This is a genomic window from Bacillus cereus group sp. MYBK139-1, from assembly GCF_051916915.1.
In the GTDB taxonomy this organism is placed as follows: Bacteria; Bacillota; Bacilli; order Bacillales; family Bacillaceae_G; genus Bacillus_A; species Bacillus_A pacificus.
In genome coordinates this window covers 1,210,081-1,440,766 of the sequence record NZ_JBQAHO010000001.1, presented here as the reverse complement: position 1 = coordinate 1,440,766, position 230,686 = coordinate 1,210,081, and the positions used below count along the sequence as shown (strand labels likewise).

Here is a 230,686-nt window from a genome sequence, read left to right as displayed (position 1 = left end):
ATTCAGCTCTTTTTTTATCTAGTTAATGAATAAATTAGTTGAAATCGTAATGAGTAGAATAACCTTTTAACGTTTAAAAAATTTCACGATTAGCTCCCCTTAGGTTATTAAAAAGGGTATATTTAAAGGGAAAGGAAAAGAACAGCTAGACATACTGTTTAAAGTGAATTAGTAATAAAGTCAAAATACATAGTAAGGGTAGCAGCATTTTAGAGTAGATAATAGATTTTCCTAGAACAAACTGAGACGATTATGAATTTTTTAATTAGTAAGGAAGTGGTTAGATGAGTTTATTAACGTATACTGAAGAATTTTTTAATTATGTAAGAGAGTTTTTACTTTTAAGATTTTTACTATTTGCTTTCGTTCTAATCATTATTTCATTTGTCATAAACCGCATTATTGATTGGTTTTTTAGGAAATCAAGCTTTTTTGATGAAGAGGTAGAGCAAACGATTCAAAGTGTGATTCGATCTATTTTTAGATATATCATTATCATTAGTCTAATCATATATTTAATTAGCCAATTTGTAGATATAAAAAGTATCATTGCAGGCGCAGGGATAGCGGGGGTTGTTATCGGTTTTGCTGCACAACAGATGCTGAAAGATGTTATATTAGGCTTTGCGAGATTAGCGGACAAAGAGTTTCGTGTTGGCGATTTTGTTACTTTTAACGGAACAAACTCAGGAACGATTGAGGAAATTAGTATTCGTTTTATGCAAATTCGTGAATGGTCAGGAAAACTCCTTACTATACCACACGGAGAGATTAGAACGATACAAAATTTTAATAAAGGCTGGATGCGCGTAATTGAACGAATTACGGTAAGTTATCAGGAAGATCCGACAAGAGTTAAGGAATTGTTAGAGGAAGTTTGTGTGAATTGTAATGAAAAATTGGCCCCAAGTCTTTATAAAGTAGAGAATGAAGCTGTTGAACCTTTTAAATATGTAGGTGTTACAGATTTAAATCCGAATCTGAAATACGTTGGATATGAATTTTGTATTACAGGTTTAATAAAGCCAGAAGATTATTTTGAAACTTCTAGACAAGTAAGATTTGAATTAATGTCTATATTTCATAAGAATCGAGTACAAATGCCAGCAGCAAATATGGTCGTTACTACTGAAAGTTTACAGCATACCCATAGCGGACAATCTGTATCGGACAGCTAAAGTAGAATAGTTTGGTAACGGAAATGCTGCTTTCAACATTGGATAGAAAAATAATAATAAAATGATCGATATAAACAAAGAGCTGAAGAAATTCAGTTCTTTTTAATTTGTAGAATTTAGAAATTTCTTAATGTTATAATGATAGATGGTGATGAAAATGAACTTTGAAGAAAAAGAGATGCATCGTTTAGAGGCATTAAAAGCAATTGCTGAATTATTAAATGAAGCAACAGACTTACAAGACATGTTGGAAAAAGTGTTACATACATTGTTACAAGTTATGAATTTGCAAACAGGCTGGATCTTTTTTATTGATGAAAGTGGAAAGTACCGTATGCTTGTAGATCAAAACTTACCGCCAGCTCTTACGTGGCAAGAGAAGAAGCCGATGTGTGAAGGAGATTGCTGGTGTGTAGAGCGTTTTGTGAATGGCAGATTGGAAAAAGCGACAAATATTATTGAATGTAAGCGAATAGAGGATGCGATTGAATGTAATTGGGGAGATACCGAAAATGTTACGCACCATGCGACAATTCCCCTTAGGTCTGGATCGGAGAAGTTTGGTCTATTAAATGTCGCCTCTCCTCAAAAAACACATTTTTCAGAGGAAGAATTAGCATTATTAGAATCAATTACATTTCAAATAGGAACAACTATACAACGTATTCAATTAGTAGAGAAAGAACGTAAATATGTAGTTGTAGCAGAACGAAATCGACTTGCACGTGATTTACATGATTCAGTAAAACAATTGTTATTTTCTATCATGTTAACCGCAAAAGGTACTCTAAATATGACGCAAGATAGAGACTTGCAAGAGATGTTGAGCTATATTGGAGAATTATCACAGGAAGCATTACAAGAGATGACACTCTTGATTTGGCAATTAAGACCGGAAGGATTAGAGAAAGGGTTAGCTGAAGCAATTAAAAATTATGGAAAGTTGTTAGGAATTCACGTGGAAGTTCGAATTGATGGAATGGTTTCAATTGGTGATGAAATAGAAGAAGTTTTATGGCGTATTAGTCAAGAAGCGATACATAATTGTAAAAAACATGCTTCGTGTGAAAAGGTAAATGTTCTTTTAAAAATAGAAGATAACCAGTTATATTTTTACATAGAGGATAACGGAATAGGATTTATACAAGATCAGGTGCGAGAGTCAGCACTCGGTTTAAAAAGTATGAAGGAACGTATTCAGTTAATGAGGGGATCATTTCAAATAAAAACGGAGCTGAAAAAGGGTACGAAAATTGAAATTCAATTGCCAGTTTGAAGGGGAGAAGAAGGTTGAAAATTAAATTACTACTAGTTGAGGATCATCATATCGTTCGAAGAGGACTTGTATTCTTTTTGAAAACGAGAGAAGAATTTGAAATTGTTGGGGAAGCAGAAAATGGAGAAGATGCGTTAACATTCGTCCAAACAAAAAGGCCAGATGTAGTATTAATGGATCTATCAATGCCGAAGATGGATGGCATCGAAGCAACAAAACAAATAAAACAATATGATGAAACGATAAAGATACTAATATTAAGCAGTTTTTCAGAGCAAGATTATGTTTTACCAGCACTCGAAGCCGGAGCAGATGGTTATCAATTAAAAGAAGTACAACCTGAGCAACTTGTAGCTTCTATTATTGCAGTACATGAAGGAAATACGAATTTTCATCCGAAAGTAACACCAGCACTATTAGGACGATCAGTAGTCAAGAAAGAAAACCCTTTTTCTATGTTAACGAAAAGAGAACAAGAAGTACTTCGTGAAATTGCGCAAGGGCGAAGTAATAAAGAAATTGCAGCAGTGCTTCATATTACAGAACAAACTGTAAAAACACATGTTTCAAATGTTTTAGCTAAATTGGAAGTAGATGATCGTACGCAAGCTGCATTATATGCGGTGAAATATGGGGTTATTTAGGAGGAGTGTATGAAAGTAAGGGCTACATTACAGCGGTACATGTCAAGTTTGTCTGAGGCTAGTTATTTTAATGGTACGGTACTGATTGCAAAAAATGATGAAATATTGTTAAGTGAAGCATTTGGAACAGCGAATTTCACATTTAACATTCCTCATACTATTGATACAAAATTTCGAATTGGTTCATTAACGAAAGGGTTTACCAGTACAGCAATTTTACAATTAGAAGAACGTGGATTGCTCTCGGTAGAAGACTCAATTTCAAAATATATAGAGGGATTCTCTTATGGAGAAGATGTTACAATTCACCACCTATTAACTCACACATCGGGTATTTCAAATTTTACAAGTTGGCCTAATTATTGGTCGGATATAATGAGAAAATCTGTATCTAAAGAAGACATTGTGCATGTATTAAAGACGTACCCGTTAGAGTTTAAACCAGGTGAGAGATATAGTTATACAAATTCTGGTTATATTTTATTAACAATTATAATCGAAAAGATTACTGGGTTATCATATAAAGAATATATACATAAATATATATGTCAACCACTTCAAATGCATAATACTGGATGTGAGGATGAGGGTAGAGAAATAGTAGAATTTTTATCAACAGGATATACGATATTTGGAGATATAAAACAAACTGAACATATTGATATGTCATTTCCACTAGGGGCATATGGAATGTATTCGACAGTTAAAGATTTGTTTAAATGGCATAAAGCATTGCGTAGTAGAGAGGTGATTTCAGAAAGTTCACTTCAAAAAATGTTTACTGCATATTCGGATCATTATGGATATGGTTGGGCTATTGAACAAGAAGAATATATTTCTACTAGTCATTTTGGTGATATAAATGGTTTTGTGAATTATTTGATTCGATATGAAAAAGATAATGTTTGTATTATTGTACTAAGTAATATAAATATTACACCGGTCATAGAGATTGCAAATAACATAGCTAAGATTATAAATGGGGAAGAGATTCAGATGCCGAGACCTATAAAGGTGTATGAGGTGAATTTTTTCGATAAATTAAAATGTGTGGGGAAATATATAACAGAAAACAATGAAGTAATTCAAGTTATAGAAAAACAAAATAAACTCTATGTTATAGTGCCGAAACGTTATGGTGTGTTGTATAAACTTGAGCTGTATCTTTGTTCTTTTCAAGAGGAAGTTGCAATGTTTCGAACGAAATACGTTGATGAAAAAATAAAAATAAATACAAAAACAGGATCATTATCTTTTGAAGATGTTACGAAAAAATGCATAAAAGCTAATAAAATATATAGTGAAGCTGAATAAAGGTTTTTCTTCTTTCAATAATTAGGTACAATAAAGTGAAACTTTAATCAGTGGAGGGGCTATTCCCCACTGATTATAAGCGCATACCAATTGTGTTTTTACGGGATAAAGCTACGATGGAGGGAGAAGATATGCTATGCCTGGTACAAGAAGTGGGATTGGAAAGATTCAAGCTTCGTTAAACGGTTTATCACCGAAGTTGCGAAGTATTGCTGAACATATTTTAAAACATCCACAAGATGTTGTACATAAATCTATTACTGAATTAGCAGAAGTTACGAATAGTTCTGAGGCTACGATATTTCGCTTATGTAAACACCTTGGTTTGCAAGGATTCCAAGATTTAAAGATTACATTAGCTCGTGAAATTGTCCATACACCGATGCAAAATATTCATGAAGAAGTATCAGCAGAAGATAGTATGGTAACTGTTGCTAAAAAAGTTTTTCATTCACATATTACAGGACTACAAGATACATTGCATTTGTTAAATGATACGGCATTAGAGCAAGCTGTAAAAGTTTTGAAAGAAGCAAATCGAATCGAGTTTTACGGAAATGGTGGCTCTGGTATTATTGCGATGGATGCATATCATAAATTTATGAGAACGGGTATTTCATGTATCGCTCATACTGATTCGCATTTTCAAATTATGGGAGCAGGTTTACTCTCGAAAAATTCAGTTGTTATCGGCATTTCTCATTCTGGTAGCAATAAAGGGTTACTTGAAGCGTTAGAAGTAGCGAAAGCAAGAGGAGCTAAAATTATTGCGATTACGAGCTATCAGAAATCGGCATTAAGTCAACTAGCTGATATTACATTATACACTTCAACACGTGAAACGGAATTCCGCACAGAAGCAAGTTCATCAAGATTAGCGCAGTTAAGTTTATTAGATACTTTGTACGTTGGGTTATCGTTACAACGCCAAGAAGAAACGTTGCAAAATTTACAAAGTATCCGTGAAACAATTTCGATGAAACGAATATAAAAAAGAGGCTGTCCCAAAAGGTGCTTTTTAGCCAAAATCGAATAAAAAGTGAAAGGCAGAAATGTTGATTTTATAATGTTTCTGCCTTTTCAATTTTATGTGATCTTACTTCGAAAGAGACTTATGAGACAGCCCCTTTTTTATTAGTGAATAGTTTGTTTATTTATTTTCTTGTAGAAATATGTGACCTACTTATAGCCAGTGATGACTCTCATTTTAAAAAATAAAAACCGATTTATACAACAATTCAAACATTGTTCATAATTTCACAATTTGTTTTTGAATTGTCATGTTATGATGAACATGTAATGATGATTGAACACTTAAACTTGGCACAATGATTAGCCAAACTAGTGAAGACAGAAGTTGTGAGATGAACTCATGAAAAATTCTAAAACACTAAAGGGGAGATCACATATGAAAGCAGTAGTAGTTAATAAAAATAGTAAAGCAAATATTGAAATTATTGAAAAGGAATTACGTCCGTTACACTCAGGTGAAGCGCTAGTAGATGTAGAGTATTGTGGGGTTTGTCATACTGATTTACACGTTGCAAATCATGATTTTGGAAACACAGATGGCCGTATTCTTGGTCATGAGGGTATAGGTATTGTGACGAAAATTGCTGATGATGTTACTTCACTAAAGGTGGGGGACCGTGTAAGTATTGCATGGATGTTCCAATCTTGTGGGCGTTGTGAATATTGCGTAACTGGTAGAGAAACATTTTGCCGGGAAGTTAAGAATGCTGGTTATTCAGTAGATGGTGGTATGGCTGAACAATGTATTGTGACAGCTGATTATGCGGTGAAAGTACCAGAAGGATTAGATCCTGCTCAAGCATCATCAATCACATGCGCGGGTGTAACTACATATAAAGCTATAAAAGTATCGAATATTAAACCTGGCCAACCTATCGTCATCTATGGTTGTGGTGGATTAGGTAACCTAGCTATTCAATATGCTAAAAACGTATTTGGTGCAAAGGTAATTGCAGTAGATATTAATGAGGATAAATTAGCCTTAGCAAAAGAGGTTGGCGCTGATATGACTATCAATCCAATTTCTCAAGGTCCTGCTGATAAGATTGTTCAAGATGAGTTTGGTGGTGCTTATGCTGCTGTAGTAACAGCTGTTTCAAAAGTAGCATTCAACTCAGCGGTTGATGCAGTACGTGCTTGTGGTAAAGTCGTTGCAGTAGGTTTACCAGTAGAAACTATGGATTTAAACATTCCGCGACTTGTACTAGATGGAATTGAAGTAGTTGGCTCTCTAGTCGGTACTCGTAAGGATCTAGAAGAGGCATTTATGTTCGGTGCAGAAGGGAAAGTAGTGCCGGTCGTTCAAACTTGTTCTTTAGATAAAGTACAACATGTATTCGAGGAAATGGAACAAGGTCGAATTCAAGGACGTATGGTAATCGATTTTAAACAGCATAATTGTGATTGCAAATAATTCACTTTAAATATAAAAAGTATGAGTCTAGCTAAAGACATGTAAAAAAGTTAGACGACAGAAAGAAGATGATCCCTGTTAAATGCAGGGATCATCTTCTTTGCATTCCACTACTATCAATATCGAGTAATGGGAAAGGATTAAAGGTTCACTTTATCTGCAAACGAAAAAGAATCTTTACCTTTAACAAATTTTTTATGATCTGGAACGCTTTGAATTGCTACAACTTGCGTATCTCTTGCTTTCAGTGTATCTTGAATCCCGATTGTCATAAGCTTAATAAATAGAATCGTAATAAAGAATGAAGCGAGGGTATAAAAAATAATCCACCATGAAAGATTCATTTCATTACGATTTAATCCAATAAGTCCTGCCCAATCATTAGATAGAGAAACAGGTTTGAGTACTCCGTCATAGAGTTCACGCATTTGAATCCCGCCAATTACAATGTTAAGCAACGCTAAATGGATAACGAGTATGAGTGTTTGGACGATATGTTCCATAAATAATACAAATAAGCGGTCAAGTAATAAGACTCGTAAGTGTTTTTTTATAATATGAAAACGGCTAGCACCCAATAATTGTGAACTTAAAATGTAATCTCGTTTCATAAATTCATCAACCTCTGAGGATATATATAAAGAAAGTGTAGGCAGAGCGACGAAAATAAGTACGAGTACTTGATAAAACGTAAATGAAATATTTGGATTTAACCCATCAGCATTTGATGTGATTACAATATTAACGGGGGTGATGAGTATGAATGCGATAAATAGAGTTGGAATATAATAAAAAACTTCTGAGCATGCCTGGAAAAATCTCTTGAGTTTTGGAGCAAATAAACTTAAGAGGATTCCTATACATGTTCCGCATAAAATTCGAAAGAAGCTAATTGCCACGGCTAATAAAATAGTGAATTTTGCTCCTTCTATAATTTGTAAGAAAACAGACTCGCCAAAACGATCAGATCCAAAAGGCGGAATTAACGATGGCGGAAAGGGGGCCTTTCCAAGTAATTCGTTATTGTCATTGTAAAGTAACTGAGGAGGTTTTGGGATGTTATCTTTAAAGAACCAACTATAAATAAAACTAGCTGAAATAAGTATGAATAAATAAGTGAAACCGATTAAAAAGCGTTTTGATTTCCAAATAGATTTCATAATGCTACTCCTTTCAAGTGCTTGTGCCATCTATTCATCATGAATGAGATTATTTGAAAAATAGTATAAAACGGTAAAATAATCATGACCAGTATGATAAATGCAGCGGGAGGTGAAATAAACGCCTTATTAAATAAAAATTGAATAATACCATCCATATTAAAAACAAATTCTAAAATGAATAAATTAGAAAGTAAGAAAACAAAAATCGTTTTTAAATGGTGGAAGAAGTGGATAGATATATTTTTGAATAAATGAATGCGTAGTATATAACTTGATGAAAGGCCTTTTCCGTAGGCAACTTCTACATAATCTTTTCCATGTTCTTCTTTTATGTATAACACCATCATCCGAAACATTTGTAATGTAGGTAAGACCGCTAAAGATAAAATAGGGAGTAAATAAGCTCGATTTTCATTAAAAGAAATAATGGTGACAGGAGATTCCCCGAATTTCTTAAGTACCCATATGAAAAATATTTGTAAACAAATCATCATCATCATATCAGGGACAGCTTCTAATATGAACACAATTCTATTTATCCATTTTTTTATATAATCTTTTGCTAAAAAATAAAAAAATGCCATGCTAGCTGATAGAAAGAGCGCAAGTAAAAAGGCTAAAAATAATACAGTAAATGAATATAGGTAAGGTTCTAAAACGGTTGGGAATAAGGGTGTTTTTTTGAAACTACCAAATTTCGGGTCTGATCCTATAACCACTAATGATTCAGGGGAGAAAACATCCTTTAACATAGTAACAATCTGATTAAAAAAAAGAATTGGTTGAAAGGTAAATCCGTTTTGAGTGATAAATAAATAAGGTAAATTTAATAATAGTAACAGTGATAAAAAAATGGATGAAAGCTTAATTGTGAATTGAGATATTTTATGTAACATTAAATCCCTCCGACATCTTTTTACAACATTATACAATAAAGTTCAAAATATTGTTTTATTTTTTCTGAAAAATAAAAATATTATTAGATTTTATTTTATGGAACATATATTTACAAGTTAATAAAATGATAGTAGATTCGAGCTCTATGTCCATTAAGATAAAAAGAAGAGTGAAACTAAAACACTAAAAAGAGAAAAATGCATGCCTAATCAATTAACTATTACTTCCTTAATGTTTTTTTGAAAATAGCCCTTATTTTTCGGACTTGTATAAAAAATAAGGGTCTCTAATCATTTTTCTTATATTGTTTTTCAACACCTTTTTCATGCAAATGAGTAAAAAGTAAAGTTTGGAAGGACTATGTATGAATGTGTTGTTAATGAAAGAAAAATAGTGTGTTGCGTAACGAATATAACGTAACTTTACCGCCGGGGGAATTTAAATTTAGTATGTAAGTGAAATGTCATGAGGGGAATTATATTTTATTATGAAAAAAATTTTCTTTTTAAAACTTGATTAAAGAAAAAATATTTTATATACTAATTCATGTAAACGGTTTACTAGATCATATTTTGCTAGAAACGAAGGGAAGATTCGCATGGAAACAAGGGGGAGAGTAATCGGGATTGATATCGGTACCACAAGTACAAAAACGGTTGTGTTCACAGAAAAAGGAAAAGTCGTTGCATCACATGCAGTAGATTATCCAATTATTCAACCGAACGTCGGATGGGCTGAGCAAGATCCTGATGTAATATGTGCTGCTGTTTATAAAACTGTAAGCGTTGCCATAGAAAAAGGTGACGTGTTACCAGAAGATATTTCTTCAATTGGTATTAGTACAGCAATGCACGCATTAATTGCAGTAGATGAAAAGGGTGTGCCGTTAACGCGCTCTATCATTTGGGCAGATAATCGTAGTACGAAACAAGCGGAAAAATTATTACAACATATGAATGGACATGAAATTTATAGACGTACAGGTACACCAATTCATCCAATGTCGCCACTATCTAAATTATTATGGATGAAAGAAGAGGAACCAAAATTATATAAAAGTGCTTATAAATTTATTTCTATTAAAGAGTATGTTATTTACCAATTGTTTTCACGCTACGTAGTTGATTATTCCATTGCTTCTGCTACAGGGTTATTCAATTTAGAAACGTTAAATTGGGATGTTGATGTGCTGGAAATGTTAAATATTTCTTCAGAACAATTATCAACCCCAGTACCAACTACATATATTTTATCGGGTATGAAACCGGAATTAGCACAAAAGATGGGTATTCGTGAAGATACTCCAGTTGTTATTGGTGCAAGTGATGGTGTTCTTGCGAATGTAGGCGTTGGGGCCATATCGCCTGGATCAGCTGCAATTACGATTGGAACAAGTGGTGCAGTTCGAACAATTTCATCTAATGTTAATACAGATGAAAAAGGAAGAACGTTTTGTTATGCATTAACAGACGAGCACTGGGTGATTGGCGGACCAACGAATAACGGTGGCATATTACTGAGATGGTTACGTGATGAATTTGGTAGCCCAGAACAAGAAGTTGCAAGAAAACTTGGCATTGATCCGTATGATTTATTAATTAAATATGCGGAAAGTGTACCAGCTGGAGCAGGTGGATTGCTATTTTTACCTTTCTTATCTGGAGAACGTGCACCTTACTGGAATGCAAATGCTCGTGGTACATTCTTCGGAATTAATCTTCAGCATAAACGAGAACATTTTATTCGTGCAGTCATGGAAGGGGTTTGTATGAGCGTATATTCTGTTGCACTCGCAATCAGGGATTGTACAGGGCCACTTACTGAAATACGCGTTTCAGGAGGATTTGCGAAATCTGCATTTTGGAGACAAATGTTATCCGATATGATGGGGAAAGAATTGCTTGTTCCTGAAAGTCATGAAGCATCTGCGCTTGGGGCAGCGGCAGTTGCTTTATATGCTGTAGGAAAAATTGATTCTCTGGAAGAGGTTAAGGATTGGATTGATATTGTTCATCACCATGTACCGAATAAAGAAAATACGGCTATATATTTAGAAATGTTTTATATGTATGAACGACTTTACAATCGCTTGAAAGAAGAATTTGATTGTATAGCTGCTTTCCAACGTAAACAATAGGGGGATTGGGAGAAATGGTAGTTGGAATCGTACTAGCGGCAGTTGTCATACTACTTTTACTTATTACGGTAGTAAAATGGCATCCGTTTGTCGCGTTAATTTTAACAGCAATTGGTGTAGGGCTAGCAATGGGAATGCCATTGATTGGAACTTCACCAAAAGATCCAGGGATTATTGATTCTATTAAACTAGGGCTTGGTAATACGTTAGGGTTTTTAGCGATAGTTTTAGCATTAGGAACGATGCTTGGAAAAATGATGGCCGAATCTGGCGGTGCTGAACGAATTGCTAACACATTAATTGATCGTTTTGGGAAGAAACGTGTTCATTGGGCAATGATGTTTGTTGCATTTTTAGTAGGGATTCCGGTATTTTTCCAAGTTGGATTTGTACTACTAATTCCATTGGTATTTACAATTGCATTAGAAACAGGGGTATCACTTATTACAATCGGTATTCCACTAGTAGCAGGATTATCCGTTGTACACGGACTAGTGCCGCCGCATCCAGCAGCGATGGCAGCGGTAGGTATTTTTAAAGCAGATGTAGGGAAGACAATTTTATATGCGTTAATTGTCGGACTTCCAACTGCAATTATTTCAGGTCCACTTTATGGAAAATGGATTGGTGCTCGTATACATAAGGAAGTACCATTAGAGATAGCGGAGCAATTTGTTGAAAAAGATAATAAAAAAGAGCTTCCTAGCTTTGGGAATACATTGTTTACAATTTTACTTCCAGTATTTCTTATGCTTGGTGCATCAATAGCGGAAGTTGCATTAAATAAAACGAGTCAACTAGCACAAGTATTACACTTTATTGGAGATCCGATTGTCGCTTTATTAATTGCAACCATTTACTCTTTCTTTAGTCTTGGATATGCAAAAGGTTTCTCAAAAGATAAAGTATTACAATTTACAAATGATTGCCTTGGGCCAATTGCAAACATATTGTTAGTGATTGGTGCAGGCGGCGCATTTAATAAAGTATTATTAGATTCTGGAATTGGAACGACAATTGCAGATATGGCGAAAGAATCGCATATTTCACCGATATTATTAGGGTGGGGAATTGCGGCACTAATCCGAATCGCAACTGGATCGGCAACTGTTTCTATGATGACAGCAGCTGGTATTGTTGCACCGATTGCAGCAAGTACACCAGGTGTAAATGTTGAACTATTAGCACTTGCAACAGGTGCAGGGTCATTAATTTTATCACATGTAAATGATTCTGGATTTTGGATGATTAAAGAATATTTCGGGATGACTGTGAAAGAAACATTATTAACATGGACTGCAATGGAGACAATATTATCTGTTGTAGCACTTGGACTCATTTCGTTATTAAATATATTTGTATAGAATGGGAGATTGATTAATATGAAACTAGGTTTAATCGGGTTAGGAAAAATGGGATTCCCATTAGCGGAACACTTATATGAAGACAAACATGAAGTTGTTGTATATGACGTAAATAAAGAGCTTGTTGAAAAGGCTGGGGCTTTAGGGATTACTGCTCGTCATACATTAAAAGAAATGATCGCTGAACTAGAAGCTCCTCGCACAATTTGGGTAATGGTACCTGCAGGGGAAGTAGTTGAGTCAGTATTAAAAGAAGTTTATCCATTATTAGAGGAAGGCGATATCGTTATTGAAGGCGGAAATTCATTCTATAAAGATACGTTACGCCGTGCCGAAGAAGCGAAAAGCTTTGGTTTACATTACGTAGATATTGGTACATCAGGCGGTGTAGAAGGAGCAAGATACGGTGCTTGTTTAATGGTTGGTGGAGAAAAAGAAATTTACGATCAATTAGAACCATTATTTAAAGATTTAGCAGTAGAGAATGGGTATTCTTATGCAGGCCGCGTCGGAAGTGGTCATTTCTTAAAAATGGTTCATAACGGTATTGAATACGGAATGATGCAAGCAATCGCCGAAGGATTTGAAGTGTTAGATAAAAGTGATTTTGATTTCAATTATGAAGATGTTGCAAAAGTATGGGCAAACGGATCGGTTATCCGCGGTTGGTTAATGGACTTAACTGAAAAGGCATTTGCAGATGATCCAAAACTTGATGGTATTAAAGGTGTAATGAACTCTTCAGGAGAAGGGAAATGGACTGTGGAAACCGCACTTGAACTTCAAGCGGCAGCACCAGTAATCGCAATGTCATTATTTATGCGCTACCGTTCTCAAGAAGATGATACATTCCATGGAAAAGTAGTTTCAGCTCTTCGTAATCAGTTCGGTGGACATGAAGTTGTGAAAAAATAGGAAATGATTTTGAAAAGAAACTTGTGTATAAGCGCAAGTTTCTTTTTTTTATAGTGTAAGAAATCTCTAATTTATAAATACCAATCAATCATTGTTTTTTTATCACATATGATGGATTCAATATGTATTGATTGAACAATGTATTCTATATTTTCGTCTTTCGCTAATAAAAAAGTTGTAAAGGAATCAAACATACTCATGAATGCATAATCCATGTTTTCATCAGTAATAATGAACTCACTACAGAAAAGGTCCCAAATATTTAAAGGGGTTGTATCATGTATCTGTAATGATTTGTTTGTAGCAAAGATTGGTTCAGAGAAATATAGATTTTTTGCACCTTTCGAACCAAGGAGTTTTAGTAAATTCTGTAATAAAAATATAGATGTATAATCTTCCGTTGGATAATAAAGGTCTTGTTTAAAGTTTGAATGTAGCTTTTTAGCTAAGTCATCTCTTTTATATTCTTCTGAAAAGGCATTACTGGAAGTTAACATGGCTATTGCTAGTTCTGTGTATGAATTTAGTCCACTATAAGACATTATTTCCTTCCAAGAAACGGATTTCCCATTTTGAATGATTTCTTCAGCACTTGGATATATGTGCTCGTAAGGTCTTTTTCTTACTGAGTTTTCCCACCCTAAAGGCATTTGGACAAAAGGATGAAGTAATATAGCAGCAGACTTAAAGTTGCTTGGTAGTTGTACTAAAATGGGTGATTTGTCATCTAGCCAAATGTAATCCAACAAAATAAAACCTCCTCTTAGACTTTGAAATGTACGGATTCCCGCATTATGTTTTTTTTGTATTGATTGTATCAAGTATAAAGCGCTGCATGAAATATGTCCCAACATAAAAATAAGAATAAATAAAATGAAGTTTTCATAAATAGTAAAAGGATGGTTATGTCATCAGTGTAGCTAAGAAATGATGTTACATATGAAAAGAGCGTGTTAATAAAATATGAGGTGGTTAAATGGGAAATGAGCAAGTGAAGTCTGTAAAGGAAGAAAAAAAGTTATGTCTTTGTATGATTGTTAAAAACGAGTCTAGGATTATGGAAAGATGTTTAAATGCTACGAAATCAATTGTAGATTTTGTTTCTATTTGTGATACTGGATCGACGGATAATACACCTGAAATTATTGAAAATTGGTGTAAGGAAAATGAGATACCTGGGACGGTTCATCATGAGCCGTTTCAAAACTTTGGTTATAACAGAAGCTTAGCTGTTTCGTTAGCGCAAAAAACATACCCAGAAGCAGATTATTTATTAATATTAGATGCGGATATGATTTTAGAGGTTGATCCGAATTTCGATAAAACGAGCTTAACGGAAGATCATTATCTTACATTGCAATATGATGTTCATATTAAATATTGGCTTACACGTCTGTTAAAAGCTTCTTTACCATGGAAATCTGTCGGTGTTACTCATGAGTATTGGGATATAGATCGTTCCAAAGTTGGAGAGAATTACAATACGAGAGTAGCTAGACTGGAGACGCTTGTCGTTAATGACCCTGGTGATGGTGGAAGTAAAGCGGATAAATTTGAAAGAGATGAGAGGCTGTTGTTACAAGGGTTGAGTGATCCAGAAACAACGCCAGATTTGCATATAAGATATTTATTTTATTTAGCCCAAACTTATTTTCATTTAAGTCAATTTGAAGATTCGATTAAATGGTATAAAAAACGAGTGGAAGCAGGAGGATGGGTTGAAGAGGTGTTCTATTCGTTGTTGCGAATAGGGTTTTGTTATGAACAATTAGCAAACCGTGCAGCAAATAAACAACATGAAGTAACAGAAGCAGATGAAATGGAAAATGCTAAGACGCAAGAAGAGCAATATTCAGCGCTAGCTATTTTTTATTTTCAAAAAGCGTGGGAATATAGACCAACTCGGGCTGAGCCATTATACCAACTTGCAAGAATGTATCGATTAAAATCTCAAAATAATATTGCTTTGATGTATGCCCTGCAAGGGAAGGAAATTCCTTTTCCGAATAATGATCTTCTATTTGTAGATTATCATGTGTATGATTACTTATTTGACTATGAAATTTCTATAAGTGCATTTTATATACCACATAAAAAACATTTAGGTGCAGTATCACAAAAATTTTTGGAATCGAAAAAAGAAGAGCTACCGTTGCATATAGCAAATATGGTAGAAAGTAATGCGAAATTTTATTAAATACAATTTCGGTTAAAGGAGTAGTGGAGTAATAATGGAATTAATACGATGGGCGCTAGAGCTAGGAGAATCTGTGCATGGAAATACGTATGAAGAATTGTTGCCACTACTAGATTATTATTATGATCGTGATCATTTAAAAGCGTATTGTATCGCAAATCTTCTGTTAAACATGGACGTATCAGATGAACATCAGCAAAGAATCGAATTAAGAAGGTGCATTGCTGCTTATTATGCTGGAATATATAAAGTAGCAAAAAAACATGCAAAGGATCTTTTACTGAAATATCCGGATGTGGATTTATATAAGAATAATTTAAGGCTAATGGAAGCTTATTTGAATAAAGAATATGATTATTGTTTGTTTATATGCCCAAAGACGTATGGTAGTTTTATAGATGTTGCGCGAGCTTTGAAATGGCGATTGGAGCAAGAGGGAAATACAGCAATCATATCAGAAACAATACTCGAAAATGTGGGGAATACAATTGTTTTTGGAGCGCATACATATGCACATAGCCCACATCTCCTTCCGAAAAATGCAATTATTTATAATTTAGAACAGCTATATGAAGGAAGCCCTTATGCGCATCCTCTTTATTTAATGTTATTAAAAGATAAGGAAATTTGGGATTATAGTAAACAAAATATAGAATGGTTAAAACAAAGAGGAGTAGGAAAAGAAATAAAACATGTAGGCATGAACTATGCACCAACTTTAGAAATAAAAAAAGATGCATTTGATGAAGAATTAACTGAAGACATTGATATACTGTTTATAGGTGCTCTTAACCCAAGACGGCAAGCTATATTGGATCAATTAAAAGTCGTTGCCCCGAATTTAAATATTGTTTTTAAAAATAATGCGTGGGGAATTGTTAGAAATGAGTTAATTGCCAGATCTAAAATTATATTAAATATCCACTTTTACTTATCTGGTATTCTTGAAACTCCTCGAGTTTCTTATGCAGTGGCAAATAAGAAATTTATTATTTCGGAAAATAGCAACCCAGAGGACGAAATAGATTGGCCGGGAATTGTATTTACTCCGTATGAAAAAATAATAGAAAATATTATGAAATATATAGCATTGCCAGAAGAACGTATCAAATTAGCAGAAAAAGCGTATAACCATTTTGAAGCTAAAAGAAGTAATGGCATACTGAGCAATAAAGAGAAAGAAAAGTAAATGTGAAAAACTCATACTTTCGTATGAGTTCTTTTTTCGTCTATTATACTATTTTATTAAGCTAGTTCCCTCTTTATATTGTGTTTTGTATAGAAATTTCTGATAATATATAAGTGTAACTTGAAAACAAAGGGGAGAAATAATGATGAAACTAGTTGTTATTAACGGTACACCAAGAAAATTCGGTAGAACTCGTGTGGTAGCAAAATATATTGCTGACCAATTTGAAGGGGAGTTATTCGATTTAGCAGTAGAAGAACTACCCTTATATAATGGGGAAGAATCACAACGTGAATTAGAAGCAGTAAAAAAATTAAAGGCGTTAGTGAAAAACGCAGACGGCGTAGTGCTATGTACACCTGAATATCATAATGCAATGAGTGGGGCGTTGAAAAATTCGCTAGATTACTTAAGTAGTAGTGAATTTGTTCATAAACCTGTCGCATTACTTGCAGTTGCAGGAGGCGGTAAAGGTGGAATTAACGCATTAAACAGTATGCGTACTGTTGCTAGAGGGGTATACGCCAATGCCATCCCAAAACAAGTTGTGCTTGATGGACTTCATGTACAAGACGGTGAACTGGGTGAAGATGCAAAACCATTAATTCATGATTTAGTTAAAGAATTAAAAGCATATATGGGCGTATATAAAGAGGTGAAAAAGCAACTAGGGGTTGAGTGATATGTCATCTCTTTATAAAGATTCACGCTTGTATTTCATTCTAGGGGCCAATAGTCTATCAGCTATTGGTTCCGGTATTGTAATGATAACGATTCCGTGGTTGTTAATTAAAGAGAGTGGAGGAGAGACAACGTTTGGTTATGTTTCCATCATCTCAACACTGATTATGTTTTTGTTAACTCCGTTTATCGGGCAAAGTATTGATCGTTTTTCAAGAAAATCTTTATTATTATGTAATGAAGGTATTGGGATAGCCGTAATCGGAATAATGGTTATATGGGGATTTGCTGGGCAACCTTATCATTCTATTCATTATATTCTAATATATATAGCAGGGTCATTTTACTATTTATTATTTTATCCTACAATATTTGCGTTCAACCAAGAGATATTTCAAGCAGAACATTATAAAAATTTAAGCGGAACAATGGAGATACAAGGACAGTTAACTCAAGTTATTTCAGGAGCCGCTGCTAGCTTCCTTATTGAAATCATTTCTTTAAAATGGATCTTGTTAGTAGATATGTTAACTTTTGCAGGAGCCTTCGCCCTTTTCTTGTGTATACCATACGTAAAGAAAAAGGAAGTAAAAAGGAAAGTAACATTTAAGAAGCAATTGTTCGAAGGAATTCACTTTATGAAAAAACGTCCTAAGCTCTTTTGGTTCTTACTTGCTACTTATATGCCATTTATAGGTGTCATGATGGCAAATTATTTAATACCGGTTTATATTTCGGATATACTCAAAGCTAATGCCTCTGTATACGCAATAGAGGGCATGATGTACGGTGTCGGAGCGGTTGTTGCAGGGATCTGTATTCCACTCATAATGAAATATGTCAAAACAGAAGTTTCAATCGTTATGACGATGTGCATTTATGTAATTTCAATTACCGCAATGATTATTGAACCTTCCGTAATGTTGTTATATGGACTAGCGATTTTTCATGCGATTGGAAATGCGGGGACAAGAGTGGCGAGAAATGTATTGATGATGGAGGAAATCCCAAACGAAGTAATGGGACGTGTAGACAGCTTATTTCGATTAATTGGTACAGGAATAAGAATTGTATTATTAATGCTGTTTACAGCTGGTGTATCTAAAGCTGGGGTAATGCTCCCGTTTTACGTACTTAGCTGTATATTGATTCTATCATTAGGAATTGCCCTTTATTATGTATATTCACAACGTAAAGTAGGGACGAACGTTTCTAATAAATCAATCATATAAAGTGAAACTAATAATCAGTAGGGGTTTTCTTCATCCCCACTTAACTTTTTTGCTTTCGCTGAATTTTGAGGTGGGGGTCTTACTGCCTATTAAAGCGGGATAAAAAGTACTTCTGCCTTCCTATCTATTTCTGTATAATAAAAAGAAAGGGAGTGTAAACGTATATATGAACAAATGGATATTACTTATAATCTTATTATTACCACCACTATACATTCTTTATATGACCTTTCGAATGAAGAAGGTTGCCCGTGAAAAGTTGAGCCATCACTCTCCGTACCTTCTTATACTGGGTGCAAAGTTATTTGGAGATAGACCGTCTTTATCTCTTCAAAATCGTTTAGATGTAGCGCTGGAATATTTATATTCTCATCCTGAGGTAAAAGTAATTGTGTCAGGCGGCCAAGGGGAAGATGAAGATATACCAGAAGCTCACAGTATGAGAAACTATTTAATGGTACATGGTGTAGATGAGAGTCGTATTTTAATAGAAGACCAATCTACAAATACGTATGAGAATGTAAAGTTTAGTATAGATTTATATGATGTGAAACATGCGGTAGTTGTAAGCAATACGTATCATTTATATAGAACGAAAATAATTGCGAAGCGTTTAGGTATGAAGATGGAGGCACTAGCTGCTGAAACGCCAATGCGTTCTAAGAGAAAAATGTATGTGCGTGAATATGCCGCTATAATGAAAACAATATTGTTAGACCGTTAAGAGCTCAAATGTGAGCTCTTTTTTTGTAGAATAATGCGTATCATTTGAAATGAATTCCATATTCCAGCAAAATAAAGGAAACAACGATAAAGGAGTTGTATTTGTGATTCAGTTTAATCAAGTGTCAAAATCATATGAAGATGGCACAAAAGCAGTGGATTCATTGCATTTAGAAATTAAAAAAGGGGAATTTTTTGTTCTCATTGGTCCGAGTGGTTGCGGGAAAACAACGACAATGAAAATGATTAATCGTTTAATTGAAACGACAGAAGGCTCAATTTTAATCGATGGAAAAGATATTCAAGAATACAATATTAATGAATTACGCTGGGATATAGGGTACGTGTTGCAGCAAATCGCTTTGTTTCCGCATATGACAATTGCTGAAAATATTGCAGTTGTTCCTGAAATGAGAAAGTGGAGCAAAGAAAAAATAAAAGCTCGTGTCGATGAGTTGCTACAGATGGTCGGATTAGATCCAGACGTATATCGTAATCGTATGCCTGATGAATTGTCAGGAGGGCAAAAGCAGCGTATTGGTGTCGTACGGGCATTAGCAGCAAATCCGAAAATCGTTCTTATGGATGAACCGTTTAGTGCGTTAGATCCGTTAAGTAGGGAGCAGCTTCAGAAGGATATTGTACAATTGCAAAAGAAAATTCAAAAAACAATCGTGTTCGTAACACATGATATGCAAGAAGCATTATCACTTGGAGATCGCATTTGTATTATGAAAGAAGGAAAAATTGTTCAATTAGATAAGCCAGAAGAAATTATACATAACCCAGAAAATGAATTTGTAGAAGAGTTCATTGGAAATCGTGGGCGACCTTGGTATGAGGGGAAAAGTATAGAAGATGTATTGCCACTTGATGAAAGTATGCGGATAGAAGGGGAAGCACTATCATTACATTCTTCTTTACAAGAAGCATTAGTTCGCCTGCGAGCTGATGAAGTCGTTCCAGTTGAAGAAAATGGTCGATATGTTGGAGCTTTAACAAGTCGTCATATTGTCAATTATATTGTTGAACAAATGAAGGAAAGAGGCTAAACAGTGACTGATTTTATACAAACGTTTCAAGAACGAAAAATAGAATTACTAACTGCATTAAGTGAGCATTTACAAATATCGCTTATTTCATTATTTTTTGCAGTAATTATTGCGGTACCGCTTGGCATTTTATTAACGAGAAAAGAACGAATGGCTGAGTTTATTATAGGAACTTCTGCAGTTATGCAGACGGTGCCATCACTTGCATTACTCGGATTATTAATTCCGTTAGTAGGAATCGGAAAACTGCCAGCCATTATTGCATTAGTTGTGTATGCACTATTACCCATTTTACGCAATACATATACAGGAATACGGGAGTTAGATGAATCTTTAATCGAAGCAGCGAAAGCTATGGGGATGAATAGCTGGAGAAGACTGTGGAAGGTAGAGCTTCCTCTTGCTTTACCAATTATTATGGCCGGTATTCGTACGGCAATGGTATTAATTGTTGGAACGGCTACATTAGCAGCGCTTATAGGTGCTGGTGGGCTCGGTAAACTCATATTACTCGGTATCGATCGGAATGATCATGCGCTTATCATTTTAGGGGCCGTACCAGCCGCGTTACTCGCTTTATTCTTTGATGTAGTACTTCGAGTGCTTGAGAGGCCAAAACGCTCGTCTAAGCGTGTTATATTGACGATATGTATTGTTTGTATAATGGTTGCTTCTCCATTTCTTTGGAATACAGAAAAGAAAGATATTGTTATTGCGGGCAAACTTGGATCAGAACCTGAAATTTTAATTCAAATGTATAAGCAACTTATCGAACAAGATACTGATTTACACGTACAATTAAAACCAGGTCTTGGAAAAACAGCATTTGTATTTGAAGCGTTGAAATCAGGAGAAGTAGATATATACCCTGAGTTTTCGGGAACAGCTTTATCTACTTTTGTGAAAGAAGAGCCAAAAAGTACAAATCGGGATGAAGTATATGAACAGGCTCGCGTTGGAATGGAACAGAAATATAATATGGTTATGTTGAAGCCGATGGAGTATAACAATACATATGCACTAGCTATGCCGAAAAAAATAGCAGATCAAAATAATATAAGTACAATTTCTGATTTAGGAAAAATTGCACAGAATGCGAAAGTAGGATTCACATTAGAATTTGCTGATCGTGAAGACGGTTATAAAGGAATGCAAAAATTATATAACTATAAGTTTTCAAATGTGAAAACGATGGAACCAAAATTACGTTACAGTGCAATTCAATCAGGGGATGTGAATGTAATTGATGCATACTCAACAGATAGTGAATTGGAACAATACGGACTTAAAGTGCTAAAAGATGATAAAGGGTTATTTCCACCATACCAAGGTGCACCTTTATTAAGAAAAGAGACGTTACAAAAATATCCTGAACTTGAAAAAGTATTAAATAAATTATCTGGAAAGATTACAGATGACGAAATGCGAAAAATGAATTATGAAGTGAATGTAAATGGTAAAAGTAGTGAAGAAGTAGCGAAACAATTTTTACAAAAAGAGAACTTACTTCGTTAAATTTACAAGAAATATACAAATTTATACGTATGAAATGACCGTTCATTACAAAATGAACGGTTTTTTTGTGCATACTTATACATTTTTTCAAAAAAGTATTCCATTTTTCTTCATTTTCTTTTAGAATAAGTAATGTTTTCCTGAAAAAATATAAGAGAAGCGTCTATTAGAGAAAAAGGTGACTTTAATAGTTGAACGAACATAACACCTAGAATGACAGATGGGGTGGTACAAATAGAAAAGAAGTTAGGTTTTTTTCCATTAATTGCATTAGTAGTTGGAACAATGGTTGGTGGCGGTGTTTTTAGTTTACCGCATGATTTAGCAGTAGGAGCAAATAGTGGCTCTATAATAATTGGCTGGTGTATTACAGCGATGGGAATGATTCCACTCGCGCTCGTATATCAAACGTTAGCAAGAAAAAAACCAGAGCTTGAGGGCGGAATTTATAGTTATGCACGTGCTGGTTTCGGTGAATATATTGGATTTAACAGTGCTTGGGGATACTGGCTAGCAGGAATTTTAGGAAACGTTGCAACAATCATGTTACTGTTTAGTACATTAGGCTATTTCTTCCCAATTTTTAAAGGTGGAAATAGTGTTGCGTCTATCGTAGGAGCATCACTTTTATTATGGACACTTCATTTTCTAATTTTATTTGGTATTCGTGAAGCATCTATTATGAATGTTATTGCAACAATAGGGAAATTGGTACCAATCGTATTATTTATTGTTGTAATGGTAACAGCGTTTCGCTGGGATACATTTACACATGATTTTTGGGGAGAAGGAACTATTTCAGTTTCCTCTATACTCGGTCAAGTGAAGAATACAATGCTTGTAACTCTTTGGGTTTTCATCGGGGTTGAAGGAGCGGTAGTATTATCTGGAAGAGCGAAAAATAGTCGAGATGTCGGTAAAGCGACAGTATTAGGACTTATTTTAGTAATGTCTATTTATATTTTAATTTCTGTCTTGTCAATGGGAGCGATGACAAGAGGAGAGCTTTCTGTTTTAGAAACGCCGTCAATGGGACATGTATTAGAACATGTTGTTGGGACGTGGGGCGCGGTAGCGATTAACATCGGGTTAGTTGCTTCACTTGTAGGTACATTAATAGGTTGGTTTTTACTTGTTTCTGAAATTTCCCATGTAGCAGGAAAAGATGGCGTGTTTCCGAAAGTCTTTACGAAAACAAATAAAAAACAAACGCCGCATATGGCATTATGGATCTCAAATGGCGTTGCCCAAGTTATATTTATAATCGTTCTGTTTTCAGAGTCAACATATCAAATTATGTATTTCATAGCGTCAACATCAATTTTAGTACCATATTTATTATCAGCGTTATTCCAATTCAAATTAGTAATTACAAATGAACTAAAAGATGCAAAAGTGAAAAATGGTTCGCTAGCTTTAATTGCTTCACTTTACTCTATATGGCTTATTTATGCAGCTGGTTTGAAGAATTTATTGCTCGTTTCAATCGTATACGGGATTGGAATCATTGTTTATGTGTATGCAAGAAAAGAAAAAGGAAATCGTTGTTTTACTGGTATAGAGAGATATGTAATGTGTGCAATTGTCGTAGCAGCTGTTACATCTCTTTATATGTTATTGACTGGAAACATAAAAATGTAAAAGTCCTTTTCATTTAAAGGGCTTTTTTCTTTGTCTATAGAATATTTAATACATAAGATATTCAGGAGGGATGAAAATGGAAGAAAAAGAACAGTTGAACAGAATTGTTGATTTAGCGAGTGAAGTAAGAAAAGTATTAGTGCAAGAATCTTTTTTTAATCATCATCCTGAACTGCGAGGAGTGATTGAAAATTTAGCGAGTGCGGTAGAGAATTTGGCGGAATTACAGCAACATAAAGATGAAAACGCTGAAGATCGTTTACGATATGTACTTGCTAAAATGAAAATTGCTCATAATGCCATCTTACAAGAGAAAAACGCATTTCCATCTCATTAATATACGATTTCATTTTGAACCTGGCGGATAACGTCAGGTTTTTTGTTTCTAGTTTTGCGTTTCTTTCATACACTAAGAATAGTATGAAAAAAAGAAGGTGACGAAGGTGAAATTACATAAAGCTCTTCAGCCAAGTTTTATAAAACGAATGTACTATATGAGGTTTATTGGGAAGTTTACAAAAGCAGAGAGTGAGAAGAGTGGAGAGAATTTCTTTGTACAATGCCTATCGCCAATACCATTCACATTGCAAGAGCAATTGAAAAATGAACCATATGTATTTGAAGGTTTATGTAGCAATAAAAAGAATGAAAAAGTCTTTTCGGAATTAAAGAAAAGAAAACTAGAAAAGCAATTGATTATGTTTCGTCTCTATTATGAAAGAGGACATATATACGTGGAGTTAATTTGTACAGAAGAAGCGCGAGAAATAGCAAACGGTTATAAAATGATTCCAGTACCTAAAGTTTCCGATTATAAAAAGGGAGAGTCTTTAGAAAGAAAACTTAGTAATGGTTATTTGTCATTTCTAATGCCAAAATATCCGAAAGACTTTGAGCCTCCTGAATTATTGTGGCATGAGGGAAGGTTATATGGAAATATATCTTTAAAGTCATCGTCAATTAGTTCAATCGCATATTTTGAACAGCAGCGGGAATGTAAGTATATAGAACTTAATGACTGGATGAAGTATGTAGAAATAGCGGTAGAAGATCAATTATATTTTGTAAGCAATCATGTGTATGAGCAATTAAAAAAACGAATAACTGAAGAAGGTAAGCTTGTAGAGGTAGAGGAAATAAAAGTGCAAAAGGATGAATGGGAATGGGATGAGCGTGAATCCGTCTTTTTACAGTATGTGAAAAGTTTTGTACGTAATAAAGGGCTATATTTGGATGAAACAGATATTTATAACTTTCATATAAGTACAAAAACAAATATGTTGACGATTCTGGGTGGTATACCAGGTGCTGGAAAATCCCGTTTTGTGCAAGCTTATGCAGAAGCACTTGGATTACAATACGGGGAAGAATTGGTTTGGATACCGATTTCACCATCATATCAAGAACCACATGATTTACTTGGTTACCTTCACCCAAATGGTACTTTTATTGAAAGTGAAACAAAATTAGTTAGGGCGTTAATGAAGGCAAAAGAAAATCAAAATCAGCTGTATATAATCGTTTTTGATGAAATGAATATGTCACATATTGAGCATTGGTTTACTCCATTTCTATCTGTTCTTCAACTTGAAAAGCAAAATCGTATTTTAAATTTATATGAAGGTGTGCAAGAAAAAGAAAATCCAATTCCGCCAACAATTGAAATTGGAGAAAATATTATATTTGTTGGTACTGTGAATTTTGATGAAACGACGAAGGAGCTCTCAGATCGATTATTAGATCGGACGAATGTAATAACTTTACGAAAGATTCCGTTTTGTGAGATGTGCATGGAGCAAGAGAAAGTTGTATTACAACCACCTCTGAAAGTAACTGCAGGAGAATTTCGCATAAATTGGGTCAGGAATAAAACGATGATTGAGGTGTTTTCTGAAGAAGAGTTAGAGCTATTAGATAAGTTACATGGTGTATTGTCATCACACGATACGTCAAAGGGAATTTCTTTTCGATGTGCAAATGCAATTGCTACTTATTTGCAAAATATACCGTTCCAAAATAGTCATTCTTATATGATTAGTAGAGAAGAAGGATTTGATTTACAAATAAAGCAACGTGTATTGACGAAAATAAGAGGGACTGAAATGATGGTTGGGTCTTTACTTTCAGAGGAAGTAAAAAGGGGTGCAACATTAGTACCTCTTTTGCAATCTCCACTTGCAAACAGAGTATCTACATTTGAACACTCTATAGCATATATAAGAGAAAAGCGTAGAGAACTGGAGTTGTATGGCTATGCAAAATGATGGGCGATACGAAACAGAAATCGTTGATACGAAGGAAACGCTTCCTTTTGTATTAAAGTTAATTATTGGAACGGAGTCAAAAGGAGAATATATTTTATTAAATCGTCTTTGTACATCTGCAACAGCATTAGTTCAATGTATTTATAAAGTGCAAGAATTAAAACCAATTAGATTGCAATACCATTATGAAAATCCAATGAATATTACTTTTATATGGAATAAAGTATATGAAGGACAGAAAAATGTAAAAGAGACAAAATATGAAATAAATGAAAAAAAACAAAAGGTATTAATATATGAACATGGGAAAACGGAATTCTTTTATCCATGGCGTTGTGGTTTATATCATTTTGAGGTGAATATAGAAGATCGAACGTACTATGGTGCTTTCCAAGTCGTCCCAAAAAACTTTTTTGATGATCAATTTGAAATGATTCAAAACTATGTGAAGTCAATTTTAAATGAGTTGATTTTAGATAGAGGTTATTATAAAAAGACTTTCTCTGCTCTTAGTGATATTGAAGATTCTTCTTATTTAGTGTTACTTAGAAAGTTGCCACAAAAAATGAAAAAGATAAAGCAAATTTTTAAGAAAATAGAATCGCGTTCAAAATTTATACATGAATATAAATGGGAAGAAAAGGAGCGGAAAGCAACGAGGAAAGGAGCGGTAGTGGCGGAAAGAAAACCGTATGCAAAATATTATAATCGTAAGTTTATCGAACAAAAAAATAGTATGGAAAATGCATTTCTTAAATTTAAAGCGATGCAATTTCATCTTTATTTACTTGAAGCTGAAAGTTTTTTGCGTCAAACAATTGATATATTAGAACAAGCAAAAAAGAAGAAATCAGAAGAATTTCAAGCTGTAAAAACGATTATACAAACAATTGAGCGTAATGGATCAGTGACCGATAGAGAGAAACAAAAATATAAAAATATACATTTACTAAAAGAGGCAGATTTACGAAAAAGTTCTATGAAGATACAAGAATATAAAATTTTAGCTCATTTTGTACATAATAGTGTACAATACTTTCATACTTTAATGCATTCTCCATTTTGGAGAGAAGTTTCTGAAACGGGTAAGATGAACTCACATAATTTACCGATACCACATCAACAATTACTACAGCATTTAGATTTACTTCCACAATATACAGATCAATCTCCATCTTTATTATTTGTTTATAAACCAACTTTTTTAGTGTATGAATATTACGCTTTTTTTATCGTTATTTCCATGTTAGAGCAAATTGGTTTTGAAGCTAGAAATTCCATTCGTGAACAAATACAAGAGCATTTTTATGTAGATGGATTACAAGATGGAACGACAGTAGTTTTACATCGAGATGATATGAAAGTCCATGTGGCATTTAATGATTTAATTGAAACACATCCTCTTATTGCGTTAAGTAAAGGGAGTAATTTTTATAATGGAGAAGACACGAAGAAGCCAGATATTCGATTAGACTGTTATGTAAAGGAGAAAGAGAAATACGTATATCAATCTTCTATTATTATTGAAGTGAAGTATAGCCCAATGTACAATATTTTTCAGCACGTTGGGAATACGAAAGCAACTGAGCAAATGTATAAGTACTGGTCTATAAAATTTGTAGAAGAACAGGAGGGAAAGCGAATCTATCATCGAAGGGCCATTTATGAAGTCATTTGTGTATACCCAGGAAGTCATATGCATAGTAAAAAAATTGAGTCTGGATGCGGTGTTTTCTTGCAATTATACCCATATAAAACGAAACAAGGAGAAGAGAAATTAGCGGGAAAACATGGAATGGTACAAATTTTTGAGAAGTGGTTAAAAAGCATGAAGAAGTAAAAGAAATCCTTTTTTATAAAGGATTTTTTTAGATTAAGAAGAATTATATGCAGTATGGGAGACAGCTTCATATGATATGAATTTGCAAGTGATAGAAATATATTTTGAGAAGAACGGTACATGAGGGATAAAAGGCGATTATGATGGAATTTAATTTATTTTGCAGAATATAATAAGGCGTAAATGTTTTTAGTTGCATACGAAGATTTGTTCTTATATGATAGATAGTGAAAGCGTTATCAAAAACAAAGCGGCGATGGGAAAGGCGGGGAAATATGTTCCAGCGTGTTCAAACAAAGGAAGAACATTTTTGGTTCGAGCAACTATGGGGAGATTTTTGTGAAGAAAGAAACTTAATGTTCGTAGAACGTAATTTAAATCCATCACGATTTTTATTAATAGAAGATGAACATCATATCGGTACAGTAGAATGTATTAAGTATACGGTACCAGAACAATCAAATTCTGAGTTTTTCTATCCGTTTTCTAAAAATGATTTAGTGAAAGGTTTGCAAAATGTATATGAAATAGGCAAGTTAAGTATCGCGAAAACGTCTCGTGGGAGAGGACACTTCAAAAGACTAACAGCTATTTTATTTATGCATGCATTAGAAACGAAAGCAGAATGGTATATCGCAGCGGTTACAAAAAGAATGTATATGTATTTATTAACACTCGGTTTCCCAATTGAACCGATAGATAAGCCATTTCAATTTCATGATACTTTACAAGGTGTACCAGTACGAATTCATGCCCGAAAAGGGGCTACGCATTTGTATTCTTTAAAAGAATTTCGAGATGTAATTCAAGGAAATGCTCATGCACAGGCATTAATCGCAGAATACAGTAAGAATATTATGTTAACCAAATAACACGAAACGAATATGTATAATAAAGAGAATGCGATTTTAAAATGAAATCATTCTTCATGAAAAAGACCCTTATTATTTTAATAAGGGTCTAAAAATTATAATCCAAATATACTAAAAATCATTTTACGGCGCTTCGGTTTCTTTTCACGTTCATATATTGGTTTTGTATCGGGAGTAATATATATTGGTTCTTCTTTCTTGAGGGTAGCTTCTAGTTTTTGAATTCGCTCTAACATTTCCTCCATTTCACGGCGATGTTGTAAAAGTTGGTACGTAACAACATCATTTGCCTTATCTTGCATTTGTTCTTCCATTCGATCTAGTCTTCTTGTAATTGTGTTTAATTGAGCGGTTAATTGCTCAAAATCATGTGATGATATGTTTTGAACAATTGTATTTACTTGAGTTTTCAATTCTTCAACATCATTTGATGATGTTTTTTGAGTAGGGTGAGTGTTTTGGGACTTCTCTATTTGTGAAAGATGGTATTCTAACATTTGGTCTAAATCATCTTGTGTAAAAATAAAGTGACCATATTTATTTTTTTCTATAGTAAGATTTAATTGTTGTGCAATCCGGACAACAGCCTTTGGGCTAACACCTAATTTTTTTGCGATAAATGGTGTTTTATATTCCAAAATAATCCCTCCTATATATATCCTGTTGAATGATTTCGATCTATGAAGTAAGTTCCCTTCCAGTGTGACAAAAGAAGTGTGGAATCGGCAAAGAAAGTGTTTTTTCACGAAATGAAGCTAGGAAGAATATATCGTGAATATAAAAGTTTTTATCTTAAAATTTAGAATCATTTGACTGAGGGAAATGAATTAGATTATCATAATGATAAATATCTTTTTTATGTATGCATATAATATATAAAAAGGTGGTTGCTAATGTAGAATTTTGTTAGAGTATTAGAATGCTTACTTCACTTGAATAAAATTAAGTAGGAGGTGGCTTCCTTGCTTACAATGTAAGTAAGGAAAAGTATTTGGACATATATAGTATAAGTATAGTGATTGTTTTAATTGCCTTAACGGCATTTTTCGTTGCAGCAGAATTTGCAATTGTTAAAGTGCGAAGTTCACGAATTGACTATTTAATTGCAGAAGGAAATAATCGCGCAACATCTGTCAAAACAGTCATTACAAACTTAGACGAATATTTATCTGCTTGTCAGCTAGGAATAACAGTTACAGCACTGGGAATTGGGTGGTTCGGTAAACCTGCGTTAAAGCAAATGTTTGACACACTTTTTGTGAATTTGAACATTTCTACTCAACTAGCAGATATCTTTGCTGTAATTTTAGTGTTTTTGTTTATTACATTTTTACATGTTGTAATAGGGGAATTGGCTCCAAAAATATTTGCCATTCAAAAGGCTGAACAGGTGAGTTTATTTGTTGCTAAACCGTTAACTTTCTTTTATCGTATGGCGTTTCCATTTATTTGGCTATTAAATGGATCAGCCCGAATAATTACGAAATTGCTAGGGCTGAAACCACCGAAAGGGCACGATGAAGTTCATTCAGAAGAAGAATTACGGTTATTAGTTTCAGAAAGTTACAAAAACGGAGAGATTAATCAGTCTGAATATAAATATGTAAATAAAATCTTTGAATTTGATGATCGTATAGCAAAAGAGATAATGGTACCCCGAACTGAGATGCATATTATAAGTAAAGAAATGCCTGCTGAAGAAGCGTTGCAAAAAATGTCTCGGGAAAAATATACGAGATATCCAGTTGTTGATGGCGACAAAGATCACGTAATAGGCTTTGTGAATTTTAAAGATATTTTCACAGATTTTGTGCAGCATAATGCGGTTAGTAATAAGAAAGTAGAGCAATATATTAGGCCGATTATTTTAGTTATCGACTCCATCCCAATACACGACTTATTTTTAAAAATGCAAAAAGAAAGAACACATATTGCTATATTGATAGATGAATATGGTGGTACGTCTGGACTTGTTACTGTTGAAGACATTTTAGAAGAAATAGTTGGAGATATTCAAGATGAGTTTGATACAGATGAACAGCCAGAAATTCAACAAGTTAGTGAAACGAAAACAATACTAGAGGGAAAAGTACTTGTTAGTGAAGTAAATACGTTATTAGGTTTAACGATTGATGATAATGGTGTTGACACAATAGGTGGATGGATTTTAACGAAGAATATAGAAATTGCTGAAGAGGATTTCATTGAAATCGAAAATTATAAGTTTTGCGTGAAAGAATTAGATGGACACTATATAAAGAGACTAGAAGTTACAAAAACTGTAGAATCAATTGTTATTTTAGAAGATGAACAACAAATTTCATTACAAGAACAAATTAGTTCGTAGACTCTGCTAGATGGCAGAGTTTTTTTGAGCATAATGTTTTTTGCAGAATAAGGGCTATGTTACAATGACATAAGTCATACCTTTCACTAGGTGAAGTATTGTTGTATACATATATTTGAAAGGGGAAGAATTATGAAAAAGCATTTATACATAAATGGAGATTGGAAGTCTGTAAATACGTATAAACCATTATATGCACCATACTCTGAAGAAACATTAGCGGAAATCGCGCAAGGAACGGAAGAAGATGTAAAAGAGGCTGTTATTGCTGCAAAGAATGCAATGAAAGAAATGAATAGATTATCTGCATATGATCGTGCGACTATTTTAGAGAAAGTCGCACAAAAAATGAATGAAAGAAGAGAAGAATTTGCAGAGATTATTGCAAAAGAGGCTGCAAAACCAATACGTGCTGCAAGGGGAGAAGTAGATCGTACCGTTCAGACATACAAATTTGCAGCTGAAGAAGCGAAGCGTATATACGGTGAGACACTGCCACTTGATGCAGCACCTGGTGCAGATGGGCGCATTGCATACACAATACGAAAACCGATTGGGGTTATAGGAGCTATTACACCATTTAATTTTCCATTAAATTTAGTGGCACATAAAGTGGGCCCTGCAATTGCTGCTGGAAATACAGTTGTATTAAAACCAGCTGATCAAACGCCTCTATCATCTTATGCATTAGTTGAACTATTTGAAGAAGCAGGATTGCCAAAAGGGGCTTTAAATATTATTTCTGGTCCTGGTTCAACTGTAGGAGAAGCAATAGTTACAAATGATGATGTTGCTTCCATTACTTTTACGGGAAGTCCGAAAGTTGGACTTGGAATTAAGGCAAAGGCTGGGTTAAAGCGAGTTACGTTAGAACTAGGATCGAATGCTGCTGTTATTATTGATGAAGATGTTGAATTAACAGATGAATTAATTGAACGAGTAAAATGGGGAGCATTTGTTAATAATGGACAAGTTTGTATTTCGGTACAACGTGTTTTTGTACATGAAGAGAGAATGGATGAATTTTTATCTAAGTTACAGAAAGCGATGGAAACAGTTGTTGTTGGTGATCCGTTGCTTGAGGAAACGGATGTATCAGCTTTAATTTCGAAAAAAGATGTCGAGCGTATCGATAACTGGGTGCAAGAAGCAGTTCAAGAAGGAGCGAGCGTTTTGTATGGTGGTAACAAACGTGATGAAAGGATTTTTGAACCAACCGTATTAACGAATGTTCCAGAGCATGTATCTGTACAGTGCCAAGAAGTATTCGGTCCACTTATGACAGTAAATACATTTAAAGAATTTGATGAGGCCATAGAGCAAGTAAATCATTCACGTTATGGTCTACAAGCAGGCGTATTTACAAATAATTTGTTTAAAGCAATGCGTGCAATTGATGAATTAGAAGTTGGTGGTGTCATGATAAATGATATTCCAACGTTCAGAGTAGACCATATGCCTTACGGTGGTGTGAAAGAAAGTGGTACGGGGCGTGAAGGAATTAAATATGCAATCGAAGAAATGACAGAAATGAAATTAGTGTGTATTAAAAAATAAAGTAACTAGAACTTAAACATCGCAAAAAAACGAGCAGGAAATGTTTACGATTCCATACTCGTTTTTTTGTTTATTTGACGTTTCTTAGAATGATTTCATTTAATCAAGTGTACCTTTTACTTCATTTCTTGTTTGAAAATAGCATCTTCTACATAAATTTGTTCTTTGTCGACAGCAGTGCTATGAGATAATACTAAACCGATTGGTGTTTCTATACCTTTATTTTGAACAATTGTAAAAGGAACATTTTTTTCATTCGCTAATTTAATGTATTTTGATAAATGTGGGTAAGCAATGCCACCATTTAGGAATATTTGTAATGATTGAGAAGAGCGCATACTACTAGCTACTTCAGAATATACATTACTTTGCATTACTTGACCGATAGTTAAAGCGATTTCTACACGCTCACGTAATGTAGTTAAATACATATTACGTTCTTCTGGTTTGTTCTGCTTTTGGCCGTAAATGCCTTCTTGGAGATAATCTTCCACATTTTTATTTACCATATTTTTCACACCTTTCCTTTTCTATTGTACGAAAGAATGAAGCAGGATGCAAAAAAAGTCGCATCGAATATAAAAAATTTGAATGAAAGGAAGGAAAATGGAATGTAACAATCTAAACAATTAATAAAGTTATAAAAATTTTATCAACACATATTAACAAAATGTGACAATAATCTATTAACGAATCATGTTTTTTGTGTTAATATTCAAAATATAAAGGGTGTTCGTCGCATGGAAATGGAGGAATGGAGGTTTTTCCAATCGATAAGGATATTAAAGAAGTATTTTGTTCGCACTTGAAAAACAACAGGCACCAATTCGTTGAGAACTGGAAAAACAAAATGATAATTTCCGATAAAGATCCATTTAGACTAGAAGCAGTTCAAAATGGAGAGGATTTATTAGAGTTTATTATTGAACTTACTATGGAAGAAAAAGATATAAATTATCTTCAGCCATTATGCGAGAAAATTGCTATTGAACGTGCAGGAGCAGATGCGAATATAGGTGATTTTGTTTATAATGCAAATGTGGGAAGAAATGAGCTTTTCGAAGCGATGTGTGAATTAGATGTTAGTGCACGTGAATTGAAACCAATTATGGCCCAAATACATACTTGTTTTGACAAATTAATTTATTACACTGTTTTAAAATACTCGGAAATTATATCAAGAAATTTAGAGGAGAAACAGCAATATATTAACGAAACACATAAAGAAAGGCTGACGATTTTAGGGCAAATGTCAGCTAGTTTTGTACATGAATTTCGTAATCCGCTTACTTCCATTATGGGGTTTGTCAAATTATTAAAGGCAGACCATCCTAGTTTATCGTATTTAGATATTATTTCTCATGAATTAGACCAATTAAATTTTCGCATTTCGCAATTTTTACTCGTATCGAAAAAAGAAATGTGGACTGAATCTGAACGGTTTTGGCTAAATGATTTGTTTCAAGACATTATACAGTTCTTATATCCAAGTTTGGTCAATGCAAATGTTTCTATTGAAAAGAATTTGCCATATCCAATTCCGCTTACTGGTTATCGGAGTGAAGTGAGACAAGTATTTTTAAATATATTAATGAACTCAATTGACGCTCTTGAATCAATGAAAGAAGAACGAAAAATTATCATTGATGTATTTGAAGAAGATCAATCGATTCGAATTGTAATAAAAAATAACGGGCCAATGATTCCAGCTGAAAATGTAGAAACGATTTTTGAACCATTTGTAACTACTAAAAAGTTAGGAACTGGTATTGGGTTATTTGTATGTAAACAAATTGTAGAAAAACATAATGGGTCCATCATGTGTCGTTCAGATAATGATTGGACAGAATTTCAAATTGCATTTCAAAAATAAACAGTCTACACCAAATCAATGGTGTAGACTGTTTTAATTCGTAAGTATAACGGCTTCTAATTTAGGATCTTTCGTTGAATAACCTAAAATTGAAATTGTATAAATAATGTTCGGTTCGACTTTGAAATCCGGTATAGTTAGCAAGACACTTTGATTATCTGCAAGTGAAACTTCTATATCCGCTGTACCAGGGCTAACTTCTAAAAAATCTGTTATTTGTTTAAAGAGTACATTTTCAAATAAATGATCGCCACCTTTTAAACTTACATTTACAACAGAGGTATCGGGAGAAAAGTGCGCAAAGCGTATTTTTGCCTGGCCTGCTGGTAAATGAGTATTATCAAGCATAGGTTGTAATTGTAGATGATTATCACTATTTATTGCAGCAAAAGTATAAGTGTGATTTCCCATTATTGGTACTAAAGCTGAAAAGATGGGCGTTTCATTTCCGACAGGAACAATATCTATTCGGTACTTACCTTGTACTAATGTTAAATAGGGACTAAATTGTTTAAATGAAATATTTTTAATTACCTTTTGCCCATTTACTAAAATGTCAACGGCAGGTGTATTTGAAGCTGAATGAAAAAATCTTATGTGCGATGGTAAAGCAGCTTCTTGTGAATCTCTTTTTTCGTATGCCTGTACAAGATTCGTAAGCGCATCATAATATTTCATATATAGTTCTACATATTTTTTTGGATTATGAAATTGATAGTAACGAGCGAGCTGTTCGTAACGTGCAGCTTCTTGTCCATATTTTTCGATTTCAGATTGAGACATGAACATTCCTCCTTTGTCATCATTAAAACTATATGCTTAGCAAGAATGAGGTTATGCGAAAAAATTGTTTTTTAAAGGAGAAAGGTTGAAATTAATAATAAGTATTTTTTAAGGATAAGTTAAGTTTAGGTGAACGAGAGTTATAATTTTCTAGAGGATACAAAGATATATCATCCATATTGGGTGATGAAGTGTATATTTCGAAATGAAAAATTTGAGGGCATAACACGTGACATGTCGAAACCATGTCCTGAAACCCTTAGGAAACTAGGGATTTTTTTAATTATGGGCAAATACACATACAAAGTAATAATTGTCCTACATAAATTATAAAGGAAAGGTAGTTTGAAATTAAGGAAAGGAATGAAACCTTGGGATGGGGATATCCCGCAAGGAATTGTGAATGGAGTTATGGGCGGTTTTGTGCTTTATACTGTAGGATGAATTGTGATTTTGTAATACTATTGTTTCTATTTACGTTAGCAAGTGACGGTATTAACTGATAAAAGAGCGTCGTGCCGAACTGATTAATGTGGTTAATCGGTTCTTTTTTTATCCGACTTTAATGGGCAGTAAGACCCCCATCTCAAGATTCAGCGAAAACAAAGAAGTTAGGTGGGGGGGCAACTGCCCATAAAAGTCCGATTGGTGAGGGCTGATAATCAGTGGGGGATGAAGAAAACCCCCACTGATTAAAGTTTCACTTTATTGTATAAATGGAGGAGAATGCATGTGAAATATTGGGTTCTACAAAAATAATTGCTATGCATTTAGTAGGATTAATTGTCGAGATTTGTTTAAAAATATGCAATATAAAGTAGGAGAACAGGAAGGAGTTTAAAGGGAGTTTCGTCGAAGTTTACACAATGTCGGCATTTGAGAGAAGCTGACATTATGTTGGAAAAATATTTAGTGAAGCGTTAATTTTATATAAGGGAGGGTTATTTGAGCGTATAGATAAGGGTTGGTCTTTAATTTAAGTTCTGAATTTTCTGTTTTTAAATTGATATTTAGCACTCATTTGTATATTTTATAATAGTTTTTTGATAAATTCACTGCTTTCGCAGAGGGTTCTTTTTTATGAAAGAAACGTCAATTTTCTTCATATATATATACAAATTGGAGAAATGGGGGAGCGCTATGCGCGATTACTTAATTAAACCACTTGTTGGTCAGCCGTATCCAATGATTTCACATGGAAAAGGTGTGTATTTGTATGATCAAAACGGAAATAAATATTTTGATGGCTCGTCAGGAGCAATTACGGCAGGTATTGGGCATGGCGTAAAGGAGATTGCGGATGTAATCAAAAAGCAAGCAGAGGAGATTGCTTTCGTTTATAGATCACAGTTTACGAGTGAACCAGCTGAAAAATTAGCTAAGAAATTAAGCGATTTAAGTGTAGGAGATTTGAACTGGAGCTTTTTTGTAAATAGTGGTACGGAAGCAAATGAAACAGCTATGAAAATTGCAATTCAACATTTTCAAGAGCGAGGTATTCAAGGGAAACATAAAATTTTGTCACGATGGATGAGTTATCACGGTATTACGATGGGCGCCTTATCAATGTCTGGGCATCCACTGCGTAGACAACGTTTCGTGTCAATTTTAGAAGATTATCCAACTATTCCAGCTCCATATTGTTTTAGATGTCCAGTGCAAAAGGTATATCCAACTTGTCAGCTTGCTTGTGCGACTGAACTAGAAAGATCAATTGAAAGAATTGGAGCAGAACATATTGCAGCTTTTATTGCTGAACCGATTATTGGAGCAGCTGGAGGTGCAGTCGTTCCGCCGAAAGAATATTATAAAGTTATTAAAGACATTTGTAGTCATTACGATATTTTATTTATTGCTGATGAAGTAATGACTGGGCTTGGTCGTACTGGCGCATGGTTCGCGATGGAGCATTGGGGTGTAGAACCAGATATTATGACCCTTGGTAAAGGTTTAGGAGCTGGATACACACCGATGGCAGCCACGGTTGTAAGTGACCGTGTTATGGAGCCGATTTTACGAGGGTCGCGTTCTGTTATGAGTGGGCATACGTTAAGTGCAAATCCATTATCTGCAGCAACAGCTCTAGCTGTTATTGAATATATGGAGAAACATAATCTACCTGAAAAAACAGCGGAAAAGGGAGAGTATTTAATAAAAGGATTACAGAAAGTTCAGCAACAATCGACAATCATTGCTGATGTGCGCGGAAAAGGGTTGCTGATTGGTGTAGAATTGCAACCGTTTACAAAAGCGTCGGAACTTATTTCGGTTGCAGCTAAAAATGGTCTTCTTTTATACCAAGCTGTTTCAGGGCAAGCAGGAAAAGAAGATAGTGCACTGCTTGTAGCACCGCCAATGACAACTACATATTCCGAGTTAGATGAATTACTTTCAATTTTTGCAAAAAGTGTTGAAGAAATGATGCAAAAAGGAGGGCATAGTATCGCATGACAACTATTACGAATACATTCAGTAAATTAAAAGAGATAGAGGAAGTAATTTCTTTATTCCACGATGATATGACATTAATGTTTGGGGGATTTGGGGGGATTGGATCCCCTCCATCTTTAATACAGGCGATTTTAGAACAAGGAGTTACAAATTTAAATTTAATTGGAAATGATACAGGATTTCCTGATGTAGGAATCGGTCGTCTCGTTACGAATGAAAGAGTAAAATCATTAATTACTTCTCATATTGGATCAAATCCAAATGCAGGAAGACAACTAAACGAAGGAAGGTTACAAATTGAGTTTTCTCCTCAAGGAACATTAGCAGAGCGTATTCGCGCTGGTGGTGTAGGACTTGGTGGCGTATTAGTTGATGTAGGTGTTGATACGGTTGTAGAAGAGGGAAAACGTACTGTTGAAATGAATGGTAAAACATATTTAGTTGAAACAGCATTAACTGCTGAGGTTGCGATTGTATACGCGAAAAAGGCGGATCCGTTCGGTAACCTTGTGTTTGATAAGAGCGCTCGTAACATGAACCCTCACGTAGCTATGGCCGGGGATATAACGATTGTAGAAGCAGAAGAAATTGTTCCACTTGGAAGTTTAGATCCAGAAGAAATTGTTGTCCCAGGAGTATTTGTAAATTATATCGTACCGTCGGAAGGAGTGAATTGGAAATGGGTATGGGCGTAGAAGTGAGAGATAAGATTGCTAGACGTGCAGCGAAAGAAATACAAAATGGTATGATTGTAAATTTGGGAATTGGTATACCATCACTTGTACCGAATCATTTGCCTGACGATATAAACGTTATGTTTCATGCAGAAAATGGAATTGTAGGTATGGGACCTACGCCAAGTAAAGGAAATGAGGACGAAAATTTATGTAACGCAGCAGGTTTGCCAACTTCTCTTATTACAGGAGCAAGTTATTTTGATAGTTGCACAGCGTTTGGGATGATTCGAAAAGGTTTACTAGATATAACGATTCTTGGTTCATTACAAGTAAGTGAGAATGGTGATTTAGCAAACTGGATTGTTCCAGGGAAACGCGTTCCAGGTATTGGAGGAGCAATGGATTTAGCTCAAAAAGCGAAGCGGGTCGTTGTTGTGATGAATCATGTCGATAAATACGGAAATGCAAAAATTGTTTCGGAGTGTACATTACCATTAACTTCAAAAAAATGTGTGGATTTAATTATTACGGATATGGCAGTAATGGAAGTAACGCAGGATGGACTTATTTTACAAGAATTGATGAGCCCATACACAGTGGAAGATATAAAACAACATACAGAAGCGGATTTTAAAATTGGCTCTAACTTACTAGTAATTGAATGAGGGGAGATGTAATATATGGAGCAATTAAAAAAACAAGTTTGTGATTATATTGAGAGTCATGAAGAAGAAAGCGTAAAATTTTTAAAACGATTAATTCAAGAAAAGAGCGTATCTGGTGATGAAAGTGGTGCGCAGGCAATTGTGATTGAAAAATTACGTGAGCTAGGTTTAGATCTTGATATATGGGAGCCATCATTTTCTAAAATGAAAGATCATCCTTATTTTGTATCACCGCGTACAAGTTTTTCAGATAGCCCGAACATTGTGGCAACCCTTAAAGGAAGTGGTGACGGGAAATCTATGATATTAAATGGGCATATTGATGTCGTACCAGAAGGAGATGTGAATCAGTGGGACCATCATCCTTATAGTGGTGAGAAAATAGGAAATCGTATATATGGTCGTGGAACAACAGATATGAAGGGCGGCAATGTCGCATTAATGCTTGCGATGGAAGCAATTATTGAATCTCGTATTGAATTAAAAGGAGATATTTATTTTCAAAGTGTAATAGAAGAAGAAAGCGGCGGAGCAGGAACATTAGCAACTATATTACGAGGATATAAAGCGGATGGTGTCATTATTCCAGAGCCAACAAATATGAAGTTTTTCCCGAAACAACAAGGATCCATGTGGTTTCGTCTACATGTGAAAGGGAAAGCAGCACACGGTGGGACGCGTTATGAAGGAGTAAGTGCAATTGAAAAAAGTATGTTTGTTGTAGAGCATTTGAGAAAGCTGGAAGAGAAGAGAAATGAGCGAATTACAGACCCATTATTTAAAGGAATCCCGATTCCAATTCCAATTAATATTGGGAAAATTGAAGGCGGTAGCTGGCCAAGTTCTGTTCCTGATTCGTTAATTTTAGAAGGAAGATGCGGTATTGCGCCGAATGAGACTATAGAGGCAGCAAAAGAAGAGTTCGAGAATTGGATCGCTGAATTAAATGATGTGGACAATTGGTTTGTTGAAAATCCTGTAGAAGTCGAATGGTTTGGAGCAAGATGGGTTCCTGGTGAACTAGAAGAAAATCATGAGTTAATTACAAAGCTTGAACATAACTTTGTTGAAATTGAAGGGAACAAACCGATTATTGAAGCATCACCGTGGGGGACTGATGGAGGTTTATTTACACAAATCGCAGGTGTACCAACGATAGTATTTGGCCCAGGAGAAACGAAAGTAGCGCATTATCCAAACGAATATATAGAAGTTGATAAAATGATAGCTGCCGCAAAAATTATTGCATGTACATTACTAGATTGGTGTGAGGTGAAAAAATGAAATACTATGAATCTTTTAGAAAACAGACGAATGGCTATACAGTAGAAGGCGTTTTGGACTATTTTAATAAACGTATTCGAGTAGACCACTACACAGGAAATATTGAGAGAATCATCCAAACAATTGACGAATTAGCAGAGAAACATTCTTTCACTAAATGTATTGTTAAAGGAAAGGGAGAGCATGTTTCAACATGGCTCTCTTTCGGTTTTTTATTAGAAGCAACATTACCACATTATTTTCAAGGTCACGATGCATACTTCTTCGTGAAATTTAATAATGATGAAAGACGAAATAGTATTCATTGGGCTGAGGAAGATACCATTTTAAGCGGTGTAAAAGCAAAAGAAGTAAAGGAAAAAATAGTTCCGGAAAAATTTCTATTAAGAAAAGCGACAGAAGAGGACGCCGAAGAATTAGCAGCTGTCTTTGGAAAAGTATTTGAAGTGTATCCGACTCCTTTAAACGAAGCGAGTTATGTAAAACAAACGATGAAAGAAGACGATACAATTTACTATGTGTATGAATTCGAGGGGAAAATAATTAGTACAGCGTCTGCAGAAATGAATATAAAAGAAGGAAATGCAGAATTAACGAATTGTGCGACCTTACCCGAATATCGTAAACATGGGTTTATGAAAAGTTTATTAATTAAGTTAGAAGAAGAACTTCAAGAAAAATCGATTTTCTGTTCTTATACAATTGCTCGATCGCTTTCTTTCGGAATGAATGCAGCCTTTCATCAGTTAGGCTATACGTATACAGGAAGATTGGCGAACAATTGCTACATTTTTGATAAGCTGGAAGATATGAATATATGGGTAAAAGATTTGTCTAAATAGTACGTTATAAAAATAGAACGGAATCGTCATGCTTATAATCGCACATAGGTATGCCGGAAATTCGGCATAGTATTTGCTGGATTTTCGGCAAGAGGGGGGATGACATTGCTAGCAGTTTCGACACAAGAAGTCATTGAAGCGATTTTGGGCAGTATTGATGAGGCTATACACGCAGTAGATGAAAATGGTATTACAATTTTCTATAATACTGTAGCTGCAAAACACGATGGATCAAAAATTGAAAAAGTGTTAGGTAAACATTTGTTAGAAGCGTTCCCTTCTTTATCTAGGGAAACAAGTACGTTGATGAAAGTATTAGATACAAAAAAACCAATCGTTCATCAAGTGCAGCATTATCAAAATTTAAATGGAGAAGACATTTGTACAGTAAATACGACGCTACCTATTTTCATAGATGGAAATATTGCTGGAGCTGTTGAAATTGCAAAGGATTATTCGACAGTACAAAAGCTTACGGATACAATAGTCGATTTGCAGTCGAAAATAAAGCGGTCATCTAGAAAAAAAGCGATTAAAAAGGATGTTGCATTTGAGACGATAGTGACGAATGATGCTCGGTTTAAACAGACGAAAGAATTAGCACAAAAAGTAGCACCAACTGATGCGAATGTTTTAATATATGGGGAAACAGGAACAGGGAAAGAGTTATTTGTACAAGCGATTCATGAAGCTTCTAAGCGGAAGAACAAGCCGTTTATTGCACAAAACTGTGCTGCTTTGCCAGAGTCTCTATTAGAAAGTTTATTGTTTGGAACGACGAAAGGTAGTTATACGGGGGCAACTGAACGAGCAGGATTATTTGAACTTGTAGATGGAGGGACATTGTTTTTAGATGAACTGAATTCAATGCCACTCGATTTACAAGCGAAAATGCTACGTGTATTAGAAGATGGTGTTATTCGTCGTATTGGTGATAATAAGACGAGAAAAGTAGATGTTCGCGTTATTACCGCAATGAATCAGCCACCAGAAATATGTTTAAAAGAGAATAAAATTCGCACTGATTTATACTATCGATTAAATGTCTTTTCATTATATATTCCGCCGCTCCGTGAAAGAACGGAGGATGTATTATTGTTAGCGTCTTATTTTTTGAAAGAATATAATAAAAGTTATAAAAAAGGTGTACTTCAAATGGATAAGGAAGCGAAGGAAAGACTACAAGCTTACCAATGGCCTGGAAATGTTCGGGAGTTAAAACATACGATTGAACATGCTGTCATTATTACAGAAGGGAATACATTAACAGCTAATTGTTTACCGCGTACATTTCGGAAAGAGAGTTTTCCAAAGAAGAAGGGCATATTGCCTCTTAGAGAAGCACTTCATCAAACGGAAAAAGAATTAATAGATCAAGCGTTAATTGAAACGGAAGGGAATATATTACAAGCTGCAAAAATGTTAGGTATCCCTCGTCAGACGCTTCAATATAAACTGAGTAAGTACGACAAAACCGCCGAATAATTGGCGGTTTTTGTGTGTTTGCACCAATAAAAGAGCGTTTACATATATAAAAAGTAATGAATATGATAGTATGTATGAATTTCATACAGTGCTTAAAAATATTTTTTGCGCTTATATAATAGGGTTCTCCGTACATTTACTTATCAATGAAGTAAAGTTGGCATAACTATTGCTTATATAAAGGGTGAGCGTATAAAAAGGGGGAATAGCAATGTTACATGATGTATACAAACCAAATCGTCACTGGAAGGATATCGAATTATGGAAAGATGTTACTGAAGAGCAATGGAATGATTGGGTTTGGCAATTAACGAATACGATCAAAACGTTAGATGACTTAAAGAAAGTGATTAACTTAACACCTGATGAAGAAGAGGGCGTTAAAATTTCAACGAAAACGATCCCGTTAAATATTACACCGTACTATGCTTGGTTAATGAATCCTGATGACCCACGCTGTCCGATTCGGATGCAATCTGTACCGATTTCGGAAGAGTTATATAAAACAAAATATGATTTAGAAGATCCGCTTCATGAAGATGAAGACTCACCAGTTCCAGGGTTAACACATCGTTATCCTGACCGTGTATTATTCTTAGTAACGAATCAATGTTCTATGTATTGTCGTTACTGTACACGTCGTCGTTTTAGTGGACAAATTGGAATGGGTGTGCCGAAGAAACAATTAGATGATGCAATTGCTTACATTCGTGAAACACCACAAGTACGAGATGTATTAATCTCTGGTGGTGATGGTCTTCTTATTAACGATAAAATTTTAGAATATGTATTAAAAAATTTACGAGAGATTCCGCATGTTGAGATTATTCGAATCGGAACGAGAGCACCGGTAGTATTCCCACAACGTATTACAGAAAACTTATGTAACATTATTAAAAAATATCATCCAGTATGGTTAAATACACATTTCAATACATCTATTGAAATTACTGAAGAATCGAAAAAAGCATGTGAAATGTTAGCAAATGCTGGTGTTCCAGTCGGAAACCAAGCAGTAATTTTAGCTGGTATTAACGACAGCGTTCCAATTATGAAAAAACTTATGCATGACTTAGTGAAAATCCGTGTACGTCCATACTACATTTATCAATGTGACTTATCTGAAGGCATTGGTCATTTCCGTGCACCAGTTTCTAAAGGTCTTGAAATTATCGAAGGTTTACGCGGACATACGTCTGGTTATGCAGTACCAACATTCGTTGTTGATGCACCAGGAGGAGGCGGTAAAATTGCGCTTCAGCCAAACTATTTAATCTCGCAAAGTGCAGATAAAGTTGTACTTCGTAACTTTGAAGGTGTTATTACAACGTATCCAGAGCCAGAAAGCTACATTCCAGGAAGAGCAGAAGGATACTTTAAAGAAATCTATCCAAACTACGAAGAAAAACGTTCAGATGTTGGTATCGCGGGTCTTATGAGCGATAAGAAATTTAACCTTGTTCCAGACGATTTACAGCGTATGAACCGTCGTAAAGACTATGAAGATAATGAAACGCATGCATCATTAAAAGATAAACGTGATAAGCGCGACCAATTGAAAGATAAAAAATATCAAGCACAAATGGCTAAATTAGAAGAAAACGACAAAAAAACTGAGGGTGATGCAGTATGAATTGTATGTGGTGTGACAGTACAGAAGCAAAAGAAAGCTTAAATACTGTATTTTGGGAATTACCAGATGGTACGAAAGCCATTGAAATCCAAGAGACACCATGTATTTCTTGTTCCTCATGTGGTATGGACTATCAATCAGATCAAACAGTGAAAGAAATAGAAGATCAATTGTTTTTAATTTATACGAAAGATTTACCAAAACAACTAACATATGAAGAATTAATGGGAAGACCACGCTTATTAAAAAGAAATTATTTCGACTTTTAACCAGCTTTTATGCTGGTTTTTTTCTTTTTTGCCTTGTATAATGTACCCAAGTTAGAAAGGTAGGGAATATTTTTGAAAAAGACATTTTACCACTATATGATGAAGCATCGTGCAGCTTTATTTAGTAATGAAATATCGAATTTAGCAGAGGCAATGTATGATGATTTAAGCTTTCCAAAGCAATCTGAAGATTACGATGAAATTAGTTCATACTTAGAATTAAGTGGAATGCTAGCAAGTATGTCTATATTTGATGAAGCGTGGGATTTATACATACAAGATAGATAAAACTATAAGAACTTTTTTTTGACGAGAAGCTAGTCTATTTGCTAGCTTTTTTTACGTTGTAAATAAATTTTCATATGGTGATATTTTTTATTGAAAAAATTTATGAATATACGCTTCTGTGATAAGCGTTTTGATGTAGGTTGCATATACTGTTATCAAAATCACGACGTCAAAAAAAGGAGAGATATAGATGGCAAGGAAAAAGCAACCTAAATATAACGTAGGGGACATAGTCGTGATTACGCTATATGGAACCGTTGGTAAAATCACAAATATGAAGGTTTTAGATGGAGTTTACGTATACGAAGTCAATAATCACGATGGGTTTTACGTAGAGCAAACATTGCAGCACGTTACAGAGCAAGATATGAAAAAAGGTGAAACTGAGTGGATTGAATTAAACTATAATTTCACATTTGGTGATCTCGTGCAAGTAACAGGATACGATAAAGATGTGTTTCGAATTGTTGGTTTTCGTACAGAAGTATGGAGATATAAAAATGACGCATGGGAAGATACAATATATGAACTATCACGAATTACGGATGGTGAATGGTTAGAAGCGGATGAGTCAGATTTAACGTTACTTGCTAATGCTCAAACGGCAAATGCAATTTTGAAGAAAATGAAACAAGATAAAGCAGGTATGAATAAATTAGATTTAGGAAAATTAAAGTCAATTAACAACTCAAAAAAAGTGAGTGTTAAGACAAATCGTCAAGAAATCATTGATGGATTACTTGATATTTATAACGATTACCAATTGTTATTTGATACATTTAAAGATGAAGAATACAAAATTGTTATGGATGTTGTTCATAATTATTTAGTTAAATTGACAGAGAAAAAATAGTTAACTAGAAAGAGAGAATGAATTGAACAACAACATATGCAGTATAAGGTATGCCTACAACTATTAAAAAAATAAAAAGCCATTTAATAAGAGAGTCTGCCCATTGATCTTCATGCATGAACTCTTCTTTTGTTTGCCCTACTTCTTGCGTTACCTCGTATTGATATTCCATAATTATTTCCCCCTTTTAATAGCTTGTACTACCATCGTATGCACCTCGTCCAAAGGATATGACCTATAAAAAAAGAAAAACTATTTTTCTAATCTCATATACATAATTTTGAGATTTTTTCATAAAACAGAAATAAAGGAGTGATGCTCATGAAGGAAATTGAAGTCGTAATTGATACGGAAGAGATTGCGGAGTTTTTTTATGAGCAACTAATTGAAAGAGGATACGTCCCAAAACGAGAAGAAATTGAAGATCTTGCAGATATTACATTCGAGTACTTATTAGAGAAATGTATGATTGATGAAGTTTTTGATGAAGAGGATGAGTGAAAGTAACGACGGGCCTAACTCGTCGTTTTTTACTCTTTACAAACTTGTCACAAATGTAGCCAGCAATAGTTGGTATAATTAAAAGAAAATTTTACTCAAGAGGTGAAGGGATGTTCAAAAAAATTATTGATTCTTTATTAGGAAAGAAAAAATATCGTTCGTATTCTAGTAGTGATTATCGCCATAGAGGTCGCTCTTATTCAAGTAGCGATTATAAACGACGTTCATCTGGTTATGGGCATCATCATTATAAAAGAAAACGTAAAAGCCGTAGCTTCTTTTCAAGTAGCTAATGAAATGGCGTCGTATACTAGCTTTATTAGATAGACCACTACGAAAAAACACAATTGTCGCAGAACGTTATAAAATTGAATCAGTAATTGGAATGGGAAGTTATGGGGTTACATATGTCGTTAATGATTTACAAATAAATAGATATAAAGTCTTAAAACAATTAAGACAAAGTAAACAAAGATATGAGTCTGGTAGAAAATCATTTGAGCATGAGAAAATGATTTTACAAACATTAAACCATCATGCAATTCCTAGTTTATATGATCATTTCGTATGGGAGAAAAAAAGCTTTTTTGTGATGGAATATATGCCTGGTAAAAATTTCGAGGATTATATTTTCTCGGATGGGCATGTATATACAGAACGTGAAGTTTTTAAAATTTTATATGAAATATTAGAAATTGTATCAGTTTTTCATAGTAAAGGTATTATTCACCGAGATTTACGCATTCCAAACATATTAATGAAAGAAAACGAAATTAGTATTATTGATTTTGGATTGGCGAAATTGAAAGGTGAGGGGGATGAACGAGCTACAACTTATGAGGGTGAACAAGCTTTGATGCGAGAAGTTCACTTTCGTAGCGATTTTTATGCGCTTGGTCATTTCTCATTATTTTTATTATATGCAGGCTATGAATCTAATGAAAAACATGAAAAGCCATGGTATGACGAATTAACATTGGAAAATTACAACCGTGAAATGTTGATGCGTATGTTACAAATAAAAACGCCGTACTATGAGAATGTACAAGATTTAAAAAAAGATGTAGCTTTTGCTTTAGAAAGGATGGAGGATCCATGTTTCAAAAGTTTTTAGCAAGCGTTGGTATCGGTAATGCAAAAGTAGATACAGTTCTTGAAAAAGATGAGTATATTGTTGGTGAAGAGATATACGGAAAGGTTCATATAACTGGAGGTTCCGTTAGCCAACAAATTGAAAGCATTTACTTAACGCTATCAACATCGTATGTACGAGAAGTAGATGATAAAAAAGTAACAACAACATATGATTTAGAGCGAGTTCGTTTAACAGAACCTTTTTCTGTTGAGCCGAATGAAAAAAGAGAAATTCCATTTTCATTTAAAATGCCGCTTGAAACACCGCTTACTCTTGGAATGAAAACAGTGTGGGTTCACACAGGCCTTGATATTAAACGTAGTATAGATCCAAGTGATCGTGATTACATTCAAGTGTTGCCAAATGCGCTATTAAATAGTCTGTTAGAGAGTGTGAATCAATTAGGTTTTAAAGCGCGTCATATAGAATGTGAAGAATTACCGTATCGATTACGTAAGCAAGTTCCATTTGCACAAGAATTTGAGTTTGTTCCTGTTTCCGGAGAGTATTATGGGAAATTAGATGAACTAGAATTATTAATTTTACCAAGTGCTTACGATCGCCTAGAGATTATTATGGAAGTAGACAGAAAATCTCGCGGATTAGCAGGTTTATTTGCAGAAGCACTTGATCTTGATGAGAAAGTGATTCGCTTTACAGTAACGAATGAAGACATTCCAACGATGAAAGAAATAATTAACAATTATATTTTTTAATAAACTATGCATAAAAAAGAAATGGAGAGGAAAACTAAAACAACCGCTCCATTTTTTTGCATAGTGAGGTTATGTATGTGAAACGATATCGACATTTATACTTGTTAAGTTTTACGCTACTCATTTGTTTTGTCGTATTATCACTTTCGTATCATACCGCTTGTATTGAGAAATTTGACAATATAGTCGCACATTTTATTCAAAGTTTTCGAAACGATTATTTGACAGCCTACTTTACTTGGGTGTCGTTTATCGGTTCCAAAAGAATATATTTTCCGTTACTCATTATTCTTGTAATGTATTTTCTCGTTAGAAAAAAGTTGCTTAGTGCATTACTTCTAACAATTAATTATTATGGATCTCGTTATTTAAACAGTATGCTTAAACTATGGTACGAGCGAGCAAGACCTGATGTAACACAGCTTGTTACTGCAACTGGATATAGTTTTCCGAGCGGTCATACGATGAATGCTACTGCTTTTTTAGGATTTATTGCATACGTCACGATTACAGAAGAACGTATTACGTTGCATAAAAAATTGTTGATTATTTTTATAGCGAGCTTTGTTGTATTATCTATTTCAGTTAGCCGAATATATCTTGGCGTTCACTATCCATCTGACATATTAGCAGGATGGGCAGCTGGCGGTAGCTGGCTCGTTTTATGTGTTATATTTCATAAAACGTTCATTAAAAAAGAACCTATGTCATAATAGGTTCTTTTTCCATTGGTTCAACATGAATGTGCGCATGATAAATGCCAAATTTTTTCCGAAGCATTGCCTCGATGTTGTCAGTAATACAGTGACTTTCTCCAACATCCATACGAGCATCTACCTCGATTGTAATATCAACGTACGTTTGATTCCCGTACATACGAGCGCGAATATCTACGATGTTTTCTACGCCACCAATATGTTCAATCGCATCAGCGTATTCTTCCATCTTATCTGGATCGATTCCATCCGTTAACATATGAGAAGCTTCTACGAAAATCTCCCATGCAGTTTTACAAATAATAAGACCGACAATTAAAGCAGCAATAGGATCTAAAATAGGCATTTGGAACTGCGAACCGACAATACCTACTACTGTACCAATACTTACGAGGGCATCTGATAAATTATCCTTTGCAGCTGCTTCTAATGATTTACTTCTTGTTCGTGCTGCAATCTTTTTCGTATATAAATACACACAGTACATAACGACAGCAGAAAATAAAGCTACCCATGCAGCAAGTACATTAGGTGCAGCTTGTTTCGGATTTAAAAAAGATTGAATGGCACTAATAACAACTTCTAATCCGACCGTTGCCATAATAAAAGAAGCAACAAGTGATGCAATTTGTTCTGCACGCGAATGCCCATAAGGATGATCTGGATCACGAGGTTTCCGAGAGATTTTTAGACCAATTAATATAGCTAAAGAAGCACCGATATCCGTTAAGTTATTTAAACCGTCAGCACGTAATGCGCTAGAGAGGGTAATATAACTGATGATGATTTTCATAGAGGATAAAAATATGTAGGCCATAATGCTGACAATTGCACCTTTATCAGCTTCTTTATGAGAAAGAGTATCCATTTTAATCACTCACCTTTCTACAAGGAATTTCTTTCTATAATTAGAGTATCAAATGAAAGTCGTGTGGGTCTATACAAACATTGTTGACTTTTTTTAGCTTTTTAAGAAGGGGATAACAAAGTTTCGTGAAGGAAAAATATGTTGTAAAGTGCAAAGTTAGGATATGAACGCGATTTTTTAAGGGAGGAGAAGGGAGTTCAAATATGTTCAATTCTGACAGCTGATTTTTAAAAAATAAAAACCCTCTAGAAAATATTTTTCAGAGGGTTTTCATCTTAGTATGCTTCTAAAAACTCAGTAACTTGCTCTTCAGTTTTTGCATTAGCACTATGTAAGTGGCCTAGCTTCTCGCCATTTTGATATACAAGTAAACTTGGAATACCCATTACTTGATACTCTTCAGCGATACTTGGGAACTCATCTTTATTAATAGAATACCATTCAAACTTATTGAACTCTTCCATCACATCTCCAATAAAGTTGTCCATACGTACACAATCTGGACACCATGTAGTAAAGAACTTAACAACTACTGGCTCCTCGCTTGCGATGATGTCTTTGAATTCCTGTTCTGATTTGATTTCTTTCATGTTTTTGACTCCTCTCAATGTCAATCGGATATGCTAGTATTTTTATGCAATATCTTCGACTGCTTCTATGTCCTGATCATTCATTTGTGATTTTGGATGTACACCTTAAATCCTAGTAACGAATATTAGGAACCTCACTTTTCTTTATAAGCTTTTTCATGAGCTATGTCAAACTTCTGAAATTACATGGGTTACCGTTATATGGCGGACAAACCAAACCGTAGTTGTTATAGCCTTCAACCATATCGCTCTTTTTCCTCAGAAATTTTTTGCAGATGGTCATTTAATGCCATTAAAGTAATGTCAGGCAAACCCAGCAATCTATTTCCTATAGATGTTTTAGGTTTATGAAGTTTTTTTGTGATATGAGAGAGGGAACGATTAATAGATAAAGTTCTTCCTTCAAAATCAATATCCTCCTATTACTATCAAATCATTGATTAGCGGTATCGTCATGATTTGCCGATTTTATACAGCTCAAATGAAGATGATGAGTGTTCACTTGAAACGTATATTGATGGGGAAGATCACGATGAAATTGACAAGTCAATAAAATACTAACTCATCGATTACGCACTAGACACAAGAAATGAAAAACTGTTCCGTAATTTGATTGCTCATTAAGGGGGAGGTGAAAGGCTAGTGGTCCTTTATAAATTCAAACTCACTACCATTTTCGAACAATGGCCGAATGAAGAATATGTGGTAGCGGAAAATGAAGGAAAGGCAAGATTCCTGTATTGGCAAAAATTCAGAACAAAGTTTCTAATAATGCCGATGGCTGAATTCATGAAGTTTGTAACGTGCGAGAACGAAGGATTTTTGATAGCAAGCGAATGTATAGCGCAGAACAAGCGTTTAAGAAAATGCAGAATTATCGCAACCTACATTTTGCATACATGGGTATGCGAGTGAACGTAGCTGGCATGTGGGGTACGATCGTTGGAAACTGGAAAACTAATCTATTCGTTTTATTCGATGGGGAAATTGAGAAGCATAATTGCCATCCTTATTGGGAAATTGCTTACTACAATGATGAGGGGAACGTGGTTCGAAGCTACCAGAAGGGAGAGTATGCGATATAAGAAAAAGAGGACTAGCAGTCGTACCTGCCGTCCTTTAGTAGGAGAAAAGTATTCTTGGTTAAAACTACGAATAAACAGAAAATCTGCTTGTAATTAGTTTTACCCTAAATGTACGTGTCTATACAAAAAAGGGATAAGTAAAAATACTTATCCCCAGGAAGGGAAATCCCAAGCACCAAAATGGCTCGTATTGGTCTACAGGTTCAAAAGTAGTATATGTAAAACGAAAAAATCTCATACAAAAAGCAGACAACGATTTTGGTTGTCTGCCAGTGAGTCGAATGAGTTAGCTAATTGTGATAAATTGCATTCCCATTGCGAGAAGAGTGAAGCTGCTAGTTCAAACAGCTTGTTGGTATTATTTTCGATATTTAAAAAAATATACACAGAAAGCAGATAAGTGAAGAACCTATCTACTTCTGCTGTAACAAAAGAAAGAAGTATTAGCCGTGGATACGGCGGCTTGAAAATAGTATGTATTTTTATTTAAAAATTATTCAAGGGGTGAAGACATATGGAATATTTGATAAACGGTGTATATGAAATTACTCAGTTAATCAATAAAGAAAAAGAATAAATATAACAACCATTGATTTAGTTTCATTTAGGAGATAGGAATGATGATAATGATTAAAACAATATCAATTATCGTAGGCGTTGCTTGTGATCTGGTGGGCGTCTTGTTTGTTGTTAAGGAAAGATAAGGAGGTAGACTAGCAATTTGAAGAATAAATAGGAATATTATTAGTTTAAAACACAAAACATAGGCTAGTAAACAAGCTATTTCCCCTTTTATTCATAGAATATAATGAATTCTATTTATAGAGGAGGTAATCATATTTATGGGATGGAATAATAATTTTCGAGATTGTGATAGATTTTGGGATGATTTAATGTTCGGCAGATGCAGACACAGAGATTGTGATGACAGTCGTTGTAGACGTGATCGTGACTGCGATTGTGATGAGTGTCGTCGCAGACGTAATCATGAACGTGATCATGATCATGATGATCGTCGAAATTGGTAAATTCTTTGGAAAGAGTGCTTTGAAGAAAAGCGCTCTTTTTTGTTCAGGGATAATAGGGAAAATAAAAAAAGAGAGCTAATGCTCTCTTTTTTTGGATGTGGTAATTAATCACAAATTGGTATTCCAAGCACTCTTAGAGCCAATGCTACTTGAAGCGAAATCTCTAATCTAGCAATTTCGATACCAGCTACTGAAAGAACTAAAAAAGGTTGTCCATTTACAAATACAACGCAACTATCCATGGTTACGCCTCCTTTCTAGCAATCTACTATAGTATATGAAGGGATTATTAATATGTAATAGTTGAATTAATTGATTTTATAGAATTAATAGATTAGTCCATTTAAACAAAACAAAAGGTCTAGAGAAAGTGAAAAATTAAAAAAGATTTATTATTGTTGAATTAAGAATTTGAGTTACTGGACTGCAACAAACGATTAATGAATTAACACGAAGAGTAATTATGTTAGAAAGGAATTAGTAATGAAAGTTGATACAAATCATGTTCAAGAAATAGTCAAAAAATCTATGGTAATTAAAAAGATTAACGACAATAAATCGGTAGGGATGGATTGTAAAGTTGGGTATGTAAAGAGAAGCCCACATAGTACGAGTAGCCGTTTACTCAGAAGAGTCCGTATAGCATCTTATATTTGGGAGATTAAATCTGAAATGGTTGAAAATGTATTTAGGGAAGCGATAGATGTAAGGAATGAGAAAATTAAGATTGCTTTTGCAAATACGAAAAAAGGTCCTGTTGTTTCCAACAGGACCTTTCCTAAAATGGCAAAGAGTAACTCTTACCTTACTCTTCTCGTATATAATACATGAAAAAGATAGATGTGTATACAACAAGAAATTCCAATATAATTATTCGAATATAGTGTTTAAAAATAAAGGAGTGGAATTTAAAATAAGGAATTAAATTACAAACGTTGATTTATCAATTGGTTTGAATGTTTTTCTATCAACTGGTAGTAAATAAAGTGATATTGAGATAATAAGATATGTAATTTTGCATACCGGATTGTCAAGTTGAATAAGGGGGTAAATGATACGGAAGTTGAAGGAGAGTAATACTGAAATTTCATTTGCCTGTTTACTGTGTGAAATAAATTCATTTGAATAGAAGCAAAAATAGAGGTTTGCCTTAGACATTTATGAAGGTTAAGAATATTTATAAAGAAAGGAGTAAATACACAGGTCCAATTTTTGTAATGATGGAGGGAATTGATGTGGACATAACTCAAAGTATGGCGCGAATAGTGGTTAATGGGAAAGATCTTCCGTTTAATTTAGTTAGAACTTCTGTATGGAATCAAGGGCCTGTAAATGATTTAATTGTTTCAACAAACCAAAGAGTCGAAGAGTTTTATCAATTCATGTGGTCACAAGTGCCAATTACACTTGCGATGTATTTTCTTCAAGGAGCGGACTTAATGAGGTTTGCTAGAATTATTGGGATTAATCAAAGTGTAACGGGAGAATATATTTATCATTTTTCTTGGGGATAAAACGAATATAATGTAGCATAACAGCTGCTTTTTTATTTTGTGAAATTTTATAGGGTGGTGAATAGGAGGTTATGAAAATAAGGTTAGAGCGTGATATAGATAATTTGTGAATCTATTTAAGCTCGTAAAGATACTCGGTTACTTCTTTTAATACAATGGGTTTTACAAACAAATGTATAGAAGTATACATAAGATAATATGAAATTTTTAAGGAGCACAAAAAATAAAAAACAGAGAGACATATTTTTTGTCCCTCTGTTTTTTATATTATTCACAAATAGTTCCGGTTGCTATACCAGTTGGGGCAACACCTACTGGAACCGTATCTATAACCGTATTTGTAGCAGTATTGATAACAGAAACAGTATTACTACCTTGGTTTGTAACGTATGCGAGGGTGCCGTCTGGTATGATCGTTACTTGATCCGGCGATAAAGCAACAGGAATTGTATCCATTACAGTATTTGTCGCCACACTTATTACTGATACATTATTACTTACTTTATTTACAACGTAAATACGAGTGCCATCTGGTGTAATATCTATACCAACCGGTTCAGAACCTACGCTAATTGTATTAACAACGGAATTCGTAGTGGTGTCAATAACAGAAACAGTATTGCTATTTTGATTTGTGACATAGGCACGAGTGCCATCTAGTGTAAAGACGATTATTCTAGGACGAATGCCAACAGGAATGGTAGCGATAACTGTATTCGTAGCAGTATCAATAACAGAAATATTGTTGCTTAATTCGTTTGCAACATATGCAAAGGCCCCATTTGGAGAAACAGTGATTCCTTGTGGAGCGTTGCCAACAGGAATGGTAGCAACAACTGTGTTAGTAGCAGCATTAATAACAGAGACCGTATTGTTACCGTGATTTCCAACATAAACAGTTGTGTTATTTGGAGAAACAGCTACACCGATTGGATTAGATCCAACAGGGATGGTAGCAATAACTGTATTCGTAGCCGTATTAATAACAGAAACGGTATTAGAAAAAATATTAGTAACATAAGCGCGAGTCCCATTTGGAGAAACGGTTACTTCGAGAGGTGCATTACCTACAGTGATTGTAGCAACAACTGTATTTGTTCCGGTGTTAATTACAGATACTGTATCATTTGTTGGATCATCTATGGCTCCTGCGTTTGTAACATAAACAAGGAAATTACATGCAGGTCCAGTCGGTGCGGTTGGCCCAGTCGGTCCCGGTGGACATTCACACTCTCCAGTTGGCCCTGGTGGTCCTTCCGGTCCTTGAATACCTTGCACACCTTGAGGTCCAGTCGGCCCTGGTGGTCCCTCCGGTCCTTGCATTCCTTGCACACCTTGAGGACCAGTCGGCCCTTCGAGTCCTTCTGGCCCTTGAAGCCCTTGGATACCTTGAGGTCCAGTTGGTCCTTCTGGTCCCTCCGGCCCTTGAATTCCTTGTACCCCCTGAGGTCCAGTCGGCCCTGGTGGTCCAGGAACTCCCATTCCGGTTCCGGATCCAGTTGGCCCTGGTGGTCCCGGTGGTCCTTGAATACCTTGCACACCTTGGGGCCCAGTCGGTCCCGGTGGTCCTTCTGGCCCTTGAAGCCCTTCCACGCCTTGAGGACCAGTCGGCCCTTCGAGTCCTTCTGGCCCTTGAAGCCCTTGTACACCTTGAGGACCAGTCGCTCCTTCTGGTCCTTCTGGCCCTTGAATACCTTGTACACCTTGAGGTCCGGTCGCTCCTTTAGGTCCTGGAAATCCTCTAGGTCCAGTCGCGCCAGTAGGACCGGGTATTCCGGTAATATTTAATAGAGAACTATTCAATATTCCTTGCAAAATTAAGTTAAATGTTTGTTGTAACAATGGGTCCGATATATTGGAACAACTAATGAGCGAAGATAAATTTTGGAATAGAAATTGAAATAACGCAGAGATTTGAGTAAGCGATGCAGTGGGTAAGGAATTAATTAATTGAGTTATAGTTCGTATAACTAAATTTCTATTTGGAGTATTTGGTTGCACTGTAATAATTAAATCGTTTAATGCCTGTAATGCAGATTGGAGTATTTGTATAGTTGTCGGATTTGGCGTGGTAAAGAAAGAAAGGATTGCTTGGTTTAATTGGTTAATTAGGGACAATAATTCTTGTTGCTGAGAAAATGAGAAAAAAACAGGTGTACAACAATTACTTTGATTGCAAGAGGATATAGAAATAAAACAGGGAAATTGGAACTTTTTGCACGGGTCGTTTGAGTTTTGATTATTTTTCATAATTACCTCCTTTTAAAAAATTTAAATAGTAAGTACATTTGATAATCAATATTTGCTTCTAATTGTAATGTGTTTATCAGTATAAGTTATATGTGAAATACCTAGGAACATTTTTTAAAAGTATATGTAAATAAAATGGAGGTGTTCTTATGAGACTAGTAATATTGTAAAAATTTGATGATAATTATAAGTTTAATTAAGTTAGAGTCTAATGAAGTTCCATTTAGAATTTTATGTAAGGTTATTCATTTTTTTATTATGCTTTAAAAATTCAATCATGTTTAATAATTGAAACGAGTAATTGAAATATGAAATTGAAGATATTAAAAGAAAGAATAAAATGAGAAACTTACTAAAAGTTAACGTGCTAATTTTCAGCACTTCCTAAAAAAAGAATCATACTATGATTTGTAATAGCTTATATGGAAGTGAGTTGGAAATAATGTTTTATTCATATTTTGCTAATCAACCTAGTATGCGCCCAGCGTATGGTACATCAATCACGTTTAGCGGAGCACAAAGTACAGTTCAAGCTGTTCAACAAGCGTTACAAATGCAACAACAAATGCAAATGCAGCAACAAGGTATCCAGCCTTATTATTCATCCATGGAGTATTTTTATCCAGTGCATCAAATCACACCGTATGGAAGTTCTTTTCTTACAATCCCATATGGAACTGTATTTAATTTATAAATGGAAGGTTTAATTAGTAGGGAGCTGGTAACCCAAACCGAGTATTAACCATCATCAATTGGATATATACGGGAAACCCAGCTCCCACTTACCTTTATGGCATATGCCGAATTTTTAGGTAGCAGCAAATAGCTGAAACAATTGAGGGGGATGAGTGTATATGTAAGCGTCAAATCGTTCCATCTACAATTTGTAAATAGCTGATGAGAGAAACTTTATACATACTCTACAAGTGTTTTTTTGATAAGAAAATATCGATAGAAGAAAGAATGAGAATTATCTTATCATGACAAATGATGGATAGTGACACTATATGAAAGGATACATGAACATTTACTAACGCGAACCAGGACGAGAGGTAACAAATATGTTTCCTACTATTGATATCGTTTGGTACGACGTTAATACAGGATTAGAGGGGAAGCAAACGAATGATGAGGGGATGTATGTAGCACCGATTGGCTTTCCAGCAGATATGATTTCAAGGCCAAGTGGTGCTTTTGAAAGTGATTCACCTCATGAGGAACAATTTATTGATGTGTTAAAGTCATTACAGAAGCATGAAAATTTAGCAGTGAAGCTATCTAGAGCGAAAGTATTAGAGTTGTTAAAGCGTATTTCTTTCCTTGAAAAAAATGGGATAAAAACATATGGGGTAGTTGTAACAGGACCTAAAGCAGAAGTTGAAAAATTAATGAGCCATGAAAAAGTTAGAAAATTGAAAGTAGGTGAAGCGAGATTATGGAATTGGCATTCTTAAAAAAAGAAAGAATCATATGTATAAACAGGAAACGTGGATGGGGACTATTTCATTAATTATTGCCTTTCTGGCGTTATTGTATTTGAACAGTATATTGCTTATACAAGAAACATTTATAGGTAAAGATTTTCTGCAAATAGTTGGTATTGGATTGGTATGCTCAGTCATAGGAATGATCACAAAAAGAAAAAGTCGGAAATATGCATTGTGGGCATGTAGTTTATATCTTTTTATGCTACTGTTTTTTATATTTGGATTCATGTTAGGTTGGATGATAAGCTTTTGACCATAAAAATGTGTGAAAGGACGAATGTAGATTCGTTCTTTTTTATGCATAAAAAGTAAAATAAATAAGGAAAAGATTTATCAAGTTTGAATAGAGATTACTATACTACTAGGTTGTGGTGTTATTGATATGTCTTCCGCTTACGCGTATATAAATAGGCGACAAGTATAGTGGGAAAACAATAGTTCGTCCAAACATTACGAATCTTTTTTACATAATCTGGAGTAATAAGCATGAAAGGGGAATGAGTATGTCTTGCTATTACTACTGTAAGTATTGTAAAGAATATAAAAAGAAACAGCATAACTGTAAGAACGATAGTAAGTGTAATGAAAACAAGGGCAGTCTTGTTCGAGCATCAGCATTTAGAGCTAGAAATACGGTGGATCAAACGGTTCCTGCCAATACTTTTGTAAAGGTATTATTCCAGGATGAACAATTTGATTTAGCAAATGAGTATAATCCAGCAACATCTATTTTTATTCCGAAGACTAGAGGAGTTTACTCTATTATTGGTACGATTGGTTTTTTTCCAAATGATTTTAATTTAAATTATAGAGCTCGTGTAGAAATTCGTGTGAATGGAAACGCAGCAATAGCTATAGATAATGACTTTTTTGGTCCAATAGGTTTTGGAAATGTAGTAAGTGTTTCGACGATTATTCAATTGCATGAAGGAGATCAAGTTGAGGTTTATGCACAAAGTAGCATAGACGGAGTTTTAAGTACTTCGGAAGACGGCTCACATTTTGAAGCAGCAAGATTCCCTTCTCCAATTAAATAACGAAGAGAATAAAATACTTTTCAGTAGGTCTAGTTAATCCCCTGTACCGAATGGTGGGGGGATTATTATTGTTTTTTTAAAATATATAAGTAAATCGATTAAATATAGTTTGTTTCATGAAAATTTCACATGCTAAAGATGTAATGATGAAAGGTAAAGTTTTAAAATTATTTTTTACAGTTTTGATGTTGAAAGGACTATCTTATTTTAAGTATAGATCTTCTGCAAGTAATAAAAAGAGTAAGTAACAAGGTTGTAAAAGTTCTTTGGCGTTACATTTGCTAGTTGCCTAACGGTATAAAAAGATATCTTAATTTATGTCCGTATAATTACAGGCTTTTTCATTACTATATAGAAATTACATATTTAACATCGGTTTGTGCAGGTATTGCTATTGATAATATAACAAGTACACTATATAAAAATAAAATAAATCCTAAGATGAGTAGTATCGAATGAAACTTGAACATATTTGACCTCCTTGAGTATATAAAGAATGTTAATACATCTTTGGTCAATTTAGAAGGAAAATATATTAGATGAATGATGCTTGAATGGATACACAAATTTAACAGAGTAGTGAATGTATAATAAATAAAGGAGTATTGTGAGGGGAACCTTGACTAGATTGTTTACAAAAGGCAGGTCAATTTACCCCATGTGAAATATAAAAGTGATCCGGTTTATATTTCACATGGGGTAAATAAAGAAAGAGCATACATAAAAAGTACGCTCTAAAGAAAGATAGGTTTTATGAGTGGATAATCTCCATACGATAATATATGCTCTGCTAATAAAAACGTGTAAAAAATCAATGGATTATCAATAGAATATCATGAAATAAGTAATTTTAGTCTATTAATAAGGTTGTGTAGTTAACCAAATTGTAAGGATTTTGTATAGAATGGATTAACAACTCGATAATGATCGTACTTCAGTTTCATATTTCGTATAGTTTGGATATTGTGTAATAGTTTGGCATTTAGGTGTGGAAAGTTGATTAATTATAGAAACATTTGTAATTACTTCGTTACAAGGACCGAAAAATGTAACTTTTAATTTTGAATTTGGTGGGACTTTGAAAACAATAGGTTTTTTCTCCATAAAATCAGCTCCTATGATGCAGTATTGTATACTGCGTTTTTTCGTTCGTATTATAAAGACGTACTAATATAATATGAACTTTTAGTTGAGTTGATAATGATATGGAGTTTTATGGAATGGTAAAAATGTGGAAAAAGAGTACAGACTAAGAATATTTTATGGAATGTTTAAATAATATAATATATAAAATTGAAAAATAAGTAATCTATCTAATACACTTTTTTCCTTGCTACATATCATAATAGTAAGAATTGTATTAGGAGGTAATGAAAGAGTGCAAGAAAATGTACAAGCTCAGCTTTCACCGCCGTGGATCACATATTTTAATGAGTTAAAAAATTCAATTGGTGCTGATCCAACTGTTACAGTTGGTCCGTTGATTCCAGTTGGCGGGAATTATATTATTTTGGTGCACGCGTTAAGTGATGAAAAAGCGAGAGCGTTAGCAACGCTCCTAAAATCTTTTGTAGAATTTGGGAATGTAAGTGTAACAGTTATTGTCACTAATAAGGAAAATGACATTGTAAATCCATTTCCATGTCCTCTAGATGCATTTGAAATTGCCCATTTATTTCAAGTGGCGTTAGAAAATAATCCTTATTTTGAACAAGTTGTTGTACAACCACAGCTCCCTGGTGGGTCAAATGTTGTCTTTCCAGTTTTTGCTGCGCAAGTGATTCAATTTTTTAACGATGATATTTCAAATTTATGTCAAACATTTACTGGTGTTGCTGCAAATGTATTTCATGATGTAATGAACGATGACGTTTGTGGTATCCCAATATTATTCTCCACAAGCTGTGTTTCGAGCAGGGAAAGTGCACAATTACAAAATACAGATTTAACACCAAAACTGTTTTATTAAATTGTGAGAAGACATTTTCATTAATAGGAAATGTCTTTTTCGTATGCATTAACGTTACTTTGTAGAGTTATTGCGGGCGATAAACGAGGCTTCCACTGATAAAATTGTTACTGAATCTTATATAGAGTGTAAAGATAGTATTTTTGAATTGAAATATAAAAGAAATGAGAGATAAATTGTTTTTGTTAATATAGAATAATCACACAAAATACAGTAAATTAGCGTTCATACATATGTTTCATCGTATAAAGAAGATTAATTACAAAAAACGAAGATTAGTAGTAATAGAGAAAATAATTCTAGTATTTGTGCAAAAGATAGATTGATTAACTAATTTTATATACTGGTACATAGTTTTTTCACATGAAATGAATTACATCTAGAAAACACATTGTATACACAACAACACTGTATAGTTATTCTTATATAATAATAAAAGTGAGGTATTTGAATTGAAAAAGAAGAAGCTATTTTTAGGAACGATTATTTCATGCGTAGTACTGGCATTATCTGCATGTGGTTCCTCAGGTAACGTAGTAACATCAAAAGTAGGAAATGTTACAGAGAAAGAGTTAAGTAAAGAGTTAAGACAAAAATATGGGGAAAGTACTTTATATCAAATGGTGTTAAGTAAGGCATTGCTAGATAAATATAAAGTTTCAGATGAAGAAGCAAAAAAACAAGTAGAAGAAGCAAAAGATAAAATGGGCGACAATTTCAAATCGACTCTAGAGCAAGTTGGATTGAAAAATGAAGATGAATTAAAAGAAAAAATGAAGCCAGAAATTGCATTTGAAAAAGCGATTAAAGCTACTGTCACAGAAAAAGATGTCAAAGATAACTATAAGCCAGAACTGAAAGTAAGTCACATTTTAGTGAAAGATGAAAAGACTGCTAAAGAAGTGAAAGAGAAAGTAAATAATGGTGAAGACTTTGCGGCTTTAGCGAAGCAATACTCAGAGGATACTGGTTCAAAAGAACAAGGCGGAGAAATAGCTGGTTTTGCACCAGGGCAAACGGTGAAAGAATTTGAGGAAGCTGCATATAAATTAGATGCAGGACAAGTAAGTGATCCGATAAAAACAACTTACGGTTACCACATTATTAAAGTGACAGATAAAAAAGAATTGAAGCCATTTGATGAAGTGAAAGATGATATTCGTAAAGATTTAGAACAGCAAAGACTACAAGACACGACAGGTAAATGGAAGCAACAAGTAGTCAATGATTTATTGAAAGATGCTGATATTAAGGTGAATGATAAAGAGTTTAAAAATACATTTGAATTTCTAGAAAAGAAATAATGACTGTAATTAGAAAAGGGAACCTTTAAAGGTTCCCTTTTCTAATTAGTGTGTGAGTTATAAATAGATAGTAAGACAATACAATATTACATATAAATATTAAGAATTACAATGGAAATTTATGTAATTTATTTAAAGAAGATTAATCATTACTTTATAGAATGTTGATATTATAATGTTTTTTTTCATCTCATTAAATATAAAACGAGTTAATTAATTTTAGCCCGTTATTTGTAGGCGGTAAGATTTCTGTGAGCTAATTATTAGTCAGGAATGAACAAAGCTTGAGTGGTTTAAAGTTTCACTTTACCCCACTTTAATGGGCAGTAAGACCCCCATCTCAAAATTCAGCGAAAGCAAAGAAGTTAGGTGGGGATCAACTGCCCATAAAAGTCCGATTGGTTCAACTAATAATCAGTGTGGGATGAAGAAAACCCCCACTGATTAAAGTTTCACTTTATAGAAGTGGATAAACATAATTTGCAGAATGAAACATACAATAAGATTGAAATATATTGACGCTAAATGAAGTGAAAAGCAGAGCATTCTATTAAGATGGATGTTCTTTTTAGTATGAAATTTTAAGGAGAAGAATGAATACTCTTAAATGAATTATTGAATAGATAAATAAATTATGTAGGGGGAGAAAATGTGAAAGTAATTTTTCAAAGAGAAGACGGAGGGAAAATTTTTGAATCGTATGATGAAGATATAAATAACCTATTAGCTATTTTAAAAGAAACGAAAGGGATTAAGATCGGGATGGTTGAATATGAGGTATTAAAATACGAATTAGAGTATTTTCGAAACCCGAAAAAAGCAGTAACAGAGAGGGAGTTACATATAATAGTACAACCAAAATATATTTAATAATTAGAGTGAATTATTAATGAATAGTTTTATGTAGTATGTACGAAAAGAGAGTGTTTAAATTGCTCTCTTTTCATAGAAATTCATAAGGAACGAATGGAGGTCCATTATAAATCCCTTAAATTTTGTGAGTTCGTTCCTTATAATATATGCTTTCATTTATAGATGGTTGTTAATAAACCTGAAAAAATTAAAACTTTTTAGTTGATCTTTTCACTTCCAATTAAATGGGAAGTGAAAAGATCATTTGATGAAGAAAAAATAAATCTCTTCTCAAAAGAACGTAGGTTCGTGTATAATTAGAACGAATGTTCTTATGGGTGTAGAGAGTATAAGATTTAGAAATAAAGTGAAGCTGTAATTAGCGGGTATTTACGGGGAGTTGATTTTCGACTTACTTTCCTTGTATGTCGTGAATTTTGAGGTGAGAGATTTCCTCCTGTTCATGCAGGAAAAATATGAGCCGAGCAATTATTAAAGAATAATCGAAGCGCGATATGTTTGAAGTAGAATGGATAAATGATCGAGGAGATAGAGAAATGAATGATGTAAAGATGCAAAGAGCAAAAAGAGAATGGGTTCCATTTACAGTAATGTCGGAACAGTTATTAAGTATGCGAAAGGTTATTGGAGAGCAATTTAAAGTACAAAAACCACTCTTAACAAAAGAAGCAAAAGAGGGAATTTCTGATAAATTATTAATGTCATTATTGTCTGAGAAAGAAATATTGGTGACATATTTTGAAGATGGGTACATACTTACAAGCTATATGACAGTTGTACATATAAATCCGCTAAAGCGCATTGTAATGTGTACTGACGCGTTTTATAAAACTTACGTATTTAATACCACGGATATTATTGAAATAACGTAAAGTAAGCTAAAATGTAACTTTTAGCTTACTTTACGTTATGTTAGATGTGGAACAGAAAAATGAAACGAAAAAGCAACTAGCTTCATACTAGCTGCTAAGCCCCAGGGAAAGGGAGAAAAAGATAGGGTACTCCAAAAATTAACAATAGCTGTATAACAGCCTGATTATAGTATGGACAAATTTAAAATTCTTAAACAGAACGATGAAAAAATAGGGTTAAGCTGTACCGACTTGGTTTTGATCCGCAAGGTCAGAATCAAACGTATTAGTCGCACTCACACCATTAAAAGTATTAACAACAAAACCAACGTTGGAAGCGCCAGATCCATTATAAGCCTTCGTGTTTTCTTTCGGAGAAACGTTATAGAAATCACCTAAATTAAATGAACCGTTACTATTTTGTACAACTAAATTCCCTACAACTGAGGGCATAGTTTTCACCCACTTTACAATCATTTGTTAACACTACTATATGGTCTTATAGTCCAAATGGTTCATCTAACAAAAATTGCGGAATAGTAAAACGTTTGAAGTGTAGCTTAATCCCATAATAAAAGTGTGTTAAACTGAATGTAAGGTTACGTAATTGGAAATGATAATTGTATAATTATTATATATGAAAACAAAGGAGGCAAAATGTAATGAATAATGTTATAAAAAAAGTAGATTTAACAGATGCAAAATCAAGTAATCTTGTTGCACTTATTTATAGCAATGAAGTTATATTGATTGAAGAAGCATTTTGTCCAAATGAAATAAAATTAAAGTTTAATGAAATTGCAATTTTATCGGCTATTAAAACGGCGCATATAATGAAAGTATCCATCAGAAAAGAGCTTGACGCGTTTTTTCATGACACGGGTGTTTTATTGGTGAAGCATAGTGGTGAGTATGGAAACAGTCAATCTATCACTATGCATTTTGAACAATTTAAAAAGTTACAACATGAGATTGAGTATTTAAGTAAAAGTATGTAATAAGACAAGATGAAGATTCTTTCATAGAGGTGAACAGTTCTATGTTGAAAAAATGGTTTAAAAATTTTTTAGACGAATCTCACTGTAAACATAAATATAGTTTTATTAAGATGCAGGATAATGAAGATTTCAAAAGTGGTAAGCTAGGTGTAGCTTATGTGTATAGGTGTGAGAAGTGCGGGAAAGAGAAGTTGAAATTTAAAAGCAATAACGAAATAAATAATGATTTTTTTGATATATAGGAAAGAGTAACTGTTATGGGATACTCTTTTTTGTATTTTTAACACATTATAGAATGCACAAAATTAAATGTAGAAAATAAATATGAGTTAAAGGAGGCCATTTATGTATTTCGAAAGCACTAGAAAACTTCTAAATAGGTGATAAGAATGAATCCAAGCGGTTTAAAAGTGACGGGAGCATGGTTTCAAGTAGGAGGAAATCTTACAGCGGCAATTGGGACGACAAGAGGATTTATCGGAGAGGAGAAAGCTGAATCGAAAATTGTAATTGTAGGAAGCTCATTACAAGCCCTCGGGTATATATTGCAAATTATAGCGAGTAATGAAACCGAAGATGAAGGTAAAAGAGAAAATCAAAGTATGTGTTTGGAGAATAAAAGTGAAATGCTCGATAAAATGGGCATTGAGTTATTAGCTTTAGGGAATATATCAAATGTAATAGGAACATATTTTAATATAAAGGAACAATTGAAAGAGAATGATTATCTTATAATTATAGGGAATAGCTTACAATCGATTGGAGCTTTTTTAGGAGTAGAAGCGGCTTTGCTTCAGATGAAAACGGTACAGAAAATAATAATACTAGGCAATTCTCTGCAAAGTTTAGGGGCTGGACTTCAAGCGTATCAAGGCATTATTAATGTGATGAAGAATAGAATCGAAAATGAAGACAGTTTAGTTGATCAGAAAGATGAGAGAATAATAGCACTCATTGGTGTTTGGATACAAGCGATAGGAACTGTTATTTCTGCAATTGGATTAACTATAATAGAGAAAGAAGAAAGATTAGAAAAAATAATCATATGAAATTGTTCATGGAAAGATTGTATGTAAAATTTCAATTTTACATAAGTAGAAAAGTTGAAGTGGTAGGTTTTTTGACATTGAAAGAGAATATATAACAGTAGAACAGTTATTAGTGGTTAATAAAAATATTAGAAATGCAAAAGTCATTGGTTTGTATAGCGTATGGAGAGAGAAAAATACAAAATAAGGAGTTTTCAAGAAATGATGTATTTGTTGGCAATTCTTCTTCCACCTGTAGCCGTATTATTTTGTGGAAAACCATTTCAAGCAATAATTAATTTCATATTAACATTAATATTTTGGGTTCCAGGCGTTATTCATGCGATATTAGTTGTACATGATAAAAAAGCAGATCGGCGTTTAAAAAAACAAATTCAAGCATATGATGAAATAAATAAAAAGAACAGAAGATAGCTGAGTTGTGAAACGATTTTAAAAAGAAAGGGGGATCACCTCCTTTCTTTTTTTATTCTGGTTAAGTTTATATTTTGGTGTAGCGGTAAGAATTTTTAATATAAGTATTGTGATAATTCGTTTTAGAGTGTGCGTTTAGTAAACCGGTGTAAATGTTTTCAGGAACGTTAAAGAAATCATACAGTCCATTCTTTAATTGAATGCGTAAAATCATAGAAAAAGGATTATATCCAACAGCAACTATAGTTTTGGAAATCACGGGAGATAACTCCATCATTACGCAACTCCTCACTTTTCATTTTTAATAATTTCTTATAGATGTTGAGGTTGTGGTGTTGAAATCTTTATAATTAAAGAGGTATTATACTTATATGCAATATATTAAATGTTCGTTATACGTAATTATAAGGAAGTTCACACGAAGTACATATCGTTGTGCTATTTTTATTTCACCTTTGATTTATAAATAAGAAAATATTGACCATTTGAAAAAAAGGTATATTATTTATACGAGGTATTAAAAATTCACTTTTTACATTCTATGCTTTAAGGGGCAGCATTATTAGGAAATATGGAAGTGAAAATAGTTTGTATAAGAAATATTCTAAAATTTATAATCTGTGAATTAGGAAAATATTGAATGCTCCAGGTCAATATACTTTCTTAATTAAATTTATTTTAGAAAGTGACCTCAATATTTTTAAGTAAATCAACGGGAGAATTGAAAGGCAGGAGAAAGTAACATGTCAGAAAATTATCGTTCTCGAGAGGAGCGACGACAAGTTAAAAAGAAAAAACAGCCAGCTTCTAAAACACAAAAACCAAAAGGTAAAACATCATTTTTTCGCAAGTTTTTAATTACTTGTTTATTACTTGGTATTGTTGGTTTAGTGGGGGGAGTTGCTACCTTCTTTGTAATGATTAAGGATGCACCAAAACTTGAAAAAGCAAAACTTGTTAATCCGTTATCCTCAAAAATTTATGATAAAAATGGCGATTTGGTATATGAATACGGGAAAGAAAAGCGGACGAATGTTACGTATGATCAAATTCCTAAATTAGTAGAAAATGCATTTTTAGCAACAGAAGACGCACGTTTTTATGAGCATAGCGGGGTAGACTTCAAAGGTACTGCCCGTGCTGTTTTGGTGAGTCTTAAAGGAGATTACGGTTCACAAGGTGGAAGTACGATAACACAGCAGGTTATTAAAAACTACTTCTTATCGATGGAAAAAACATCGAAACGTAAGGTCCAGGAAATATATTTAGCGTATAAGCTAGAACAACAATATTCAAAACATGAAATTTTAGAAATGTATTTAAATAAAATTAACTTAGGAAACCGTTCATATGGTATCGCAACAGCAGCACAAAACTACTATGGTAAAGAATTGAAAGATTTAACATTACCAGAAGTTGCGATGCTTGCAGGTTTACCGAAAGCACCGAATAACTATGATCCATCGAAACCAGAAAATGTTCAAAGGGCAACAGAGAGAAGAAATGTTGTACTAAAATTAATGAATCGACATGGTTATATTACAAAAGCAGAAATGGAAGAAGCATCAAAAGTACCCGTGGATAAAAATATTAAGAGTGCGGCTGAGCTACAAGCGATGCCATATCCTGCATTTATGGATGCAGTAGTGAAAGAAGTAGAAAAGGAAATACCAGATGTCAATATTGGATCTGATGGTTTAGAAATTTATACAACATTGGATCCAAAAGCACAGAAATTAGCTGATAATATTTTGAATACAAATATTATTAATTATCCAAATGATAAATTCCAAGGTGCTTTCACATTTATGGATACGAAAACAGGAGAGATTCGTGCTATAGGTAGTGGACGTGGTGAAAATAAAGCAGTATTTAAAGGGCATAATATGGCAATTGAATTAGATCGTGCAGCTGGTTCAACTATGAAGCCAATCTTTGATTACGGTCCTGCAATTGAATACTTAAAATGGGCTACGTATCATCAAATTGATGATTCTCCATTTAAATATTCAACTGGACAAGAACTTCGAAATGCTGACAGAAGTCATTTAGGCCCAATTACTATGCGTGAAGCATTAAAAATGTCACGTAACGTTCCAGCAGTTAAAACTGCAAAAGAAGTAGGACTTAATAAATCAAAGGAGTTCTCTGAGAAATTAGGTATTACATTTGATTCAGCACCGAAAGAATCTACAGCGATTGGTACAAACGAAGTATCACCAACTGAAATAGCAGGTGCTTATGCGACATTTGGTAATGGTGGAAAGTATGCAAAACCGCATTTTGTTAAGAAAGTAGTTTATCCAGACGGAAAATCACAAAGTTTTGAGCAAAAACCAAAACAAGTTATAGCTGACTCTACAGCATATATGATTACTGATATGCTTCGCTCAGTAGTAACATCAGGTACTGGTACAGCGGCAAATATAAGTTCTTTAGATGTAGCTGGAAAAACAGGTACAACAAACTATGATTCAAAACAATTAGCGAAATTTAACATTCCAGAAAGTGCAACTCGTGATAGTTGGTTTGCAGGTTATACGCCGCAATATACGATGGCGGTATGGACTGGATATATGAAAGATGGTAAAGACGAGTATATTAGTAGTAAAAATACGAAAATTGCACAACTGATCTTTAAAGAAATGATGAGTGAAATGGCTACAGATAAATCACGCTTTAAAATGCCAAGTAGTGTAATTCAAGAAGGTAGTGAGTTACGTATAAAAGGGGAAAAACGTGATTCTTCTCCAAATACGAGCGTGCCGGACACGACAGAACAACCAAAACAAGATCAGCAGCAAAAAACTGAAGAAGAGAAAAAGCAAGAAGAATTAAAGAAACAGGAAGAACTGAAAAAACAAGAAGAACAAAAGCAACAAGAGGAACTTAAGAAGCAAGAAGAACAAAAGAAACTAGAAGAGCAAAAGAAACAAGAAGAAGAAAAGAAACAAAATGAACAAAATAATGGTAATGGTCAAGGAACGACCCCTCCAGCAAATAACGGAGGAGGCCAAGGAAATACAACCCCTCCAGCGAATAACGGAGGAGGTCAAGGAAATACGACCCCTCCAGCAAATAACGGAGGAGGCCAAGGAAATACGACCCCTCCAGCAAATAACGGGGGAGGTCAAGGAAATACGACCCCTCCAGCGAATAACGGAGGAGGTCAAGGAAATACGACTCCACCAGCGACCACAGAACCCAATACTGGCGGTAATGCAGGAGAGGCCCCTGCTAATAATGGGCAGTAAGAAAAAATTATTAAAAAGCACTTAAGATTTGTAAAAATTACAATCTTAAGTGCTTTTTTCTTTTAAATGCATTAGCAGTGAGACAATGTATTTTAAATATTAAAAGTACCATAGAAGTTTTGAAAATAAATTGAAGGAAAATGATAAAAAATTTGAGACTGTGGTAACGGAGGATAAGCGTGGCTTTGAAAGGTGGTACTACTTGGATGTGCGCCATGATGCCAAAATGAGGGAGTAATTTGACCTGGAATTTGATATTGTTGCCAAGTTGCAGGAAGTTCAATTCCAACATCGGAACTAGCCGTATGAACGGCTGGAACGTGTATTTCCGGGGTCGAAGGAACTACGGCAGTTACTCTTGATGATACCCACATAAAAATATTCACTCCTAAGTTGCGATAATAAAGTAGTATATTCTTTTCACACATATAAAGGTACAAATAAATGGGACTTTAGGCTAAAACATACGTATAAAGTTGTAAGACCAATTTAAATTGATTTTGGACCATTTATTATAAAAAGATACGTCTATTTACGGAAGGCAAAGGAACGAAGAAAATGTAAAATGGAGGTGTTAATTGCAATAACTTATGTGTTTATGGAGGAATATGAATGGAACGATTATGGACGAAATCATTTATTCAAATGACTTTCGCAATGTTATTTTTATTTACAGGATTTTATTTACTTGTTCCAACGCTTCCGATTTTTATTAAAGAGATAGGTGGCAATGAATCTCAAGTCGGACTCATGATGGGAATGTTTACAATAGCTGCAGTTGTAGTACGACCGATTATTGGAGGGATATTGGATCAATATGGTAGAAGATCCTTTATTATTTTCGGACTCATCTTTTTTGGGTTAACGATGTACTCTTATAATTTAGCAACGACTATTGTCTTTTTGGCTGTTTTACGTATTATTCATGGAGTAACATGGGCTGTTTCTACAACAGCTGTTGGAACAGCGATAACGGATATTATTCCAGATTCACGCCGTGGTGAAGGTATGGGGTGGTATGGGATGGCTATGACGATTGCAATGGCAATCGGTCCAATGATTGGATTATCGGTTGTACAAAATTATTCATTTCATGGCCTTTTCTTATTAGCCACTCTTTTATCCTTTATGGCAGTCTTATTATCGTTAATGACGAAAATGCCATTCACACCACAAAAAGAAAAAGGGAAAATGCAACTGTTTGAGAAATCCGTTCTATCCATTACGGTAGTTGTATTCTTTTTATCATTTGCATATGGAGGGATTACGACGTTTTTACCGCTATTTGCATCGTCAATTGATGTGAATCCTGGGACATTCTTTCTTGTATATGCAATTGCATTAACAATTATAAGGCCAATTTCAGGAAAACTATTAGATAAGTATGGAGAAGTATTTATCATACTTCCGGCACTATGCATTACTATTGTTGCAATAGTTGTATTAACGATTTCAAATAATTTAATAGGTATAGTTATAGCAGCTACATTATATGGTGTTGGATTCGGTTCCGCACAGCCAGCATTGCAAGCCTCGATGCTCTCAATTGTTGACCCGAGTAAAAGAGGAGTTGCTAACGCATCGTTCTTTACCGCATTTGATTTAGGGATTGGACTTGGGGCGATTTTACTTGGAGTTGTTTCACAAATGTTTGGTTACCGTATTTTATTTGCTAGTAGTGCAATTTCAGGATTAATTGCTTTCATTATTTTTATCTTTTTTGTAAAACAGCAATTAAGTAAAAAAGAATTTGCGTAAACTGGAGGAAACAAAGATGGAAATTTCAATTGATTATAAGGCTCTACAATGGTTTAAAGATGAATTACGTATAAAAACGTGGAGAGTCTATACGGTTTAATGTAAGATACGGAGGAGATAGCTCCATTCAGCCTGGATATTCTTTAGAGATTGTTGCAGAGAAACCAGATGGGGAAATCGTGTCATTTGAGAAAGAAGGCATTCTATTTTTTGTAGATGTTGATGACCTTTGGTATTTTCAAAACGATGATTTAGTTGTAGGTTATCATGAGGAAATAGAAGAAATTTAATTTAATTACGTAAAATAATAACTTTATTAAAAATAAATAAATTTTATATGGAAATTATATTTAGAGAATAGTGAAATAAATATAATGCGAAAAACGAGCTGTATATGAATACAGCTCGTTTTTTTATTTAGTAAAAGAAATTGTAAAGTAGGTATATATTTAACGGGATTATATGAATCAACTTTATATTTTGTTTTAAAGATGAATAAAGAGAAGTCTGTCCTTTCTTTATAAAATATGAAAATTATTGTTGAAAAACTGTATTGTTACATCGGTAAAAGTATAGGAAACTTATCATTATAAAATAAATTGAAATCTTCTAAAAACTCTGATACATTGAAATAGAAATGTAGTTTCACAATATTGTAAAGGCTTACAGTTATGTGCACGAAGATCTATTAGGATTGGAGGAAATAATGATGAAAGCTGAAGAAAAATTTTCCCCGGGATTAGATGGTATAGTGGCAGCGGAGACGAAGATCTCGTTTCTTGACACAGTGAAAGGTGAAATTGTAATTCAAGGGTATGATTTAATCGAACTCTCAAAAACAAAAGAGTATCTAGACATTGTGCACCTTTTATTGGAAGAACATCTACCGAATGAAGATGAAAAAGCAACACTTGAAAAGAAATTAAAAGAAGAATACGCAGTACCAGAAGGTGTATTCAACGTACTGAAGGCATTACCGAAAGAAACGCACCCTATGGATGGATTGCGTACAGGTGTGTCCGCATTAGCTGGTTACGATAATGATATTGAAAACCGCTCGTTAGAAGTAAACAAAAGCCGCGGATACAAATTATTGAGTAAAGTACCAAACATTGTAGCGAATAGCTATCATATTTTAAATAATGAAGAGCCAATCGAACCACTTAAAGAATTATCATATAGCGCGAATTTCTTCTATATGTTAACAGGTAAAAAACCAACTGAACTTGAGGAGAAGATCTTTGATCGTTCCCTTGTTTTATATAGTGAACATGAAATGCCAAACTCTACATTTACAGCGCGCGTTATTGCATCTACACAATCCGACTTATATGGTGCTTTAACAGGTGCGGTTGCATCTTTAAAAGGTAGCTTACATGGCGGTGCGAACGAAGCGGTTATGTACATGCTTTTAGAAGCTGGTAATGTTGAAAAGTTTGAAGAGTTATTACAGAAGAAACTATATAACAAAGAAAAAATTATGGGATTTGGACACCGTGTATATATGAAGAAGATGGATCCAAGAGCTTTAATGATGAAGGAAGCTTTAAAGCAGTTATGTGATGTAAAAGGTGATTATACACTATATGAAATGTGTGAAGCTGGAGAAAAGATTATGGAGAAGGAAAAAGGAATTTATCCAAACCTTGATTATTACGCAGCTCCAGTATATTGGATGCTTGGTATTCCAATTCAACTGTACACACCAATCTTCTTTAGCTCTAGAACAGTAGGACTTTGTGCGCACGTTATTGAGCAACACGCGAACAATCGTTTATTCCGTCCACGTGTAAATTATATTGGCGAGCGACATGTGCTTAGTAAATAAGAACAACTGGGGAGTTGTTAGCGCCGCCCGCCAGATGGGTGTTTGACCGACACCCATCATTAATAATAACGAATTTTCGACAGAAAGGGAAGAATAGCATGATTAAAACAAATGAAATTAAACAAAAAGATGCATTATTAGAAGAGATTACGGATTATGTATTAAATAAAGAGGTAACAAGTGCAGAAGCATTCAGTACTGCTCGTTATGTATTACTTGATACACTTGGATGCGGAATTTTAGCATTACAATATCCAGAATGTACGAAATTATTAGGACCAGTTGTACCAGGAACAATCGTGCCAAACGGTACACGTGTACCAGGTACGTCTTATGTGCTAGATCCAGTGAAAGGTGCATTTAATATCGGATGTATGATCCGTTGGTTAGACTATAACGATACTTGGCTTGCAGCAGAATGGGGACATCCATCTGATAACTTAGGCGGAATTTTAGCAGTTGCAGATTATATTAGCCGAGTTCGTATTTCGGAAGGAAAAGAACCGTTAAAAGTACGTGAAGTATTAGAAATGATGATTAAAGCACATGAAATTCAAGGTGTACTTGCTTTAGAAAACAGCTTAAACCGCGTTGGCCTTGACCACGTGTTATATGTAAAAGTAGCAACAACTGCTGTAGTTGCAAAAATGCTTGGCGGAACACGTGAAGAAATCTTTAATGCATTATCACATGCGTGGATTGATAATTCTAGTCTTCGTACATATCGTCATGCTCCAAATACAGGCTCACGTAAATCATGGGCAGCAGGTGATGCAACGAGCCGCGGTGTTCATCTTGCAATGACTGCCTTAAAAGGTGAAATGGGTTATCCGACAGCATTATCTGCACCGGGCTGGGGATTCCAAGATGTATTATTTAATAAACAAGAATTAAAATTAGCAAGACCACTAGAGTCATATGTAATGGAAAATGTATTATTTAAAGTTTCATATCCTGCAGAATTCCATGCACAAACAGCTGCAGAATGTGCTGTGAAATTACATCCAGAAATTAAAGAAAGATTAGATGAAATTGACCGTATTACAATTACAACTCATGAATCAGCAATTCGTATTATTGATAAAGAAGGTCCATTAAATAACCCGGCTGATCGTGATCACTGCTTACAATACATTACGGCAATTGGTTTATTAAAAGGAGATATCGTTGCGGATGATTATGAGGATGCAGTAGCAAATGATCCACGTGTAGATGAATTACGTAATAAGATGGTTGTTGTTGAAAACAAACAGTACAGTTTAGATTACCTTGACCCGAACAAGCGCTCAATCGCCAACGCTGTTCAAGTTCATTTCAAAGATGGAACTGTAACAGAAAACGTGGAATGTGAATATCCACTTGGTCACCGTTTCCGTAGAGACGAAGCAATTCCAAAAGTTGTTCAAAAATTCACTGCAAATATGGCAGGTCATTATTCTAGTAAGCAACAAGAACAAATTCATGAAGCTTGTTTAAATGAAGAGAAACTAGAAAATATGAATGTAAATGAATTTGTAGATCTATTCTTAATTTAATAATAGGGGGAATTTAGAATGGCTTGGGTTGTGAATAAACAGTCAACACAAGAGGAGCTTGCGAATCGCTTCCGAGCTTTAGTAGAAGCAAATGAAATTTTGCAAATTCCAGGTGCTCATGACGCAATGGCAGCTTTAGTTGCGAGAAATACAGGTTTTTCAGCTCTTTATTTATCAGGAGCTGCTTATACTGCAAGTAAAGGGCTACCGGATTTAGGAATCGTGACTTCTACTGAAGTAGCAGAGCGAGCGAGGGATCTAGTAAGAGCTACAGACTTACCAGTTCTTGTTGATATTGATACTGGATTCGGTGGTGTCCTAAATGTAGCGAGAACAGCAGTAGAAATGGTGGAAGCAAAAGTAGCAGCTGTTCAAATTGAAGATCAACAATTACCAAAGAAATGTGGACATTTAAATGGTAAAAAACTCGTTACGACAGAAGAATTAGTTCAAAAGATTAAAGCGATTAAAGAAGTTGCACCGAGCTTATATATTGTAGCGCGCACAGATGCTCGCGGTGTAGAGGGCTTGGATGAAGCAATTGAAAGAGCAAATGCCTATGTAAAAGCAGGTGCAGATGCGATATTCCCTGAAGCGCTTCAATCAGAAGAGGAGTTCCGTCTATTTAATAGTAAAGTAAATGCACCTTTACTTGCCAATATGACTGAGTTTGGGAAAACGCCATATTATAGTGCAGAGGAATTTGCGAATATGGGCTTCCAAATGGTTATTTATCCTGTAACTTCACTTCGTGTTGCAGCGAAAGCGTATGAGAATGTGTTTACTTTAATTAAGGAAACTGGTTCTCAAAAAGATGCACTTTCAAATATGCAAACGAGAAGTGAGTTATATGAAACAATTTCATATCATGACTTTGAAGAATTAGATACTGGAATTGCAAAAACAGTATTATCAGAAGATCAATAGATAAAACAACTAAGGCGATGAGAGTACATCTTTGGCAAAATAAACTGCTTGATGTGAAAATTCATCGCCTTCTGTTTTCAAAAATAAGATATTCCACTCATCGTAGACGAGTATATGTAGTAGCAAGTAAGGCCGAAATGATAGGGGGATTCAGATGGAGAAAACGAAGTTACCGTGGGATGAATTTTTTTCACTTAATAAAGATGTGAATCATGCTTTCTTTACGCCAGAAGATTTTTCAGGAGATGAAGATTTAATCGCAAAAACGACAGAACAATTCGTTAAACAAGAAATTGTTTCACAAATGGAGAATATTGAACAACATAACTATAAAGTTTCTCGTCAATTGTTTGAGAAAGCTGGAGAACTTGGATTATTAAGTATCGAAGTCCCAGAAGAATATGGCGGATTCGAATTAGGAAAGGCAGTTTCAGGGCTTGTAGCAGAAAAAATGGGATACGCTGGTGCATTTAGCGTTTCATTTAATATACACGCTGGTGTAGGTACATTGCCTTACATATATTACGGAACGAAAGAACAAAAAGAAAAATATTTGCCGAAAATTGCATCAGGAGAATGGGTTGGGGCTTATGCTTTAACTGAGCCAAATGCCGGTTCTGATGCATTAAGCGCAAAAACGAGCGCAGTATTAAATGAAGATGGAACTGCTTGGAAGTTAAATGGTGAGAAGCAGTGGATTACAAATGCTCATATGGCAGATGTATACGTTGTTTTTGCGAAGACAAATAAAGGAATGACAGCGTTTATTATCGAAAGAACATGTGAAGGCGTATCCATTGGACTAGAAGAAAAGAAAATGGGGATCAAAGGTTCTTCAACGGCTACCCTTATTTTAGAAGATGTAGTTATACCAGCTGAAAATGTTTTAGGGGAAGTTGGAAAAGGGCATCACGTAGCTCTTAATATTCTAAACTTCGCTAGACTAAAGCTCGCTTTTGGAAATATTGGAACAGCAAAACAAGCAATTGGCTTGTCAGTTCAATATGGAAAAGAACGAAAACAGTTCCAAACAGAATTAGTAGACTTTACGATGATTCAAGAGAAAATTGCAAATATGATCATTGCTACATATGGAGCAGAAAGTGCAGCTTATCGTACAGCAGGTGTAATTGATGAAGCGATTCATGAGAGTGATGAAGATCTTATGAAAAAAATGTCTCAATTTGCTATTGAATGTGCACTGAATAAAGTAAATGCTTCTGAAACACTTGGTCATATCGTAGATGAAGCTGTACAAATTCATGGTGGTTACGGTTATATGCAAGAGTATGAAGTAGAACGATTATACCGTGATGCTAGAATTAGTCGTATTTTTGAAGGGACGAACGAAATTAATAGATTAACAGTTGCCAAAATGTTAATGAAACAAATGGAACAAATTGAAGATACTGAAATACAGATTGATGTAGAAAATGTCGAAAGAAACCATCGTTACATTTTATTAGCGAAAAAATTGTTGAAACAATCTTTGAAAACGCTCTCTAAAACTCCAGGTTTAAAAATTGATCAAGAGCAAGAATATTCACGTGTATTATCAAATATGTTAACGGACGTGTACGTCATGGAATCAGCATTTTTACGTACGAGTAAAGCAATTAGTAAAAATGGTGCAGAAAAAGAGCGTACGAAACAAATGATAACTGACGTTATTTGTGAAGAAGGCTATCGCAAAGTAGAAGAAGCAGCGATTTCTATACTTTCCGCGGCTATTACAGAAGAACAAGATAGACACGTGATTTTAACTGAAATTCGTCAATTACTAGTGCCTTTATACACGAACGTATTTACAAAAAAGAGAGAAATTGCGAAAGCTATTATAAATCGCGGAAAGTATATTGTGTAAATAGGAGGAAAGCGATATGAAAAAGATTGGTTTTATCGGTTTAGGTAACATGGGTCTTCCAATGTCTAAAAATTTAGTTAAATCAAGTTACACAGTATATGGTGTGGATTTAAATAAAAATGCTGAAGCTTCTTTTGAAAAAGAAGGCGGAATTATCGGCTTATCAATTTCAAAACTAGCAGAAACATGCGATGTAATTTTTACAAGTTTACCTTCACCTCGCGCTGTTGAAGCGGTATATTTTGGCGAAGAAGGATTATTTGAAAATAGTCACTCGAATGTAGTTTTAATTGATACAAGTACTGTATCTCCACAGTTAAACAAACAGTTAGAGGAAGCTGCAAAGGAAAAGAAAGTAGACTTTTTAGCAGCACCTGTTAGTGGTGGGGTAATTGGAGCTGAAAACCGTACATTAACATTTATGGTTGGTGGATCAAAAGAGGTATATGAGAAAACGGAATCTATCATGGCTGTACTAGGTGCGAACATTTTCCATGTTAGTGAGCAAATTGATAGTGGTACAACAGTTAAATTAATTAATAACCTATTAATTGGTTTTTATACAGCTGGTGTGAGTGAAGCTTTAACATTAGCGAAAAAGAACAATATGGATTTAGATAAAATGTTTGATATTTTAAATGTAAGCTATGGTCAAAGTAGAATTTATGAACGTAATTATAAAAGTTTTATAGCACCCGAAAACTACGAGCCAGGATTTACTGTGAATTTATTAAAGAAAGATTTAGGCTTTGCAGTTGACTTAGCTAAGGAAAGCGAACTCCATTTACCAGTAAGCGAAATGTTATTAAACGTATATGACGAAGCGAGTCAAGCTGGATATGGAGAAAACGATATGGCTGCATTATATAAGAAAGTTAGCGAGCAATTAATTTCTAATCAAAAATAAATTATACAAAGGAGAGAATACAATGATTACAACTGAAATTAAACGAGTAAAAAATCATATTAATGGTGAGTGGGTAGAATCTACTGGTACAGAAGTAGAAGCAGTTCCAAATCCGGCGACTGGAAAAATTATCGCTTACGTGCCGCTATCTCCGAAAGAAGATGTTGAAAAGGCTGTTGAAGCAGCAAAAGCAGCATACGAAACATGGTCTAAAGTACCAGTTCCGAATCGTTCAAGACAATTGTATAAATATTTACAGCTTTTACAAGAAAACAAAGAAGAACTTGCAAAAATCATTACGCTTGAAAATGGTAAAACATTAACGGATGCAACTGGTGAAGTACAACGTGGTATTGAAGCAGTAGAACTTGCAACATCTACGCCCAATTTAATGATGGGACAAGCACTTCCGAATATTGCTAGCGGCATTGATGGATCAATTTGGCGCTACCCAATTGGAGTTGTTGCTGGAATTACGCCGTTTAACTTCCCGATGATGATTCCATTATGGATGTTCCCGCTTGCAATTGCTTGTGGTAATACATTCGTATTAAAAACATCTGAAAGAACACCACTTTTAGCAGAGCGACTTGTAGAGTTATTCTATGAAGCTGGTTTTCCAAAAGGGGTATTAAATTTAGTACAAGGCGGAAAAGATGTTGTAAATAGCATTTTAGAAAATAAAGATATTCAAGCTGTTTCGTTCGTTGGATCTGAGCCGGTAGCTCGTTACGTTTATGAAACAGGTACGAAACACGGGAAACGTGTACAAGCGTTAGCTGGTGCGAAAAACCATGCGATTGTAATGCCAGATTGCAATCTTGAGAAAACAGTACAAGGTGTAATCGGATCTGCATTTGCAAGTAGTGGAGAGCGCTGCATGGCTTGTTCAGTAGTAGCAGTAGTTGATGAAATTGCAGATGAATTCATCGATGTATTAGTGGCAGAGACGAAGAAGTTAAAAGTAGGAGACGGTTTCCACGAAGATAATTATGTTGGACCATTAATTCGTGAATCTCATAAAGAACGCGTATTAGGCTATATTAATAGCGGTGTAGCAGATGGAGCTACTTTATTAGTAGATGGCCGTAAAATTAAGGAAGAAGTTGGAGAAGGTTACTTTGTAGGTGCGACAATCTTTGATGGTGTAAATCAAGAAATGAAAATTTGGCAAGATGAGATTTTTGCTCCAGTATTAAGCATTGTACGTGTTAAAGATTTAGAAGAAGGTATTAAACTAACAAACCAATCTAAATTTGCAAATGGAGCGGTTATTTATACATCAAGCGGTAAACATGCACAAACGTTCCGTGATAACATCGATGCGGGCATGATCGGTGTAAACGTAAACGTTCCAGCACCAATGGCATTCTTCGCATTCGCAGGAAATAAAGCTTCATTCTTTGGGGATTTAGGTACAAATGGTACAGATGGCGTTCAATTCTATACACGTAAAAAAGTTGTAACTGAGCGCTGGTTTTAATATAAAGTAGACAGCCAAATCAGTTGTTAAGAAGAAAACCACCACTATGAATAGTGGTGGTTTTCTTCTTGTTAATTGCTTTTTTCAAAAGCTAGTTTAATACCAAAACCAATTAAGACAATTCCCGTTAACCCTTGAATATAACGTTGTGTCTTCGGTTTTTTCATAAAAGCACTAATTTTATCAATTAAAAATATATAAAAAGCGAACCAAATAACTGTTAAAACTAGGTAAGTAAGGCCCATTATAAGAAGTTGGATAAACGTATTATGATTTGGATTTAAAAATTGCGGTAAAAATGTTAAAAAGAAGACTGCGATTTTAGGGTTTAATAAATTTGTAAGAAACCCTTGGCGAAAGCAAGAAGTATGCTCGTTTGCGTTATTCAAAGATATATCGTTCGTATTGACGCCTTCTTTATTTCTTACTGCTAAAAGGGCTTTAATACCAATATAAATTAAATATAGAGCTCCAACGTACTTGAAAATAGAAAATAAAAGAGCTGACTTTACAATAAGTGCGGAAAGTCCGATTACTGCTGCTAAAGTATGAATCAATAGTGCAACACATGTACCGAACACTGTTTTCACCCCGCCTACCTTACCAGCAACTAATGTGTTTTTCGTAGCCATTGCAGTATCAGGACCAGGTAAAATAATAAGACAAATAGACATAATGATGAAAAGAAAATAATTTTCAATCATAGTCGCTCCTCCTTCTTTTATTTTTAGAATATTTAATTAAAAATAGTGTAGCACATAATTTGATTTAATAAAATTAAATTTTATTAAAATTTATTAAATAGGAAAAAGGCTATATAGGCGTGTAATTATACGACCCTATAGCCTCAATTTTATCCCGTATGAAAGGGCGATTGCTTCTACTAATAATAAGAGGGAGATCAACCCTACTTATTAAATTTTCACTTTACGCATTAAGTAAGTTAAAGAACCGGTTTACATCTTCTTCTGAAACATCACTTAACAGCTTATATTTATAATTTGGATTTTGGTCTTTATCAACGACAACAGATCGTACTCCTTCAAAGAAATCTTCATGTCTCATGAAGTTTTTAGCAAGTACAAGGTCAGTAGCGAAACATTCTTCAACGGACTTATCTTGTCCATCAATAAACTGTTTTAATGTTACTTTTAGTGAAATAGGAGATTTTGATAATAACGTTTCTTTCGTTTGTAAAGCAAAGGAACTTTGATCTTTTTCTAATGAATGAATAATTTCTTCAATTGTATCGAATGCAAAATGTGAATTAATTTCTTCTAATGAAGGGGAAAGCTCGCTTTCTAATGTTGGAGCAGTTGCAAATGTACGAATGACTTCTTTTAAATGAGTATGTACATCATCTTCTTTATGCCAATGTACACTTTCCAGTTCAGTAAGGAAATTTGGTAATGAATCAGATGCCATAAAATAATCAGCAGCGTTTATAAATAATACGTCAGAAGCTTTTAAAATAGATGCTGTTAAAGCGACATAGCGGCCAGCATACCCTGGAGCTTTATTTAAGAAATAAGCAGCACCGACGTCTGGGAAGAAGCCAATATTCATCTCTGGCATTGCCCATTTCGTACGCTCAGTTACAATTCGATATTTCGCACCATTTGTAAGACCGACACCACCACCCATTACAATTCCATCTAAACAAGCGATAATCGGTTTTTTATATTGATAAATATATGTATCAATTTCATACTCTTCTTCAAAAAAACGTTCCGCATGCTGCAATGCAGCTTCATTTGAACGTGCTTCATAAAGAGTTTTAATGTCGCCACCTGCACAAAAACCTTTTGTGCCAGCTCCTTTTAATACGATAAGCGCAATTCGCTCATCATGTTCCCACTCTTTCAGCTTTTGCCCAATTGGTTGCAACATGTCATAAGATAAAGAATTAAGTGCTTTTGGGCGGTTTAAAGTAATTGATGCAACGCCGTTTTCGCTAACAGAAAATAAAACGTGTTCAGTCATAATTCATCCTCCCTTACATATCTTCTTATTCTTAATTCTTTATACGTACTGAAATGTCCTTTATAAATTTTGTCTAAAGTTAGCGGTATATGTTAATTTGTCCACTGCATATTTTGACGAGTTATATTTGCAGGATTTTGGAGGTTGAAAATGAATATTACAACATTACTGTAATTGTAATTATTTGAAGTTACCATGATAAACAAGCTATTATATATGTGTAAATTGTACATAATCACTTCGAAAAGAGTATTTGAAGTGATTATAATGAAAGAAAAATTGCTTTTCATTAGAAATAGAGAAAGGAGAAATCGGAATGCCAGTACCTTTACTATTGTCGGTGATTATTTTGTCTTCTTTAATGATAGGGATAACGCAGTATTTTCATCATACAGATACGACAGAGGAAGTGAAGGATAAAGTACGACTTGTATTTCCGATTTTTATCATATCTATTTCTTTTTGCATTTTATTAAATAAAGATGGGTACATTGTTGCAGTATTTTCATTTTTTGTAGCGATTGTTTTCATTACAGTTTTATATTATGTAATGAAAGACTTTATCCAAAAATAAAGATGTCATATGAGACATCTTTATTTTTGGAAAGAATAAAATTTCACATACCGTACTATATGTAAAAATAAAAAAACATATCGCAATAGAAAAGTATGTACTTTACCGTGTATTTACTTGTCAATCTTGCATAGCCAATATACTATTAATAGTGTAGAGATTAGAAAAAGGGGTTGTATCTATCATGAAATTTGAGATGCACACAAAAATTATTTCAAATGAAAAAGAAGTAAGATTACATATAGAAGAAAACATATTTCAATTAAAATTGGATGGTTATCACTTATTTACAGTTCAAGAAATATTACCTTTATATAAATCAAATGAAGAAAGAATCGGTAGTGCAATGATACAAAAGTTAGAATGGGAGAACGGAAAAACTACAATAAACTATCAACTTGTATCACTAAATTCAGTAAATTAAAAGGAGCAGGAAACCATGAAGTTATTTCATACAGCCGATTGGCATTTAGGAAAGCTTGTTCATGGCGTGTATATGACTGAAGATCAAAAGATTGTACTAGATCAGTTTGTACAAGCTGTTGAAGAAGAAAAACCAGATGCCGTAATTATTGCAGGGGATTTATATGACCGAGCAATTCCACCTACAGAAGCAGTAGACTTATTAAATGATGTGCTGCAAAAAATAGTGATTGATTTACAAACACCAGTTATTGCAGTTGCTGGGAACCATGATAGTCCAGATCGTATTCATTTTGGAAGTAGTTTAATGAAAAAACAAGGCTTATTTATTGTAGGGCAATTTCAATTTCCCTATGAACCAATTATTTTAAATGATGAATATGGCGAGGTTCACTTCCATCTCATTCCATACGCGGATCCAAGTATAGTTAGACATGTATTGAAAAATGAAGACGTACGTTCTCATGATGATGCGATGCGTATTTTTATGAATGAGCTATCTGAAGCGATGGATAAAGAAGCTAGACATGTATTTGTTGGTCATGCATTTGTAACTTCTGCTGGAGAAGCGGAAGAGAATACAAGTGATGCTGAACGACCACTTTCAATTGGTGGTGCTGAATACGTAAATAGTCATTATTTTGATAAATTTCATTACACAGCGCTTGGACATTTACATCAAGCGCATTTCGTACGTAATGAGACAATTCGATATTCCGGTTCGCCACTTGCCTATTCTATTTCTGAAGAAAAGCATAAAAAAGGATATTATATTGTGGAACTGAACGAGCAAGGTGAAGCAACAATTGAAAAAAGGTTACTTACTCCACGCCGTAAAATGCGAACAGTAGAAGCGAAAATAGATGAATTGTTACAACATCCAGTAAGTGAAGATTACGTGTTTGTAAAATTATTAGATGAAAATCCTGTCTTGCAGCCAATGGAAAAAATACGCTCTGTTTATCCAAATGCAATGCATGTTGAAAGAGCCATTCAAAGACGAGAGTTCACTGAGTCAAATGAAGTAACTGTTTCAAGACATAAAATGGATGATTTATCATTATTAAAGGCTTTTTATAAAGAAATGAAAGGCTTAGATTTATCAGAAGAGAAAGAACGTCTATTTGTAGAAGTATTACAAACAGTGCAAGAACGGGAAGGTGAACGAGGATGAGACCGATTCAGCTTATTATGACGGCATTTGGCCCATATAAACAGAAAGAAGTAATTGATTTTGACGATTTGGGAGAGCATCGTATTTTCGCCATTTCTGGGAACACGGGCGCTGGAAAGACAACGATTTTTGATGCGATTTGTTATGTTTTATATGGTGAGGCAAGCGGAGAAGAACGAAGTGATACGAGCATGCTCCGCAGTCAATTTGCTGATGATAATGTGTATACAAGCGTAGAATTAACCTTTCAGTTAAAAGGGAAACGTTATGAAATAAAACGACAACTGGGACATAAAAAACAAGGGAACAAGACGATTACGGGACATGCAGTAGAATTATATGAAGTAATTGATGAAGAGAAGATTCCGGCTGTTGATCGTTTCCATGTAACGGATGTAAATAAAAAAGTAGAAGATTTAATTGGTTTAAGTAAACATCAATTCAGCCAAATTGTTATGTTACCGCAAGGGGAATTCCGAAAACTATTAACATCTGAGACAGAAAACAAAGAAGAAATTTTGCGTCGTATTTTTAAAACAGATCGTTATAAGTTAATGCGTGAGTTACTTGATCAAAAACGAAAACAATGGAAAGACGTCTTACAAGAAAAACAGAAAGAGCGAGAGCTATATTTCCGTAATGTTTTTAAATTACCAATTCGAGATGGAGCATTATTAGAGACTTTAGTGGAACAAGAGCATGTAAATACACATCAAGTAGTAGAAGCATTAGAACAAGAAACAGCTGTGTATAAGGCAGAGGTTGAGCAATTACAAGTAGAACAAGATGTTCAAACGAAGCAATTAAAGGATGCTGAAACACGTTTTCATGCAGCGAAGTCTGTAAATGAGAAATTTATAGATTTACAACAAAAGAATGAGAAATATAATAATTTACAAGAAAACCGTTCAGTAATTGAAATGAAAGAAATATCTTTTAAGCGTGCGGAACAAGCGAAGCGCTTATTACCATTTGAACAATGGCACGAAGAAGCGATGGAAAATGAGCAGAAAGCTGAAAGTTTGTTAAAACAAATTATCGCTAAAAAAGAAAATATAATGAATAATTTTGAACTTGCTCAGGAGAAATATGAAGCAATAAAGAATAAAGAACCTGAGAGAGAAAATGCAAAAAAACTTGTTCAAAGATTAGAAGAGTTACAACCGATTATTGCATCATTAGCTGAGAAACAATTGAATTTACAAAATGCAGAAATTCAACTAGGAAAATTAAAAGAAAGTATGAAAAACTTAGATCGACAATTAGAAGAGCATACAAATCAAAAACAGCTAATGTCTGGTGAATTACAGCAATTGGAGCGAGCGCTTGAACGATATGTAGATAAAGTAGAAGAACTAACGAATATGCGAGAAGATGCAAAAGTTTTAAAGCAAGCATATGATGTATGGCAAGAAAAACAAAAATTCGAGCAAGAAAAAGAAACTGCATTTACTAAGATGCAAGAGACAGTTCGTGCATATGAGAATATGGAGCGTCGCTGGTTAAGTGAACAAGCTGGTATATTGGCTCTTCATCTACATGATGGTGAATCTTGTCCAGTATGTGGCAGCACGAACCATCCGAAAAAAGCTTCAGAGCAAAGTGATGCCATCAATGAAAAAGAGTTAAATGATTTAAGAGACAAGAAGAATATTGCCGAAAAATTACATGTGCAAGTAGAGGAGAAATGGAATTTCTATCATCTTCAATATGAGCAAGTAATAGAAGAGGTTAAGAAGCGAGGCTACCAATCGGAAGAATTAGCTGAAACATATAGTGCGCTTGTTCAAAAAGGAAAACAATTAGCAACTGAAGTGAATACGTTAAAAGCAAGTGAAGAAACGCGTAAGCAAACAGCTGTGAAAATAAAAAGCATAGAAGAAAAAGTAGATGCACTTCAGAAACAAAAACATGAGGTAGAAACAGAGCAGCACCGTATAGAAATGGATTGTATGCAGCTTCGTACGTCATATGAACATGATAAGAAAAACATTCCTGAAAACTTACAAACAGTCCAAGCTTGGAAAGTCCAGTTTGACCAAGCTATGCATGAGCTCAAATTAATGGAGGACGAATGGAAGAAAGTGCAGGAGGCGTATCAACATTGGCAAAATGAAAATATACGTATTCAAGCAGAACAGGAAGGTGCTTCTAATCAATTTGAAAGTGCAAAATCGAAGAAAGAAGAGACTTTCACGCGCTTTATGAGAGAGCTTGAACAGAGTGGATTTACAGCTCAAATTACGTATAAAGAAGCGAAATTAAGTGATGCCGAGATGGATATGTTACAAAAAGAAATTCAAAGCTATTATTCATCTCTTGAAGTACTTGCAAAACAAATTGAAGAGTTACATGCTGAATTAAAAGATAAAGAGTATATGGATATTACGACGTTAGGTGAACACATTAAAGAACTAGAAATTAACCTTGATATCATTAAAGAAAAACGTCAACGTGCGCAAAATGCGGTAACATATATTTCTGATTTACATGAAAATATTAGACGTATCGATGAGCAAATTCATGAGGAAGAAAAAGCTTTCCAAGAACTTGTTGACTTATATGAAGTAATGAAAGGTGATAACGAAAGCCGTATATCATTTGAACGTTACATCTTAATTGAGTATTTAGAACAAATCGTTCAAATCGCAAACGAACGATTACGCAAATTATCAAATGGACAATTTTATTTAAAACGAAGTGAACGAGTAGAAAAGAGAAATCGTCAAAGTGGATTAGGGTTAGATGTATACGACGCATATACTGGCCAAACACGCGATGTAAAAACACTATCTGGCGGCGAGAAATTTAATGCCTCACTTTGCTTAGCGCTCGGCATGGCAGACGTCATTCAAGCGTATGAAGGCGGTATTTCAATCGAAACGATGTTTATCGACGAAGGATTCGGTTCATTAGATGAGGAGTCATTAACAAAAGCGGTTGACGCCTTAATTGACTTACAAAAATCAGGTCGATTTATCGGTGTCATTTCACACGTGCAAGAGCTAAAAAACGCAATGCCAGCTGTATTAGAAGTAACGAAGCAGAAGGATGGGTGTAGTCAGACAAGGTTTGTGGTGAAGTAAGTTCAATTGTAATTCATATTATTTGTGATTCTTTAGTATAGAACTTTTGATAAAATAAATGCCTCCTCTGTATTGAGGAGGCATTTATTTGTTATTCAAAATTAGATAATTTATCTATGAGTTATCTGTAGACGGCGGCGTATTTTCCAAACGGTTATAAGTTTTAAAAGCCGAAATTGCAGATATAACACCACCTACTAAAAATAAAGCCGATCCACCGACCAAGATGATACGACTGACATATGTTTCGCGCGCTTCTTCAACTTCTTCTTGTAACATTGTTGGCATTTGAAATCCCCCTTAACAACATTTATTTTGTAGATAGTATATACAAATGCCTAAAATATGTTAAAATCACTGGATAGTGTTAGGAGGAAGTGAATAGTTACATGTGAATTGTTTGAAAAATCTTCATTACAAATTTATGCGAACTTCACATAGAGCACATATTAACATTGTATTATGTATATGTACCAAATAAATAAAGTGAATTGTATTTCGTTCTGTTTTTAAAAATTTAAAATTCTATTATTTTTATATAAAGGTTTCCCGTCGGAGTTTTAAATATTTTGGAAATAGATCTAAATAAGAGAAATTCACATAAAAGGGGAATGTCTTATGACAACATATACGAGTGAAATGAGAAAAAGTTTAGTTTCAGAAGAAGATGTAGATATTTTAAAAATTATGGCTCACCCAATCCGATTACAAATTGTAAATGAATTAAGTACGAGAAAAACTTGTAATGTAACGCAATTAACAGAATTACTAAATATTCCACAATCGACGGTTTCACAACATTTATCAAAAATGAAGGGTAAAGTGTTACGAGCTGAGAGAAGAGGTTTGGAAATTTATTACCATATTAATAATTTAAAAGCGAGTAAGATTGTAAGTGTTTTAGGATATATAAACTAATGAATTATTTTCATATATAATAGCCGCTGCTGATGAGCAGGGGCTATTTTGTGTTGTTTTATCCCGCGTTAACGGAAAGTAAAACTCCCATCTCAAAATTCAGTTGGAGCAAAGAAGTTAGATGGGAGTCGGGCTGTCCGTAAACGTCCGATTGGTTCAACTAATAATCAGTGGGGGATGAACAAAACCCCCACTGATTAAAGTTTCACTTTATGTATTCGCATTTAAAATTTTATAGTTTTTATGATTTACAATTGTTCGATCAAATTCAAAAGTACCACCGCTTACATTTGTAATTTCAACTAAGACCGATTCAGTATAAAGTTTTAGTACAGATCCTGTAATCTTTAAATTGTTTCGTTGAAAAAGTATAGTATCCCCTACGTTTGCTTTCATAGTACCTCCTCATTAAAGACAGAAATATTTTTTATTATATATATTAAACCACGTATAAGTATATTAGTGAATATTTAGTTTTATTTATCAAAAAAATATTTGTTGTCTATGTGTGCAGAATGAAAAGAAATTTTAACAAGACTTATTAAAAATGCTTTCATTATGGTGGGATTTGTAGAGCCAATTGTTACATTTGAAGAAACAATGATAAACGTATAAAGAAAGTCAAGCTTATGAATTGATCTAATAAAACCGTCTTTTTAATAAATATTAAAGAGACGGTTTTTTTGTTTCACTTTTTAAAAAGGGGTTCAAAAACAAATGTAAATCGAACTTATACAAACCAATATAAATAACTGTTACGTATTTAATAAGTGCTTTTTTGTATTTCGTCCTTCGTTTTCTGTAACTGATTCCATGTTTTTAACGCTCTATCTTGTAAGTGCTTACATAAGTGGAAACATCTTATACAATGAAGGTGTTAAATCAAAAGAGGTGACCAAAATGAACATAAAAAAACAAGACTTAGCGAAAAGCATTGAAATAGAAAGAGGAGGCGAAAAGGTATGAAAAAATCAAATGTTAATCCATGGCTTGTTGTCCTTGGTACAGTCATAGTTCAAATGGGACTTGGGACGATATACACATGGAGTTTATTCAATCAGCCTTTAGTTAGTAAATACGGTTGGAGTCTTAACGCAGTTGCGATAACTTTCTCAATTACTAGTCTTTCCTTAGCATTTTCAACTTTATTTGCGAGTAAATTGCAAGAAAAATGGGGACTTCGTAAACTTATTATGATAGCTGGACTAGCATTAGGACTAGGATTAGTACTTAGTTCACAAGCTTCCTCATTAATTTTGCTTTATGTACTAGCGGGGGTTGTTGTGGGTTATGCAGATGGTACAGCATATATCACTTCATTATCTAATTTAATAAAGTGGTTTCCAGAGCGTAAAGGTTTAATTGCTGGAATTTCTGTCTCTGCATATGGTTCAGGTAGTTTAATCTTTAAATACGTTAACGCACAGTTAATCGAATCAGTTGGTGTATCCCAAGCATTTATATACTGGGGTTTAATTGTTACAGCTATGATTGTCCTTGGATCTTGTTTAATCCATCAAGCTGCTGATCAAGGTGCAGTTCAGGAAACAAACACTCATGAATATACAACGAAAGAAATGTTAGGCACAAAACAAGTATACTTATTATTTATTATGTTATTTACATCATGTATGAGTGGCTTATACTTAATTGGTATGGTAAAAGATATTGGTGTTCAACTTGTAGGACTTAACGCAGCAACAGCAGCTAATGCGGTGGCTATGGTTGCAATCTTCAATACATTAGGTCGTATTATTCTAGGACCGTTATCAGATAAAATCGGCCGCTTAAAAATCGTTACTGGTACTTTTGTTGTTATGGCAAGTTCAGTCTTAGTTCTAAGTTTTGTAGATTTAAATTACGGTATCTATTTCGTATGTGTAGCAAGTGTAGCGTTTTGCTTTGGTGGAAATATCACGATTTTCCCAGCTATTGTTGGTGATTTCTACGGTATGAAAAATCATAGTAAGAACTACGGAATTGTGTATCAAGGATTTGGATTTGGAGCGCTTGCAGGTTCCTTTATCGGTGCACTTCTGGGTGGATTCAAACCAACATTCATGGTGATCGGTGTATTATGTGTCGTGTCATTCATTATCGCAATTTTAATTCAAGCACCTAAACAGAAAAAAGAACAAGAAGAAGAGTATCGCAGTGTAGCATAAGTATATAAATCTTCTATAACACTATAGTTACGAAAAAGCATCCTGTTAAATAGGGTGCTTTTTTTGAGTTATTTTAACAAGGTTAAATTACTTTTTATTTTTTTTGATATAAAAGTGAGTGAAATGTCCATTTGGATTATATTGGAATATAATAAATCGATACATCATATTCGAAATATGTATTAAATCTTAAATAATAAAGAAAATATGCATTGATGTTTGCAAGATATATTTTCAGAAAAATATTGAGAAAATAAATGCTCGATTTTTTGTTAAGGATTTGTAACTGAAGGGATCTCCAGTTTATCATCTTTAATTTTTACAAAGAGGAGTAAGAATTAAAGTATTAATGTAAGTGTTTATTAATACTTTTAGATGTAATTGTATTGAAAATCACTAAAGTATTTATCTGAAAAATAAAAATATGTTGACAAGTTTATTGAGAAAGATTATCATTTCGGTGTAAGAACGTTAAATGAAAAACATTATCAATGAATAACATTTTAATGAAAAGTACACTTGACCAATTACTTTAGTAAGTGTATTATTTTTTACATCGATAATGATAATCATTATCATTATTTGTTTGATTAGATTAATTTTCAAATGAAAGGATAGAGGAAATGAACGTAGGGGAATTTGATGGGAAAACTGTTTTAGTAACAGGTGCAGCCCAAGGTATAGGTAGTGTTGTTGCCAAAATGTTTTTAGAAAGAGGAGCTACAGTTATTGCGGTTGATCAAAATGAAGAGGGATTAAACGAACTCTTAAATGAAATACATTTGAAAACGTTTTGCTTAGATGTAAGTGATAGTACCGCAGTTGAACAGATGGTAAATGATATTGAAAATGAAATAGCACCGATAGATATATTAGTGAATGTTGCAGGGGTTTTATGTATGGGAGTGATTCACTCGTTAAGTGATGAAGATTGGAATAAAACATTTTCTGTAAATTCTACAGGAGTTTTCTATATGTCCCGAGCGGTAAGTAAACATATGATGCAAAGAAAGTCAGGGGCAATTGTTACAGTTGGTTCAAATGCAGCAAATACTCCGAGAATGGAGATGGCTGCGTATGCTGCATCAAAAGCTGCAACGACGATGTTTATGAAATGTTTAGGATTAGAACTTGCAGCATACAACATTCGCTGTAACGTAGTTTCTCCAGGTTCAACTGAAACTGAAATGCAAAGGTTACTATGGGCTGATGAGAATGGCGCAAAAAATATAATAGCAGGTACTCAAAGTGCATATAGACTCGGTATACCGTTACAAAAAATTGCACAGCCTTCAGAAATTGCTGAAGCGGTATTGTTTTTAGCTTCAGATAAAGCAAGTCATATTACAATGCACAATTTATGTGTCGATGGCGGAGCGACATTAGGAGTTTAATAAAAAAATTCAGGGGGTTAGTATACAATGAATGAATTTACGGCTGTAAAGGAACTGTCAGAAAAATTACTAGAAGATTATAAGACTGAATCTTCATTCTTTTTCGCTTCACCAACTCGAACGATATTAGCAGAGGGAGAGTTTACTACAATAAAGCATCATGAAATTGAAAGTTTTCCAGAGTTTGTGCAAGCAGAATTACGTAATGCAAAACAAGCAGGAAATCCGAATCCTATCGTTGTCGGTGCTTTGCCATTTGATCGTAGAAAAGAAGTTCAACTTATCGTACCAGAATATAGTAGGACTTCTGAGCGATTACAATTGGATACAACAAATCAGCTTGAAATAAATGAGAACTTAACATTCGAAATGACGCCTGTACCAGCGCCTGAAGTGTATATGAATGGTGTGAAGCAAGGGATTAAAAAAATACAGGACGGGGATTTAAAGAAAATCGTTCTATCCAGATCGTTAGATGTAAAATCTTCCGAAAAGATTGATAAGCAAAAACTTCTTCGAGAATTAGCAGCGCATAATAAGCGCGGATATACATTTGCTGTGAATTTACCGAAAGATGAAAAGGAGAATAGTAAGACGTTAATTGGAGCGAGCCCTGAATTACTCGTCTCACGTAATGGTATGCAAGTTATTTCTAATCCGTTAGCTGGTTCAAGGCCACGTAGTGAGGATTCAGTTGAAGATAAGAGAAGAGCAGAGGAATTACTTTCTTCTCCAAAAGATTTACATGAACATGCGGTAGTAGTAGAAGCAGTTGTTGCAGCGCTTCGTCCGTACTGTCATACATTACATGTTCCGGAAAAGCCATCCGTTATTCATAGTGAAGCGATGTGGCATTTATCTACTGAAGTGAAAGGTGAACTAAAAGATCCGAATACTACTTCTTTGGAATTAGCAATTGTTCTTCATCCGACGCCAGCAGTTTGCGGAACACCGATGGAAGAAGCGAGAGAGGCGATTCAAAAAATTGAGCCATTTGACCGTGAATTCTTTACAGGAATGCTAGGGTGGAGTGATTTAAATGGAGACGGTGAATGGATTGTTACAATTCGTTGTGCTGAAGTACAAGAAAATACACTCCGTTTATATGCAGGAGCGGGCGTTGTTGCTGAGTCAAAACCAGAAGATGAATTAGCAGAAACATCAGCTAAGTTCCAAACAATGTTGAAAGCTTTAGGGTTAAATGATAGTTCACTTAATGAAAAGTAGGGGGCAGAAAGAATGCTAACAGGTTATACAAAATGGCCAAAAGAATTTGCTGATCGTTATCGAGAGGAAGGGTGTTGGCTTGGGGAAACATTTGGCGTGATGTTAAGAGAGCGAGCTGAAAAATATGGCGATCAAATTGCAGTTGTAAGTGGTAATACGCATATTACGTATAGTGAGCTTGATAAAAAAGTAGATCGATTAGCTTCAGGTCTACTGAATTTAGGAATAAAGCAAGAGGATCGAGTTGTAATCCAGCTACCTAACGTTATTGAGTTTTTCGAAGTATGTTTTGCGCTATTTCGAATTGGGGCACTTCCTGTTTTTGCATTACCTTCACATCGAAGCAGTGAAATTAGTTATTTTTGTGAGTTTGGTGAGGCGAGTGCTTACGTTATTTCAGATAAAGCTCTCGGTTTTGATTATCGAAAACTAGCAAGAGAAGTGAAAGAGAAAGTGCCGACTTTACAACATGTAATTGTAGTGGGAGAAGAAGAAGAATTTGTGAACATAAGTGATTTATATATAGATCCCGTTCCATTACCAGACATTCAGCCAAGTGATGTTGCGTTTCTCCAATTATCAGGGGGGACAACAGGACTTTCTAAATTAATTCCTCGAACGCATGATGATTATATTTATAGTTTACGTGTTAGCGCTGAAATTTGTAATTTAAGTGCAAAGAGTGTCTATATGGCCGTTCTTCCAGTAGCACATAATTACCCGATGAGCTCTCCTGGAACATTTGGAACTTTCTATGCGGGTGGAAAAGTAGTGCTGGCAACTGGAGGTAGTCCAGATGAGGCATTTGCACTTATTGAAAAAGAAAAAGTTACGATTACTGCTCTCGTACCGCCATTAGCAATGATATGGCTTGATGCTGCATCTTCACGTAATAACGATTTATCGAGTCTAGAAGTGATTCAAGTAGGTGGTGCGAAATTTAGTGCTGAAGTTGCAAAACGTATACGCCCTACATTTGGATGTACATTACAGCAAGTATTCGGTATGGCGGAAGGATTAGTGAACTATACAAGATTAGATGATCCTGAAGAAATTATTATTCATACACAAGGTAGACCAATGTCTGCACTCGATGAAGTACGAGTTGTTGATGAAAATGACAACGATGTAAAACCGGGCGAAGTAGGTAGTTTATTAACAAGAGGGCCGTATACAATTCGTGGTTATTATAAAGCAGAAGAGCATAATGCACGATCGTTTACAAAGGATGGATTTTATCGTACAGGAGATCTTGTGAAAGTAAATGAACAAGGTTACATCATTGTAGAAGGAAGAGATAAAGATCAAATTAATCGTGGTGGTGAGAAAGTTGCCGCAGAAGAAGTTGAAAATCATCTATTAGCACATGATGCAGTACATGATGTAGCGATTGTATCTATGCCTGACGATTATTTAGGAGAACGTACTTGTGCATTTGTTATAGCTCGTGGACAAGCTCCGGCAGTAAGTGAATTAAAAATGTTTTTAAGAGAACGCGGTATAGCAGCTTATAAGATTCCAGATCGAATTGAATTTATTGAATCATTCCCGCAAACAGGCGTTGGAAAGGTAAGTAAAAAAGAATTACGTAAAGTCATTGCTGAAAAACTTATTACAGTAAAACAATAATAAAAACAGGAAGGAAGTGATTAGATGGCTATCCCATCTATTTCAGTATATAAAATGCCAATTGAATCAGAACTACCAAAAAATAAAGTGAATTGGACACCAGATCCGAAACGTGCAGTACTTTTAATTCATGACATGCAAGAATATTTTCTTGATGCATATAACGATAAAGAATCACCGAAAGTAGAACTTATTTCAAATATTAAAATGATAAGAGAAAAATGTAAGGAACTTGGTATACCAGTTGTTTATACAGCGCAACCTGGTGGGCAAACGTTAGAACAACGAGGTTTATTACAAGACTTTTGGGGTGACGGTATTCCTGCTGGACCAGATAAAAAGAAAATTGTTGATGAACTTACTCCTGATGAGGATGATATATTCCTAACAAAATGGAGATATAGTGCATTTAAAAAGACAAATCTATTAGAAATTTTACATGAACAAGGAAGAGATCAACTCATTATTTGCGGTATTTATGCGCATATTGGCTGCCTTTTAACAGCTTGTGAAGCATTTATGGATGGTATAGAGCCGTTCTTTGTAGCAGATGCAGTTGCTGATTTTTCACTAGAGCATCATAAACAAGCATTGGAGTATGCATCAAATAGATGTGCAGTAACGACATCAACAAGCCTACTGTTAAACGATTTACAAAGTGTCAAAGGTGATGAGAGTGAAGGGATCACTATACAGGAAGTGCATGAATTAGTTGCACAACTACTTCGTGAGCCAGTAGAGAGTATTGATATTGATGAGGACTTATTAAATAGAGGGCTTGATTCGGTCAGAATTATGAGTTTAGTAGAGAAGTGGCGTCGTGAAGGGAAAGAAATCACTTTTGCAGATTTAGCAGAACGTCCAACTGTTGCGGGTTGGTACAGTTTACTATCTTCACAAACAGCACAGGTGCTGTAACAAATAGACTACATAATAAAGGGGTAGTAAAGAATGCCTAACAGTCAAAAGATTCGTCATTCGTTATCATCTGCGCAGTCTGGCATGTGGTTTGCGCAACAATTAGATCCGCTTAATCCAATTTACAATACTGGGGAATATGTAGAAATAAACGGAAATATTCATCAAGAAATTTTCGAATTAGCTGTACGTAAAGTTGTAATGGAAGCTGAGGCACTTCATGTTCGTTTCGAAGAAGATGAAATTGGCCCATGGCAAGTTATTGAAGAATCACAGTTTCATATGCATTTTATTGACGTTCGTAAAGAAGAAAATCCTGAAGAGGCTGCTAAAGCATGGATGAAAAATGATTTATCTATGCCAGTCGATTTGAAAAAAGATACTTTATTTATTGAAGCGCTTATTCAAGTTGAAAATAATCGTTTCTTTTGGTATCAGCGCATCCATCACATTGTGATGGATGGCTATGGATTTTCACTTCTTAGCCAAAAGGTAGCGAATGAGTATACATCACTTATAGAAGAAACAAACAAGAATGAAAAGACATTTGGCTCTCTTGCAAAAGTTGTGCAAGAAGATATGGAGTATCGTGAGTCTAAACAATTTCAGGAAGATCGTGCTTTTTGGTTAGAAAAATTTGCGGATGAACCAGAAGTTGTAAGTTTGGCAGAACGAGCACCGAGAACATCAAATGGATTTTTACGCGAAACAGCTTGTTTATCTAGTTCTAGTACAAAAACTTTACTAGAAGATATCAATATTTCGTTAACAAGTTGGCCGGAATTCATTGTCGCTGTAACAAGTATTTATATGCATAAATTAACAGGTGAAAATGATATTGTTTTAGGTTTACCGATGATGGGGCGTCTAGGTTCTGCATCTATTCATACACCTAGTATGGTAATGAATTTAGTACCACTTCGTCTTACTGTAACTCCAAATATAACTCTCGTAGAATTATTACAGCAAGTTTCTAAAGAAATGCGAGATGTACGTCGCCATCATAAATACCGTCATGAGGAATTAAGAAGAGACTTTAAGTTATTAGGTGAAAATCAAAGATTATTTGGACCGTTAGTGAATGTTATGCCTTTTGATTACGGGCTTAACTTTGGTGGGAATCGTGGGATAACACATAATTTATCAGCGGGACCTGTCGATGATTTATCAATAAATGTATATAAACGTTTTGATCAAAATGAGCTAATGATTCATTTTGATGCGAATCCGGAAGTATATAATGGTGCGGAGCTAGCATTGCATAAAGAAAGATTTATGCAATTATTAGAATTAATGATAAATGCTTATCAAAAAGACGAGTCGATTGGAAAGATAAACATTACTCTTCCTGAAGAAAATCATAAAGTTTTATTGGAATGGAATGAAACGAAGGAAGACGATGAGTTAATCAGTCTACCTATATCATTTGAAAAACAAGTGCAAAAAAATCCCAATAAACTAGCGATTACTTGTGACGGTGTAAACTTTACGTATAAAGAGCTAAATGAACGAGCGAATGAACTAGCACATTATTTAGTAGAAGAAGGAATACGACCAAATCAGTTTGTAGCTTTAGTATTTCCAAGATCAACGGAAATGGTAGTTAGTATGCTAGCAGTTTTAAAGGCTGGTGCAGCGTATTTACCAATAGATCCAGAATATCCAGCTGAGCGAATAAATTATATAGTAAATGATGCAAAACCAATTTGTATCATAACACATTCATCTGTTTCATCTAAGTTAGTTATAAAAAATGATATAAAAAAAATTGTATTAGATGACGAAGAAACGAAACTAGCATTACTTACATATTCTCGTATGAATATAGCATGTAAGAATGATGTATCGCTTTTAAACTCAGCCTATACAATATATACTTCAGGCTCAACAGGAAACCCAAAAGGTGTAATTGTTCCTATGAGAGGTTTAAGTAACTTTTTAATGTTCATGCAACAAAAGTTTTTGTTACATGAACATGATCATTTATTAGCAGTTACAACATTTGCGTTTGATATTTCTACTCTAGAAATTTATTTACCTCTTATTAGTGGTGCAAGTTTAACAATTGCGCAAAAGGAAGACATACAAGAGCCTTCTGCATTAACGACACTTTTACATGAAGAAAGAGTGACCATTATGCAGGCTACACCGACGCTTTGGCAGGCGTTAGTAACTGATTATCCAGAGAAGCTACAAGGGCTAAACATACTTGTTGGTGGTGAAGCTCTTCCAGGGCATTTAGCAAATAAATTAAGAGAATTAGGCTGCTCAATAACTAATTTATATGGACCAACTGAAACGACGATTTGGTCTACCTTCATGAACATTGATGAAAGTGAAAATGGGATACCTCCTATCGGTAAGCCAATTTGCAATACAGAAGTGTATGTATTGGATGCAGGGTTACAACCAGTTCCACCTGAAGTTATTGGTGAATTATATATTGCAGGGGAAGGACTTGCAAGCGGATATTTAGGAAAACCAGAGTTAACAGCTGAACGGTTTGTTGCAAATCCTTATGGAAAACCAGGACAACGTATGTACCGTACAGGTGATCTAGTAAAATGGCGCAAAGATGGTGTTTTAGAGTACATGAACCGCGCAGATCATCAAATTAAAATTCGTGGTTTCCGAATTGAATTAGCTGAAATTGAAATGGTAATACAACGACATGAAAATGTTAAGCAAGCAGTGGTTATGGTACGAGAAGACCGCCCGAACGATAAACGAATCATTGCGTATATTGTTGCCGAAGAGAAGGAAACGATTAATCTTTCAGAACTTCGTTTTTATGTTTCAGAAAGTTTAGCGAATTATATGGTACCATCAGCATTTGTGTTGCTAGAAGAATTACCATTAACACCAAACGGAAAGATCGATAGAAAGAAATTACCTGCGCCAGATTTTAATGGAACAAATAATGAGAGAGTTGCTAGAAATCCGAAAGAAGAAATATTATGTGATTTATTTGCAGAAGTACTTGGAGTTTCTCGCATTAGCATTGATGATAATTTCTTTGAAATGGGTGGACATTCGCTTCTTGCATCTCGTTTAATGGCAAGAATTCGTGAAACGTTAAGTGCTGAATTAGGAATTGGAAAACTATTTGAATCGCCAACTGTTGCTGAACTAGCGAAGCAATTGGATCAAGCGAAAACTGCAAGACCAGCGATTAAGAAAGTAAGAAGACCAAATGAAGTTCCACTTTCATTTGCACAACGTAGGTTATGGTTCTTGAATTGTTTAGAAGGTCCAAGCCCTACTTATAATATTCCGTTAGTTATACGTTTGTCTGGAAAGTTGAACGAGGAAGCATTGCAAGGTGCCTTTAATGATGTAGTCGAGAAACATGAAACACTTAGAACAATTTTCCCTAACGTATTAGGTAGTTCCTACCAGGAAATTTTAGATATGGAAAATTTAAATCTAGAAATGATTAAAACAAAAACATGTAAAGGTGAATTAGAGAGTGCACTTGCGGAAGCGGTAAGATATAGCTTTAGCCTCGATGTTGAACCAGCAGTTCGTTTGCAACTTTTTACAGTGAGTGAAAACGAACATGTAATACTAATTCTATTACACCATATTGTAGGGGATGGCTGGTCATTACAACCGTTAACTAGAGATTTTACAGCGGCGTATAAAGCGCGATGTCAAGGTAACAAAGTACAGCTAGAGACACTTCCGGTTCAATACGCAGATTATGCACTTTGGCAACAACAATTGTTAGGGGATGAAACTACACAAGAAAGTCTCATTTCAACACAATTAGATTTTTGGAAGAAAGAGTTAAAGGGATTACCAGATCAATTGGAGTTGCCTACAGATTATCAGCGTCCAATGGAAACGAGTTACAGAGGAGAAACCATTCATTTTCATATAGATGCAGGTATGCATAGTAGGTTAGTAGAGCTCGCACGGAAAAACGGAGTTAGTTTGTTTATGGTATTGCAAGCAGGACTAAGTGCGCTATTTACAAGATTAGGTGCAGGTACTGATATACCAATCGGTAGTCCGATTGCTGGAAGAAATGATGATGCACTCTCTGACATAGTCGGTTTATTTGTAAATACGTTAGTGTTACGTACAAATACATCAGGAGATCCAAGTTTTAAAGAATTATTGAATAGAGTGAAGCAGGCAAATCTTGCAGCTTATGAAAATCAAGATGTTCCATTTGAACGACTCGTTGAAGTGTTAAACCCGGTGCGTACTCGAAATAGTCATCCGCTATTTCAAGTTATGTTAGCTTTCCAAAATACGCCAGAAGCAATCTTTGATGTCCCGGATATAGAAGCGAGCCTTGAAATTCAAAGTGTTGGCTCTGCGAAGTTTGATCTAACATTTGAAATTAGTGAGAGTAACGGGGGTGAAGGTACTCCGAACGGTTTACATGGATTACTAGAGTTTAGTACCGATTTATATAAACGTGAAACGGTTCAAAAACTAATAGAACGATTCATTTTGTTATTAGATGATGCAGTGATAAATCCGGATCAATCCATTGGCAGATTAGAAATATTAACTTTAGCAGAGAAAAATACAGTGTTAGAAAAGTGGAATGGTGGTTTTCAAATTGCACCAGAAATGACATTATCACAATTATTTGAAAAGCAAGTTCATATAAATCCAAATTCTATTGCTGTCGTCTTTGAAGATGAAAAGTTAACTTATGAAGAGTTAAATAAAAAAGCGAATAAACTAGCTCGTTTGTTAATAGCAAAAGGAATTGGTCCTGATCAACTCGTTGCTTTAGCGATGCCAAGATCATTAAACATGGTTGTAAGCTTATTAGCTGTTCTTAAAGCTGGTGCTGGATACCTTCCGTTAGATCCAGATTACCCAGCAGACCGTATTTCATTTATGCTGCACGATGCGAAACCATCATGTGTTTTAACGAATTCAGAAGTGGAAATTGAATGTAATGAGGCACTAAAAGTTTTAGTTGATAATGTAAAAGTAATAGAAGAAATTGAGAAACATAGTGAAGACAATATTGATGAAATGGAGCGCGTGAAGCCATTAACTCCATCACATATTGCTTACGTTATTTATACATCAGGTTCAACAGGTAGACCGAAAGGCGTTATGATACCTCATCAAAATGTAGTAAGACTTTTAGGAGCAACTGATCATTGGTTTCAGTTTGACGGAAACGATGTGTGGACGATGTTCCATTCATACGCTTTTGATTTCTCGGTTTGGGAAATTTGGGGGCCTTTATTATATGGAGGTCGTCTAGTCGTAGTACCACATACTGTAAGTCGCTCACCGAAAGAATTTTTACAACTTCTTGTGAAAGAAAAGGTAACTGTTTTAAACCAAACTCCATCAGCGTTCTATCAATTGATGCAAGCAGATCGTGAAAATGAAGAAATTGGCCAAAAATTATCTTTACGATATGTTGTTTTTGGAGGTGAAGCACTTGAGCTAAGTCGATTAGAAGATTGGTATAGTCGACATCCTCATAACGCACCGAAGCTTATTAATATGTACGGTATTACTGAGACGACAGTACATGTTAGTTATATTGAGTTAGATGAAACAATCGTTTCTTTACGAGCAAACAGTTTAATTGGGTGCAGTATACCTGACCTTAAAGTATACGTATTAGATCATTATTTACAACCAGTGCCACCTGGAGTAGTTGGAGAAATGTATGTTGCAGGTGCAGGGCTTGCTCGTGGATATTTAGGAAGGGCAGGTTTAACTGCAGAACGTTTTATTGCAGATCCATTTGGCAAGCCAGGTACAAGAATGTATCGTACTGGAGACTTAGCACGTTGGCGTCAAGATGGGACGCTAGATTATATAGGACGTGCAGATCATCAAATAAAAATTCGTGGATTCCGAATTGAATTAGGAGAAATAGAAGCGGTCATAATGAAACACCCTACAGTTGAGCAAGTAGCAGTTATTGTACGGGAAGATCAACCAGGGAATAAACGATTAGTTTCTTATATCGTCGCATCAAATAATGAAGCGATTGATACGAATGAAATGCGTCTGTTTGCTAGTGGTAGTCTACCAGATTACATGGTTCCATATGCTTTTGTAGTAGTAAATGAGTTGCCTTTAACTCCAAACGGTAAATTAGATAGAAAGGCATTGCCAGCTCCAGAATTTATCGCATCATCTTCTAGTCGTGGACCAAGAACACCGCAAGAAGAAATGCTATGTGACTTGTTTACAGAAGTGCTAAGTGTGCCTCAAATTGGAATTGATGACGGATTCTTTGATCTTGGTGGCCATTCACTCCTTGCAGTGCAGCTTATGAGTCGCATGAAAGAAGCACTTGGGGTCGAATTAAATATCGGAACTTTATTTGCAGCACCTACTGTTGCAGGCCTTGCTGAAAGACTCGAAGTGGGAAATGGACAAAGTGCACTCGATGTGTTGCTTCCGTTACGAGCAAGCGGGGACCAATTGCCACTATTTTGTGTACACCCGGCTGGTGGATTAAGTTGGTGCTATGCAGGACTTATGAAATCTTTAGGAACAGATTATCCAATCTATGGTGTACAAGCACGAGGTATCGCTAAAAATGAAGAACTTCCCAAAAGTTTAGAGGAAATGGCAGCGGATTATTTAAAACACGTTCGTGAAGTACAGCCTCACGGACCATATCGTTTACTCGGTTGGTCGCTCGGAGGAAATGTTGTGCATGCAATGGCAGCACAACTACAAAATGAAGGGGAAGAAGTAGAATTACTCGTTATGCTAGATTCTTATCCTGGTCACTTTCTACCGAATACGGAAGCGCCTACTGAAGAAGAAGCGTTAATCGCACTACTGGCTCTAGGTGGATATGATCCAGACAACATGGATGGCAAACCACTTACGATGGAAAGTGCGATTGAAATACTTCGTAAAGATGGAAGTGCATTAGCAAGTCTTGAAACAGAGACCATTTTAAATTTGAAAGAAACATATGTAAATTCGGTAGGATTGTTAGGGGGATACGTACCGGAAGTTTATAACGGAGATATTTTATTCTTTAGATCTACTGTAATACCGGACTGGTTTGATCCTATCTCTCCAAATACGTGGTTAAATTATTTAGACGGACAAATTGTGCAACATGATATTGATTGTAGACATAAAGATTTATGTCAACCAGGGCCACTTACAGAAATTGGACAAGTATTAGCGCAATATTTGCAGAATAAGAAAGGGGTAAGTACAGTATGACGAATCCGTTTGAAAATGATAATTACACATATAAAGTATTAAAAAATGAGGAGGGCCAGTATTCTCTCTGGCCTGTCTTTCTTGATGTACCTATTGGGTGGAATGTCGTACATGAAGAAGCTAGCAGGCACGATTGCTTACAATATGTTGAGAATAACTGGAAAGATTTGGATCCGAAAAGTAATCAAGCTGGCGAAAAAATAGTAGTAGGAAAACGATAATGAAGGAAAAAATAAATCCAAAAGTAGTGGTAAGTATCGTATATATAACAGCGATGTTTATGGCTGCTATGGATGCAACAATTGTGAACGTAGCACTACAAACGATAAGTAAAGAATTACAAGTAGCTTCATCTGCAATGGGGACGGTTAATGTTGGGTATTTAGTTAGTTTAGCTGTTTTCCTTCCGATTTCTGGTTGGCTAGGAGATCGATTCGGTACGAAAAGAGTATTTTTAATTGCTCTTTTCGTATTTACAATTGCCTCTGCTTTATGCGGAATGGCTAACGATATTACTTTATTGAATATTTTCCGTATCATTCAAGGTGCTGGTGGAGGGCTTTTAACACCGGTCGGAATGGCGATGTTATTTCGAACATTTTCACCAGAGGAAAGACCGAAGATTTCCCGGTTCATTGTACTTCCAATTGCTGTAGCACCAGCAATTGGTCCTATCATTGGTGGTTTCTTTGTAGATCAAATGTCTTGGCGTTGGGCATTTTATATTAATCTACCGTTTGGAATCGTTGCATTGCTATTTGGACTTCTATTTTTAGCAGAGCATGTTGAAAAATCAGCTGGTCGATTTGATTCTCTCGGCTTTATTTTATCAGCACCAGGGTTTGCGATGCTAATCTATGCGCTCAGTCAAGGACCATCAAGAGGCTGGATTTCTACAGAGGTTATAAGTACTGGAATAGCTGGGATTGTATTTATTACACTGTTTATCATTGTAGAACTTAAAGTAAAGCAACCGATGTTAGATTTCCGCTTATTAAAAGAACCAGTCTTTAGAAAGATGAGCCTTATATCATTATTTTCATCAGCTGGTTTACTAGGAATGTTATTTGTTTTTCCGCTTATGTACCAAAATGTAATAGGGGTATCCGCACTGGAATCAGGTCTTACTACATTCCCAGAGGCAATTGGATTAATGATATCGTCACAGATTGTACCATGGTCATATAAGAAATTAGGTGCTCGTAAGGTAATTTCTATCGGGTTAATTTGTACGGCGATTATCTTTGTTTTATTAAGCTTTGTAAATCACGATACGAATCCTTGGCAAATACGGGCATTATTGTTTGGCGTAGGTATTTTCTTAGGTCAGTCAGTTGGAGCAGTTCAATTTTCTGCATTTAACAATATAACGCCACCTTCTATGGGAAGAGCAACTACTATATTTAATGTGCAAAATCGATTAGGTTCAGCGATAGGAGTCGCTGTTTTAGCTAGTATACTAGCTGGTTTTGGAAATAACAGTGCACAACATAATGCTCATTCAGATTTCTTGCCATATCAAGCGGCATTAATTGGATCAGCAATATTTTTACTCGTAGCATTACTATTTTCTTTACGTATTTCTGATAAAGAGGTAATGTCAAAAAAGAAGAAAAAACAGTTACCTGTATTACAAAAAGAGAAAGAAATTGTAAATGAATAAGTTTGATAATGGTCTTTTGAAATAAAATGATATTGGTATTTAGAAGGAGAGAGTTTACATGATAGAAAGTAAAGTTGTAGATTCAATACCGATTTTGAATGAGAATGATTGTCAAATATGGTGGGGAAGGATTTCGGATTTACAATCATGGCATTACAATTTACTAAATGATGTTGAACGAGAAAAAGCAAATTCATATCATCATTCGGCAGATCGTGCCCGTTTTATAATAGGCTGTGTAATTAGTAGATTAGTTCTAGGTAAAATGCTTTCTATGTCGCCAGTTCAAGTTCCAATTAATCGAATGTGCCCAGTATGTAAGCTACAACATGGTAGACCACAATTACCAGAGGGTATGCCGCAGTTATCGGTTTCACATTCGGGTGAGTGGGTTGTTGTTGCATTTACAAAGTCTGCACCTGTAGGCGTTGATGTTGAACAAATGAATCCAAATGTTGATGTTATGAAAATGGCAGAAGGCGTATTAACCGACATTGAAATAGCGCAAGTTATGAAATTAACTTATGAACAGAAAATAGAAGGTTTTTTAACATATTGGACTAGAAAGGAAGCTGTGCTCAAAGCGACAGGTGAAGGTCTAATGATTCCACCAGTGGATATTACTATATCAGCTCCAAATGATTCTCCAAACTTGTTGGTTTTTAAGGATAGACAAGAGTTAGTAGAAAATACAGTGATGAGAGATTTAAGGCCCAGTGTAGATTATATGGCTTCAATTGCAATATTTAGTAAAGAAGTCACCGAAATCATACAGCTGGATGCAGTAGCGTTTTTAAATTATAAATAAGTTTAATAAAATATTTTATAGAAGAGGTGTTCCTCATGCTAGTAGCGGAAAATAGAACAAATGAATTCACTTATCATGTACAAGCAATTAAAAATATTTTATTTTCTGGAGATACATCATCTATTCATGCTTTAGAAAAGTTATTGAATAATACAGTTCAGTTTGATGTTCTAGAACAAGAGGTGCTTGATAGACAGTATATCCCGAAAGAAGCAAAGAGTTTCTTTGATAAAAACGGAACATTTCTTTACCGTGTATCCAATATTAGTTATAAAGGAAAAGTATTATCTGAAAATCTCATTTTTGCGGATACCTCGTTTTTACCAAATACAATAAAGAGGGAGTTAGAGAGTGGAAACATTCCAGTTGAAAAACTTATAGAAAAGATGGAAGTAAGAAGGAACGTATTATATGAAGGATATCAGCCTTCTGGGAATATTATTGAATTGTTCGATGGATGCTCTGTTACAGCGAATGTGTATCCAACTAGAAAATATCAAATTGTAAGTAACTGTAAATGTATATTTTATATTTGTGAAGTATATCATGCTGAGAATATAAAAGAATTACTTAAATAAACAAGAAACCAGCCTATAAAATGGCTGGTTTCTTGTTTATTTGACAGCTTCTTTTAACTCTTTACCTGCTTTAAATGCAGGAACTTTACCAGCGGCGATTTGAATTTCTTCGCCAGTTTGTGGATTACGTCCTGTACGAGCAGATCTTTCACGCACTTCAAAAGTTCCAAAGCCGATTAATTGAACTTTATCACCAGATTGTAATGCAGTAGCAATTGTGTCAAATACAGATTGTACAGCTGCAGAAGCATCTTTTTGAGAAATATCAGCTGATTGTGCAACATTTTTAATTAATTCTGTTTTGTTCATGTTTTCACCTCATAAAAAAATTTTTTGGAATGAATGATTTAGTATAATAGATAGTAAAGATAAAGCTATTTATATTGTTAGAAAGAATGCTATATAGTTATGTTAATTTCGTTGCAAGAAACTGAATCCCTGCTAACAATTAGGGATTAATTAAGAATTGATGAATAGAAAACGCTGTAATATGAGGATGAGGGGGAGTATACGGATGATTTTTCGTGAAAAGGATGAGAAAGAAAGTATATTAATTCGTCAACATGATCATGGTTTTTTAGCTGGAGAGATTGCAAAGCATATAAAAGAAGATTTTTTTGAAGATGATACATATTTAAAAGAGACAATTGATGCAATATATGAGCATGATAGAGGATGGATAGAACTTGATAAAGTACCAATTTTGAATGATGCTAAAAATATCCCATATACATTTATGGATTGTCCAAGTTCATTACGCTTTGTCTTTTATACGATTGGTTTGAATGAAATTGAAGATTCCAATCCATACGGAGCATTACTTTGTAGTAAGCATTTTTTATCATTTCCATTAAATGAGGAAGATGAAGAGATGATGTCATTTTATACAGGGGAATTGGAACGACAAAAAAGAATATTGACAACGCTAACAAAAGAACAATTTGCGATGTTCGATAAACATTATAGATTATTAAAGTTTTGCGATGAACTTTCTTTGTATGTCTGTATGAATAAACCTGGTGTAGAAAAGGAAGAGGAAATTGATTTGTTTAAAGATGGTTTTGAAGGAACAGAAATGTTTAATAGTAAGGAGGAGAAACCTATACAAGCTGAATGGGTGGACAAGGAAACAATTCGGATTACACCGTTTCCATTTCAAACGGAATTTCATACGTATGTAAAATATAAAACTATAAATAAACAAGAAATTGAAGAAAAAGGAATTGCAAAAGCTGATAGAGAATCAGAAATAAAGAAACAAACTATTCGTTTCATACAATAAGGAGGCGATTTCGATTGAAAGAGTACATGTTAAAACAAGTGGATTACCATGCTTGGGCTAATCTACGATTATTCAATCGACTAAAAGAATTACCAAACTATGATACTATTTTTACTGAACAGATGCAGAGTGTATTTCCATCAATCAAGGATACGTTTGCCCATATTTATATTACAGATCAAGTGTGGTTACACATATTGCATGGTAAAAGTATGAATGAAGCAATACAAGGCCGAGAAGAATTACGAAAACAAATGGAAAACAAATCGTTACATGAATTAGAAAAAATGTTTGAAAACATGGCAAATCAATATAAAGACTTTTTAAGTACAATACAAGATGTGAATGCTGTATTTGTTATCGAGAATCCATATGTAGGAAAATTAGAAACTTCAATTTTAGAGTTAGTACAACATGTTGTAAATCATGGTACATATCATAGAGGAAATATAACAGCGATGATCCGTCAACTTGGTCATTCGTCGACAATGATGGATTTTGTTCTGTATTTACATATGGTTAAAAAGCAGGGAGAGTAATATAGTTTATAAGAAGGAGAGGGAGAGGCTTTAGTTGTGGAAGTCTCTCCTTCTATTTTAGTAGATCAACTGATTAAAGTTTTACTTTATTTCTTAAGAAGCTTTATTTTCTTGTAATTGCTTCGCATATTGTACAGCCTTATATGCATTGACTCTACCGTTTTTCCAGTACGTACCTGTACCACTAATTTTATCAGAAGTTGACTCAATAATTTGGCGAATTTGTGTATTGCTATATCCTTGATTTGCTAAAAGAGCAGCAACTCCTGCGACATGAGGTGTTGCCATAGATGTACCACTTAATGATTGATACGTGCTTCCTTTATAAGTGGAATATATATTTGATCCTGGAGCTGCAACATCTACCCAGCTACCATAAGTAGAGAATGAAGATTTCTTATCTGATTGATCTGTAGAAGCGACTGAAATAACTTCGTTGTAATAAGCAGGGTAATTAGCTTTTGTGTTTCCAGCATTTCCAGCAGCTGCAACAATAACAGAGCCTTTATTCCAAGCATATTGTACAGCTTGTTGTAATGCAGTACCACCATTTGGAGCACCTAAACTTAAACTAATTACTTTTGCACCTGAATCTGCAGCTTCTCTAATACCTTGGGCAACAGCGTCAAGAGTACCACTTCCTTGGCTGTCTAATACACGAACAGCATAAATCGATGCTTGTGGTGCAACACCAGCTATTCCGACGCCATTATTCGTAAGTGCCCCAGTAATTCCTGCACAGTGTGTACCGTGTCCATTGCCATCATCAGAGATATTGTCATTATCAACATAATCATGTCCGTAAATAACTTTAGAAGCTAAATCGGGATGTGATCCTTGAACTCCTGTATCAATAATAGCCACTTTTACACCAGAATCGCTTCTTTGACTATCCCAAGCTTGCGGGGCTTGAATTTTTTGTAATCCGTATTGATTATTAAAATAAGGATCGTTCGGAGTCCAAAATGCATGAACATAATAGTTAGGCTCCGCATATTCTACATCTGGATTATTTTTATAACTTTTTATTTTTTCTTTTACAGTACCTTTTGAAAATTGAACGACTTCAAAACCTAACTTATCATCTTTAGATAAGACATTAGCTCCGACAGATTTATGAAAAGATTGCACATTACTTAAAGATGCATTTTGCTTGAACTTAACGATTAATTGGTTAGGAACGTAATCAGTAGATGATGTTTCAGCGCTTGAAGTACTTGTGTTAAAGAAGAAACCACCAATAATAAATGATAAAACAGATAGGAAAACAATGATTTTGTTTTTCAAAAGATTTTTCCTCCCTTTTCTTGGATGAGTTTTTCAGCGACACTTTAATGTCGCATTCCTTTTCAACTATATAGTTAGACCATACGATTTATGACATTTATGTGAAAAACTTTTGGAGGAATAAAAAGGAGTAAACATTGATATAAATATATTTTTAATGATAGTAATAAAGTAAAAGAGGGGATGAAAAAAGGAATACTCATCATGTATGAGTCATTCCTTTTTCCATAGATTAACTTGCCTGTTTTTTATTATTTTCTTTCAATTTCTCTGCTTGTAAAAAGCGATTCGTTTCAGCAACAACAATACCACTTAACCCAATAAGACCAATTAAGTTTGGAATCGCCATAAGTCCATTTGCAATATCCGCAAATGTCCATACGATGCCTAATTTTAAATTCGCACCAATAGCAATCATGACAATAAAGATTGCTTTATAATATTTAACAGCACTTTCTCCAAATAAATAAGCCACGCATTTCTCACCGTAATACGACCAGCCTAAAATAGTAGAGTAGGCGAATAAAATAATTGCGATACCAAGAATCATACTACCAGCAGTACCGAATACAGATTGGAACGCAAGTGTTGTAGCTTCAACCCCAGTTTTACCAGACTTCCATGCGCCTGTAGTAATTAATACTAGCCCTGTAATTGTACATACAATAAACGTATCTAGAAAAGTACCAGTCATTGAAACTAAAGCTTGCTTTGCAGGGGAATCTGTTTTTGCCGCAGCCGCGGCAATAGGGGCACTCCCTAAACCAGCTTCGTTCGCAAATACGCCGCGCGCCATTCCAATTTGAATAGCTGATGCAACTGTTGCACCGATAAAACCACCAGCAGCTGCAGTACCATTAAACGCACCAGAAAAAATAAGTGAAAATGCTTCAGGAATTTGATCGTAGTGATAGAAAATAATGATAAGACCAGCAATGATATAAAAGAAAGCTTTAATAGGAACTACATATCCTGTTACTTTCCCGATTTTTTTTACACCGCCTAAAATAACGATAGCGATTAAAAATGACATTACTATACCAGTTAAAGCAGGAGGGAAAGAGAAATTAATTCGCATTGCCTCTGCAACTGAATTAGATTGCACCATATTCCCGATACCGAAAGAAGCAGTTGTACCGAATATAGCGAATAAAACTGCAAGCCATTTCTTACCTAAACCACGTTCTAAATAGTACATAGGCCCACCTGAATATTCGCCATTTTCATTACTAACACGGTATTTCACTGCAAGAATTGCTTCGGCATATTTTGTTGCCATACCGAACAAAGCAGTAATCCACATCCAAAAGATTGCACCGGGTCCACCGATCGTCACAGCAGTTGCAACACCAGCTATATTTCCCATACCAATCGTTGCCGCCATAGCTGTCATAAGTGCTTGGAAGTGGCTAATATCTCCAGAGGAAGATGTATCTTCTGATTTTTTAAAAGCTAGTTTGTGAGCGTATAATAGTTTACTAAACTGTAAACCTTTTAAACGCACTGTGAGAATGATACCAGTACCAACGAGTAACAACAACGTTGGTAGTCCCCACACATAGTGATTGATTTGTTCTAATACTTTACTTACTGTCTCCATCTTTATTCTCCTTTTTTAGAAAAAATAAAAACCACTTCAAGTAAATGAAATGGTCTCTGGAGAAACAAGGGATAGAAAAATAAACCGATACAAATCGGCATTTTCTTTCGCTTGTCTCTGTCCTTTTACCTGAGAGATTATCCGCTATAGTAGCGGATTTGCTCCTTCGGTGCTCGTTTTCCTCTACGCTATAAAGCGAGAGGGAGTCTCTCCAGAGATTCGTCCCCATGCAGTTCTACTTGTAAACAAGACCTGAGAGTTTCAAAGTCGGTTAACAACTTTTTGCCCCGTCGGTAGATCAATAGACCTTCTCCTGAATGGTTCATCCGAATTATACAATTTATAAAAACATTGATTGTAAATCAATAAAAATATTATAGACAGACAAAATGTGAATTGCAATCTTTTTTTATTGTAAAATAGTAAACAGACTTATTGTTTTGCAAGTGCTAATTTCTCTTCAACTTCAGTTAAAGTAGATAAAGCGATGACAATATGTTGATCCGCAAGTCCTAAAGCATGTTTCGTATTTTCAATTATTGCACTGTTTAGAGTAGAGTTAGTGGCCCCGTCTATAATTAAATCTGCCGCGTTTTTCATAAATTTAGAAGCAGCCTTAAATTCAGTTGTAAAATAAACTAGTTGTTCTTGTATTTGTACTTCCGATATATTTTCTTTAATTTTCAATGTGTCTATTTCATTCATAATGTTTTCATATTGTTTGGAAACAGCATTCATTGTAACTAATAGTTTATTTCGATCTACTGAATCTCCATTCGTGTTAATCTCTTCCCAGGCAGGCAACCAATCTTTTTCGATGATGTCATTATAATTAGTAGTTAATTCATCGATTTTAGGTTGTAATTTAGTTTTAAAAATTTTTGTATCCACTGTTTCTACAGTTGCTTTTTTATTGTTATTTTTCACATTAGTAACGTAGAAAATCGTACCGAAAATGATGAAAATAGAAATAACAACTGTCCATTTAGTAAAAAGAAATTTCTGCAATATGTAACGCCTCCAAAATTAAAAACTTATAATTATAATATATAACAATAATGTTTTTTGGAGTAGAGAAAATAGGAGTTTTAGTGAAAATGAATAGAAGAAAACTAGTTTCAAATATTTTAATGACTGTATTATTAGTTGGTTTAATTGCATTCATATTTATGAATAAAGAATCTAAAATTAAAGATTTTCCAGTGCTAATGTCAGCAATTCATATTAACTATGATAATGAAGAGGATTATAAATATATGAGTGTAATGCCTATTACAATGGCAAGTGGAGGGGGAAACTGAGGGGAAGACGGGGATACTGATAGTTTTAAAAAAGCGGAAAGAAAGATAAAAGAAATTACATACCCAGGAGAAATTACGTATTATATATTTGAAAAATAATTGATAATAAAAGAGTTAGGAAGTGAATGATATTGTAGGATTGTTTACTTTCTATCTCTTTTAATTTTTAATTCTGAATTATTTAACTTATAATTATTATGTGAATAGAATAAAATACTATTTAGTATGGAGATGAGATGATAATTTGCCAAGTATAAAAAAGATAGGTCGTTTTTGTCCTATTGATGATGAAGGATATATTATAAATGATGCACATATTGAAAAAGTTCAACCTATATTTATGGAGGTAATACAAGAAATAAAAAATACTTGTTGTGAATTGCTACAGGATGATTTACACAGTGTTTATATAAGAGGCTCAATTCCAAGGGGGATTGGAATTGAAGGAATTGCAGATATAGATGTGATTATAGTAGTGCGAAAGGATCCTAAATTAATAGACTTAAGCTGGCGAAAGAAACTAGAAGTTCAAAGTTTGCAAAAGTTTAATTGTATAACAGGAGTGGAATTGAGTTTTTACAGTGAAAAAGAAGTGATAAATTCCAAGAGTTTTTCTTTTATAAGCTTTATGATACAGACACATGGAGTATGTATATTTGGTGAAGATGTAACATTGTCTTTACCTAAATATAAAGTAAGTGAGGAGTTAGCCTATGAACACCTTATTCAATTGCGGAAACAAATTGGACAAGCACGCGAAGAATTAATTCATAATAAAGGCGTGGAAGATATAGCGGATTGTTGTCGTTGGATTATGAAGATAATAATCAGGTCAGGTCTAGCATTGACAATTGAGAGAGAAGGACTTTACTCCAGAGACTTATATCCTGCCTATGAATTATTTAGTAAGCATTTTCCCGAACAAGAAAAAAATATGGGAAAGGCATTACAATATGTAATTGAACCGATAAATGATATAAATGAAATTTTATTATTTTTAAGTACGTTTGGTGAATGGCTGATAGAAAGAGCGGATGCTTTTTTGAATACTATAGATAACTAGAAGGATATAATTATGTTATGTAAACAAACAGACGATCTAAATGTTCGTGATTTTGCAGACTATTATGGGATTCCGAAAGACGTGGCAACAGGAAGTTCAAATGGATGTTTAACAGCGTATCTTTTAAAGTATCGTTGTTTGGAACATAAAAGATAAATATGCGTGTTGAACAAGGATACGAGATGAAATGGTCCTCTTTAATACATATAAGAGCTGAAGAAAAAGAGTGTAAAAATAATGTTCGTTTAGGGGAAAAGTAGAAAGTATTGCAGATGGGAAATGGAATGTAAGATAAGGGGGAATTAGAAATGTTACTAAAAACAATCTACTGTAAAGTGGAAGAAGAGAAAAAAGAGTTATTTTCAATGGCACAAGAAAAATGGCGTGATATACAGCATTTAGATGGATTTCATGGACAATTTGGTGGATGGAATGAAAATGAGGCGTGTGTATTTACTTTATGGGAAGATAGAAGTGCATATCAATCATTTATGAATGGTGCCCACGATACAATTTATTTAAATAGTAATCAAGAGGATACGTTCCTTTCATGTGAAATTGAATTATTTCAAACTTTGTATGATATAACTGATACACCTCTGAAAGACGTTGTTACAGAAGGATCATTCGTAAGAGTTGCTATATGTAATGTTAAAGTGGAAAAAGAACAGTATTTTTTACATAAACAAGAAACAATTTGGAATAAAGGAATGGAAAAAGCGAGAGGGATGTTAGGTGGAGTAGTGGCGAAGTCTTTAAAAAATAAAAACCGTTACATAGTGTTAACGTATTGGAAAGATGAAATAGCTCACCAACATTATGTGGAAGAGATTTTCCCCGAGTTGTATAAACTAGCTAATATTCATGAAGATATAGAAGATATAAGAGGTAAAAAAGCTGTATGTAAGGAAGAATGGCTTGTATATTAAGAACGGAAAAAGTGCATAAATGAATGTATAATAAAGATAATTTCTTATAAATGAGAAATTAATAGAAGACGTTATATACCCTTTCATGTTAATATATTTAAGTTATAATAGCAGGCTTACCCTTTTGTATTGTACGGTAGAAGCAGTGTGAGCTAGAATTTTTTTAGAAAAGGAAGTGCCTAATTTGCGTATCAATAAATTTATTAGTGAAGCTGGAAAAGCGTCTCGACGCGGAGCAGATAAATTAATTAATGAGAGAAGAGTAATTATTAACGGTAAGGTTGCAAAAATTGGTGACCAAGTGAATCCAGGTGATGATGTACGCGTAAATGGAGAGCAACTTCGTATCGCGCGAGATCACGTATATATCGCTTTAAATAAACCAGTAGGTATTACATGTACGAGTGAAAAATCTGTAAAAGGTAATATTATCGATTTAGTGAATCACCCTTTACGAATTAGCCACATTGGACGTCTTGATAAAGACTCAGACGGTTTAATTTTGTTAACGAATGATGGCGATATCGTTAATGAAATTTTACGTGCTGAAAATAAACATGAAAAAGAATATATCGTTTCAGTAGATAAGCCAATTACACCTGATTTTCTAGAGAAAATGGCAGCTGGTGTGAAAATTTTAGGAACGAAAACGCTTCCTTGCGAGATCACACAGTTATCAAAATATGAGTTCAAAATTATTTTAACACAAGGACTAAATCGCCAAATTCGTCGTATGTGTGAAGCTTTAGGTTATCAAGTATATACGTTAAAACGTACGAGAATTATGAATATTGAATTGAACAATTTACCAGTTGGACAGTGGAGAGATTTAACGAAGAAAGAGAAACGCCGTCTATTTGCAGACTTAAATTACGAACCACAAGATTGGTAAAATGGAGAAGAAGAAACCAAAAATAGATTTTTGGTTTCTTTTTTTATTTAATAAAAAATCTTTTTTAACACTTGCAAAAATAAAATGAATAAGATATAGTAAATAACAATTAATGGATGTAATTATAAAAGCAAAGAAAAGGACACGAGTTATTTTCCCCGGTTATACAGAGAAGGAAGGAAAGCTGAGAACTTCCTAACGCAGAAAAATAACTTACCACCTTAGAGCTGCACTGGGGAAAGTAAGTATCTAGTGCCGTGTAAGCGACGTTACCGTAAAAGAAGCCATTGTTTGTTTGCAATGGGAATCTGGGTGGAACCACGGGTATAAGCACGCTCGTCCCTATTTTAGGGATGAGTGTGCTTTTTATTATGAAATGGAGAGATGAAAAATGAAAGAACAAATGATTGAAATTAAATTTCCAGATGGTAGCGTGAAAGAATTTGTAAAAGGAATTACTTTAGAAGAAATTGCGGGATCCATTAGCAGTAGCTTAAAAAAGAAAGCAGTCGCAGGGAAAGTAAATGATGGGTTATATGATTTACGCCGTAATATTGAAGAAAATGCGGAAGTAGAAATCGTTACTATAGATTCAAATGAAGGTGTAGAAATTGCAAGACACTCTGCGGCACATATTTTAGCGCAAGCTATAAAAAGAATTTATGGTAATGTAAACCTTGGTGTAGGACCGGTTATTGAAAATGGATTTTATTATGATATGGATCTTCCAAGTAGTGTAAACGTAGAAGATTTACGGGGAATTGAAAAAGAAATGAAAAAGATCATAAATGAAAATATAAAGATAGAACGAGTTGAGGTTTCTCGAGAAGAAGCAGCTAAACTGTTTCAAGAAATGAACGATCTCTTGAAATTAGAACTTTTAGAAGCAATTCCTAGTGAGGAAAGTGTAACACTATATAAGCAAGGTGAATTTGTAGATTTATGTAGAGGACCACATTTACCATCTACAGGTTATTTGAAAGCCTTTCAATTAACTCACGTTTCCGGTGCATATTGGCGAGGAGATAGTAACAATCAAGTGCTTCAGCGCATATATGGTGTTGCATTCTCTTCCCAGAAAGAATTAGAAGAGTATTTACATTTCGTTGAAGAAGCAGCAAAAAGAAATCATCGTAAATTAGGGAGTGAGCTTGAGTTATTTATGTTTTCTGAAGAGGCTCCGGGAATGCCGTTTTATTTACCGAAAGGCCAGATTATTCGAAATGAATTAGAAGCTTTTTTAAGAGAAATTCAAAAAGAGTACAATTATCAAGAAGTACGTACTCCGTTTATGATGAACCAAGAAGTATGGGAGAGATCAGGGCACTGGGGACATTACAAGGACAACATGTATTTCTCAGAAGTAGATAATAAGAGCTTTGCATTAAAGCCAATGAACTGCCCAGGTCATATGTTAATGTTCAAAAATAAATTACACTCTTATCGCGAATTGCCAATCCGTATGTGTGAGTTCGGCCAAGTGCATCGACATGAATTTAGCGGTGCATTAAATGGACTATTAAGAGTTCGTACTTTTTGCCAAGATGATGCACATTTATTTGTAACTCCAGAACAAATTGAAGATGAAATCAAATCTGTAATGGCGCAAATCGATTATGTATATAAAACTTTTGGATTTGAATATGAAGTAGAACTTTCTACTCGTCCAGAAGATTCAATGGGTGATGATAAGTTGTGGGAACAAGCAGAAGCGGCGTTAGCAAATGTATTACATTCATTGAATTATAAATATAGACTAAATGAAGGTGACGGTGCATTTTACGGACCGAAAATTGACTTCCATATTAAAGATGCTTTAAATAGAAGTCATCAGTGCGGAACAATCCAGCTAGATTTCCAAATGCCCGAAAAGTTTGACTTAAATTATATAGATGAGAAGAATGAAAAGAGAAGACCAGTTGTCATTCATAGGGCAGTATTAGGATCTTTAGACCGATTTTTAGCAATATTAATTGAGCACTTTGGTGGTGCATTCCCGGCATGGGTGGCACCAGTTCAAGTGAAAGTCATTCCAGTTTCGAATGCAGTCCATGTACAATACGCAGATGAGATTGCGGATAAATTAGCACAAGCTGGTGTTCGTGTCGAACGAGATGTACGAGATGAAAAATTAGGATATAAAATTAGAGAAGCACAAATGCAAAAAGTTCCTTATGTTCTTGTTATTGGGGATAAGGAAATGGAAAACGGAGCTGTAAATGTACGTAAATATGGGGAAGAAAAGTCGGAAGTAATTGAACTAAATGGGTTTGTGGAAAGTATAAAAGAGGAAATAAAAAATAAGAAATAAGAAATAGAGATTCATAATAAAATACACCATTAACATGTATTACTGGATTTAAAGTAATGAAAGAACCATAATAAATGATGAAGGGATAGCGATTAAGCTATCCCTTCATCATTTATTGCCATATACTTCATCTCAAACTGTTAAATCATTTTCTGATTTTATTTGAATGGCTTCTTGTAAGAGCTTTTGGAGAACTGCAGCAAAAATGGCAATTACGATAGAGGAGAAAATAATGATTAGTCCAATTGGAATAAAACTTGGAGGATCAATTTTTTTTGCCATAAGATAGTAGAGTGGCATACCTAGCAAGTATACTGTACCAATTGTGAGGGCATAGTATTTTATATTTTTTAACGAATTAACTGATAATTGCGAGAACGCTTTGTTTTTATCAATGTAACTTAAAAGTTTAAAAGCTTGATATAGAGCAAAGTAAAAGGGTATCGCTGCTACGTACATATCGATTAAAACAAGAGATTTCATATAAGCAATAGCTGGATACAATTCACCAGCGAAATTCCCGATTTTAGGTACTAAAAATATGCACAATGCAAGTACTACTATACCTATAAAAACAATAGCTAGCTTTAAAAAGAGTGTTGTAACTTGTTTCATAAAAAGCACCTCGTTTTATGTAATGACAACATGATTTTAACATATAATTTATCGTTTTAGAATAAATTTATATTGTTTTTAAATTTATTATTATTGTTATTTATATAAATTATTAAATTCGAGAAGAATAATAAGCCTTTCTTACTACAAAGAGAGTCACCTTATGAAATGATTTGTAATATTTTTTACCTTACAAAAATGTAAGGTAAATGTAAGCGAAATCGAAGGAACGAGTTGTAGAAAGATGAGAATATGAAGTAGGAAATAGGTTTATGTTATCTGTATAACCTCTTTAGTTTGAAGAATTAAAAAATTCTTAAGAATTTACATGAGAAAAAGATAAGAAATGTGTGAGAAATTAAATTTATACAAAAGGGATGGAGTGAAAGAGATGTCAACAAATGTAGTTACTGTAGAAAGTGTAGAAAAAACGTATGGGAAAAGAAATGAGAATCAGTCAAAAGCATTAAGGGGTGTGTCATTAAGTATTAAAGAAGGCGAATTTGTCGGGATTATGGGGCCTTCTGGATCTGGAAAGACGACTTTACTGAATGTGATTAGTACATTGGATCAAGCGACAGGTGGCAGTGTGACAATAGCTGGTACAAATATTACTTCTATGAAGGGGAATGCATTATCAGATTTTCGATCTCAAAAATTAGGGTTCATCTTTCAAGATTTTAACTTACTAGAAAACTTATCAATTTATGAAAATATTGCTTTACCACTTTCTCTGCAAGGTGTACCTTCAAGTGAGATTACTGGAAAGGTAAATGAGGTGGCGAAGAAATTAGGAATTACTGAAATTTTAACAAAATATCCAACTGCTGTTTCTGGTGGACAAAAGCAAAGAACAGCGGCAGCACGAGCTTTAGTACATAATCCAGCAATCGTATTAGCAGATGAACCGACAGGAGCGCTTGATAGTAAAAATGCAAAAAGCTTATTAGAAGCGATGCAAGATTTACATGAAAATCACAATGTAAGTATTTTGATGGTAACACACGATGCATTTAGTGCAAGTTATTGTGAGCGTATATTATTTATTCAAGATGGTCTTCTATATAAAGAGTTAAAGCGTCAAGGAAAGCGAGAAGGTTTCTATCAAGATATATTAGGTGTGCTTGCTCATATGGGCTCAGCTGCAGAGTTTAAGTAGGGGGCGAGACTATGTTATTCAAATTATCACGTCATAGTATGAAAAAGATGTTAAAAGATTATATGGTTTTACTTATCGGTCTCGTTATTAGCATTAGTATTTTCTACATGTTCCAAACGATGGCGATGAATAGTGAATTTACGAAAGATAATAGTCTCATTAGTAGTATTAGACTCGTATTTTGGGTAGGTGCCATACTATTATCTTTCATTACTGTATTTTATATTATATATGCCAATTCTTTCTTACTCACATTAAGAAGAAAAGAACTCGGTATGTACATGATGCTCGGAGCGAAAAAGAAAAAAGTAGCACAGTTATTATTTATTGAAACATTCGGTATGGGTATTGTTAGTATTATTATAGGAATTTTAGTAGGGATGTTACTTGCAAGTGTAGCAGGAAATTTTTTAATGAATGGCATGGAGATTTCAGCAAAAGGTAGTTATTCATCTGTATATACACCAGCAATCATAGTTACAGCTATTTTCTTTTTAGTACTATTTTTTATTACTGGTTTAATGAATAGCATCCGTTTATTACGAAAAACAGAACTAGAGCTAATTCGTGAAGATGAAACACTAGATGAAGTGAAGAAAAGCAAAACTCGCATTATTATAATGACTGTACTTGGTGTATTACTAGTAAGTACAGGATACTATTTTATGATAAATATAAAAACGTTTGCTGAACTCGGTTTTATAATAGCAACAATCGTTACAACACTTGGAACATATTTTATCTTTAGTTCATTGCTCCCATTTTTTGTGATGAAAATTAAAGGGAATAAAAAACGAAATGAAACGGGCTTAAATAGTTTTACATATGCACAGCTACGTTTCAGAGTGAATAGCTTATCGAGAGTACTAGGTACTGTAGCAATGTTAATTGCATTGGGCGCAGGTGCGATGACTGCAGGTATGGCATTCCAAAAAAATGTAGGTATTATGACAGACTTCTCACGTGTATATGATGTCGTAATTCATGATCCAAATGAACAAGATACAGCTGCATTAAAAGAAATGGAAATTGTTGAAGAAAGCCAGTACAAGTATAAAGTTGATGGAGAAGCGGTTTATTACTTACGTAACGATTTAACTGCGAAACCGCCACTTGTTTCAGACCACTTTGATACAAAAACTTTAAAAGAGCCTGTTCGTAAACGTGTGACTGAACCTTTAACTGAACCAGTATATTCTGCTTTAGAGTCTCCTGAATTAGCAAAATTTCCTCGTATGCCGAGAGATTGGGAAGATGCAATTGTAAGAGAGATACAAATTACACATAATCAATTTAACGGAAAACCTGTAAGAATTGCAGATGAAGCGCATTATAAAGGAATTCAAGGAACAGAACACACTGTAACATTAGCAAAAGTAGATGATATGAAAAAGTATAAACCGTTGTTGATCGAAATAGATAAGAGACAAAAAGAACAAATTGAAAAAGCAACAGGTACAAAAGTAGACTTGTTTACGAAAATGACAATTTATCAATTTATGAACAGTTTCATGAGCGGAACAATGTTTATGGGGTTTTTCCTCGGAATTGCATTTTTAGCAATGATGGCAAGTTCCCTTATGTTCAAAATATTAACAGGTGCTTCTCGTGATGTACGCCGTTATGAAATGTTACGAAAAATCGGTGTGAGGCGCAGTATGTTAACGAAAAGTATATATAAAGAAATTTCATATTTATTTATCTTCCCAGCAATCATTGGTATTTCCCACGTATTAGTAGGGCTTAACTTATTTAGCTTCATATTAGTTGACCCGTTTGTAAAAGTGTGGGTGCCAATTGGGATTTTCTTAGTCATTTATTTCATCTATTACTGGATAACAGTTCAATTGTATAAAGGAATGGTAATACCGAAAGAAGAAGTAGCTAAATAGTTTATGAAAAGAGTCCTTGTTTGAAAACAAGGGCTTTTTTCTATATTTGTAATACCTGTGATCAAGTTTTTCTACGATTAATGTATTGAAAATTAAGAAAATATTAAGGGTTTATATAGCGGAATGTTAAGAAGTGTATGGGATATTAATAATGTAGTTTTATAGAATTAAATTGTTATTTTTAAAAATTTATAAGAAAGGATGCATCTTATGAAGAAGATAAAAAAATTAATAACATTTATTGGAGTCATAACTACATTAATACTAATGGTAGCGCTAGTATTTCCTACATGGACCTCGCAAATAAAGGGGAAAAACAGTATAAGTACATTAGAGCAAGTAGAGATAAATGGAAGTGATCATGAAATTATGATACGCGGCAAAGATAAGAACAATCCGGTAATTATTTTTGTACATGGTGGACCAGGTACTTCAGAAATACCATATGCTCAAAAGTATCAAAAATTATTGGAAGAGAAATTCACCCTAGTTAATTATGATCAAAGAGGAAGCGGGAAATCGTATCATTTCTTTGAGGACTATTCAAATCTTACATCAGATCTTCTTGTAGAGGATGTATTAGCTATGACAGAGTATATTTCAAAACGTATGGGAAAAGAAAAGGTAATATTGATCGGCCATTCTTACGGTACATATATTGGAATGCAAGCCGCTAACAAAGCTCCTGAAAAATATGAAGCATATGTTGGTATAGGGCAGATGAGTGATACATTAGAAGGTGAGATGGATAGTTTAAAGTTTGTCATAGAAGAAGCGAAAAATGCAGGCAATGAAGAGGAAGTTTTCTATTTAAATGGATTGACTGAAAAAATTAAAAATGGCGATACATACACTCCGCGAAATTATGTTGCGAAATATGGCGGAACATCAAGACTCATTGAAAACCCAGATGGTGATAACATCGGAATGTTACTCAGTAATGAATATAACTTGTTTGACGTAATTCGTTATAACGTTGGATTATCAAAATCTCAAACTGTTTTATTAGAAAAGGATTTAAAGAATCCATTACCTAATAAGGTGAATAAAATGAAGCTACCGCTTTATTTCCTTATGGGGAAATATGATTATAACACTTCATTTCACGCAGCAAAAACATATTTTGATACGGTTGAAGCAGAGCAAAAAGAATTTATTACTTTTGAAAAATCCGCGCATTATCCGCAATTTGAAGAGAAGGAAAAGTTTTATGAGTGGATGTGCGATACATTTGTAAAATAAATAAAGTGTATCCGAACTATAGAGAATTAAAAAAGTTAGCGAGATATATCATAAAAAAGCGAAGTTAAATAAAAAAGACTCTTGTATAAAAAAACAAGAGCCTTTTTTATAATGTTCTCTATATAGAAGGAAAAGATTGGATAATGGTCGAAAAATATAATATAACTTCCGAGAAATGACTAAAATAATACTATTTTGTCGAGAGAAAGGATACGAAGTATGAAAGAAATGCTACAGTTATTTCGCAACAAAGTGTATGCACGTTTTTTTCTAGCGAATATTTTAGAACGACTCGGTTCTATGATTGCTGGAATTTCTTTAATGTTTTACTTGTTAGATCAATACGGAAAACAACCAGTTTACGCAACGATGACACAAATTATGATTGCGTTACCTGCATTAATCTTTTTTCTATTAGTAGGGACAGTAGTGGATCGTTTTGATAGACAACGTATTTGTACGGTAAGTAATATATGTTGTTCGCTCTGTAATATTGGAATCTTAATTTCGCTTTATTACGGGATGATTATACTTGTCTTTATATTTTTATTTTTAGAAAATGCATGTATACAATTTTTCTCTCCATCAGAACAGTCGATGATACAGGGAGTAGTTGAATCAGACCAATACGGTGCAGCAGCGGGTATTAATCAAATGGTAAATAGTTTGTATGCTTTGTTTGGTGTAGGAATTGCAACGATGGTGTACTGGACTTTTGGAATTTACGGGAGCATTTTAGTAAATACGCTTACTTTTATTATGAGTGGTATTTTGATTCAAACGATCTCCATTCCAGAAAAAGTTCGTTTACCAAATGGGAGAACAAAATGGAAAGAAGTTAATTTGAAGATGTTAATAACAGAGTTTAAAGAAGGGATCAAGTATATATACCAAAATGAAACTTTAAAAAAATTACTTTTAGGATTTATCGTGTTTGGTTTATTAAATGGTATTTTAAGCGTATCTACTACTTACATATTAAAATACAAATTGGCACCAGCAACGTATGAAAGTTTAGCAATGGTGGGTGGTGTAGTTGGGGGTATTTCATTACTAATTGGAAGCATAGTAGCAACGAGTATAGGTAAGAAATATGCACCAAAATCTATTATAGTTTTTGGTATGGCAGGCTCAGGAGTCTTCTTTGGTATGTGTTACTTTGTAAATTACGTATGGTCTTTTTATGTATGTATCGCTTTAGCGACATTCTTTTTACCGTTTATTAATGTTGCAATATCGGGCTGGATGTATGAAATTGTAGAAGAGTCATTCATGGGGCGTGTACAAAGCTTGCTTAGTCCATTAACGACAGGATTCCAGCTTTTATCTCTCGGTGCGATAGCAATGTTATTCCCAAAATGGATTCGTGCAGATACATTGTATATTATTTTATTTGGTTTATTATTGTTTGTTACATGTTTATATCAAGCTATTCTACCAAGTGGACAAAAGCAAGTACATGCTGTATCTAAAGAGATGTGATATATTTAGTTTTTAATTTCTGAATATTCTATCGGGTGGTAAGGGGAAATTGTTATGTTGATGCGAATGGTTAAGTGGTGTGGGATTACTTGTTTACAACTAGTAGCTGCAATCTTATGTATACTCTGCCTAGGTGCACTACCGCGTTTATTTAAGGGATTGCAAATTGATTTAATCGGTTTTTGGAATACGATTGTATTTCTTGGAGGGAAGTTACTACAACCAGGTGAAATAACATATGGTTTTCGAGACTCAAGAAAATTATTTCCGCAAATATGGATTCATTATATTGAAACGATGATTGTATTTCTTTCAGCTTTTTTATTCTCGTTGCTTATAGCGTATATACTTGTCGTTTGGGTATTACAGCGTTCTCATATGAAACAGAAAATGTGGAACGGGATTTTTCTTACGCTTGAGAGTATACCAGATATATTACTTATTTTATTATCGCAACTTCTTGTCGTAATTATGTTTCAAAAAACAGGATTTATGCCGATAAAACTGGCTGGATTAGGGGAAGAAAGGATACGTTTGTTACCAATTATATGTCTTACAATACCAACAACATTATTGTTTATTAAACTGTTGTTATTACGGTTTAAAGAAGAATTAGAGAAAGATTATAGTTTGTTTGCCAAGAGTAAAGGGCTAAGCTTACGGTATATTTTGACACATCATATTTCAAGAAATGTTTTATTAACGACAATTTATTACGCGAAAACAAATATTTTATTTATGCTTTCCAATTTATATATTATTGAATGGATATTTAATACATATGGTATGTTTGTTTTTGTGAAAGAAAATTCAAAATTAGAAATATTTACGGTGAGTCTAGTAATATTATACGTACCGCTTTTTATACTATTTCGTATATTACATACGCTTTTACAAAATGTTATAAAGGAGCGTATGTAACATGTGGCAAGTTGTAAAAAGAGATGTGAGATTTTGGATAGGTATTACTTTTTTGAGTGTACTAATGATTGTTAGTATTGGATATACAGTGTTTTTTGATGGGACTATTCGTGAACTTACGATGATGTATAACGAAAAAGGGGAACTAGAGGCAGCACCATTTTCGCCATCAAGTAAATTTTGGTTTGGAAGTGATGTGAAAGGTCGTGACCTTGTTCAATTAATAATAGAAGGTGCAAAATGGACAGTTGGAGCGAGTATAATTATAGCGATTTTACGAGTTATAGTTGGAGGGGGAATTGGTTTACTTCTTGGTATGTATGGTAAACGTTCTTTTCCAGTTATTTCATCCTTTTTTGATCCTTTTAGTATTGTACCGATGGTTATGATTTCTTATTTTATGTTAAATGAAGTATTAACGTTTGATAGTGGAGCAGAAGTTGTGCCGTTATATTTGCGGGTGTCATTTCAAATTATAGTTCTTGTATGTCTTGCTGTACCAACAGTAATGTTGTATGTAGCGCAAGAAGTAAAACGTATTAAGAAAGAAGAATTTATGTTGGCAGCCACTGTGCTCGGCGGTAGTAAGTGGCAGAGGTTGAAGCGCCATATATGGCCTCATATGTTACCGCCATTTCTTTTATTAGTAGCTCAACAATTTGTAAGTACGTTATTACTTCTTTTACATCTTGGTTTGTTACAATTATTTTTCGGCGGAACAATAACCTTCAGTGGAATGGATCCAGATAGTGTAACAAAAGAATGGACTGGCCTAATTGGTCAAAACTTCCGCCATTTAACTACACATACATGGATTGTACTTATACCGATTGCTTTTTATAGTATGACAATTCTCGCAGGAAATCTAGTTAGTAATAGTATGCAAGATGCGATTAAGTTAGGAAATGCGAGAAGGCCAGAGCGGAAAGGTAGAGAAGTGCAAGTAGAGAAACAAGTACAACCAACTACGAATGACTTTTCTTTTTATAGAGAGATACAAAAATAAAAAGATAGCTGAAAACAACTTGTTTTCAGCTATCTTTTTCTGTTTATAGTGGTGGTAAATCAATCTTACCTTCTTCAAATAATTCTTTTATCATATGCTTCGTATAACCAGCGGCTTGACCAAATGTGATTTTTGCTGGCATTGGTGCTTCGTTAGCATCTACAACTACATCAATAATACACGGTTTATTTTGTTTTACTGCATTTTCGAAAGCGGGAAGTAGTTCATCTAAATTCTCAACACGGTATCCAATACCTCCACACGCCTCTGCAAATTTTGCAAAATCAGGGTTCGTTAAGTCTGTTTCGAATTCGATATTACCCATGACTTCTTGCTCGAATTTAATCATCGCAATTTTATTATTGTTTAATACGACGACAACAATTGGTAGTTTATATTTAACAGCTGTTACGAAGTCGTTCATTGTCATTCCAAAACCACCGTCACCACAAACTGCAAATACTTGTTTATCCGGGAATGCAATTTTTCCTGCAAGAGCACCAGGTAAACCGCAACCAAGTGTTGCGAGCCAGCTAGAAATGACAAATTGCTGGTTTGTCATACGGAAGTGCCTTGCGGTCCATACTGTTACATTTCCGACATCGACTGATAGAATTGCGTCATCATGTGCTACTTGCTGCAGGGCATGCATAACGCGTTGTGGTTTAATTGGAATGGAAGAGTCTTCTTCTTGATCGTGTAATTTTTCTTCCCACTTTTTCATCATTTCTTGGTGATATTCTAAGAAGGAATGGTCTGTGTGTTCTTCAACATTTTCAATTAACCATCGTAATGTTTTATCAGCATCACCAGCTAAACCAATATCTGTCGCATAACGTTTCCCGATTTGGGCAGGATCTGTATCGATATGAATTGTTTTTGCTTTTTCAGGTAAGAAGCCGGTGAACGGATAAGAAGTACCGACCATAATTAAAGTATCTGCATGCTTCATTGCTTCATAAGAAGGTTTCGTGCCAATTAATCCTAATCCACCAATACAAAGAGGGTGTTCATCAGGAATAATTCCTTTAGCTGGCAATGTAAGTACGATTGGAGCACCAATATGTTCTGCCAATGCAAGTAAAGATTCTCTCGCATGTTTCGTACCTTTTCCAGCTAAAATAACAGGCTTTTTCGCTTCATTAATTGCGAGTTTTGCAGCATCTAAATCTTCTTCTTGAGGAAATAAATCAGGTAATGTAAAGGAAGTATTTGTAACTCGAGCATCACTTTTTACTTCGAATTTCGGAACATCATCAGGAATTGTAAGAACAGAGACCCCTTTTTTCGTATAAGCCATTCGAATCGCTTGATTCACGACGGCAGGTAGCTGTTCTGCTGACATAATGCGCTGGTTATAAACCGCAACATCATCAAACATTCTTTCTAAATTTACTTCTTGGAAAAAATCCGTCCCGAGTAGATCTGTTTCTACTTGACCTGAAATTGCTAGCACAGGAGCTTTATCGAGTTTTGCATCATATAAACCATTTAATAAATGAATAGCTCCAGGTCCTGCAATTGCCATACAAACACCAAGTTTCCCTGTTAATTTCGCATAAGCAGCAGCTGCTAATGCGCCAGCCTCTTCGTGGCGAACTTGAATAAATTTGATTTTATCTTGTTTTTTTCTTAAAGCTTCAATAATAGAGTTGATAGAATCTCCAGGCATTCCGTATATGTGTTCTACTCCCCAGTCAATTAACAAATCAACTAGTGCTTCACCGGCCGTTTTCCCAAACATAATTGTTCCTCCTTATAGTAGGTAGATAACATTATGTTTTGGAGAAACAGGAAAAATATACAAATGATTATATTTTTAACTTTAATGATGGCCAGTAAATAGTGTAAATACTGTTATTAATAAAAATCCACTAGTTGCCCACATTAAAAATGTAAGGAAAGAAAGCTGTTTCTTTGCCTTCCAAAGCATTTCATGAATTGTAACATAGCCAAGGGAACCGATAGCACTCCCCATAATGAGCCCTTGTAAATGTAGAGCTTTGCCTTCCATTAAAATACCAAAAACCGTACCAGTACCGAGAATAAGAGAAAGTAATAAAGTTGTTAATAAAAAGGAAATATATTTATGCTTTGTAAAAAGAAAGGGGATAATTAATGCTAAGCCTTCAGGTATATGGTGAACGACGATTGCTATTAAGAAAGGTATGGCAGAGTCAGCATGATTAATAAAAGCTGTACCAAGTGCAAATCCACTCGGTATATTATGAATAAATATAGCGAAAGACAGAAAAAGGAAGGTTTGCCATGCTTGTTGATCTTTTGTATGTATCATTGGATGGTGACAATAGTTATCTAATAAGCTCATAACTAAAATACCAATAGCTATACCAAGTATAGGTCCAATCATTTCATAGCTTGAAAATGTTTCAGGAATAATTTCAAGTAGTAAGAGTCCTAGCAAAATACCACCACATAATGCATATAAACGATGCATTTTTTCTTCAATTAGCTGGCGTGTAGCAATGCCAACAGCACCGCCTAATAGTAATCCACCAAATGAAAAAAACGTAACAATCATTGGAATCCATAATCGTTCCATATTATCACACTCCGATTCTTCCACCTTATTTTTAGCTTACGAAAAGGGGAGTTAGATTAGTCCAAGTAATTGTGTTTGATTATAGAGAAAAAACTAATAATTCGTTATAATTTATATATTAAATTTAAGTGGAAATATGAAATGGGGAGTAAATTTTGCAAACAAAGTGGAGTCTATCGGAATATGAAAATCCAAAACGATATGATATAGAAAATAAAAGTTTATCAGATTTTCCGTTTTTACTATCATGGGCACAAAAACTACATATACAAAATGAATGGATTCTAGATATTGCTTGTGGAACAGGAAGAATTACAATTCCATTTATAGAAAACGGATATCAAATGATTGGTGTAGATATACATGAAGGCATGCTTGCTGAAGCAAAGACAAAAACCACGGATTGTAAGAAGGTAAAATGGTTACAACAAGACTGTTTACAATTAAGCATGAATGAAACAATTCCGTTAGCATTTATGGTGGGGCATGGATTCCAGCATTTCCTTACGAATACAGATCAAGATCAGTTATTAACATCTATTCATCACGTATTAGCTGAAAATGGTATATTCATATTCGATACACGTTTTCCTTCAAAAGAAGAATTAATACAGCCATCTACAGAAGAATATTGGACAACTATTAGTGATGAAAAGGGAAGAAAATGTGATTTATATACTGAAATGATATACGATTCAATTCAGCAAATACAGCATTACATAACAACAAGAAGGTTTTATGAGGACGATGTACTAGTAGAAGAACTGAAAACAACGATAGATCTTCGCTATACGTACCCGCAGGAGTTAGAAAGATTATTAGTAGCGAATGGTTTTGAATTATTACATTTATATAATGATTGGGAAGGCAATGAGTTAGGGGAAGATTGCTATTCTATGGTAGTAGTTTGCCGGAAGAAAAAATAGTATTATTTTAAAAGTATGAGTGTAAAAAGCCTTTAAGGAGAGAAAAAGATGTCTTGGTACTTAGATAATGTTTATGAAATAAATAAAGAAGCGCCCTATACATTCTATCTTCCTAGCTCAGAAGTGTTGGAGAAATTAAAGATTGGAGATTTGGTAAAGCTAATTTTTGTATCTAAAAATGAGGAAGAAGATGGATTTAATGGTGAAAGAATGTGGGTTGAAATCATTGAAAGAAATGAGAAGAAGTTTGTAGGGGAACTGAGCAATGAACCATATCGCTTAGATTTAAAAATAGGTGATAAAATTTCATTTGGAATTGAAAATATATGTGATACGGAATATAACGACCCATCTTCAAAAGATTGGGATTTTTATTTTGATACGAAGGTAATTGTTAGTAATGATGTACTTGAAAGAAGAGAATTTAACTTTATGCTTAAGGAGGATTCGAGAGAAGAAGGCGACTCTGGTTGGTCAATTTTAAGTGGCTATGAAAGTGATGACTATGTCAATAATCCTAAAAACTTTCAAATTATTTCAATTGGAGTCATTTTGAATATAGATGATTCTATTTTAAAATTTCTTGAGGAACCACCTTTATGTGCATATGAAAGAAATGATGAAGGTAGATTCCATAAAATTGAAGACTATGATTGGGATGCATATTTAAATGGATAGAAGAAGGTACTACGTATTAAAGAAAATCAGTAATTATTATTTTTGAGCGGGTGAATTATACATGATTGTCTCATTAGGTAAAATAAATATTTTTCTTCCAGATGCTACAACCTCATACTTTTTTATTACGGAGGACTTGGCAGGGATATTAAAAGTTGAAAAAAACTATGATGCATTAAAACAGTTTCGTAAAATACTTAGAAATGAAATAGAAAAAGATTTATATAAGCGTATTGATTTTAGTCAAGATTCTAGTGAGGTAGTAATTCGTACAACTAATGCATTTACTATACTTAAGATTGCTGTAATTATTAATGAATTAATAAATGAAACGATTTCCGAAGTAGAAATTACAGAAGCTGAACATAAACTTCTTTCTCACAAACGTCCTAAAAAGCAAAAGTGGAAAGTGGGGGACATATTTTTATTGAATCTTAGAGATGATACATATGCATTTGGGCAAGTATTACGAAAGTCATATGGTAGTCCGGTTTGTGGATTATTTAATTTGAATACGGAGACTATCCCAACTGTAGCAAAGATTTCAAATCATCCTTTTATCTCTGTATTAACATTGCTTTCAAGTTCATTAGATAAGGGGGATTGGAAGGTAGTAGGGAATATAGATATTAAAATTAATATAGATGAAATTCCTTGGCAACATAGCGGACTTGGTGTTGCTCGCTCGATGAGTTATAGTGATGGTACTCTTCTTGAGTTAGCAAATGCGTATTACGGACTTATACCTTGGAATGTGTATTATAAAGAAGATTATTTTGATGAAATTTTATTATCTCCATTCAAACGTCCTAACATTGCTAAAGTATTATCACCAATAGAAAGAGAGCATTATAGAAATGAAAAAAATTGGAACTAAAACGATAATCTATTCTGTCCTTTGATTATTATCCCGTTTTTCGCAATAACACTAGCTATAACCTATCGAGTGGCATACATAAATTTGTTTAAACTGATTATCAATAAATGGAGGAGTTAATAATGCAACAAATTAAAAAAATAGGAAACTCATTTTGGTATATGACACCAGTTTCTGAAACAGATAGACCTATATTAGGAATGGTTGTTGGACAAGAAAAAACGTTAATGATCGATGCAGGGAATTCAGGGGAACATGCACAATTATTTTTAGAAATGTTAAAAGAACAAAATGTATCGAATCCTGATTTTGTAGCACTAACGCATTGGCATTGGGATCATATTTTTGGATTATCTATATTACAGAATGCATTAACTATTTCGCACGCTGAAACGAAAAAAGAAATGCAGTCAATAGTATCTTATGAATGGACAGATGAAGCGTTGGACGCACGCGTAAAAGAGGGTACGGAAATTGCATTTTGTGCGGATTGCATCAAAAAAGAGTTTGAAGAAAAAGCGAGAAATATTAAAATTATTCTTCCATCCTTAACGTTCCAGGATCAAATTGAATTAGACCTTGGTGAGGTGATCTGCGTGTTAAAACATGTGGGCGGAGATCATGCACATGATTCAGTTGTTATGTACATAAAAGAAGAAAAGATATTGTTTTTAGGAGACTGTATATATGCAGATATTTTTTCTTCGAAGTGGAACTATACGACGAAAAGAACGTTTGCATTAATAGATGAATTAGAAAAATTTGATGCTGAGACATATATTCTCTCTCATGGGGAAGCGATAAATCGAGAGGAGTTTTTACAAGAGATTCGTATGTTAAAAACAGTAGGAACTTATACTGAAATACATAAAGGCGATGAAGGGAAGATAAAGGAAGCGTATAAACGAGACATAAATAGAGAATTAAATGAAGATGAACTAGAAACAATAACGTTTTTTGTAAATGGTTATGAAATGAATAATCAATAAGACACGACATGAATCCAATATAATTAAATTGCACAAAAAGAGTATTGAAATTTAATTCAATACTCTTTTCAATAGTTAAATCTGAAGTAATAAAAATAGTGAAATTAAATCATCTACAACACCATCATGATTGAAGTACACTTTTTTCATCATTGTAATCTCCATCCAATTTGATTTAGTTAGAAATTAAACATGAATTGAGGAAAAGTCATCAATAATTTCGACCACTTCAATTTCGCCATTAATGAGTAGCTCAGGGAGTTTGTTATTCACATTTCCTTTCCAATATTCTCTAGCTTGTTCTATTTTTTGAGAAAAAGGAATAGCATCTTCTTTCGGTAAAAGATTCCCGTCACCTTCAAAAGAATTTCCGATTACTCGTAGTTTAACAATCTGCAAAACTTCTCGATTGTAAGAATCAAATAATGCTTTCCATTTTAAAGCATCTTCATAGCTTTTAGCGGCATATAAACAAGACAACCTTGATGGATAATCAGGATATTCTTGCAGCCTAACCATTTCCACAATCGTTTCTCTAATGGCTCTAATTGTTTGATCCATGTAATTCATAACTACTGTAGCATTTTCATTCTTTATATGTAATTCTTCATTTGTATAATGTTCTTTTAAAATTTGTATAGAATCTTCACCACTAGAATTCAAATGTTCTCTTTCAAAAAAGAAGTGGAATAGCGTATTAGTTTGATTTTTATTAAATTGAATGCTTTGTCCGATCTTCATTTTTTTCCTTGTTACGATATGATATACGAAAAATCCTTGTTCATTCATGTTTCTCCTCCTAGTAGTAATGTTTAAATTTAGTAATTCAACATTGAAATATATAAAACCTTTATAAGTAAAAGTAAGAATTTGAGTTGAAAGTAAAGAAAATATATGAAAACGGTTTAAATTTGTTCACAAAATGTTCACTTACGAAGAGGTTTCCAATATCGATATAATGACAAAGACTCAAAGAGAAAGGATGATGAATTTTGCCAACAACAAGAAAAGAAAACCTCCAATTTGGTATGATGATGTGCCTTGGGATGGTTATCGTAATGACGTTTTACAATTTACTAATGAATGGATCAGGAGGGCCAATTCATATTAAGGAGATTGCATTAGAACTATTAATCGGATTCATTATTGCACTATTAATTGAAATAAGTATTGTTGGACCTTGTGCGAAAAAAATTGTATTCATGTTGCCGTTTGATAAATCGAAGAAAATAAATATTATAGTTGCGATGGCGACAACTATGGTAATCGGAATGGTTTTCTTTATGTCATTTTTCGGTATGGCTATGATGTATTTACATAATGGACTACATGGTGACTCATTCGTTTCAATGTATTTCTCAATTTTTATTAAAAACTTCATTATGGCGTATCCATTGCAATTAATTATTATGGGGCCGCTTGTGCGTTTTTTATTTGGAAAGTTTGTTTTGAAGAATAAAGTTGTAAAAGTAGTGTAAAATGATTCAATTTATTCGATTATAAAAATTTAATAATGTAAATATACTCTGTGGTATGTAAAAAGAGGGTTGCAAATGCAACCTTCTTTTTACGTTTCTATAAGCTATACCGTGGCAAGGAATATAATATATATAAGAATATGTGCATTGATAGGATTATTGTTTGGATTGAACCAAATCAAAAAAGGATTGTACGTTTTGAGGGCTTGAAAAATTGTCAAATACAATAAAATCGTCTCCATGGTTCATAGTTATTTTTTTGATAAAGGGGATCGCAGACATCTCTAATACAACTCCATCCGTATGACTGAAATCTTCTATTTTAGTGTATTCGAATTCCCATTTTAGTCCTTTTCCAAACATGGCATCAGAGCAGAACAATAATTTTTTATTTGTAGCAGCTAAAATACCAGATCTGCTCATATAGCCAAAATGTATTACGCAGTAGAGAGTAGAAAGAATATCTTCCTCACTGTTTAAGTGTTCTTTTATTGTTCCTAGATTCGCCTTCATGATCAGGCCTCCTTATTGTTGAAAGTAAAGTGTAAAGTTTTCATATCTATTTTATCATATATTAATCTTTTTTGATTTTATATCCTATAATTAAAAAATCCCTTTAGAATGGAAATAGGTAGTGCTGATTTTCATGTAAGGGATGAAAAGAGAGAGGGAAGCCTTCTAGTTTTTGTACAATAAAAAGCAAGGAGTAGTGGTGTATGTGTGTGTACCATAATGCAAAGATATTTTAGTTAGAAGCGATGAAGTTCGCGGAACATGTTACAAAGAAAATTAGCTCAGCCTTTCTATGACAAATTCGTTGGTAGTTATAAGGAACTTTGAACTAAGAAAAGCCCCCACTCAATTAAGCTCGTTAAGAGGTACTAAGTGGGGGAGTCGACTATATAAGGTATTAATATGTTACTTCTCAAACCGCAAATGAACAAACTTCAACATCTTTATTAAGTTTACAATTCGTATCATTATACGCGTACTTCCATCCCAACCTTTATTTGTAGGTATATTTTTAAAGAAAGGGGAGTAGCTTAATACTTTTATTGTAGAGGACCATTTTTCTATTGATTTTGGATTGTTTACGTAAAAATACATCATAGCACCATTATTACCGGATTTCTTTACAGTAGTATTCGAAATATTCAGTGCGAACTTTGATTCAGCGTCAAAATATAATTCTCCTTCAGGGAAACGTTTTGACATAGCGACTACGATCTTTTTTAAATCTTCTTCTTTAAAGTAATAAAACACACCTGCTGATATGAAAAGAATGCCGTCATTTTGATTATATTTTATATCATCAAACCAAGAAGTATCAAAAAATGATTTAGCTATACTAGTATTCCTTGGTGTATCATCAATTAAAGTTTTGCGAAAAGAGATTGCATCGGGCAAATCAAGGTTGTACCAATGTATTGTACCGTTATCGATTCTTGAAAAAGTAGTGTCTAGTCCGGAACCGATGTTTACAATAGTAGCTTTCGGGTGTTTTATTATAAATTGTTTTATCGTATCGTCAATTTTTCGTGCACGGGTAATGTATGTGATACATCCGTATTCTCCAAATGTATTTTCTATTGTTGAGAAGTCAAAATCACATTCTTTAATAATTCGAATAGCCTCTATATCATCTAAAATATCCTTATTTTTCTCACTGCCATATGCTCTTCCCCATAGTGGAATAAGCATCGTACCTTGTACGGATTGTAAATCTAATTCTTTAACCATGAAACAACCTCCGTTTAGTAATAAACAATATATTTAGTTGTTATTTAACATTTTTGAGAGCATTGTATTTGTTTTATATAGTCCATAAGTTAAATCCCGCCTATCTTCTTCAGATAACTTTTCGAGATTTACTGTGAAATTATTATATATTTGTTTCCATCTTTCATAATGTACTTTTTCAGCTTTTTCTGTTAGAGAGATTAATATAGCTCTTTTGTCTACCATATCTTGCTTTTTTATGATGTATCCGTTTTGTTCTAAGTTACGCACTGTTACACTTAATTGTTGTTTAGGGATGTTTAAATAACTAGCAATCATTTTTAAGTTTACAGGCACCTTTTGCTGGGCGATATACTCTACTACGTGTTGTTCTAAATGTGTAAATTCTGAGGATTTCTCCGATAGTAATTTAAAAGTACCTGACATATTTAATAATAAATTCATGTATTCGTTTAATAATTCGTTTTGGGTCATTGTTTTTGATTCCTTTATGAGTTTAGTAATTATTTTATTACTAAATTAACTATAATTCAATTTAAATTACTCTTTATAGTAAATAAAGGTTTACTAATAACTGTTTTTTAAAAGTTATGTGGACTGAATTATGAGGGGGCGATAAGTGGTTTTAGGCAAGGAGAATATAACCGAATATAAAATATTACTAAACATACGTAACTAATGAATACAATGTCTTTTTCAGTTATTATGTTGTAAATCATTTTATGATAAAATCTTTTACATAATTTAATAAAGGGGTAGTATTCTATGGGTTATTTCTCAAATGGTTTATTAGTTGTGTTTGTGCTTATCGTATGTAGTTGTATAATTTTTGGTTAATAATATAATGAGAGTCTTATATAAAAGAAGTTATTTCAAGTGAGATAACTTCTTTTTATTTTATGTTGAGAAGGAATTCTATCTTTCTTATTGAAGTTTGTTCTAGTTATTTTCACGTCAATCGCAATTTTCATTAGGGGAATTTTATGAAACATTAACAAACTATAGAATAGGGAGTATTTACATGGAAAATAGTATACGCTACACAAGTGAACCTCCCACAGATTTTAATGGATTATTAGCCTTATACGAATCTTTAGGATGGAATTCTCTTAAATTAACGGTGGATGAATTGGAACAAATGTGTAAACAAAGTTGGTATGTAATATATGCATTTAAAGAGCAACAATTAATTGGTATGGGGCGTATTATATCAGATGGTATAATTACGGGCATTATTTGTGGTGTTTGTGTAATGCCAGAGTATCAGTATATTGGTATTGGAAAAGAAATAGTGAAACGATTAATCCATCACTGTGAACAAAACAAGGTTATCCCGCAACTTATGTGTGTGGAAAAATTGCAATCTTATTATGAATCTATAGGGTTTGAAGCATTCTCTATTGGGATGACAAAACATATTATGAGATAGCGGCGCTTTATATTTTCAGTTTACTCGTACATATTTTCAAACTGCAGTATAAAGGAGAGTTATTGTATGGAGATTGCTAAAGGAGTAGAAATGTTACAACTTGAGTTTCAAGAATTTATAATTCACCCAATTCTTTTATGGGATGATGAAATGGCAGTTTTAATAGATACTGGTTTCCCTGGACAATTTGAAGATATTCAAGTAGAGATGGAGAGAGTTGGGGTATCTTTTGATAAGCTAAAAGTTGTGATTTTAACGCATCAGGATATAGATCATATAGGTAGCCTGCCTGAATTATTGGAGAAAGGTGTAAACGATATTAAAGTTTATGCACACGAGCTAGATAAACCATATATTGAAGGGGAGTTTCCTTTATTGAAAGATGGACAAATAAAGAGTCCACCAAGTGGAAAAGTAAGTGATACTGTGATTGACGGGCAAGAACTTCCATATTGCGGTGGGATACTAATTCTACATACTCCAGGGCATACTCCGGGGCATATTAGTTTATATTTGAAACAAAGTAAAACTCTTATTGCAGGAGACTCGCTGTATAGTGTGAATGGAAAGTTAGGAGGAATTCACGCCCCAACAACTTTAAATATTAAAGAAGCGCAGCAGTCTTTGAAGAAGTATTTAAATTTAGAAATTAAAACGGTAGTTTGTTATCACGGGGGATTATGTAAGGAGAATATATATGAACAAATTCAAAAATTATAGAAGATGAAGATAATTTTTGAATTTGTTAATTAATGCTAAAGTATAATCTGATTATTAGTATATAAAAGGGCATGTTTGAAAAAAATTCAAACATGCTTTTTTATTAAAGGAAATCTGTTTAATATGAATGACCTAATCCGTTCCAATAAAAAGAAACGATTTCTTGTGCTAATTCATCTATATTTGTAAGAATAGGATTGTCATTTTCATCTTTAAAATTTCCAATTGATAATAAAGATACGAATGCATGAGCAGTAAATGTAGCATTTCCTTTCGGTATTTCTCCAAGTTGCATTGCATTATCGAGTGCTTTTTCTAATACTTCATACATGTTGTCTTCAGCATTTTTTAATTGTTTCAATTGTTCTTCAGATAAAGATAGTTTTGCATCTTTCATAAAATTCTTCATATCAATATCCATCGTTGCGTGTAAGTAGATTTTAGCGAAGTCCAATAATCTTTCTTTTAAAGTCTTATTTGTAGAAAGGATTTGAGACATATTTTCTCGTATACGTACCATCATTTGAATCATAGTAGCGGTAAATAAATCTGCTTTTGTTGAATAGTAATAGTAGACGGTTGCTTTCGTAACACCACAAACTTTTGCGACTTCATCCATGGAAACGACTTGATAATTTTGAGTAAGAAATAGCCGAGTTGCCACTTCCAAAATGGTTTCTTTTGTGGATTTTGTATTTTTATTTTGACGAGGCCTTCCAAGAGGACGTTGTTTTTGTTCCAAATCTATTCGCTCCTGACATGTATTGTTGAGATAATTATAACACAAATTTTTATTCATTCTTGATTAATTAACCGACCAGTATATATAATTAATAGTGGAAGAGAAAAGGAAGGTGGGTTTTTATGAAAAAGCACCCGTTACATATGTTAGGGAGGCTTGTAGCAGGGAAGCATACGCAATGGATAACTTTATCGGTATGGATTCTTATTACATTAGTACTTTCATTTACGTTACCACAAGTAAACAGTACGAAAGAACCGAATCCGAAAAATTTACCTGAAACAGCTATGTCACAGCAAGCGGAAGCACTTATGAAAAAAGAGTTTCCGAATAATGCGGGGAATCCTTTGTTAGTAGTATGGTATAGGGATGGTGGATTACAGTCACAAGATTATAAACTGATACAAGACGTTTATAAAGAGTTAAAAGCTAGTCCTTTAAAGGAACAATCAACGTTACCACCATTTGATACCATCCCGGAACAAGTATTATCAAAAAGTGCATCACAAGATGGTACCTCATTTGTTACACCAGTATTCTTTAATAAATCGGCTGGAACAGATATATTAAAAGGAAATCTTGAAGATTTAAGAAAGATAGTGAATAGTAAGGTCGATGAAGATCCATTCAAACAAAAAATAAGTGACTCTGGTTTACATGTTCGATTATCTGGACCTGTAGGTATTCAAACAGATGCAGTTAGTTTATTTAGTCAAGCAGATGTGAAATTGTTAGTTGCTACTGTATTACTCGTATTGGTTCTATTAATTTTACTGTACCGTTCACCAATTTTAGCAATTTTACCTTTACTTGTTGTTGGCTTTGCATACGGTATTATTAGTCCGACACTTGGTTTTTTAGCTGATCACGGATGGATTAAAGTAGATGCACAGGCGATATCAATTATGACTGTACTATTGTTTGGTGCTGGGACGGATTATTGTCTATTTTTAATTTCGAGATATCGAGAATACTTGCTAGAAGAAGAAAGTAAGTATAAGGCGCTACAACTTGCAATTAAAGCTTCTGGCGGGGCAATAATAATGAGTGCGTTAACTGTTGTACTTGGGTTAGGAACATTATTACTTGCTCATTATGGTGCCTTTCATCGATTTGCAGTGCCATTTAGTGTTGCTGTATTCATAATGGGAATTGCTGCTTTAACAATTTTACCAGCGTTATTATTAATTTTCGGTAGAGCTGCATTCTTCCCGTTTATACCGAGAACCGCTTCGATGAATGAGGAATTTACAAGAAAGAAAAAGAGAGTCGTAAAAGTTAAAAAATCAAAAGGCGCCTTTAGTAAAAAACTTGGAGATGTGGTAGTACGAAGACCGTGGACAATCATTATGCTCACTGTATTTGTATTAGGTGGATTGGCTTCATATGTACCACGTATTCAATACACATATGACCTATTAGAATCGTTTCCAAAAGATATGCCTTCACGCGAAGGGTTTACGTTAATTAGTGATCATTTTTCAGCTGGTGAATTAGCGCCAGTAAAAGTTGTTGTTGATACGAAAGGAAAAGAGCTTCCTATTAAACAAGAACTCGAGAAGTTTTCTTTCGTAAAAACAGTGAAAGATCCAAAAGAGGGGAAAGAAAATAAGCAAATTAAAATGTATGAGGTTTCTTTAGCTGAAAATCCATACTCCATTGAAGCGTTAGATCAAATTCCTAAATTGAAAAACAGTGTAGAAAAAGTATTAAAAAATGCTGGGGTTAGTAATGCAGAAGAACAACTATGGATTGGCGGAGAAACAGCGTCATTATATGATACTAAGCAAATTACGGAACGTGATGAAGCAGTTATCATTCCAGTAATGATTAGTATTATAGCTTTACTATTACTTGTTTACTTACGATCGATTGTTGCGATGATTTATTTAATTGTAACTGTTGTATTATCATTTTTCTCTGCATTAGGAGCAGGATGGATATTACTTCACTTCGGTATGGGAGCACCGGCCATTCAAGGCGCAATACCGTTATATGCATTTGTATTTTTAGTTGCTTTAGGTGAAGATTATAATATCTTTATGGTTTCAGAAATATGGAAAAACAGAAAGACACAAAATCATTTGGATGCAGTAAAAAATGGGGTTATACAAACAGGTAGTGTCATTACATCAGCAGGTTTAATTTTAGCAGGAACTTTTGCGGTATTAGGTACACTTCCAATTCAAGTTCTTGTTCAATTTGGTATTGTAACTGCAATTGGTGTATTACTAGATACGTTTATTGTAAGACCATTACTTGTACCAGCAATAACAGTTGTTTTAGGTCGCTTTGCTTTTTGGCCAGGGAAACTTTCGAGAAAGAGTGAAGAGATACAAAAAGTGGATGCATAGTTGAAAAAGCCAAGGATATTTTCCTTGGCTTTTTTCAATGTAATTAATTTTTTGAAGTCAAATCATCAGATGTAGTATGATCAGCATCTTCAATAGCAGTTTCTGGCATTCCATATAAGCCGTTCATTGCTTGTTCTTCGATAGTAAGATTTGCAGTATTATTATTTTGAATAGATGTAGCGTTTTCGATAATATTTTCTTTTTTATTTATATTTTTGTTATTCATGTATGAATCCTCCAAATTTCATTTGATTTATTTATAGTATGTGGTTGGATTTCAAGAAATATGTGAATAGATTTTTGCAGACGTTATATAATTAAATAAAAACTTGAGGATAAATTTAAATTGTAAGGAGTGAATAGGTGTGGTGAAAACAAGAAAGTTAGCCTTCTAAAATAAAATGACATTTTAGGAGGCTATTAAAATGAGGTTTCATATAATTGACAGAGAAAACTGGAATAGAGAGCAGTATTTTGAACATTATCTAAAGTTGAAATGTACATTTAGTATGACTGTGAATGTTGATATCACAAGGTTATTAAAGGAATTACATCAAAAGGGAATAAAATTTTATCCCGTTTTTATATACTTAATTTCTAAAGTAGTAAATAATCATAAAGAATTTCGAACATCTTTTAATGATGAAGGAGCTTTAGGATATTGGGAGGAAATGATCCCAAGTTATACAATCTTTCATAAAGATGATAAATCTTTTTCAAGTATATGGACGGATTATTCTAGTGATTTTCACATTTTCTATAAAAACTATGAAGAGGATATGAGGTTGTATATTAATGTTCATGGTCTCTTCACGAAAGAAAACATTCCTCCCAATGTTTTTCCGATTTCTAGCATACCTTGGGCTAGTTTTACTGGATTTAATCTAAATATTAATAATGAGGGTGATTTTCTATTACCAATTATAACTTGTGGGAAATATTTTAACGAAGAGAATAAGGTTATGTTACCAGTTTCATTGCAAGTACATCATTCGGTTTGTGATGGGTATCATGCAAGTCGATTCCTAGAGGATTTACAGCAACTAATTAGTAATTGTAACAAATGGCTTAAGTAATTATTATTTTTTAATGAGAATAAGTTTTGATATTTAATAGATAAAGTAGAAAATAAAAAGAAGAGCATCTGTATATTTTACAGATGTTTTTCTTTTTATACATGTATATTATTTTTTTTGGTGGAAAATATAGATGTATTCGTAGTTTAATAGAAGAGAGATTAATAGTTTGAAGTTTCTCTATTTTTAAATAAATACAAAAGTTGAATGATTTATCGGTTTTAATAGGAGGGGAAAGTAGAATGGAATTTTTACGTATTGAAAATGATGAGGTTTTAATCAATAATATGGCACAGTTATATTGTAAAGCATTAGAGAAAACAAATTTCAATGAAATGATTGAGCGAATGAAAAGACATGTAGAATATACAGATTTTAAAGGTATAGTAGCAATAAATGATGAAAATGAAGTGGTTGGTTTTACTTATGGTTATCGCTCATTAGAAGGACAGTACTATAATCAATTAATGAGAGAAGCGTTGAATCTAGAGCAAGTAGAAGAGTGGTTACAAGATTGTTTTGAATTTGTAGAGTTAGCAGTTCATCCACAATATCAAAATGAAGGTCTTGGAACAAAATTACATAATGAATTACTAAAAGGGATTTCAAATAGAACGAGTGTTTTAACAACGCAAATAAATAATGAAAAAGCGCGTTCGTTATATGAAAGATTAGAGTGGGTAAATATATTGGAGCCATTCCATCCAAGTAAAAATGATGTTCCATATATAATAATGGGAAAAACATTAAAAACAAAAGTGAATTGATAATTATTTTGTTCGCAAAGGTTATTATCTTGTAATAATAAAGGGGAAAACAAAAATGACAATAATATCTATAGAAAAAGCGACTATTGTAGATGCTGAAAAATTAACAGAAATAATGACAAGAACATTTGATGAAGAAGCAAAACGATGGCTATGTGGTCAAGGTAATGTTATTGACTATAACATCCAACCACCAGGTTATTCTTCAGTAGAAATGATGAGATATTCAATTGAAGAATTGGATTGTTACAAAGTGATAATGGATGGAAAAATAATCGGGGGAATTATAGTTACGATCTCAGGTAAATCATATGGCCGAATTGATCGTATTTTTGTAGAGCCTGTTTATCAAGGAAAAGGAATTGGATCAAATGTTATTAAATTAATAGAAGCGGAATATCCAAGTATAAGGATTTGGGATCTCGAAACATCGAGTAGACAAATTAATAATCACCATTTTTATAAAAAGATGGGCTACCAAACAATTTTTGAATCAGAAGATGAGTATTGTTACGTGAAAAGAATAGGGACGAGCTCAAACAAAGAAACTGTATTTAAAAATAAAGATATGAAAAATAGCCAATACGAAAACTGTAATTTGGTTAATACAGAATATTATCAAGTAAATTTAAAAAATAGTGCATTTGTTGGTAGTAATATAATGCATATGAATATGAGTAATTGTAATGTAAGTCAATCTAAGTTTAGAAATATAAACTTTAAAAGATCTTTATTTGCAGATTTAAATCTTTCCGGTAGTAAATTTAATTTGGTGACATTAGGTGGAGTGCAATTCAACAATACAAGTCTTGGAGAAGATAATTATCCTATTTCATTTAATAGATGTGATTTAGAAGGTAGTACGATAAGTAATAGTAATCTAAAAAATATGGAAATAGAAAATTGTGATATAACCGGTATGAAAATAAATGGTATTCCAATTGAAAAACTGCTTGCGTTATATAATAAAGTAAAAATTTAACCGGTATATAATGTAGATAAGTTGTTCGAAAATCTAATATTATACCGAAATAATTATGTAAAAATAACATAAAGAAATAAAGGAGAGAAGGGGGTTCATGCAGGAGGATAGAAAATAGTATTGTTATGAATATGGAGGGAAGAAAATATGACGATCAAAGTAAGAGCGGTAGAAATACAAGATGCTAGAGCGATTCACCGTATATGCATACAAGATGACGTTTTACCTTATATGGTTTTCTTACCTAGCATGCGTGTAGATGCGATGGAAAATAGAATTCGAAATTTAGCTTCAAATCAATTTGAATTTGTTGCAGAGTATGATGGGGAAGTTGTAGGATTTGTTGGGTTAACCCAAAGTCCTGGACGTAGATCTCATTCGGGTGATTTGTTTATCGGGGTAGATAGTGAATATCATAATAAAGGCATTGGAAAAGCTCTTCTTACAAAAATACTTGATTTGGCTGATAATTGGTTAATGTTAGAGAGAGTAGAACTAGGTGTTTTAGAAACGAATCCGAAAGCGAAATCTCTATATGAAAAATTCGGATTTGTAGAAGAGGGAGTAAAGATAGGGAATTTGAAGGCTCACGGAAAGTTTATTAATGAAATTATGATGAGTCGTTTTAGACCTGACGGTTTAATCGTACATAATGGATAGTGAAAGCATGACAGTATAATGTCATGCTTTTTTGAAAAATTCTTTGTTATAGTATATTGTTTTTATATTTGTAAGATTTTACATACGTATTTTGCTTTTACTAATTATGTAAATAGGCTATACTAAAATACATACATTTTAGTATTGGAGAGAGAAGTAAAAAGACATGGAATTAGTAAAATTGGAAAAAGTAATTGAAATAAAGAAAGAAGAACTTTTATATTTAGTATCGGATTACGGAATTCAACATGAAAAAGTATTGGCATTAAGTCAAGAAATAGACAAATTGATTAATTACTTTATGTTTTTAAAATAGGAAGAACTATGACATGATGTGAAAATGTTATAGTTCTTTTTTATTTGGAAATTCAGATGTATATTCTATATACTGATAATAGATGGAATATTCTGTTTTGTCGGAGGGGAATATATGATATTACATACACACATTTCGGGTGAAGGAGAACCAATTATACTTTTACACTCTGGAGGTATGACAGGTTTAGTAGAATATGAAGAGCAGGCAGCACTTTTTGGAGAACAAAATTATCAAGCCATTCGCCCTGATTTAAGAGGGCATGGAAGATCAGGGGGGACATTGGAGAATTATTTCCTACGTTCTGTTAAGGATTTGCGTGATACGTTAGAGCATTTACAAATTGATAGATGTCATATAGCTGGTGTTTCACTAGGAGGATTAGTCGCTTTATTATTTGCAAAAAAGTATCCAGAGAAAGTGAGAACATTAACTTTTTCAGGTATATTTCCAGTTAAGAGGGATAATTGGGAAGAGTCATTGGAGTATGAAGCGAAGTGTCATCAGCAATTGATGAAAAATGAAGAAGTTGTAACGTATATGAATCAAATTCATGAAAAAAGTGATTGGAAAGCATTGCTTGAATCGTGGCAAGTTAAAGATTGGTACCCTTTCGATGAAACTGGTGATGTAGTGAATCTTCAAATACCTACACTTTGTATTGCTGGGGGAGATTCAGAAGATGAAGTTACAGCTGCTACAACGTTCAAACAATTAAACGGAAATATTCATATTGCCGTTATTCCGTTTGCTGGTCATTTAGTGCATAATAATCAACCGAAAATTTATTCGGATATATTGTCTAATTTCTTACAGAATGCGCAAGTTGCTAGTCGAATATAAGGATTTTTGGGTATAATAATAAAGGAATTATTAATTGTATCGGTTAGGAGCGCAATACATATGAAAACAGTTGTTGTTATCGGTGGAGGTATAACAGGACTTTCTACTATGTTTTATTTAGAAAAATTAAAAAAGGATTATAGTATAGATTTGAATTTAATTCTTGTAGAAAAAGAAGAGTACCTAGGTGGTAAAATCCATAGTGTAGAAGAAAAGGATTTTATTATGGAATCCGGAGCAGATTCTATCGTTGCTCGTAATGAACATGTCATGCCGCTTATAAAGGATTTAAATTTAGAAGAAGAAATGGTGTATAACGAAACGGGTATTTCTTACATATATTCTGATAATACTTTACATCCAATTCCTTCTGATACTATATTTGGGATACCGATGAGTGTCCAGTCGTTGTTTAGCAGTACGCTAGTATCAACGAAAGGGAAAATTGTTGCTTTAAAAGATTTCATAACGAAAAATAAAGAGTTTACGAAGGATACTTCTCTTGCTGTATTTTTAGAAAGCTTTTTAGGGAAAGAGTTAGTAGAAAGACAAATTGCTCCGGTGCTTTCAGGTGTATATTCCGGAAAATTGAATGAGCTTACTATGGCGTCTACACTACCGTATTTACTGAATTATAAAAATAAATATGGAAGTATTATTAAAGGTTTTGAAGAGAATAAAAAACAGTTTCAATCAGCAGGAAATAAAAAGTTCGTATCATTTAAAGGTGGATTATCTACGATTATTGATCGTTTAGAAGAAGTGCTGACTGAGACGGTTGTTAAGAAGGGTGTTGTAACGACAGCTGTAAGTAAACAAGGTAATCGTTATGAAGTCTCCTTTGCAAATCAAGAATCAATCCAAGCTGATTATGTTGTTTTAGCAGCTCCGCATGATATCGCAGAAACTTTATTACAGTCTAATGAGTTAAACGAGCAGTTTCATACATTTAAAAATTCATCACTTATAAGTATTTACTTAGGATTTGATATACTAGATGAACAATTACCAGCGGACGGCACAGGATTTATCGTAACAGAAAACAGTGATTTACATTGTGATGCTTGTACATGGACAAGTCGGAAGTGGAAACATACATCTGGAAACCAAAAGCTATTAGTGAGAATGTTTTATAAGAGCACTAACCCAGTATATGAAACGATTAAAAATTATAATGAAGAAGAACTAGTACGAGTCGCTTTATATGATATTGAAAAGAGTCTCAGAATTAAAGGTGAACCAGAAGTAGTTGAAGTGACAAAATGGAAAGATTTAATGCCGAAATATCATTTAGAACATAATCAAGCAGTTCAAACATTACAAGAAAAAATGAAGGATCTATATCCTAATGTATACTTAGCGGGTGCCTCATATTACGGTGTCGGCATTGGTGCGTGTATTGGAAATGGAAAGAACACTGCAAATAAGCTAATTGCAACATTAAATGAACCGACAAATTAATATAGCATATATAAATAAAATGTCCCTCCGTTATATTGGAGGGACATTTTATTTATTTTACTTGAATTGAGATCTTTTGATTCGTTTTATGATTCTCAGTAATCGTTAATGTTATGTTACCGGATTCTTTAAATGAATATGATGAGAGTTGATAAAGCTCTTTTATACCATGTTTCTCTTTTAATTTATTGGCAGGAATTAATGTAATGTTCGGTTTCCATGTTTCCTGTTTACCAGAAGGATAGTTTACTATTATTTCTGGATTATTTAATTGCATTTGTTTCCAAGAGGCAAAATGTAGCTTAACTTCTGTATCTTTTTTTAGTAATTCTTCTGAGAAATATCCAAGCTCTCCAACATTACCGAAAACAGTAAAGTTTTGATTTTGAAGTGTGATATCTAAATGTTTAGGTTGATATGTTGCTGCGTGATAGATTCCATATGAAAGAGAAAGAGTAGCGGCGATTAAAATGCTGATTGAAAATGTTTTAAAGCTATTGCCTTTAAAACTAGTCATCATGAATGAGTTTGGGGCGAACTTTTTCGCAAATAAAAATATGAGTAATATGAGTAAGAGGGATAAGCTGATGAATATATACAAAGGAAATTTACACCTCCACAATAAAATAATGTATCAACTATATTTTACCATAAATGTATGGGGTAGGGTGTTGTTTTAGAAGGGAAAAGTGAGTATGGAATAAAGAGATGGTCAGTGTACTATGATCATCTCTTTATTTTTTCTCATCATGTGAAAGCAAGAAGGGTTACTCTTAGTTCGTATTGAATTAAGAGGGTAGGCTACTCTTGAAATATTTGATTAATGAGACATTGAGGACTTTCCTAATTATAAATATGTTTTCTGCTATAATGAATAAGTAGAAAGAAAGGAGTGATCCTATGGCATTTCCTATATTAGAAACAGAACGTTTGCGTTTAGTTGAAATAGAACAATCTTATTGTCAAAAAATATTTGAAATCTTTTCATTGGATGAGGTAACGTGTTTTTACGGTATGAATTCTTTTACGGAGTTTGGACAAGCTTCACGTATGATTGAATCTTTTTCAAAAAATTATTTTGAGAAAAAGGCAATACGATGGGGGATTGTATTAAAAGAAACAAATGCTTTAATAGGTACAATTGGATTAAATAATTTACAATTATGGAGTAAACGATCTGAAATTGGATATGACTTACATCCTCGTTATTGGGGGAATGGTTATGCGTCAGAAGCAGCCAGGGAAATTATTCATTATGGATTTCAAGATTTAGGCTTATTTAGAATTGGTGCTATTACATACCCTGAAAATGTTACTTCTTGTAAAATGTTATCTAAAATAGGCTTTCATAAAGAAGGGTTATTACGTGGATATATTCATCAAGGAAATAAGCAACATGATGCATTATTGTATTCTATAGTTCGAACGGATGTTGAAGTTATAAATTTATAATAAAAAACCCCTCTTAAATAAGAGGGGTTAAGCTAAAAATTAACCTAACTTAGGTAATAAACGTTCTCCGCTTTTCATGCTACTTTTACATAAAGGGCATTTAGGCTCTTCTTCAAATGAAAAGTTCTTTCTCATCCATCCTAAACAATCCTCTGCTTCACATTCCCAGACAGGGGTTTGTTCTGGTGGTACTTCTGCTACATCGTTCTTTCGATTGCGATACATGTAACCACTCCTTTTATGTAAAAAATTTTAGTTATATATTAAAAAGGTTGTTAACCGTGCTGGTAACAACCTTTTTATTGTTTGAATTATAGCTTTACAACGTTTTTAGCTTGAGGTCCACGGTTACCGTCTTCAACTTCGAAGCTAACTTCTTGACCTTCGTCAAGAGATTTGAAGCCGTCGCCAGTGATAGCTGAGAAGTGAACGAATACGTCGTTGCCACCTTCAACTTCGATGAAACCGAAACCTTTTTCGCTGTTAAACCATTTTACTTTACCTGTTAATGTCATGGTAATGCCTCCTAAAAATTAAAAAGATTACAATATGTTCGGCCTTATTTGAATGAAAAATAAAATTTCACATATTATCAAAAACCCATAAGGAATATAAAATGTTCCTGATTGATACTTGATAATATGCAAAGAAAAGATACTGTTAAATTGACCTTAATTACTATCTTACAACAAATGGTGGGAAATAGCAAGTGCTGGTAATACCAGTGTGAAATAGGATGGTAAAAGACACAAAAACATCTCTTTTATTTATATATTATTCCTAATTTTGGTTTATGCTAAACTAAGAACATTTTTATTGGAAAATTTTATTAGTGAATCTATAGTATAAGAATAGTGTTGATGTATTTGTTAAGGAGGCGAGAATATTGCAGTCTAATCAATTTAAAATAATTGAAGCAGCCAAAGAAGGAAGAAGAAAAGTTCATCCAGTATTTGCTGTTATACTTGCAATTGTATTTTTAACTTTAGGTGAATTGTTCATGTTATTTATGTTGTTTTTACCGAAAGCAGAAACGCTTTTAATGAAAGCAATTTATAGTGATATTGAAATGATATTGACGTTTGGCGGAGCTATATTTTTTGTTTTTTTATGGATTAGATTTGTAGAGAAAAGATCAATTTCATCCATTGGATTTTGGAGAAATCAGTGGATAAGAAAATATTTAAGAGGTGCATTAATAGGTTTTGTTTTTATTTCAATACCAGTCATGCTACTTTTATTAACTGGAAATGTACAACTACAAATGCAACACATTACACCAACCGCTATACTTGGAATTGTGGGATCTTTAGTTGCTTTTTTAATACAAGGTGCAACAGAAGAAATTGTTGTTCGGGGTTGGTTATTTCCAGTTCTTTCTGTTAGAAGTCGTATATGGGTCGGTATTGTTGTAACTTCATTTTTATTTGGTTTTCTTCATTTACTAAATCCAGGTATTACAATTCTTTCAATATCGAATATAATATTAGTGGGTGTGTTTGCAGCTTTTTACGTTTTGAAAGACAGTAGTCTTTGGGGGATATGCGCATGGCATTCCATTTGGAATTGGGCACAATATAACGTATTTGGTTTTGCAGTTAGTGGGATGACAATGTATTCTACACCAATTTTTAAACCTGTAACAAGTGGATCGGAATTCCTTCATGGAGGCTCGTTCGGAATTGAAGGGAGTATCATTACAACAATAATGCTCTCCATCGCTTCAATTGTTTTATGGAAACAGTTATGGGGGAGAAAAGCGAAACAAAGAGATTTTAGTTAATGAAAGAGGGAGAAACTATGGGGATTATAGCGTTTGAGGGAGCGAGTGCGGTTGGTAAGAGCACAACGTGTCGTGAGTTAGAAAAGAATTATGGTGCTTATATTATACCTGAAGTGAATTTATTATTTGAAAGACCAAAAAATGAACATAGAACATGGTATTTTGAAAAACAAGTAGAGCGCTGGAAAATAGCAATGCAGAAGTCAGAGCAATATAAATTAATAATACTTGATGGAGACATTTATCAGCCGCTTAGTTATAATTGGTGTTTCCATTTTGAAATATTTGATCAGCCATTATCTTTAATAGAAAACTTTTATAAAGAAAAGCTGATTAATAGGGAAATTGGTTTTCCTGATCAATATTTTTATTTATATACGAATGATGAAGAACTTAGAAAACGGAAAGAATTTGACGAGACAAAAAGAAGAAGAAACTTTGAAAAACATTTACATATATCAAAATCGTTTCAACGTTATTATGAAAATTTAAATACTGTTACAGATGGGTACTGCAAAATAATTGAAGCAAAAAGTGTAAAAACGAATGAACTAGAGATTGTAAATAGCTTAAACAGTTTAAATGTGTATGAAAAGAGTCGTTTTGATGTTTCGAGGTTAGATGCGATTACGAAGTGGTTAAAAGAAAATCGCGCGTAAAAAGAACGAGTACCTTATAAGGTACTCGTTCTTTTTATGCATATTGAATATGTAAGTTCGTTTCATAAATTGTTTTTAAAATTTGTAAGTTTGCTTGTTCATTTTTCTGAATAGCATTTTTATATTTAGGTAAGAAGAGTTGAGAAGGATATACTGGGAGTTCACCGCAAATATCAATACCATAGATAGATTTATTCATAATTAGAGAATGAATAAATTGTAAAAGTCTAGATAATTTCATGTGCCCTTGATCCCAATTGGTAATAGTAACTTTTGGATCTAAAACATCCTTATCAATGCTTACATATATTGTTTCTGTATGAATATGTGAAAGTATTGCATGTATGGATACTTCATGTGATATATCAATCGGAAAAACTTCTACGTATGGACAATCATTAGAATGAATTGTTAGAGAAGAAGGTCCAATAATGATTACCTTCGTTAAATTATCATTATTTCGAAGAGAAAATGATACCCAAGATCCACAGGAAATAAGAGTCTGTTCATTCACTCCCTTTAAGTTCATATCAGTATGATGATCAAATAGTATAAGGGTAAAAGGTTTGTCCATTTCTTCTAATAATAAATAAGATACATAATGATAATTTCCAGATCCTATAAAAGTAATCCCTTTATTCTTTCTACGATTTAATACTCTTTTTATATGCATTAAAGAAGTGTTTTCGCAATATAGATTTGAGTGTTCTAAATGAGTAAAATCAATATCTTCATGTGAATAAGAATGTAGTTTATTTTGTAATAAATACGTATCATCAAAGTTTAAAAAAGTTAAACCGTTATGCAATAAACTCATATTTATTCATCTCCTTTAAATATAAGGCTATCATTTATTTTTATAAAATTAAAATGAAATGCTTTGAGTGGAATTAATATTTGGAAAAGATAGTGCTTTTGACAGAATAATCTTTCAATTACAAAAGAAAAGGAATACAATATAAGGAAATATGTATGTACTTCAGGAAATAAAAAATATGTAACAAATGGAAATGATATTTGAAATTAAATTGAGACAAAAAGAAAGTTGAGATTAACTATCCGCAGAAGCTCTGGTGATCCAAAAAATAACCAATATTTCGAATTATTATTTGTGAAAGGAGAATAAAGATAAGTATGAAAAAGATTATTATTTCAGACCTTGATGGGACTTTATTAAGAAGTGATAAAACAATTTCAGAGAAATCTATTAATATTCTAAGGGAATGTAAAAATAATGGAGACGAATTGATTTTTGCTACAGCAAGGCCGCCAAGAGCTATAAAACAATATATTCCCAACGTGTTAAAAAGTGAGATTATCATTTGTTATAACGGGGCTTTAGTTCTTAAAGGAAATGATATTTTATATGAAATGAAGATTTCTAAAAATGACATTTTAGAAATCATAGAAATAGCAACAAAGTATAATCTTCATCAGATTTGTCTTGAAATAGGTGATAAGTTGTATTCCAATTTTGATGTTACTGATTATTTTGGTAATGTACCATGTGAAATTATGGATGTAAAAGATTTGAACTTTGAAAAAGCTTCTAAAGCAATTATTTGTACTAAAGGTTCAATAAACAAGGAATTCATTAAAGAATTGCCTGATGAATGCAGGGGAGTCATTACAGATGATGGGACATTGTGTCAAATTATGCATGCAGAAGTTTCAAAATGGAATAGTATTCAATATGTTCTACAGCACTTAAATCGAGACGTATCTGAAGTTATTGCCTTTGGAGATGACTACAATGATATGGAGATGATAGAGAAATGTGGGATTGGTGTAGCGATGAGTAACGCTGTTGAGGAATTAAGGGCAGTCGCTAAATATATTGCTAAAAGTAACGATGAGGATGGAGTTGCTACATTTTTAGAAAGTAAAAGTTATGTTTATGTTAACTAGTATGAAAAAAATTGTAGTAAGCAGCGAAAAAAAAGAGATGCTGCATCTGTTTTTGATAAATAGATATTATGAATGAGATATGCGGGAGGAAACAAGCAAGATGAAAACATTCTTTAAAATAATTGGAATTATAGCTGGCATGGCGGTAATTGGAGTAGGTTTAACATATGGTATGCTGTATTATTTGAATAATAGTAAACCAGCTGCGAAAAAGGCATCACCAGCTGCTCCGGCAGCAGAAGTGCTGGCTGATAGTAATGTAAAAGCTGAAGATGCAAAGCTTTTAGAAAATGGCAATCATTCATTACCGAATAGCGGTTTTAATAAAAATTTTAAATGGACAGATGAGAACATACAGACAGCATTACATGAAATGGCACATCAAAAAACGAAGGCTGATCAAAAATGGGGGTATATTTTTATTACACAAGAACGAATTGAAAGTTTGCTTGATATTGTAAAAAGTAATGATCTAGTACAAGGAACTACATATGCAGACATTTTAGAGAGATGGAAACAAGGAAAATATGAAAAGATGGATGAGGATCATAATAAGATTTGGAAATTACAAAGCGGGAATTTAGGAGAAGGAAAAGGAGTAATGTCAGAAGCGGAACAAAAGGAGTTAATTAATCAAGTGTTTATGCAAAAAGGTACATATTCAGGTAGTAAATTAATTGCAGGTGGAGAACAGACTAATAAATAAGAAGTATGTTGATTTTGAAACACCTTTGTTGTTATGCATACAAAGGTGTTTTTGTTGACACAAGAAATAAATGGGAATATGATTCATATATGAAATAAATTAGAGGGGCTTACATATGAATAACAGAGAGCTTTACGGTAATATTCGTGATGTTTATCATTTACTCCAAAAAAATCTAGATAAGGCAATTGAACAGTATGATATAAGTTACGTACAATTTGGAGTGATTCAAGTACTCGCAAAATCTGGGAAAGTATCTATGTCAAAGTTAATTGAAAACATGGGATGTGTTCCAAGTAATATGACAACAATGATTCAACGGATGAAGCGTGATGGTTACGTAATGACAGAGAAGAACCCGAATGACCAACGTGAAACGCTCGTTTATTTAACTAAAAAAGGTGAAGAGACGAAAAAGCAAGTCGATGTGCAATATAGTGATTTTTTAAAAGAGAATTGTGGTTGTTTTACGAAAGAAGAAGAAGGGATTTTAGAGGATTTATTATTAAAGTGGAAGAAGCACTTGAATTAAATATAGTAAAAATGTAACACTCTGTTACATTTTTATTTATATAAATACTTCATATATGAAATAAAATGTAGAGTAGTAAAAATTGAAGAAGGGGTCATAATAAAGAATTATTTCATATATGAAATAAAGGGGAGTTATATATGGAGTTAAAGTCAATGATACGCATTTTGGCAATTGTAGCTTTTTTTGTTGGATTAGATTCATTATTAGTGGCACCTTTATTACCAGTAATTACAGAAACAATTAGTATTCCTGATGGAAGTGGAGGGTTATTAATTACTATTTATGCACTTTGTTATGGAATAACTGCACCTGTATTTGGAACGATGTCTGACAGAGTTGGAAGGAAACGTATGATCATAATAGGATTTACTATTTTCTCTATTTCTACATTTTGTACGGGATTAGCGAAGAGTTTTGAAATTCTTTTATTATTTCGCGGCCTAACAGGTTTATCTGGTGCGATGATTATGCCAAGTGTTTTTGCATTAGTAGGTGATAAAGTTACATATGAGTCAAGAGGAAAAGCGATGGGAACGATTATGGGAGCAATGGTAGGTTCGACAGTCATTGGAGTACCTATAGGTGCATTTTTATCTGAAGTAGGAAATTGGCAATGGACATTTTATAGTATAGGACTATTAACTTTATTTCTTACATTACTAGTTAATCGCATATTAAGAAATGAAAAACAGAGAAACGATGTGCATGTTTCTATAGCGAAAACGTTAAGTGCACCACTTAAAATGGTTTTAGTAAATGTTTCAGTTTTATTTGCATTATTAGCAACGTTTCTATGGACAATTGGATTACACGGCATGTTTTCGTACATAGGTGTTTATTATGGGAATAATTTTGGCCTTTCCGTTGGTGAAATAGGTATTGTAATCTTTTTGGCGGGAGTTGGTGAAATAGGTATTGTAATCTTTTTGGCGGGAGTTGGTAGTGTAGCTGGTAACATTTTGGGTGGGAAGTTAGCTGATAAAATAGGAAAGAAGAATGTTATATCCATTGCGAGTATTGTAACCTCAATAAGTGTAATATTATTCTCGCTTTCCATAGAAAATCTAGTAATTGCAATTACTTTACATATCATTTGGAGTTTATTTATTGGATTTGGCCAAGCATCATTAACGGCACTAATTTCAGAATTAAAACCAGATGTGCGGGGGACTGTGATGGCATTAAATAGTTCTGCCATGTATATTGGGATGACTATTGCTTCTGGCTTAGCGTCGCTTACCGTAAGTAATGGATTTCCGTTTTCTTCTTTAGGAATAATGTGTGCAATTGCTAGTTTACTCGTCCTTCCGATTATATTTGTTCTAGTTAAAGGAAAAGCATTATCTAATAAAAAGAAGATGACTATATAAGTAGTATGAAAGAAAACGTGGATTGATATTCTTCAAAGGATTTCAATTCATGTTTTCTTTCATATTCTTTTTATACTTTCATCACTTTTAAGAGTGAAAGAAACGACTGTACTACAGGGGAAATCCATCTAGATTTATGATAGATTATATGACTTTGAATAACAGTTGACGTTTCGATAGGCTGAAAACAGAGTTGCTCTTTTTGACAACTTTCTTGTACAACGATGTAAGGAAGAATTGAAATTCCTAACTCACACATAACAGATTGTTTAATAACTTCAACGTTGGACGTTTCAAATGTTTTAGCTGGAATATTCCCGCTTTGGCGTAAAAAACGATCTACCATTGGTCTATAACCGCAGCTTTGTTCAGTAAAAATAAACTGAGTATCCTTTAATAAACAAAACGGATTAGATTGTGTAGAATAATGAGGTGGTAAAATCCATCCAAATGTTTCATTACTAAATGTACGCGTAATAAAATCATTATGTTCTATACATTCTCCAATTATGAAGACAATGTCTGTTTCTCCTTCACGTAATTTTTGTAATGCTTGTTCATTTGTATTTGTTTCAAGTACGATATTTACTTTCGGATTTTTCTGTTTGTAAGTACGTAATAATTGTGGTAAACGGTAGACTGCTAATGATTCGTTTGATGTAATACTTAATGTACCTTCTAATTGATCGGTATTTTGAGGGATTTCTTGCGCTTTTTCATAAATTGCAAGTAATTCTAAAGCATAAGGATGAAATTGATGACCTGCTTTTGTAAGAAGTATTTTTTTCCCTAATCGATCAAAAAGAGGGAGGTGTAAATCGTTTTCTAATGCTTTCATATGCGCTGTTACAGTAGATTGCGCATAACCTAACGCATGAGCAGCTTTAGAAAAACCACCATATTTAACAATCGCACAAAATGTTTTAACATGTCTTATTTCCATAAACAATCCCTCTTTTATTATCATGATTTGTGAATGATTATATCACGTATTTCAATTTTCCAAATGATTAAATTCCTTATAAAATGAAATTGTAGAAATATTTATTCATTTAACATTGGAGGAGAAGAGATGAGTGAAAAGGGCTATCATGTAGCTGTTGTTGGGGCTACGGGTGCAGTAGGTCAGAAAATTATTGAACTGTTAGAAAAAGAAACAAAGTTTAATATAGCTGAAGTTACGTTACTTTCGTCAAAAAGATCGGCTGGTAAGACAGTACAATTTAAAGGGCGAGAGATCATTATACAAGAAGCAAAAATAAATAGCTTTGAAGGGGTAGATATTGCCTTTTTTAGCGCTGGGGGAGAAGTTTCTAGACAATTTGTAAATCAAGCTGTCTCTAGCGGTGCAATCGTAATTGACAACACTAGTGAATACCGAATGGCACCTGATGTACCTCTTGTTGTTCCGGAAGTAAATGCGCACACTTTAAAGGAACATAAAGGTATAATAGCAGTTCCGAATTGTTCAGCATTACAGATGGTAACAGCTCTTCAGCCAATACGAAAAGTATTCGGATTAGAACGAATTATCGTTTCAACTTATCAAGCTGTATCGGGTTCTGGTATTCATGCGATTCAAGAATTAAAAGAACAGGCTAAGTCAATACTTGCAGGTGAAGAAGTGGAGAGTACCATATTACCAGCGAAAAAAGATAAAAAACATTATCCAATTGCATTTAATGTACTTCCTCAAGTAGATATATTTACGGATAATGATTTCACCTTTGAAGAAGTAAAGATGATTCAAGAAACAAAGAAGATTTTAGAAGACCCCAACTTGAAAATGGCAGCTACTTGTGTGCGCGTTCCGGTTGTATCAGGTCATTCGGAAGCGGTTTATATAGAACTTGAAAAAGAAGTAACTGTTGCAGAAATTAAAGAAGTACTGCTTGATGCACCAGGTGTTATTTTGCAAGATAACCCTAGTGAACAGCTGTATCCAATGCCATTATATGCAGAAGGGAAAATAGATACATTTGTCGGAAGAATTAGAAAAGATCCTGATATGCCAAACGGATTCCATCTTTGGATTGTCTCCGATAATTTATTAAAAGGTGCGGCGTGGAACTCGGTTCAAATTGCAGAAACGATGGTGGAAGAGGGAATCATTTAGTATTAAGGAAACTAGGGAACTGTTAAAGATTACAGTTTCCTAGTTTTTATTTTATAACTGTTCGCTTTATTCCAACCACATTTGATTTGAAAGACAGTAAAAAAAATCAAGAATGAATACAGTTTATTTGGTACGATATGGATAAATTCAATAAGGGGGAATTAGATGTATCAAGTAAAGGGGTATTTTTCATCGCTCAAAGGAAGTCATTATGAAATCGGTAAGCAACAAGGTGAATTTGTAAAACAACATTCTTATCTTGTTCCGCAATTTATACAGCAAGAAAACTTAATATCGCCTAACCATTTTACAGAATCTAGAAATATACTAAATCAATATTGCTCTGGAATTAATGAAGAAATTGAAGGTTTTTGTGAAGTGTTGAAAATCCCTTCTAAAAATATGATGTATTACTATCAAACACTATTGAAAGCAGGTTGTAGTCATTGTGCAGTATTACCTAAAAAGACAGATTCAACACACACATATGTATTAAGAAATTATGATTTGTCACCAAAAATAGATGATATGCGTTTTTGTTCAACTCATGTTGAAGGTGCGTATGCACATAGTGGCTTTTCTACTCAATATTTTGGCCGAACGGAAGGGGTTAACGAGCATGGATTAGCTGTTACATTTTCAGCATGTGGTCAACCAGTAGGAAATATTGAAGGTCTACGAAAGCCAGTAGTAAGTGGTTTACAATGTTTTGCAGTAATTCGACTGTTGTTGGAGAAATGTAAAAATGTGCAGGAAGCTAAGTCACTAATAGAAGAAATACCAATTGCTAGTAATATTAATTTAATAGTAGCAGATCCTTTAAATGCAGCACATATTGAAATATTTGACGGTCATAAATTCACAACAACGATTGATGGTGACAATCAAGCTTTTATTGTATCAACAAACCATGCAGTTAGTTCATCTATTCAGAAATTAAATAATAGGAGATTAGAACAATCTACAAAGAGATATCACGTTTTACATGAGCATTTAAATAGATACGAACAAGTGAGCATTGAGTCTTTAAAAAAGTTAGTAGAAGAAGAATATCCTGCTGGACTAACTGTACATAACTATGAAGAATGGTTTGGAACTTTACATTCTGTATTATTCGATTTACATGATCGTACAATGAAGATTTGTTTTGGATCACCACTTTTAAACGACTGGTACTCATTGAAAGTTGGAGGAAGCATGCCGTTTTCTGAGGTGAACGTGAACTTTAAAAATAAAACTTATACTGACTTTTGGAGGGAAGATAAGAAAAAATTGATTCCTAAAAGATAAATAGGATAAGATGGTAATATGGAGAGTGCATTTATACTGGAGGGATTACAAATGCTTAAAGCTATTTTACCATTTGTTCTTATCTTTTTTCTTGTCATTGCGATGTATATGGCTTATCAAAAGAGAAAAAAATCCGGGATAAAAGGATTGAAAAGTGCGTTAACTTCTATTTGCTTCTTTTCACTCGCAATCTTAAATATGTTTGCATATTGGTTTCATTTTGGCGGTGCTTTAACTTGGTTATTTTCAATTGTATTATTGCTAGTTGGTGCATATTTTACTAAATATATTCCAATATCTAAAAAGATACATTAAAATTTAAAAGAGTTTAAATATAATGTTTACTTTGTTTTGAAAAGAGATTATTCTACTAGGTCGTTGTGAAACGGTTTCATAGGATAATCTCTTTTGTTTAGTTTTAGAAAGAACGTACGGTGCTTTTTAGTTGTTCAATAAATTCTCGAGTTGCAGCACACATATATTTATCTTTTCTATAAATTAGTCCTATTTCAATTGTTGGAGTAGGGTTTTCTATTTTAATAGCTTGAATGTTTTTATTTTGTAAAAAGTCTATATATGGTTTGGGTAAAACTGTAATTCCCATTCCTTTGGAAACCATTTGGATTAAAGATTCCATCGTGCTAATTTCTAAAATTGGTCTTGGTTTAAAGTTGAATTTTTGACAATGAGATGTAATTAGTTCGGTTAAAAAGAAATTTTTAGGTAAAAGAATTAATGGGTAGTTCTGTAATTCAGCAATAGATACATGATTACGTTGAGCCAATCGATGACCAGTGGGCACGACTAATGTAAGGTCGCTTTTGTATAGAGGGATAGAGATAATCTCTTTATCTTGCACCGGGAGAAATGTAATTCCAATATCTAGTTTGTTTTGTAATAATTTTTCACGAATATCTCCAGTACGAAGCCCTAATACAGAAAGCTCTATATTGGGATATAAATTATTAAAATTTAAAATAGCTGTCGGTAGTAAATAATTTACGACGGTTAACAAAGCCCCTATTGTTAAAGAACCTTGCTGTAATCCGTTTAGGTCTTGAATAGCTGAACGAGCTTGTTCGACTTCATGAAAAATGGTTTTACTATGTGATAATAAAATCTTCCCTGCTTCAGTTAGAGATATTTTTTTACCAATTCGATCGAAAAGTGGCATTCCTACTTCATGCTCTAATGCACGTATTTGTTGACTTAGTGAAGGCTGTGAAATATTTAATTTCTCAGCTGCTTTTGTGAAATGTAATTCTTTTGAAACAGCTAAAAAGTATTCAAGTTGTCGTAATTCGATTGGAATCACCTCAAGTATAATAATAGGTTATACCTATCATTATTATATAAATAATTGAATTGAACAATGATTTTAGAGGTTTTATAATCATCTTTATATAACAGAGAGGGTTGTAAAAATTAACCGAGAGAAAATACATGTAACACCTTTAAAGGAGGAAATAGAATGGCTAATGAATTTCAATTATTATCTTTAAATATAGGATTACCAAAAGAGGTTACATATGGCGGAAAAGTAATTCATACAGGCATAAATAAGAAACAAGTAAAGGAACCAGTACATTTATCTTTTGTAAAATTTAATGGGGATGGACAAGCTGACTTAGTTCATCATGGAGGAGTAGATAAAGCAGTTTGTGTTTATACTGGTGATCACTATCCATACTGGGAAAAAGAGTTGAATCAAAACCTTGTATATGGGGCTTTCGGAGAAAATATAACAGTTAGTGGTATGCGCGAAGAGGATGTTTGTATTGGTGATACGTTTGAGCTCGGACAGGCAATCGTGCAGGTAACACAACCAAGGCAACCTTGTTTTAAATTAGCAAAAAAATATAATATTCCAAAGTTACCACTATATTTTCAAGAAACAGGATATACAGGATTTTATTTTCGTGTATTAAAAGAAGGATGGGTATCATCAGTCGATACTTTAAAAAGGCTACAGTCTGATCCAAAAGGTGTTTCAATAGCGTTTGCTAACCGTATCATGCACAAGGAAAAACAAAATATTGAAGGGGTAAAAAGGATATTAGAAGTAAATGCGCTTTCAAGTAGTTGGAGAAAGTCTTTTGAAAAGCGTATAAGTGGAGAAGAAATTAATACGAAGGAAAGACTTGAAGGGAAAAAATAATAAAAAATATTTTTTTATAAATGGTGTATTTCTATGAGTAAAAACAAAGTAGAAAGCACTATTTTTATATAATAAACTCATTAATATCCAAAAATCCTAATATTGTTTTATTCGACTTATTTTCGAATAGTCAAAACATAAAATTAATTAGACTCTTTTTTTATATTTTATGATAGTATATTGATTGGTAAGACCTATTACTTTAAGGACAGGTTCTACAACTATATCTAATTGGATGGAATTAACGTATGGAGGGACAACATGGGGAATGTTGAAAATTTTGAAAAACTTCTTTTAGAAGAAGCGAAAAGAGAGCAGTTATTTCCTTTATTTGAAGAAGTGTTTGGAATTACAATTCAAACATTGAATGATTTCTCAGAGAGAGGTTATTGGGATGATACATACAAAGCTTTATCATTTTTACATGACGATAAAGCGGTTGCAAATGTTGCGGCATTCTCGCTACCATTGCTAGTAAATGGTGAAAGAATAAATGCAGCGGGCATTCAATCGGTAATGACACACCCTAATTTTCGTGGACAAGGACTCATGACGCAATTAATGAGTAAAATGATAGAAGAAATCGATAAAACATGTGAATGTACATTATTGTTTACGGAAAAACCTGAACTATATGCATCATTTGGTTTTAAAGTTGTGCAGGAATATTTAATGACTATTCCATATGATAAAAAGAATAATAATGATTTCTCACTTAGAGAGCTAGATTATTATATGGAAGAGGATAGAAAGCTAATACATGAGACTATAGATAGTAGCCAAAGACTTTCAAATAATTTTTCAACATTAAACTTCCGCCCTTCGTTTTATTTGAATATGTATGATTCGGAATGGAGTGGAAAATTATATTATTCAGAGAAGCTAGATGCTCTAATTGTGTATGAAGTAGATAATGAAAAGTTGAAATTATATGGAGTGTTTGCACCAGTAATTCCAGTTTTAGATGAAATATGTGGGGAGATCGCTGAAAGATTTACAGAAATCGAATTTTACTTCTCTCCAGATCAATTAGGGGTTGAGGATGTACAGTTTACAGAATTACAATCAAGTAAGTATTTAATGGTTCGAAGTAATAGAGAGTTGGATTTGAAAGGTTATAAATTCCCAGTATTAGTAGAATTTTAAATGTGCATATAGATGCTTTATTATGGAGGAACTATGAAAATATCACATATACCAGAACATATTGAGCAACTTACTATAATGAATGTACCTGAGTATTATAAGCTTAATAACAATCATGCGCTTATTGTCCGCTCGAAAGCCGAAACAGATTTTTGGCTTAAAACACATTATGGATTCGAAGTAATGAATGGTCATGTATTTTATACAGAGACGATGACAGACTTTCAAGCTGAAGTTCAATTGCGTATGAATCCAAATTCAAAATTCGATCAAGCTGGTCTTTTTGTTATGGTTTCGGAAAAGTGTTGGTTGAAAACTTCATTAGAATATATTCCAGGTGGTCCATCTCATTTAGGAGCTGTCGTAACGAATAATGGATATTCCGATTGGTCCACGCAAGACTTTCCGACAGAATTAGCTAACGAGCAACTTCGTTTTCGAATTGTTCGTAAACGTGGTGATTATACAATATATGTGAAGAAAATCCACCAATGGGAACAAATCAGAATCGCTCATTTGATGGAAGATATAGGGGATAAGCCTATTAAAATAGGTTTTTACACGTGTAGTCCTTCTAAAAATAATGGATTTGAGACTGAGTTTTTAGATTTTACAACTGAAAAAATATAGATGAAAAACCGTATTCTTTTCATTGAGAATGCGGTTTTTATATTTATATAATACAAAGCACATTTATTGACCGAAAAGTCATTAATGCTTATCATTTAATAATGTTAAATATTAATTTACATAATATAATAAAAGTAAGAAAGAAATTACAAACTATATCGCTTAAATAAGGGGGAATATGCATTATTCATTGGTAATTTCATAGAAAAAGGAGATTATGTATGAAATCATTTCGCAAATTATTACAGTATTTAAAACCATACATGTTTTTCGCTATTATTGGACCGCTATTTATGGTACTTGAGGTTGCGATGGACTTAATTCAACCGACTATTATGCAACATATTATTGATGTTGGGATAGCAAATCGGGATATGAATTATGTAATAAAAATGGGACTTCTTATGATAGGAGCTGCAGCACTCGGTTTAGTTGGAGGACTTGGGTGTATGATGTATTCTACAAAAGCAGCTGTTAATTTCGCTACTGACATACGAAAAGATGTGTTTGCGAAAATAGAAACATTTTCTAGTGAAAATCGTGATTCGTTTGGAACGGGAAAGTTATTAACAATTGTTACAAATGATATTACTTCTATTCAATCGGCGATGACGATGACATTACGTGTTCTTGTTCGTGGTCCTTTGTTATTTATCGGAAGTATAATAATTGTTTTTATGACAGCGCGTGAGTTATTTCCTATATTACTCGTAGTCGTTCCAATTTTATTACTTGCGATTATATTCATTGCGAGTAAAGCAAGCGGGACGTTCAGAAAAGTGCAAGAAGCATTAGATAAAGTGAATACAAAGTTACAAGAAAATTTATCTGGAGTACGTGTGATTAAAGCGTATGTAAGACAAAAATATGAAATTAATCAGTTTGGAAATGTTAATACAAATTTAACGAAGATAAATATTCAAGCGGTGCAGCTTATTTCCTTAATGATGCCAATCATTATGTTAGTTGTAAGTGGCGGAATTGTCGCAACATTATGGGTTGGTGGAGAGAAAGTATTTAATGGAACCCTTCAAGTAGGGGCTATATTAGCGTTTATAAACTATTTGAATATTATTTTAATGTCACTTATGTCTATAAGTATGGTATTTATGCAAATCGCGCGAGCATTTCCGTCAGCGGATCGTGTACAGCAAGTTTTAAATACTGACGTTGATATTATGACCCCAAAAAATGCGCTTGCACCTAAGCAAATTGAGGGACAAATTGAATTTAAAAATGTTAGTTATAGTTACACGAAAAATAATGAATATGTTTTAAAAGATATTTCATTTCGCATAAGTAAAGGTGAAAAAATCGGGATTATTGGTTCTACAGGGAGTGGTAAATCTACTTTAGCAAAATTATTACCCCGCTTATACGATGTTGATCAAGGGGAAATATGCATTGATGGAATAAATGTTAAGGCGTATGATTTACAAAAACTTCGTGCGTCAATCGGGTTTGTACCTCAAAAGGCATTGTTGTTTTCTGGTAGCATAGAAGAGAATTTACGTTACGGTAAAGAAGATGCATCAAATGACGAATTGGAAGTAGCAGCTTCATCAGCTTGTGCGACTGAGTTTATTAACAAGCTGGAAGATTCATATCAATATCATTTAACGCAAGGTGCGACGAATTTGTCAGGTGGCCAAAAACAACGTGTATCAATTGCAAGGGCGCTTGTGAGAAAGCCATCCATTCTTATATTAGATGATTCTACATCAGCAGTGGATGCAAAATCAGAATCTAACATTCAATCGGCATTAAGAACAGAATATAAAGGAACAACAACATTATTAATCGCTTCTAAAATCTCATCTATAATAGATGCTGATAAAATTCTCGTTTTAGATAACGGTGAATTAGTTGGTGATGGTACACATGAAGAACTGTTAGAACAATGTGAGGTATATAAAGAAATCTATCTTTCCCAAGGTGGTAATTTATATAAAAAAGGTGGGAAAGAACATGCGTAATTTTCAAGGACAATTTGCTAATAAAGGTGGGCGTAACGCACCAAAGATGGGGAAGGCTAAAAATACGAAAGGAACTGTGATGAGAGTATGGAACTATATGGGCTACCAAAAGGCTGCCCTTACGTTCGTTATATTCTTAGTGTTTGTTACGACGTTACTTGGGTTATTAGGTCCGTATTTAATGGGAGTAATTATCGATCAATATATTGTACCGAAAGATTTAAGCGGTACGGCGAGAATGTGTTTGATACTTATCGCGATTTATGGTGTAACAGTATTATTAACTTGGTTACAAACATTTGTAATGGTTAATGTTGCATTAAAAACGATACAAAAAATACGACAAGATATTTTTGAGAAAATCCAAACGCTTTCTTTACGGTTCTTTGATGTACGTTCTCAAGGGGATTTAATGAGTCGTGTAACAAATGATATAGATAATTTGAATCAAGCGTTGACACAAAGTGTTGTACAAATTATTTCATCAGCGCTAACTTTTATAGGTGTGACGATTGCGATGTTCGCATTAGATTGGATTTTAGCGATTGTTACTTTAATTACAGTACCTATTATGTTTTTCGTTACAAAAAAACTAGTTGCTTATAGTGGTAAAAACTTTGCAAAGCGTCAAAAAGATTTAGGAGAATTAAATGGATTTATTGAGGAAGCTATAACAGGTGCGGATGTTACAACGTTATATGGGAAAGAAAAAGAAACCGTACAAAATTTCAATAAAATTAATGAACAGCTAAGAGTTTCTGCAACGAAGGCGGATACATTTTCAGCTTTTATTTTTCCGAGTATGAACTTTATTAACAACTTAGGTATGGGACTTGTAATTGGGACTGGGTCAGTAATGGTTTTAAATGGAATGACAACAGTAGGTGTCATTGCAGCTTTTATTAATTATTCTCGTCAATTCTCAAGACCACTCAGTCAATTCGCAACTTTAATGAATACGATTCAAGCAGCAGTTGCTGGTGGGGAACGTGTCTTTGAAATTATGGATGAAGTGCCGGAAATCAAAAATAAAAAAGATGCATTCGTTGTACAAAATTTACAAGGACATGTTGCACTCGAGAATGTTTCATTTGGGTATGAGGAAAATAAAACGATTTTAACAGAAGTGAGTCTTAAAGCGCGGCCAGGGGAGACAATTGCTTTAGTAGGTCCAACTGGATCGGGCAAAACAACAATCATTAATTTGCTAACGCGCTTTTACGATATACAGCAAGGGCAAATTCATATTGATGGAAAAAACATAAAAGAATATGATATGAATTCGTTGCGAAGTAAAATAGGAGTAGTTTTACAAGATACGTATTTATTTGCTGGGACGATTATGGATAATATACGTTATGGTCGATTAGATGCTAGTGATGAAGAGGTAATCAATGCAGCTAAGGCAGCATCTGCACATTCTTTTATAAAACATTTACCGAATCAATATGAAACGAAAATTGCTTCAGAAGGATCGAATTTAAGTCAAGGCCAAAAACAACTTCTTGCGATTGCACGGGCAATTTTAGCAGATGCAGATATATTAATTCTCGACGAAGCAACTTCTAATATTGATACGAGAACAGAATTACAAATACAAGAAGGACTAAACAATTTAATGAGAGGTCGAACAAGTTTCGTAATCGCTCATCGACTGAAAACGATTGAAAAAGCAGATCAAATCCTTGTTATAAAAGATGGAAGTATTTTGGAAAAAGGGAACCATGAATCTCTCATGGCAGATAGAGGATTTTACTTTGATCTGTATACGAGTCAGTTTAAAATTTAATAAGAATTTTTGATAGGGTGCGGTTTCTCTGGAAAGGAGACACCGCATTTTTATATTTGTAAACATTACTATCTAAATATTCGTTCACTAAATGTTTTAACTGCGTCTTTCTTGCATACAAAGTAAAACATACAAATGGTGGCAACCTTAATGAGTATTTCACGTTCTATTTAAATGTTTTAATGATTTATTAAAAAAAGACACTGTTTCCAGTGTCCCAACTTACTACGAGAGTTTTATCCCGCATTAACAGGCAGTAAGACCCCCACCTCAAAATTCAGCGGAAGCAAAGAAGTTAGGTGGGGATGAACAAAACCCCCACTGATTAAAGTTTCACCTTGCGAGGAAACTTAAATAGGTGAATCTAAGTTTTTCTATAATATATGAAACTACAATTAGAAAATCATATATTTTTTAAAGAAGTTAATGGGTAATTGTACGTGCTAAAATCTTTATTAAAAATATCTTGTACTAATTGGATAGTTTCATAGTCATAAAAGCTATCGTATGTTGGGAGGCGTGGGAATAAAGGATCGGTAATATCAGCATCTGCAAAATTACCTCTAAAAATCGCCCTGTCTTTCTGATGATGCCATGATTTGGTTAGTATGTGTAAAGGAGAAGTTTTTAATTGATATGTTTGTTCTAAGTGCTCAATTTCAATAGAGAAATTTTCAAGGTAGATATACTTTGTAACAAACTCTTCCTCACCTGGTTCATATTGCTGCATTAAATGTGGATCTACTTGTTCTAAATCTATCATTTGCTCTTTTAAGTAGTAGAGAAAGATTTTAAATGAAATAGGTTTATTACAAAATTCATTACCATAATAAAAATTCCGAATAGGATTCCATGCTGGGTTTTCTATGTAAGGGGGGGCAATTAGTGAAAAAAATGAACTTACAGCTCTTGTATAGGGGTTCCTCACTAATTTATAGGTATCTTTTCTGTTTGTATATAAAGCTGCAGCTAGTTCAATAAAGTAGTCCGAGGAGTTTTTGTATATTTCATTTTCATAATTATGGATGAAAGAATCGTATTTTATTGCTTCTTTAAATAAATTTATTTGATAAAAAAACCAATGTGCAAGAGAGGTACAGCCACTTTTTTGACTCCAAAATAAAATCAAAGGGAAGTTAGAATTAAAGAGGGGAACGCGTCCGTATTTAATAATATTTGAAAAAGACATTATTAGCCTCCATTCAGTTATGTCAAGTACTTTTAGCTTATGAATAAAAGACTTGGCATATGAACAAGAAAAGAGAAGTAGAATAGATAATTTAAAATAATACAAATTTAAAAATAAAAGAGTCATTTGCAAAGAAAAAAAGAGCTTGCAAATGGATAAACTCTTAGAAAAAATAGATTTTATGAGCACTGAATTACCATATACCTTATGTTTTATTCTGCATGATCGTGAAAAAACATTGAATAAAAGGAGCATATATTTAAATGTGTTCCTTTAAAAGGTGTCAGCTCACAAGGCTTAATTTATAAGCTGAATACGTGTGCAGTCCGTATTTAAAAAGGACAGCTAGCAAAAGCTAACTGATAAGCCTTCGGGTATGAAGGGGAAACAGAAACAATATATACATTATTAACGTGATATTGGCTTTTATTCGGAAGTAGAAGAAATAAATAAGTTTAGGCTGTTCCAACTTGACTTTGGTCGGCAACATCAGAATCAAATGTGTTGGTTGCACTAACACCGTTAAATGTATTAAGCACAAAAGCAACATTAGATGCACCCGAACCATTATAAGCTTTTGTATTTTCTTTTGGAGAAACATTATAAAAATCACCTAAGTTGAAAGAACCGTTACTATTTTGTGCAACCATATTTCCGACAATAGATGGCATAACTTTCACCTTCTTTCCTAGGAAGTACTTAACTTAGTATATGGTGTATGTGTCTAGTGGTTCATCTGAAACGGAGAATTTTGAAATGAAGTAAAAGTTCAATAGAGTAAATCCAACGGAGGGGAACCGTATCGTATGAATCAATTTTCATTTTTTGAGGATATCGATGAAAAGGAAATGCGAAGACTTGTGGTGAAGGAGCTAAAAAGCTACAAAGCATTGTGCGTCCGAATGAAAAATCAAGAAGATCAGGAAAATTAACGAAGAGAGTGTGTTTATAAGCTAGTACATTTATATATTGAAAAACTAGTTAAGCAAGGAGAAATAAAGGAAGTAAAAAGAAGCAGAAGAAAAAGATGATTCTAGAAAAAGCAACCAGTTGGGTGCTTTTTCTTTTACACAAAACAAACTCAATGAAAAAAACAGCGATGTATGAGATTTTTATACTAGTCAGTTTGAAATTTAATATAGTGCGGTTTCTCTAGAAAGGAGACACCGCACTATTATATTTGAAAAGATAATTAGAAATGTAGAGTTGAAACTTTTTTATATATACGAATTGTTAGCAAAAACTAGCAGCTTCAGTGACAGATGGAAGAATTAATTTACGTGGAATTGTAATAATCTCAAGAGCCATCTGTGCTGAATAGATAAGTATTGGAGTTAATTCTAAAGTGTGAGTTAATAATAATATAAAGCTTGTTAGGATTGCGAAGCTCCCCCAAAAGAAACTTTTTGAAGTGTTACGGAAATCTTTTATTAAAGAAAAGAAAGAAAAAAATGCTGTAACAATGAGTATCAAAAATTTATATTTATCAGCCATTAAACTCCTCCTTGAGACCAGTAACTTATATTATAACGCATTTTTCTGTATTATAATAAAAAGATTTTGAAATGAGTAGTTTAAAGTCATAAATAATGCAACTTAAAGGGATGGCGGATTACCTTGATCGGAAAGGTTGGTGGTATGAAATTAAGTGAAATTCTAGTTTAGTAGAACAGAAATTTTTAAAAACGATAGGACATAAAAAGAGGATTACTTATTATGAGTATTCCTCTTTTTATAATGTTACCTCGTATAAATATGATTAGATATAGAAGATTTCTGTTTTAATACATAATAAGTAATACATGTAAGTCAGAGGTTCACCGGAAATTTCAAGTATATTTACAAAACATATATTTAAAAAGAAAAAAATGAGAATTTGAATTTAATTAATTACTATTGAAATAGCACTAAAAACTAATAAGACAGCCATAATGATGTTAAATGATGTAGTATGTTTTAATAAAAGTTTTTGGAACATAGAACCAAATAAGCTCCAACTGAATGTACTCATTAACCCGACTACACCTAGAAATAATGAGAAGAGTAGAAAACTTGAATATGAATTATAGTAAGGGAGAATAAAAGTTGACACTACAGTCAGCCCGAATAGTATCCCTTTAGGATTAACAAATTGAAGAAAAATCCCAACTGTAAATAAGTTTTTATTATGTTTTTCATCTGGATCTGCACTAGTTTTACTAGTGAGTATTTTAAAGGCTAAATATAGCATGTATGCTACACCTAAAATTTTTAAAGGGAATTCAATTATAGGTAGGATATTAATTAGTACAATATTAAAGAAGCTACATAATGAAGTGAGGATGAAAAAACCGAAAGCTACTCCAAAGCAAAATTGCATACTCTTTTTTAAACCATGTTGATTGGCGTATGTCATAGCTAAGAAATTGTTAGGACCGGGTGTGAAGCTACTTATAATAACAAATAACAAAAAAGAAAATATAGGCATTTCAAAACCCCCTAATTATTTGGTGTATGTTATAATGACCGAAAATAACAATATAACGTGTGCTTTTTATTATACATAACGGTCGTTATATTGTATATAGTTTAGGAGTGTTTCTTATGGAAGAAATTCAACTTATTCTGGCAAAAAATTTAAAAACAATACGAGAGAAAGAAAAATTAAGTTTAGAAAAAGTTGCCCAATTAACAGGTGTGAGTAAAACAATGATTGGACAAATTGAACGCGGAGAGTCAAGTCCAACATTAACAACGATATGGAAAATAGCTAATGGGTTGAAAGTGTCTTTTACTTCTTTAATTAATAATCCCCAACCGGATACGAAAGTCGTTTTACGAAGTGATGTTCAAGCATTATTAGAAGACAATGGGAGATATAAAGTGTATCCATCTTTTCCTTTTCAAGATAATAGGAACTTTGAAATCTATACAGTTGAAATTGAAACTGAAGGAAAATTAAGTTCGGAAGGCCATAAAGAAGGGACCGAAGAATTTATAACGGTGTTTGAAGGGGAATTGACAATTGAAATAAATGATTGTCAATATAAATTAAATAGTGGGGATTCAATTCGCTTTAAGGCGGATAGATCACACTCTTATCATAATTTCGGAAGAACGCTAACTAGGTTAAGTATGACCATATATTATCCGATTATATAAAATTCTATTGCATGAAGAATATAAAGAAAAGTGCGTTGATAAACCATCTATAAAAGATGGTTTTATTTTTGAAATTCATAAAAAAGGACACTCGTTTGAGTGTCAACATAGTATTGCTCTCGCGTATAGGATTGGAGTTTGTTTCTCATATACGTATTGAGATGGTTCGCATTTGAGAAACTACCTTCACCTTTAATGTAACATTGGCAGAGAGCAGTGTAAATTGATAATGTATATACGGAAAATTTAGTATAGATACTTTGTACTATGAATATAGTACAAAGTGTTTCTTATTGCAAAATTACTGTCGTGAAGTTATTAATATATAAGCTTAAGGAATGATGTAATAGTTACTATTTTAGCATTTAAGAATGATTATTATAAAAAAGAACGAATCATTTTTTAATCGATTCGTATAATTGTTAAAGAGGCACCTGTTGAACCACCCCCAACTAAATTAACTATGGATAATACGCCGAATAGTTGAAGTGAAATTGTATTACCAGCAATTAAATTGATTATTAAATTATTATTATAATTTGAAGTTGATATTGCGGGTGAAAAGATAGATCTGGAAAGTGGAGTCGAAGAGTTTAATAGTAGCGATTTAGTATTTTGGAATGGAACTATCATTTTATTATATGAATACTACTAGTTATAGTAGTAAAAAGTTTACTTTGTGTAAAATCATTTGAGTATGAAAAAGTAGTTATGGAATTTTACTAAAATGATAGAGGTTTTATTTTGTTAATCAGTAAACAAAATGTGGAATGAGGTAGTAAATTGAACAGTAATGAAAAATTATCTTTGAATAAAGGGATGGTAAGACCAGAGAATATTGGACCTACTTTTCCGGTTCTTCCGCCAATTTATATTCCAACAGGAGCAACAGGAGCAACAGGAGCAACAGGAGCAACAGGAGCAACAGGAGCAACAGGAGTAACAGGAGTAACAGGGGCAACAGGAGCAACAGGAGCAACAGGAGCAACAGGAGCAACAGGAGTAATGGGAGTAACAGGAGCAACAGGAGTAATGGGAGTAACAGGAGCAACAGGAGCAACAGGAGCAACAGGAGCAACAGGAGTAACAGGCGCAACAGGAGTAATGGGAGTAACAGGAGCAACAGGAGCAACAGGAGCAACAGGAGTAACAGGGGCAACAGGAGTAATGGGAGTAACAGGAGCAACAGGAGTAATGGGAGTAACAGGAGCAACAGGAGCAACAGGAGCAACAGGAGCAACAGGAGCAACAGGAGTAACAGGAGTAACAGGAGTAACAGGAGTAACAGGAGCAACAGGAGCAACAGGAGCAATAGGTGCAACAGGAGTAACGGGAGTAACAGGAGTAACGGGAGTAACAGGGGCAACAGGAGTAACGGGAGTAACAGGAGTAACGGGAGTAACAGGGGCAACAGGAGTAACGGGAGCAACAGGAGTAACGGGAGTAACAGGGACAACAGGAGTAACAGGAGCAACAGGTCCAACTGGAGTTATTGGCCCCATAACAACAACTAATTTATTATTTTACACTTTTTCAGATGGAGAAAAACTTATATATACAGATTCAGATGGGCTAGCTCAATATGGTACAACTCACATATTATCTCCTGATGAGGTTTCGTACATTAATCTGTTTATTAATGGAATACTTCAACCACAACCATTATATCAGGTTAGTACTGGTCAGCTAACTTTATTAGATAATCAACCACCATCACAAGGTTCTTCAATTATTTTACAATTTATCATTATTAATTAAAAAAGACAGATTCTTAAATAAAAAGGATCTGTCTTTTTGCTCTACATTAAAGTAGTTAAAACTAAGTGACGATAAATTCGATTGTAATTGGAATTCCGCCGTCTAATGCATCTCCGCCAGGAATTGTAATAGCACCAGTAGGTCCAGTAGTAACACTGGAGTTCACACTAGGTTGAAGAATGCCGTTTACATATAAGTTATAATACGTAAAAGTCGGAAAAGCAGTTGCAGTAGTACCAGCATCGTTTAAACACAAGCTGTAGCAGCAATTGCAAAAGCTGCACCAGTTCCGGTTCCAGCTCCTAGTGTAGATGTGAATCTTCTGGATGCCATAAATGGTTGAATAATTGGCAATTAATTTTCACTCCCTAAATTATTTTTTGAACAAAGTATGGGATAACTTGTCCAATATATTGTATGAAAGTTTTTGATAATAGAAACGGCTTCATGATAATAGAAGGAACACAATTTTAGTAAAGGTATTGTTGTTAATTGGTGGTTATATGCCAATGTTTAGTTTTTATACTCAAGTTAAAATGTGCTTTTGAATCTAAGAGATAAACGTGGAAAAATAAAATAAACTCTTAAGTTTAGGTGTTTAATCTAAGCAGTCAATTATTAAAAACATATAATTAATATGTGAGTCATGAACATAATTAAATAACGTTTTAAAGTTTAATTATCATTCATGTTTCCTATTTTAAGTGAATTAAACCTATGCACAATTGTATAGCTCTTATAATAGGAAGACACTCAAATATAAAATAAGTAAGGAGGAAATAAATGTCACATAATAATTGTTTTGGTCATAATAACTGCAATAATCCGATTGTGTTCACTCCAGAATGTTGTAACAATCCACAAACAGTTCCAATTACTAGTGAGCAATTAGGTAGATTAATTACTTTATTAAACTCTTTAATTTCGGCAATTGCAGCGTTTTTTGCAAATCCAAGTGATGCAAACAGATTAGCTTTACTCAATTTGTTTACTCAGCTATTGAACTTACTAAATGAATTAGCACCTTCTCCAGAAGGAAATTTCTTAAAACAATTAATTCAAAGTATTATTAACTTACTACAATCTCCTAATCCAAATTTAGGTCAATTACTTTCTTTATTACAACAATTCTTCAGTGCTCTTGCACCATTCTTCTTCTCATTAATTATTGACCCTGCAAGTTTACAACTTTTATTAAACTTATTAACTCAATTAATTGGTGCTACTCCAGGAGGCGGCCCAACAGGTCCAACAGGTCCAACAGGTCCAGGAGGAGGAGCAACAGGTCCAACAGGTCCAACAGGTCCAGGAGGAGGAGCAACAGGTCCAACAGGAGCGACAGGTCCGACAGGTCCAACAGGCCCAACAGGAGCGACAGGTCCAGCAGGTACTGGTGGCGCAACAGGTCTAACAGGAGCAACAGGTGTAACTGGTGCAACAGGCCCAACGGGAGCAACAGGTGTAACTGGTGTAACTGGTGCAACAGGCCCAACAGGAGCGACAGGAGCAACAGGTCCAACAGGAGCAACAGGCCCAACAGGAGCGACAGGAGCAACAGGTTTGACAGGAGCAACAGGAGCAACTGGTGGTGGAGCTATTATTCCGTTTGCTTCAGGTACAACACCAGCTGCGTTAGTTAACGCATTAGTAGCAAATACAGGAACTCTTCTTGGATTTGGATTTAGTCAGCCTGGTGTAGCTTTAACGGGTGGAACTAGTATCACATTAGCGTTAGGCCTAGGTGATTATGCATTTGTAGCACCACGCGCAGGAACTATTACGTCATTAGCAGGTTTCTTTAGTGCAACAGCTGCATTATCTCCTTTATCACCTGTTCAAGTACAGATACAAATATTAACTGCACCTGCTGCAAGTAATACGTTTACAGTACAAGGCGCACCACTATTATTAACACCAGCATTTGCTGCGATAGCAATTGGTTCTACAGCATCAGGGATCATACCTGAAGCTATTCCAGTAGCAGCTGGGGATAAAATATTAGTATATGTTTCCTTAACAGCAGCAAGTCCAATAGCAGCAGTAGCTGGATTTGTAAGTGCAGGTATTAATATCGTCTAACTTGTAACAATGTCTGTTTGAAATGTGAACGGACACTTGTATATGGCCCTTCCTAATTTTATTAGGGAGGGCCATATTTTTGCGGGGAATAGGTAATAAATTAATTGGAAAAATATGATTTGTAATTTATGAAATAAGTTAATGAGCTTGCAATATTCCACATACATAATAAAGGCTGAACTCTATTAAAAATAGAATTCAGCCTTTCAATAAACTATATACTAGGGGAGTAAACAGTTTATTGTGAGTGATGAAATTTCATTGTCCAAATAAACTATTTGTTTTTATTACAGTTACATCCTTTTTTCTTTACATAGCCTTGCTCGGCTAAGTCTCTTTGTGATTGGGAATTGGAAGATTGAGAATTTGAGGATTGAGAGGATGCTGATGAACTACTATTTTTATTATGAGAGTAGTTTTTTCGGTAGTTATAATTACTCATAGTACTATCACCTCCAATTAAATATATAACTATTATATGTAGCTATTCTATTAATTGTTACGATAATAAATAGGAATGGGTATACAATAAAAAAATCTCCTACGTATTTTCCGAGGAGATAAATAATTGTCCTTTCATAATATAAATTAATATCCCCAGTAAAGAGGAAAATAATATGAATCTTGGTAATATAAATTTTGTTGTGGATTAGGAGGATGAGTTGCAGGGGGTATCGTTCCGCGGTTCTGATTACAATTTGCTGGAGGGCCAATTACTGTAGTGGATTGAATAGGGGATACCGCTTGTTTCCATTGTTGTTCATTGAGACAGTAAGTATGAGCCATTATATTAGCGGGGGTTAATCTTAAAATATCAGAACCAAAAATAACTTCTGGGGTTGGGGCGTCAAAAATAGCTAATAAATGAGTGTTATCTGCTGTAGCAATTTCGTAATGCCACCACGCTTGTGGAATGTTGGCAACTTGCCCCGGTTTTATTGGTAAGTTTAATATTTGATTTGTAAAAGGATTAAGTAAAGAAACAACCGCAGAGCCTGAAATGCAGTAAACAAGTTCAGCTGCATTTTGATGTATGTGAGGCTCTACAACATTTCCTGTACTTAAATAGATATCTAATAAAGAAGTGTTTTCTAACGTATTTAATTGTTTCACGCCAAGTACGTTTATATAATTTTGAGCATCTTTCTGAAAAAAATTACTTCTATTTAAATCATGAGTGAAGTTGGTTGAGGGGGAAGTGTAATCGATATTGGAAGTCAATTGTATTACCTGCCTTTCTATTAGTAAGTAAGGTTACAAAATTAGGATATGTGTCTAGTGTTTGTTATGTGCAGTTGTTGGTATCATAATAAATTTGCCTATCCCACACGAAATATGGGTTATTTAAGATAGTTTTTGCTGAATAATTAATTGTGGTTTAGCGGTATTGGCATAATTGAGTCACTCTAATGCCAAGTTTTGTTTTAGACCAAAATGGATTTCTATGATGTCAAAATGAGATACCTTTGTTTTAAGTGGAACAGGTATAACATTTATTTTGCTTTTTTCATGTTATGTGTAATGTTTGGAAATGCAGAGAAAGTAAAATCAATAATTGTAGCACCATCTGGTAAATAAATAGGTTGTAAATCTGAAGTATAAGCCGTTATGGTATTTTCAAATAGTTCATACGATACTAGATTTTGGAACGCAATTGTATTTGTAGTTAATAAATTGTTATTCACAATTGTATCATTCATTATTTTATCCGACTTTAATGGGCAGTAAGACCCCCACTTCAAAATTCAGCGAAAGCAAAGAAGTTAGGTGGGGGGCGGGTTGCCCATTAAAGTCCGATTGGTTCAACTAATAATCAGTGGGGGATGAAGAAAACACCCACTGATTACAGTTTCACTTTATATGGTGGTTAATCTTGAGAAACTTATGCATTTAGCATTTAAATGTAAAAATATAAAAAACGCATTTCTGAAGAAATGCGTTTTTTATTATTTTTCTAACATTTCAAGAGGTACGTCTTTTTCGCCGGCTACCTCAAATTTAATTTCCCCGTCTTCTTCATAAATACGTGAAATAATCGGTATAGTAATCATTAATTTTTTATGCTGCTTTCGCTTTCGAGCGGCATCTAAGCTAATCACGTTCATTATAAGCATCCTTTCTTCTAAAAATATATAAACAAAAGAAAATGCGTCCGGAAAGGGCGCTTAATTGAATTTGAAATACCGATTCATTTAAATGAGGTTTATATGATTTAACAACTGCAATTGAATTAAAAATAGTATGAATGGAATAATTGCACGTAGAAATTAACTTTACCAAAAAACGAAACAATATGCTATAAAAAATTTCAAATCTTTATCATATAACGAGAAAAAGGTTTTCGTTTCGCATATAATGAAAGTAGACGGGCAACGAGAGCTTTTTCATCATATTGCTTTGGAAAGGCGATGAAAAGAATGGATACGTTAGATTCATTATTATTTCAACTTGAACAATATGGAGAAGAGCATGATCGAAATAAAAAAACACGGGAAGAAAAATTACGGAATATTTCTCGTGAGATGGGGCAATTTTTATCAATTTTAGTAAAAGGGTGTAGTGCAAAAAACATTTTGGAAATTGGAACTTCTAATGGTTATTCTACATTGTGGTTAGCTAATGCGGTAGAAGAAACTAATGGAAATGTAACAACTGTAGAACTTTCTTCAGAACGAGTGGGAGAGGCACTTGCCAATTTTGAAAAGGCAAATCTTTTACAAAGGATTGATGTTCACAATCAAGAAGCAGGAGCATTTTTAGATTCACAACTAGATCATTCATTTGATTTTATTTTCCTAGATTCAGAGCGTACGCAATACATGTGGTGGCTGGAGCATATAAAACGCATTTTACAACCAAAAGGTCTTCTTGTTGTCGATAATGCTACTTCTCATGCGAGTGAATTAGTTGAGTTTATAAAAATGATTGAAGAAGATGAAATGTTTGAAACAGTATTATTGGCATTTCAAAATGGTGCATTTGTAGCGCGTAAGAAGAAATAGACTGTAGCGTAATATAATTATCACATTGAAAAAGCGTGTATGTCAAAAGATTGAGTGCAGTAGTATGGGAAGGACGTAATTTATATACGTAACATACGAAGAATCCGCCTTCAGCATGTCGGTCTCTAGGTCTTAAGTCTGAGGAAAATTATGTTGTTTACAGGTATACTTATAGTAAGAAACAGGGAATGACTGCATAAGCAGGTATTTCTTGAAAATTGATTTCATATAGGCTGTTTGCAAATGAAATACAATATATTAGATGAAATATAGTGCACATAAATTCGCACATATAAATAAAGGAGCGATTTTGTTGACTGAACTCGAGAAAAAAGAACCCGTATCAATTGTGAAAGATAATAATGTAGAAGTAGTAGTTGATACAGTTATAAAAGATGAAGAACTTGATGAATTAAACAAAGAAGCTGATCTTTATGTACAAAAGTTGAATAGCGAGCAAAATACAGATTTATCGAAAGTATTGTCTCAGCTAGGAGATTTAGGGGATAAAGAACAGCAAGCAGCAGGACAAACGCTATCAGCATTAAAACGTCCTGTTACAGCGATGATGAATGGAAAGAATGAAGAAATTCCAAATACATTGTTAGAATTACGCAAAGTAGTATCAGAGCTTGATCCCAATTCACTAAAAGCAAGTGGTATGAAGAAAATTATGTTTAAAGTATTCAAGAAAAATCCACTTGAAACATACGTGCATAAATATCAATCTATAGATAAGCAAATTGAGGAGATTATAAGATCACTTCTAATTGGTCGTGATAATTTACAAGAAGATACAGTTGGTCTTGAAATGCTTAAAGAGCAATCACACGATAAAATTCACGCGCTTGATAAGCAAGTATACTTAGGGAAAAAACTTGCTGGCATGCTGGAAGCTGAGAAACAAAATCCAGAACGTCAAAGGGATATTCCATTAATTAATGATGCATTAGAAAAGATTTTAGTGCGTACGCGCAATATGCAGCAAGCGAAAAGTGTGTTATTACAATCTATCGCATCAGTAGACATTATTAAGAAAAATAATGAAAAGTTAACAGAGGCAATTCGTAATGCAATTACGATGACACAAAACGTTGTAACAGTTTCTGCTGCTATCCAGTTAGCATTAACAAATCAACGTAAAACAATTGATGCAGTGAATGCAACAAATGAAGCAATTGAGTCTATGGTATTAAGTAATTCTCAGGCATTAAAACAAAATACAGAAGAAACAACGAAACTTCTTGAAAATCCTGCAATTAGCATGGATAAATTACGTGAATCATTCCAAAACGTATTCGCTGCGATTGAAGCTTCTGAGAAATCATCAGAACGTATTATCGAGTCAAGTAAGAAGTTTGTTATTGAACTAGACACATTTAACGATGAGATGAAGCAGAAACTTATTCAGCGTCCAAGGAAATAGCAGACTTTTAGAGGAGGTGAAAAAATGAGTTTCATTCAAACAGTACTAGTACTGTTAGGTACATTACTTTTAATCGCATTTACTGTCGTTGTATTAGTTGTATATTTCGGACGAAAACTGTATTTTTCGTGGACGAAGCCATATAAAAGAGCACACGATTCTTTAGATAAGTTATCGAATAAATCATTACCGTTTCTACAAGAATTTACACAACATCCACTCTTTTATCGCTGGATTCGTACGGAAGGAAAGAAAGAACAACATATATTAAACACGCTTTTCTGTGCATCGGGTCAACGTACGAGAGAGCAAGTATTCTCAATGTTACCGAAAGAAAAACAGAAAAAAGTACATGTAATGGCAAAAACAACGAAAAAACTTACAAATGAAGATATTGATGTAGCGGCGATGAAAATAAAAGATTTTTTAAGACAAGAAACGCAGCAAACAGTAAAGCCGACAGACTTATCGTTTTATAAATTGTATTTTTATGATCGATATCCAGATGCATTAAATACAATTCAAGCATATAAACGCTCAATAAATCCTTCATTACAACGAACGGTTGATGATATTACAATTTCAGTATTAAATGCTTTGCCATATTATCAAGAGCAGCGTATGTTTGAACAGCAACATAAACTTGAAACGTTCTTAATGAAAGATTTAACGGCGATGCTATCGTTAGTCGTACAATTACCACCTTCACAACGACCAGAAAAAGAAGAAGAGTTAAAAATCTACTTGCAAAATTTCCAAAAAGAAATGGAAGAAGTAGAGCGAGATATTCGTGACTCGATTGATCACGATTTGAATGTGAAGATGAGAGCAGCGACTGAGAAGTTTAAGAATAAGTAGAAGAGATTTCCTTGGAAGAGTTGGTACGTCCAGCTTTTTTGAGGGGATCTCTTTTTGTTAGAAAGTATCCTGCGATCAGAAATTACAGAATTAGTTGAAGTATTAATAAGTAAGGAAAACCCTTTTTTTATGATTGCATAATTGTTATACTGACAAATGTTGAAAATGTAAGATTCTATAAGAAACTCGTTTAAATAGTCAAAAACATGTATAGATAACTAGAATGGATCTTACGAAATACATAGTAGAGGAGTACATTTTTATAGTGGATACTTTGTTAATGTTTATTGGAATGATTGCTTTAATTGGAGCTATCTTATTTTTCATTGCGATGTTAGGAACGTTAATTATAAAGAACTATCGTTCGCGCTTGAAAAAATTTGCTATTATTTTTGGTTCATGTTTATCTGTGTTTATCGTTTCTTTAACATTAAGTCATATTTTTTATCCAATAACTGCAGAACAACAAGCTGAGATGGATAAAAAAGCTGAAGAAAAGAAACGGTTAGCGGCTAAAAAAGAAGAACAACAGAAAGCAGAAAAAGTAGAAGAAGAAAAAAATCCTGAAAAGGCGAGGAAAGAAAAAGAGAAGCAATTAGCAGAAGAAGAAAAGAAAATGAAACAAAAAGAAGAAGCAGATAGGTTGAAAGCAGAAGCAGAGCAACGCAAGAAGGAAGAGTCGGAAAAGAAAAAAGCAGAAGCAGAGCAACGTAAAAAAGAAGAGGAAGAAAAGAAGAAAATAGAAGAAGAGAAACAGAAAGCAGAAGCAGAGGCGCGTAAGGCAGAAACACAACAAAAGGTGTTGGAATCAAATTATAGATCAGCATATGCTATTCATAGTAAAAAACTAACAGATTCTTTAAATCAGACCGGTAATCTTTTAGTAAATAATAAAATTGGGGATGAGGAATGGACGATTAAATTAGCTGCGAGTCTAATTATGTTACAAGATGTAACTCAGAATCCACCAAACGCTCAAGTACCTGACAAATTCAAAGAAGTTAATAGTTTATATTTGCAGGCTTTAGAGAAATTTAATCAATCTGCGAAGTTAACTCCAGAAGCTTTGGATGAAGGAAATACAAATAAAATGCAAAGAGCTACAAATTTAATGAATGATGGTGGAGAAATTCTTAAAAGTGCGAATTCCTTATTAAAAGAAATGATGTAGTTTAATTGATAATATGAAAACTACCTATTCAAAAAAGAATAGGTAGTTTTTTGTGTATACTATTTTGCTTTTACAGTGGTCTTACTAGAAGCAACACTTTCATTATGCAATCGATCAACCGCAGTTACTACATACGTATATGTTTCTCCAGGAATAGCCGTTTTATCTACATAAATTTCTCCAGGCTTTGTCTTTCTTACAGTAGTAAGTAAATTTTTCGGATTTTGTATATCCACTTCATTTTTTCCATTCACACGGTAAATGGCGTAATAAGCAGAGTCATTCTCTCTATCATCAATAATACCTACAGCAATCCCTTCATCTCTTGGAATGGCACCTTTTAAAGTAGGTTGTTTTGGTGGTTCATGATCAAGCCAAGGCATAGGTGGGACTAATGCAGGATGTTTATATATGTCTTTTGATAGTCTATCTTTCACTCCAAGTGGATTATTATTAATGTCTTTTAAGCTAAAATGCATACTACCTTTAATTTGAGGATATAGCCGGTTTAATGCAATCTGTCTTGGATATTCTTCAGGATCAGACCAAGCGGGGACAGAGTTATTATTAATTTTATAGGCTGCCTGACCGATGTATAGGTGGATCGGTTTATTATTTGTTTCTTTTACCCACCAATCTACTAATATGTCATATGCAGCAGGAGTGAAACCTATATTCCAATATATTTGCGGTGTGATGTAGTCAATGTAACCTTTTCGTATCCACTCACGTGTATCAGCATAAAGATCATCAAAGTTTCTTTGGCCGGCAGTTGTGTTAGAGCCAGTCGGATCATCAGCTATATTTCGCCATACGCCAAATGGGCTAATGCCAAATTTCACATATGACTTTTCTTGTTTAATAGCAGTATTTAAATCTCTTACAAGTTCATTTACATTGTCACGTCGCCAATCTTCTATATTTGTAAATCTACCGTTATTATATAATTCGTACGTTTTTTGATCGGGGAATTGTTCACCCGCCACTTTATATGGATAAAAATAATCATCCATATGTAATGCATCAACATCGTAATTTTGTACGATTTCTAAAGCACCTTCAGTTATAAACTTTTTTACTTCTGGAATACCGGGGTTGTAATATAATTTTCCGCCATAAGGTACAACCCAATCCGGGTGCTGTCTTGCAGGGTGATTATTTGATAATCGATTTATATCAGTGTGATTCATCGTTATTCGGTATGGATTAATCCATGCGTGGAATTCTATATTTCTTTTATGTGCTTCTTCAATCATAAATGCTAGTGGGTCGTATCCGGGATCTTTTCCTTGTGTACCGGTAATATATTCAGACCACGGTCCGTAATTGGAAGGATAAAAGGCATCAGCAGTTGGTTTTATTTGTACAATGACTGCATTCATACCAGTGTTTTTTACATCGTCTAATAATTTAATAAATTCTTGTTTTTGATTTTCAATTGGTAAACCAGTTTTTGAGGGCCAATCAATATTAAGAACAGATGCAATCCATACAGCACGTAATTCGTGTTTTTTGTACGTAGTAGTTACTTCAGCATAAGTAAAGTGAGGGGAAATGAAAGAGAAAGGGATGAACAAGATGACGATGCAACATATCATAAATAAACGTTTAACAATCATGTATACGCCTCCCTATCATATGATTATCTAAGATAATATACGAGGTAAGGTTGGCCTTGCAATAGAGAACATTGCATATTGAAACATTAATTTAATAGGAAAAATATTTTTACTGAAATTTACTTTCAGTATAACTAAATTCTTTTACTTCTTCATATGCTTGTTAGTAAAGTGAAACTTCCTTTCATTTGAAGGGTAGTAAATTATAAGTATAGGAGGATTCATAAATGAAGGTTTTGTTCGTTTGTTCTGGAGGAATGTCCAGTGCAATTGTTGTAAACGCTTTAAAAAAAGAGGCGGAGAAAAAGGGTATGAACATGGAAGTGCATGCGATTGGAACAAATGAGGTAGAGGAAGAAGTAAAGAATGGCTGGGACGTTGTAATGGTTGCACCTCAAGTTAGACATCGATTTGATTCTGTTAAAAAATTCGCAGAAGAGGAATCTATCCCGTGCGGTATTATACCGCCGCAAGCATACACGCCGCTTGGTGGACCAACTTTATTAAAAACTGTAAATGATTTAATTCGTTAGGGGGAAGCGTTATGAATAAGTTTGTCACGTTTCTTGATAAAAATTTATCTGGACCGATGGCAAGGCTTTCTGAACAAAGGCATTTACAAGCAATCCGTGATGGAGTTATTTCAGCATTACCGTTTATCATCGTAGGAAGTTTCTTTTTAATCGTAGCATTTCCACCATTACCGAAAGATAGCTTCATATCAGTTTGGGCATTAAAGAATCAAACAAGTATATTAATACCATATCGGTTAACTATGTTTATTATGTCTTTATATATAGCATTTGGAATAGGATATAATTTGGCGAAAAGTTATAAACTAGATGCTTTATCAGGAGCACAGCTTGCAGTATGTTCACTGCTATTAACATTAACCCCCGAATTAATTGATAAAAAAGGATTTATGCTTCCGATGACAAATCTCGGAGGTCATGGGTTATTCGTGACGATGATTGTTTCTATTTTATCCGTAGAGATTTTAAGATTTTGTAAGAAGAAAAATGTAATGATTAAAATGCCAGAACAAGTACCGCCATCTGTGTCGCGTTCATTTGAAGCACTTATACCTGCTGCATTCGTTATTATTATAATGAGTCTAGTAACTGTCGTTTTTAGCATTGATTTACACCATGTTGTTGATACATTAGCAGCACCATTAGTAAAAGCTGGGGATAGTTACTTCGGTGTAATGATTCCAGTGTTTTTAATTACGTTTTTTTGGTCATTCGGAATCCATGGTGTGTCGGTTGTTGGAACTGTTGCTCGGCCATTATGGGAAGTATACCTAGGGAAAAATGGAGAAGCTGTTGCTAGTGGAGCAGATCAATTGCCATTTATTTCACCAGAGCCGTTATATCAATGGTTTATATGGATTGGTGGTTCTGGTGCGACATTAGGGCTTGTATTAGCTATGATTGTATTTGGTCGATCAAAATATTCGAAAGCATTATCAAGAACTTGTATTGTTCCGGGTATTTTTAATATAAATGAGCCAGTCATATTCGGATTACCGATTGTACTAAATCCAATTTTAATTATCCCATTTATCATTACACCACTTGTAACGGCAACTGTTGCATATTCTGCAACTGCGATGGGATTTGTAACACCAACGCATATTATGCCGCCGTGGACATTACCGGCTCCAATTGGTGCTTATTTAGCAACAGGTGGGGATTGGCGTGCGATTGTATTAGTTTTTATAAATATAGCAATATCGTTCCTTATATATTTACCATTCTTTAAAATGTACGATAAAAATATGCTTGAAATTGAGAAGAATGGTGAAGGGGAATCTGTTAATCCATAATCTCTATGCTTTAATTTATGAGTGATAGGTATTTTGCCTATCACTTCTTTCACATGAAGTCCAGAGAGGATGAAATAGAATGAATATAAAATTTAGTTATAAAGGTGTATTTTTATTATTATTTGGAGTGATATGTGCGAATTTACTTTTTGTGCCTTTATTAAGAATGCTACATCTATCACAAATGCATAGTATATGGGTCGTTACAAGCATTGCGGCAAGTATTTTGCTTACAATAGTTGTTTCTTTTATTGATGGATCGTTTGTATCAAAAGCTCAGTTGTTTTATAGATTTATATTCTTTTCGATCGGTTGTACGTTTGTAACTTACATGATTGTTTTTTAATAAATAGGAGGTCACGCATGTTATGTATATTGCAGGGGTAATGTCCGGTACGTCATTAGATGGAATAGATGTAGCGCTCGTTCGTATAGAAGGAAGCGGTGTAGATTCAAAAGTTGAACTCATCCATTTTACTACTGTGCCATTTCGTAATGATATAAAAAATGAAATTCAGCAAGTATTATCAATAGAAAATTCAAATGTCCAACTCATATGTAGTTTAAATTTTAAGTTAGGTTTATGTTTCGCCAAAGCCGTAAAGGAAGTTTGTAAAGAGGCCAATTTTCCTTTGAGACAATTAGATTTAATAAGTTCTCACGGACAAACGATTTACCATCAGCCAAAGCCAGAAGGTAATATGATATCTTCCACATTGCAAATTGGGGAACCTGCAGTAATAGCATATGAAACGAACACGACGGTTATCTCGAATTTCCGAACGATGGACATGGCAGCAGGAGGACAAGGTGCACCACTTGTGCCATATTCAGAGGTCATTTTGTATCGTGATCCAAGTAAAAATAGACTACTACAAAATATCGGTGGGATTAGTAATGTTACAGTAATACCAAGTCAAAAAAGTGATCAAAACGTTATAGCTTTTGATACTGGTCCAGGAAATATGGTAATGGATGAAGTATGTCAAAGGTTATTTCAGTTGCCATATGATCAAAATGGTAACATTGCAAAACAAGGAGTAGTTGTAGAAGAAATTTTGACATATTGTATGAATCATTCATTTTTGAAAATGCATCCACCGAAATCAACAGGTAGAGAACAGTTTGGAGAAGAATTTGTCATAGAGTTATTGAAGCGGTTTGAAAAGCATAGTAAAGAAAATATATTGACGACTGTCACGATGTTTACAGCAAGTTCAATTGTTCATCATTATAAGGAGTTTATTTTGCCGTATTATGAAATTGATGAGGTAATTTTAGGTGGTGGCGGAAGTTATAATAGCACACTTGTTGAAATGATACGGTATGGATTGAAGGATGAAAAATGTACAATATTCATTCAAGAAGATATAGGCTATTCTTCAGAGGCGAAAGAAGCAATCGCCTTTGCCATTTTAGCAAACGAAACGCATCATCGTAATCCGAGTAATGTGCCAAGCGCAACAGGTGCAAAGAAATCTGTAATTTTAGGGAATGTAACGTACCCTTCAATATGAAGAAAATGAGGAGAACGTATATGAAGTATATGATTGGAATAGATGGCGGGGGAACGAAGACAGAAGCGATTGCGTTTGATAAAGACGGAAATGAACTTGTAAGAGCTACAAGTGGTTTTGGAAATATATTAATAGATTTTGAAGAAGCTCTTGTGCATATTATGGAGGCGATTGATCAATGCCAGAAAGGTTTATTAAATGAGCATTGCGTTTGTATCTGTTTAGGATTAGCGGGTGTAAGCGGAGCAAATACAAATGAATTAACAATACGTCTAAAAAAGAAGTATGGAATACAAATTGCAATTTTTAATGATGCAATGATAGCACATGCAGCCGCTTTAGAAGGGAAGGATGGAATTTTAACGATTGGTGGCACAGGCGCGATTTGTCTAGGGAGAAAAGGAGATGTATACGAGTATAGCGGCGGATGGGGACATATTTTAGGAGATGAAGGAAGTGGATATTGGATTGCATTACAAGCTTTAAAGAGAATGGCAAATCAATTTGATCAAGGAGTTAGACTTTGTCCATTAAGCTTAAGAATTCAAGACGAGTTTCAACTTTTGACAGCGTCTCATATAAAAAGGCTAGTATATAGATCTTCAAAAGATAAAGTTGCAGCAATCACACCATTAGTTATTCGGGAAGCTAGAAATGGAAATGATGCTGCACATGAAATTATGATGCGAGCTGGAAAGGAATTAGCAAGGATTACGATAGATGTTTATAACAAGATGCAGTTTGATTTATCAGCTTCAATTGCGGTAAGTGGCAGCATATTGCGTTTCGTTCCTGAAATATATGATGAATTTAAGAAATGCTGTGAGAAAAGTGTAGGAGAAGTTACATTTGTATTACAATCCGAACCAGCAGTGAAAGGAACATATTATTTAATGAAAAATATGTATTTTAAAAAATAGCTGCATGAGAATTTTTGTATGAATTGTAAATATATGATGTTAAAATGTATAAAGGGATGTGGATAAAAAGTACAATATACATAGTTTTTGAATATTGTATAAGTACTCCTACGTAGAAAGTGAATGATTATATGATTAATAGTATGCAGTTTTTGTATTTGGTCGCTTCTTATTTATTTGGAAACATATTGACTGCTTATATAGTAACGAAATGGAGACATGACGTTGATATTCGGAATGAAGGAAGCGGAAATCCCGGCGCAAGAAATATGGGACGTGTATATGGAAAAGGGTATTTTATCGTTACATTTTTAGGTGATGCAATTAAAGGGGCAATCGTAGTTTTTATTGCAGAATATCTCTTTGAAGATGCTACATTCGTAATGTTAGCTTTACTAGCTGTCTTACTTGGACATATTTACCCAATTGTATTTAAAGGCAAGGGCGGAAAAGGCATTTCAACATTTATTGGAGGATTAATCGCATTTGATTATTTGATAGCGCTTACTCTTGTTGCTGTTTTCGTTATAGTTTATTTAATCTTTAAAGGTTTTACTAAGCCGGGGTTAATTACAATCGCTTGTTTACCAGTATGCATGATTTTGTATTCTTACTCTATTGTTACGACTATGTTAAGTGCTCTTATCATTGTACTTATTTTATATGTAAATCGAGAATGAAATGAACTTTTAATAAGTGGGGTTAATCTCCACTTATCATTTTTATTAAATACATAAAGGAGAGAAGGCATGGGGTTAATATATAAAGTTGCTGATCAAGATTGCGAATTTGAACATATACATAAATTGAATTATAAAACATTTGTAGAAGAAATTCCGCAACATGAAGAAACGAAAGATCGTGTTCGTATAGATCGTTTTCATGAAGAAAATACATATTTAATTTGTTTAGAGGACGATAAGTTAGTAGGTATGGTTGCGCTGCGAGGAAAAAGACCATTCTCGTTAGATTATAAAATTTCAAATTTAGATGTTTATTTGCAAGAGCATGGAGAAAATGTGTATGAAATTCGTTTACTTTCAGTAGAACGTGAATATCGAAATGGAAGAGCATTGTTAGGATTAATTCGCTTTTTACATCGTTATTTGCTTCTAAATGGATATGAATTGGCACTCATTTCTGCGACAACACGTGAACTACCTTTATATGAGCAAATGGGGTTCAAATCTTTCCATACGTTAGTTGGTACAGAAGCAGCAGCCTTTCAGCCAATGTATGTTACTCCTGCTATGTTTGAAGAGTCGAGTGTTGGGGGCATTATGACGAAAGAATATACGTTTTTACCTGGTCCAGTAGATATTGAAGAAAATGTTCGAAAGGCATTTTCTACTAAGCCGATTTCACATCGTTCTAAGTCATTTCATGTGACGATGGAAAATGTGAAAAAACGTTTACTACAAATGACAAAAGCAAAACGTGTGCAAATCATGTTAGGAACAGGGACGTTAGCAAATGATGCCATTGCTTTACAGTTACGCTCTTTAAAAGGAAAAGGACTAGTATTAACGAATGGGGAATTTGGCAATAGATTAGTTGGACACGCAACACGCGCGCAATTACATTTTGATACGTATAAAAAGGAAATGGGACAACCATTTATTTCTACAGAATTAGAACAAATAATGGAAGCTGGAAATTATGAGTGGCTTTGGTTTGTTCACCATGAAACATCTACCGGAATGTTAAATGATTTAGACGAGTTAAATGCATCATGTGAAAAGTATAAAGTAAAACTATGTGTAGATTGTATTAGCTCAATTGGAGCGATACCGATAGATTTAAAGGATGTATATTTTGCCAGTGGCGTGAGCGGAAAGGCAATTAAATCGTTTACTGGATTATCCTTCGTTTTTCATAATCATAATGTGAAAATAAACGAGACGTTACCGTTCTATATGGATATTGGTATGTACGAAGAAAATGAAAGTATTCCGTATTCTCATTCATGGAATTTAATTTATGCATTGCAAGAAGCGTTGAAGAGATTTGAAGATGAAAAAGCATTTGTAAAAATTAAAGAGACATATGCTTATATGGAAGAAGCTATTACTAATATAGGCTTAAAACTTGTTTCACCTAAAGAACATGCCGCACCAATTATACTTACGATTCAATTAAATGGAGGTCTTTCTTCTAAAGCGGTCGGTGATGCGTTAGCGTTACAAGGATATATTGTCCATTATGAATCAGCGTACTTACAAAAGAATAACTGGATCCAAATCGCATGCCTAAATCATTATAAAGAACGTGATATAAAGAGGATGTTAAATTGTTTGCAGATGTATGTATTACAGAGTGGGGTACATATATAAAGACTTTTTCATTTCGTATAAAGGAGCTGCAACTTACGAAAACTTAGGAATAGAACATTGGAAGAGGTGTTAGCATGATAACTAAAAAATTACCATTACATATAGAGGATATTAAAAAAGCTCAAAACATTTTGGATAGAAATGCACGTAAAACTCCATTAGTAAAATCATTTTATTTGACTAGTAAAACTGGCGGAGAAATTCACTTGAAACTAGAAAATATGCAATTAACGGGTTCTTTTAAATTTCGTGGTGCGTTTAATAAAATGTCACAGCTGACAGATCAAGAAAAAGAGAGAGGCGTAATTGCATGTTCAGCAGGTAATCATGCACAAGGAGTTGCATTATCTGCTCATTTACTTGGTATAAAGAGTAAAATTGTAATGCCAATTTCTGCACCTCAGGCGAAAGTTGATGCAACGAAAGGATATGGATCTGAAGTGGTTTTACATGGTAAAACCTTTGATGATGCGAAGGCAAAATGTGAGGAGATTATTAAGGAAACAGGTGAAACATACTTACATCCGTATGACGATGTAGAAGTAATGGCAGGTCAAGGTACAATAGGATTAGATATTCTTGACGATATGTGGGATGTTGATACTATCATTGTGCCAATTGGTGGAGGCGGAATTATTTCTGGTATTTCTGTAGCATTGAAATCTTTTAATCCATCAATCAATATAATTGGTGTACAAGCAGAAAATGTTCATGGGATGAAGGCATCTTATGATAAAGGTGTAATAGTAGAACATTATGAAGCACCTACTATTGCAGATGGTTGTGCAGTTAAAATACCAGGGGAACTAACATTTGAAATTGTAAAAGAATTAGTAGATGATATTGTAACAGTATCGGAAAAAGAGCTGGAAGTAGCGATGAAAGACTTATTACAACGTGGGAAAACTGTTGTAGAAGGTGCAGGTGCATTAGCTACTGCTGCACTACTTGCAGGGAAAGTGGATACATATATTAAAGAGAAAAAAGTAGTAGCTGTTATATCTGGTGGGAACGTAGATTTACAGCGTATTTCGAGTGTTTGTGAGCAATTTTTTGTGGCGAATGAAGTAAAATAATATTTTTAAAATAGTTTTATGAGCGAGGAGCTAAGAGAGATGATTTTAGCTCTTCTTTTTTGTCTACTGTTTACTGTAAGTAGTAATACACTTGCAGTATTTGGTGTTTAATGAATTGCTTTATTGAAACGCCTATTTTTACACATATCTTTAATGTTATAATAATTATTTCAATATTGTCGAAACGTAAGCAGAAATTTAATATAATAGTTTTAACGTGCTAATGAGCGGTGAGGAGGGTAGGTCATGAATAAAGAAGAACAGGTCATGAACGGTTTCAGGGAATTATATAATAAGCTGGTTTGGCTTAATAAAGATAAGATGGAAGAAGGTCTTAAAGGTTTTAAGTCTTCTGAAGTTCACTGCATGGAATATATTGAAAATAATGCAGATTCTAACGTGACACAACTCGCAGAGGCTTTTTATGTAACTCGTGGTGCTATAAGTAGGATGACTAAGAAGCTCATGAAAAAAGGCCTTATTGAAAGTTATCAAAAGTTAGACAATAAAAAAGAGATCTATTTTAAGCTTACTGAACAAGGGAAAGAGATCTATAAAATACATGAAGACTTGCACAAAGAGTTTCAAGAGCGGGATAAAGTCGTATTTGAGCAAGTAACTGAAGAAGAATTCGACAGTATAATTAGCTTTGTGGAAAAGTATAGTAGACATTTGGATGCAGAAATAAAGAAACAAGGTATACATATTAAGTCGTAATAAATTTAAATAATAAAAAGGTAGCCTTACTCCTGTGAATAGGCTACCTTTTTATTATTGTATTTTTTATTGACTGATTAACAAAACGGAGTTATCATTTTGTTGACAAAGCAACAAAAATTCAGGGGAGAGAAGTTAAATGTCTATATTTAGATCACAAAATGAAAGGGAAACTGAAAAAAGCATAGATAAACATGCTTTACTATTCGGACTTATTTCTGTATTTCTTTGTGGTATAGGTTTCAGTATCATCATGCCTGTAGTTCCATTCTTAGTCCAACCATATACAAGTAATCCGGAAGAACAAGCATTGGTTGTTACACTACTAACTTCCGTATATGCGGCCTGCGTGTTTTTAGCTGCTCCTGTACTCGGAGCTTTGAGCGATAAATATGGCCGTCGTCCATTACTTTTAATATGCTTATTTGGTTCTGCAATTGGGTACTTAGTTTTTGGAATAGGAGGAGCTTTATGGGTACTATTTGCTGGACGCATAATAGAAGGAATAACAGGCGGGAGCATAAGTACGATCTTCGCATATTTTGCAGACATCATCCCCTCAGAGCAGAGAACGAAATACTTTGGATGGGTGAGTGCAGTTGTAGGTGCGGGAACTATTATTGGACCAACTCTTGGGGGCTTACTTGCAAAGTTTGGTCATTCTGTACCTTTATACTTTGGAGCGCTCATAACTTTATTAAATGTTTTATATGGCATGAAATATATGCCTGAGAGTCTTGATAAAAATAATAGGTTAAAAGAAATTGCTTTTGTAAGGTTGAATCCTTTTGCACAGCTAGCAAACATACTTTCCATGAAAAATTTAAAATGGTTACTTGTCTCAGCGTTTTTACTATGGATACCTAACGGATCTTTACAAGCAATTTTCACTCAATTTACGATGGATACTTTTAATTGGCAGCCTGCACTAATCGGAATTATGTTTTCAATTATGGGCTTTCAAGACATTATTTCACAAGCTTTTATAATGCCAAAACTTTTGATCAAGCTTAGTGATAAACAAATAGCGATACTTGGAATGGTATCGGAGATTATTGGCTACAGTTTTATTGCAATATCTGCTTTGTTTTCCCTATATCCGCTTCTAATCGTTGGGATGTTACTGTTTGGTTTTGGTGATTCAATTTTCGGGCCTTCATTCAATGGGATGCTCTCAAAGTCTGTCAGTTCTAGTGAACAAGGAAGGATACAAGGTGGTAGCCAATCTATTCAAGCTTTAGCAAGAATGATTGGTCCAATTATTGGGGGACAAATCTATGTATCACTCGGCCATGCAGCACCTGCTTTTATGGGGATGATTCTTATAGTAGCGGCAATAGCAGTTTTATATAGGGGGACGCATGTAACTGCATAAAAACGAATGATAGGGTGTCGGAACTTAAGAGTAAGTGCTGGCACCCTAATTTTCTAAGGTTAAAGAGCTAAGAGAATTTCTGTTGTTTCTGACACGATTTATCCTGTAAAAGTGCAATTCATGCAGGATAATATTTAGTGGCTGCAAAGAGTTTACCTTAATTAAAGATTGGTTGTCGTTGAAACTAGAAAAGTTAGGGTAAATGACTAACTACTTTAAGTCACGCCTGAGCTGAAGTAAATAATGACTCCATTTTTATTTTACTCTTTTCTCGAATTTCAGCGTCTGCATGGCGCATTACAAATTTATGCGCAATAGCAATTGCTAAAACATCATCTAATAATCCAATCCCAATAATAGCAGCTATATCTGGAATGAAGTCGATTGTTAGCACGTAATAGGATAAAGCGGCTAATATTATGAATTTCGCTTTAGTAGGTAGCTCTTTTTTTCTCATTGTGTAGTATAAAATAATACTTTCATAAACGCTTGATTTCCCAAGATTTGCTGAGCTTTTTTTGAATTTTTTCCAAAGTGTTTGTTTCTCCATATAAACACTCCTTTTACAAAAAATAGATTTTTTAAAAGGATAGACAAAGAAGAGAGAGATTAATCAATTTTATAGCTTTTCTTAATGTATATTTCCATAAAAATAAGGAATTACCTGTTCAAAATAATAGAATGTTGGTTATGTAACGACTCACAGTGTTTTGTTACATAAGTATGTACAGTAAAATGTATGTGGATGATTTATTAATTATTAAACATTAAATAATGGGTATGGGGGAGGAAAAATGAAAATAATAGAACTACCAATTGAATTCGAATTTAATGGACAAAAACAATGTATTTATCCAAGTTTAATTATATTACATAATGAATTAACATTAGTCGATACAGGATATCCAAGTTTTTTACCTTTAATTGAAAATGCAATTTTAAAACATGAATATGAGATGAAAAACTTAAAAAATATAATTATTACTCATTATGATGACGATCATATAGGATCTCTATATGATTTCAAAGTGAAATATCCTCACGTTAATATTATTGCTAGTGAAATTGAATCCCACTACATTAGTGGTGAAATAAAATCGGAGAGACTAGTTCAAGCTGAAGAAATGTTACAACGTATGCCAATTGAAGAGAAAGAATTTGGTGAGTGGTTTATACAACAATTAAAAAATATAAGACATGTTTCCGTCGATGAAAAAGTATGTGATGGTCAAATGATTTTGAATAATGAATGTCAAATAGTAGCGACATCAGGACATACTTCGGGACATATTTCATTATATTTTCCGAATTTAGATTGTGTAATTACGGGAGATGCGACTGTTAAAGAGAATGGTGAGTTAGTAATAGCTAATCCAGGTTTTTGCTTAGATATAGAAAAAGCGGAAGAATCTTTAAAGAGAATTAAAAAACTTAAAGCAGCACAGTATTATTGCTATCATGGAGGAAAGCTTACTGTATAAAATAAAAAAAAGATCTTTTCCATTTCGAAAAGATCATTTTTTTAATTCATAGATTCTGCAATTTGAATTAAATCCTTTACGTTATATTTTCCTTTTATATAGCGCTTGTTACCAATTGCAATTATATATTGAAAACCATTCTTCTGAAAGATAAGTTCATATGCTGAATCAAAATGAGGATTATATAATGCTTTTATATTATTTTTTAAGGTGTAGAACTTAGCTCCCCTAAGTAGATAGAAGCCTAATTTGTTTTGAACTGGTGAAACAGTGATTTTAAAAATCCCATTAATATCTTCATTGTAGTATTGGAGGTTTAAGTAATCGTTATAGATGTACCCTTGAAATGCGTGAATTTCGAACGGGAATTTTGTAGGAGTAAGTATATGCTCCTTACACTTCATTTCATATTGCTTTACGATAGTAGCTTCTTTCATAAATGGATTTGTTCCATCATAAATTTGATTAATTCGAGATATTTTATTATTCTTTGTTACTATTTCTAAAATGCAACCGATAATAAATTCATCATCTGTTTCTTTGGAATAAGAAATAAGAATTGTGGTATCTTCTTTTGGAGATGGTACGATTTTAATTTCATGAATAGGTTTATTTGTTTGGAAAGTAGGTAGTTCAATCCCTTCAGTTACATATGACTGCATTAATTTTTTATCATTTTTAAGTAAAGCATGTTTGAATTCATTTATTATATCTGTTTGGGATTTCGCCATAATAATTGAGGCCGATTGAAAATATAGTAAGAAAAATACGCAAAATATCTTTATGCATGTAGTGGTCAATTTCATCACCCTGTAACTATATTTCCATAACATTGAAATATATATGCATAGGAGGGGAGAAGATGAGTTTATTGCTTGATGTAATAATAGATATCATTTTATTTTATCCTCGAAATGACATGAAATTAAAACATCATATTGCCAAATTAAGCGAATTTGAGTGGTTTCGAAATCTACACGAAGATATAAAGTATACAAGACTAATTTGGAGTAATAGAAAAATTAAGAAGTTTATTTTGTCTACTACTAATATGGAGGCATTAATTAATTCCAAGAAAAAACAAAAAGAATTTGTCCACCTAGTACACGATGAATATAAAAAAAGAAGATAAGAATTTTTTTATTTTTCATATTTGGCGAAACAAATGGTACAATGAAAGCTAATGTGAAAAATAAGGAAAAGAAGTGGTCTATTTGAAAAACTTTTTAGAATTAGGAATTAGTGAAACGTTTAATCATACATTACGTGAAAATGGAATTACAGAAGCAACACCGATTCAGGAGAAGGCAATTCCTGTTATTATGTCTGGTAAAGATATTATTGGGCAGGCAAAAACAGGTACGGGTAAAACATTAGCATTTGTGTTACCGATTTTAGAAAAAATTAATCCAGAGTGTAGTGATGTTCAGGCTTTAATTGTTGCGCCAACAAGGGAACTAGCACTGCAAATTACGACTGAAATTAAAAAAATGCTTGTTCAAAGAGAAGATATTAATGTACTAGCGATTTATGGTGGTCAAGATGTAGCACAACAATTGAGAAAGTTAAAAGGTAATACACATATTGTTGTAGCGACACCAGGACGATTATTAGATCATATACGTCGTGAAACAATTGATTTAAGTAATCTTTCAACGATTGTACTAGATGAAGCGGATCAAATGCTTTATTTCGGTTTCTTATACGATATTGAAGATATTTTAGATGAGACACCCGGTAGTAAACAAACGATGTTATTCTCAGCAACGATGCCAAAAGATATTAAAAAATTGGCGAAACGTTATATGGATGAGCCGCAAATGATTCAAATACAAAGTGAAGAAGTGACGGTAAATACAATTGAGCAGCGTGTCATTGAGACGACAGATCGTGCAAAGCCGGATGCACTTCGTTTTGTTATGGATCGTGATCAGCCATTTTTAGCAGTTATTTTCTGTCGTACAAAGGTTAGAGCAAGTAAGTTATATGATAATTTAAAAGGACTAGGTTATAATTGTGCTGAACTTCATGGTGATATCCCTCAAGCGAAACGTGAAAGAGTTATGAAGAGTTTCCGCGAAGCGAAAATTCAGTACTTAATCGCAACGGATGTAGCAGCTCGTGGACTTGATGTAGATGGTGTAACGCACGTATTTAACTATGATATCCCTGAAGATGTAGAAAGCTATATTCACCGCATTGGTCGAACAGGACGTGCAGGTGGATCAGGTCTTGCAATTACGTTCGTTGCAGCGAAAGATGAAAAACATTTAGAAGCAATTGAAAAAACGCTTGGTGCACCACTGCAAAGAGAAATAATCGAACAACCGAAGATAAAACATGTTGATGAAAATGGAAAACCGGTACCAAAGCCGGCTCCAAAGAAATCAGATCAATATCGTCAAAGAGATAGCCGTGAAGGTTCAAGAAGTGGTTCAAAAGGTGGCCCAAGAAACAATTCAAGAAATAGTTCAAGAAACGATAATAACCGATCATTTAATAAGTCAAGTAATAAGAAAAGTAGTGCAAAACCAGGTCAGCAAAGACGTGGCCGTTAAATAGTTAGTATTCAAAAATAGTCGCAAAGCGTTGCGGCTATTTTTGGTTTTTATGCAACGAAGTCGATATAAGCACAAGAGTGATTGCATAGAAATAACCTTTAAAATTTCATTCACCGTATTAAAAAATTTAAAATACATAAAGGAAATATAAAGTAGTTTGTTGTATATGTACGATAGTAGGAAACTTTTTACTAACTTAACATATAATTTAAATAGACCGACAGTCGGTCTGATTGGAAGGGGCACTTGAATGCGCATTGTAAAGGAGTATGAGGAGCGTAGAAAGGAAATTTTAGAAACGGCTGAACGTTTATTTGTTACGAAAGGTTATACGAAAACAACAGTAAATGACATTTTAAAAGAGATAGGGATAGCAAAAGGGACGTTTTATCACTATTTTAAGTCGAAAGAGGAAGTAATGGATGAAATTATTATGAGGATTATTAAAGAAGATGTTGCCAAAGCAAAAGTAATCGTCTCTAATCCAAATATCCCAGTGTTAGAAAAGTTATTTCGAGTTTTAATGGAGCAATCGCCAAAATCAGGGGATGTAAAAGATAAAATGATTGAGCAATTTCATCAACCAAATAATGCGGAAATGCATCAAAAAAGTATAGTGCAATCCATTATTCATTTATCTCCTGTTTTAGCAGAGATTTTAGAACAAGGAATCGATGAAGGTGTATTTTCTACACCATACCCACAAGAAACGATTGAATTATTACTATCCTCAGCGCAAGTCATATTTGATGAAGGTTTATTCCAATGGAAGCCGGAAGAAATGATGAGAAGAGCGAAAGCTTATATTAAGATGATGGAAGTATCTGTTGGAGCGAAAGAAGGATCCTTTGATTATATGATGGAGGTTTTAATGAAGCAGAAATAATGCTTTTCTGTTTGTTTATTATAGACCGACAGTCGGTCTAAATTAAAGGGAGGGTGTGATTATGATGTCTATTAGTATAAAACCTTCGATGAAAGATTTTTATTTAATGGTGAGTGGGCAAATTATTACTATTTTAGGTTCAACACTTTTACGTTTTGCTCTGTCATTATATGTGCTAGATATAACAGGGCGTGCTGATATATTCGCAGGATTATATGCGGTAACGAGTATTCCGTTTTTGCTAGCTCCTCTTGGCGGTGCGATAGCAGATCGTTTCAATCGCCGTAATGTAATGGTTATATTTGATTTTATAAACGCTGCGATTGTATTAAGCTTTATAGTTTTGTTATTTACTGGATCTGTATCTATTCTATCGATTGGAACAATTATGTTTTTACTAGCGATCATTAGTGCAATGTACGCACCGGTAGTAATGGCGAGTATTCCGCAATTAGTTCCAGAGAAAAAGTTAGAACAAGCGAACGGTATCGTAAATGGTGTGCAAGCATTATCTAATATAGTTGCTCCTGTATTAGGAGGAATATTATACGGCATAATTGGTTTGAAAATGCTTGTCATAATAAGCTGTCTTGCTTTCTTTTTGTCTGCGATTTTAGAAATGTTTATTACAATACCTTTTATAAAGAGAGTGCAAGAAAGTCATATCATACCGACAATTGTAAAGGATATGAAAGAAGGGTTTATATACGTTTTAAAACAGCCATTTATTTTGAAATCTATGCTTCTAGCCGCATTACTAAATTTAATACTGACGCCGCTATTTGTTGTTGGTGCTCCAATTATTATACGAGTAACAATGGAAAGTAGCCACACGTTATATGGAATTGGAATGGGATTGATCGATTTTGCTACTATAATAGGTGCATTATCAATAGGTTTTTTTGCGAAAAAGCTACAGATGAAAACATTGTATTATTGGATGATTTTAATAGCTTTATTAGTAATACCAATGGCACTATCAGTTACACCATTTATTCTTAATTTAGGATACTATCCACCATTTATTCTCTTTATACTTTCTTCAATTCTAATTGCAATGATCATGACAATTGTATCCATCTATGTGATTACTGTAGTTCAAAAGAAAACACCAAATGAAAACTTAGGAAAAGTAATGGCAATTATAACAGCGGTATCCCAATGTATGGCACCGATTGGGCAAGTCGTTTATGGTTTTATGTTTGAAGAATTCAGTATGAAAATTTATTTACCTATATTAGTTATTAGTTTCATAATGTTATTAATAGCGGTTGTGACGAAGAAAATACTATCGAATGAAGGGAACTAGCTTAATATGATTAGGAGAATGTTAAAAAGTGATTTCTCTCAAAATAAAATGATAATTACCATTTTATTTATGTTTATCATGTTATCAAGTCTTTTAATGGCTAGTGCTTCAAGTAATGTTATAAATCTATTGAACTCAATGGAGCAATTGGTTAAAGTATCAAACGCACCGCATTTCGTACAAATGCATGCCGGAGAAGTAAATCAAAAATCAATTGATTCTTTTGTAGAAAAAACTCCGTTTGTAAAAAAACAACAAACGGCTGAGATGGTCCAAATAAACGGATCTAACATTTTTATAAAGAAGAAAAATGAAGCGGAACATAATAGTGTAATGGACATAAGCTTCGTTAAACAAAATAGTAAGTTTGATTTTTTATTAAATTTAAATAATGAAGTGGTTGATATTAGGAAAGGGGAAATAGGTGTACCCATTTATTATATGCAAAAATATAATTTGCGTATTGGAGATAAAATATGGGTTGATAAAAATAAAAATGAACTAGAATTTACTATTTCAGCATTTGTTCGTGATGTTCAAATGAATCCATCAATTGTTAGTTCAAAACGATTCGTAATAAGCTATGAAGATTTCGAAAGAATAAAAAGGAATTTTGGAGAAAGCGAATATCTTATTGAATTCCAGCTAACTGATGTAAATAAAATAAATGAATTTGAAAATCTATACGAGTCATCGAACTTACCTCAAAAGGGTCCCTCTATTACGTATTCCCTATTTAAAACACTCAATTCATTAACAGATGGAATAATAGCTGCGGTACTTATCATAATAAGCGCATTATTAATGTTAATTGCAATGCTATGTATTAGATTTACGATCATTACTTCGATGGAAGAAGATTACCGGGAAATTGGTGTTATGAAAGCTATCGGCATTACAAGTAAAGATATTCAAAAACTATATGTAACAAAATATGTTGTTATTTCAGCTGGTGGGTGTATATGTGGATATATACTTTCACTATTTGTTACAAAGATATTCACTTCGAATATCACTCTTTATATGGGGGCGGCAGATAAAAGTATTTTACACAATGTTGTGCTATTCATAATTACAACACTATTATTTTTAGTCGTTATCTTGTTCTGTCGTATCATTTTACGGAAATTTAGGGGGATTACAGCAATAGATGCTTTACAATCAAGAGATAAAATAGGGAAAAGAAAGATTAGAAACTCTTTTTCACTCAATCGATCTAAATTTAAAAATGTAAATATATTTATTGGTATACAAGATGTTATAAAAAGATTTAAGTTATATCGCGTATTAAGTATCGTATTAATAATAGCTGTGTTTATGATTGTTGTACCTGTTAACTTTTTGTATACGATTCAGTCACCGAAGTTTGTTAATTATATGGGAACAGGAAAAAGTGATATTCGAATAGATTTACAGCAAACTGAAAATATAGAGAAACGATTTAAGGATGTTATATCATATTTACGAAATGATGATGAAGTAGAAAAATATGCAACATTTGTAACGAGTACATTTAAAATGGTAAGCGCTGATGGTACACATGAAAACTTACATGTAGAAGTGGGAGACTTCACTACATTTCCATTAGACCATATGCAAGGTAGGGCACCAAAAACTGAAAATGAAATTGCTCTTTCTTATATGAACGCAAATGAATTAAAAAAGAATGTAGGGGATTCTATCGTTTTATTTGTTGATGGCAAAGAGAAAACACTTACGATTAGTGGTATGTATCAAGATGTAACAAATGGCGGGAAAACAGCTAAAGCGAACTTTTCTTATAATAACGAAAACATATTATGGTATGTAGTAAATGTAGATTTAAAGTCTAATGTTGATTTGCAAGAAAAAGTGAAGGAGTATAAACAAAATTTTAGTTCTGCAAAAATAACAGATACGGATGATTATTTAACGCAAACTTTAGGAGAGACAATTAAACAATTAAGACTCGTGACTCAGGTGGCTATTTTGATTGCGATATTGATATCAGTTTTAATTACTGCGATGTTTTTTAAAATGTTATTAGCAAAAGATTCTTCGCAAATTTTAATTATGAAAAATATCGGTTTTTCTTATAAAGATATTCGTATACAGTATATAACTCGTTCTATTGTGATCGTATTATTAGGCATTGTGACAGGGACATGTATAGCTGCTACGTTTGGTGAAATGTTAGTAAGTTGGTTAGGCTCATTTATGGGAGCAGCTCATATAAAGTTTGTCGTAAATCCTATCGTTTCTTATATAATATGCCCAGCTATATTATTTATATCTGTGACTGCAACAACACTTTTCAGTAGTTTTACTATAAAGCAAACAAACGATGTAAAGCCAAATGGGGAGTAGGGGTGTAAAACTTGAAAAAAATTTTAGAAGTAAAGCAAGTAAACAAAACATATTCAATAGATGGAAATGCAAATTATCACGTGCTAAAAAATATAGATTTAGAGGTTTATGAGGGAGAATTTGTATCGGTTATGGGGCCTTCTGGTTCTGGGAAATCGACGTTACTATATAATATTAGTGGAATGGATCAAATGTCATCAGGAAGTGTGAAAATTGGTGGTAAAGAAATATCTTGTATGAAAGAAGAAGCGTTAGCCAAGTTGCGTCTTACTGAAATAGGATTTATTTTTCAGCAGAGTAACCTTCTTAGAAACTTGAATCTATTTGATAATATCATTTTGTCAGCATATTTAGCGAAGTGTGAGAGTAAGAAAATAGTAAATAAACGTGCTCTAGAGCTAATGGGGAAAATGGGGATAAGTGATATAGCGTCTCATTATATAACCGAAGCATCTGGAGGGCAATTACAAAGAGTTTCTATTTGTAGAGCGCTCATTAATAATCCAAATATTATTTTTGCTGATGAGCCAACGGGTGCTCTAAATTTAAAATCAACAGAAGAGGTAATGCAAATTTTATTAAATATTAACCGTGATGGAACGACTATTATGTTAGTGACTCATGATGTAAAGGTAGCAGCGAAAACAGAAAGAGTGCTTTTTATGGCGGACGGAGAAATTGTGAGTGAAATACAGTTAGGTAAGCTTAGGAACGATGATTTAAAAGCGCGAGAAGAGAAGTTGTTAAAATGGTTAGCTATACTTGGATTTTAAAAAGAAAAACTCCTATTGAATGTAGGAGTTTTTCTTTTTGTCTGAAAGTTCTAAAAGATGTATAATGATTTTCTGACTATTTAAATTTGGAGGGATACAAGTGAAAAATGAAACGTTGCATAATCAACAAGATATTATTAAAATGCTTGATTCATTATTAAGACCAGCAGAACCATTTTGGAATGAATTTTATGCGAATAGAGAAAAAGATGTTCCGTTTTTTGAAAACGTTCCAGATGAGAACCTAGTTTCGTATATAAATAAAAATTTGGTTTCAAAAGGAAAAGCACTAGAACTTGGATGTGGTCCGGGTAGAAACGCAATTTATCTAGCAAATGAAGGGTTTGATGTAACGGCAGTGGATTTATCTATAGAAGGCATTAAATGGGCGAAAGAGCGGGCTTTAGCAAAAGGGATAGAAATTGAATTTATTTGTGATTCAATTTTTAATTTAGAGGTTCAAAATGAATTTGATTTTGTATACGATTCGGGTTGTTTACATCATATTCCACCACATAGAAGAATAAATTATGTGGATTTAATTAAAAACTCATTGAAATCAGGTGGTTATTTCGGATTAACATGTTTTGCGGCAGGCGATTTAGATGAGCGAAATGGCTCAGAAATAACAGATTGGGACGTATATAGAGGATGGAGTCTGCAAGGTGGTCTTGCTTATTCGGAAGAGAAATTAAGAGAGGTATTTAAGGGATTTGAAGTGATTGAAATTAGAAAAATGAAGCAAATTGAACAACCAAATACTATGTTTGGAGAATCATTTCTTTGGACAGCATTATTTAAGAAGAAATAAGAAAGTAGATAATTGACAAACTCATCGTTTTTATAGACAATACACTTACGGGAAAATACGTTCGGTTTTGCTGACCGATGTATATTTTGTATAAATACATAACAAGGGGTTGTCTCTGTATGAGTACTACAAATCAAAAAATCACTACATTTTTAATGTTTGAAGGCAAAGCTGAAGAAGCGATGAATTTTTACACATCACTATTTGATCAATCAGAAATTGTAAGTATCTCTCGCTACGATGAAAATGGACCTGGTAAAGAGGGTACTGTAATTCAGGCAACGTTTACGTTACACGGGCAAGAATTCATGTGCATAGATAGTTATGTAAATCATAATTTTACATTTACACCAGCTATGTCTCTTTATGTAACTTGTGATACGGAAGAAGAAATTGAAACGGCTTTTAATAAATTAGCGGAGGATGGAGCAGTACTTATGCCTTTAGGTGCTTATCCGTTTAGTAAAAAATTTGGTTGGTTAAATGATAAGTATGGTGTGTCTTGGCAGTTAACGCTTGCGGAATAAATAAATTGTAATTGATTTGTTTAATGGTTGTAGTTAAGAGATTAAAAATTTAAACAACAAATAAAAAGGTGTTCCAAGCGTCAACAGGTTTGGAATGCCTTTTTATTTTTTAAAATAAATTTGTATTTTTTCTATTTAGAATATTTTATTTTTCTTACTACTTTTTATCTGTTAATATAAAAATATGTATTAATTATTGGTTAGGTTAATAGAAAAAGAAAAGCATAAATAGTAAATGACCTTACATTTAAAATATAACAAGATAGCTAAGGGGAATAGTTATAATGGATACAACTCAACAAAACAGTAATGCATGGGATAAAAAGGTTGAAGAAGGTTCTAGATATACACAACCTGTAAGTCGCGAGGTTATTGAAAGAAGTAAATCAGGTGAATGGGAAATCACAGTTACCACAGAAAAATCAGTTCCTAGAGAGTGGTTTCCAAAATCATTAGATGGATTAAAGATACTTTGCTTAGCGTCAGGTGGAGGGCAACAAGCACCTGTTCTAGCTGCTGCTGGAGCAGATGTAACAGTTACTGATATATCAAGAAAGCAGTTGGAACAAGATAAAAAGGTAGCAGAACGGGACGGGTTAACTTTAAAAACAGTTCAAGGAGATATGTCAGACCTTAGTGATTTTGAAGATGAATATTTTGATATTGTCGTAAATCCCGTTTCTAATTTGTTTGTAAAAGATGTTAATCTTGTATGGAATGAGATATCAAGGGTACTAAAGAATAGAGGAATTCTTATTTCAGGATTTACAAATCCGTTACTATGGATTTTTGATGACAATCAAGAGCAAAAGGGTATACTTGATGTTAAACATTCTATACCTTCATCAACACTAGACTACTTACCAGAGGATGAAGTTCAAGATTATGTAAATTCCAATCAAACAATAGAATATGCACATACTCTTGAAGACCAAATTCAAGGTCAAATTGAAGCTGGTTTAGTTATAAGTGGTTTTTACGAGGATGATTTTGGTGGAACTAGAATATTAGATAAACATATTAAAACTTTTATTGCTACAAAAGCAATAAAGTTAAAGATGGATTAAAAATTATTACTTGTTATACCGGGATTAGTTGAAGAATGGTCTTCAAAATAGGGAAAGTTCAATATATGTCAAAAAGGATGGCACTGGCCATCCTTTTTCTTGTGTATTTTGAGTATATAAACAAATTTTACAACTCTCAGCTGAACCTGTTATTATTTTTTGCTACACGTTGCCTTATTAAGAATTTTGCATGCCGAATCTTTTCCCAAGATTAGCTAACAGTTCAGGCTGATCCCCTTGGCTCATTACAACTTCAATAAAGATAAGTTGATTGTTATTTACAGTTATATTCGTTAAGACTTCTGCTAACTCTGTTTCATTTTCCACTTTCCATGTTAGACTTTTTTCTTCTGTTCCGAATACGTTCGCTAGTTTTGTGTAATCCCACATTTGTATGTCATTATACGGTTCATTTTGACCATGAATTGCACGTTCAACAGTGTATCCATTGTTATTAATTAAAAATATAATTGGTTTTAAATTTTTCCGAAGTATAGTTGATAACTCTTGAACAGTTAATTGGAAAGAACCATCACCAATAATTAAAATGTTACGCCGCGATAAATTAGCGAGCTGTGTGCCCAGTAGAGCAGGTAATGTATAACCAATTGATCCCCATAATGGTTGTGCGACATAAGTAGTGTTATTTGGTAAAGGGATAGTGGCACTACCGAAGAAAGGGGTTCCTTGCTCTGCAATTAAAACATCGTTTTCTTGTAAGAAATGGTATATTTGTTGCCAAAATCGTTTTTGTGTAACCATTTGTGGCTTTGGATTAAACTTTTCAGTAATAGATAGTGATTCTGAAATAAATGGCTTTATATCAAGTGTTTCCTCATTTCGATGTTCAATTACATTACTTAACTGTTGTAAAACATCTTTCATTACAACTGGCCCGTATTTTTTATCTATAATTTTCACAGTATAGGGATGGATTTCTATTACTTGCTCTTTTTTAAAACCTTGTGTAAAGCCACCAGTAATAGTATCAGTTAATTTCACGCCAATACTAATAATACAGTCAGATTCATCAATTCTTTTTCGTAAGTATGAAGGACTAACGTCACCAGTATAAATTCCTATAGATTGGGGGTGTTTTTCAGGGAATATTCCTTTCCCCATACTTAATGTCGCGATAGGAAACCCAGTTTTTTCTACGAATTGATGCAAATATTCTTCCGCATGAAAACGAGCCACTTCAAAATCAGCTAAAATAACAGGTTTTTTGGCACTGTTTATTTTTGAAGTTGCATGTAGAAGCATTTTATCCAGCGCATCTTTATTACTTACAACTGGTTTATGTAAAATGGGTTCCGTAGGTTTATTAATTGGTTTATTATACACATCAATCGGTAATTGAATATGAACAGGGCGTTTCTCATTCCAACATGCACGTAACACACGATCAATTTCCTCAGCAGCATGTTCGGGGGTTAAATTTGTTTGCGCTACAGTAATTTCTCGATACATATTGGAAAAGTGATCGAACTTTCCATCACCTAACGTATGATGAACGAGTGCTCCATTCTCCATTACTGTTGTTGGTGGTGTCCCCGTGATTTTTATAACAGGTACATTTTCTGCGTATGAGCCAGCAACACCGTTAATGGCGCTTAATTCTCCAACACCGAAAGTGGTAATAAGAGCAGCGATTCCTTTTATACGAGCATATCCATCAGCAGCATATGCCGCGTTTAATTCATTACAATTGCCAACCCATTCTAACTTTTCATGTGCTACTACATCATCTAAAAAAGCCAAATTATAATCACCAGGGACACCAAAAATATGCTCAATTCCTAATTCGATTAGTCGGTCTAATAAATATGTACTTACAGTATATTGCGTTTTCAAATGAATCATCTCCTAATTGTGCAATGAATATTTCAATAGACGAAAGAAGTTCAAATGCGTTCATTAAAATATTGATTACTGGATTGTGGTATAATTTATATACAGGGGGAAAGTAGATGACACAACATAAAGAAGAACAGATGAATGAAGCATTAGCATTATTTTACTTTGCATATAAAACATTTACTGAAAAGCCAGATGAAATTATAAAAGAGTATGGCATACAACGAGTACATCACCGAATTTTATTTTTTATCGCACGCTTTCCAGGTATAAGCGTAAATGAGTTATTATCACTGTTAGAAATAAGTAAACAAGCTCTCCACGGACCATTACGACAACTTGTGGAAAAGGGTTTAATTGAGAGTAATGAAGCTACACATGACCGTCGTGTGAAACAGTTATCATTAACAGAAAAAGGTACCGAATTAGAGAAAAAATTGAGCGATGTACAAAGACAACAAATGGGTACTATTTTTTCAAAATTTGGTGAATCGTGTGAAGAAAATTGGCATCAAGTTATGAATGAAATGGCAAATAGCCGATCAGGTTTTGATGCTTGGATATCAAAACGGGAAGTTGCAATCGATCAAAAATGATAAGAAATATATCTGTTTTATAGTTTGAAAAAGAACAGATTTTATCCATTCCATTAAAATACGTATGCCTAAAAATGTAAGAAATAAAAAAATCTCCTACATTTAGATTGTACCGAAGTAAAGCAGGAACATGTATCCATACTGACATTAATGGTGTGCTGAATACATTGCAAAAATCAAGAGTTGTACAATTGGATGGCAATCTCAAAGTGAAAACGCCGATTCTATTAGAAGTGCAAAAACGTAAGGCTGTTGCTTCGTGCATAGCTTAGTGGGTGTGTCAACCATCCATGTGTACTCGATTTGTCGGGGCTTGTAGCACACGCCGGAGTCATCTGAGTGGTGGCTTCTTTCATAAGGAAGAATTGCTCTTTTTCGAAAGGGTGGTGCAAGTGGGAAAACAATCGTTCGTTGCCAGTACCAACCAAATACTTACTTGAGGTGTTATCGTATGGTGGCATGAATGCTAGAGCGTCAACCTGTCTAGTGATAGACGAAAAGACCTAGCGTTCTAACTCAAGCCCCACTGAAACAATGGGGTAGTTGACACGTGTACGCAATGGAACAATCATATTCACATTTCCGAGAGGGGTTATCATGATAAAACTTGTACTTATTCGTCACGGACAAAGTTTATGGAATCTTGAAAATCGTTTTACTGGTTGGACTGATGTAGATTTATCAGAGAATGGATTAAGTGAAGCGAGAGAAGCAGGAGCAATATTAAAGAAAAATGGATATACTTTTGATGTTGCTTATACATCTGTATTAAAACGAGCAATTCGGACGTTATGGATTGTACTTCATGAGATGGACCTTGCATGGGTCCCAGTACATAAATGTTGGAAACTAAATGAAAGACATTACGGTGCATTGCAAGGATTGAATAAAGATGAAACGGCGAAAAAATATGGTGAGGAGCAAGTTCATATTTGGAGAAGAAGTATTGATGTAAGACCACCTGCTCTTACTGAAGATGATCCTAGGTATGGAATGAATGATCCAAGATATAAAACACTGAAAAAAGGTGAATTTCCATTGACAGAATGTTTAGTGGATACGGAGAAAAGAGTACTTAATTATTGGCATTCAGAAATTGCGCCGAAATTAAAGAATGGTAACAAAGTAATCATTTCATCACATGGTAATACAATTCGCTCGCTAGTAAAATATTTAGACAATCTTTCAAGTGATGGTGTTGTTTCATTAAATATTCCAACGAGTATACCACTCGTGTATGAATTAGACGATAATTTACGACCAATTCGTCATTATTACTTAAGTATGGACGGAGAAGTACCAGAAGGGGAAATTCCGAAACATATTTCTTTTTAACATGAAAATTTGAAACGCGTGCTTGTCTACATATACAATGTAGATTCAGGATAAAAGACGTGGTACCTTCTAATGTATATGCGATATTGCTAATTTTAGAAGCTTGTCCACGTCTTTTGTCATAAAGAGAGCTGCTTGTGCATGTAATGATATCGTGAGTAGTTTTTGAATGGAGGGTGATGTCATTGGTGATCTCTAACATTCGAATCGGTTTATTTATTTTAGCAATCGTTTTTCTAGTTCTTGTTTTCTTTTACTGGAGAAATGAAGAGTTGTACGAAGAGAAGAAGCAACGTATTAGAAAGACTTGGTATGGGTTGTTTATAGTATCAGTCACCGTGTATTTCATGATAAAAGGAATTGATTTAACCCTCTGGAAAAATCTTTTAATGTTCACTGCAATGGTTATTTTCGTTGATATTGCATTTATTTTAACCCCTAATATTTCAGAAATATGGGGAGCGAAATTTAGCGATATCGGCAAGACTGTTCAATCGATAAAACGGTCATTAATTGCTTCTAAAGCAAGAGGAGAAATATACACAACAATTATTCAAAATGTCAATCCGGCAGTATTCGGTACGATGGAATGGCATACGGAAGAAGAATATACAAAAAACTTAAACGCATTTTTAGATTCGTATGGTGAAAAGATTGGGGCAAAAATTGTTGTATTTGAAGCGGCAAAGGAATTAAATACAAACTTTCGCGGTATCCGCTCACAATTTAGTATCATCGTTCCGTTTGAACATATTGAGCAATTGAATGAGCAGAAAGCGGTGCAAGTAGAAAATGTCGGAATTATACCAGCAAAAATAGTGAGTGATGTTTTCATTGTTATTGATGGGAAGAAAAATAACCTGCAAGATCGAGATTTTGAAAATGTATATAATTTAACAATACATCATAGTTATTTTAGTAAATAAGGACAGGATTTTTTTCTGTCCTTTTCACTTATATATAATGGTAAAGTAAATTTAGATATACTTGTATAAAATCGGACAATCATCCCTACACTAGCACGTAGAGGTGATTGTAATGATAAAAGATTATGACAATGATTTTTTTAAAGAAGATAATGAAGATACAACAGATTTCTCGTTAATAAAAGGAGATACATTACAGCAAGTAGAAGAGTTAGAAGAAGAATTAAAAAGAAAATGATACGTGTACACGCTGTCTACAATTGCGATATAATATAAATAGAAGGATGTATCTTTTTGAAAAGGGGGAGAAGAGATGGCTGAAGTAAATGTACAAAAGTCTTCATTTTTTAAAGAAAAAAAAGAAGAACCAAATACAGATTTCTCTCTTGTGAAAGGTGCATTGACTCAAAATGTAGATCGATTAGAAAAATTTGTAGAGGCAATTCCATATAAGTATATAAAAGAGAATGCGTAAAAGCATTCTCTTTTATATACACTCTTTATGATTTGCTTATCTGCTATTTCTTTTTTGTTTAAAAATGATTTTATACATATAATACCCAAGGGCCGCAAAAAGGAATCCAATAACAGCACCAACTATTTCTTTCATAAACAATAAGTATAACGAAGCAATAATTAGTGTAAATAAGATTAAAATTAATACATACTTTGAAATAAATTCTAACCCTTTGTACACTAGTAGAATGACACCTGAAAGAACAGTGATGATAGGTAATATCCTATTTTCGAAAAAACCTTCCTTTTTTTTGCTAGAATGCTGTTGTTTATTCAATATAAATATACTCCCGTCTTAAAGGATTAATGTTTTATTAGCTTTGCTATTTCATTTTCGAAAAGATTTTTGGTTAAATAGGTTATATCAAAGGAATCATTTATTATATTTCGAGTTAATAGCCATTGGATGTTTGGTGATTTAATAACAAAGAATCCATTGTCAGAAACAATCTCATTTTTTTCTGTTATATCCAAACGCATTGTAAATAGACTGTGTTGTTTTTTAATCTATTATGTGTGAAAAATTATTTTAACCAAAAATATATTAGATTATAATTCCAATAAAATCTACTTTTTTATAATATCAAATATTATTATTAAATAGTAGATTAATATTGGTAATTTTATGATAATTAACAAAAATAAAAAAGAGAGAATGCCAGGTAGGAGTTGAAGATACAACAGATTTTTCATTAATAAAAGGAGATACATTACAGCAAGTAGAAGAATTAGAAGAAGAATTAAAAAGAAAATGATACGTGTACACGCTGTCTACAATTGCGATATAATATAAATAGAAGGATGTATCTTTTTGAAAAGGGGGAGAAGAGATGGCTGAAGTAAATGTACAAAAGTCTTCATTTTTCAAAGAAAAAAAAGAAGAACCAAATACAGATTTCTCTCTTGTGAAAGGTGCGTTAACGGAAAATATAAATCGCTTAGAGAAACTGATGAATAATAGCAGTTCAAAATATATACGAGTGAAAAAAACAAAAGAAAATGCATAGTGCATTTTCTTTTGTTTTTTATTTAATATTAAACTTTTCTTTTATTTTTTCAGGTAAATCTGCTTTCTGAATCTCTTCATAGGATTTTACTTCAATTGATGATATTTCATTTTTGCTCTTATCATCTTGATCTACATAAAGACATAAAAATGCATTTTCATTTAATTTATGTTCGTTTGATGCTTTCTTACTTCTAAATGTAATTTGTTTTTTTACTCCGTCTTCGTCATAAGCAGGCAGTGTGTAGTTTCTTAAGTTTTTACCTTCAACTTTTTCGATAGTTCCTTCGCCTTGTATCTGTACGTAATATACATCTTTACCAATTCGATTTAGTGATGCTCTCTCACAGCCAATAGTAAAACTAGAAAATAATAAACATAGTGTAATAATTGTTAAAAACTTTTTCATTTTCTTTATCTCCTTCAATTTCGTTCTTTACACAGTATACGGCTATTATGAAGTGAGAAAAATCGATATAGATTACAACATCCTTACAATGTTGTAAGAGTGTTGTACATAAAATGAATAATATATTAAAAAGTTAAAAGAAAAGTAAAATAACGAATCATGGTATAATGATAAAAGACCTACATATTATTTTGTCATTTTGAGAGGAGCTTAAAAATGTATTCTACTTTAGAACAATTAACAAAGCACCCTGTATTTTATCATTTTGCAGAAATTTCAAAGATTCCTAGAGGATCGGGTAATGAAAAGGAAATTAGTGATTATTTAGTTGGTTTTGCAAAAGAGCGTAATTTAGAAGTAATTCAAGATGAAGCAATGAATGTCATTATTAAAAAAGAAGCAACTGCTGGTTATGAAAATGTACCAGCTATTATCATTCAAGGCCATATGGATATGGTATGTGAAAAAAATCAAGCAACCGTACATGATTTTGAAAAAGATCCAATTGAATTGCGAATCATTGGGGACATGTTATATGCAAATCAAACAACTTTAGGCGCTGATAATGGCATTGCGGTGGCGTATGCGATGGCTTTATTAGATTCGAAAGACATTCCGCATCCAGCACTTGAAGTAGTTATTACTACTGAAGAAGAAACAACAATGGGCGGGGCTTTTGCTGTTGATTCAAATCATTTTGAAGGAAAGATTTTTATAAATATTGATTCTGAAGAAGATCATAAATTACTTGTAAGTAGCGCAGGTGGTGCGAAAGCTGTTGAAACAATTCCAGTAATTTGGGATGAAGCGTCAGCGAATACGGATGCATATCGTCTATATGTTGGTGGTTTAAAAGGCGGACACTCTGGTATGGAAATTGATAAACAACGTGGTAATGCAAACAAAGTATTAGGACGAGTATTACGCGATTTATCAGCAAATATTCAATTTGATATAAGTGAAGTTCACGGCGGGTTAAAAACAAATGCAATTCCGCGTGAAAGTGTAGCTACAATTTTATTACGTCAAGAAGATGTAGAGAAGGTAGAAGAAAAGCTAGAGTCATGGACACGAGTATTACAAGAAGAAATGCGTGCTGTTGATCCAGATGTTCATGTTACACTTACAAAATTGGATGAGAAAGTAGAAAAAGTATTTGCTAAAGAGACGCAAAAACAACTTATTTCATCATTATTCTTAATTCCAAACGGCATTCAAAGTATGAGCATGGATATTAAAGGTCTTGTAGAAAGTTCAACAAATTTAGGTGTTATTGAAACGTTGCAAGATGAAATTAAATTACGTAACGAAGTGAGAAGTTCTGTAAGTAGTTTAAAACAACATGTTGCAGATGAGATTAAATGTATCGCCGATTTAGTTGGTGCAACATTTGAAATCGAGTCAGAGTATCCAGAATGGCCATACAATCCGAATTCACAAATTCGTAATTTGTTTGAAAAAGTGCATCAAGAAAAATACAATAAAGATGTTGAAATCTTCGCTGTACATGCAGGGATTGAATGCAGTGTATTCGTTCAAAAGATGCCTGAATTAGATGCAATTTCATTCGGTCCAGATATATTCAATGTCCATACTCCAGATGAACATATTAGTATTTCTTCTGTTGTGAATAACTGGGGATTCTTTGTTGATGTAATGAAGGGTACGAAAGAATTAGCTAAGTAATAATGATGAAATGAAAAGTAGCCTATAAAATTTTATAGGCTACTTTTTTGTATAGCGTTGTATTAGAAATTCACTTTTATGTTAGTATTTCATTTTTGCTTTAATTTCTAGAGGAGATTGTACCAAAAATTGCTCCGGATATTGCCCCTATTAAAGTAATGAAAATTGCACTCCACGCTGCAAATGACATTATTACACCTCCAAATAATACATTATTGTTTCTTAAGCTTTTTAATAGAAATGATGATTGAAACAACTACTAAGAAAATAAGAGGAGACCAAGAGAAGAAAGACATATAGCATTATCCCTTCGATATTTATATAAAATAATTATCGCATATTTATAAATCGAACATGTGGGATATGTAATATTGCATATTGAATGGTAGAACTTAAAGAAGTGGAAACAGGTATTGAGTAAAAATGATAATTTATAAAGAAAGTAAGGATTTTTTCTAATTTTAAAAAGGGCAAACAACCAAAATCTACTCTATCTTATATAAGGTAGAGGAGATTTTAAAAGGGTTTTTGTTTAAGAAAATAGTATCCAATATTTAGTTGCTGGTGAGATAAACGTAAATTATTTTGAGATTTTAAAGCTGCCTCCATAATAATAATTTTCTCCAAGTTTCATAACAGCTACATATGTTCCTGGATTATAAGCCTTAGTAATAGGTGTTACAAATCTACCATAATTATGTTTTAAACCAGAGTCATAAATGGTTTTATATCTATGCAAGTTTATTTCATCATTTTCATTTCCACTCAATTGATATATTTTTACAATACCAGTATCTTTACCACCAGTAAATATAGTAACATCGAATGTATCTCCATGTTTTAAGTCACCAACTGCTAACTCTTCTATAAAATCTGCATTATGATGTAATAAAAAATAGCTTTGCCAACGCCAATTATCTGAAAATCGTGATTCTGTTTGTGTAAGTTGCGATTCAGCAGACACAGGTGGGAGCGTACCAATTGTATTCGAAAATAAAAATCCTCCAACAGTCAATGCACCAATAATTGTTGATTGCCTTAAAAGTTTCATGTTCTAAACCTCCTATTTACTTAAGGATTCAGAAATCGTTTTTGTGAAAAGCTAGCTATGAAATCTAATGGATGATAATATCTTCTATAATCATATTAACATTTATTGATTTATCAGACAAATCAATAAATAATAAAACTATATCGAGAGAGTTAAGGCTAATATAAGAAAGAAGTTAGAAGTATAGCTAAGAAATCTGTAGTATATGTAATTGGGATTTGTTATTTGAAAACTCGATTGTTTTAATGTTTAAATTTCAATTCAACTTTAAGTTTCAGTACATAATTTTACAATTTGACTTATGTAATTTATCAAGTTATGATTTTTTTATTATAAAAGAAAGGCTTGAATATAATGATCCGTCGTTTGAGAAAGCTAAAAAATGTAGCAGTCGTATTAAGCTTCTAAGTGAATTACAAAGATCTACAATACTTAGAAGCGAGGAATAAAGTTATGAAGCATCCATTATATAATCATTGGTCAGAAACGAAGTATTTAAAAGATATAGTTACAAATCCACTCATTGAGGTAGGAGAGTACTCCTATTATTCAGGGTATTATGGTCATCAAAATTTTGAAGATGGCTGTGTAAGGTATTTGTGGGGGGATGCTAAGTCCAGAGCACTTTTCAATCCAATTGAACAGATGGGATGGCATCTTGATAAACTCATTATTGGGAATTATGTTTGTATTGCCAGTGGAGTAGTCATTTTAATGGGTGGTAATCATAATCATCACTCAGAATGGATTACAGTATATCCATTCGCTGAGCAAATTGAACATTCATATGAACCGAAGGGTGATACAATTATAAAAAGTGATGCTTGGATTGGAATGAATGCAATTATAATGCCTGGCGTTACAATTGGTGAAGGCGCAATCGTTGCAGCAGGATCAGTCGTAAGTAAAGATGTTCCGCCGTATACAATAGTGGGTGGAAATCCAGCTAAAGAAATAAAGAAACGATTCACTGATACAGAAATAAATTTGCTGATGGAAATGCGTTGGTTTGATTGGGATAGAGAATTAGTTGAGAAGGCAATGCCTATATTATCTAGCTCATCTATCAATCTATTATATGATTTTTATAAAAAGGAAGTAAAAAATAGATAAGTCTGTGAAAAAAACTACATTCTATATAGGATGTAGTTTTTTATTATAAAAGATTAATAGTCTAGACTAAGGAAAATTTATCTCTGGTATGAGTCTAGCAAATAGCTGAATTGAATAATTAAAATCCTTGATAGCTAATAAAGCCAGTGTGTCTCGATATTTAATCGGACACACTGGTTTTATTTTTTGTAAATGTGGAACAAATGTATTATTTAGATTGTCTATTCATTGTAATCCTAAAAAATATGAAATTACGGATCATTTTTAATAATACAAGGGTATTAAAAATAAGGATGTGTGGGGAATACTGACTGTATCAGTGCGCCTAAAATGATGGAATGGTTTATATGGAAGCGATCCTAACGTCTTATATGTATATAGAATTTGATAAAATTGTCTATTTTTATAGTGATTATGCTAGAAAAGATATTGGAGGTAAGAGAATTGAAAGGTATGTTTTACAAAAAATTCATTGTAATAGTAACAGTGCTGACACTATTTTGTAGCATAGTTGTTACATCTGGGAGCGCATCAGCGGAAACAGTCCCTGTTTTAGACGTAGAAGCAGGATCAGCAATTTTAGTAGAAGCAAATTCCGGAAAAATTTTATATGAGAAAAATGCTGATGAATCACTAGCAATTGCTAGTATGACAAAAATGATGAGTGAATATTTAGTTCATGAAGCGGTGGAGAAAGGAAAACTTAAATGGAATCAAAAAATTAAAATTTCTGAGTATGCATATACGATTTCGCAAGATCGTTCATTATCAAACGTTCCATTAGAAAATAGTGGCTCTTATACGGTCAAAGAGTTATATGAGGCAATGGCAATTTACTCTGCAAACGGTGCAACAATTGCTTTAGTTGAAGAAATTGCTGGAAAAGAAGCCGATTTCGTGAAAATGATGAATGATAAGTCAAAAGAGTTTGGAATGAAAAATTACAAATTTGTAAACTCTACAGGCTTAACAAACTATGATTTAAAGGGACATCATCCAGAAGGGACAACTCCAGACGAGAAAAATAAAATGTCCGCAAGAGATTGTGCGATTTTAGCACAACGTCTCGTTCAAGATTTCCCCAAAATGTTAGATACAGCAAAAATCCCCAAAAAAACATTCCAAAAGGGTGGCAAGTATCCAATTGATATGGTGAATTTTAACATGATGTTAAAAGGTTTAATTAAGCAATACGAAGGTGTAGATGGTTTGAAAACAGGAACAACTCCAGAAGCTGGTGATTGCTTCACTGGTACGGTAGAAAGAAACGGTATGCGTCTAATCTCTGTAGTAATAAAAGCAAACTCTCATACAGCACGTTTTGATGAAACGAAGAAATTATATGATTATGGATTTGCAAATTTTGAAGTGAAGAATATCTATGGAAAAGGTTCAGTAGTAAAAGGGCATGAAACAGTGCGAGTTGCAAATGCAAAAGACAAAGATGTAATAGTTCAAACAAAACAAGCTATTTCACTTCCAATGCCGAAGGGAAACAAGGACGTTTATAAAAAAGAATTTAAAGTATCGAATGAAGAACAAGAAGCGCCCATTAAAAAAGGTATAGCAATAAGTAAAATGGTTATCTCGCCTAAAGATAATACGGATCCTGGATTTTTATCAGGTAAATCATTACAAATAGACCTTGTAACAAAATCTGATGTAGAACAAGCAAATTGGTTTACACGTTTTATGCGTAAAATCGGATCTTTCTTTAATGGTATGTGGAATAGTGCGGTTGATATAGTAAAAAGCTAAGTTTATAGGGTGAAAACTAAATATTAATCTAAAAAAAGAGTTTCGAAGCTTTATAGATTCTTATGTAGATAGCTCGAAATGGAAGATGGTATTAATTTTTAAATTGGATACTTCGAAACTTTTGTTATTGTAATCAAGCTAACAGAAATTTGTATCTATAAAATCAAAAAACAATATTCTTTTTGTGGAAATATACAGAAAGGATGGCGTTTATTATGAATTTTTTAATTCAAAGCATTCTATTACAAGGTTAGTTTAATAAAGTTATATAAAGAAAAACCATCCATTATTTCATCAAGTGACAATAAAAAAATAATATCCGGTACTTATTTCTGTAATTAGATTTTATAAAAACTTAATAAAATCTTTTCTTTGTATTAAATACTTTGTTTTAAATTATTTATATAAGGAAATGGAGACCAAAAAACAGATGTATAGATTGACTTTGAAGTGCTTATATCAGGGATCTAACAATTCTCCCGCTACACTAGTATAGTGGCCTTTATGAATAGCAAAATCTACAATTTACAAGGAGAACATTTTATGAGTAAGAGAATAAAAGAATTAGATTCTATACGAGGATTAGCGGCACTTACTGTGGTATTTGGACATTTTTGTTTAATGCTACCATCGTTGCCTAATGCTATTAAATTTTCCCCACTTAGGTTTTTATGGGCGGGTGGGGAAGCTGTTATCGTTTTTTATGTACTAAGTGGTTTCGTGTTGTCTATGGCACTTTATCATTCAAAAACAAATTATTGGGGATATTTAATTAAGAGATTTGTAAGAATCTATATTCCTTATTATTTTTGGATAATCGTTACCTTTGCTTTATTTATTTTATTTTCGCCGTATGAAGTGGTAGGACTACGTGATTGGTTCTATGATAGATGGCAAGGGTCTATAACAAAATTAGATATTATAAACCACTTTGTGCTTCTTAATAACTTTTTTACGGAAAATTATAATCCAGTTATTTGGTCATTGGCTCAAGAAATGCGTATATCTATTGTGTTTCCTTTGTTATTTCTTCTCTTTTATAAACTGAATTGGAAGAAAACGATGCTATTTGCTTTGAGCTTTTCTTTAATTAGTGTTTTTCTTAATATGTTGCATATTGGGAAAGCTGAGGGGTTTTATAATGGTTATGCTGATACGCTACATTTTACATCTATGTTTATGGTTGGAATGTTACTTTTTAAACATCAGGAAAAACTTATCTACTCATATAGGAATATGAAAAAATTTAATAAAGGATTTCTTATTGCACTAGGGATTATTTTATATTTATATTCCATTTTAATTTATGGTATTTCCCGTAATGATACTACTTTCTTATTAAAAGATTGGGGTGTCGTAATGGGTGTTAGTATATGTATTATAATGGCCATGAGTAACCTAAAAGTAAAAGCATTTTTAAATAAGAGTGTGTTTGTATATTTAGGGGAAATTTCATACAGTATCTATTTGTGCCACTTTCCAATCATGATGGTACTATTTAAACTTTTGTATACAAAGATACCTATCTTTTTCCTTCTTATTTTGTGCATTACAATCACACTACTTTTTTCTATAGTTTCGTATCATTTAATCGAAAAGAAATGTATCAATTGGGCAAAACAAAGAACCACAAATTTATTGAAAAAAGTATAATGCCTAGAGAGAGTTTATTTCTTTAGTAAATATACGAATATGACCGATTCCTAAGCATTTTTATGAATCGGTCAATTTAGGATTATAAATGTAAATATAGTAAAGTGGAATATAAATGAAATCGAAAACCATTTAGAAATAACAATTACGTTGTGAGCTATTGTATAGTATAGATATGGTTAATACTAAAGGGGGAATACATATGTGGAAGCGATTTGTAGCGATTGGTGATAGTTTTACAGAGGGAATAGGGGATGAAGTTGAGGGGATTGTATTAAAAAGCTGGGTAGATCACTTTGTTCAACTGTGTGTACACGATATAGAATATGCCAATTTTGCAAAGCGTGGTTTAGTAACGAAAGAAATTCGCTCGCAGCAATTGGAAAAAGCATTAACTTTTAAACCAGATTTGGTTAGTCTAATTGCGGGTGCAAACGATGTATTAAAAGGACGTTGGAATCATCAAGCATATAAGAACGATATGGAATTTATGATAGATAAATTAAGTAAAACAGAAGCTGATATTGTTATAGCAAACCTTCCAGATTTTACAGTGCGGCTTCCTTTTGCTTCTGAAAAAAAACAAGTAATAAAAGAACAATTATTAGAGGTAAATGATGTTATATGTTCACTAAGTAGAGAGTATAAGCTTCATCATGTTGATTTTTGGAATCATCAGTTAGTTAATGACAATACGCTTTGGTCTACGGATTTCATTCATCCAAACTCAAAAGGCTATGTAAAAGTTGCTGAATTGATTTTTAATAGTTTGCCTGTACATGATTCTTCTAAATAAGCTGTAGAATGACCAAAACTCCTGTCGGACATATCGCACAGGGGTTTTTAATACGAAAAAGAAGGATAAAGGGCTATAAATTATAGTTTAAGTAACTTTTTATTTTTGATATTTTCTGTTGCAGAACTCTTTGTATAAGGGTTCTTTTTTGTAGATATTTGATACAAAAAAGATAGAATTGGAGAACAGGAACCAAGAGATATTTTAAATGAAATTGTTAAAACAATACTAATAATAAAGTTCGTTAATTATATCGGCTTCTTCTTTTTGTATGAGCTTAAAGACTTCTCTCTTCTAATCCGGCTTAACCATAAATTAAATTTTTATTGTAAATGTGGAACAATTTCAATACTTACGCTGTCTATTAATCGTTACGCGTTTTTATTTAATATATCAAGAAAGGAAAAAACATTTTTATATAAGGGAGAAGATTGAATTGAAAAAATTATGGATACTGCTTTTCTTTTGTGTCGCAGTTATGTTGGTAGGATGTAATAAAAACGAATCGCCAAAACAAGCATTTGAAGAATATATAAATTTATGGAATGATAAAAAATTTGCAAATATGTATGATCATTTATCAGAACATGCCCAAAAAACGATTTCTAAAAAGGAATTCACAGAGAAATATCAAAAAATTTATGAAGGTATTGGCGTTAAGAATTTAAAAGTTAAAACGAAAGGAGAGAATGCAAAAGATAAAGAACTGTTACTTTTTGAAGTTAAGATGGATACAGGTGGAGGAACAGCTTCATTTATCCATGAGGCAAAACTTGTGAAAGAGAAAGAATCTTGGAAAATAGATTGGACACCAGATTTTATTTTTCCAGGTATGAAAAAAGATTACAAAGTACGTATGCAAATAGAACAAGGAAAACGTGGGGAAATATACGATCGAAATGGGAAAGGTCTAGCAACGAATGGTAAAGCAACTAAAGTTGGAATTATTCCAGAGAAACTCGGCGAAACGGCGGCGCAAACAAAAGAAATAGTAGCACAGTTACTGGATATGTCTATAGAAGAGGTCGATCAGAAGCTTACAGCGAAATGGATAAAACCGGATTCCTTTGTACCAATTGGTATTTTAAAAGAGGGAACTAGACAGAATGATTATATTGAATTAGAAGGAGTATCATCTCGTCCAGTCAATATTCGTACGTATCTATTAGGTGAAGCAGCTGCACATTTAACTGGATATATAGGAAAGGTGAATGCAGAGGAATTAAAATCGCTTCAAAAAAGAGGTTATCAAGCTGATGATTTAATAGGTAAGACAGGTTTAGAGAAAGTACTTGAGAATAAATTGCGTGGTGAAAAGGGTGGACGCGTATTTATAGAAGATGAAAACGGGCAAGAAATTAAAAACGTAGCCAAAAAAGAAGCGAAAGCAGGGGAAAATGTTACGTTAACAATTGATGCTGCAATTCAAGAAAAAATCTATAAGGAGATGAAAAATGAAGCCGGCTCTAGTGCAGCGATCAATCCTAAAACAGGTGAAACAATCGCGCTTGTAAGTAGCCCTGCGTATAATCCAAATACAATAGTTAGAGGAGCATCAAAGGCCCAACGAGAAGCATGGAATAACGACTCGAAACTACCAATGATGAATCGCTTCACACAAGCATTTGTACCAGGTTCCGTATTTAAAACGATTACAGGTGCAATTGGTTTGGAAACAAACACAATAAAACCTAAGGAAGAATTTAATATTCAAGGATTAAAGTGGACAAAAGATTCCTCTTGGGGAAATTATTATGTAACACGTGTGAAGGATGCAAGTCCAATTGATTTTGATAAGGCAATGAAGTACTCTGATAATATTTATTTTGCTCAACAAGCTTTGAAAATGGGAAAGGATCAGTATGTAAATGAATTTAAAAAATACGGATTTCATGAAAAATTACCAATTGAATACGAATTTCCTATTTCAATCATTGCAAGAGATGGGATAAAAAATGATATTCAACTAGCAGACACGGGATACGGACAAGGACAAGTATTAATGACACCACTTCATTTAGCATTAACATATGCACCGATTGTGAATGAAGGGAATATTCCGTCGCCTCATCTTTTAAAAGAAGCAAAAGTTACGGGGAATTGGAAAGAAAATGTGATTTCTAAAAAGAATCAAGACATATTAAAGAGTGCATTAATCAAAGTCATTAATGACCCTGATGGCGCGGGGAGAATTGCTAAGATTAATGGTGTAACTCTTGCTGGTAAAACAGGTACAGCAGAATTGAAAGAATCGAAAGAGGCAGACGGAAAAGAACTCGGATGGTTTGCAGCTTTTGATGCAAATGAGCCAGACATGATTGTAACCATGATGATTGAAGATGTAAAAGGAAGAGGAGGGAGCAATGTTCCAGGCGAAAAAGTAAAACATATTTTTCAGAAATAATAGCTTATCATAAGGTGAGATCTTCTAGTAAATTCACTATATGTTTGCTTAACTCAAAGGTATAAATTGCTTGAAATATAGAACAAATATATTTTAAAAAAGCATTCTTACTAGTCGAGAATGCTTTTTTACTGTGGCTACAGAAAGTTGATAACTCATCTTCATGTTCATTTTTGAAAGGTTGACATTGTAAATAGTAAATAGAAGAGTAAAACAAAATGAAATGGACAAGTTTTAAAATTAAACAAAACAGTTATTTAGTAAAACATAAATAGAGCACACAAATAAGCATGCTCTAAGAAAAAATGTGATATAAGTGGAGTGTTGCATGAAATTCACAAATAATAATCAGATTTTTATGAGTGTATTTTTAACATTGTATGCTTTACTTGTTTTTTAGGAGCCTGTCATGTAAGAGAATGTATGGGGGATTCTCAAGAGGATTTTTCTATCAAAAAAAGATAAACAATGGAACAAATGAAATTTGTATCTTGTCTATATATTGAAACCATAATAAAAGTGAGGGCAGTTTTATGTTTATTCAAATAAGTTTGAGGTGTGGAAATGGAACAGACGTTTATTGAAAAGTGTAATCATGATGAGCTGGACTATGTTATAAAAGACTATTGGCAAGATGTATGGAATTATTCATTTATTATTACGAAAGATCCACACTTATCAGATGATATCACGCAAGATGTATTTATAAAGGTATTTAAAAATTGGAATTCATTTCGAAAGGAGTCATCTATTAAAACGTGGATATTAAAAATCACAAGAAATACGGCAATAAACTATTTGAAATCATCTTATTTTAAAAGAATATCTTTAGTAGGTTTTTTTAGTGACGATAAGCAAACTGTGTCGGCAGAACAAGAATTTTTTAAGCAAGAAGAAATGAATGATGTGTGGAAAGTTGTATTAAAACTACCTAAAAAGCACCGTGAAATAATAATATTGGATGCAAAATATGAATTATCTTATGAAGAAATGGCTGAAACACTAGGAGTATCCATTGGAACTGTAAAATCTAGATTAAGTAGAGCAAGAAGTAAGGTTTCAAAATTAATAGGGGAGGGTAGTAGTGATGAACAATAAACAAAATCCTGACTGGTATAGAAAATTAAAAAAAGGCCCAATGGAACACCGTAAAAACGAAGAAGAATATATTTATAAAATAAAGCAATCTATATATGAAAGTAATGAGGGAGGCTCTCTAAAACAAACAAGACGATTTCGTAAAAAAGCATTGCCAATTGTTGTGGTTTTAGCTTGTACATTTTTATTTTTTATTGTTCAACAACCTTGGCTTGATGATAATAAATCACCGGTACAAAGTAGTACACAAATTAAGCCTAAAACAAAAGATGAGTCTGCTCAAGATCCAACATTAAAACAATTCATGAATGAGTTATATCAAAGTACAAATGTAAAAAATAAAAATGAATTGTATAAAGCATTAAACGATGAAGTTCAATTTAAAGGGAAGAGCTATAAGAAGGATGAATTGAAGTTTGATGAAGATATTTTTCATGAGTTGCAAGTCGCTCTTACAATGGGGGGAGAATTTGCAAATGATACAAAACATGTATATAAAGTACCAAGTGGTTTGACAGAAAGTAACCAACCAAAGCAACCTCATTTTATATATGCAACTGTTACTGGAAATAAAACGAAAATTTTAGCTGAACCAAAGCGAGAATCGCAAGTTTTATATGAAGTATCTAATGAAATGGTAAAAGCTTGGATTCCAGAAAAAGTGCAGAAGGATGAATATATAAAAATATCGACAATTAACGGTAATACTGGATATGTACAAAAAGAGTATGTTTTAACTGACATTAAATACTCATTTATGTTTGAAAAGAATAATGAAGGTGAATGGAAAATAATAAATATAGATTCTATTTGGTAAAAAAGGAAGGTTCATTAAAGTGAACCTTCCTTTTGGTTTTTATTCTCTTTTTGAAGAGTATTCCAGGACTCTAAAATTTCTGATGTAACGAGAGCAGCAATGTTTTTTTCTGAATTACTACCAGGAATAACGACAGAAAGGGCAATTTGTGGATCTTCGGTAGGAGCATATGCAATGAATAGAGAATGATTGATCATTCTTGCTTGCTCATTGGGAAAACCTGTAATACCTGTTTTACCAGCGACGTCGAAGGGCAACTTTTTAATCTCCTCTATATTTTGACTCATTCCACCTTGTACGACACTCCAAAAGTTCATTGGGTAACGATTTGAACTTTCTAAAATTGGTTTAAACTTTTTTGTTTCTTTACCATCTTGACCAATAATAGCACTTACGATTTGAGGTTTATATTTATCACCTTTACTTGCTAAAGTTGCTGCATATTGAGCAAGTTGAAGAGGAGTATGCACTTCATTTCCTCCCCAAGAGGCATTTAATAAAGCGGAAATTCCATTTTCAAACTTATTAGAGGGATGGAATTCATATTGTCCGTCTTCTTCAAAGGGTAAATCAATCCCGGTTTTAGAACGTAGGCCGAATTGCATTAAATAATCTGTCCATATATGTGCCACTTTTTCTATATTTCCATTATTTTGGTTGAATAAGGGCAAAGCTACTTTTGCTGTCATAAATGTGTTAGATGAATTAATAATAGCCTGCCTCGGTGTAATCTCACCTGTTGGTGTTCCAGGTGCATTCGTAATATTATTTTGATTATCATACTGAAAAGTACCCTTATCTAAGTAAGTGTCTTCAGGTTGAAAAAGCTTTTCGTTTAATCCAATTAAAATAGTAAGTGGCTTTATAGTAGAAGCCATATTTACATAAGATTCACCATACTTTAATTTTTGAATTGCATTATTTTGCGAAAGTGATTTTATGTTATTTATTTTAGTTGATACATGTGTATGTAATATATTTGGGTCAAAAACTGCCGAGTTGGCCATAGTTAAAATTGCGCCAGTTTTTGCATCGCTCACTACAGCATAACCAGCTTTAGCATCAGGTGTTTTCTTAATTTGAGATTTTAATGCTTCCTCTGTTTTTTGCTGTAACTTAGAGTCTAAAGCTAATTGGACATCTTTTCCCTTTTGTACTTTTTGAATATTCCATAAGAATTTTTTGTTATTTATTTTAAAAATAAGAGTTTTACCAGGTTTTCCTTTTAAATCATTTTCATATTGCAACTCAATCCCGCTTTTTCCAACAACCATATACTTTGAATTAAGGTCATGTTCTACATACCCAATTACCTGTGAACCAATTTCGTGTTTAGGATAATAACGTATTACTTCATCTTTAATTATTACATTTTTGGGTTTGTTTTTGTTTATGAATGCAAGTTCGTTCTCAGTTATGTCAGAGTATAACGGTATATCATTCATGGTTTGCTTTTTACAAGATTGTTGTAATTGAGATTTTATATTCTCTGTAGAAATATGATGTTGAAACTCGTTTGAAAATTGATTAAAAAAAGCTAATGTGTTTGCTGTATCTTGTTTTGATAGCTTGTCCTCATTAGAAGTGCAATATAAAGACTTAACTTTCTTATTTGTAGCTAGTATTACACCATTTTGATCAAGTATTTCTCCTCTTTCAGCTGAAGAAGTTTCGGTAGTAATTGAAGCGAAATGGCTTTTTAATAAAATGATTAAAATAACACCTACAATAGAAATAACCGCTATAAATCTCCATCTTTTTATTTTTGTATGTAACATAAAACCCTCCCTTTTTAGCCTATTCCATATTATAGTTAATTATTTTTTTTTGTAAATGTGGAACAACTTTATTATTTAGATTGTCTATTAAGTATTACAGCATGAAGAAAGGAATAAATAGTATGAAATTGTACTTTTAAGATGAGTCGTTATACAGTGTAGCATTTCTAATGCAAACGACAAAAAATAGAGAGAAAACAAGACAGGAGAGTTTTGAACTACGTAGTAAAACGAAAAGAAATGGATGCTTACAATGGTTTAGTGAAAAAGTCGAAACGATATTTATCCCGCTATTTGTCGGGCAGTAAGATCCCCACCTCAAAATTCAGCGGAAGCAAAGAAGTTAGATGGGGGATCAACTGTCCGTAAAAGCCCAATTGGTGAGGGTTGATTAAGGTTTCACTTTATAATTGGCCATCGTTACGTAATATATAAGCAAATATATGGAGGATTTATGGAAAAGCAAAAAGGAAATAAGAAGACATATATATCTATTCGATTAAATATCATGTTCCTTTGTATATTTTTACTATTCTCAGCTATTATTATGCAGCTAGGGAAAGTACAAATTGTTGAGGGAGAGGCTTATAAGAACCAAGTGGAAAGTAGTCAAAATGCAATAACGAGTATTCCAGTTCCACGTGGACAAATTTTAGATCGAGAAGGGAAAACAGTCGTTAATAATAAATCTCTTCGCACAATTACGTATACAAGGGTAAAGGGGATTACGAGTGAAGCTATTTTAAAAACAGCAAAAGACTTGGCGGAAGTACTTGAAATGCCTGAACAAGATATAAATAAATTAACCGATATCGATAAAAAGGATTTTTGGATGCAGTTGAATACGAAACGTGCGGAAACAATGATTACGAAAAAAGATATAGAAAAGTTTAAAGAAAAGGGAATAGAGGGAAAAGAGTTAGATAAAAAAATAGAAGAATTAAGACGAAGTCGAGTTACAGAAGGTGAATTGGCAGAATTAACAGCACAAGATTTAAAGGTGTTAGCTATTAAAAGTAAAATGAGCTCAGGTTATCAACTAACACCACAAATTATAAAAAAAGATGTAACAGATCAAGAGTATGCGCAAATCAGTGAAAATCTTGCGGAGTTTCCAGGGGTAGATGCAACGGTTGATTGGGAGCGCAATTATGTAAATGGTGATTTATTTCGTTCCGTGTTAGGTAATATTACGAGTAGTGAAGAAGGTTTGCCAAAAGAAAATTTAGATTCGTATTTAGTACGCGGATATAACCGTAATGATCGTGTAGGGAAAAGTTACATTGAACAACGATATGAAGATGTGTTACATGGTACAAAAGAAGAAGTGAAAAATATTACAGATAAATCAGGAAATATTATAAACACAGAAATAATTTCTAAAGGAAAAAGTGGTAATAGTTTAACATTAACGATTGATATGGAATTACAACAGAAAGTGGAAGAAAGTTTAGAGAAAAATTTGAGAGCTTTTAAGAGTTCAGAGCCGCTATTGGACCGAGCTTTTGTTGTTATGACGAATCCGAATAACGGACAAATTTTATCTATGGCAGGCAAAAGGATTGTAGAAAAAGAAGGGAAAATGGAAATCGAGGATTTGGCATTAGGTAATATGACAACTTCGTATGAACTAGGATCAGCTGTAAAAGGTGCAACTTTATTAACTGGATATGAGACAGGGGCAATACAACCAGGAGATCAATTTTATGATGCACCGATGAAATTTAAAGGTACACAAGCTAAGAAATCGTGGAATGTATCCGGATTTGGTAATATTAATGATTTACGAGCTCTACAAGTATCTTCGAATGTATACATGTTCCAAACAGCTTTAAAAATTGCGGGCGTTCATTACGTACCAAATGGTTCATTGGATATAAAACAAGAAGCATTTAATACGATGCGCTATTATTTTAAGCAATTTGGTTTAGGAGTTCCTACGGGTATTGATTTACCGAATGAAATAATTGGACAAACTAGAAAAGTAGATAGCCAGCCTGGGTTTTTACTAGATTTTTCTATCGGGCAGTATGATACGTATACGCCATTGCAATTAGCACAATATATTTCAACAATTGCTAATGGCGGTTATAGAATGCAACCTCAAATTGTACAAGAAATACGAGAGCAATCAATAAAAGAAGAGGTTGGAAAAGTTATTCGCTCAATAGAGCCTGTCGTATTAAATCGAATTGATATGAAGACAGAACATATTAATCGGATAAAAGAAGGCTTTAGATGGGTATTCCAAGAAGGTGATGGAACTGGCGTGAAGTATTTCAAAAATGCTCCATATAAACCAGCAGGAAAGACAGGAACAGCTCAAACTGTATATGGTGGAGATGATCCAATTGGTAGAAATGCAAAAGGAGAACGTATGGAATGCTACAACTTAACGTTAGTTGGATATGCTCCATACGATAATCCAGAAGTAGCGTTCTCAGTAGTAGTTCCGTGGCTTCATAATGATAAAAGTGGAATTAATTCTATAATTGGAAAGGAAGTTTTAGATGCATACTTTGATTTAAAACAGCAACGTATACATGGTGAATCGGCTAGTACAGATAGTTCTAAGTAAAATTAGTAATATTCGAGTGCTTTTCTCAGGGAAGAGACCCTGTTTATATAAAGGTATTTATAAGTGGAAAATGAGATGTGAAATAAGAGATAGCGGCGATCATAGCCACTATTTCTTATTTTGTTAACAACTCTCATACTAATTATAAATTTTTTAGTTTATGGAACAAATTTGTTTCGGTGCTTGTCTATTATGTGTACGTATAAAGAGGTATTAAGAATTTGAAAGGAATGATGATTTTGAAAAACAAGAGGATGCTAAAAATAGGTGTATGCGTTGGTATATTAGGTGTAAGTATTACAAGTCTACATGCTTTTAAAGGAGAGACATTGCAAGTTGAAGCGAAAGAAAAGACTGGAAAAGTGAAACATAAAAATCAGGCGACGCATAAAGAGTTCTCTCAACTTGAGAAGAAATTTGATGCACAATTAGGTGTATATGCGATTGATACTGGTACAAATGAAACCATTTCTTATCGACCTAACGAAAGATTTGCCTTTGCATCAACTTACAAGGCTTTAGCGGCAGGAGTATTGCTACAGCAAAACTCAATTGATACATTAAATGAAGTTATCAAATTTACGAAAGAAGACTTAGTGGATTATTCACCTATTACAGAGAAACATATAGATACTGGAATGACGCTAGGAGAAATTGCAGAGGCTGCAGTTCGTTATAGTGATAATACTGCAGGAAATATTTTATTTCATAAAATAGGCGGACCGAAAGGGTATGAAAAAGCGCTTAGACAGATGGGGGATCGGGTTACTATGTCTGATCGCTTTGAAACAGAGTTAAACGAAGCTATTCCAGGAGACATTCGTGATACTAGTACAGCGAAAGCAATTGCTACGAATCTTAAAGAGCTTACGGTCGGAAATGCGCTTCCGCATCAAAAGCGTAACATTCTTACAGATTGGATGAAAGGGAATGCTACAGGAGACAAACTTATTCGTGCAGGCGTGCCAACTGATTGGGTAGTTGCAGATAAATCAGGAGCGGGAAGTTATGGAACACGAAATGATATTGCTATCGTTTGGCCACCAAATAGAGCACCAATTATTATCGCAATTTTATCTAGTAAAGATGAGAAAGAGGCTACCTATGATAATCAACTAATTAAAGAGGCGGCTGAAGTTGTCGTTAATGCTTTTAAGTGATAGTCTCTCAATTCTTTATGTAATGTAATTGAAAATATGAACTTGGAAAGCGATTCTTTTTAATGTGAAAAGAATCGCTTTTTTGTATTTCTAATACATTTATAATCCAGCTAACAAAAGAATTAAATATATTATATGTAGTATTACCAATAGCTATACTGGTTAAGATTCCTATGGAGGCGCTTTATTCAGTAAGAGAAATATGTAATTATACATATTTCTTTTTTATAATGTTTTTATATGCAAAATCCTTTACGTATGCATTATCGATTATATTCAAAATGTCACAGGCCTTGATATGTCTGTAAAAACGTATCAAAATTTTACTTTAAGACACACGGTATATAAATTTTTGATTGGGCAAATTCCTCTTTTTTAGGAAGAGTAAAAACACCTACTATAAAAATTTTCACAACAGAGCCAGATAACGTGATAAAGTATTTATTGCTGTGCATGTAAATATCAAAAAAGCCTTACAAAATGATGTTTGTATTGGTTTAGTTTTTACAATTTTAGGAAATTAATAGCATTTTATGACGTTATTATTAACCTAGTTTTCAAGAAATAGAGGTGAATGTAGGATGACTAAACCTTTTAAAAAAAATAGTCGTTATATGGTAGGGTTGGACAGTCTAAGGGGTCTAGCTATACTAGGTGTTATTTTGTATCATATTAATTTTAATTGGATGCCTGGAGGGTTTTTAGGAGTTACAGTATTTTTTGTACTTTCAGGTTATTTAATTACAGATATTCTAGCCATGGAGTGGAAGAGAAATAAGAGAATTGATTTGAAAAAGTTCTGGCTTAGTAGGGCAAGAAGATTACTTCCAGGAATGATTGTCATGCTCGTTATAACATTGGCATGGATTACGATTTTTCATAGCTCTTTACTTGAAAAAATGCGTGGAGATTCATTAGCGGCATTATTTTATGTTAGTAACTGGTGGTATATTTATCATAAATTATCGTACTTTGATAATTTTAACCAGATTTCGCCATTAAATCATTTTTGGTCGTTAGCAGTCGAAGAACAATTCTATGTTGTCTGGCCGTTTATTATTAGTTTAGGACTTTACTACATAAAAAAACAATCCCGTATGATTTTATTGATTTGTCTAGGAGTATTTGCTTCAGCTTTAGCAATGACAATTTTGTATGAACCTGGAGTTGATCCGAGCAGAATATATTATGGTACAGATACGAGGGCCTTTTCATTACTTATCGGAGCGGTACTTGCCTTAGTTTGGCCAAGCAATAGGCTTGCTAATAAAATTATCCCGAAGGCGCGTTTCATTCTTGATGTAGTGGGTGGCATTGCTCTTATTATTATTTTGGTTATGTTTTGGAAGACCAATCAATATGATCCATTTCTATACAAGGGAGGAATGGTTCTTTTATCAATTGCAACAGCATTGTTAGTGGCAAATCTAGCTCATCCAGCTAGTCGCATTGCTCAATTTTTACGATTTAGACCTTTACGTTGGGTAGGGGTAAGATCGTATGGCATATACCTCTGGCATTATCCAATTCTCACATTAACGACTCCAAAAGTAACTGTAGGGGATTTTTCAATAATAAGAGCAATCCTTCAATTTCTTCTAATAATATTGATTGCGCAAATTTCATGGAAGTTTATCGAAAAACCAATCCGACAAGGTGCGCTCCGGAACATTCAGTTTAAGAACTTAAGACTTCAAAATGTCACTTTAGGTGTTAAGTTAGCTTTAGTTTGTTCATTATTCTTTACGTCAATAGCAATTTTAGGCTTATTAAATGCTAGTAAGGCTAAGGGGAATAATCAACAAGATAAGGTGGAAGCAGTACAAACACAACCCGTGCCACATCCAGTTGCTGTTTGGGAAAAACCAAATCAAGAAACGCCTCTAAATCAAGGGGAATCAAAAGAAGCAAATTCTGCACACCCTAAAAATCCAATCACAGTTACTGCGATAGGCGATTCCGTTATGATTGATATTACTCCATATTTAAAAAATACTTTTCCTGATATTAGGATTGATGCGCAAATTGGCCGTCAGCTGTCAAAAGCGATTCCAGTAGTTGAACAGTTAAAAAATGAAGGGAATTTAGGAAACTATGTCATTGTCGGATTAGGTACAAATGGAGCCTTTACTACTGAACAACTTGTTTCATTAATAAAATTAATTGGAAACGAACGTAAAATAATATTTATTAATACGAGAGTGCCACGTCCGTGGGAATCAATTGTGAACGAGAGACTGAAAGTAACAGTAACTAAATATCCTAATGTAACTCTAGTTGATTGGTATGCGGCAAGTGCTGGAAAGAAAGACTACTTTGCACCTGATGGTGTGCATTTAACCAATGTAGGTGCAGAAGCATACGCAGTCCTTGTGGCTAAAGCGGTTAATCAATAAATAATTATATTTGATCAAATTCTTTTGCACAGTTAGCTGAAATAAAAAAAAATCTATGTTTGAAGAAATAAACTTTTGGCATTTAGCAATAATCCCTGTAATTCATAATACAATGACAAGCGAAGTTTGGTTGAAGACTTCGCTTTTTTGTACGGGACATGAATGGTGTCGATACCTTTTACTATACATATGGCATAACAAAAATGTTGAATTTCTGTGGTTTTAACAAAATGGTTGTCACTTTATATGTTAATAATCCTGTTCTGTAGGGCTCTTTAACGGGCTACTTATATTTTTCTTACAAGATAATGTATTAGTTCAGTTAGTAATCTTTTAAATGATTTTCTATGATTAATTAAATATTTCATTTGTTAATATTGATGTATGTAATTTTATTATCTTTCGAAAATGTAATGTTGAAGTCATGTTTTTGAATTTTTCTTCAAACGAAAACAGATTAAGATTACAGTATTATAAAAAATCAATGAGGTGAACAATATGAAAAAATATATGTCACTTTTTAGTCTTTTAGTTGTATTTGCAAGTCTACTAGTTGGATGTGATATTAATATCATCACAAAAGATGAATATTATGTTTAAATTAAAAAAGATTGAAAAGTGAGCGTTTCTTTCTGATAAATTTTGGGATTAATTTACTAAGGACTATGACAAATTTAAGAACAAGAAGAAAAGTATTTGATACTAGAATTCTGGAAGCGCTAGGATAGAAATTAAATGTTTTTGTAAAAAAAGAATTGACTTATATACTAGTTGTAACTAGAATGGTTACGTGCAGGTGTAATCAAGTGAGTTACATCAGGTGTCTGTTTTTTTTATGTGCACAGTTATCTTTTGTTAAAAATCAAATTTAATCTTTTTTGAAAGGGTTAGTTTTGAAAAATATATTAAGGTAACTCAAAAAAGAACAAGATATAAAAAGATGTACTTATATAAACCCGAAATTTAGCTGAGCTGGATAATAAAAATAAAGGTAGGAGATTTAAATGGAGACGAAACAAGATAACCTTATTTATGTATGGGACGCTTATTGTGGATGGTGCTATGGCTTTTCAGAAAGTATTAAAGGGTTTTACAAAAACCACACTGAAATACCGTTAACCGTT

The 230,686-nt window shown here is 33.6% G+C and carries 220 protein-coding genes, 13 pseudogenes, 1 riboswitch and 1 other annotated feature (1 of these 235 cut by a window edge); of the genes and pseudogenes, 174 read left to right on the top strand and 59 right to left on the bottom strand.

What is annotated here, in order from left to right; translation table 11 throughout:
* Window positions 1–284 precede the first annotated feature (284 nt).
* From ACTFRS_RS07310 to adhP, 6 genes are all read left to right on the top strand, one after another.
* On the top strand, window positions 285–1,178 hold the full coding sequence (locus tag ACTFRS_RS07310) for a mechanosensitive ion channel family protein (RefSeq protein ID WP_242294029.1): 894 nt from the start codon (window positions 285–287) through the stop codon (window positions 1,176–1,178).
* A 178-nt stretch (window positions 1,179–1,356) separates the two neighbouring features.
* Window positions 1,357–2,454, top strand: a complete 1,098-nt coding sequence (locus tag ACTFRS_RS07305) for a sensor histidine kinase (RefSeq protein ID WP_440024600.1) — start codon at window positions 1,357–1,359, stop codon at window positions 2,452–2,454.
* Window positions 2,455–2,468: 14 nt separating this feature from the next.
* On the top strand, window positions 2,469–3,098 hold the full coding sequence (locus ACTFRS_RS07300; RefSeq protein WP_139867325.1) for a response regulator: 630 nt from the start codon (window positions 2,469–2,471) through the stop codon (window positions 3,096–3,098).
* 9 nt (window positions 3,099–3,107) lie between these two features.
* A complete protein-coding gene (locus ACTFRS_RS07295) occupies window positions 3,108–4,412 on the top strand; it encodes a serine hydrolase domain-containing protein (RefSeq protein ID WP_139867323.1) in 1,305 nt (434 codons plus the stop codon).
* A gap of 136 nt (window positions 4,413–4,548) precedes the next feature.
* Window positions 4,549–5,403: a MurR/RpiR family transcriptional regulator gene (locus tag ACTFRS_RS07290; RefSeq protein WP_139867321.1), complete on the top strand. Its 855-nt coding sequence runs from the start codon at window positions 4,549–4,551 to the stop codon at window positions 5,401–5,403.
* 417 nt (window positions 5,404–5,820) lie between these two features.
* Window positions 5,821–6,858, top strand: a complete 1,038-nt coding sequence (adhP, locus tag ACTFRS_RS07285) for an alcohol dehydrogenase AdhP (RefSeq protein WP_139867319.1) — start codon at window positions 5,821–5,823, stop codon at window positions 6,856–6,858.
* Between the two features lie 140 nt (window positions 6,859–6,998).
* Here adhP and ACTFRS_RS07280 read toward each other — a convergent pair whose 3' ends face one another.
* Window positions 6,999–8,018 (bottom strand): ABC transporter permease, encoded by a 1,020-nt coding sequence (locus ACTFRS_RS07280; RefSeq protein ID WP_439194601.1) that lies wholly within the window; start codon window positions 8,016–8,018, stop codon window positions 6,999–7,001.
* The gene (locus tag ACTFRS_RS07275) at window positions 8,015–8,917 is read right to left on the bottom strand and encodes an ABC transporter permease subunit (protein ID WP_439194602.1); all 903 of its coding nucleotides are present in this window, start codon (window positions 8,915–8,917) and stop codon (window positions 8,015–8,017) included. The genes ACTFRS_RS07280 and ACTFRS_RS07275 overlap by 4 nt, the downstream gene beginning before the upstream one ends.
* Window positions 8,918–9,516: 599 nt before the next feature.
* Here ACTFRS_RS07275 and gntK point away from each other — a divergent pair.
* From gntK to gnd, 3 genes are read left to right on the top strand one after another with little or no spacing between them, the layout of a single operon-like run.
* Entirely contained in the window at window positions 9,517–11,055 is a 1,539-nt protein-coding gene (gntK, locus tag ACTFRS_RS07270) for a gluconokinase (RefSeq protein WP_062821117.1), read from the top strand.
* A gap of 14 nt (window positions 11,056–11,069) precedes the next feature.
* Complete coding sequence (locus tag ACTFRS_RS07265) at window positions 11,070–12,419, top strand: GntP family permease (protein WP_000260197.1); 1,350 nt, start codon at window positions 11,070–11,072, stop codon at window positions 12,417–12,419.
* Window positions 12,420–12,437: 18 nt separating this feature from the next.
* Complete coding sequence (gnd, locus tag ACTFRS_RS07260) at window positions 12,438–13,334, top strand: phosphogluconate dehydrogenase (NAD(+)-dependent, decarboxylating) (RefSeq protein WP_139867314.1); 897 nt, start codon at window positions 12,438–12,440, stop codon at window positions 13,332–13,334.
* A 71-nt stretch (window positions 13,335–13,405) separates the two neighbouring features.
* On the opposite strand, the pseudogene ACTFRS_RS07255 reads toward gnd, so the two are convergent.
* Window positions 13,406–14,171: pseudogene (locus ACTFRS_RS07255) on the bottom strand (DUF2711 family protein).
* Window positions 14,172–14,310: 139 nt separating this feature from the next.
* Here ACTFRS_RS07255 and ACTFRS_RS07250 point away from each other — a divergent pair.
* From ACTFRS_RS07250 to ACTFRS_RS07195, 12 genes are all read left to right on the top strand, one after another.
* On the top strand, window positions 14,311–15,531 hold the full coding sequence (locus tag ACTFRS_RS07250) for a tetratricopeptide repeat-containing glycosyltransferase (protein ID WP_139867310.1): 1,221 nt from the start codon (window positions 14,311–14,313) through the stop codon (window positions 15,529–15,531).
* 34 nt (window positions 15,532–15,565) lie between these two features.
* Complete coding sequence (locus ACTFRS_RS07245; RefSeq protein ID WP_242294024.1) at window positions 15,566–16,720, top strand: glycosyltransferase family 1 protein; 1,155 nt, start codon at window positions 15,566–15,568, stop codon at window positions 16,718–16,720.
* A 145-nt stretch (window positions 16,721–16,865) separates the two neighbouring features.
* Window positions 16,866–17,402: an NADPH-dependent FMN reductase gene (locus tag ACTFRS_RS07240; RefSeq protein ID WP_014893779.1), complete on the top strand. Its 537-nt coding sequence runs from the start codon at window positions 16,866–16,868 to the stop codon at window positions 17,400–17,402.
* 1 nt (window position 17,403) lies between these two features.
* Entirely contained in the window at window positions 17,404–18,633 is a 1,230-nt protein-coding gene (locus ACTFRS_RS07235) for an MFS transporter (protein ID WP_242294023.1), read from the top strand.
* A gap of 166 nt (window positions 18,634–18,799) precedes the next feature.
* Window positions 18,800–19,357 (top strand): YdcF family protein, encoded by a 558-nt coding sequence (locus ACTFRS_RS07230; RefSeq protein ID WP_139867306.1) that lies wholly within the window; start codon window positions 18,800–18,802, stop codon window positions 19,355–19,357.
* Window positions 19,358–19,460: 103 nt separating this feature from the next.
* Window positions 19,461–20,408 carry an ABC transporter ATP-binding protein gene (locus ACTFRS_RS07225; protein WP_139867304.1) on the top strand — a complete coding sequence of 316 codons (948 nt, stop codon included), beginning with the start codon at window positions 19,461–19,463 and terminating at the stop codon, window positions 20,406–20,408.
* A 3-nt stretch (window positions 20,409–20,411) separates the two neighbouring features.
* Window positions 20,412–21,923 (top strand): ABC transporter permease/substrate-binding protein, encoded by a 1,512-nt coding sequence (locus ACTFRS_RS07220; RefSeq protein WP_139867302.1) that lies wholly within the window; start codon window positions 20,412–20,414, stop codon window positions 21,921–21,923.
* A 213-nt stretch (window positions 21,924–22,136) separates the two neighbouring features.
* A complete protein-coding gene (gene arcD / locus ACTFRS_RS07215) occupies window positions 22,137–23,564 on the top strand; it encodes an arginine-ornithine antiporter (protein ID WP_139867300.1) in 1,428 nt (475 codons plus the stop codon).
* Window positions 23,565–23,640: 76 nt separating this feature from the next.
* On the top strand, window positions 23,641–23,901 hold the full coding sequence (locus ACTFRS_RS07210) for a hypothetical protein (protein ID WP_000391444.1): 261 nt from the start codon (window positions 23,641–23,643) through the stop codon (window positions 23,899–23,901).
* Between the two features lie 106 nt (window positions 23,902–24,007).
* Window positions 24,008–25,828 carry an AAA family ATPase gene (locus ACTFRS_RS07205; RefSeq protein ID WP_139867298.1) on the top strand — a complete coding sequence of 607 codons (1,821 nt, stop codon included), beginning with the start codon at window positions 24,008–24,010 and terminating at the stop codon, window positions 25,826–25,828.
* Window positions 25,818–27,668, top strand: a complete 1,851-nt coding sequence (locus ACTFRS_RS07200; protein ID WP_242294022.1) for a hypothetical protein — start codon at window positions 25,818–25,820, stop codon at window positions 27,666–27,668. Before ACTFRS_RS07205 ends, ACTFRS_RS07200 begins: the two co-directional genes overlap by 11 nt.
* A gap of 275 nt (window positions 27,669–27,943) precedes the next feature.
* Entirely contained in the window at window positions 27,944–28,540 is a 597-nt protein-coding gene (locus tag ACTFRS_RS07195; protein WP_242294021.1) for a hypothetical protein, read from the top strand.
* 95 nt (window positions 28,541–28,635) lie between these two features.
* Here the strand turns inward: ACTFRS_RS07195 and racA are convergent, their stop codons facing one another.
* Window positions 28,636–29,178: a chromosome-anchoring protein RacA gene (racA, locus tag ACTFRS_RS07190; RefSeq protein WP_000456007.1), complete on the bottom strand. Its 543-nt coding sequence runs from the start codon at window positions 29,176–29,178 to the stop codon at window positions 28,636–28,638.
* A gap of 353 nt (window positions 29,179–29,531) precedes the next feature.
* Here racA and ACTFRS_RS07185 point away from each other — a divergent pair, with 353 nt between their 5' ends.
* On the top strand, window positions 29,532–30,887 hold the full coding sequence (locus ACTFRS_RS07185; protein ID WP_242294019.1) for a hemolysin family protein: 1,356 nt from the start codon (window positions 29,532–29,534) through the stop codon (window positions 30,885–30,887).
* A gap of 132 nt (window positions 30,888–31,019) precedes the next feature.
* Window positions 31,020–32,444 carry an aldehyde dehydrogenase family protein gene (locus ACTFRS_RS07180; RefSeq protein WP_242294018.1) on the top strand — a complete coding sequence of 475 codons (1,425 nt, stop codon included), beginning with the start codon at window positions 31,020–31,022 and terminating at the stop codon, window positions 32,442–32,444.
* Window positions 32,445–32,560: 116 nt separating this feature from the next.
* Here ACTFRS_RS07180 and ACTFRS_RS07175 read toward each other — a convergent pair whose 3' ends face one another.
* A complete protein-coding gene (locus ACTFRS_RS07175) occupies window positions 32,561–32,953 on the bottom strand; it encodes a YueI family protein (RefSeq protein ID WP_000247570.1) in 393 nt (130 codons plus the stop codon).
* 245 nt (window positions 32,954–33,198) lie between these two features.
* Between ACTFRS_RS07175 and ACTFRS_RS07170 the strand changes: the two genes are divergently transcribed.
* Window positions 33,199–34,317 carry a BA2291 family sporulation histidine kinase gene (locus ACTFRS_RS07170; protein WP_000451748.1) on the top strand — a complete coding sequence of 373 codons (1,119 nt, stop codon included), beginning with the start codon at window positions 33,199–33,201 and terminating at the stop codon, window positions 34,315–34,317.
* 33 nt (window positions 34,318–34,350) lie between these two features.
* On the opposite strand, the gene ACTFRS_RS07165 is transcribed toward ACTFRS_RS07170, so the two are convergent.
* Entirely contained in the window at window positions 34,351–35,100 is a 750-nt protein-coding gene (locus ACTFRS_RS07165; protein ID WP_139867287.1) for a DUF4397 domain-containing protein, read from the bottom strand.
* Between the two features lie 1,140 nt (window positions 35,101–36,240).
* Here ACTFRS_RS07165 and ACTFRS_RS07160 point away from each other — a divergent pair.
* The 10 genes from ACTFRS_RS07160 (at window position 36,241) to ACTFRS_RS07115 (ending at window position 45,547) form a co-directional block, all read left to right on the top strand.
* Entirely contained in the window at window positions 36,241–37,551 is a 1,311-nt protein-coding gene (locus ACTFRS_RS07160; RefSeq protein WP_001205894.1) for an aspartate aminotransferase family protein, read from the top strand.
* On the top strand, window positions 37,548–38,246 hold the full coding sequence (gene atoD / locus ACTFRS_RS07155; protein WP_139867285.1) for an acetate CoA-transferase subunit alpha: 699 nt from the start codon (window positions 37,548–37,550) through the stop codon (window positions 38,244–38,246). The genes ACTFRS_RS07160 and atoD overlap by 4 nt, the downstream gene beginning before the upstream one ends.
* Window positions 38,231–38,893, top strand: a complete 663-nt coding sequence (locus ACTFRS_RS07150) for a CoA transferase subunit B (RefSeq protein ID WP_000525280.1) — start codon at window positions 38,231–38,233, stop codon at window positions 38,891–38,893. Before atoD ends, ACTFRS_RS07150 begins: the two co-directional genes overlap by 16 nt.
* Window positions 38,894–38,908: 15 nt before the next feature.
* A complete protein-coding gene (locus ACTFRS_RS07145; protein WP_139867283.1) occupies window positions 38,909–40,177 on the top strand; it encodes a peptidase in 1,269 nt (422 codons plus the stop codon).
* Window positions 40,174–41,019, top strand: coding sequence for a putative beta-lysine N-acetyltransferase (gene ablB / locus ACTFRS_RS07140; RefSeq protein ID WP_139867281.1), 846 nt, complete (start codon window positions 40,174–40,176; stop codon window positions 41,017–41,019). The genes ACTFRS_RS07145 and ablB overlap by 4 nt, the downstream gene beginning before the upstream one ends.
* Before the next feature lie 99 nt (window positions 41,020–41,118).
* Window positions 41,119–42,504 carry an arginine utilization transcriptional regulator RocR gene (gene rocR / locus ACTFRS_RS07135; RefSeq protein WP_139867279.1) on the top strand — a complete coding sequence of 462 codons (1,386 nt, stop codon included), beginning with the start codon at window positions 41,119–41,121 and terminating at the stop codon, window positions 42,502–42,504.
* A 211-nt stretch (window positions 42,505–42,715) separates the two neighbouring features.
* A complete protein-coding gene (gene ablA / locus ACTFRS_RS07130) occupies window positions 42,716–44,137 on the top strand; it encodes a lysine 2,3-aminomutase (protein ID WP_001972296.1) in 1,422 nt (473 codons plus the stop codon).
* On the top strand, window positions 44,134–44,406 hold the full coding sequence (locus ACTFRS_RS07125) for a YokU family protein (RefSeq protein WP_001972298.1): 273 nt from the start codon (window positions 44,134–44,136) through the stop codon (window positions 44,404–44,406). Before ablA ends, ACTFRS_RS07125 begins: the two co-directional genes overlap by 4 nt.
* Window positions 44,407–44,478: 72 nt before the next feature.
* Window positions 44,479–44,694 carry a YozE family protein gene (locus ACTFRS_RS07120; RefSeq protein ID WP_001972299.1) on the top strand — a complete coding sequence of 72 codons (216 nt, stop codon included), beginning with the start codon at window positions 44,479–44,481 and terminating at the stop codon, window positions 44,692–44,694.
* Window positions 44,695–44,884: 190 nt separating this feature from the next.
* On the top strand, window positions 44,885–45,547 hold the full coding sequence (locus ACTFRS_RS07115) for a hypothetical protein (protein WP_000101501.1): 663 nt from the start codon (window positions 44,885–44,887) through the stop codon (window positions 45,545–45,547).
* A gap of 4 nt (window positions 45,548–45,551) precedes the next feature.
* On the opposite strand, the gene ACTFRS_RS07110 is transcribed toward ACTFRS_RS07115, so the two are convergent.
* Complete coding sequence (locus ACTFRS_RS07110; RefSeq protein ID WP_011040294.1) at window positions 45,552–45,719, bottom strand: DUF3930 family protein; 168 nt, start codon at window positions 45,717–45,719, stop codon at window positions 45,552–45,554.
* Window positions 45,720–45,868: 149 nt separating this feature from the next.
* Between ACTFRS_RS07110 and ACTFRS_RS07105 the strand changes: the two genes are divergently transcribed.
* The 5 genes from ACTFRS_RS07105 to ACTFRS_RS07085 all read left to right on the top strand — a co-directional run bounded on the left by ACTFRS_RS07105 (window position 45,869) and on the right by ACTFRS_RS07085 (window position 48,612).
* On the top strand, window positions 45,869–46,048 hold the full coding sequence (locus ACTFRS_RS07105; RefSeq protein WP_000658451.1) for a YozD family protein: 180 nt from the start codon (window positions 45,869–45,871) through the stop codon (window positions 46,046–46,048).
* Between the two features lie 110 nt (window positions 46,049–46,158).
* Window positions 46,159–46,341 carry a hypothetical protein gene (locus ACTFRS_RS07100; protein ID WP_000473370.1) on the top strand — a complete coding sequence of 61 codons (183 nt, stop codon included), beginning with the start codon at window positions 46,159–46,161 and terminating at the stop codon, window positions 46,339–46,341.
* On the top strand, window positions 46,341–47,162 hold the full coding sequence (locus ACTFRS_RS07095) for a serine/threonine protein kinase (RefSeq protein WP_000872048.1): 822 nt from the start codon (window positions 46,341–46,343) through the stop codon (window positions 47,160–47,162). The genes ACTFRS_RS07100 and ACTFRS_RS07095 overlap by 1 nt, the downstream gene beginning before the upstream one ends.
* The gene (locus ACTFRS_RS07090; RefSeq protein ID WP_139867277.1) at window positions 47,144–47,899 is read left to right on the top strand and encodes a sporulation protein; all 756 of its coding nucleotides are present in this window, start codon (window positions 47,144–47,146) and stop codon (window positions 47,897–47,899) included. Before ACTFRS_RS07095 ends, ACTFRS_RS07090 begins: the two co-directional genes overlap by 19 nt.
* Window positions 47,900–47,976: 77 nt before the next feature.
* Entirely contained in the window at window positions 47,977–48,612 is a 636-nt protein-coding gene (locus ACTFRS_RS07085) for a phosphatase PAP2 family protein (RefSeq protein WP_000833365.1), read from the top strand.
* Here the strand turns inward: ACTFRS_RS07085 and ACTFRS_RS07080 are convergent.
* The 3 genes and pseudogenes from ACTFRS_RS07080 to ACTFRS_RS07070 all read right to left on the bottom strand — a co-directional run.
* A complete protein-coding gene (locus ACTFRS_RS07080) occupies window positions 48,602–49,483 on the bottom strand; it encodes a cation diffusion facilitator family transporter (protein ID WP_000380386.1) in 882 nt (293 codons plus the stop codon). The genes ACTFRS_RS07085 and ACTFRS_RS07080 overlap by 11 nt on opposite strands.
* 275 nt (window positions 49,484–49,758) lie before the next feature.
* Entirely contained in the window at window positions 49,759–50,073 is a 315-nt protein-coding gene (locus ACTFRS_RS07075; RefSeq protein ID WP_000658777.1) for a thioredoxin family protein, read from the bottom strand.
* A 166-nt stretch (window positions 50,074–50,239) separates the two neighbouring features.
* Window positions 50,240–50,438: pseudogene (locus ACTFRS_RS07070) on the bottom strand (site-specific integrase); the annotation flags it as partial.
* A gap of 55 nt (window positions 50,439–50,493) precedes the next feature.
* Here ACTFRS_RS07070 and ACTFRS_RS07065 point away from each other — a divergent pair.
* From ACTFRS_RS07065 to ACTFRS_RS07055, 3 genes and pseudogenes are all read left to right on the top strand, one after another.
* Window positions 50,494–50,697: pseudogene (locus ACTFRS_RS07065) on the top strand (YpiB family protein); the annotation flags it as partial.
* 179 nt (window positions 50,698–50,876) lie between these two features.
* On the top strand, window positions 50,877–51,158 hold the full coding sequence (locus ACTFRS_RS07060; protein ID WP_240795799.1) for a hypothetical protein: 282 nt from the start codon (window positions 50,877–50,879) through the stop codon (window positions 51,156–51,158).
* Between the two features lie 842 nt (window positions 51,159–52,000).
* On the top strand, window positions 52,001–52,186 hold the full coding sequence (locus ACTFRS_RS07055) for a hypothetical protein (protein ID WP_087952444.1): 186 nt from the start codon (window positions 52,001–52,003) through the stop codon (window positions 52,184–52,186).
* Between the two features lie 104 nt (window positions 52,187–52,290).
* Here the strand turns inward: ACTFRS_RS07055 and ACTFRS_RS07050 are convergent, their stop codons facing one another.
* The gene (locus ACTFRS_RS07050; protein ID WP_000376554.1) at window positions 52,291–52,428 is read right to left on the bottom strand and encodes a DUF3956 domain-containing protein; all 138 of its coding nucleotides are present in this window, start codon (window positions 52,426–52,428) and stop codon (window positions 52,291–52,293) included.
* A gap of 241 nt (window positions 52,429–52,669) precedes the next feature.
* On the opposite strand from ACTFRS_RS07050, the gene ACTFRS_RS07045 reads away from it, so the two are divergent.
* Together ACTFRS_RS07045 and ACTFRS_RS07040 are read left to right on the top strand one after the other, a co-directional pair.
* Window positions 52,670–53,017, top strand: coding sequence for a terminase small subunit (locus tag ACTFRS_RS07045; protein ID WP_139867275.1), 348 nt, complete (start codon window positions 52,670–52,672; stop codon window positions 53,015–53,017).
* A gap of 329 nt (window positions 53,018–53,346) precedes the next feature.
* Window positions 53,347–53,700, top strand: coding sequence for a hypothetical protein (locus tag ACTFRS_RS07040; RefSeq protein ID WP_087952446.1), 354 nt, complete (start codon window positions 53,347–53,349; stop codon window positions 53,698–53,700).
* A gap of 267 nt (window positions 53,701–53,967) precedes the next feature.
* Here ACTFRS_RS07040 and ACTFRS_RS07035 read toward each other — a convergent pair whose 3' ends face one another.
* The gene (locus ACTFRS_RS07035) at window positions 53,968–55,950 is read right to left on the bottom strand and encodes a beta-propeller fold lactonase family protein (RefSeq protein WP_440023868.1); all 1,983 of its coding nucleotides are present in this window, start codon (window positions 55,948–55,950) and stop codon (window positions 53,968–53,970) included.
* Between the two features lie 442 nt (window positions 55,951–56,392).
* On the opposite strand from ACTFRS_RS07035, the gene ACTFRS_RS07030 reads away from it, so the two are divergent.
* The 4 genes and pseudogenes from ACTFRS_RS07030 to ACTFRS_RS07015 all read left to right on the top strand — a co-directional run bounded on the left by ACTFRS_RS07030 (window position 56,393) and on the right by ACTFRS_RS07015 (window position 58,474).
* Complete coding sequence (locus ACTFRS_RS07030) at window positions 56,393–56,644, top strand: DUF3947 family protein (protein WP_000500083.1); 252 nt, start codon at window positions 56,393–56,395, stop codon at window positions 56,642–56,644.
* 352 nt (window positions 56,645–56,996) lie between these two features.
* Window positions 56,997–57,404, top strand: a pseudogene (locus tag ACTFRS_RS07025) (anti-sigma factor C-terminal domain-containing protein); the annotation flags it as partial.
* Between the two features lie 37 nt (window positions 57,405–57,441).
* Window positions 57,442–57,690, top strand: a complete 249-nt coding sequence (locus tag ACTFRS_RS07020; protein WP_139867269.1) for a hypothetical protein — start codon at window positions 57,442–57,444, stop codon at window positions 57,688–57,690.
* A 250-nt stretch (window positions 57,691–57,940) separates the two neighbouring features.
* Window positions 57,941–58,474, top strand: coding sequence for a complement C1q domain-containing protein (locus tag ACTFRS_RS07015; RefSeq protein ID WP_242294811.1), 534 nt, complete (start codon window positions 57,941–57,943; stop codon window positions 58,472–58,474).
* A 347-nt stretch (window positions 58,475–58,821) separates the two neighbouring features.
* On the opposite strand, the gene ACTFRS_RS07010 is transcribed toward ACTFRS_RS07015, so the two are convergent.
* Complete coding sequence (locus ACTFRS_RS07010) at window positions 58,822–58,944, bottom strand: hypothetical protein (protein WP_276608971.1); 123 nt, start codon at window positions 58,942–58,944, stop codon at window positions 58,822–58,824.
* Between the two features lie 439 nt (window positions 58,945–59,383).
* A complete protein-coding gene (locus ACTFRS_RS07005) occupies window positions 59,384–59,578 on the bottom strand; it encodes a hypothetical protein (RefSeq protein ID WP_000412568.1) in 195 nt (64 codons plus the stop codon).
* A 274-nt stretch (window positions 59,579–59,852) separates the two neighbouring features.
* Between ACTFRS_RS07005 and ACTFRS_RS07000 the strand changes: the two genes are divergently transcribed.
* The 4 genes from ACTFRS_RS07000 to ACTFRS_RS06985 all read left to right on the top strand — a co-directional run bounded on the left by ACTFRS_RS07000 (window position 59,853) and on the right by ACTFRS_RS06985 (window position 63,492).
* The gene (locus tag ACTFRS_RS07000; RefSeq protein ID WP_139867263.1) at window positions 59,853–60,443 is read left to right on the top strand and encodes a hypothetical protein; all 591 of its coding nucleotides are present in this window, start codon (window positions 59,853–59,855) and stop codon (window positions 60,441–60,443) included.
* Window positions 60,444–60,895: 452 nt separating this feature from the next.
* Window positions 60,896–61,747, top strand: coding sequence for a peptidylprolyl isomerase PrsA (locus ACTFRS_RS06995; RefSeq protein ID WP_139867261.1), 852 nt, complete (start codon window positions 60,896–60,898; stop codon window positions 61,745–61,747).
* 651 nt (window positions 61,748–62,398) lie between these two features.
* Entirely contained in the window at window positions 62,399–62,617 is a 219-nt protein-coding gene (locus ACTFRS_RS06990; protein WP_000864286.1) for a hypothetical protein, read from the top strand.
* Window positions 62,618–63,156: 539 nt separating this feature from the next.
* Complete coding sequence (locus ACTFRS_RS06985; protein ID WP_139867259.1) at window positions 63,157–63,492, top strand: YolD-like family protein; 336 nt, start codon at window positions 63,157–63,159, stop codon at window positions 63,490–63,492.
* 216 nt (window positions 63,493–63,708) lie between these two features.
* On the opposite strand, the gene gerPF is transcribed toward ACTFRS_RS06985, so the two are convergent.
* Complete coding sequence (gene gerPF / locus ACTFRS_RS06980; RefSeq protein ID WP_001141565.1) at window positions 63,709–63,924, bottom strand: spore germination protein GerPF; 216 nt, start codon at window positions 63,922–63,924, stop codon at window positions 63,709–63,711.
* 209 nt (window positions 63,925–64,133) lie between these two features.
* Here gerPF and ACTFRS_RS06975 point away from each other — a divergent pair, with 209 nt between their 5' ends.
* The 4 genes from ACTFRS_RS06975 to ACTFRS_RS06960 all read left to right on the top strand — a co-directional run bounded on the left by ACTFRS_RS06975 (window position 64,134) and on the right by ACTFRS_RS06960 (window position 65,932).
* On the top strand, window positions 64,134–64,469 hold the full coding sequence (locus ACTFRS_RS06975) for a hypothetical protein (protein ID WP_139867257.1): 336 nt from the start codon (window positions 64,134–64,136) through the stop codon (window positions 64,467–64,469).
* Window positions 64,470–64,510: 41 nt separating this feature from the next.
* Window positions 64,511–64,711, top strand: coding sequence for a hypothetical protein (locus ACTFRS_RS06970; protein WP_074610405.1), 201 nt, complete (start codon window positions 64,511–64,513; stop codon window positions 64,709–64,711).
* Window positions 64,712–64,858: 147 nt separating this feature from the next.
* Window positions 64,859–65,518 carry a DUF6944 family repetitive protein gene (locus tag ACTFRS_RS06965; RefSeq protein WP_139867255.1) on the top strand — a complete coding sequence of 220 codons (660 nt, stop codon included), beginning with the start codon at window positions 64,859–64,861 and terminating at the stop codon, window positions 65,516–65,518.
* A gap of 201 nt (window positions 65,519–65,719) precedes the next feature.
* Window positions 65,720–65,932, top strand: coding sequence for a YqaE/Pmp3 family membrane protein (locus tag ACTFRS_RS06960; RefSeq protein WP_000990223.1), 213 nt, complete (start codon window positions 65,720–65,722; stop codon window positions 65,930–65,932).
* Between the two features lie 67 nt (window positions 65,933–65,999).
* Here ACTFRS_RS06960 and ACTFRS_RS06955 read toward each other — a convergent pair whose 3' ends face one another.
* Window positions 66,000–66,209, bottom strand: coding sequence for a KTSC domain-containing protein (locus ACTFRS_RS06955; protein ID WP_000970366.1), 210 nt, complete (start codon window positions 66,207–66,209; stop codon window positions 66,000–66,002).
* Between the two features lie 466 nt (window positions 66,210–66,675).
* Between ACTFRS_RS06955 and ACTFRS_RS06950 the strand changes: the two genes are divergently transcribed.
* The gene (locus ACTFRS_RS06950; protein ID WP_318160728.1) at window positions 66,676–69,186 is read left to right on the top strand and encodes a PBP1A family penicillin-binding protein; all 2,511 of its coding nucleotides are present in this window, start codon (window positions 66,676–66,678) and stop codon (window positions 69,184–69,186) included.
* 92 nt (window positions 69,187–69,278) lie between these two features.
* Here ACTFRS_RS06950 and ACTFRS_RS06945 read toward each other — a convergent pair whose 3' ends face one another.
* A complete protein-coding gene (locus ACTFRS_RS06945; protein ID WP_139867251.1) occupies window positions 69,279–69,560 on the bottom strand; it encodes a hypothetical protein in 282 nt (93 codons plus the stop codon).
* A gap of 238 nt (window positions 69,561–69,798) precedes the next feature.
* Between ACTFRS_RS06945 and ACTFRS_RS06940 the strand changes: the two genes are divergently transcribed.
* The 8 genes and pseudogenes from ACTFRS_RS06940 to ACTFRS_RS06905 all read left to right on the top strand — a co-directional run bounded on the left by ACTFRS_RS06940 (window position 69,799) and on the right by ACTFRS_RS06905 (window position 79,488).
* Window positions 69,799–70,944 carry an MFS transporter gene (locus ACTFRS_RS06940; RefSeq protein ID WP_139867249.1) on the top strand — a complete coding sequence of 382 codons (1,146 nt, stop codon included), beginning with the start codon at window positions 69,799–69,801 and terminating at the stop codon, window positions 70,942–70,944.
* 16 nt (window positions 70,945–70,960) lie between these two features.
* Window positions 70,961–71,234: pseudogene (locus ACTFRS_RS06935) on the top strand (HesB/YadR/YfhF family protein).
* A gap of 416 nt (window positions 71,235–71,650) precedes the next feature.
* Window positions 71,651–72,772 carry a citrate synthase gene (gene mmgD, locus ACTFRS_RS06930; RefSeq protein WP_001987369.1) on the top strand — a complete coding sequence of 374 codons (1,122 nt, stop codon included), beginning with the start codon at window positions 71,651–71,653 and terminating at the stop codon, window positions 72,770–72,772.
* A 98-nt stretch (window positions 72,773–72,870) separates the two neighbouring features.
* Window positions 72,871–74,307, top strand: a complete 1,437-nt coding sequence (prpD, locus tag ACTFRS_RS06925; protein ID WP_000598132.1) for a 2-methylcitrate dehydratase — start codon at window positions 72,871–72,873, stop codon at window positions 74,305–74,307.
* An 18-nt stretch (window positions 74,308–74,325) separates the two neighbouring features.
* Window positions 74,326–75,234, top strand: a complete 909-nt coding sequence (gene prpB / locus ACTFRS_RS06920; RefSeq protein WP_000312655.1) for a methylisocitrate lyase — start codon at window positions 74,326–74,328, stop codon at window positions 75,232–75,234.
* A gap of 154 nt (window positions 75,235–75,388) precedes the next feature.
* Complete coding sequence (locus tag ACTFRS_RS06915) at window positions 75,389–77,098, top strand: acyl-CoA dehydrogenase family protein (protein ID WP_242293637.1); 1,710 nt, start codon at window positions 75,389–75,391, stop codon at window positions 77,096–77,098.
* 16 nt (window positions 77,099–77,114) lie between these two features.
* Complete coding sequence (locus ACTFRS_RS06910; RefSeq protein WP_139867245.1) at window positions 77,115–78,005, top strand: NAD(P)-dependent oxidoreductase; 891 nt, start codon at window positions 77,115–77,117, stop codon at window positions 78,003–78,005.
* A gap of 22 nt (window positions 78,006–78,027) precedes the next feature.
* Window positions 78,028–79,488: a CoA-acylating methylmalonate-semialdehyde dehydrogenase gene (locus ACTFRS_RS06905; protein ID WP_000633358.1), complete on the top strand. Its 1,461-nt coding sequence runs from the start codon at window positions 78,028–78,030 to the stop codon at window positions 79,486–79,488.
* 71 nt (window positions 79,489–79,559) lie between these two features.
* Here the strand turns inward: ACTFRS_RS06905 and ACTFRS_RS06900 are convergent, their stop codons facing one another.
* Window positions 79,560–80,192, bottom strand: coding sequence for a LysE family translocator (locus tag ACTFRS_RS06900; RefSeq protein ID WP_000572338.1), 633 nt, complete (start codon window positions 80,190–80,192; stop codon window positions 79,560–79,562).
* Window positions 80,193–80,415: 223 nt separating this feature from the next.
* Window positions 80,416–81,471: an enoyl-CoA hydratase/isomerase family protein gene (locus ACTFRS_RS06895; RefSeq protein WP_242293636.1), complete on the bottom strand. Its 1,056-nt coding sequence runs from the start codon at window positions 81,469–81,471 to the stop codon at window positions 80,416–80,418.
* Window positions 81,472–81,787: 316 nt separating this feature from the next.
* Here ACTFRS_RS06895 and ACTFRS_RS06890 point away from each other — a divergent pair, with 316 nt between their 5' ends.
* The 4 genes from ACTFRS_RS06890 to ACTFRS_RS06875 all read left to right on the top strand — a co-directional run bounded on the left by ACTFRS_RS06890 (window position 81,788) and on the right by ACTFRS_RS06875 (window position 86,728).
* Window positions 81,788–82,045, top strand: a complete 258-nt coding sequence (locus ACTFRS_RS06890) for a hypothetical protein (RefSeq protein WP_001145040.1) — start codon at window positions 81,788–81,790, stop codon at window positions 82,043–82,045.
* A 184-nt stretch (window positions 82,046–82,229) separates the two neighbouring features.
* A complete protein-coding gene (locus ACTFRS_RS06885) occupies window positions 82,230–82,469 on the top strand; it encodes a DUF2584 domain-containing protein (RefSeq protein WP_000667348.1) in 240 nt (79 codons plus the stop codon).
* A gap of 15 nt (window positions 82,470–82,484) precedes the next feature.
* Window positions 82,485–83,642, top strand: coding sequence for an exonuclease SbcCD subunit D (locus ACTFRS_RS06880; protein ID WP_139867239.1), 1,158 nt, complete (start codon window positions 82,485–82,487; stop codon window positions 83,640–83,642).
* On the top strand, window positions 83,639–86,728 hold the full coding sequence (locus tag ACTFRS_RS06875; RefSeq protein WP_242293635.1) for an AAA family ATPase: 3,090 nt from the start codon (window positions 83,639–83,641) through the stop codon (window positions 86,726–86,728). The genes ACTFRS_RS06880 and ACTFRS_RS06875 overlap by 4 nt, the downstream gene beginning before the upstream one ends.
* 114 nt (window positions 86,729–86,842) lie before the next feature.
* On the opposite strand, the gene ACTFRS_RS06870 is transcribed toward ACTFRS_RS06875, so the two are convergent.
* The gene (locus tag ACTFRS_RS06870) at window positions 86,843–87,016 is read right to left on the bottom strand and encodes a hypothetical protein (RefSeq protein WP_001142748.1); all 174 of its coding nucleotides are present in this window, start codon (window positions 87,014–87,016) and stop codon (window positions 86,843–86,845) included.
* Window positions 87,017–87,346: 330 nt separating this feature from the next.
* Between ACTFRS_RS06870 and ACTFRS_RS06865 the strand changes: the two genes are divergently transcribed.
* A complete protein-coding gene (locus ACTFRS_RS06865) occupies window positions 87,347–87,646 on the top strand; it encodes an ArsR/SmtB family transcription factor (protein WP_000214798.1) in 300 nt (99 codons plus the stop codon).
* Window positions 87,647–87,856: 210 nt separating this feature from the next.
* Here ACTFRS_RS06865 and ACTFRS_RS06860 read toward each other — a convergent pair whose 3' ends face one another.
* A complete protein-coding gene (locus ACTFRS_RS06860) occupies window positions 87,857–88,042 on the bottom strand; it encodes a YkvS family protein (RefSeq protein ID WP_000646789.1) in 186 nt (61 codons plus the stop codon).
* A 566-nt stretch (window positions 88,043–88,608) separates the two neighbouring features.
* Between ACTFRS_RS06860 and ACTFRS_RS06855 the strand changes: the two genes are divergently transcribed.
* From ACTFRS_RS06855 to ACTFRS_RS06810, 10 genes are all read left to right on the top strand, one after another.
* Window positions 88,609–89,811: an L-lactate MFS transporter gene (locus ACTFRS_RS06855; RefSeq protein WP_139867235.1), complete on the top strand. Its 1,203-nt coding sequence runs from the start codon at window positions 88,609–88,611 to the stop codon at window positions 89,809–89,811.
* Window positions 89,812–90,434: 623 nt separating this feature from the next.
* Window positions 90,435–91,205: a 2,3-dihydro-2,3-dihydroxybenzoate dehydrogenase gene (gene dhbA / locus ACTFRS_RS06850; RefSeq protein ID WP_139867233.1), complete on the top strand. Its 771-nt coding sequence runs from the start codon at window positions 90,435–90,437 to the stop codon at window positions 91,203–91,205.
* Between the two features lie 27 nt (window positions 91,206–91,232).
* Window positions 91,233–92,432, top strand: a complete 1,200-nt coding sequence (gene dhbC, locus ACTFRS_RS06845; protein WP_242293634.1) for an isochorismate synthase DhbC — start codon at window positions 91,233–91,235, stop codon at window positions 92,430–92,432.
* Window positions 92,433–92,444: 12 nt separating this feature from the next.
* The gene (locus ACTFRS_RS06840; RefSeq protein WP_242293633.1) at window positions 92,445–94,061 is read left to right on the top strand and encodes a (2,3-dihydroxybenzoyl)adenylate synthase; all 1,617 of its coding nucleotides are present in this window, start codon (window positions 92,445–92,447) and stop codon (window positions 94,059–94,061) included.
* Window positions 94,062–94,085: 24 nt separating this feature from the next.
* Entirely contained in the window at window positions 94,086–94,979 is an 894-nt protein-coding gene (locus tag ACTFRS_RS06835; RefSeq protein WP_242293632.1) for an isochorismatase family protein, read from the top strand.
* Window positions 94,980–95,012: 33 nt separating this feature from the next.
* Window positions 95,013–102,170 (top strand): amino acid adenylation domain-containing protein, encoded by a 7,158-nt coding sequence (locus ACTFRS_RS06830; protein ID WP_440023878.1) that lies wholly within the window; start codon window positions 95,013–95,015, stop codon window positions 102,168–102,170.
* Window positions 102,167–102,391: an MbtH family protein gene (locus ACTFRS_RS06825; RefSeq protein WP_242293630.1), complete on the top strand. Its 225-nt coding sequence runs from the start codon at window positions 102,167–102,169 to the stop codon at window positions 102,389–102,391. Before ACTFRS_RS06830 ends, ACTFRS_RS06825 begins: the two co-directional genes overlap by 4 nt.
* Complete coding sequence (locus ACTFRS_RS06820) at window positions 102,391–103,833, top strand: MDR family MFS transporter (protein WP_242293629.1); 1,443 nt, start codon at window positions 102,391–102,393, stop codon at window positions 103,831–103,833. The genes ACTFRS_RS06825 and ACTFRS_RS06820 overlap by 1 nt, the downstream gene beginning before the upstream one ends.
* A gap of 58 nt (window positions 103,834–103,891) precedes the next feature.
* On the top strand, window positions 103,892–104,641 hold the full coding sequence (sfp, locus tag ACTFRS_RS06815) for a 4'-phosphopantetheinyl transferase Sfp (protein WP_139867219.1): 750 nt from the start codon (window positions 103,892–103,894) through the stop codon (window positions 104,639–104,641).
* Between the two features lie 35 nt (window positions 104,642–104,676).
* The gene (locus ACTFRS_RS06810; RefSeq protein WP_139867217.1) at window positions 104,677–105,219 is read left to right on the top strand and encodes a cold-shock protein; all 543 of its coding nucleotides are present in this window, start codon (window positions 104,677–104,679) and stop codon (window positions 105,217–105,219) included.
* Between the two features lie 36 nt (window positions 105,220–105,255).
* Here ACTFRS_RS06810 and ACTFRS_RS06805 read toward each other — a convergent pair whose 3' ends face one another.
* The gene (locus tag ACTFRS_RS06805) at window positions 105,256–105,528 is read right to left on the bottom strand and encodes an HU family DNA-binding protein (protein ID WP_001043907.1); all 273 of its coding nucleotides are present in this window, start codon (window positions 105,526–105,528) and stop codon (window positions 105,256–105,258) included.
* Between the two features lie 205 nt (window positions 105,529–105,733).
* Here ACTFRS_RS06805 and ACTFRS_RS06800 point away from each other — a divergent pair, with 205 nt between their 5' ends.
* Window positions 105,734–106,501, top strand: a complete 768-nt coding sequence (locus ACTFRS_RS06800; protein ID WP_242293628.1) for a DUF3891 family protein — start codon at window positions 105,734–105,736, stop codon at window positions 106,499–106,501.
* 14 nt (window positions 106,502–106,515) lie between these two features.
* Complete coding sequence (locus tag ACTFRS_RS06795) at window positions 106,516–107,040, top strand: DinB family protein (RefSeq protein WP_000666444.1); 525 nt, start codon at window positions 106,516–106,518, stop codon at window positions 107,038–107,040.
* 93 nt (window positions 107,041–107,133) lie between these two features.
* Here ACTFRS_RS06795 and ACTFRS_RS06790 read toward each other — a convergent pair whose 3' ends face one another.
* The 3 genes from ACTFRS_RS06790 to ACTFRS_RS06780 form a co-directional block, all read right to left on the bottom strand.
* Window positions 107,134–108,327, bottom strand: a complete 1,194-nt coding sequence (locus tag ACTFRS_RS06790) for a S8 family peptidase (protein ID WP_242293627.1) — start codon at window positions 108,325–108,327, stop codon at window positions 107,134–107,136.
* A 232-nt stretch (window positions 108,328–108,559) separates the two neighbouring features.
* A complete protein-coding gene (locus ACTFRS_RS06785) occupies window positions 108,560–109,927 on the bottom strand; it encodes an alanine/glycine:cation symporter family protein (protein ID WP_000451019.1) in 1,368 nt (455 codons plus the stop codon).
* 107 nt (window positions 109,928–110,034) lie between these two features.
* A riboswitch (glycine riboswitch) is annotated at window positions 110,035–110,152 on the bottom strand.
* 207 nt (window positions 110,153–110,359) lie between these two features.
* Complete coding sequence (locus tag ACTFRS_RS06780) at window positions 110,360–110,935, bottom strand: hypothetical protein (protein WP_242293626.1); 576 nt, start codon at window positions 110,933–110,935, stop codon at window positions 110,360–110,362.
* 50 nt (window positions 110,936–110,985) lie between these two features.
* On the opposite strand from ACTFRS_RS06780, the pseudogene ACTFRS_RS06775 reads away from it, so the two are divergent.
* The 6 genes and pseudogenes from ACTFRS_RS06775 (at window position 110,986) to thrS (ending at window position 116,423) form a co-directional block, all read left to right on the top strand.
* Window positions 110,986–111,327 (top strand): annotated as a pseudogene (locus tag ACTFRS_RS06775) (hypothetical protein).
* Window positions 111,328–111,472: 145 nt separating this feature from the next.
* The gene (locus tag ACTFRS_RS06770; RefSeq protein ID WP_139867207.1) at window positions 111,473–112,291 is read left to right on the top strand and encodes a nucleotidyltransferase; all 819 of its coding nucleotides are present in this window, start codon (window positions 111,473–111,475) and stop codon (window positions 112,289–112,291) included.
* Between the two features lie 12 nt (window positions 112,292–112,303).
* Entirely contained in the window at window positions 112,304–112,447 is a 144-nt protein-coding gene (locus ACTFRS_RS06765) for a PhzF family phenazine biosynthesis protein (protein ID WP_205689056.1), read from the top strand.
* Window positions 112,448–112,599: 152 nt separating this feature from the next.
* Entirely contained in the window at window positions 112,600–113,220 is a 621-nt protein-coding gene (locus ACTFRS_RS06760) for a YdbC family protein (RefSeq protein WP_139867205.1), read from the top strand.
* Between the two features lie 184 nt (window positions 113,221–113,404).
* Complete coding sequence (rluF, locus tag ACTFRS_RS06755; RefSeq protein WP_001222167.1) at window positions 113,405–114,112, top strand: 23S rRNA pseudouridine(2604) synthase RluF; 708 nt, start codon at window positions 113,405–113,407, stop codon at window positions 114,110–114,112.
* Between the two features lie 124 nt (window positions 114,113–114,236).
* Window positions 114,237–114,459: a binding site (T-box leader), on the top strand.
* A 44-nt stretch (window positions 114,460–114,503) separates the two neighbouring features.
* On the top strand, window positions 114,504–116,423 hold the full coding sequence (gene thrS / locus ACTFRS_RS06750; protein WP_440023883.1) for a threonine--tRNA ligase: 1,920 nt from the start codon (window positions 114,504–114,506) through the stop codon (window positions 116,421–116,423).
* Between the two features lie 132 nt (window positions 116,424–116,555).
* Here thrS and ACTFRS_RS06745 read toward each other — a convergent pair whose 3' ends face one another.
* A complete protein-coding gene (locus ACTFRS_RS06745) occupies window positions 116,556–117,038 on the bottom strand; it encodes a DUF2975 domain-containing protein (RefSeq protein WP_000815892.1) in 483 nt (160 codons plus the stop codon).
* Between the two features lie 391 nt (window positions 117,039–117,429).
* Here ACTFRS_RS06745 and ACTFRS_RS06740 point away from each other — a divergent pair, with 391 nt between their 5' ends.
* The 6 genes from ACTFRS_RS06740 to ACTFRS_RS06715 all read left to right on the top strand — a co-directional run bounded on the left by ACTFRS_RS06740 (window position 117,430) and on the right by ACTFRS_RS06715 (window position 124,740).
* Window positions 117,430–118,197: an ABC transporter ATP-binding protein gene (locus ACTFRS_RS06740; RefSeq protein ID WP_440023885.1), complete on the top strand. Its 768-nt coding sequence runs from the start codon at window positions 117,430–117,432 to the stop codon at window positions 118,195–118,197.
* Between the two features lie 11 nt (window positions 118,198–118,208).
* Window positions 118,209–120,089, top strand: a complete 1,881-nt coding sequence (locus ACTFRS_RS06735) for an FtsX-like permease family protein (protein WP_242293624.1) — start codon at window positions 118,209–118,211, stop codon at window positions 120,087–120,089.
* A gap of 210 nt (window positions 120,090–120,299) precedes the next feature.
* Window positions 120,300–121,331, top strand: coding sequence for an alpha/beta hydrolase (locus ACTFRS_RS06730; protein WP_242293623.1), 1,032 nt, complete (start codon window positions 120,300–120,302; stop codon window positions 121,329–121,331).
* Window positions 121,332–121,541: 210 nt separating this feature from the next.
* Window positions 121,542–122,813, top strand: a complete 1,272-nt coding sequence (locus tag ACTFRS_RS06725; RefSeq protein WP_313897258.1) for an MFS transporter — start codon at window positions 121,542–121,544, stop codon at window positions 122,811–122,813.
* A 54-nt stretch (window positions 122,814–122,867) separates the two neighbouring features.
* Window positions 122,868–123,734 carry an ABC transporter permease subunit gene (locus ACTFRS_RS06720; RefSeq protein WP_242293621.1) on the top strand — a complete coding sequence of 289 codons (867 nt, stop codon included), beginning with the start codon at window positions 122,868–122,870 and terminating at the stop codon, window positions 123,732–123,734.
* Window position 123,735: 1 nt separating this feature from the next.
* On the top strand, window positions 123,736–124,740 hold the full coding sequence (locus tag ACTFRS_RS06715; protein ID WP_242293620.1) for an ABC transporter permease subunit: 1,005 nt from the start codon (window positions 123,736–123,738) through the stop codon (window positions 124,738–124,740).
* A 43-nt stretch (window positions 124,741–124,783) separates the two neighbouring features.
* Here the strand turns inward: ACTFRS_RS06715 and ACTFRS_RS06710 are convergent, their stop codons facing one another.
* Both ACTFRS_RS06710 and ACTFRS_RS06705 read right to left on the bottom strand, forming a co-directional pair.
* Window positions 124,784–126,484: a pyruvate oxidase gene (locus ACTFRS_RS06710; RefSeq protein WP_440023888.1), complete on the bottom strand. Its 1,701-nt coding sequence runs from the start codon at window positions 126,482–126,484 to the stop codon at window positions 124,784–124,786.
* 81 nt (window positions 126,485–126,565) lie between these two features.
* Window positions 126,566–127,303, bottom strand: a complete 738-nt coding sequence (locus ACTFRS_RS06705) for a ZIP family metal transporter (protein ID WP_242293619.1) — start codon at window positions 127,301–127,303, stop codon at window positions 126,566–126,568.
* A 155-nt stretch (window positions 127,304–127,458) separates the two neighbouring features.
* Here ACTFRS_RS06705 and ACTFRS_RS06700 point away from each other — a divergent pair, with 155 nt between their 5' ends.
* From ACTFRS_RS06700 to ACTFRS_RS06685, 4 genes are all read left to right on the top strand, one after another.
* The gene (locus ACTFRS_RS06700) at window positions 127,459–128,229 is read left to right on the top strand and encodes a class I SAM-dependent methyltransferase (protein ID WP_242293618.1); all 771 of its coding nucleotides are present in this window, start codon (window positions 127,459–127,461) and stop codon (window positions 128,227–128,229) included.
* A gap of 48 nt (window positions 128,230–128,277) precedes the next feature.
* Complete coding sequence (locus tag ACTFRS_RS06695; RefSeq protein WP_242293617.1) at window positions 128,278–128,907, top strand: immunity protein Imm33 domain-containing protein; 630 nt, start codon at window positions 128,278–128,280, stop codon at window positions 128,905–128,907.
* 61 nt (window positions 128,908–128,968) lie between these two features.
* Window positions 128,969–129,784 (top strand): Imm26 family immunity protein, encoded by an 816-nt coding sequence (locus tag ACTFRS_RS06690; protein WP_139867184.1) that lies wholly within the window; start codon window positions 128,969–128,971, stop codon window positions 129,782–129,784.
* Between the two features lie 122 nt (window positions 129,785–129,906).
* Window positions 129,907–130,773: an MBL fold metallo-hydrolase gene (locus ACTFRS_RS06685; RefSeq protein ID WP_242293616.1), complete on the top strand. Its 867-nt coding sequence runs from the start codon at window positions 129,907–129,909 to the stop codon at window positions 130,771–130,773.
* 78 nt (window positions 130,774–130,851) lie between these two features.
* On the opposite strand, the pseudogene ACTFRS_RS06680 reads toward ACTFRS_RS06685, so the two are convergent.
* Both ACTFRS_RS06680 and ACTFRS_RS06675 read right to left on the bottom strand, forming a co-directional pair.
* A pseudogene (locus ACTFRS_RS06680) lies at window positions 130,852–130,926 on the bottom strand (nucleoside hydrolase); the annotation flags it as partial.
* 33 nt (window positions 130,927–130,959) lie between these two features.
* Complete coding sequence (locus tag ACTFRS_RS06675) at window positions 130,960–131,562, bottom strand: DUF2441 domain-containing protein (RefSeq protein WP_139867180.1); 603 nt, start codon at window positions 131,560–131,562, stop codon at window positions 130,960–130,962.
* Window positions 131,563–131,765: 203 nt separating this feature from the next.
* On the opposite strand from ACTFRS_RS06675, the gene ACTFRS_RS06670 reads away from it, so the two are divergent.
* Window positions 131,766–132,251 carry a DUF2798 domain-containing protein gene (locus ACTFRS_RS06670; RefSeq protein WP_139867178.1) on the top strand — a complete coding sequence of 162 codons (486 nt, stop codon included), beginning with the start codon at window positions 131,766–131,768 and terminating at the stop codon, window positions 132,249–132,251.
* A gap of 156 nt (window positions 132,252–132,407) precedes the next feature.
* Here the strand turns inward: ACTFRS_RS06670 and ACTFRS_RS06665 are convergent, their stop codons facing one another.
* From ACTFRS_RS06665 to ACTFRS_RS06655, 3 genes are all read right to left on the bottom strand, one after another.
* Window positions 132,408–132,764: a PH domain-containing protein gene (locus tag ACTFRS_RS06665; RefSeq protein ID WP_139867176.1), complete on the bottom strand. Its 357-nt coding sequence runs from the start codon at window positions 132,762–132,764 to the stop codon at window positions 132,408–132,410.
* A 405-nt stretch (window positions 132,765–133,169) separates the two neighbouring features.
* Window positions 133,170–133,991, bottom strand: coding sequence for a class I SAM-dependent methyltransferase (locus ACTFRS_RS06660; RefSeq protein WP_139867174.1), 822 nt, complete (start codon window positions 133,989–133,991; stop codon window positions 133,170–133,172).
* 33 nt (window positions 133,992–134,024) lie between these two features.
* A complete protein-coding gene (locus ACTFRS_RS06655; protein WP_029438216.1) occupies window positions 134,025–134,465 on the bottom strand; it encodes a MarR family winged helix-turn-helix transcriptional regulator in 441 nt (146 codons plus the stop codon).
* Between the two features lie 547 nt (window positions 134,466–135,012).
* On the opposite strand from ACTFRS_RS06655, the gene ACTFRS_RS06650 reads away from it, so the two are divergent.
* Window positions 135,013–135,420 carry a GNAT family N-acetyltransferase gene (locus ACTFRS_RS06650; protein WP_139867172.1) on the top strand — a complete coding sequence of 136 codons (408 nt, stop codon included), beginning with the start codon at window positions 135,013–135,015 and terminating at the stop codon, window positions 135,418–135,420.
* A gap of 66 nt (window positions 135,421–135,486) precedes the next feature.
* The gene (locus ACTFRS_RS06645; protein WP_139867170.1) at window positions 135,487–136,140 is read left to right on the top strand and encodes an MBL fold metallo-hydrolase; all 654 of its coding nucleotides are present in this window, start codon (window positions 135,487–135,489) and stop codon (window positions 136,138–136,140) included.
* Between the two features lie 118 nt (window positions 136,141–136,258).
* Here the strand turns inward: ACTFRS_RS06645 and ACTFRS_RS06640 are convergent, their stop codons facing one another.
* Window positions 136,259–136,882 (bottom strand): TetR/AcrR family transcriptional regulator, encoded by a 624-nt coding sequence (locus tag ACTFRS_RS06640; protein ID WP_242293615.1) that lies wholly within the window; start codon window positions 136,880–136,882, stop codon window positions 136,259–136,261.
* 122 nt (window positions 136,883–137,004) lie between these two features.
* Here ACTFRS_RS06640 and ACTFRS_RS06635 point away from each other — a divergent pair, with 122 nt between their 5' ends.
* A complete protein-coding gene (locus ACTFRS_RS06635; RefSeq protein WP_242293614.1) occupies window positions 137,005–139,236 on the top strand; it encodes an MMPL family transporter in 2,232 nt (743 codons plus the stop codon).
* 43 nt (window positions 139,237–139,279) lie between these two features.
* Here the strand turns inward: ACTFRS_RS06635 and ACTFRS_RS06630 are convergent, their stop codons facing one another.
* The gene (locus ACTFRS_RS06630) at window positions 139,280–139,462 is read right to left on the bottom strand and encodes a DUF4021 domain-containing protein (RefSeq protein WP_242293613.1); all 183 of its coding nucleotides are present in this window, start codon (window positions 139,460–139,462) and stop codon (window positions 139,280–139,282) included.
* Between the two features lie 199 nt (window positions 139,463–139,661).
* Here ACTFRS_RS06630 and catA point away from each other — a divergent pair, with 199 nt between their 5' ends.
* The 7 genes from catA to ACTFRS_RS06595 all read left to right on the top strand — a co-directional run bounded on the left by catA (window position 139,662) and on the right by ACTFRS_RS06595 (window position 145,341).
* Window positions 139,662–140,312, top strand: coding sequence for a type A chloramphenicol O-acetyltransferase (gene catA, locus ACTFRS_RS06625; protein ID WP_242293612.1), 651 nt, complete (start codon window positions 139,662–139,664; stop codon window positions 140,310–140,312).
* 242 nt (window positions 140,313–140,554) lie between these two features.
* Complete coding sequence (locus ACTFRS_RS06620) at window positions 140,555–141,079, top strand: GNAT family N-acetyltransferase (protein WP_139867160.1); 525 nt, start codon at window positions 140,555–140,557, stop codon at window positions 141,077–141,079.
* Window positions 141,080–141,134: 55 nt separating this feature from the next.
* Window positions 141,135–142,061, top strand: a complete 927-nt coding sequence (locus ACTFRS_RS06615; protein WP_242293611.1) for a GNAT family N-acetyltransferase — start codon at window positions 141,135–141,137, stop codon at window positions 142,059–142,061.
* A gap of 147 nt (window positions 142,062–142,208) precedes the next feature.
* A complete protein-coding gene (locus ACTFRS_RS06610; protein WP_242293610.1) occupies window positions 142,209–142,721 on the top strand; it encodes a GNAT family N-acetyltransferase in 513 nt (170 codons plus the stop codon).
* A gap of 166 nt (window positions 142,722–142,887) precedes the next feature.
* The gene (locus tag ACTFRS_RS06605; protein WP_000424361.1) at window positions 142,888–143,037 is read left to right on the top strand and encodes an aspartyl-phosphate phosphatase Spo0E family protein; all 150 of its coding nucleotides are present in this window, start codon (window positions 142,888–142,890) and stop codon (window positions 143,035–143,037) included.
* Between the two features lie 114 nt (window positions 143,038–143,151).
* On the top strand, window positions 143,152–143,880 hold the full coding sequence (locus tag ACTFRS_RS06600; protein WP_242293609.1) for an alpha/beta fold hydrolase: 729 nt from the start codon (window positions 143,152–143,154) through the stop codon (window positions 143,878–143,880).
* A 60-nt stretch (window positions 143,881–143,940) separates the two neighbouring features.
* Complete coding sequence (locus ACTFRS_RS06595) at window positions 143,941–145,341, top strand: protoporphyrinogen oxidase (RefSeq protein WP_242293608.1); 1,401 nt, start codon at window positions 143,941–143,943, stop codon at window positions 145,339–145,341.
* Window positions 145,342–145,393: 52 nt separating this feature from the next.
* Here ACTFRS_RS06595 and ACTFRS_RS06590 read toward each other — a convergent pair whose 3' ends face one another.
* Window positions 145,394–145,942: a hypothetical protein gene (locus ACTFRS_RS06590; protein ID WP_046646963.1), complete on the bottom strand. Its 549-nt coding sequence runs from the start codon at window positions 145,940–145,942 to the stop codon at window positions 145,394–145,396.
* Between the two features lie 299 nt (window positions 145,943–146,241).
* Between ACTFRS_RS06590 and ACTFRS_RS06585 the strand changes: the two genes are divergently transcribed.
* Entirely contained in the window at window positions 146,242–146,793 is a 552-nt protein-coding gene (locus ACTFRS_RS06585; RefSeq protein ID WP_000885372.1) for a GNAT family N-acetyltransferase, read from the top strand.
* A gap of 39 nt (window positions 146,794–146,832) precedes the next feature.
* Here ACTFRS_RS06585 and ACTFRS_RS06580 read toward each other — a convergent pair whose 3' ends face one another.
* A complete protein-coding gene (locus ACTFRS_RS06580; protein ID WP_000286198.1) occupies window positions 146,833–147,018 on the bottom strand; it encodes a cold-shock protein in 186 nt (61 codons plus the stop codon).
* 86 nt (window positions 147,019–147,104) lie between these two features.
* Complete coding sequence (cspD, locus tag ACTFRS_RS06575; protein ID WP_000176368.1) at window positions 147,105–147,308, bottom strand: cold-shock protein CspD; 204 nt, start codon at window positions 147,306–147,308, stop codon at window positions 147,105–147,107.
* 371 nt (window positions 147,309–147,679) lie between these two features.
* Here cspD and ACTFRS_RS06570 point away from each other — a divergent pair, with 371 nt between their 5' ends.
* Window positions 147,680–148,576 carry a CPBP family intramembrane glutamic endopeptidase gene (locus tag ACTFRS_RS06570; RefSeq protein WP_088298422.1) on the top strand — a complete coding sequence of 299 codons (897 nt, stop codon included), beginning with the start codon at window positions 147,680–147,682 and terminating at the stop codon, window positions 148,574–148,576.
* A complete protein-coding gene (locus tag ACTFRS_RS06565; RefSeq protein WP_139867150.1) occupies window positions 148,576–149,235 on the top strand; it encodes an AAA family ATPase in 660 nt (219 codons plus the stop codon). Before ACTFRS_RS06570 ends, ACTFRS_RS06565 begins: the two co-directional genes overlap by 1 nt.
* Window positions 149,236–149,269: 34 nt before the next feature.
* Here the strand turns inward: ACTFRS_RS06565 and ACTFRS_RS06560 are convergent, their stop codons facing one another.
* A complete protein-coding gene (locus ACTFRS_RS06560) occupies window positions 149,270–150,052 on the bottom strand; it encodes an arginase family protein (protein WP_440023897.1) in 783 nt (260 codons plus the stop codon).
* 317 nt (window positions 150,053–150,369) lie between these two features.
* On the opposite strand from ACTFRS_RS06560, the gene ACTFRS_RS06555 reads away from it, so the two are divergent.
* The 4 genes from ACTFRS_RS06555 to ACTFRS_RS06540 all read left to right on the top strand — a co-directional run bounded on the left by ACTFRS_RS06555 (window position 150,370) and on the right by ACTFRS_RS06540 (window position 153,754).
* Window positions 150,370–151,143, top strand: coding sequence for an HAD family hydrolase (locus ACTFRS_RS06555; RefSeq protein ID WP_440023899.1), 774 nt, complete (start codon window positions 150,370–150,372; stop codon window positions 151,141–151,143).
* A 100-nt stretch (window positions 151,144–151,243) separates the two neighbouring features.
* Complete coding sequence (locus ACTFRS_RS06550) at window positions 151,244–151,849, top strand: PRK06770 family protein (protein WP_016717482.1); 606 nt, start codon at window positions 151,244–151,246, stop codon at window positions 151,847–151,849.
* Window positions 151,850–151,964: 115 nt separating this feature from the next.
* Window positions 151,965–152,381, top strand: a complete 417-nt coding sequence (locus tag ACTFRS_RS06545) for a MarR family winged helix-turn-helix transcriptional regulator (protein WP_001065033.1) — start codon at window positions 151,965–151,967, stop codon at window positions 152,379–152,381.
* Window positions 152,382–152,521: 140 nt separating this feature from the next.
* Complete coding sequence (locus ACTFRS_RS06540) at window positions 152,522–153,754, top strand: MFS transporter (protein WP_440023901.1); 1,233 nt, start codon at window positions 152,522–152,524, stop codon at window positions 153,752–153,754.
* A gap of 70 nt (window positions 153,755–153,824) precedes the next feature.
* On the opposite strand, the gene ACTFRS_RS06535 is transcribed toward ACTFRS_RS06540, so the two are convergent.
* A complete protein-coding gene (locus tag ACTFRS_RS06535) occupies window positions 153,825–154,697 on the bottom strand; it encodes a LysR family transcriptional regulator (protein ID WP_139867141.1) in 873 nt (290 codons plus the stop codon).
* 129 nt (window positions 154,698–154,826) lie between these two features.
* Here ACTFRS_RS06535 and ACTFRS_RS06530 point away from each other — a divergent pair, with 129 nt between their 5' ends.
* From ACTFRS_RS06530 to ACTFRS_RS06520, 3 genes are all read left to right on the top strand, one after another.
* Window positions 154,827–155,870 (top strand): aspartate-semialdehyde dehydrogenase, encoded by a 1,044-nt coding sequence (locus ACTFRS_RS06530; protein WP_001290624.1) that lies wholly within the window; start codon window positions 154,827–154,829, stop codon window positions 155,868–155,870.
* Between the two features lie 165 nt (window positions 155,871–156,035).
* The gene (locus tag ACTFRS_RS06525; RefSeq protein ID WP_139867139.1) at window positions 156,036–157,160 is read left to right on the top strand and encodes a C45 family autoproteolytic acyltransferase/hydolase; all 1,125 of its coding nucleotides are present in this window, start codon (window positions 156,036–156,038) and stop codon (window positions 157,158–157,160) included.
* A 51-nt stretch (window positions 157,161–157,211) separates the two neighbouring features.
* A complete protein-coding gene (locus ACTFRS_RS06520) occupies window positions 157,212–157,475 on the top strand; it encodes a hypothetical protein (RefSeq protein WP_087952520.1) in 264 nt (87 codons plus the stop codon).
* Window positions 157,476–157,578: 103 nt separating this feature from the next.
* Here the strand turns inward: ACTFRS_RS06520 and ACTFRS_RS06515 are convergent, their stop codons facing one another.
* On the bottom strand, window positions 157,579–158,475 hold the full coding sequence (locus tag ACTFRS_RS06515; RefSeq protein ID WP_431084540.1) for a LysR family transcriptional regulator: 897 nt from the start codon (window positions 158,473–158,475) through the stop codon (window positions 157,579–157,581).
* 156 nt (window positions 158,476–158,631) lie between these two features.
* On the opposite strand from ACTFRS_RS06515, the gene ACTFRS_RS06510 reads away from it, so the two are divergent.
* From ACTFRS_RS06510 to ACTFRS_RS06490, 5 genes are all read left to right on the top strand, one after another.
* Window positions 158,632–159,318 (top strand): MOSC domain-containing protein, encoded by a 687-nt coding sequence (locus ACTFRS_RS06510; RefSeq protein ID WP_440023905.1) that lies wholly within the window; start codon window positions 158,632–158,634, stop codon window positions 159,316–159,318.
* Between the two features lie 261 nt (window positions 159,319–159,579).
* Window positions 159,580–160,464, top strand: coding sequence for a GNAT family N-acetyltransferase (locus ACTFRS_RS06505; RefSeq protein ID WP_139867135.1), 885 nt, complete (start codon window positions 159,580–159,582; stop codon window positions 160,462–160,464).
* Window positions 160,465–160,497: 33 nt separating this feature from the next.
* Window positions 160,498–161,094: a DUF1349 domain-containing protein gene (locus ACTFRS_RS06500; RefSeq protein WP_139867133.1), complete on the top strand. Its 597-nt coding sequence runs from the start codon at window positions 160,498–160,500 to the stop codon at window positions 161,092–161,094.
* 221 nt (window positions 161,095–161,315) lie between these two features.
* Entirely contained in the window at window positions 161,316–163,070 is a 1,755-nt protein-coding gene (locus tag ACTFRS_RS06495; RefSeq protein WP_139867131.1) for an ABC transporter ATP-binding protein, read from the top strand.
* On the top strand, window positions 163,063–164,859 hold the full coding sequence (locus ACTFRS_RS06490; protein ID WP_139867129.1) for an ABC transporter ATP-binding protein: 1,797 nt from the start codon (window positions 163,063–163,065) through the stop codon (window positions 164,857–164,859). Before ACTFRS_RS06495 ends, ACTFRS_RS06490 begins: the two co-directional genes overlap by 8 nt.
* Window positions 164,860–165,262: 403 nt before the next feature.
* On the opposite strand, the gene ACTFRS_RS06485 is transcribed toward ACTFRS_RS06490, so the two are convergent.
* On the bottom strand, window positions 165,263–166,048 hold the full coding sequence (locus tag ACTFRS_RS06485; protein ID WP_242293599.1) for a sulfotransferase family 2 domain-containing protein: 786 nt from the start codon (window positions 166,046–166,048) through the stop codon (window positions 165,263–165,265).
* A gap of 455 nt (window positions 166,049–166,503) precedes the next feature.
* On the bottom strand, window positions 166,504–166,719 hold the full coding sequence (locus tag ACTFRS_RS06480) for a spore germination protein (RefSeq protein WP_001139344.1): 216 nt from the start codon (window positions 166,717–166,719) through the stop codon (window positions 166,504–166,506).
* Between the two features lie 135 nt (window positions 166,720–166,854).
* On the opposite strand from ACTFRS_RS06480, the gene ACTFRS_RS06475 reads away from it, so the two are divergent.
* On the top strand, window positions 166,855–166,980 hold the full coding sequence (locus ACTFRS_RS06475; protein WP_263329071.1) for a hypothetical protein: 126 nt from the start codon (window positions 166,855–166,857) through the stop codon (window positions 166,978–166,980).
* 301 nt (window positions 166,981–167,281) lie between these two features.
* Here ACTFRS_RS06475 and ACTFRS_RS06470 read toward each other — a convergent pair whose 3' ends face one another.
* Window positions 167,282–167,542, bottom strand: coding sequence for a hypothetical protein (locus tag ACTFRS_RS06470; RefSeq protein WP_139867125.1), 261 nt, complete (start codon window positions 167,540–167,542; stop codon window positions 167,282–167,284).
* A gap of 95 nt (window positions 167,543–167,637) precedes the next feature.
* On the opposite strand from ACTFRS_RS06470, the gene ACTFRS_RS06465 reads away from it, so the two are divergent.
* On the top strand, window positions 167,638–167,700 hold the full coding sequence (locus tag ACTFRS_RS06465) for an N-acetylmuramoyl-L-alanine amidase C-terminal domain-containing protein (RefSeq protein WP_139868110.1): 63 nt from the start codon (window positions 167,638–167,640) through the stop codon (window positions 167,698–167,700).
* Window positions 167,701–167,930: 230 nt separating this feature from the next.
* On the opposite strand, the gene ACTFRS_RS06460 is transcribed toward ACTFRS_RS06465, so the two are convergent.
* A complete protein-coding gene (locus ACTFRS_RS06460) occupies window positions 167,931–168,515 on the bottom strand; it encodes a LysE family transporter (RefSeq protein WP_049122404.1) in 585 nt (194 codons plus the stop codon).
* 59 nt (window positions 168,516–168,574) lie between these two features.
* On the opposite strand from ACTFRS_RS06460, the gene ACTFRS_RS06455 reads away from it, so the two are divergent.
* A complete protein-coding gene (locus tag ACTFRS_RS06455; protein WP_242293598.1) occupies window positions 168,575–169,189 on the top strand; it encodes a helix-turn-helix domain-containing protein in 615 nt (204 codons plus the stop codon).
* A 402-nt stretch (window positions 169,190–169,591) separates the two neighbouring features.
* Here the strand turns inward: ACTFRS_RS06455 and ACTFRS_RS06450 are convergent.
* Window positions 169,592–169,792, bottom strand: a pseudogene (locus tag ACTFRS_RS06450) (BclA C-terminal domain-containing protein); the annotation flags it as partial.
* Window positions 169,793–169,972: 180 nt separating this feature from the next.
* On the opposite strand from ACTFRS_RS06450, the gene ACTFRS_RS06445 reads away from it, so the two are divergent.
* Window positions 169,973–170,947 (top strand): DUF4183 domain-containing protein, encoded by a 975-nt coding sequence (locus ACTFRS_RS06445; RefSeq protein WP_440023910.1) that lies wholly within the window; start codon window positions 169,973–169,975, stop codon window positions 170,945–170,947.
* 61 nt (window positions 170,948–171,008) lie between these two features.
* Here ACTFRS_RS06445 and ACTFRS_RS06440 read toward each other — a convergent pair.
* A pseudogene (locus tag ACTFRS_RS06440) lies at window positions 171,009–171,301 on the bottom strand (DUF4183 domain-containing protein).
* Window positions 171,302–171,730: 429 nt separating this feature from the next.
* Between ACTFRS_RS06440 and ACTFRS_RS06435 the strand changes: the two are divergent.
* Window positions 171,731–173,026 carry an exosporium glycoprotein BclB-related protein gene (locus ACTFRS_RS06435; RefSeq protein WP_318160718.1) on the top strand — a complete coding sequence of 432 codons (1,296 nt, stop codon included), beginning with the start codon at window positions 171,731–171,733 and terminating at the stop codon, window positions 173,024–173,026.
* Between the two features lie 588 nt (window positions 173,027–173,614).
* Here the strand turns inward: ACTFRS_RS06435 and ACTFRS_RS06430 are convergent.
* From ACTFRS_RS06430 to ACTFRS_RS06420, 3 genes and pseudogenes are all read right to left on the bottom strand, one after another.
* Window positions 173,615–174,247 carry a cupin domain-containing protein gene (locus ACTFRS_RS06430; protein WP_242294942.1) on the bottom strand — a complete coding sequence of 211 codons (633 nt, stop codon included), beginning with the start codon at window positions 174,245–174,247 and terminating at the stop codon, window positions 173,615–173,617.
* Window positions 174,248–174,427: 180 nt separating this feature from the next.
* Window positions 174,428–174,738, bottom strand: a pseudogene (locus ACTFRS_RS06425) (TGS domain-containing protein); the annotation flags it as partial.
* Between the two features lie 234 nt (window positions 174,739–174,972).
* A complete protein-coding gene (locus ACTFRS_RS06420) occupies window positions 174,973–175,131 on the bottom strand; it encodes a hypothetical protein (RefSeq protein ID WP_001100983.1) in 159 nt (52 codons plus the stop codon).
* A gap of 303 nt (window positions 175,132–175,434) precedes the next feature.
* Here ACTFRS_RS06420 and ACTFRS_RS06415 point away from each other — a divergent pair, with 303 nt between their 5' ends.
* The 4 genes from ACTFRS_RS06415 (at window position 175,435) to ACTFRS_RS06400 (ending at window position 179,483) form a co-directional block, all read left to right on the top strand.
* Window positions 175,435–176,028, top strand: coding sequence for an O-methyltransferase (locus ACTFRS_RS06415; protein WP_029141122.1), 594 nt, complete (start codon window positions 175,435–175,437; stop codon window positions 176,026–176,028).
* Between the two features lie 313 nt (window positions 176,029–176,341).
* Window positions 176,342–177,454, top strand: a complete 1,113-nt coding sequence (locus ACTFRS_RS06410) for a toxic anion resistance protein (protein ID WP_000137402.1) — start codon at window positions 176,342–176,344, stop codon at window positions 177,452–177,454.
* A gap of 24 nt (window positions 177,455–177,478) precedes the next feature.
* Window positions 177,479–178,312, top strand: a complete 834-nt coding sequence (locus ACTFRS_RS06405) for a DUF3974 domain-containing protein (RefSeq protein ID WP_242294941.1) — start codon at window positions 177,479–177,481, stop codon at window positions 178,310–178,312.
* A gap of 265 nt (window positions 178,313–178,577) precedes the next feature.
* Complete coding sequence (locus ACTFRS_RS06400) at window positions 178,578–179,483, top strand: hypothetical protein (protein ID WP_318160713.1); 906 nt, start codon at window positions 178,578–178,580, stop codon at window positions 179,481–179,483.
* 59 nt (window positions 179,484–179,542) lie between these two features.
* On the opposite strand, the gene ACTFRS_RS06395 is transcribed toward ACTFRS_RS06400, so the two are convergent.
* Window positions 179,543–181,102 carry a glycoside hydrolase family 10 protein gene (locus ACTFRS_RS06395; protein WP_242293674.1) on the bottom strand — a complete coding sequence of 520 codons (1,560 nt, stop codon included), beginning with the start codon at window positions 181,100–181,102 and terminating at the stop codon, window positions 179,543–179,545.
* Between the two features lie 227 nt (window positions 181,103–181,329).
* On the opposite strand from ACTFRS_RS06395, the gene ACTFRS_RS06390 reads away from it, so the two are divergent.
* From ACTFRS_RS06390 to ACTFRS_RS06345, 10 genes are all read left to right on the top strand, one after another.
* A complete protein-coding gene (locus ACTFRS_RS06390) occupies window positions 181,330–181,635 on the top strand; it encodes a PTS sugar transporter subunit IIB (protein ID WP_000865887.1) in 306 nt (101 codons plus the stop codon).
* Between the two features lie 11 nt (window positions 181,636–181,646).
* Window positions 181,647–182,930: a PTS sugar transporter subunit IIC gene (locus ACTFRS_RS06385; protein ID WP_139869178.1), complete on the top strand. Its 1,284-nt coding sequence runs from the start codon at window positions 181,647–181,649 to the stop codon at window positions 182,928–182,930.
* A 79-nt stretch (window positions 182,931–183,009) separates the two neighbouring features.
* Window positions 183,010–183,276 carry a hypothetical protein gene (locus tag ACTFRS_RS06380; protein ID WP_440023914.1) on the top strand — a complete coding sequence of 89 codons (267 nt, stop codon included), beginning with the start codon at window positions 183,010–183,012 and terminating at the stop codon, window positions 183,274–183,276.
* 22 nt (window positions 183,277–183,298) lie between these two features.
* Window positions 183,299–184,447 carry an anhydro-N-acetylmuramic acid kinase AnmK gene (gene anmK / locus ACTFRS_RS06375; RefSeq protein WP_440023916.1) on the top strand — a complete coding sequence of 383 codons (1,149 nt, stop codon included), beginning with the start codon at window positions 183,299–183,301 and terminating at the stop codon, window positions 184,445–184,447.
* A 20-nt stretch (window positions 184,448–184,467) separates the two neighbouring features.
* Complete coding sequence (locus ACTFRS_RS06370; protein WP_242293671.1) at window positions 184,468–185,367, top strand: BadF/BadG/BcrA/BcrD ATPase family protein; 900 nt, start codon at window positions 184,468–184,470, stop codon at window positions 185,365–185,367.
* Between the two features lie 131 nt (window positions 185,368–185,498).
* Complete coding sequence (gene plsY / locus ACTFRS_RS06365; protein ID WP_139869174.1) at window positions 185,499–186,047, top strand: glycerol-3-phosphate 1-O-acyltransferase PlsY; 549 nt, start codon at window positions 185,499–185,501, stop codon at window positions 186,045–186,047.
* A gap of 69 nt (window positions 186,048–186,116) precedes the next feature.
* On the top strand, window positions 186,117–187,700 hold the full coding sequence (locus ACTFRS_RS06360; protein ID WP_440023919.1) for an aminotransferase class V-fold PLP-dependent enzyme: 1,584 nt from the start codon (window positions 186,117–186,119) through the stop codon (window positions 187,698–187,700).
* 74 nt (window positions 187,701–187,774) lie between these two features.
* Window positions 187,775–188,776, top strand: coding sequence for a bifunctional threonine ammonia-lyase/L-serine ammonia-lyase TdcB (tdcB, locus tag ACTFRS_RS06355; RefSeq protein WP_440023921.1), 1,002 nt, complete (start codon window positions 187,775–187,777; stop codon window positions 188,774–188,776).
* A 246-nt stretch (window positions 188,777–189,022) separates the two neighbouring features.
* Window positions 189,023–189,493: a MarR family transcriptional regulator gene (locus tag ACTFRS_RS06350; protein ID WP_440023923.1), complete on the top strand. Its 471-nt coding sequence runs from the start codon at window positions 189,023–189,025 to the stop codon at window positions 189,491–189,493.
* A gap of 139 nt (window positions 189,494–189,632) precedes the next feature.
* Window positions 189,633–190,868 carry an MFS transporter gene (locus tag ACTFRS_RS06345; RefSeq protein WP_440023925.1) on the top strand — a complete coding sequence of 412 codons (1,236 nt, stop codon included), beginning with the start codon at window positions 189,633–189,635 and terminating at the stop codon, window positions 190,866–190,868.
* 220 nt (window positions 190,869–191,088) lie between these two features.
* Here ACTFRS_RS06345 and ACTFRS_RS06340 read toward each other — a convergent pair whose 3' ends face one another.
* The gene (locus tag ACTFRS_RS06340) at window positions 191,089–191,418 is read right to left on the bottom strand and encodes a YkvA family protein (protein WP_240586587.1); all 330 of its coding nucleotides are present in this window, start codon (window positions 191,416–191,418) and stop codon (window positions 191,089–191,091) included.
* Between the two features lie 244 nt (window positions 191,419–191,662).
* On the opposite strand from ACTFRS_RS06340, the gene ACTFRS_RS06335 reads away from it, so the two are divergent.
* Window positions 191,663–192,349 (top strand): MBL fold metallo-hydrolase, encoded by a 687-nt coding sequence (locus ACTFRS_RS06335; RefSeq protein WP_440023927.1) that lies wholly within the window; start codon window positions 191,663–191,665, stop codon window positions 192,347–192,349.
* Between the two features lie 41 nt (window positions 192,350–192,390).
* Here ACTFRS_RS06335 and ACTFRS_RS06330 read toward each other — a convergent pair whose 3' ends face one another.
* Window positions 192,391–193,182, bottom strand: coding sequence for a hypothetical protein (locus tag ACTFRS_RS06330; protein ID WP_440023928.1), 792 nt, complete (start codon window positions 193,180–193,182; stop codon window positions 192,391–192,393).
* Window positions 193,183–193,211: 29 nt separating this feature from the next.
* Between ACTFRS_RS06330 and ACTFRS_RS06325 the strand changes: the two genes are divergently transcribed.
* The 9 genes from ACTFRS_RS06325 (at window position 193,212) to ACTFRS_RS06285 (ending at window position 202,629) form a co-directional block, all read left to right on the top strand.
* Window positions 193,212–193,481: a hypothetical protein gene (locus tag ACTFRS_RS06325; RefSeq protein WP_431084550.1), complete on the top strand. Its 270-nt coding sequence runs from the start codon at window positions 193,212–193,214 to the stop codon at window positions 193,479–193,481.
* A 73-nt stretch (window positions 193,482–193,554) separates the two neighbouring features.
* Window positions 193,555–194,907 carry a DEAD/DEAH box helicase gene (locus ACTFRS_RS06320; RefSeq protein ID WP_440023930.1) on the top strand — a complete coding sequence of 451 codons (1,353 nt, stop codon included), beginning with the start codon at window positions 193,555–193,557 and terminating at the stop codon, window positions 194,905–194,907.
* A gap of 253 nt (window positions 194,908–195,160) precedes the next feature.
* On the top strand, window positions 195,161–195,796 hold the full coding sequence (locus tag ACTFRS_RS06315) for a TetR/AcrR family transcriptional regulator (protein WP_087996827.1): 636 nt from the start codon (window positions 195,161–195,163) through the stop codon (window positions 195,794–195,796).
* Window positions 195,797–195,857: 61 nt separating this feature from the next.
* Window positions 195,858–197,105 carry an MFS transporter gene (locus ACTFRS_RS06310; protein ID WP_116733357.1) on the top strand — a complete coding sequence of 416 codons (1,248 nt, stop codon included), beginning with the start codon at window positions 195,858–195,860 and terminating at the stop codon, window positions 197,103–197,105.
* A 6-nt stretch (window positions 197,106–197,111) separates the two neighbouring features.
* Window positions 197,112–199,451, top strand: coding sequence for an ABC transporter permease (locus ACTFRS_RS06305; protein ID WP_440023933.1), 2,340 nt, complete (start codon window positions 197,112–197,114; stop codon window positions 199,449–199,451).
* An 11-nt stretch (window positions 199,452–199,462) separates the two neighbouring features.
* The gene (locus ACTFRS_RS06300) at window positions 199,463–200,224 is read left to right on the top strand and encodes an ABC transporter ATP-binding protein (protein ID WP_139869164.1); all 762 of its coding nucleotides are present in this window, start codon (window positions 199,463–199,465) and stop codon (window positions 200,222–200,224) included.
* 100 nt (window positions 200,225–200,324) lie between these two features.
* The gene (locus tag ACTFRS_RS06295; RefSeq protein ID WP_440023935.1) at window positions 200,325–201,035 is read left to right on the top strand and encodes a class I SAM-dependent methyltransferase; all 711 of its coding nucleotides are present in this window, start codon (window positions 200,325–200,327) and stop codon (window positions 201,033–201,035) included.
* A 119-nt stretch (window positions 201,036–201,154) separates the two neighbouring features.
* Complete coding sequence (locus ACTFRS_RS06290) at window positions 201,155–201,562, top strand: VOC family protein (protein WP_139869162.1); 408 nt, start codon at window positions 201,155–201,157, stop codon at window positions 201,560–201,562.
* Window positions 201,563–201,846: 284 nt separating this feature from the next.
* The gene (locus ACTFRS_RS06285; protein WP_000381776.1) at window positions 201,847–202,629 is read left to right on the top strand and encodes a class I SAM-dependent methyltransferase; all 783 of its coding nucleotides are present in this window, start codon (window positions 201,847–201,849) and stop codon (window positions 202,627–202,629) included.
* Window positions 202,630–202,806: 177 nt separating this feature from the next.
* Here ACTFRS_RS06285 and ACTFRS_RS06280 read toward each other — a convergent pair whose 3' ends face one another.
* Window positions 202,807–204,492 carry an alpha-keto acid decarboxylase family protein gene (locus ACTFRS_RS06280; RefSeq protein WP_431084554.1) on the bottom strand — a complete coding sequence of 562 codons (1,686 nt, stop codon included), beginning with the start codon at window positions 204,490–204,492 and terminating at the stop codon, window positions 202,807–202,809.
* Window positions 204,493–204,599: 107 nt separating this feature from the next.
* Between ACTFRS_RS06280 and ACTFRS_RS06275 the strand changes: the two genes are divergently transcribed.
* The 6 genes and pseudogenes from ACTFRS_RS06275 to ACTFRS_RS06250 all read left to right on the top strand — a co-directional run bounded on the left by ACTFRS_RS06275 (window position 204,600) and on the right by ACTFRS_RS06250 (window position 207,818).
* Window positions 204,600–205,082 carry a MarR family winged helix-turn-helix transcriptional regulator gene (locus ACTFRS_RS06275; protein WP_098229070.1) on the top strand — a complete coding sequence of 161 codons (483 nt, stop codon included), beginning with the start codon at window positions 204,600–204,602 and terminating at the stop codon, window positions 205,080–205,082.
* 89 nt (window positions 205,083–205,171) lie between these two features.
* Window positions 205,172–205,354, top strand: a pseudogene (locus ACTFRS_RS06270) (RNA-guided endonuclease TnpB family protein); the annotation flags it as partial.
* A gap of 325 nt (window positions 205,355–205,679) precedes the next feature.
* Window positions 205,680–206,417 (top strand): 2,3-diphosphoglycerate-dependent phosphoglycerate mutase, encoded by a 738-nt coding sequence (gene gpmA, locus ACTFRS_RS06265; RefSeq protein ID WP_098229069.1) that lies wholly within the window; start codon window positions 205,680–205,682, stop codon window positions 206,415–206,417.
* A 188-nt stretch (window positions 206,418–206,605) separates the two neighbouring features.
* Window positions 206,606–207,343, top strand: coding sequence for a type II toxin-antitoxin system SpoIISA family toxin (locus ACTFRS_RS06260; RefSeq protein ID WP_139869190.1), 738 nt, complete (start codon window positions 206,606–206,608; stop codon window positions 207,341–207,343).
* 112 nt (window positions 207,344–207,455) lie between these two features.
* Window positions 207,456–207,581, top strand: coding sequence for a hypothetical protein (locus ACTFRS_RS06255; RefSeq protein WP_000588712.1), 126 nt, complete (start codon window positions 207,456–207,458; stop codon window positions 207,579–207,581).
* 75 nt (window positions 207,582–207,656) lie between these two features.
* Window positions 207,657–207,818 carry a hypothetical protein gene (locus ACTFRS_RS06250; RefSeq protein ID WP_000852626.1) on the top strand — a complete coding sequence of 54 codons (162 nt, stop codon included), beginning with the start codon at window positions 207,657–207,659 and terminating at the stop codon, window positions 207,816–207,818.
* Window positions 207,819–207,854: 36 nt separating this feature from the next.
* On the opposite strand, the gene ACTFRS_RS06245 is transcribed toward ACTFRS_RS06250, so the two are convergent.
* Window positions 207,855–208,136 (bottom strand): hypothetical protein, encoded by a 282-nt coding sequence (locus tag ACTFRS_RS06245; RefSeq protein WP_070806031.1) that lies wholly within the window; start codon window positions 208,134–208,136, stop codon window positions 207,855–207,857.
* Between the two features lie 553 nt (window positions 208,137–208,689).
* Here ACTFRS_RS06245 and spoIISB point away from each other — a divergent pair.
* A complete protein-coding gene (gene spoIISB / locus ACTFRS_RS06240) occupies window positions 208,690–208,866 on the top strand; it encodes a stage II sporulation protein SB (protein WP_000852620.1) in 177 nt (58 codons plus the stop codon).
* An 18-nt stretch (window positions 208,867–208,884) separates the two neighbouring features.
* On the opposite strand, the gene ACTFRS_RS06235 is transcribed toward spoIISB, so the two are convergent.
* The gene (locus ACTFRS_RS06235; RefSeq protein ID WP_098229068.1) at window positions 208,885–209,274 is read right to left on the bottom strand and encodes a YxeA family protein; all 390 of its coding nucleotides are present in this window, start codon (window positions 209,272–209,274) and stop codon (window positions 208,885–208,887) included.
* Window positions 209,275–209,490: 216 nt separating this feature from the next.
* Here ACTFRS_RS06235 and pepD point away from each other — a divergent pair, with 216 nt between their 5' ends.
* Window positions 209,491–210,960: a beta-Ala-His dipeptidase gene (gene pepD / locus ACTFRS_RS06230; protein ID WP_000287562.1), complete on the top strand. Its 1,470-nt coding sequence runs from the start codon at window positions 209,491–209,493 to the stop codon at window positions 210,958–210,960.
* A gap of 580 nt (window positions 210,961–211,540) precedes the next feature.
* Here pepD and ACTFRS_RS06225 read toward each other — a convergent pair.
* On the bottom strand, window positions 211,541–212,011 hold the full coding sequence (locus ACTFRS_RS06225) for a DUF5065 family protein (RefSeq protein WP_098229065.1): 471 nt from the start codon (window positions 212,009–212,011) through the stop codon (window positions 211,541–211,543).
* Between the two features lie 453 nt (window positions 212,012–212,464).
* Between ACTFRS_RS06225 and ACTFRS_RS06220 the strand changes: the two genes are divergently transcribed.
* The 7 genes from ACTFRS_RS06220 to ACTFRS_RS06190 all read left to right on the top strand — a co-directional run bounded on the left by ACTFRS_RS06220 (window position 212,465) and on the right by ACTFRS_RS06190 (window position 221,650).
* On the top strand, window positions 212,465–213,124 hold the full coding sequence (locus ACTFRS_RS06220; protein WP_242293661.1) for a CatB-related O-acetyltransferase: 660 nt from the start codon (window positions 212,465–212,467) through the stop codon (window positions 213,122–213,124).
* Between the two features lie 444 nt (window positions 213,125–213,568).
* Entirely contained in the window at window positions 213,569–214,882 is a 1,314-nt protein-coding gene (locus tag ACTFRS_RS06215) for a D-alanyl-D-alanine carboxypeptidase family protein (protein ID WP_440023939.1), read from the top strand.
* Window positions 214,883–215,386: 504 nt separating this feature from the next.
* Window positions 215,387–216,535, top strand: coding sequence for an acyltransferase family protein (locus ACTFRS_RS06210; RefSeq protein WP_440023941.1), 1,149 nt, complete (start codon window positions 215,387–215,389; stop codon window positions 216,533–216,535).
* A gap of 175 nt (window positions 216,536–216,710) precedes the next feature.
* Window positions 216,711–217,331 (top strand): SGNH/GDSL hydrolase family protein, encoded by a 621-nt coding sequence (locus tag ACTFRS_RS06205; RefSeq protein ID WP_139869157.1) that lies wholly within the window; start codon window positions 216,711–216,713, stop codon window positions 217,329–217,331.
* Between the two features lie 436 nt (window positions 217,332–217,767).
* Window positions 217,768–219,735: a penicillin-binding transpeptidase domain-containing protein gene (locus ACTFRS_RS06200; RefSeq protein ID WP_440023944.1), complete on the top strand. Its 1,968-nt coding sequence runs from the start codon at window positions 217,768–217,770 to the stop codon at window positions 219,733–219,735.
* 564 nt (window positions 219,736–220,299) lie between these two features.
* Window positions 220,300–220,833: an RNA polymerase sigma factor gene (locus tag ACTFRS_RS06195; protein ID WP_000438333.1), complete on the top strand. Its 534-nt coding sequence runs from the start codon at window positions 220,300–220,302 to the stop codon at window positions 220,831–220,833.
* Window positions 220,823–221,650, top strand: coding sequence for an anti-sigma factor (locus tag ACTFRS_RS06190; RefSeq protein ID WP_087952680.1), 828 nt, complete (start codon window positions 220,823–220,825; stop codon window positions 221,648–221,650). The genes ACTFRS_RS06195 and ACTFRS_RS06190 overlap by 11 nt, the downstream gene beginning before the upstream one ends.
* A gap of 14 nt (window positions 221,651–221,664) precedes the next feature.
* On the opposite strand, the gene ACTFRS_RS06185 is transcribed toward ACTFRS_RS06190, so the two are convergent.
* On the bottom strand, window positions 221,665–223,428 hold the full coding sequence (locus tag ACTFRS_RS06185; RefSeq protein ID WP_439194694.1) for a peptidoglycan D,D-transpeptidase FtsI family protein: 1,764 nt from the start codon (window positions 223,426–223,428) through the stop codon (window positions 221,665–221,667).
* A 170-nt stretch (window positions 223,429–223,598) separates the two neighbouring features.
* Here ACTFRS_RS06185 and ACTFRS_RS06180 point away from each other — a divergent pair, with 170 nt between their 5' ends.
* The 3 genes from ACTFRS_RS06180 (at window position 223,599) to bla (ending at window position 227,166) form a co-directional block, all read left to right on the top strand.
* A complete protein-coding gene (locus tag ACTFRS_RS06180; protein ID WP_173601498.1) occupies window positions 223,599–223,736 on the top strand; it encodes a hypothetical protein in 138 nt (45 codons plus the stop codon).
* Window positions 223,737–223,882: 146 nt separating this feature from the next.
* A complete protein-coding gene (locus ACTFRS_RS06175; RefSeq protein WP_431084557.1) occupies window positions 223,883–226,006 on the top strand; it encodes a peptidoglycan D,D-transpeptidase FtsI family protein in 2,124 nt (707 codons plus the stop codon).
* A gap of 212 nt (window positions 226,007–226,218) precedes the next feature.
* Entirely contained in the window at window positions 226,219–227,166 is a 948-nt protein-coding gene (bla, locus tag ACTFRS_RS06170; RefSeq protein ID WP_431084686.1) for a class A beta-lactamase Bla1, read from the top strand.
* A gap of 7 nt (window positions 227,167–227,173) precedes the next feature.
* Here the strand turns inward: bla and ACTFRS_RS06165 are convergent.
* Window positions 227,174–227,341, bottom strand: a pseudogene (locus tag ACTFRS_RS06165) (undecaprenyl-diphosphatase); the annotation flags it as partial.
* A gap of 406 nt (window positions 227,342–227,747) precedes the next feature.
* Between ACTFRS_RS06165 and ACTFRS_RS06160 the strand changes: the two are divergent.
* The 3 genes and pseudogenes from ACTFRS_RS06160 to ACTFRS_RS06150 all read left to right on the top strand — a co-directional run.
* A complete protein-coding gene (locus tag ACTFRS_RS06160) occupies window positions 227,748–229,562 on the top strand; it encodes an acyltransferase family protein (RefSeq protein ID WP_431084558.1) in 1,815 nt (604 codons plus the stop codon).
* A 498-nt stretch (window positions 229,563–230,060) separates the two neighbouring features.
* A pseudogene (locus ACTFRS_RS06155) lies at window positions 230,061–230,159 on the top strand (YxeA family protein); the annotation flags it as partial.
* A gap of 407 nt (window positions 230,160–230,566) precedes the next feature.
* On the top strand, window positions 230,567–230,686 hold the start of the coding sequence (locus tag ACTFRS_RS06150) for a DsbA family protein (protein WP_048554401.1). The gene runs 501 nt beyond the window's last position; only the first 120 of its 621 coding nucleotides appear in the window; it begins with the start codon at window positions 230,567–230,569; its stop codon lies beyond the right edge, outside the window.

Excerpts from the sequence above, each read along its gene's own strand:
- ACTFRS_RS07195 (WP_242294021.1), top strand. The coding sequence starts at position 27,944 with ATGTTCCAGCGTGTTCAAACAAAGGAAGAACATTTTTGGTTCGAGCAA.
- ACTFRS_RS06605 (WP_000424361.1), top strand. The coding sequence starts at position 142,888 with ATGGAATTAGTAAAATTGGAAAAAGTAATTGAAATAAAGAAAGAAGAA.
- ACTFRS_RS06615 (WP_242293611.1), top strand. The coding sequence starts at position 141,135 with ATGACAATAATATCTATAGAAAAAGCGACTATTGTAGATGCTGAAAAA.
- ACTFRS_RS06315 (WP_087996827.1), top strand. The coding sequence starts at position 195,161 with ATGCGCATTGTAAAGGAGTATGAGGAGCGTAGAAAGGAAATTTTAGAA.
- ACTFRS_RS06760 (WP_139867205.1), top strand. The coding sequence starts at position 112,600 with ATGTTACTAAAAACAATCTACTGTAAAGTGGAAGAAGAGAAAAAAGAG.
- ACTFRS_RS06420 (WP_001100983.1), bottom strand. The coding sequence starts at position 175,131 with ATGAACGTGATTAGCTTAGATGCCGCTCGAAAGCGAAAGCAGCATAAA.
- adhP (WP_139867319.1), top strand. The coding sequence starts at position 5,821 with ATGAAAGCAGTAGTAGTTAATAAAAATAGTAAAGCAAATATTGAAATT.
- ACTFRS_RS06785 (WP_000451019.1), bottom strand. The coding sequence starts at position 109,927 with ATGGAGACAGTAAGTAAAGTATTAGAACAAATCAATCACTATGTGTGG.
- ACTFRS_RS07005 (WP_000412568.1), bottom strand. The coding sequence starts at position 59,578 with ATGGAGAAAAAACCTATTGTTTTCAAAGTCCCACCAAATTCAAAATTA.
- ACTFRS_RS06510 (WP_440023905.1), top strand. The coding sequence starts at position 158,632 with ATGGCTAATGAATTTCAATTATTATCTTTAAATATAGGATTACCAAAA.
- ACTFRS_RS07245 (WP_242294024.1), top strand. The coding sequence starts at position 15,566 with ATGGAATTAATACGATGGGCGCTAGAGCTAGGAGAATCTGTGCATGGA.
- ACTFRS_RS06235 (WP_098229068.1), bottom strand. The coding sequence starts at position 209,274 with ATGAAAAAGTTTTTAACAATTATTACACTATGTTTATTATTTTCTAGT.
- rocR (WP_139867279.1), top strand. The coding sequence starts at position 41,119 with ATGACATTGCTAGCAGTTTCGACACAAGAAGTCATTGAAGCGATTTTG.
- ACTFRS_RS07040 (WP_087952446.1), top strand. The coding sequence starts at position 53,347 with ATGAAGGTTAAGAATATTTATAAAGAAAGGAGTAAATACACAGGTCCA.
- ACTFRS_RS06715 (WP_242293620.1), top strand. The coding sequence starts at position 123,736 with ATGTGGCAAGTTGTAAAAAGAGATGTGAGATTTTGGATAGGTATTACT.
- ACTFRS_RS06820 (WP_242293629.1), top strand. The coding sequence starts at position 102,391 with ATGAAGGAAAAAATAAATCCAAAAGTAGTGGTAAGTATCGTATATATA.
- ACTFRS_RS07170 (WP_000451748.1), top strand. The coding sequence starts at position 33,199 with ATGGAGGTTTTTCCAATCGATAAGGATATTAAAGAAGTATTTTGTTCG.
- ACTFRS_RS07290 (WP_139867321.1), top strand. The coding sequence starts at position 4,549 with ATGCCTGGTACAAGAAGTGGGATTGGAAAGATTCAAGCTTCGTTAAAC.
- pepD (WP_000287562.1), top strand. The coding sequence starts at position 209,491 with ATGTATTCTACTTTAGAACAATTAACAAAGCACCCTGTATTTTATCAT.
- ACTFRS_RS06530 (WP_001290624.1), top strand. The coding sequence starts at position 154,827 with ATGAGTGAAAAGGGCTATCATGTAGCTGTTGTTGGGGCTACGGGTGCA.
- ACTFRS_RS07210 (WP_000391444.1), top strand. The coding sequence starts at position 23,641 with ATGGAAGAAAAAGAACAGTTGAACAGAATTGTTGATTTAGCGAGTGAA.
- ACTFRS_RS06395 (WP_242293674.1), bottom strand. The coding sequence starts at position 181,102 with ATGATTGTTAAACGTTTATTTATGATATGTTGCATCGTCATCTTGTTC.
- ACTFRS_RS06695 (WP_242293617.1), top strand. The coding sequence starts at position 128,278 with ATGTCTTGGTACTTAGATAATGTTTATGAAATAAATAAAGAAGCGCCC.
- ACTFRS_RS06550 (WP_016717482.1), top strand. The coding sequence starts at position 151,244 with ATGAAAACATTCTTTAAAATAATTGGAATTATAGCTGGCATGGCGGTA.
- ACTFRS_RS06485 (WP_242293599.1), bottom strand. The coding sequence starts at position 166,048 with ATGTCTTTTTCAAATATTATTAAATACGGACGCGTTCCCCTCTTTAAT.
- ACTFRS_RS07050 (WP_000376554.1), bottom strand. The coding sequence starts at position 52,428 with ATGGATAGTTGCGTTGTATTTGTAAATGGACAACCTTTTTTAGTTCTT.
- ACTFRS_RS07095 (WP_000872048.1), top strand. The coding sequence starts at position 46,341 with ATGAAATGGCGTCGTATACTAGCTTTATTAGATAGACCACTACGAAAA.
- ACTFRS_RS07275 (WP_439194602.1), bottom strand. The coding sequence starts at position 8,917 with ATGTTACATAAAATATCTCAATTCACAATTAAGCTTTCATCCATTTTT.
- ACTFRS_RS06940 (WP_139867249.1), top strand. The coding sequence starts at position 69,799 with ATGGAACGATTATGGACGAAATCATTTATTCAAATGACTTTCGCAATG.
- ACTFRS_RS06675 (WP_139867180.1), bottom strand. The coding sequence starts at position 131,562 with ATGAATGAACAAGGATTTTTCGTATATCATATCGTAACAAGGAAAAAA.
- ACTFRS_RS06505 (WP_139867135.1), top strand. The coding sequence starts at position 159,580 with ATGGGGAATGTTGAAAATTTTGAAAAACTTCTTTTAGAAGAAGCGAAA.
- spoIISB (WP_000852620.1), top strand. The coding sequence starts at position 208,690 with ATGGCTGAAGTAAATGTACAAAAGTCTTCATTTTTCAAAGAAAAAAAA.
- ACTFRS_RS07235 (WP_242294023.1), top strand. The coding sequence starts at position 17,404 with ATGTCATCTCTTTATAAAGATTCACGCTTGTATTTCATTCTAGGGGCC.
- ACTFRS_RS06330 (WP_440023928.1), bottom strand. The coding sequence starts at position 193,182 with ATGTTATGGAAATATAGTTACAGGGTGATGAAATTGACCACTACATGC.
- ACTFRS_RS06495 (WP_139867131.1), top strand. The coding sequence starts at position 161,316 with ATGAAATCATTTCGCAAATTATTACAGTATTTAAAACCATACATGTTT.
- ACTFRS_RS07015 (WP_242294811.1), top strand. The coding sequence starts at position 57,941 with ATGTCTTGCTATTACTACTGTAAGTATTGTAAAGAATATAAAAAGAAA.
- ACTFRS_RS06385 (WP_139869178.1), top strand. The coding sequence starts at position 181,647 with ATGAATAAGTTTGTCACGTTTCTTGATAAAAATTTATCTGGACCGATG.
- ACTFRS_RS06660 (WP_139867174.1), bottom strand. The coding sequence starts at position 133,991 with ATGGTTAAAGAATTAGATTTACAATCCGTACAAGGTACGATGCTTATT.
- ACTFRS_RS06390 (WP_000865887.1), top strand. The coding sequence starts at position 181,330 with ATGAAGGTTTTGTTCGTTTGTTCTGGAGGAATGTCCAGTGCAATTGTT.
- ACTFRS_RS06955 (WP_000970366.1), bottom strand. The coding sequence starts at position 66,209 with ATGATGGAGTTATCTCCCGTGATTTCCAAAACTATAGTTGCTGTTGGA.
- ACTFRS_RS07020 (WP_139867269.1), top strand. The coding sequence starts at position 57,442 with ATGGGGACTATTTCATTAATTATTGCCTTTCTGGCGTTATTGTATTTG.
- ACTFRS_RS06965 (WP_139867255.1), top strand. The coding sequence starts at position 64,859 with ATGAATCCAAGCGGTTTAAAAGTGACGGGAGCATGGTTTCAAGTAGGA.
- ACTFRS_RS07165 (WP_139867287.1), bottom strand. The coding sequence starts at position 35,100 with ATGTCTCAATCTGAAATCGAAAAATATGGACAAGAAGCTGCACGTTAC.
- prpD (WP_000598132.1), top strand. The coding sequence starts at position 72,871 with ATGATTAAAACAAATGAAATTAAACAAAAAGATGCATTATTAGAAGAG.
- ACTFRS_RS06600 (WP_242293609.1), top strand. The coding sequence starts at position 143,152 with ATGATATTACATACACACATTTCGGGTGAAGGAGAACCAATTATACTT.
- ACTFRS_RS06635 (WP_242293614.1), top strand. The coding sequence starts at position 137,005 with ATGAAAAAGCACCCGTTACATATGTTAGGGAGGCTTGTAGCAGGGAAG.
- ACTFRS_RS06900 (WP_000572338.1), bottom strand. The coding sequence starts at position 80,192 with ATGATTGAAAATTATTTTCTTTTCATCATTATGTCTATTTGTCTTATT.
- ACTFRS_RS06280 (WP_431084554.1), bottom strand. The coding sequence starts at position 204,492 with ATGATTCATTTGAAAACGCAATATACTGTAAGTACATATTTATTAGAC.
- ACTFRS_RS06560 (WP_440023897.1), bottom strand. The coding sequence starts at position 150,052 with ATGAGTTTATTGCATAACGGTTTAACTTTTTTAAACTTTGATGATACG.
- ACTFRS_RS06875 (WP_242293635.1), top strand. The coding sequence starts at position 83,639 with ATGAGACCGATTCAGCTTATTATGACGGCATTTGGCCCATATAAACAG.
- ACTFRS_RS06885 (WP_000667348.1), top strand. The coding sequence starts at position 82,230 with ATGAAATTTGAGATGCACACAAAAATTATTTCAAATGAAAAAGAAGTA.
- sfp (WP_139867219.1), top strand. The coding sequence starts at position 103,892 with ATGATAGAAAGTAAAGTTGTAGATTCAATACCGATTTTGAATGAGAAT.
- ACTFRS_RS06160 (WP_431084558.1), top strand. The coding sequence starts at position 227,748 with ATGACTAAACCTTTTAAAAAAAATAGTCGTTATATGGTAGGGTTGGAC.
- ACTFRS_RS06220 (WP_242293661.1), top strand. The coding sequence starts at position 212,465 with ATGAAGCATCCATTATATAATCATTGGTCAGAAACGAAGTATTTAAAA.
- ACTFRS_RS06545 (WP_001065033.1), top strand. The coding sequence starts at position 151,965 with ATGAATAACAGAGAGCTTTACGGTAATATTCGTGATGTTTATCATTTA.
- ACTFRS_RS07180 (WP_242294018.1), top strand. The coding sequence starts at position 31,020 with ATGAAAAAGCATTTATACATAAATGGAGATTGGAAGTCTGTAAATACG.
- ACTFRS_RS06595 (WP_242293608.1), top strand. The coding sequence starts at position 143,941 with ATGAAAACAGTTGTTGTTATCGGTGGAGGTATAACAGGACTTTCTACT.
- ACTFRS_RS06610 (WP_242293610.1), top strand. The coding sequence starts at position 142,209 with ATGACGATCAAAGTAAGAGCGGTAGAAATACAAGATGCTAGAGCGATT.
- ACTFRS_RS06175 (WP_431084557.1), top strand. The coding sequence starts at position 223,883 with ATGGAAAAGCAAAAAGGAAATAAGAAGACATATATATCTATTCGATTA.
- ACTFRS_RS07030 (WP_000500083.1), top strand. The coding sequence starts at position 56,393 with ATGTTTTATTCATATTTTGCTAATCAACCTAGTATGCGCCCAGCGTAT.
- ACTFRS_RS06895 (WP_242293636.1), bottom strand. The coding sequence starts at position 81,471 with ATGACTGAACACGTTTTATTTTCTGTTAGCGAAAACGGCGTTGCATCA.
- gerPF (WP_001141565.1), bottom strand. The coding sequence starts at position 63,924 with ATGCCCTCAGTTGTAGGGAATTTAGTTGTACAAAATAGTAACGGTTCA.
- gnd (WP_139867314.1), top strand. The coding sequence starts at position 12,438 with ATGAAACTAGGTTTAATCGGGTTAGGAAAAATGGGATTCCCATTAGCG.
- ACTFRS_RS06285 (WP_000381776.1), top strand. The coding sequence starts at position 201,847 with ATGGATACAACTCAACAAAACAGTAATGCATGGGATAAAAAGGTTGAA.
- tdcB (WP_440023921.1), top strand. The coding sequence starts at position 187,775 with ATGATAACTAAAAAATTACCATTACATATAGAGGATATTAAAAAAGCT.
- ACTFRS_RS07160 (WP_001205894.1), top strand. The coding sequence starts at position 36,241 with ATGCGCGATTACTTAATTAAACCACTTGTTGGTCAGCCGTATCCAATG.
- ACTFRS_RS07175 (WP_000247570.1), bottom strand. The coding sequence starts at position 32,953 with ATGGTAAATAAAAATGTGGAAGATTATCTCCAAGAAGGCATTTACGGC.
- ACTFRS_RS06470 (WP_139867125.1), bottom strand. The coding sequence starts at position 167,542 with ATGGCTGATAAATATAAATTTTTGATACTCATTGTTACAGCATTTTTT.
- ACTFRS_RS07035 (WP_440023868.1), bottom strand. The coding sequence starts at position 55,950 with ATGAAAAATAATCAAAACTCAAACGACCCGTGCAAAAAGTTCCAATTT.
- ACTFRS_RS06435 (WP_318160718.1), top strand. The coding sequence starts at position 171,731 with ATGTCACATAATAATTGTTTTGGTCATAATAACTGCAATAATCCGATT.
- ACTFRS_RS06905 (WP_000633358.1), top strand. The coding sequence starts at position 78,028 with ATGATTACAACTGAAATTAAACGAGTAAAAAATCATATTAATGGTGAG.
- ACTFRS_RS06910 (WP_139867245.1), top strand. The coding sequence starts at position 77,115 with ATGAAAAAGATTGGTTTTATCGGTTTAGGTAACATGGGTCTTCCAATG.
- gpmA (WP_098229069.1), top strand. The coding sequence starts at position 205,680 with ATGATAAAACTTGTACTTATTCGTCACGGACAAAGTTTATGGAATCTT.
- ACTFRS_RS06840 (WP_242293633.1), top strand. The coding sequence starts at position 92,445 with ATGCTAACAGGTTATACAAAATGGCCAAAAGAATTTGCTGATCGTTAT.
- ACTFRS_RS07055 (WP_087952444.1), top strand. The coding sequence starts at position 52,001 with ATGGGATGGAATAATAATTTTCGAGATTGTGATAGATTTTGGGATGAT.
- ACTFRS_RS06180 (WP_173601498.1), top strand. The coding sequence starts at position 223,599 with ATGCAAACGACAAAAAATAGAGAGAAAACAAGACAGGAGAGTTTTGAA.
- ACTFRS_RS06985 (WP_139867259.1), top strand. The coding sequence starts at position 63,157 with ATGAATGATGTAAAGATGCAAAGAGCAAAAAGAGAATGGGTTCCATTT.
- ACTFRS_RS06340 (WP_240586587.1), bottom strand. The coding sequence starts at position 191,418 with ATGGAGAAACAAACACTTTGGAAAAAATTCAAAAAAAGCTCAGCAAAT.
- ACTFRS_RS07010 (WP_276608971.1), bottom strand. The coding sequence starts at position 58,944 with ATGTTCAAGTTTCATTCGATACTACTCATCTTAGGATTTATTTTATTT.
- cspD (WP_000176368.1), bottom strand. The coding sequence starts at position 147,308 with ATGACATTAACAGGTAAAGTAAAATGGTTTAACAGCGAAAAAGGTTTC.
- ACTFRS_RS07100 (WP_000473370.1), top strand. The coding sequence starts at position 46,159 with ATGTTCAAAAAAATTATTGATTCTTTATTAGGAAAGAAAAAATATCGT.
- ACTFRS_RS06970 (WP_074610405.1), top strand. The coding sequence starts at position 64,511 with ATGTTGAAAAAATGGTTTAAAAATTTTTTAGACGAATCTCACTGTAAA.
- ACTFRS_RS06860 (WP_000646789.1), bottom strand. The coding sequence starts at position 88,042 with ATGAAAGCAAACGTAGGGGATACTATACTTTTTCAACGAAACAATTTA.
- ACTFRS_RS06535 (WP_139867141.1), bottom strand. The coding sequence starts at position 154,697 with ATGGAAATAAGACATGTTAAAACATTTTGTGCGATTGTTAAATATGGT.
- ACTFRS_RS06555 (WP_440023899.1), top strand. The coding sequence starts at position 150,370 with ATGAAAAAGATTATTATTTCAGACCTTGATGGGACTTTATTAAGAAGT.
- ACTFRS_RS06765 (WP_205689056.1), top strand. The coding sequence starts at position 112,304 with ATGTTATGTAAACAAACAGACGATCTAAATGTTCGTGATTTTGCAGAC.
- ACTFRS_RS06415 (WP_029141122.1), top strand. The coding sequence starts at position 175,435 with ATGAAAAGAATGGATACGTTAGATTCATTATTATTTCAACTTGAACAA.
- ACTFRS_RS06855 (WP_139867235.1), top strand. The coding sequence starts at position 88,609 with ATGAAAAAATCAAATGTTAATCCATGGCTTGTTGTCCTTGGTACAGTC.
- ACTFRS_RS06585 (WP_000885372.1), top strand. The coding sequence starts at position 146,242 with ATGGCATTTCCTATATTAGAAACAGAACGTTTGCGTTTAGTTGAAATA.
- ACTFRS_RS06335 (WP_440023927.1), top strand. The coding sequence starts at position 191,663 with ATGAAAATAATAGAACTACCAATTGAATTCGAATTTAATGGACAAAAA.
- ACTFRS_RS06870 (WP_001142748.1), bottom strand. The coding sequence starts at position 87,016 with ATGCCAACAATGTTACAAGAAGAAGTTGAAGAAGCGCGCGAAACATAT.
- ACTFRS_RS06350 (WP_440023923.1), top strand. The coding sequence starts at position 189,023 with ATGAATAAAGAAGAACAGGTCATGAACGGTTTCAGGGAATTATATAAT.
- ACTFRS_RS07080 (WP_000380386.1), bottom strand. The coding sequence starts at position 49,483 with ATGGATACTCTTTCTCATAAAGAAGCTGATAAAGGTGCAATTGTCAGC.
- ACTFRS_RS06805 (WP_001043907.1), bottom strand. The coding sequence starts at position 105,528 with ATGAACAAAACAGAATTAATTAAAAATGTTGCACAATCAGCTGATATT.
- ACTFRS_RS06565 (WP_139867150.1), top strand. The coding sequence starts at position 148,576 with ATGAAAGAGGGAGAAACTATGGGGATTATAGCGTTTGAGGGAGCGAGT.
- ACTFRS_RS06325 (WP_431084550.1), top strand. The coding sequence starts at position 193,212 with ATGAGTTTATTGCTTGATGTAATAATAGATATCATTTTATTTTATCCT.
- ACTFRS_RS06190 (WP_087952680.1), top strand. The coding sequence starts at position 220,823 with ATGAACAATAAACAAAATCCTGACTGGTATAGAAAATTAAAAAAAGGC.
- prpB (WP_000312655.1), top strand. The coding sequence starts at position 74,326 with ATGGCTTGGGTTGTGAATAAACAGTCAACACAAGAGGAGCTTGCGAAT.
- ACTFRS_RS07090 (WP_139867277.1), top strand. The coding sequence starts at position 47,144 with ATGTTTCAAAAGTTTTTAGCAAGCGTTGGTATCGGTAATGCAAAAGTA.
- ACTFRS_RS07110 (WP_011040294.1), bottom strand. The coding sequence starts at position 45,719 with ATGGAATATCAATACGAGGTAACGCAAGAAGTAGGGCAAACAAAAGAA.
- ACTFRS_RS07305 (WP_440024600.1), top strand. The coding sequence starts at position 1,357 with ATGCATCGTTTAGAGGCATTAAAAGCAATTGCTGAATTATTAAATGAA.
- ACTFRS_RS06210 (WP_440023941.1), top strand. The coding sequence starts at position 215,387 with ATGAATAGCAAAATCTACAATTTACAAGGAGAACATTTTATGAGTAAG.
- gntK (WP_062821117.1), top strand. The coding sequence starts at position 9,517 with ATGGAAACAAGGGGGAGAGTAATCGGGATTGATATCGGTACCACAAGT.
- ACTFRS_RS06370 (WP_242293671.1), top strand. The coding sequence starts at position 184,468 with ATGAAGTATATGATTGGAATAGATGGCGGGGGAACGAAGACAGAAGCG.
- ACTFRS_RS06310 (WP_116733357.1), top strand. The coding sequence starts at position 195,858 with ATGATGTCTATTAGTATAAAACCTTCGATGAAAGATTTTTATTTAATG.
- ACTFRS_RS06630 (WP_242293613.1), bottom strand. The coding sequence starts at position 139,462 with ATGAATAACAAAAATATAAATAAAAAAGAAAATATTATCGAAAACGCT.
- ACTFRS_RS07045 (WP_139867275.1), top strand. The coding sequence starts at position 52,670 with ATGAAAGTTGATACAAATCATGTTCAAGAAATAGTCAAAAAATCTATG.
- ACTFRS_RS06490 (WP_139867129.1), top strand. The coding sequence starts at position 163,063 with ATGCGTAATTTTCAAGGACAATTTGCTAATAAAGGTGGGCGTAACGCA.
- ACTFRS_RS06825 (WP_242293630.1), top strand. The coding sequence starts at position 102,167 with ATGACGAATCCGTTTGAAAATGATAATTACACATATAAAGTATTAAAA.
- ACTFRS_RS06710 (WP_440023888.1), bottom strand. The coding sequence starts at position 126,484 with ATGTTTGGGAAAACGGCCGGTGAAGCACTAGTTGATTTGTTAATTGAC.
- ACTFRS_RS07125 (WP_001972298.1), top strand. The coding sequence starts at position 44,134 with ATGAATTGTATGTGGTGTGACAGTACAGAAGCAAAAGAAAGCTTAAAT.
- atoD (WP_139867285.1), top strand. The coding sequence starts at position 37,548 with ATGACAACTATTACGAATACATTCAGTAAATTAAAAGAGATAGAGGAA.
- ACTFRS_RS06620 (WP_139867160.1), top strand. The coding sequence starts at position 140,555 with ATGGAATTTTTACGTATTGAAAATGATGAGGTTTTAATCAATAATATG.
- ACTFRS_RS07105 (WP_000658451.1), top strand. The coding sequence starts at position 45,869 with ATGAAGGAAATTGAAGTCGTAATTGATACGGAAGAGATTGCGGAGTTT.
- ACTFRS_RS06890 (WP_001145040.1), top strand. The coding sequence starts at position 81,788 with ATGCCAGTACCTTTACTATTGTCGGTGATTATTTTGTCTTCTTTAATG.
- ACTFRS_RS06250 (WP_000852626.1), top strand. The coding sequence starts at position 207,657 with ATGGCTGAAGTAAATGTACAAAAGTCTTCATTTTTTAAAGAAAAAAAA.
- ACTFRS_RS07250 (WP_139867310.1), top strand. The coding sequence starts at position 14,311 with ATGGGAAATGAGCAAGTGAAGTCTGTAAAGGAAGAAAAAAAGTTATGT.
- thrS (WP_440023883.1), top strand. The coding sequence starts at position 114,504 with ATGAAAGAACAAATGATTGAAATTAAATTTCCAGATGGTAGCGTGAAA.
- ACTFRS_RS07240 (WP_014893779.1), top strand. The coding sequence starts at position 16,866 with ATGAAACTAGTTGTTATTAACGGTACACCAAGAAAATTCGGTAGAACT.
- dhbA (WP_139867233.1), top strand. The coding sequence starts at position 90,435 with ATGAACGTAGGGGAATTTGATGGGAAAACTGTTTTAGTAACAGGTGCA.
- ACTFRS_RS06745 (WP_000815892.1), bottom strand. The coding sequence starts at position 117,038 with ATGAAACAAGTTACAACACTCTTTTTAAAGCTAGCTATTGTTTTTATA.
- ACTFRS_RS06810 (WP_139867217.1), top strand. The coding sequence starts at position 104,677 with ATGCTAGTAGCGGAAAATAGAACAAATGAATTCACTTATCATGTACAA.
- ACTFRS_RS06665 (WP_139867176.1), bottom strand. The coding sequence starts at position 132,764 with ATGAAGGCGAATCTAGGAACAATAAAAGAACACTTAAACAGTGAGGAA.
- ablA (WP_001972296.1), top strand. The coding sequence starts at position 42,716 with ATGTTACATGATGTATACAAACCAAATCGTCACTGGAAGGATATCGAA.
- ACTFRS_RS06205 (WP_139869157.1), top strand. The coding sequence starts at position 216,711 with ATGGTTAATACTAAAGGGGGAATACATATGTGGAAGCGATTTGTAGCG.
- ACTFRS_RS06705 (WP_242293619.1), bottom strand. The coding sequence starts at position 127,303 with ATGGAACGATTATGGATTCCAATGATTGTTACGTTTTTTTCATTTGGT.
- ACTFRS_RS06275 (WP_098229070.1), top strand. The coding sequence starts at position 204,600 with ATGACACAACATAAAGAAGAACAGATGAATGAAGCATTAGCATTATTT.
- ACTFRS_RS06945 (WP_139867251.1), bottom strand. The coding sequence starts at position 69,560 with ATGTGGGTATCATCAAGAGTAACTGCCGTAGTTCCTTCGACCCCGGAA.
- ACTFRS_RS06225 (WP_098229065.1), bottom strand. The coding sequence starts at position 212,011 with ATGAAACTTTTAAGGCAATCAACAATTATTGGTGCATTGACTGTTGGA.
- ACTFRS_RS06730 (WP_242293623.1), top strand. The coding sequence starts at position 120,300 with ATGAAGAAGATAAAAAAATTAATAACATTTATTGGAGTCATAACTACA.
- ACTFRS_RS06830 (WP_440023878.1), top strand. The coding sequence starts at position 95,013 with ATGCCTAACAGTCAAAAGATTCGTCATTCGTTATCATCTGCGCAGTCT.
- ACTFRS_RS07265 (WP_000260197.1), top strand. The coding sequence starts at position 11,070 with ATGGTAGTTGGAATCGTACTAGCGGCAGTTGTCATACTACTTTTACTT.
- ACTFRS_RS06580 (WP_000286198.1), bottom strand. The coding sequence starts at position 147,018 with ATGTATCGCAATCGAAAGAACGATGTAGCAGAAGTACCACCAGAACAA.
- ACTFRS_RS06525 (WP_139867139.1), top strand. The coding sequence starts at position 156,036 with ATGTATCAAGTAAAGGGGTATTTTTCATCGCTCAAAGGAAGTCATTAT.
- catA (WP_242293612.1), top strand. The coding sequence starts at position 139,662 with ATGAGGTTTCATATAATTGACAGAGAAAACTGGAATAGAGAGCAGTAT.
- ACTFRS_RS06835 (WP_242293632.1), top strand. The coding sequence starts at position 94,086 with ATGGCTATCCCATCTATTTCAGTATATAAAATGCCAATTGAATCAGAA.
- ACTFRS_RS06290 (WP_139869162.1), top strand. The coding sequence starts at position 201,155 with ATGAGTACTACAAATCAAAAAATCACTACATTTTTAATGTTTGAAGGC.
- ACTFRS_RS06380 (WP_440023914.1), top strand. The coding sequence starts at position 183,010 with ATGAATATAAAATTTAGTTATAAAGGTGTATTTTTATTATTATTTGGA.
- ACTFRS_RS06645 (WP_139867170.1), top strand. The coding sequence starts at position 135,487 with ATGGAGATTGCTAAAGGAGTAGAAATGTTACAACTTGAGTTTCAAGAA.
- ACTFRS_RS06255 (WP_000588712.1), top strand. The coding sequence starts at position 207,456 with ATGATAAAAGATTATGACAATGATTTTTTTAAAGAAGATAATGAAGAT.
- arcD (WP_139867300.1), top strand. The coding sequence starts at position 22,137 with ATGACAGATGGGGTGGTACAAATAGAAAAGAAGTTAGGTTTTTTTCCA.
- ACTFRS_RS07280 (WP_439194601.1), bottom strand. The coding sequence starts at position 8,018 with ATGAAATCTATTTGGAAATCAAAACGCTTTTTAATCGGTTTCACTTAT.
- ACTFRS_RS06650 (WP_139867172.1), top strand. The coding sequence starts at position 135,013 with ATGGAAAATAGTATACGCTACACAAGTGAACCTCCCACAGATTTTAAT.
- ACTFRS_RS06975 (WP_139867257.1), top strand. The coding sequence starts at position 64,134 with ATGAATAATGTTATAAAAAAAGTAGATTTAACAGATGCAAAATCAAGT.
- mmgD (WP_001987369.1), top strand. The coding sequence starts at position 71,651 with ATGATGAAAGCTGAAGAAAAATTTTCCCCGGGATTAGATGGTATAGTG.
- ACTFRS_RS06345 (WP_440023925.1), top strand. The coding sequence starts at position 189,633 with ATGTCTATATTTAGATCACAAAATGAAAGGGAAACTGAAAAAAGCATA.
- ACTFRS_RS06540 (WP_440023901.1), top strand. The coding sequence starts at position 152,522 with ATGGAGTTAAAGTCAATGATACGCATTTTGGCAATTGTAGCTTTTTTT.
- anmK (WP_440023916.1), top strand. The coding sequence starts at position 183,299 with ATGTATATTGCAGGGGTAATGTCCGGTACGTCATTAGATGGAATAGAT.
- ACTFRS_RS06740 (WP_440023885.1), top strand. The coding sequence starts at position 117,430 with ATGTCAACAAATGTAGTTACTGTAGAAAGTGTAGAAAAAACGTATGGG.
- ACTFRS_RS07295 (WP_139867323.1), top strand. The coding sequence starts at position 3,108 with ATGAAAGTAAGGGCTACATTACAGCGGTACATGTCAAGTTTGTCTGAG.
- ACTFRS_RS06405 (WP_242294941.1), top strand. The coding sequence starts at position 177,479 with ATGAGTTTCATTCAAACAGTACTAGTACTGTTAGGTACATTACTTTTA.
- ACTFRS_RS07145 (WP_139867283.1), top strand. The coding sequence starts at position 38,909 with ATGGAGCAATTAAAAAAACAAGTTTGTGATTATATTGAGAGTCATGAA.
- ACTFRS_RS06950 (WP_318160728.1), top strand. The coding sequence starts at position 66,676 with ATGTCAGAAAATTATCGTTCTCGAGAGGAGCGACGACAAGTTAAAAAG.
- ACTFRS_RS06865 (WP_000214798.1), top strand. The coding sequence starts at position 87,347 with ATGACAACATATACGAGTGAAATGAGAAAAAGTTTAGTTTCAGAAGAA.
- ACTFRS_RS06520 (WP_087952520.1), top strand. The coding sequence starts at position 157,212 with ATGCTTAAAGCTATTTTACCATTTGTTCTTATCTTTTTTCTTGTCATT.
- ablB (WP_139867281.1), top strand. The coding sequence starts at position 40,174 with ATGAAATACTATGAATCTTTTAGAAAACAGACGAATGGCTATACAGTA.
- plsY (WP_139869174.1), top strand. The coding sequence starts at position 185,499 with ATGATTAATAGTATGCAGTTTTTGTATTTGGTCGCTTCTTATTTATTT.
- ACTFRS_RS06685 (WP_242293616.1), top strand. The coding sequence starts at position 129,907 with ATGCAACAAATTAAAAAAATAGGAAACTCATTTTGGTATATGACACCA.
- ACTFRS_RS06500 (WP_139867133.1), top strand. The coding sequence starts at position 160,498 with ATGAAAATATCACATATACCAGAACATATTGAGCAACTTACTATAATG.
- ACTFRS_RS06690 (WP_139867184.1), top strand. The coding sequence starts at position 128,969 with ATGATTGTCTCATTAGGTAAAATAAATATTTTTCTTCCAGATGCTACA.
- ACTFRS_RS06735 (WP_242293624.1), top strand. The coding sequence starts at position 118,209 with ATGTTATTCAAATTATCACGTCATAGTATGAAAAAGATGTTAAAAGAT.
- ACTFRS_RS06185 (WP_439194694.1), bottom strand. The coding sequence starts at position 223,428 with ATGTTACATACAAAAATAAAAAGATGGAGATTTATAGCGGTTATTTCT.
- ACTFRS_RS06360 (WP_440023919.1), top strand. The coding sequence starts at position 186,117 with ATGGGGTTAATATATAAAGTTGCTGATCAAGATTGCGAATTTGAACAT.
- ACTFRS_RS07200 (WP_242294022.1), top strand. The coding sequence starts at position 25,818 with ATGCAAAATGATGGGCGATACGAAACAGAAATCGTTGATACGAAGGAA.
- ACTFRS_RS06960 (WP_000990223.1), top strand. The coding sequence starts at position 65,720 with ATGATGTATTTGTTGGCAATTCTTCTTCCACCTGTAGCCGTATTATTT.
- ACTFRS_RS07115 (WP_000101501.1), top strand. The coding sequence starts at position 44,885 with ATGGCAAGGAAAAAGCAACCTAAATATAACGTAGGGGACATAGTCGTG.
- ACTFRS_RS06720 (WP_242293621.1), top strand. The coding sequence starts at position 122,868 with ATGTTGATGCGAATGGTTAAGTGGTGTGGGATTACTTGTTTACAACTA.
- ACTFRS_RS06800 (WP_242293628.1), top strand. The coding sequence starts at position 105,734 with ATGATTTTTCGTGAAAAGGATGAGAAAGAAAGTATATTAATTCGTCAA.
- ACTFRS_RS06475 (WP_263329071.1), top strand. The coding sequence starts at position 166,855 with ATGAATCAATTTTCATTTTTTGAGGATATCGATGAAAAGGAAATGCGA.
- ACTFRS_RS07310 (WP_242294029.1), top strand. The coding sequence starts at position 285 with ATGAGTTTATTAACGTATACTGAAGAATTTTTTAATTATGTAAGAGAG.
- ACTFRS_RS07230 (WP_139867306.1), top strand. The coding sequence starts at position 18,800 with ATGAACAAATGGATATTACTTATAATCTTATTATTACCACCACTATAC.
- ACTFRS_RS06460 (WP_049122404.1), bottom strand. The coding sequence starts at position 168,515 with ATGCCTATATTTTCTTTTTTGTTATTTGTTATTATAAGTAGCTTCACA.
- dhbC (WP_242293634.1), top strand. The coding sequence starts at position 91,233 with ATGAATGAATTTACGGCTGTAAAGGAACTGTCAGAAAAATTACTAGAA.
- ACTFRS_RS06195 (WP_000438333.1), top strand. The coding sequence starts at position 220,300 with ATGGAACAGACGTTTATTGAAAAGTGTAATCATGATGAGCTGGACTAT.
- ACTFRS_RS07075 (WP_000658777.1), bottom strand. The coding sequence starts at position 50,073 with ATGAAAGAAATCAAATCAGAACAGGAATTCAAAGACATCATCGCAAGC.
- ACTFRS_RS06880 (WP_139867239.1), top strand. The coding sequence starts at position 82,485 with ATGAAGTTATTTCATACAGCCGATTGGCATTTAGGAAAGCTTGTTCAT.
- ACTFRS_RS06655 (WP_029438216.1), bottom strand. The coding sequence starts at position 134,465 with ATGACCCAAAACGAATTATTAAACGAATACATGAATTTATTATTAAAT.
- ACTFRS_RS07150 (WP_000525280.1), top strand. The coding sequence starts at position 38,231 with ATGGGTATGGGCGTAGAAGTGAGAGATAAGATTGCTAGACGTGCAGCG.
- ACTFRS_RS06305 (WP_440023933.1), top strand. The coding sequence starts at position 197,112 with ATGATTAGGAGAATGTTAAAAAGTGATTTCTCTCAAAATAAAATGATA.
- ACTFRS_RS06915 (WP_242293637.1), top strand. The coding sequence starts at position 75,389 with ATGGAGAAAACGAAGTTACCGTGGGATGAATTTTTTTCACTTAATAAA.
- ACTFRS_RS06480 (WP_001139344.1), bottom strand. The coding sequence starts at position 166,719 with ATGCCATCTATTGTCGGAAATATGGTTGCACAAAATAGTAACGGTTCT.